General features: G+C 72.8%; 186 protein-coding genes, 1 pseudogene and 1 riboswitch (2 of these 188 only partly in view). Of the genes and pseudogenes, 70 read left to right on the forward strand and 117 right to left on the reverse strand.

Features of this window, described 5'->3' with window-relative positions:
• Together ABTZ54_RS12780 and ngcE are read right to left on the reverse strand one after the other, a co-directional pair.
• Positions 1-182, reverse strand: partial view of a carbohydrate ABC transporter permease gene (locus tag ABTZ54_RS12780; RefSeq protein ID WP_351661028.1) — the 5' portion only. It extends 748 nt beyond the left edge of the window; only the first 182 of its 930 coding nucleotides appear in the window; its start codon is at positions 180-182; its stop codon lies beyond the left edge, outside the window.
• Positions 183-225: 43 nt separating this feature from the next.
• The gene (gene ngcE / locus ABTZ54_RS12785) at positions 226-1,668 is read right to left on the reverse strand and encodes an N-acetylglucosamine/diacetylchitobiose ABC transporter substrate-binding protein (RefSeq protein ID WP_351661031.1); all 1,443 of its coding nucleotides are present in this window, start codon (positions 1,666-1,668) and stop codon (positions 226-228) included.
• Between the two features lie 385 nt (positions 1,669-2,053).
• Here ngcE and ABTZ54_RS12790 point away from each other — a divergent pair, with 385 nt between their 5' ends.
• Positions 2,054-5,881, forward strand: coding sequence for a GH92 family glycosyl hydrolase (locus ABTZ54_RS12790; RefSeq protein ID WP_351661627.1), 3,828 nt, complete (start codon positions 2,054-2,056; stop codon positions 5,879-5,881).
• A 75-nt stretch (positions 5,882-5,956) separates the two neighbouring features.
• On the opposite strand, the gene acnA is transcribed toward ABTZ54_RS12790, so the two are convergent.
• From acnA to ABTZ54_RS12810, 4 genes are all read right to left on the reverse strand, one after another.
• Positions 5,957-8,671 carry an aconitate hydratase AcnA gene (gene acnA, locus ABTZ54_RS12795; RefSeq protein WP_351661034.1) on the reverse strand — a complete coding sequence of 905 codons (2,715 nt, stop codon included), beginning with the start codon at positions 8,669-8,671 and terminating at the stop codon, positions 5,957-5,959.
• Positions 8,672-8,899: 228 nt separating this feature from the next.
• Positions 8,900-9,592 (reverse strand): N-acetyltransferase, encoded by a 693-nt coding sequence (locus tag ABTZ54_RS12800; protein WP_351661037.1) that lies wholly within the window; start codon positions 9,590-9,592, stop codon positions 8,900-8,902.
• An 80-nt stretch (positions 9,593-9,672) separates the two neighbouring features.
• The gene (locus tag ABTZ54_RS12805; protein ID WP_351661039.1) at positions 9,673-10,449 is read right to left on the reverse strand and encodes a dienelactone hydrolase family protein; all 777 of its coding nucleotides are present in this window, start codon (positions 10,447-10,449) and stop codon (positions 9,673-9,675) included.
• 177 nt (positions 10,450-10,626) lie between these two features.
• A complete protein-coding gene (locus ABTZ54_RS12810) occupies positions 10,627-11,496 on the reverse strand; it encodes an alpha/beta fold hydrolase (RefSeq protein WP_351661042.1) in 870 nt (289 codons plus the stop codon).
• Between the two features lie 66 nt (positions 11,497-11,562).
• Between ABTZ54_RS12810 and ABTZ54_RS12815 the strand changes: the two genes are divergently transcribed.
• From ABTZ54_RS12815 to ABTZ54_RS12835, 5 genes are all read left to right on the forward strand, one after another.
• Positions 11,563-12,201 carry a sigma-70 family RNA polymerase sigma factor gene (locus tag ABTZ54_RS12815; protein WP_351661044.1) on the forward strand — a complete coding sequence of 213 codons (639 nt, stop codon included), beginning with the start codon at positions 11,563-11,565 and terminating at the stop codon, positions 12,199-12,201.
• Between the two features lie 76 nt (positions 12,202-12,277).
• Entirely contained in the window at positions 12,278-12,637 is a 360-nt protein-coding gene (locus tag ABTZ54_RS12820; protein WP_351661047.1) for a VOC family protein, read from the forward strand.
• 47 nt (positions 12,638-12,684) lie between these two features.
• Positions 12,685-14,214, forward strand: coding sequence for a helix-turn-helix domain-containing protein (locus ABTZ54_RS12825; RefSeq protein WP_351661050.1), 1,530 nt, complete (start codon positions 12,685-12,687; stop codon positions 14,212-14,214).
• A gap of 189 nt (positions 14,215-14,403) precedes the next feature.
• Positions 14,404-16,290 carry a DNA/RNA helicase domain-containing protein gene (locus ABTZ54_RS12830; RefSeq protein ID WP_351661052.1) on the forward strand — a complete coding sequence of 629 codons (1,887 nt, stop codon included), beginning with the start codon at positions 14,404-14,406 and terminating at the stop codon, positions 16,288-16,290.
• Between the two features lie 244 nt (positions 16,291-16,534).
• Positions 16,535-16,663, forward strand: coding sequence for a DUF6408 family protein (locus ABTZ54_RS12835; RefSeq protein WP_351661055.1), 129 nt, complete (start codon positions 16,535-16,537; stop codon positions 16,661-16,663).
• 56 nt (positions 16,664-16,719) lie between these two features.
• On the opposite strand, the gene ABTZ54_RS12840 is transcribed toward ABTZ54_RS12835, so the two are convergent.
• From ABTZ54_RS12840 to ABTZ54_RS12855, 4 genes are all read right to left on the reverse strand, one after another.
• Positions 16,720-18,855 carry a DUF2075 domain-containing protein gene (locus ABTZ54_RS12840; RefSeq protein WP_351661058.1) on the reverse strand — a complete coding sequence of 712 codons (2,136 nt, stop codon included), beginning with the start codon at positions 18,853-18,855 and terminating at the stop codon, positions 16,720-16,722.
• A 475-nt stretch (positions 18,856-19,330) separates the two neighbouring features.
• Positions 19,331-20,884, reverse strand: coding sequence for an MFS transporter (locus ABTZ54_RS12845; protein ID WP_351661061.1), 1,554 nt, complete (start codon positions 20,882-20,884; stop codon positions 19,331-19,333).
• A 124-nt stretch (positions 20,885-21,008) separates the two neighbouring features.
• Positions 21,009-21,410, reverse strand: coding sequence for a RidA family protein (locus tag ABTZ54_RS12850; protein ID WP_351661064.1), 402 nt, complete (start codon positions 21,408-21,410; stop codon positions 21,009-21,011).
• Complete coding sequence (locus ABTZ54_RS12855) at positions 21,407-22,894, reverse strand: acyl-CoA dehydrogenase family protein (RefSeq protein WP_351661067.1); 1,488 nt, start codon at positions 22,892-22,894, stop codon at positions 21,407-21,409. The genes ABTZ54_RS12850 and ABTZ54_RS12855 overlap by 4 nt, the downstream gene beginning before the upstream one ends.
• Before the next feature lie 237 nt (positions 22,895-23,131).
• Here ABTZ54_RS12855 and ABTZ54_RS12860 point away from each other — a divergent pair, with 237 nt between their 5' ends.
• Positions 23,132-24,748 carry an AMP-binding protein gene (locus tag ABTZ54_RS12860; protein WP_351661070.1) on the forward strand — a complete coding sequence of 539 codons (1,617 nt, stop codon included), beginning with the start codon at positions 23,132-23,134 and terminating at the stop codon, positions 24,746-24,748.
• 20 nt (positions 24,749-24,768) lie between these two features.
• Positions 24,769-25,581 carry a PaaX family transcriptional regulator gene (locus ABTZ54_RS12865; protein WP_351661073.1) on the forward strand — a complete coding sequence of 271 codons (813 nt, stop codon included), beginning with the start codon at positions 24,769-24,771 and terminating at the stop codon, positions 25,579-25,581.
• Positions 25,582-25,613: 32 nt separating this feature from the next.
• Here ABTZ54_RS12865 and ABTZ54_RS12870 read toward each other — a convergent pair whose 3' ends face one another.
• The gene (locus ABTZ54_RS12870; RefSeq protein ID WP_351661076.1) at positions 25,614-27,971 is read right to left on the reverse strand and encodes a bifunctional salicylyl-CoA 5-hydroxylase/oxidoreductase; all 2,358 of its coding nucleotides are present in this window, start codon (positions 27,969-27,971) and stop codon (positions 25,614-25,616) included.
• Positions 27,968-28,795: an enoyl-CoA hydratase family protein gene (locus tag ABTZ54_RS12875; protein ID WP_351661078.1), complete on the reverse strand. Its 828-nt coding sequence runs from the start codon at positions 28,793-28,795 to the stop codon at positions 27,968-27,970. Before ABTZ54_RS12875 ends, ABTZ54_RS12870 begins: the two co-directional genes overlap by 4 nt.
• Positions 28,796-29,103: 308 nt before the next feature.
• Here ABTZ54_RS12875 and ABTZ54_RS12880 point away from each other — a divergent pair, with 308 nt between their 5' ends.
• Positions 29,104-29,568 carry an ATP-binding protein gene (locus ABTZ54_RS12880; RefSeq protein ID WP_351661081.1) on the forward strand — a complete coding sequence of 155 codons (465 nt, stop codon included), beginning with the start codon at positions 29,104-29,106 and terminating at the stop codon, positions 29,566-29,568.
• On the opposite strand, the gene ABTZ54_RS12885 is transcribed toward ABTZ54_RS12880, so the two are convergent.
• The 17 genes and pseudogenes from ABTZ54_RS12885 to ABTZ54_RS12965 form a co-directional block, all read right to left on the reverse strand.
• Entirely contained in the window at positions 29,519-30,961 is a 1,443-nt protein-coding gene (locus tag ABTZ54_RS12885; protein WP_351661084.1) for an amino acid permease, read from the reverse strand. The two genes, ABTZ54_RS12880 and ABTZ54_RS12885, sit on opposite strands and share 50 nt — an antisense overlap.
• A 144-nt stretch (positions 30,962-31,105) precedes the next feature.
• Complete coding sequence (argF, locus tag ABTZ54_RS12890; RefSeq protein ID WP_351661087.1) at positions 31,106-32,116, reverse strand: ornithine carbamoyltransferase; 1,011 nt, start codon at positions 32,114-32,116, stop codon at positions 31,106-31,108.
• Between the two features lie 186 nt (positions 32,117-32,302).
• A complete protein-coding gene (locus ABTZ54_RS12895) occupies positions 32,303-33,535 on the reverse strand; it encodes an arginine deiminase (RefSeq protein ID WP_351661090.1) in 1,233 nt (410 codons plus the stop codon).
• 40 nt (positions 33,536-33,575) lie between these two features.
• The gene (locus tag ABTZ54_RS12900) at positions 33,576-35,756 is read right to left on the reverse strand and encodes a hypothetical protein (protein ID WP_351661093.1); all 2,181 of its coding nucleotides are present in this window, start codon (positions 35,754-35,756) and stop codon (positions 33,576-33,578) included.
• The gene (locus ABTZ54_RS12905; RefSeq protein WP_351661096.1) at positions 35,756-37,867 is read right to left on the reverse strand and encodes a hypothetical protein; all 2,112 of its coding nucleotides are present in this window, start codon (positions 37,865-37,867) and stop codon (positions 35,756-35,758) included. Before ABTZ54_RS12905 ends, ABTZ54_RS12900 begins: the two co-directional genes overlap by 1 nt.
• Positions 37,864-40,395 (reverse strand): hypothetical protein, encoded by a 2,532-nt coding sequence (locus tag ABTZ54_RS12910; RefSeq protein WP_351661098.1) that lies wholly within the window; start codon positions 40,393-40,395, stop codon positions 37,864-37,866. The genes ABTZ54_RS12905 and ABTZ54_RS12910 overlap by 4 nt, the downstream gene beginning before the upstream one ends.
• The gene (locus tag ABTZ54_RS12915; protein WP_351661101.1) at positions 40,392-43,754 is read right to left on the reverse strand and encodes a tubulin-like doman-containing protein; all 3,363 of its coding nucleotides are present in this window, start codon (positions 43,752-43,754) and stop codon (positions 40,392-40,394) included. The genes ABTZ54_RS12910 and ABTZ54_RS12915 overlap by 4 nt, the downstream gene beginning before the upstream one ends.
• 48 nt (positions 43,755-43,802) lie before the next feature.
• Positions 43,803-46,244, reverse strand: coding sequence for a VWA domain-containing protein (locus ABTZ54_RS12920; RefSeq protein WP_351661103.1), 2,442 nt, complete (start codon positions 46,242-46,244; stop codon positions 43,803-43,805).
• Between the two features lie 7 nt (positions 46,245-46,251).
• Entirely contained in the window at positions 46,252-46,761 is a 510-nt protein-coding gene (locus ABTZ54_RS12925) for a Pycsar system effector family protein (RefSeq protein ID WP_351661106.1), read from the reverse strand.
• Positions 46,758-48,155, reverse strand: coding sequence for a hypothetical protein (locus ABTZ54_RS12930; RefSeq protein WP_351661109.1), 1,398 nt, complete (start codon positions 48,153-48,155; stop codon positions 46,758-46,760). The genes ABTZ54_RS12925 and ABTZ54_RS12930 overlap by 4 nt, the downstream gene beginning before the upstream one ends.
• The gene (locus ABTZ54_RS12935) at positions 48,152-50,509 is read right to left on the reverse strand and encodes a hypothetical protein (RefSeq protein WP_351661112.1); all 2,358 of its coding nucleotides are present in this window, start codon (positions 50,507-50,509) and stop codon (positions 48,152-48,154) included. Before ABTZ54_RS12935 ends, ABTZ54_RS12930 begins: the two co-directional genes overlap by 4 nt.
• Positions 50,506-51,354 carry a nucleotidyl cyclase domain-containing protein gene (locus ABTZ54_RS12940; protein ID WP_351661115.1) on the reverse strand — a complete coding sequence of 283 codons (849 nt, stop codon included), beginning with the start codon at positions 51,352-51,354 and terminating at the stop codon, positions 50,506-50,508. The genes ABTZ54_RS12935 and ABTZ54_RS12940 overlap by 4 nt, the downstream gene beginning before the upstream one ends.
• An 87-nt stretch (positions 51,355-51,441) precedes the next feature.
• Complete coding sequence (locus ABTZ54_RS12945; protein ID WP_351661118.1) at positions 51,442-52,167, reverse strand: Crp/Fnr family transcriptional regulator; 726 nt, start codon at positions 52,165-52,167, stop codon at positions 51,442-51,444.
• 414 nt (positions 52,168-52,581) lie between these two features.
• A complete protein-coding gene (locus ABTZ54_RS12950; RefSeq protein ID WP_351661121.1) occupies positions 52,582-55,110 on the reverse strand; it encodes a polynucleotide kinase-phosphatase in 2,529 nt (842 codons plus the stop codon).
• Positions 55,107-56,591, reverse strand: coding sequence for a 3' terminal RNA ribose 2'-O-methyltransferase Hen1 (locus tag ABTZ54_RS12955; protein WP_351661124.1), 1,485 nt, complete (start codon positions 56,589-56,591; stop codon positions 55,107-55,109). The genes ABTZ54_RS12950 and ABTZ54_RS12955 overlap by 4 nt, the downstream gene beginning before the upstream one ends.
• Positions 56,592-56,655: 64 nt before the next feature.
• Positions 56,656-57,558, reverse strand: coding sequence for a homocysteine S-methyltransferase (gene mmuM / locus ABTZ54_RS12960; protein WP_351661127.1), 903 nt, complete (start codon positions 57,556-57,558; stop codon positions 56,656-56,658).
• A 5-nt stretch (positions 57,559-57,563) separates the two neighbouring features.
• Positions 57,564-57,876 (reverse strand): annotated as a pseudogene (locus tag ABTZ54_RS12965) (LLM class F420-dependent oxidoreductase); the annotation flags it as partial.
• A 304-nt stretch (positions 57,877-58,180) separates the two neighbouring features.
• On the opposite strand from ABTZ54_RS12965, the gene ABTZ54_RS12970 reads away from it, so the two are divergent.
• The gene (locus ABTZ54_RS12970; protein WP_351661130.1) at positions 58,181-58,402 is read left to right on the forward strand and encodes a hypothetical protein; all 222 of its coding nucleotides are present in this window, start codon (positions 58,181-58,183) and stop codon (positions 58,400-58,402) included.
• A gap of 293 nt (positions 58,403-58,695) precedes the next feature.
• Here ABTZ54_RS12970 and ABTZ54_RS12975 read toward each other — a convergent pair whose 3' ends face one another.
• From ABTZ54_RS12975 to ABTZ54_RS12990, 4 genes are all read right to left on the reverse strand, one after another.
• Positions 58,696-59,193: a DUF6099 family protein gene (locus ABTZ54_RS12975; RefSeq protein ID WP_351661133.1), complete on the reverse strand. Its 498-nt coding sequence runs from the start codon at positions 59,191-59,193 to the stop codon at positions 58,696-58,698.
• Positions 59,194-59,318: 125 nt separating this feature from the next.
• Positions 59,319-59,675: a nucleotide pyrophosphohydrolase gene (locus ABTZ54_RS12980; RefSeq protein ID WP_351661136.1), complete on the reverse strand. Its 357-nt coding sequence runs from the start codon at positions 59,673-59,675 to the stop codon at positions 59,319-59,321.
• Positions 59,662-60,771 (reverse strand): AAA family ATPase, encoded by a 1,110-nt coding sequence (locus tag ABTZ54_RS12985; RefSeq protein ID WP_351661139.1) that lies wholly within the window; start codon positions 60,769-60,771, stop codon positions 59,662-59,664. The genes ABTZ54_RS12980 and ABTZ54_RS12985 overlap by 14 nt, the downstream gene beginning before the upstream one ends.
• Positions 60,772-61,612: 841 nt before the next feature.
• Positions 61,613-62,041, reverse strand: a complete 429-nt coding sequence (locus ABTZ54_RS12990; RefSeq protein ID WP_351661142.1) for a cell division protein SepF — start codon at positions 62,039-62,041, stop codon at positions 61,613-61,615.
• A gap of 343 nt (positions 62,042-62,384) precedes the next feature.
• On the opposite strand from ABTZ54_RS12990, the gene ABTZ54_RS12995 reads away from it, so the two are divergent.
• The 3 genes from ABTZ54_RS12995 (at position 62,385) to ABTZ54_RS13005 (ending at position 64,468) form a co-directional block, all read left to right on the forward strand.
• A complete protein-coding gene (locus tag ABTZ54_RS12995) occupies positions 62,385-62,948 on the forward strand; it encodes a TetR family transcriptional regulator (RefSeq protein ID WP_351661144.1) in 564 nt (187 codons plus the stop codon).
• A gap of 329 nt (positions 62,949-63,277) precedes the next feature.
• Positions 63,278-63,961, forward strand: a complete 684-nt coding sequence (locus ABTZ54_RS13000) for a ScbR family autoregulator-binding transcription factor (protein ID WP_351661147.1) — start codon at positions 63,278-63,280, stop codon at positions 63,959-63,961.
• Between the two features lie 51 nt (positions 63,962-64,012).
• Positions 64,013-64,468: a VOC family protein gene (locus ABTZ54_RS13005; protein WP_351661150.1), complete on the forward strand. Its 456-nt coding sequence runs from the start codon at positions 64,013-64,015 to the stop codon at positions 64,466-64,468.
• A gap of 68 nt (positions 64,469-64,536) precedes the next feature.
• Here ABTZ54_RS13005 and ABTZ54_RS13010 read toward each other — a convergent pair whose 3' ends face one another.
• Positions 64,537-68,034, reverse strand: coding sequence for an AfsR/SARP family transcriptional regulator (locus ABTZ54_RS13010; RefSeq protein ID WP_351661153.1), 3,498 nt, complete (start codon positions 68,032-68,034; stop codon positions 64,537-64,539).
• A gap of 207 nt (positions 68,035-68,241) precedes the next feature.
• Between ABTZ54_RS13010 and ABTZ54_RS13015 the strand changes: the two genes are divergently transcribed.
• The 4 genes from ABTZ54_RS13015 (at position 68,242) to ABTZ54_RS13030 (ending at position 72,655) form a co-directional block, all read left to right on the forward strand.
• Positions 68,242-68,796 (forward strand): SDR family oxidoreductase, encoded by a 555-nt coding sequence (locus ABTZ54_RS13015; RefSeq protein ID WP_351661156.1) that lies wholly within the window; start codon positions 68,242-68,244, stop codon positions 68,794-68,796.
• A 164-nt stretch (positions 68,797-68,960) separates the two neighbouring features.
• On the forward strand, positions 68,961-70,193 hold the full coding sequence (locus tag ABTZ54_RS13020) for an MFS transporter (RefSeq protein WP_351661159.1): 1,233 nt from the start codon (positions 68,961-68,963) through the stop codon (positions 70,191-70,193).
• A gap of 566 nt (positions 70,194-70,759) precedes the next feature.
• Positions 70,760-71,935, forward strand: a complete 1,176-nt coding sequence (locus tag ABTZ54_RS13025) for an IS701 family transposase (RefSeq protein ID WP_351661162.1) — start codon at positions 70,760-70,762, stop codon at positions 71,933-71,935.
• Positions 71,936-71,953: 18 nt separating this feature from the next.
• Positions 71,954-72,655 carry a response regulator transcription factor gene (locus ABTZ54_RS13030; RefSeq protein ID WP_351661165.1) on the forward strand — a complete coding sequence of 234 codons (702 nt, stop codon included), beginning with the start codon at positions 71,954-71,956 and terminating at the stop codon, positions 72,653-72,655.
• A gap of 47 nt (positions 72,656-72,702) precedes the next feature.
• On the opposite strand, the gene ABTZ54_RS13035 is transcribed toward ABTZ54_RS13030, so the two are convergent.
• Positions 72,703-73,488: a maleate cis-trans isomerase family protein gene (locus ABTZ54_RS13035; protein WP_351661168.1), complete on the reverse strand. Its 786-nt coding sequence runs from the start codon at positions 73,486-73,488 to the stop codon at positions 72,703-72,705.
• Positions 73,489-73,704: 216 nt separating this feature from the next.
• Between ABTZ54_RS13035 and ABTZ54_RS13040 the strand changes: the two genes are divergently transcribed.
• The 13 genes from ABTZ54_RS13040 to ABTZ54_RS13100 all read left to right on the forward strand — a co-directional run bounded on the left by ABTZ54_RS13040 (position 73,705) and on the right by ABTZ54_RS13100 (position 87,872).
• The gene (locus ABTZ54_RS13040; RefSeq protein WP_351661171.1) at positions 73,705-74,874 is read left to right on the forward strand and encodes a hydroxymethylglutaryl-CoA lyase-like TIM-barrel protein; all 1,170 of its coding nucleotides are present in this window, start codon (positions 73,705-73,707) and stop codon (positions 74,872-74,874) included.
• A 63-nt stretch (positions 74,875-74,937) separates the two neighbouring features.
• Entirely contained in the window at positions 74,938-75,123 is a 186-nt protein-coding gene (locus tag ABTZ54_RS13045; protein WP_046912295.1) for a lysine biosynthesis protein LysW, read from the forward strand.
• Between the two features lies 1 nt (position 75,124).
• Positions 75,125-75,976 carry an ATP-grasp domain-containing protein gene (locus ABTZ54_RS13050; RefSeq protein ID WP_351661174.1) on the forward strand — a complete coding sequence of 284 codons (852 nt, stop codon included), beginning with the start codon at positions 75,125-75,127 and terminating at the stop codon, positions 75,974-75,976.
• The gene (gene argC, locus ABTZ54_RS13055) at positions 75,973-77,061 is read left to right on the forward strand and encodes an N-acetyl-gamma-glutamyl-phosphate reductase (protein WP_351661177.1); all 1,089 of its coding nucleotides are present in this window, start codon (positions 75,973-75,975) and stop codon (positions 77,059-77,061) included. The genes ABTZ54_RS13050 and argC overlap by 4 nt, the downstream gene beginning before the upstream one ends.
• A complete protein-coding gene (locus tag ABTZ54_RS13060; protein ID WP_351661180.1) occupies positions 77,058-77,894 on the forward strand; it encodes an amino acid kinase family protein in 837 nt (278 codons plus the stop codon). The genes argC and ABTZ54_RS13060 overlap by 4 nt, the downstream gene beginning before the upstream one ends.
• A gap of 14 nt (positions 77,895-77,908) precedes the next feature.
• Positions 77,909-78,472, forward strand: a complete 564-nt coding sequence (locus ABTZ54_RS13065; protein ID WP_351661183.1) for a type 1 glutamine amidotransferase — start codon at positions 77,909-77,911, stop codon at positions 78,470-78,472.
• Between the two features lie 70 nt (positions 78,473-78,542).
• On the forward strand, positions 78,543-79,679 hold the full coding sequence (locus tag ABTZ54_RS13070; RefSeq protein ID WP_351661185.1) for a Glu/Leu/Phe/Val dehydrogenase dimerization domain-containing protein: 1,137 nt from the start codon (positions 78,543-78,545) through the stop codon (positions 79,677-79,679).
• Positions 79,676-81,373: an AMP-binding protein gene (locus ABTZ54_RS13075; protein WP_351661188.1), complete on the forward strand. Its 1,698-nt coding sequence runs from the start codon at positions 79,676-79,678 to the stop codon at positions 81,371-81,373. The genes ABTZ54_RS13070 and ABTZ54_RS13075 overlap by 4 nt, the downstream gene beginning before the upstream one ends.
• Positions 81,374-81,430: 57 nt before the next feature.
• Positions 81,431-82,711: a pyridoxal phosphate-dependent aminotransferase gene (locus ABTZ54_RS13080; protein ID WP_351661191.1), complete on the forward strand. Its 1,281-nt coding sequence runs from the start codon at positions 81,431-81,433 to the stop codon at positions 82,709-82,711.
• An 83-nt stretch (positions 82,712-82,794) separates the two neighbouring features.
• Positions 82,795-83,709 (forward strand): fumarylacetoacetate (FAA) hydrolase, encoded by a 915-nt coding sequence (locus ABTZ54_RS13085; protein WP_351661194.1) that lies wholly within the window; start codon positions 82,795-82,797, stop codon positions 83,707-83,709.
• A 135-nt stretch (positions 83,710-83,844) separates the two neighbouring features.
• Positions 83,845-85,197, forward strand: a complete 1,353-nt coding sequence (locus ABTZ54_RS13090) for an NtaA/DmoA family FMN-dependent monooxygenase (RefSeq protein WP_351661196.1) — start codon at positions 83,845-83,847, stop codon at positions 85,195-85,197.
• Positions 85,194-86,396 (forward strand): LLM class flavin-dependent oxidoreductase, encoded by a 1,203-nt coding sequence (locus ABTZ54_RS13095; protein WP_351661199.1) that lies wholly within the window; start codon positions 85,194-85,196, stop codon positions 86,394-86,396. Before ABTZ54_RS13090 ends, ABTZ54_RS13095 begins: the two co-directional genes overlap by 4 nt.
• Before the next feature lie 891 nt (positions 86,397-87,287).
• Positions 87,288-87,872 (forward strand): copper resistance CopC family protein, encoded by a 585-nt coding sequence (locus ABTZ54_RS13100; RefSeq protein WP_351661202.1) that lies wholly within the window; start codon positions 87,288-87,290, stop codon positions 87,870-87,872.
• Between the two features lie 33 nt (positions 87,873-87,905).
• Here ABTZ54_RS13100 and ABTZ54_RS13105 read toward each other — a convergent pair whose 3' ends face one another.
• The gene (locus ABTZ54_RS13105; RefSeq protein WP_351661205.1) at positions 87,906-89,234 is read right to left on the reverse strand and encodes a class I SAM-dependent RNA methyltransferase; all 1,329 of its coding nucleotides are present in this window, start codon (positions 89,232-89,234) and stop codon (positions 87,906-87,908) included.
• 68 nt (positions 89,235-89,302) lie between these two features.
• Positions 89,303-91,357, reverse strand: coding sequence for an APC family permease (locus ABTZ54_RS13110; protein ID WP_351661207.1), 2,055 nt, complete (start codon positions 91,355-91,357; stop codon positions 89,303-89,305).
• Positions 91,358-91,724: 367 nt separating this feature from the next.
• Between ABTZ54_RS13110 and ABTZ54_RS13115 the strand changes: the two genes are divergently transcribed.
• Both ABTZ54_RS13115 and ABTZ54_RS13120 read left to right on the forward strand, forming a co-directional pair.
• Positions 91,725-92,393 (forward strand): potassium channel family protein, encoded by a 669-nt coding sequence (locus ABTZ54_RS13115; protein WP_046911473.1) that lies wholly within the window; start codon positions 91,725-91,727, stop codon positions 92,391-92,393.
• Positions 92,393-93,070: a potassium channel family protein gene (locus tag ABTZ54_RS13120; protein ID WP_351661211.1), complete on the forward strand. Its 678-nt coding sequence runs from the start codon at positions 92,393-92,395 to the stop codon at positions 93,068-93,070. The genes ABTZ54_RS13115 and ABTZ54_RS13120 overlap by 1 nt, the downstream gene beginning before the upstream one ends.
• A 74-nt stretch (positions 93,071-93,144) precedes the next feature.
• Here ABTZ54_RS13120 and ABTZ54_RS13125 read toward each other — a convergent pair whose 3' ends face one another.
• The 8 genes from ABTZ54_RS13125 to ABTZ54_RS13160 all read right to left on the reverse strand — a co-directional run bounded on the left by ABTZ54_RS13125 (position 93,145) and on the right by ABTZ54_RS13160 (position 100,547).
• Complete coding sequence (locus ABTZ54_RS13125; RefSeq protein ID WP_351661214.1) at positions 93,145-93,888, reverse strand: DUF3159 domain-containing protein; 744 nt, start codon at positions 93,886-93,888, stop codon at positions 93,145-93,147.
• Positions 93,889-93,891: 3 nt separating this feature from the next.
• Positions 93,892-94,290: an OB-fold nucleic acid binding domain-containing protein gene (locus ABTZ54_RS13130; protein WP_329424993.1), complete on the reverse strand. Its 399-nt coding sequence runs from the start codon at positions 94,288-94,290 to the stop codon at positions 93,892-93,894.
• A gap of 34 nt (positions 94,291-94,324) precedes the next feature.
• Positions 94,325-95,011, reverse strand: coding sequence for a response regulator (locus ABTZ54_RS13135; protein ID WP_351661217.1), 687 nt, complete (start codon positions 95,009-95,011; stop codon positions 94,325-94,327).
• Between the two features lie 83 nt (positions 95,012-95,094).
• Complete coding sequence (locus tag ABTZ54_RS13140; protein WP_351661220.1) at positions 95,095-97,644, reverse strand: DUF4118 domain-containing protein; 2,550 nt, start codon at positions 97,642-97,644, stop codon at positions 95,095-95,097.
• A 128-nt stretch (positions 97,645-97,772) separates the two neighbouring features.
• Entirely contained in the window at positions 97,773-98,441 is a 669-nt protein-coding gene (locus ABTZ54_RS13145) for an ABC transporter ATP-binding protein (RefSeq protein WP_351661629.1), read from the reverse strand.
• Positions 98,442-98,681: 240 nt separating this feature from the next.
• Complete coding sequence (locus tag ABTZ54_RS13150; protein ID WP_351661223.1) at positions 98,682-99,449, reverse strand: DUF3710 domain-containing protein; 768 nt, start codon at positions 99,447-99,449, stop codon at positions 98,682-98,684.
• A gap of 1 nt (position 99,450) precedes the next feature.
• A complete protein-coding gene (gene dut / locus ABTZ54_RS13155; protein WP_351661226.1) occupies positions 99,451-99,963 on the reverse strand; it encodes a dUTP diphosphatase in 513 nt (170 codons plus the stop codon).
• A complete protein-coding gene (locus ABTZ54_RS13160; RefSeq protein WP_132914887.1) occupies positions 99,963-100,547 on the reverse strand; it encodes a PaaI family thioesterase in 585 nt (194 codons plus the stop codon). Before ABTZ54_RS13160 ends, dut begins: the two co-directional genes overlap by 1 nt.
• Before the next feature lie 58 nt (positions 100,548-100,605).
• Between ABTZ54_RS13160 and ABTZ54_RS13165 the strand changes: the two genes are divergently transcribed.
• Entirely contained in the window at positions 100,606-101,106 is a 501-nt protein-coding gene (locus ABTZ54_RS13165) for a DUF3093 domain-containing protein (RefSeq protein ID WP_351661230.1), read from the forward strand.
• Here ABTZ54_RS13165 and ABTZ54_RS13170 read toward each other — a convergent pair.
• The 4 genes from ABTZ54_RS13170 to ABTZ54_RS13185 all read right to left on the reverse strand — a co-directional run bounded on the left by ABTZ54_RS13170 (position 101,103) and on the right by ABTZ54_RS13185 (position 104,718).
• A complete protein-coding gene (locus tag ABTZ54_RS13170) occupies positions 101,103-102,119 on the reverse strand; it encodes a hypothetical protein (RefSeq protein WP_351661233.1) in 1,017 nt (338 codons plus the stop codon). The genes ABTZ54_RS13165 and ABTZ54_RS13170 overlap by 4 nt on opposite strands.
• Before the next feature lie 12 nt (positions 102,120-102,131).
• Positions 102,132-102,428: a DUF4193 domain-containing protein gene (locus ABTZ54_RS13175; protein WP_003955561.1), complete on the reverse strand. Its 297-nt coding sequence runs from the start codon at positions 102,426-102,428 to the stop codon at positions 102,132-102,134.
• Positions 102,429-102,824: 396 nt separating this feature from the next.
• Positions 102,825-104,060, reverse strand: a complete 1,236-nt coding sequence (locus ABTZ54_RS13180; protein WP_351661236.1) for a sensor histidine kinase — start codon at positions 104,058-104,060, stop codon at positions 102,825-102,827.
• A 4-nt stretch (positions 104,061-104,064) separates the two neighbouring features.
• The gene (locus tag ABTZ54_RS13185) at positions 104,065-104,718 is read right to left on the reverse strand and encodes a response regulator transcription factor (RefSeq protein WP_158991339.1); all 654 of its coding nucleotides are present in this window, start codon (positions 104,716-104,718) and stop codon (positions 104,065-104,067) included.
• A gap of 349 nt (positions 104,719-105,067) precedes the next feature.
• Here ABTZ54_RS13185 and ABTZ54_RS13190 point away from each other — a divergent pair, with 349 nt between their 5' ends.
• The gene (locus ABTZ54_RS13190; protein WP_351661239.1) at positions 105,068-105,241 is read left to right on the forward strand and encodes a hypothetical protein; all 174 of its coding nucleotides are present in this window, start codon (positions 105,068-105,070) and stop codon (positions 105,239-105,241) included.
• A 65-nt stretch (positions 105,242-105,306) separates the two neighbouring features.
• Here the strand turns inward: ABTZ54_RS13190 and ABTZ54_RS13195 are convergent, their stop codons facing one another.
• On the reverse strand, positions 105,307-106,149 hold the full coding sequence (locus ABTZ54_RS13195) for an inositol monophosphatase family protein (protein WP_351661242.1): 843 nt from the start codon (positions 106,147-106,149) through the stop codon (positions 105,307-105,309).
• 11 nt (positions 106,150-106,160) lie between these two features.
• Positions 106,161-107,288: a ferrochelatase gene (locus tag ABTZ54_RS13200; protein ID WP_351661245.1), complete on the reverse strand. Its 1,128-nt coding sequence runs from the start codon at positions 107,286-107,288 to the stop codon at positions 106,161-106,163.
• A 160-nt stretch (positions 107,289-107,448) separates the two neighbouring features.
• On the opposite strand from ABTZ54_RS13200, the gene ABTZ54_RS13205 reads away from it, so the two are divergent.
• A complete protein-coding gene (locus ABTZ54_RS13205) occupies positions 107,449-108,720 on the forward strand; it encodes an MFS transporter (protein ID WP_351661248.1) in 1,272 nt (423 codons plus the stop codon).
• Entirely contained in the window at positions 108,650-109,999 is a 1,350-nt protein-coding gene (locus ABTZ54_RS13210; protein ID WP_351661251.1) for a D-arabinono-1,4-lactone oxidase, read from the forward strand. The genes ABTZ54_RS13205 and ABTZ54_RS13210 overlap by 71 nt, the downstream gene beginning before the upstream one ends.
• Before the next feature lie 3 nt (positions 110,000-110,002).
• Here ABTZ54_RS13210 and ABTZ54_RS13215 read toward each other — a convergent pair whose 3' ends face one another.
• Positions 110,003-110,797, reverse strand: coding sequence for a hypothetical protein (locus tag ABTZ54_RS13215; protein ID WP_351661254.1), 795 nt, complete (start codon positions 110,795-110,797; stop codon positions 110,003-110,005).
• A 453-nt stretch (positions 110,798-111,250) separates the two neighbouring features.
• Between ABTZ54_RS13215 and sepH the strand changes: the two genes are divergently transcribed.
• Positions 111,251-112,306 carry a septation protein SepH gene (gene sepH / locus ABTZ54_RS13220; protein WP_351661256.1) on the forward strand — a complete coding sequence of 352 codons (1,056 nt, stop codon included), beginning with the start codon at positions 111,251-111,253 and terminating at the stop codon, positions 112,304-112,306.
• A 69-nt stretch (positions 112,307-112,375) separates the two neighbouring features.
• Here the strand turns inward: sepH and ABTZ54_RS13225 are convergent, their stop codons facing one another.
• Positions 112,376-113,203 (reverse strand): sulfurtransferase, encoded by an 828-nt coding sequence (locus ABTZ54_RS13225; RefSeq protein ID WP_351661259.1) that lies wholly within the window; start codon positions 113,201-113,203, stop codon positions 112,376-112,378.
• 218 nt (positions 113,204-113,421) lie between these two features.
• Here ABTZ54_RS13225 and ABTZ54_RS13230 point away from each other — a divergent pair, with 218 nt between their 5' ends.
• Positions 113,422-114,198, forward strand: coding sequence for a VOC family protein (locus ABTZ54_RS13230; protein WP_351661260.1), 777 nt, complete (start codon positions 113,422-113,424; stop codon positions 114,196-114,198).
• A 17-nt stretch (positions 114,199-114,215) separates the two neighbouring features.
• Here the strand turns inward: ABTZ54_RS13230 and ABTZ54_RS13235 are convergent, their stop codons facing one another.
• Genes ABTZ54_RS13235 through ABTZ54_RS13245 form a run of 3 tightly spaced genes read right to left on the reverse strand, consistent with a single transcriptional unit; the run spans position 114,216 to position 119,125 of the window.
• On the reverse strand, positions 114,216-115,490 hold the full coding sequence (locus ABTZ54_RS13235; RefSeq protein ID WP_351661262.1) for a polysialyltransferase family glycosyltransferase: 1,275 nt from the start codon (positions 115,488-115,490) through the stop codon (positions 114,216-114,218).
• A 2-nt stretch (positions 115,491-115,492) separates the two neighbouring features.
• Positions 115,493-116,458, reverse strand: coding sequence for a glycosyltransferase family 2 protein (locus tag ABTZ54_RS13240; protein WP_351661264.1), 966 nt, complete (start codon positions 116,456-116,458; stop codon positions 115,493-115,495).
• A 48-nt stretch (positions 116,459-116,506) separates the two neighbouring features.
• Positions 116,507-119,125, reverse strand: coding sequence for a YfhO family protein (locus tag ABTZ54_RS13245; protein WP_351661266.1), 2,619 nt, complete (start codon positions 119,123-119,125; stop codon positions 116,507-116,509).
• Positions 119,126-119,406: 281 nt separating this feature from the next.
• Between ABTZ54_RS13245 and ABTZ54_RS13250 the strand changes: the two genes are divergently transcribed.
• Positions 119,407-120,417 carry a GlxA family transcriptional regulator gene (locus ABTZ54_RS13250; protein ID WP_351661268.1) on the forward strand — a complete coding sequence of 337 codons (1,011 nt, stop codon included), beginning with the start codon at positions 119,407-119,409 and terminating at the stop codon, positions 120,415-120,417.
• 19 nt (positions 120,418-120,436) lie between these two features.
• Here ABTZ54_RS13250 and ABTZ54_RS13255 read toward each other — a convergent pair whose 3' ends face one another.
• From ABTZ54_RS13255 to ABTZ54_RS13270, 4 genes are all read right to left on the reverse strand, one after another.
• Positions 120,437-121,084, reverse strand: a complete 648-nt coding sequence (locus tag ABTZ54_RS13255; protein ID WP_351661270.1) for a thymidine kinase — start codon at positions 121,082-121,084, stop codon at positions 120,437-120,439.
• Positions 121,085-121,170: 86 nt separating this feature from the next.
• On the reverse strand, positions 121,171-122,376 hold the full coding sequence (locus tag ABTZ54_RS13260) for an alkaline phosphatase family protein (RefSeq protein WP_351661273.1): 1,206 nt from the start codon (positions 122,374-122,376) through the stop codon (positions 121,171-121,173).
• On the reverse strand, positions 122,376-122,969 hold the full coding sequence (locus tag ABTZ54_RS13265) for a DUF5998 family protein (RefSeq protein ID WP_351661276.1): 594 nt from the start codon (positions 122,967-122,969) through the stop codon (positions 122,376-122,378). Before ABTZ54_RS13265 ends, ABTZ54_RS13260 begins: the two co-directional genes overlap by 1 nt.
• A 150-nt stretch (positions 122,970-123,119) precedes the next feature.
• Positions 123,120-126,068 (reverse strand): bifunctional acetate--CoA ligase family protein/GNAT family N-acetyltransferase, encoded by a 2,949-nt coding sequence (locus ABTZ54_RS13270; protein WP_351661279.1) that lies wholly within the window; start codon positions 126,066-126,068, stop codon positions 123,120-123,122.
• A 175-nt stretch (positions 126,069-126,243) separates the two neighbouring features.
• On the opposite strand from ABTZ54_RS13270, the gene ABTZ54_RS13275 reads away from it, so the two are divergent.
• The gene (locus ABTZ54_RS13275) at positions 126,244-126,525 is read left to right on the forward strand and encodes an HPr family phosphocarrier protein (RefSeq protein WP_046910823.1); all 282 of its coding nucleotides are present in this window, start codon (positions 126,244-126,246) and stop codon (positions 126,523-126,525) included.
• A 215-nt stretch (positions 126,526-126,740) separates the two neighbouring features.
• Here the strand turns inward: ABTZ54_RS13275 and ABTZ54_RS13280 are convergent, their stop codons facing one another.
• The 4 genes from ABTZ54_RS13280 to ABTZ54_RS13295 form a co-directional block, all read right to left on the reverse strand.
• A complete protein-coding gene (locus ABTZ54_RS13280; protein ID WP_351661282.1) occupies positions 126,741-127,424 on the reverse strand; it encodes a GntR family transcriptional regulator in 684 nt (227 codons plus the stop codon).
• 160 nt (positions 127,425-127,584) lie between these two features.
• A complete protein-coding gene (locus tag ABTZ54_RS13285) occupies positions 127,585-128,355 on the reverse strand; it encodes a M23 family metallopeptidase (protein ID WP_351661285.1) in 771 nt (256 codons plus the stop codon).
• A gap of 12 nt (positions 128,356-128,367) precedes the next feature.
• Positions 128,368-128,534: riboswitch (cyclic di-AMP (ydaO/yuaA leader) on the reverse strand.
• Positions 128,535-128,736: 202 nt separating this feature from the next.
• Positions 128,737-130,131 carry a M16 family metallopeptidase gene (locus ABTZ54_RS13290; protein WP_351661288.1) on the reverse strand — a complete coding sequence of 465 codons (1,395 nt, stop codon included), beginning with the start codon at positions 130,129-130,131 and terminating at the stop codon, positions 128,737-128,739.
• Complete coding sequence (locus ABTZ54_RS13295) at positions 130,128-131,471, reverse strand: M16 family metallopeptidase (RefSeq protein WP_351661291.1); 1,344 nt, start codon at positions 131,469-131,471, stop codon at positions 130,128-130,130. Before ABTZ54_RS13295 ends, ABTZ54_RS13290 begins: the two co-directional genes overlap by 4 nt.
• Positions 131,472-131,697: 226 nt before the next feature.
• On the opposite strand from ABTZ54_RS13295, the gene ABTZ54_RS13300 reads away from it, so the two are divergent.
• The gene (locus ABTZ54_RS13300; protein WP_351661294.1) at positions 131,698-134,157 is read left to right on the forward strand and encodes a DNA gyrase/topoisomerase IV subunit A; all 2,460 of its coding nucleotides are present in this window, start codon (positions 131,698-131,700) and stop codon (positions 134,155-134,157) included.
• Between the two features lie 79 nt (positions 134,158-134,236).
• On the opposite strand, the gene ABTZ54_RS13305 is transcribed toward ABTZ54_RS13300, so the two are convergent.
• The gene (locus tag ABTZ54_RS13305) at positions 134,237-134,908 is read right to left on the reverse strand and encodes a TetR/AcrR family transcriptional regulator C-terminal domain-containing protein (protein ID WP_351661297.1); all 672 of its coding nucleotides are present in this window, start codon (positions 134,906-134,908) and stop codon (positions 134,237-134,239) included.
• Between the two features lie 100 nt (positions 134,909-135,008).
• On the opposite strand from ABTZ54_RS13305, the gene ABTZ54_RS13310 reads away from it, so the two are divergent.
• Positions 135,009-136,505, forward strand: coding sequence for an FAD-dependent monooxygenase (locus ABTZ54_RS13310; RefSeq protein ID WP_351661300.1), 1,497 nt, complete (start codon positions 135,009-135,011; stop codon positions 136,503-136,505).
• Here the strand turns inward: ABTZ54_RS13310 and ABTZ54_RS13315 are convergent.
• Positions 136,502-137,575, reverse strand: a complete 1,074-nt coding sequence (locus ABTZ54_RS13315) for a CobW family GTP-binding protein (protein ID WP_351661303.1) — start codon at positions 137,573-137,575, stop codon at positions 136,502-136,504. The two genes, ABTZ54_RS13310 and ABTZ54_RS13315, sit on opposite strands and share 4 nt — an antisense overlap.
• Before the next feature lie 139 nt (positions 137,576-137,714).
• On the opposite strand from ABTZ54_RS13315, the gene ABTZ54_RS13320 reads away from it, so the two are divergent.
• On the forward strand, positions 137,715-139,403 hold the full coding sequence (locus ABTZ54_RS13320) for a sensor histidine kinase (protein WP_351661306.1): 1,689 nt from the start codon (positions 137,715-137,717) through the stop codon (positions 139,401-139,403).
• The gene (locus ABTZ54_RS13325; RefSeq protein ID WP_351661308.1) at positions 139,400-140,092 is read left to right on the forward strand and encodes a response regulator; all 693 of its coding nucleotides are present in this window, start codon (positions 139,400-139,402) and stop codon (positions 140,090-140,092) included. Before ABTZ54_RS13320 ends, ABTZ54_RS13325 begins: the two co-directional genes overlap by 4 nt.
• Before the next feature lie 37 nt (positions 140,093-140,129).
• Here ABTZ54_RS13325 and ABTZ54_RS13330 read toward each other — a convergent pair whose 3' ends face one another.
• From ABTZ54_RS13330 to ABTZ54_RS13340, 3 genes are all read right to left on the reverse strand, one after another.
• Complete coding sequence (locus ABTZ54_RS13330) at positions 140,130-141,722, reverse strand: monocarboxylic acid transporter (protein ID WP_351661311.1); 1,593 nt, start codon at positions 141,720-141,722, stop codon at positions 140,130-140,132.
• Complete coding sequence (locus ABTZ54_RS13335; RefSeq protein ID WP_351661314.1) at positions 141,719-142,192, reverse strand: DUF485 domain-containing protein; 474 nt, start codon at positions 142,190-142,192, stop codon at positions 141,719-141,721. Before ABTZ54_RS13335 ends, ABTZ54_RS13330 begins: the two co-directional genes overlap by 4 nt.
• Before the next feature lie 192 nt (positions 142,193-142,384).
• Positions 142,385-144,493, reverse strand: a complete 2,109-nt coding sequence (locus ABTZ54_RS13340; RefSeq protein ID WP_351661317.1) for a DNA gyrase/topoisomerase IV subunit B — start codon at positions 144,491-144,493, stop codon at positions 142,385-142,387.
• Between the two features lie 436 nt (positions 144,494-144,929).
• Here ABTZ54_RS13340 and ABTZ54_RS13345 point away from each other — a divergent pair, with 436 nt between their 5' ends.
• A complete protein-coding gene (locus ABTZ54_RS13345) occupies positions 144,930-145,160 on the forward strand; it encodes a DUF7455 domain-containing protein (protein WP_046910811.1) in 231 nt (76 codons plus the stop codon).
• Positions 145,161-145,282: 122 nt separating this feature from the next.
• Here the strand turns inward: ABTZ54_RS13345 and ABTZ54_RS13350 are convergent, their stop codons facing one another.
• The 7 genes from ABTZ54_RS13350 to ABTZ54_RS13380 all read right to left on the reverse strand — a co-directional run bounded on the left by ABTZ54_RS13350 (position 145,283) and on the right by ABTZ54_RS13380 (position 155,743).
• Positions 145,283-146,101, reverse strand: a complete 819-nt coding sequence (locus ABTZ54_RS13350) for a serine protease (protein WP_351661320.1) — start codon at positions 146,099-146,101, stop codon at positions 145,283-145,285.
• 132 nt (positions 146,102-146,233) lie between these two features.
• A complete protein-coding gene (locus ABTZ54_RS13355; protein WP_351661323.1) occupies positions 146,234-147,775 on the reverse strand; it encodes an RNA polymerase sigma factor in 1,542 nt (513 codons plus the stop codon).
• Positions 147,776-148,180: 405 nt separating this feature from the next.
• Positions 148,181-149,068 carry a FadR/GntR family transcriptional regulator gene (locus tag ABTZ54_RS13360; RefSeq protein ID WP_351661326.1) on the reverse strand — a complete coding sequence of 296 codons (888 nt, stop codon included), beginning with the start codon at positions 149,066-149,068 and terminating at the stop codon, positions 148,181-148,183.
• A 160-nt stretch (positions 149,069-149,228) separates the two neighbouring features.
• Positions 149,229-151,031: an ATP-binding cassette domain-containing protein gene (locus tag ABTZ54_RS13365; RefSeq protein ID WP_351661329.1), complete on the reverse strand. Its 1,803-nt coding sequence runs from the start codon at positions 151,029-151,031 to the stop codon at positions 149,229-149,231.
• 120 nt (positions 151,032-151,151) lie between these two features.
• Positions 151,152-151,922: an NUDIX hydrolase gene (locus tag ABTZ54_RS13370; protein WP_351661332.1), complete on the reverse strand. Its 771-nt coding sequence runs from the start codon at positions 151,920-151,922 to the stop codon at positions 151,152-151,154.
• A gap of 100 nt (positions 151,923-152,022) precedes the next feature.
• Positions 152,023-154,059: a glycogen debranching N-terminal domain-containing protein gene (locus ABTZ54_RS13375; protein WP_351661335.1), complete on the reverse strand. Its 2,037-nt coding sequence runs from the start codon at positions 154,057-154,059 to the stop codon at positions 152,023-152,025.
• 169 nt (positions 154,060-154,228) lie between these two features.
• Positions 154,229-155,743 (reverse strand): DUF4192 domain-containing protein, encoded by a 1,515-nt coding sequence (locus ABTZ54_RS13380; protein WP_351661337.1) that lies wholly within the window; start codon positions 155,741-155,743, stop codon positions 154,229-154,231.
• 132 nt (positions 155,744-155,875) lie between these two features.
• Here ABTZ54_RS13380 and ABTZ54_RS13385 point away from each other — a divergent pair, with 132 nt between their 5' ends.
• Positions 155,876-158,059: a RecQ family ATP-dependent DNA helicase gene (locus ABTZ54_RS13385; RefSeq protein WP_351661339.1), complete on the forward strand. Its 2,184-nt coding sequence runs from the start codon at positions 155,876-155,878 to the stop codon at positions 158,057-158,059.
• A 219-nt stretch (positions 158,060-158,278) separates the two neighbouring features.
• Positions 158,279-158,905, forward strand: coding sequence for a hypothetical protein (locus ABTZ54_RS13390; protein WP_351661342.1), 627 nt, complete (start codon positions 158,279-158,281; stop codon positions 158,903-158,905).
• Positions 158,906-159,132: 227 nt separating this feature from the next.
• Here ABTZ54_RS13390 and ABTZ54_RS13395 read toward each other — a convergent pair whose 3' ends face one another.
• The 3 genes from ABTZ54_RS13395 to ABTZ54_RS13405 all read right to left on the reverse strand — a co-directional run bounded on the left by ABTZ54_RS13395 (position 159,133) and on the right by ABTZ54_RS13405 (position 161,445).
• Positions 159,133-159,765 (reverse strand): hypothetical protein, encoded by a 633-nt coding sequence (locus tag ABTZ54_RS13395; protein WP_351661345.1) that lies wholly within the window; start codon positions 159,763-159,765, stop codon positions 159,133-159,135.
• A 133-nt stretch (positions 159,766-159,898) separates the two neighbouring features.
• Entirely contained in the window at positions 159,899-160,609 is a 711-nt protein-coding gene (rnhB, locus tag ABTZ54_RS13400; protein ID WP_351661348.1) for a ribonuclease HII, read from the reverse strand.
• Between the two features lie 164 nt (positions 160,610-160,773).
• Complete coding sequence (locus ABTZ54_RS13405) at positions 160,774-161,445, reverse strand: TetR/AcrR family transcriptional regulator (protein WP_351661351.1); 672 nt, start codon at positions 161,443-161,445, stop codon at positions 160,774-160,776.
• A 134-nt stretch (positions 161,446-161,579) separates the two neighbouring features.
• On the opposite strand from ABTZ54_RS13405, the gene ABTZ54_RS13410 reads away from it, so the two are divergent.
• On the forward strand, positions 161,580-163,133 hold the full coding sequence (locus ABTZ54_RS13410; RefSeq protein ID WP_351661418.1) for an MFS transporter: 1,554 nt from the start codon (positions 161,580-161,582) through the stop codon (positions 163,131-163,133).
• A gap of 101 nt (positions 163,134-163,234) precedes the next feature.
• On the opposite strand, the gene ABTZ54_RS13415 is transcribed toward ABTZ54_RS13410, so the two are convergent.
• From ABTZ54_RS13415 to ABTZ54_RS13430, 4 genes are all read right to left on the reverse strand, one after another.
• The gene (locus ABTZ54_RS13415) at positions 163,235-165,094 is read right to left on the reverse strand and encodes a DUF4153 domain-containing protein (protein WP_351661421.1); all 1,860 of its coding nucleotides are present in this window, start codon (positions 165,092-165,094) and stop codon (positions 163,235-163,237) included.
• Between the two features lie 215 nt (positions 165,095-165,309).
• Positions 165,310-166,221: an ADP-ribosylglycohydrolase family protein gene (locus ABTZ54_RS13420; protein WP_351661424.1), complete on the reverse strand. Its 912-nt coding sequence runs from the start codon at positions 166,219-166,221 to the stop codon at positions 165,310-165,312.
• A 12-nt stretch (positions 166,222-166,233) separates the two neighbouring features.
• Positions 166,234-166,893 (reverse strand): histidine phosphatase family protein, encoded by a 660-nt coding sequence (locus ABTZ54_RS13425; RefSeq protein WP_351661427.1) that lies wholly within the window; start codon positions 166,891-166,893, stop codon positions 166,234-166,236.
• Positions 166,894-166,926: 33 nt separating this feature from the next.
• Complete coding sequence (locus ABTZ54_RS13430) at positions 166,927-168,537, reverse strand: ABC-F family ATP-binding cassette domain-containing protein (protein WP_351661430.1); 1,611 nt, start codon at positions 168,535-168,537, stop codon at positions 166,927-166,929.
• Positions 168,538-168,643: 106 nt separating this feature from the next.
• Between ABTZ54_RS13430 and ABTZ54_RS13435 the strand changes: the two genes are divergently transcribed.
• Positions 168,644-169,315: a TetR/AcrR family transcriptional regulator gene (locus ABTZ54_RS13435; RefSeq protein WP_351661433.1), complete on the forward strand. Its 672-nt coding sequence runs from the start codon at positions 168,644-168,646 to the stop codon at positions 169,313-169,315.
• Positions 169,316-169,428: 113 nt separating this feature from the next.
• Here ABTZ54_RS13435 and ABTZ54_RS13440 read toward each other — a convergent pair whose 3' ends face one another.
• Both ABTZ54_RS13440 and ABTZ54_RS13445 read right to left on the reverse strand, forming a co-directional pair.
• On the reverse strand, positions 169,429-170,034 hold the full coding sequence (locus ABTZ54_RS13440; protein ID WP_351661436.1) for a YdbC family protein: 606 nt from the start codon (positions 170,032-170,034) through the stop codon (positions 169,429-169,431).
• Positions 170,035-170,066: 32 nt separating this feature from the next.
• Complete coding sequence (locus ABTZ54_RS13445) at positions 170,067-170,885, reverse strand: arylamine N-acetyltransferase family protein (protein WP_351661439.1); 819 nt, start codon at positions 170,883-170,885, stop codon at positions 170,067-170,069.
• Positions 170,886-170,972: 87 nt separating this feature from the next.
• Here ABTZ54_RS13445 and ABTZ54_RS13450 point away from each other — a divergent pair, with 87 nt between their 5' ends.
• Positions 170,973-171,503 (forward strand): TerD family protein, encoded by a 531-nt coding sequence (locus ABTZ54_RS13450; protein WP_351661442.1) that lies wholly within the window; start codon positions 170,973-170,975, stop codon positions 171,501-171,503.
• Positions 171,504-171,558: 55 nt separating this feature from the next.
• Here ABTZ54_RS13450 and ABTZ54_RS13455 read toward each other — a convergent pair whose 3' ends face one another.
• From ABTZ54_RS13455 to nrdR, 3 genes are all read right to left on the reverse strand, one after another.
• On the reverse strand, positions 171,559-172,296 hold the full coding sequence (locus ABTZ54_RS13455; protein ID WP_351661445.1) for a DUF6215 domain-containing protein: 738 nt from the start codon (positions 172,294-172,296) through the stop codon (positions 171,559-171,561).
• A 154-nt stretch (positions 172,297-172,450) separates the two neighbouring features.
• Positions 172,451-175,339 (reverse strand): vitamin B12-dependent ribonucleotide reductase, encoded by a 2,889-nt coding sequence (locus ABTZ54_RS13460; RefSeq protein ID WP_351661448.1) that lies wholly within the window; start codon positions 175,337-175,339, stop codon positions 172,451-172,453.
• A 186-nt stretch (positions 175,340-175,525) separates the two neighbouring features.
• Positions 175,526-176,035: a transcriptional regulator NrdR gene (gene nrdR / locus ABTZ54_RS13465; protein ID WP_329424884.1), complete on the reverse strand. Its 510-nt coding sequence runs from the start codon at positions 176,033-176,035 to the stop codon at positions 175,526-175,528.
• A 514-nt stretch (positions 176,036-176,549) separates the two neighbouring features.
• On the opposite strand from nrdR, the gene lexA reads away from it, so the two are divergent.
• On the forward strand, positions 176,550-177,338 hold the full coding sequence (gene lexA, locus ABTZ54_RS13470; protein WP_351661451.1) for a transcriptional repressor LexA: 789 nt from the start codon (positions 176,550-176,552) through the stop codon (positions 177,336-177,338).
• Between the two features lie 90 nt (positions 177,339-177,428).
• Here the strand turns inward: lexA and ABTZ54_RS13475 are convergent, their stop codons facing one another.
• From ABTZ54_RS13475 to ABTZ54_RS13495, 5 genes are all read right to left on the reverse strand, one after another.
• Entirely contained in the window at positions 177,429-179,411 is a 1,983-nt protein-coding gene (locus tag ABTZ54_RS13475; RefSeq protein WP_351661454.1) for an ATP-dependent DNA helicase, read from the reverse strand.
• Positions 179,412-179,460: 49 nt separating this feature from the next.
• On the reverse strand, positions 179,461-181,290 hold the full coding sequence (locus ABTZ54_RS13480) for an IucA/IucC family protein (protein WP_351661457.1): 1,830 nt from the start codon (positions 181,288-181,290) through the stop codon (positions 179,461-179,463).
• Between the two features lie 59 nt (positions 181,291-181,349).
• Positions 181,350-182,141 carry a GNAT family N-acetyltransferase gene (locus tag ABTZ54_RS13485; RefSeq protein WP_351661460.1) on the reverse strand — a complete coding sequence of 264 codons (792 nt, stop codon included), beginning with the start codon at positions 182,139-182,141 and terminating at the stop codon, positions 181,350-181,352.
• A 498-nt stretch (positions 182,142-182,639) separates the two neighbouring features.
• Positions 182,640-184,418 carry an IucA/IucC family protein gene (locus ABTZ54_RS13490; RefSeq protein WP_502997241.1) on the reverse strand — a complete coding sequence of 593 codons (1,779 nt, stop codon included), beginning with the start codon at positions 184,416-184,418 and terminating at the stop codon, positions 182,640-182,642.
• Positions 184,419-185,142: 724 nt separating this feature from the next.
• Positions 185,143-186,465 carry a diaminobutyrate--2-oxoglutarate transaminase family protein gene (locus tag ABTZ54_RS13495; RefSeq protein WP_351661633.1) on the reverse strand — a complete coding sequence of 441 codons (1,323 nt, stop codon included), beginning with the start codon at positions 186,463-186,465 and terminating at the stop codon, positions 185,143-185,145.
• Between the two features lie 524 nt (positions 186,466-186,989).
• Here ABTZ54_RS13495 and ABTZ54_RS13500 point away from each other — a divergent pair.
• Together ABTZ54_RS13500 and ABTZ54_RS13505 are read left to right on the forward strand one after the other, a co-directional pair.
• Positions 186,990-188,168 (forward strand): trypsin-like serine peptidase, encoded by a 1,179-nt coding sequence (locus ABTZ54_RS13500; RefSeq protein WP_502997242.1) that lies wholly within the window; start codon positions 186,990-186,992, stop codon positions 188,166-188,168.
• 186 nt (positions 188,169-188,354) lie between these two features.
• On the forward strand, positions 188,355-189,539 hold the full coding sequence (locus tag ABTZ54_RS13505) for a trypsin-like serine peptidase (protein ID WP_351661468.1): 1,185 nt from the start codon (positions 188,355-188,357) through the stop codon (positions 189,537-189,539).
• Between the two features lie 76 nt (positions 189,540-189,615).
• On the opposite strand, the gene hflX is transcribed toward ABTZ54_RS13505, so the two are convergent.
• The 6 genes from hflX to miaA form a co-directional block, all read right to left on the reverse strand.
• On the reverse strand, positions 189,616-191,109 hold the full coding sequence (gene hflX, locus ABTZ54_RS13510) for a GTPase HflX (RefSeq protein ID WP_351661471.1): 1,494 nt from the start codon (positions 191,107-191,109) through the stop codon (positions 189,616-189,618).
• A gap of 147 nt (positions 191,110-191,256) precedes the next feature.
• Complete coding sequence (locus ABTZ54_RS13515; protein WP_351661474.1) at positions 191,257-192,747, reverse strand: M1 family metallopeptidase; 1,491 nt, start codon at positions 192,745-192,747, stop codon at positions 191,257-191,259.
• Between the two features lie 65 nt (positions 192,748-192,812).
• Entirely contained in the window at positions 192,813-195,368 is a 2,556-nt protein-coding gene (locus ABTZ54_RS13520) for an HD domain-containing protein (protein ID WP_351661477.1), read from the reverse strand.
• A gap of 204 nt (positions 195,369-195,572) precedes the next feature.
• Positions 195,573-196,475: a diaminopimelate epimerase gene (dapF, locus tag ABTZ54_RS13525; RefSeq protein WP_351661480.1), complete on the reverse strand. Its 903-nt coding sequence runs from the start codon at positions 196,473-196,475 to the stop codon at positions 195,573-195,575.
• 169 nt (positions 196,476-196,644) lie between these two features.
• Positions 196,645-197,109 carry a hypothetical protein gene (locus tag ABTZ54_RS13530; RefSeq protein ID WP_351661635.1) on the reverse strand — a complete coding sequence of 155 codons (465 nt, stop codon included), beginning with the start codon at positions 197,107-197,109 and terminating at the stop codon, positions 196,645-196,647.
• Positions 197,110-197,217: 108 nt separating this feature from the next.
• Positions 197,218-198,156: a tRNA (adenosine(37)-N6)-dimethylallyltransferase MiaA gene (miaA, locus tag ABTZ54_RS13535; protein ID WP_351661483.1), complete on the reverse strand. Its 939-nt coding sequence runs from the start codon at positions 198,154-198,156 to the stop codon at positions 197,218-197,220.
• A gap of 184 nt (positions 198,157-198,340) precedes the next feature.
• On the opposite strand from miaA, the gene ABTZ54_RS13540 reads away from it, so the two are divergent.
• The gene (locus ABTZ54_RS13540; RefSeq protein WP_351661486.1) at positions 198,341-198,526 is read left to right on the forward strand and encodes a gliding motility protein; all 186 of its coding nucleotides are present in this window, start codon (positions 198,341-198,343) and stop codon (positions 198,524-198,526) included.
• Positions 198,527-198,584: 58 nt separating this feature from the next.
• Complete coding sequence (locus tag ABTZ54_RS13545) at positions 198,585-198,875, forward strand: antitoxin (RefSeq protein ID WP_351661501.1); 291 nt, start codon at positions 198,585-198,587, stop codon at positions 198,873-198,875.
• Positions 198,876-199,006: 131 nt separating this feature from the next.
• Here ABTZ54_RS13545 and ABTZ54_RS13550 read toward each other — a convergent pair whose 3' ends face one another.
• Genes ABTZ54_RS13550 through ABTZ54_RS13575 form a run of 6 tightly spaced genes read right to left on the reverse strand, consistent with a single transcriptional unit; the run spans position 199,007 to position 204,559 of the window.
• Positions 199,007-199,714, reverse strand: coding sequence for a class III extradiol ring-cleavage dioxygenase family protein (locus ABTZ54_RS13550; RefSeq protein WP_351661504.1), 708 nt, complete (start codon positions 199,712-199,714; stop codon positions 199,007-199,009).
• A gap of 10 nt (positions 199,715-199,724) precedes the next feature.
• A complete protein-coding gene (locus tag ABTZ54_RS13555; RefSeq protein WP_351661506.1) occupies positions 199,725-200,051 on the reverse strand; it encodes a hypothetical protein in 327 nt (108 codons plus the stop codon).
• Positions 200,052-200,079: 28 nt separating this feature from the next.
• On the reverse strand, positions 200,080-201,612 hold the full coding sequence (gene miaB / locus ABTZ54_RS13560; RefSeq protein ID WP_351661509.1) for a tRNA (N6-isopentenyl adenosine(37)-C2)-methylthiotransferase MiaB: 1,533 nt from the start codon (positions 201,610-201,612) through the stop codon (positions 200,080-200,082).
• Between the two features lie 34 nt (positions 201,613-201,646).
• Positions 201,647-202,321, reverse strand: a complete 675-nt coding sequence (locus ABTZ54_RS13565; RefSeq protein ID WP_351661512.1) for a HisA/HisF-related TIM barrel protein — start codon at positions 202,319-202,321, stop codon at positions 201,647-201,649.
• Positions 202,322-202,331: 10 nt separating this feature from the next.
• Entirely contained in the window at positions 202,332-203,396 is a 1,065-nt protein-coding gene (gene pdxA / locus ABTZ54_RS13570) for a 4-hydroxythreonine-4-phosphate dehydrogenase PdxA (protein ID WP_351661515.1), read from the reverse strand.
• A complete protein-coding gene (locus ABTZ54_RS13575) occupies positions 203,393-204,559 on the reverse strand; it encodes a four-carbon acid sugar kinase family protein (protein WP_351661517.1) in 1,167 nt (388 codons plus the stop codon). The genes pdxA and ABTZ54_RS13575 overlap by 4 nt, the downstream gene beginning before the upstream one ends.
• Before the next feature lie 110 nt (positions 204,560-204,669).
• Here ABTZ54_RS13575 and ABTZ54_RS13580 point away from each other — a divergent pair, with 110 nt between their 5' ends.
• Entirely contained in the window at positions 204,670-205,593 is a 924-nt protein-coding gene (locus ABTZ54_RS13580) for a LysR substrate-binding domain-containing protein (protein ID WP_351661520.1), read from the forward strand.
• On the opposite strand, the gene ABTZ54_RS13585 is transcribed toward ABTZ54_RS13580, so the two are convergent.
• The 3 genes from ABTZ54_RS13585 to ABTZ54_RS13595 form a co-directional block, all read right to left on the reverse strand.
• A complete protein-coding gene (locus tag ABTZ54_RS13585; RefSeq protein ID WP_351661523.1) occupies positions 205,586-206,992 on the reverse strand; it encodes a hypothetical protein in 1,407 nt (468 codons plus the stop codon). The two genes, ABTZ54_RS13580 and ABTZ54_RS13585, sit on opposite strands and share 8 nt — an antisense overlap.
• Before the next feature lie 83 nt (positions 206,993-207,075).
• Positions 207,076-208,023, reverse strand: a complete 948-nt coding sequence (locus ABTZ54_RS13590; protein WP_351661526.1) for a hypothetical protein — start codon at positions 208,021-208,023, stop codon at positions 207,076-207,078.
• Between the two features lie 42 nt (positions 208,024-208,065).
• Positions 208,066-208,563 (reverse strand): hypothetical protein, encoded by a 498-nt coding sequence (locus ABTZ54_RS13595; RefSeq protein ID WP_351661529.1) that lies wholly within the window; start codon positions 208,561-208,563, stop codon positions 208,066-208,068.
• A gap of 591 nt (positions 208,564-209,154) precedes the next feature.
• Between ABTZ54_RS13595 and ABTZ54_RS13600 the strand changes: the two genes are divergently transcribed.
• The 4 genes from ABTZ54_RS13600 to ABTZ54_RS13615 all read left to right on the forward strand — a co-directional run bounded on the left by ABTZ54_RS13600 (position 209,155) and on the right by ABTZ54_RS13615 (position 213,896).
• Complete coding sequence (locus ABTZ54_RS13600) at positions 209,155-210,369, forward strand: RCC1-like domain-containing protein (RefSeq protein ID WP_351661532.1); 1,215 nt, start codon at positions 209,155-209,157, stop codon at positions 210,367-210,369.
• Positions 210,370-210,386: 17 nt separating this feature from the next.
• On the forward strand, positions 210,387-211,559 hold the full coding sequence (locus tag ABTZ54_RS13605; RefSeq protein WP_351661535.1) for an RCC1 domain-containing protein: 1,173 nt from the start codon (positions 210,387-210,389) through the stop codon (positions 211,557-211,559).
• A 40-nt stretch (positions 211,560-211,599) separates the two neighbouring features.
• Positions 211,600-212,784, forward strand: coding sequence for an RCC1 domain-containing protein (locus ABTZ54_RS13610; RefSeq protein ID WP_351661538.1), 1,185 nt, complete (start codon positions 211,600-211,602; stop codon positions 212,782-212,784).
• Positions 212,785-212,897: 113 nt separating this feature from the next.
• Entirely contained in the window at positions 212,898-213,896 is a 999-nt protein-coding gene (locus tag ABTZ54_RS13615) for a TAXI family TRAP transporter solute-binding subunit (RefSeq protein WP_351661541.1), read from the forward strand.
• On the opposite strand, the gene ABTZ54_RS13620 is transcribed toward ABTZ54_RS13615, so the two are convergent.
• On the reverse strand, positions 213,875-215,302 hold the full coding sequence (locus tag ABTZ54_RS13620; RefSeq protein ID WP_351661543.1) for a sensor histidine kinase: 1,428 nt from the start codon (positions 215,300-215,302) through the stop codon (positions 213,875-213,877). The genes ABTZ54_RS13615 and ABTZ54_RS13620 overlap by 22 nt on opposite strands.
• 18 nt (positions 215,303-215,320) lie before the next feature.
• Entirely contained in the window at positions 215,321-216,025 is a 705-nt protein-coding gene (locus tag ABTZ54_RS13625; RefSeq protein WP_351661546.1) for a response regulator transcription factor, read from the reverse strand.
• Between the two features lie 320 nt (positions 216,026-216,345).
• On the opposite strand from ABTZ54_RS13625, the gene ABTZ54_RS13630 reads away from it, so the two are divergent.
• From ABTZ54_RS13630 to ABTZ54_RS13665, 8 genes are all read left to right on the forward strand, one after another.
• A complete protein-coding gene (locus ABTZ54_RS13630; protein WP_351661549.1) occupies positions 216,346-217,131 on the forward strand; it encodes an amino acid ABC transporter ATP-binding protein in 786 nt (261 codons plus the stop codon).
• Positions 217,132-217,185: 54 nt separating this feature from the next.
• A complete protein-coding gene (locus ABTZ54_RS13635; RefSeq protein ID WP_351661551.1) occupies positions 217,186-218,103 on the forward strand; it encodes a glutamate ABC transporter substrate-binding protein in 918 nt (305 codons plus the stop codon).
• Positions 218,104-218,241: 138 nt separating this feature from the next.
• On the forward strand, positions 218,242-218,889 hold the full coding sequence (locus ABTZ54_RS13640) for an amino acid ABC transporter permease (RefSeq protein WP_351661554.1): 648 nt from the start codon (positions 218,242-218,244) through the stop codon (positions 218,887-218,889).
• Positions 218,886-219,803, forward strand: coding sequence for an amino acid ABC transporter permease (locus ABTZ54_RS13645; protein WP_351661557.1), 918 nt, complete (start codon positions 218,886-218,888; stop codon positions 219,801-219,803). Before ABTZ54_RS13640 ends, ABTZ54_RS13645 begins: the two co-directional genes overlap by 4 nt.
• Positions 219,804-219,964: 161 nt before the next feature.
• Positions 219,965-221,614, forward strand: coding sequence for an FAD-dependent monooxygenase (locus ABTZ54_RS13650; RefSeq protein WP_351661560.1), 1,650 nt, complete (start codon positions 219,965-219,967; stop codon positions 221,612-221,614).
• A gap of 47 nt (positions 221,615-221,661) precedes the next feature.
• The gene (locus ABTZ54_RS13655; RefSeq protein WP_317852217.1) at positions 221,662-221,733 is read left to right on the forward strand and encodes a putative leader peptide; all 72 of its coding nucleotides are present in this window, start codon (positions 221,662-221,664) and stop codon (positions 221,731-221,733) included.
• A gap of 76 nt (positions 221,734-221,809) precedes the next feature.
• A complete protein-coding gene (locus ABTZ54_RS13660; RefSeq protein WP_351661562.1) occupies positions 221,810-222,340 on the forward strand; it encodes a cupin domain-containing protein in 531 nt (176 codons plus the stop codon).
• On the forward strand, positions 222,337-222,780 hold the full coding sequence (locus ABTZ54_RS13665; protein WP_502997243.1) for a rhodanese-like domain-containing protein: 444 nt from the start codon (positions 222,337-222,339) through the stop codon (positions 222,778-222,780). Before ABTZ54_RS13660 ends, ABTZ54_RS13665 begins: the two co-directional genes overlap by 4 nt.
• A 24-nt stretch (positions 222,781-222,804) precedes the next feature.
• Here the strand turns inward: ABTZ54_RS13665 and recX are convergent, their stop codons facing one another.
• From recX to ABTZ54_RS13685, 4 genes are all read right to left on the reverse strand, one after another.
• Positions 222,805-223,371: a recombination regulator RecX gene (gene recX, locus ABTZ54_RS13670; RefSeq protein WP_351661564.1), complete on the reverse strand. Its 567-nt coding sequence runs from the start codon at positions 223,369-223,371 to the stop codon at positions 222,805-222,807.
• Between the two features lie 4 nt (positions 223,372-223,375).
• Positions 223,376-224,515 (reverse strand): recombinase RecA, encoded by a 1,140-nt coding sequence (gene recA / locus ABTZ54_RS13675; RefSeq protein WP_351661567.1) that lies wholly within the window; start codon positions 224,513-224,515, stop codon positions 223,376-223,378.
• A gap of 192 nt (positions 224,516-224,707) precedes the next feature.
• A complete protein-coding gene (locus tag ABTZ54_RS13680; protein ID WP_351661570.1) occupies positions 224,708-225,964 on the reverse strand; it encodes an AI-2E family transporter in 1,257 nt (418 codons plus the stop codon).
• Positions 225,965-226,013: 49 nt separating this feature from the next.
• Positions 226,014-226,208 (reverse strand): DUF3046 domain-containing protein, encoded by a 195-nt coding sequence (locus ABTZ54_RS13685; protein WP_351661572.1) that lies wholly within the window; start codon positions 226,206-226,208, stop codon positions 226,014-226,016.
• A gap of 79 nt (positions 226,209-226,287) precedes the next feature.
• On the opposite strand from ABTZ54_RS13685, the gene ABTZ54_RS13690 reads away from it, so the two are divergent.
• The gene (locus tag ABTZ54_RS13690; protein WP_351661575.1) at positions 226,288-227,208 is read left to right on the forward strand and encodes a hypothetical protein; all 921 of its coding nucleotides are present in this window, start codon (positions 226,288-226,290) and stop codon (positions 227,206-227,208) included.
• Between the two features lie 36 nt (positions 227,209-227,244).
• Here ABTZ54_RS13690 and ABTZ54_RS13695 read toward each other — a convergent pair whose 3' ends face one another.
• The 3 genes from ABTZ54_RS13695 to ABTZ54_RS13705 all read right to left on the reverse strand — a co-directional run bounded on the left by ABTZ54_RS13695 (position 227,245) and on the right by ABTZ54_RS13705 (position 229,265).
• Entirely contained in the window at positions 227,245-227,553 is a 309-nt protein-coding gene (locus ABTZ54_RS13695) for an AzlD domain-containing protein (protein ID WP_351661578.1), read from the reverse strand.
• Positions 227,550-228,281, reverse strand: a complete 732-nt coding sequence (locus ABTZ54_RS13700; protein WP_351661580.1) for an AzlC family ABC transporter permease — start codon at positions 228,279-228,281, stop codon at positions 227,550-227,552. The genes ABTZ54_RS13695 and ABTZ54_RS13700 overlap by 4 nt, the downstream gene beginning before the upstream one ends.
• 96 nt (positions 228,282-228,377) lie before the next feature.
• Positions 228,378-229,265 carry an AraC family transcriptional regulator gene (locus ABTZ54_RS13705; RefSeq protein WP_351661583.1) on the reverse strand — a complete coding sequence of 296 codons (888 nt, stop codon included), beginning with the start codon at positions 229,263-229,265 and terminating at the stop codon, positions 228,378-228,380.
• A 90-nt stretch (positions 229,266-229,355) separates the two neighbouring features.
• On the opposite strand from ABTZ54_RS13705, the gene ABTZ54_RS13710 reads away from it, so the two are divergent.
• A protein-coding gene (locus ABTZ54_RS13710) for an Lhr family ATP-dependent helicase (protein ID WP_351661586.1) crosses the window boundary here: on the forward strand, positions 229,356-229,860 show its beginning. It continues 4,187 nt past the right edge of the window; only the first 505 of its 4,692 coding nucleotides appear in the window; the start codon lies at positions 229,356-229,358; the stop codon falls past the right edge of the window.

Raw genomic sequence — 229,860 nt, forward strand, 5'->3', positions numbered from 1 at the left:
TCGTCCTTGAACAGGGCGACGTAGTTGTCGAATCCGACGAAGGAGAAATTCTGCGACTGGCCCTGCCAGTCGGTCAGCGAGTAGCCGATCGTCTGGATGTACGGCCAGATGACGAAGACCAGATAGAGGGCCACGGGTACCAAGAGAAATCCCGTGACGAACTGGTACTGCCCTTTGCGCATGGCGTTCCTGTCCCTGATGTCCCCAGCGGTTTGCTACGCGAGATCAGTCGCGGTGGTTCTTCTTGGCGGCGGGGTCCTTGGCGGCCTTGTCGACGGCGGCCTGGGCCCGCTTGAGCCACTCCGCGGGCTGGATGCGCTTGGCCATCAGCTCGTTGGAGGCGTTCTGGATCTCGGTGTCCATCTCGCTGTACCACTCGGTGTACAGGTAGCGGAACGTGTTGGTGCCGGCCGCCTTGGAGGCGACGACCGTCGACTGGGTGCCGGGGCGCAGCTTGACGCTCGGGTCCACGCCGTCGGCGAGGATGGTGAGGGAGTTGGCCTCCTTCGCGAAGAGCGTCGACCACTCCTTCGAGAGCATCATCCGCATGAACTCCTTCGCCTCGGCCAGGTTCTTGGCCTTGGAGGGGATGATGAAGGGCTCACCGGAACCGGCGCGGATGGCCTCGTACGGCATCTTGCTGCCGGGCAGCAGCGGCATCGGCATGAACTTCATGTCGAAGTCGGCCGGGGTCTGCTTGAGCTGCTCGTTCTCCAGCCAGGAGCCACAGGTGATGAAGGCGGCCTTGTACTGGTTCCAGCGGGTCTGCGACTCGGTGTGGGTCAGGCCGTTGGTGCCGGCCATCAGGTAGCCCTTCTCCACCAGCTCGTAGACCGCCTCGACGGCCTCCTTGGCCGCGGCGGAGCCGACGAAGGCCTTCGGGTCGAGGTTGTCGATCGCCTTCATGGCATCGAGACCGCCCTTCTTGGCGATCAGGTCCATGATGGCGACGTTGATGTAGTACGGGAACTTGCCCTGGTGGGCGAGTCCGCCGATGCCCTGGGCGGTGGCCTGCTTGCAGATGGCCATGAACTCGTCCCAGGTCTTGGGCTCGGTCCAGCCCTTCTCCTTGAAGAGCTTGCCGGAGTACCACAGGCCCCACACCGTGTAGATGTAGTTGAGGGCGACGACCTTGCCCTCCTGGAGGCCGGCGTCGATGGTGCCGGGGATCAGGGTGTCGCGGACCTTCTTGGCCGGGTCGTCGACGGACGGCGCGTCGAGGATCTCGGCGAGGTCGAGCAGCTGCCCGTTCTTGGCCAGCACGTCGATCTTGATCTTCTGGGCGCCCGAGTCGTCGACGATGTCCGGCGGGTTGCCCGCGTTGAAGCGCGGCTGCAGCTTGCCGGTGATCTCCTGGGTGCCGGTGTGGGTGGCCGTGATGTCCCACTTCTTGTTGAAGCTGGCCTCCCACGCCTTGGCGTAGTCGTCGCCGTATCCGCCCTTGAAGACGACGACGTCGATCTTGCCGCCCTTGGCGACGCCGAACGGGTTGTCCTTCGTCTTCTCGCCGGCGGGCTTCTTGTCGTTGCCCGTGTCGTCGCCCCCACCGGAGGCGCACGCGGACAGGAAACTCATGGTCGGCACCGAGATCAGGCCGAGCGCTGCGGAACGCTTGATCAGATCGCGACGGCCGAGGCCCTCACCGTTCTGGGCGGAGGTGGATCCCATGCTCAAGTCCTCGCCTTCATTCAGGACTCAGGCGGTGTACCGGTCGCCCGTACAGGTCGCCTCAGGCGAAGGGCCCCGCCACCGCGGTCAATTGCAGCTGGGTCGTGCAGGCGTCGGGCCCTCGTGCGCAGTGGTACAGCGGACGGGGCGGACGCCGACAGGTATAGTCCACTTCCCTTTCCCGTAGCAAGATCGAAGCGAGCATTCCCCGGTAGTCGTCTCCGAGTTGAGACCTACGCGCTATCCGAGGCGTTTCTGCCCCTTTTCCTCCCCGATTTTGCCTTCAACACCCTTGACACCACCTGCTATTCGGCATTTTCCTGGGGACTTGCTCGGCGAGAATGACAACGTTGTCTACATCCAGTGGCAGGAGCGACGACACGGCATGCGCCCCCCTCTCAGAGCGGTCTCCCTGGCGGCCTCGGCGGCATTGGTACTGAGCCTCACCCCCACGGTGGCTCAGGCGTTTCCGGGCCGAACGGATCAATCAGCCGAATCGGGCTCCTCCGTACGGGAGTTCACCACCTCCTTCGAAGCGGACGAAACCCAGCCGACCTGGCGGAACACCGTCGAAGTCGGCCCTGACGGAAAGAGCCGGACAAGCGGCGTCGACGGCGGATTCGTCACGGGAATCCCCGGAAACGTCACCGACCGCGTGACGGCGCTGCGCGCCAGCGGCGAGCACGCGGCGGCCGGCGAGGTCAAGGAGAATCTGGTCGATCTCCAACCGGGCACCAAGTGGCTGGTGTTCGAGCCCACCGCGTGGATCGAGTTCGACCTCGACGCGCCGGTGAAGCTGGCGACGTACGCGCTGACCTCGGCCAACGACGCCGCCGAGCGCGACCCGCGCGACTGGACCCTCAAGGGTTCGGCGGACGGCAAGGAGTGGACGGTCCTCGACACGCGCGCGGGCGAGTCCTTCGCCAAGCGTTTCGAGACACGTGCGTACGACCTCGCGGGCGGCGGCGCCACGGCGTACGCCCACTACCGCCTGGAGATCACCAAGAACGCGGGCGCGGGCCTGACCCAGCTCGCCGACGTTCAGTTCTCGAACGGGGACACCTCCCAGCCCGTCCCCGAGGAGATGCGCAGCCAGGTGGACCGCGGCCCCAGCGGCTCCCCCACCGCCAAGGCGGGCGCGGGCTTCACCGGAAAGCGGGCGCTGCGCTACGCGGGCACCCACAAGGGCGAGGGCCGGGCCTGGTCGTACAACAAGGTCTTCGACGTCGACACCCGGATCGTCCGGAACACCGAGCTGTCGTACCGGATCTTCCCGGCGATGAACGAGACCGACCTGAACTACCCCGCGACGAACGTCGCCGTCGACCTGGCCTTCACCGACGGCACCTACCTGAGCGGGCTCGGCGCCACCGACACGTACGGCGGCGCCCTCACCCCGCAGGGCCAGGGCGCCGCCAAGAGGCTCTACGTCAACCAGTGGAACCAGGTCACCGCGCGGATCGGCGAGGTCGCGAACGGGAAGACCGTCGACCGGATCCTCGTGGCGTACGACTCCCCCAAGGGCCCGGCGAAGTTCCAGGGCTGGATCGACGACGTCTCGCTCGCCCCGAAGGCGCCGCGGCAGCCGCTCGACCGGCTCTCCGACTACGCCTCGACGACCCGCGGCACCAACTCCTCCGGCTCCTTCTCGCGCGGCAACACCTTCCCGGCCACGGCCGTGCCGCACGGCTTCAACTTCTGGACGCCGGTGACCAGTTCGGCCTCCCAGAGCTGGCTGTACGAGTACGCGCGCGGGAACAACGCCGACAACCTGCCGACCCTCCAGGCGCTGTCCGCGAGCCATCAGCCGAGCCCGTGGATGGGCGACCGGCAGACCTTCCAGCTGATGCCCTCGGCCGCGGCGGGACCCCCGCCGACGGACCGGACGGCGCGGGCGCTGCCCTTCCGGCACGCGAACGAGACGGCGAAGCCGCACTACTACGGCGTCACGTTCGAGAACGGTCTGAAGGCGGAGATCGCGCCCACCGACCACGCGGCGGCGATGCGCTTCAGCTACCCCGGCGACGACGCGAGCGTGCTCTTCGACAACGTGACCGACCAGGGCGGGCTCACCCTCGACCCCGCGACGAGCTCCTTCACCGGCTGGTCGGACGTGAAGAGCGGTCTGTCCACCGGGGCCGGGCGGATGTTCGTGTACGGCGTCTTCGACGCGCCGGTCACCGCTTCCGGCAAGCCCGCCGAGCCGGGCGTGAAGGGCTACGTCCGCTTCGACGCGGGCGCGGACCGCACGGTCGGCCTGCGGATCGCGACCTCGCTGATCTCTATCGAGCAGGCGAAGGCGAACCTGGCCGACGAGATCCCCGAGGGCACCGGCTTCGACACCGTACGGGAGCGCGCCCAGGACGCCTGGGACGCGATCCTCGGCCGGGTCACCGTCGAGGGCGCGACCCACGACCAGCTGGTCACCCTCTACTCCAGCCTCTACCGGCTGTACCTGTACCCCAACTCCGGCTTCGAGAAGGTCGGTTCGGGCTACAAGTACGCCAGCCCCTTCTCCGCCCCGGCCGGTCCCGACACGCCGACCCGTACCGGCGCGAAGATCGTCGACGGCAAGGCGTACGTCAACAACGGCTTCTGGGACACCTATCGGACGACATGGCCCGCGTACTCCTTCCTCACCCCGGGGAAGGCGGGCGAGCTGGTCGACGGCTTCGTGCAGCAGTACAAGGACGGCGGCTGGATCTCCCGCTGGTCCTCCCCCGGCTACGCGGACCTGATGACCGGCACCTCCTCCGACGTGGCCTTCGCCGACGCGTATGTGAAGGGCGTGGACTTCGACGGGGCGGCGGCGTACGAGGCGGCGCTGAAGAACGCCACCGTCGTCGCGCCCAGCCGGGGCGTCGGCCGCAAGGGCATGGAGACCTCGCCCTTCACCGGCTACGCCTCGACCGAGACCCACGAGGGCCTGTCCTGGTCCCTTGAGGGCTACCTCAACGACTACGGCATCGCGAGGATGGGCCAGGCGCTCTACGAGAAGACCGGCAAGAAGCGCTACCGCGAGGAGTCGGCGTACTTCCTGAACCGGGCGCGGAACTACGTCTCGCTCTTCGACGCGAAGGCCGGCTTCTTCCAGGGCAAGGACGCCAAGGGCGCCTGGCGGGTGCCCTCGGAGACGTACGACCCGAGGATCTGGGGCTACGACTACACGGAGACCAACGGCTGGGGCTACGCCTTCACCGCCCCGCAGGACTCCCGTGGCCTGGCCAACCTGTACGGCGGGCGGGCGGGCCTGGCGAAGAAGCTGGACGCCTACTTCTCGACGCCGGAGACGGCGAGCCCCGACGTCGCCGGCTCGTACGGCAGTGTGATCCACGAGATGACCGAGGCGCGGGACGTGCGGATGGGCATGTACGGGCACTCCAACCAGGTCGCCCACCACGTGCCGTACATGTACGACGCGGCCGGGCAGCCGTGGAAGGCCGCGGAGAAGGTCCGCGAGGTGCTCTCCCGCCTCTACACCGGCAGCGAGATCGGCCAGGGCTACCACGGCGACGAGGACAACGGCGAGCAGTCGGCCTGGTTCCTCTTCTCGGCGCTCGGCTTCTACCCGCTGGTGATGGGCAGCGGGGAGTACGCGATCGGCTCGCCGCTCTTCAAGAAGGCGACGGTACGGATGGACAACGGCCGCACGCTGGTCGTGGAGGCCCCGCGCAACAGCGCCCGGAACATCTACGTCCAGGGCGTGAAGCTGAACGGGAAGCGGTGGGACTCGACCGCGCTGCCGCACGACCTGCTGGCGAAGGGCGGCACGCTGAAGTTCGACATGGGCCCGGAGCCCTCGGCGTGGGGCACCGGCCGCTCGGCCGCCCCGGCCTCGATCACGCGGGACGACGAGGTGCCGACGCCCCGGGCGGACCTGGTGAAGGGCGCGGGCCCGCTCTTCGACGACACCTCGGCGACGGCGGGCCCGCTGGCCGGCCCGCTGGAGCTGCCGGTGGCGGCGCCTGGGAAGGCGGTCCAGTACACGCTGACCTCCTCCGCCGACCGGGCGAAGGCGCCGACGGGCTGGGTGCTCCAGGGCTCGGCGGACGGCGTGACCTGGAAGGACCTGGACCGGCGGGCGGGCGAGACCTTCGCGTGGGACCGGCAGACCCGGGTGTTCACGGTCGCGGCGCCGGGGGCGTACGCGAGGTACCGGCTGGTGGCGACGGGTGAACTGGCGGAAGTCTCGGAGATCGAGCTGCTGGGCTGACCGGCTGACCGTCCCGGCGCATGAGTAAGGGCCCGTCCCCAGGGGGACGGGCCCTTACCGCTACCTACCTGACCCTTAGCCGCGGATCAGGTTGCGCAGCACGTACTGCATGATGCCGCCGTTGCGGTAGTAGTCCGCCTCACCGGGGGTGTCGATGCGGACGACCGCGTCGAACTCGACACCGGTGTCGGTGGTGACCTTGACCGTGCTCGGGGTCGTGCCCTCGTTCAGCTCGGTGATGCCCGCGATGGAGAAGGTCTCCTCGCCGGTCAGGCCGAGCGAGTCGGCCGTCTGGCCGGCCGGGAACTGGAGCGGGAGGACGCCCATGCCGATGAGGTTCGAGCGGTGGATGCGCTCGTACGACTCGGTGATGACGGCCTTGACGCCGAGGAGCGCGGTGCCCTTGGCCGCCCAGTCGCGGGACGAGCCGGAGCCGTACTCCTTGCCGCCCAGGATGACCAGCGGGGTGCCGGCGGCCTGGTAGTTCTGCGAGGCGTCGTAGATGAACGACACCGGCGCGTCGGCCTGGGTGAAGTCGCGGGTGAAGCCGCCCTCGGTGCCCGGCGCGATCTGGTTGCGCAGGCGGATGTTGGCGAAGGTGCCGCGGATCATGACCTCGTGGTTGCCACGGCGCGAGCCGTAGGAGTTGAAGTCACGACGCTCCACACCGTGCTCGGTGAGGTACTTGCCGGCCGGGGTGTCGGCCTTGATGGCACCGGCCGGGGAGATGTGGTCGGTGGTGACCGAGTCGCCCAGCTTGGCCAGGACACGGGCGCCGGCGATGTCGGTGACCGGGGTGGTCTCCATCGTCATGCCCTCGAAGTACGGGGGCTTGCGCACGTAGGTGGACTCGGCGTCCCACTCGAAGGTGTTGCCGGTCGGGATCGAGAGCGCCTGCCACTGGGCGTCGCCCGCGAACACGTCCTGGTAGGACTTGTTGAACATGTCCTCGCCGATGGCGTTGGCGACGACGTCGTTGACCTCGGCCTCGGAGGGCCAGATGTCCGCGAGGTAGACCGGCTTGCCGTCCTGGTCCACGCCGAGGGCGTCCTTGGTGATGTCCACCTTCATGGAGCCCGCGATGGCGTACGCGACGACCAGCGGCGGGGAGGCCAGGTAGTTCATCTTGACGTCGGGGTTGATGCGCCCCTCGAAGTTACGGTTGCCCGAGAGCACCGAGGTCACGGCCAGGTCGTGCTCGTTGACGGCCTTGGAGACCTCCTCCGGCAGCGGGCCGGAGTTGCCGATGCAGGTGGTGCAGCCGTAGCCGACGAGGTTGAAGCCGACCTTGTCGAGGTACGGGGTCAGGCCCGCCTTGTCGAAGTAGTCGGTGACGACCTTCGAGCCCGGGGCGAGGGTGGTCTTGACCCACGGCTTGCGGGTCAGGCCCTTCTCCACGGCCTTCTTCGCGACGAGGGCGGCGGCGACCATCACGTACGGGTTCGACGTGTTGGTGCAGGAGGTGATCGCGGCGACGGTGACGGCGCCGTGGTCGATCGTGTAGGTGGTGCCGTCGGGGGCGGTCACCTCGACCGGGTTCGACGGGACACCGTTGCTGACGGCCGGGGCGTCGGAGGCCGGGAAGGACTCCTCGCCCGCCTCGTCGGCGGTGGTGACGTAGTTGCGGACGTCGCTCTTGAACTGCTCGGCGGCGTTCGCGAGGACGATGCGGTCCTGCGGGCGCTTCGGGCCGGCGATCGACGGGACGACCGTGGAGAGGTCGAGCTCCAGCTTCTCGGAGAAGTCGGGCTCGGCGGCCGGGTCGAGCCAGAGGCCCTGCTCCTTGGCGTACGCCTCGACGAGCGCGACCTGCTGCTCGGAGCGGCCGGTGAGCTTGAGGTAGTTCAGGGTCTCGCCGTCGATCGGGAAGACCGCGGCGGTGGAGCCGAACTCGGGCGACATGTTGCCGATGGTGGCGCGGTTCGCGAGGGAGGTGGCGGCGACGCCCTCACCGTAGAACTCGACGAACTTGCCGACGACACCGTGCTTGCGCAGCATCTCGGTGATGGTCAGCACGAGGTCGGTGGCGGTGGTGCCGGCCGGGAGCTCGCCGGTCAGCTTGAAGCCGACGACGCGCGGGATCAGCATGGAGACCGGCTGGCCGAGCATGGCGGCCTCGGCCTCGATGCCGCCGACGCCCCAGCCGAGCACACCGAGGCCGTTGACCATGGTGGTGTGGGAGTCGGTGCCGACGAGGGTGTCGGGGTACGCCTGGCCGTTGCGGACCATGACGGTGCGGGCCAGGTGCTCGATGTTCACCTGGTGCACGATGCCGGTGCCCGGGGGGACGACCTTGAAGTCGTCGAAGGCGGTCTGGCCCCAGCGCAGGAACTGGTAGCGCTCCTTGTTGCGGCCGTACTCCAGCTCGACGTTCTGCGCGAAGGCGTCGTTGGTGCCGAACTTGTCGGCGATGACGGAGTGGTCGATGACCATCTCGGCCGGGGAGAGCGGGTTGATCTTCGCCGGGTCACCGCCGAGGGCGGCGACGGCCTCACGCATGGTGGCGAGGTCGACGACGCAGGGCACGCCGGTGAAGTCCTGCATGATCACGCGCGCCGGCGTGAACTGGATCTCCTGGCTCGGCTGGGCCTGGGAGTCCCAGTCGCCGAGCGCACGGATGTGGTCGGCGGTGATGTTCGCGCCGTCCTCGGTGCGGAGCAGGTTCTCCAGGAGAACCTTCAGGCTGTAAGGCAGCCGGGCGGAGCCCTCGACCTTGTCCAGCTTGAAGATCTCGTACGACTCGTCACCCACGCGCAGCGTGGCGCGGGCGTCGAAGCTGTTCGCCGACACGACAGTCTCCTTCATATATGTGCGCGTTCCACCACATCCTGCCGCCACGTACTCGTCGTCGATCCGCTAAGGTAAGGCTAAGTTAGGTAACCCTTACCGGGGTGGCGGCAGCGGTGCGCCTCGGCAGATATCTCGATGTCGAGATAACTCTAGTACATCACCGGCGGTCGGTCATGCCCGGCATGGCTGTGCTGCCGCGACGAAGACCGATCGATGCGTGGCCGCCGCTCACGCCGAGTAGGCGCGGCTGAGCGCGGCAAGGTCGGCGCGGGCCCGCTTGCGCAGGATCCGGGGCTCGTCGTGGGCGGTGTCGAGCAGGTACAGGGACGACGGGGGAAGCCGGCGGAAGCCGATGCCGCGCCACACGCCGTCCAGAATCGTGGAGGGCACGGGCGACCACCGGCTGTCAGCCGTCGGCGGGTGATCCGGGCACTCGTTGGTGTACGCGTCCGTGACCACCGCGCAGCAGCCGTCGGCCAGGGCCCAGATCGCCTCCGCCAGCAAGGCGGCCTCGACTCCGGTCCCCTGCCACTCGGGCGCCAGGCAGACGTTGTGCACGGCCAGTACGTCACCCTCGGCGGACGAGACCATGTCCGCGAACCTCGCCCGGAGGCTGCCGTCCCAGTCGAACAGGAACAGGGAGAGCTGGGCCAACCAGTGGTCGTCGCCTTCCGCCGCGGAAGGCGGCGCACAGTCCGACGGGTTGTCCCCGCGCAACCGGTACAACGTCATCATGCCGATCTCACCGCCCGTGGTTCGGCCGGGAAGCTGAGGGGCGACGATCGTGACCGTCCATTCCTCGATCGCGTCGTACTCCTCACTGGCCAGCACGGGCTGGACCTTCCGATGGACCAGACACAACCGCCCGGGATCGGCGGGCAGCTTGTCGATGTCGATCGGGAATCCGTCGGGGGTGGCCATGACCAGCGAGAATACGCGCCGTGTGGCGTCCCGGCGGAGTGCGAGCGCCGGGGGCTCCCCCGGCGCTCGGCGTTACGGCGTCACTTCAGGTGCCGGGTGAAGAACCGGTCCGCGGCCTCCGCCGCGAAGCGGGGGACGCCGGAGTGGCCGCCCATGTTGGCGTGCAGGGTCTTCTCCTTCGAGCCGAACGCGTCGAACAGGTCCAGGGCGGCCTGGCGCTCGTTGCCCTCGTCGTCCCACTGGAGCAGGACGTGGAGCGGGATGGTGACCTCGCGGGCCTCCTCGAACATGGTGCGGGGCACGAAGCTGCCGGCGAACAGGGCGGCGGCCTCGATGCGCGGCTCGACCCGCGCGAGGCGGATGCCGATGGAGATCACTCCCCCCGAGTAGCCGACCGGACCCCCGATCCCGGGCAGCGCGAGGAGGGCGTCCAGGGCGGCCCGCCATTCCGGGACCGCCCTGTCCACGAGCGGGAGGACGAGGGCGTCGACGATCTCGTCGCCGACCGGCTCACCCGCCCGCATCACCCGGCCCAGGTCGGCGCGGGCCTGTTCGAGGGCGTCCCAGCGGGGCCGGTCGCCGATCCCCGGGAGCTCGATGGTGGCCGCGGCGAAACCTTCCGCCACGGCGTGCCGGGCGCGGTCCACCAGGCGGGGGTACATGGGGCGCAGGCCGAGGGGAGGGTGGCCGAGGAGGATCAGGGGGAGGGGGGTGGAGGGGGAGGCAGGCGCGGGCGCGGGCGCGGGCGCGGGCGTCCAGAGGATGCCGGGGATGTCGCCGAGGGTGAACTCGCGCTCGATGACGTCGCCGCCACGGTCGCCGTCGAGACGCTGCTCGGAAGTGAAGTCGAGATGCATGGTCGTGCCTTTCGGGAGGGCTCGGAAAACGGCGCTCCCGGACGACCTGCTCTATCGCCCGACCGTGACCCCGGAGGGGAGCACCCATGTCGAAACTGCGTTCACGGGTACCACCTCCTCGTTCTCTCGCACGGCCTCCGGAAACGTAACAGCGCCGCGGCCGGTCCGGCAAAGGGTTTAAAGGGTTTGAAGGGTTGAGGCGAGGAACGCGGCCAGGGTCGCCGTGAACCGCCCGGGGTCGTCGAGCCAGGGGTAGTGCCCGGCGCCCGGCTGGACGGTGAGGGCGGCGCCCGGGAAGACGGCGGCGAACTCCGCCACCGCGCTCGGCGGGCTGTTCAGGTCGTGCGCCCCGGCGAGCAGCAGGACCGGGGAGGGGAACGCGGCGAGCGCGGCGCGGGTGGCGTCCGGCGTGAAGGCCCCGTCGGCGCCGAAACCGGCGACGGCCTCGGGGTTGTCGGGGCGGCCCGCGAGGTGATGGCGCCGGGCGGCCTCGTCCCAGCGGCCGTACAGGAAGGGCGCGACGGCCTCCCAGTCGCTCCCCGTCCCCGCGACGATCGCCTCCAGGGCGGCGAAGGCCGCCGGGAACCACGGCTCACCCGCCCGCTCCAGCGCGACCTCGCGGCGCGCGTCGGCGGTGACGTCCACGCCGACGGCCCGCGTCCCGGGCGCGACCAGGGCGAGCCGGCCGACGCGGTGGGGGTGGCGGGCGGCGTACTGGGCGGCGAGGTTGGCGCCGGCGGAGTGGCCGAGCAGGTCGACGCGGTCGAGGCCGAGGTGGCGGCGGAGCGCCTCGATGTCGTCGACGAGACGGTCGCAGCGGTACGAGGAGGGGTCGGCGGGCACGGCGGAGCGGCCGGTGCCGCGCAGGTCCGGGATCACCAGGGTGCGGTGGGCGGACAGTCCGCCGAGGTCGCCGAGGTAGGCGGAGTCGGCGGGGCCGCCCGGCACACAGAGGAGCGGGGCGCCGGAGCCGACCCGCCGGTGGGCGAGGCGGGTGCCGTCGGGGGCGGTGAGGAACAGCTCGGGTGACGTCTCGACAGGTCTCATAACCGGGTTATATAACGTGGTTATGAGACCTGTCGAGAGACCGGGGCCGCCCGGTATAACTGGAGAGTGACCCCCGACGACAGCGCGAGCACGACCCCGACCCCGACCGCCACCCCGCCCTCCGACCTGACCGAAGGCCAGGTCGCGGACCTGTTCGCCGGGATGAACGAGGTCATCCGGGCGGGCGAGGAGATGCGACGGCTGCGCGCCGAGACGATCCAGCTGCTGGCCGGGGCGGGCTGGACACAGGACCGGCTGGCGCGGCTGGCCGGGATGAGCCAGCCGGCCGTCTCGAAGCAGGTGTCGAGGCCCCGCGCCACGGACGCGGCGGAGCTCTCGCTCGACCGGGACGACACGCCGTGGCTCGAAGGACGCCTGTGGGGCCTCGCCGAGGAGTTGTCGGAGGCCCTGGACGACACCGCCCACTGCTCGCGGTCCGTACGGGCCCTGACCCGCGGCCGGAAGCGCTTCACCCCGCAGAACGTGGACGCACTGCGCCGCCTGGTCGAGGCCGACCTGCGGGAGCGCGCGACGGAACTGCCGGGCGCGTACCGGGCCGCGTACGACGGGATCGCCCGGGGCCTCGACGTACGGGACGCGCGAGGCGGGACGGCCGACACCGGTCCGACCGACGCAGGTCCGGCTTCGGCACACCGGGCACTGGCCCGCCGGATCGAGCGCATCCGACTCAGGAACACCGACTGACACCCCGTACGCCCTACACACCCCCTATAGCCGCATAACAATTGCCGCAAATCCCCCACCCATGGACGATTGACCCATGTTCAGCGGTGCGCATGTGATCCTCTACACCCGGGACGCGGAGGCGGACCGTGCCTTCCTCAAGGACGTGCTCGGCTTCGACCACGTCGACGCGGGGCGCGGCTGGCTCGTCTTCGCGCTGCCGCCCGCCGAGGTCGCGGTGCACCCGACGGACGGGGAGCCGAGGCACGAGCTCTACCTGATGTGCGAGGACATCACGGCGACCCTGACCCGCCTGGCGGACCGGGGAGCCGAGGTCTCACGCGCCGTCAGCGACCAGGGGTGGGGCCTGCTCGCGGCCGTGCGGCTGCCGAGCGGGGCCGAACTGCCGCTGTACGAGCCGCGTCACCCCACTGCGCACACCCTGTCACTCCAATGACTCACCCCACCGCGAGCGCCATCTCATATCTGAGATAACGTGACGACATGGCAGACGACTACCTCGTACGCATCGGCAAGCTCATCCGTGACGCCCGCCAGCACCGTGGCTGGACGCAGACGCAGCTGGCCGAGGCGCTCGGCACGAGCCAGAGCGCGGTCAACCGGATCGAGCGCGGCAACCAGAACATCAGCCTTGAGATGATCGCCCGTATCGGCGAAGCGCTCGACAGCGAGATCGTCTCTCTCGGTTACGCCGGTCCGATGCACCTGCGGGTCGTCGGCCGCCGCCGCCTCTCCGGCGCCATCGACGTCAAGACGAGCAAGAACGCGTGCGTCGCGCTGCTCTGCGCCTCGCTCCTGAACAAGGGCCGCACGGTGCTGCGCCGGGTCGCCCGCATCGAGGAGGTCTTCCGCCTCCTGGAGGTCCTCAACTCCATCGGCGTCCGCACCCGCTGGATCAACGAGGGCGTCGACCTGGAGATCGTGCCGCCGGCCGAGCTGGACATGGAGTCGATCGACGCGGAGGCGGCGATCCGCACCCGCTCCATCATCATGTTCCTCGGCCCGCTGCTGCACCGTCTGGACCGCTTCAAGCTGCCGTACGCCGGCGGCTGCGACCTCGGCACCCGCACGATCGAGCCGCACATGATCGCGCTGCGCCGCTTCGGCCTCGACATCACGGCGACCGACAACCTGTACCACGCCCAGGTGGAGCGCTCCGTCTCCCCCGACCGCCCGATCGTCCTGACCGAGCGCGGCGACACGGTGACCGAGAACGCCCTGCTCGCGGCGGCCCGCCACGACGGCGTGACCGTCATCCGCAACGCCTCCTCCAACTACATGGTCCAGGACCTGTGCTTCTTCCTGGAGGCGCTGGGCGTCAGGGTCGACGGCATCGGCACCACCACGCTGACGGTGCACGGCGTCCCGCAGATCGACGTCGACGTCGACTACTCCCCCTCCGAGGACCCGGTCGAGGCGATGAGCCTGCTCGCCGCGGCGGTCGTCACGGAGTCCGAGCTGACCATCCGCCGGGTCCCCATCGAGTTCATGGAGATCGAGCTGGCGGTCCTGGAGGAGATGGGCCTCGACCACGACCGCTCGCCCGAGTACGCGGCGGACAACGGCCGCACCCGCCTGGTCGACCTGACGGTCCGCCCCTCCAAACTGGAGGCGCCGATCGACAAGATCCACCCGATGCCCTTCCCGGGCCTCAACATCGACAACGTCCCCTTCTTCGCGGCCATCGCTGCCACGGCCCAGGGCAAGACCCTGATCCACGACTGGGTCTACGACAACCGCGCCATCTACCTCACCGACCTCAACCGCCTCGGCGGCCGCCTCCAGCTCCTGGACCCCCACCGCGTCCTGGTCGAAGGCCCCACCCGCTGGCGCGCCGCCGAAATGATGTGCCCCCCGGCCCTCCGCCCGGCCGTGGTGGTCCTCCTCGCGATGATGGCCGCCGAGGGCACGTCGGTCCTGCGCAACGTCTACGTCATCAACCGGGGCTACGAGGAGCTCGCGGAGCGGCTCAACTCGGTGGGGGCACAGATCGAGATCTTCCGGGACATCTGAGCGGCACGGCCGCCGGCACCGGTGCCGGCGGCCGTGACCGCCGCGCAGCTCCGAGTGCGTGATCCACCTGCTGTTCTAGGATGAACCCGACCATCTCAGCGGCCCGACGGGCTTCCGCTCCACTCACGTGGACCTGAAGGACATGCCCCCACCCGCACGAGTCACTTCGTGCTGCCTGGGGGCATTCCCGTGCTGTTCCGTGAGTCCGCGGCGTCGTTGGCCACTCGCACACACGTCGAAGGCCGACTGGCGCAGCTTCTTACCGAGAACTTCCTGCACAAACACCGCCACCGGCCCCAGCCGTCGGAGGTGCGCTCCTGGGAACGCAGCATCCCCGCGCTGACCAACGCGCTGATCGAGGCCGGTCTCGGTGAGGTCGAGATGCTGCTGGAGTACGGGCTGCCCCTGACCAGCAAGCGCGCGGACGTGATACTGGCCGGCGTCCATCCGGCCTCCGGCGAGCCCTCGTACGTGGTCGTGGAGCTGAAGCAGTGGAGCGACGCCTACCCGGAGGAGGGTGATCCGCTGCTGTGCCGCATCGACGCCTACCCGGATCCGGTCCTCAACCCCATCGAGCAGGTGCGGGGCTACTGCGACTACCTGGTCTCGTTCAACGGAGCTCTGGAAGCCGTTCCGGAGTCGGTCTCGGGGGTCGCCTACCTGCACAACGCTACGGAGTTCGGAGTCGCGGGGCTCCGGGCCGTGCCGGAGGACGATCGGGGCCGGATGTTCACCGGCGACCAGCGTGGAGCCTTCATCGGCTACCTGCGTTCCAGGCTGGCGCCGAAGCCCGGTGCCGAGGCAGCCGACATGCTGCTGCAAGGAAAGGTCCGGCCGTCCAGGCAGCTCATGGCCGTCGCCGCCGAGGAGGTGCGGACCCGGGAACAGTTCGTGCTCCTGGACGAACAGCGACTCGCCTACGAAACGGTCATGTCGGCGGTCCGGCAGGCCCGTCGGTCCAACCGCAAGCAGGTCGTGGTCGTCACCGGCGGGCCGGGCTCCGGCAAGAGCGTGATCGCGCTCTCCCTGTTGGGTGAGCTCTACCGACGCGGGGTGCCCACGCTGCACGCCACCGGTTCGCAGTCCTTCACGAAGACGATGCGCAAGGTCGCCGGTGCCCGCAAGCCCGAGGTCCAGCGGCTCTTCCGCTATTTCAACAGCTTCATGGAGGCGGAGCCCAACGATCTCGACGTGCTGGTGTGCGACGAGGCGCACCGGCTCCGCAAGACCTCCGCCAACCGCTACACCAAGGCGGCGCTGCGGACCGGCAGGCCGCAGGTGGCGGAGCTGATGGACGCCGCCCGGGTTCCGGTGTTCCTGCTCGATCAGCACCAGGTCGTACGTCCGGGTGAGATGGGAACCGTGGAACAGATCCAGGCGGCCGCGACCGAACTCGATCTGGACTGCACGGTGGTGAGGCTGGACAGCCAGTTCCGGTGCGGTGGCAGCGACGCCTACCTGCGGTGGGTGGTCGACCTGCTGGGACTCGAGGGCGACGCGCCCACCGTGTGGGAGCCGGACGACAAGGTGCAGCTCCTGACCGCCGACAGCCCGCAGGAGCTGGAGGACCTTCTGGCCGACCGGCGCTCACAGGGTTACGGCGCGCGCATGTCGGCGGGCTACTGCTGGAAGTGGACGACGAAGATCACTTCCGGCATGCACGCCCTGCCCACCGACGTGGTCATCGGCGACTGGGCCAGGCCGTGGAACCTGTACGGCGACCGCGCCCTGCTCGGCGCGCCGCCGGCACCCCTCTGGGCCACCGACCCCGCCGGGTTCGGACAGGTCGGTTGCGTCTACACGGCGCAGGGGTTCGAGTACGACTGGTCCGGAGTGATCATGGGGCCGGACCTCGTGTGGCGCACCGACCGATGGGTCGTGGACCGCAGCGCGTCCAAGGACCCGTCCTTCACCAAAGCCACCCCGGACGAGGACGTCGACCGCCTTGTCCGCAACACGTACAAGGTGTTGCTGACCCGGGGCATGATCGGCACCATCGTCTACTCGACGGACCCGGAGACCCGCGAGAAGCTCCGCTCGCTGATCCCTCCGTCGCTCCAGCCGCCCACGGCGTGAAGTCCCACCGATGTGGTGCGCGCGTGCATCACCGAGCGCACCACATCGTCCGGAGCCGACTCACGCGCTAGCATCATCGGGCTGCGCACCTTCCCGGAGGGTATGCGGTTGCTGTTCCTGTGCTCGCCCCAATGAGCCGTGGATGACGAATGGTTGTGCCCGTCGTGTGGCGACACTCGACGTGAGCGTGGATACCCGGTAGGGCGTCCCCCTGCCATTCCGATCCCACAGCTCTGGAGTGGCCATGACCTCAGCCGAGTACAAGCCTGCGCGTCGTGAACGGATCCGCGCGATCCTGATCGAGATCGCTGCCTCGGTCGTCTCCAACCTTCTGGTGACGGCCCTGATGGCGGTTGCGAGTCTGCTCTTCTAGCGCAGACCAGTGGCGGGCCCGGTGAGCCCGCCACCTCACTCGCGCGACGGCGCTCGTCAGAACAGCGGCAGTTCAGTGGCCTGCGGCCCCCCTCCCTTCCGGCGCTTCCCCCTGCTTCCGCCTCTACCCCTACCCCGACTCCGGCCGGGCCTGGGCAGATGTGGCCTGAGTGCCTCCACCGGCAGGTTCTCCCAGGTGGGCCGCAATCCGTGGATCTCGACCTCGCCGACGAGCTGCTTGAGATACTCCCGGGTCTCCTCGTCGGTGGAGTAGAGCACCGTCGCGCGGCTGGCCCGGGTCATGAGCACGTGGTAGGCGTGCCGGACGAGGCGTGCGAACTCCTCGTCGTCGACACTCCTTGGCTTCACCTTCGGGTCGAACGAACCCGGCTCGGCGACGCGCTTGATGCCCGGCTCCGCCGTCTTGAGTTCCTTGCCCCGGCGGAACTCCCATCGGTCGCCGCGGCGCACCATGTCCTCACCCATGATCACACCGCACCAGTCCCATTCGAGGCCCTGCGCGGTGTAGACACAGCCGATCTGGTCGAGGCCGTTCTCGTGCACGGACCAGATCTTCGACGGCGGCGCCCCGCCCTCGCAGAAGGAAACGCTGTCCGCGTTCCACGGCCGGTGCCACTGACCGATGCGGACGTCGGCTTCCAGCCGTCGCTCCTTGCCCTGCGGCTTCGTCCACGGCCAGCAGTAGCCGGCCACCATGCGCGCGGAAGCGCCGGCGTGCGCTTCCGTACGGATGATCCGCTCGAGCTCCTCCGGGCTGTCCGCCACTTCGATGTGCATCAGTCCATCCGGCCGCCACGTGCCCGGCTCCTCGTCCGTCACACCGAGCAACGCCTGTACCCAACGGATGTAGGAACCGCTGCCCCCACATCGGAACTGCTCCCGCAGCTTGTACCGAAGGACTTGAGCGGCGTGCCGTTCGGCCGCTTCCTCGATGAGACCCACGGTGCCGACGTCGCTCGGTCGCACCGACTGGCCCTCGTCCAGGAAGAACACCGTCAACCGGGACGCCGCGAGGAGTTCGTCCACCTGCGGGCCCGTCCCCCAGTCCTCGGGTTTCCAGAACCGGCTGGTCGACCTGTCCCGAAGTCGATGCGCCTCGTCGCAGATCAGCACGTCCAGGGGCGGGTCGGGTGGGGTGACGAAGTTTTTGAAGTAGGTGAAGCTCTCCCTGAACTCGCGGTCACCGTAGCCGACGTGTTCCTGAAGGGCCCCGTTGAAGGCGCGGCTGCCGCTGGCGTAGTTGACCGTACGGCCCTGGGCTTCCAGTTCCGCCTTGATCTGCAGACCGATCGCGCTCTTCCCCGTTCCCGCGCCACCCGTCACTAGGAAGACCACCCGCCTTTCGTCCTGCACCAGGGCGGGACGCCGGGGGTCCGGCAGGAGCTTCGAAGCCGTCTCGAGTACCTGGTCGGCCACCTCCTTCTGCCGCCCGCGCAGGGTGAAGACGGTGTCGGCCCCGCGCGACCAGATCATGGCGTCGAGCAACGGGGTGTTACGAAGCCCCATGCTCTGCAGCATCATCTCGGCGATGGAGGCCGCGCCTTCCTCGGCGAAACTCTTCCTGAGGTCGGACAGCAACTGCTCACGCCGATCGCTCGTGTACACACGGGCATACGAGCCCGTCGGCGCGTCCACGTCGATCAGATCCCGTACGGATTCGTCGGTGGCGTTGTGCAGATAGGCGAAACCTCCGCATTCGAAGTCGGCTCCCTGAAAGGGGCCCCGTTCGCTCGTGAACGCCTCGTGATAGACGGCCAATTGCAGGGCCGGGTGCTTCTTGCCCTCTTCGATCCACGGTACGTGCAAGAGATCCGCGGTCGCCCGTTCCACCCGGCTCACCGTCGACCAGCGCTTCAACTCGACCAACTGGACGGAGGGCACGTGCCGCACGGGATGGCGCCCCACCAGAACGACATCGATGAGGCGGGGTTCACCGGAGCAGATTTCCTCGTCCAGCGTGGCGGCACACTCGACGATCATCTCGACGTTGCCACGTCCCGCCGCGACCAGGTCGTTGGCGAGGTTCACCAGACTCTCCGCCCAGGCGGCGCGCTCCGACTCCGAGGCATCCGCGCCCCGGAAGAACCGCCATCGAGCGGCAAGGTGCGGCACCATCCGGTCGCGCGAGTCGAGCGTGAGCAGATCCTGCGCGGACAGCTTCAGCAGGAGCATGGACACGAGAGGGTTCCCCCAGGGCACGAGTGATTCGTGCGGGTGGGGGCATGTCCTGTTCAGGAAGCCCGTCGGGCCGCAATCCGGTTGCCATGATCCTAGACAAAGCCCGGACCATCCAGGTCCGAGCGTACGCCCACCGTCGGCGTCACGGACGGTGGGCGTACCTCCTGAATGCAGGTCAGCGGATCCAGAAGAAGTCCTGGCGCGCCGACGTCAGGCTGCTCCCGGTGCCGTAGTGGCCCAGGGCGTAGACCTCCAGGGTGCAGGGGCCCGCCCTCGCGGCCCTCGTGGTCCACGGCGACCAGGCAGTAGGAGGAGCGGCCGACGGGGGCGGTGCGGTCGGTGACCGTGGTGCTCGCGTTGACCAGGTCTACGGCGGTCCACACTCCCCTGGCGTCCGCGCGGCGGAGGCGGTAGCCGCTGTCGCGGTCGGTGCGCCTGGGGGTGCCGGTGAGCGGGGCGTACGTGCTGGTCAGCCGCCGCCCGGCATCATTCCGCCGCCCTTGAGGCGTTCGATGTCCGAGGGGCGGACCTTGATCGCGAAGACGGCGATCAGGAAGGAGAGGACCGCGAAGGCGGCCGCGACGATGAAGCCTGCTGTGACGCCGCTGGTCAGGACCTGGTCGGCGAAGGGTTTGGGGAGTTGGCCGGTCTTGGCGAACTGGGCCTTCTCCAGGGGGCCCGCCTGGGAGAGGAAGGCGGGGACCTGGGTGTCGGCCTCGTTGCGGCTGGCCGTGCCGAAGACGGTGACCAGGATGGACAAGCCCAGTGAACCGCCCACCTGCTGCGTGGCGTTGAGGAGGCCGGAGGCCGCGCCCGCCTCGAACGGGGCGACGTTCGAGAGGGCCATCAGGGTCAGCGAGACGAACATCATGCCCATGCCCGCGCTGAGCACCAGCATCGGGCCGAGGATGCTGCCCGCGTACGTGGAGTCGACGTTCGTCCGGGTCAGCCACGAGAGGCCGGCCGCCAGGCAGAGTGAGCCGACGACCATGAAGGGTTTCGGGCCGAAGCGGGGCAGGAGTTGGGAGGTGATTCCGGCCAGGACCGCGATCACGGCGCTCACCGGCAGGAAGGCCAGGCCGGCTTGGAGTGGGCTGAAGCCTAGGACGTTCTGTACGAAGAGGGTGAGGAAGAAGAACATCCCGAAGATCGCCGCGGCCAGGCAGAGCATGATGCCGTAGGTGCCGGAGCGGTTGCGGTCGGCGAACATGTGCAGCGGGGTGATCGGCTGCCGCGAGCGCCGCTCCACGAAGACGAAGGCGACCAGCAGAACTACCGCCGTACCGAACGAGGCCAGCGTGTACGGGTCGCGCCAGCCCTGCTGCGCGGCGCGGATGAACCCGTACACCAGCGCCACCATGCCCAGCGTCGAGGTGAGCGCGCCGGCGATGTCGAAGTGCCCGGGGTGCCGTTCGGACTCCTTGACGTGCCGGGGCGTGAGGAAGGCGATGAGCAGGGCGATGGGCACGTTCACGAAGAACACCCAGCGCCAGTTGAGCCATTCGACGAGCACGCCGCCGGCCAGCAGTCCGATCGCGCCGCCCGCCGCCGAGACGCCCGCGAACACGCCGAAGGCGCGGTTGCGTTCGGGGCCCTCGTCGAAGGTGGTGGTGATCAGGGAGAGCGAGGTCGGCGAGGCGATGGCTCCGCCGACGCCCTGGAGGGCGCGTGCGGCGAGCAGTTGCCACTCGGCCTGGGCGAACCCGCCCAGCAGGGAGGCGAGTCCGAAGAGCAGGACGCCGAAGATGAAGACGCGGCGGCGGCCCAGGATGTCACCGGCCCGGCCGCCGAGCAGCAGCAGACCGCCGAAGGTGAGGGTGTAGGCGTTGACCACCCACGACAGGCTGGTGGTGGAGAAGCCCAGCGCGCTCTGGATGTGCGGGAGCGCGATGTTCACGATGGTGATGTCGAGGACGACCATCAACTGGCAGGAGGCGATCACGAAGAGGGCGATGCCCTTGCCGTCGCCGCCCTTCTTCGGGGCGACGGTCTGCTGCGGGGTGGTCGGCTTGGGTGTACTCATGGCGCATCGCGCCCTCACCTGAGGCAGCCGTGGGCCGGTCAGTCCACCTTTCGACCCTAAGCCCACCCCCCGCACGTGACCAGTTGATCTTCGGCGGCGGAACGGTACTGGTACGGGGGGCCGGTCAGTCCAGGACCGCGAAGCCGTCCAGCTCCACCAGCGCCTGCTCGTCCCACAGGCGTACGGCTCCGATCACCGCCATCGCCGGGTAGTCCCGGCCCGCCAACCGGTGCCAGATGCGGCCGAGTTCGTGCGCGTGCCGGCGGTAGTCGGCGACGTCGGTGGCGTACACCGTGACCCTGGCGAGGTCGGCGGGCGAGCCGCCCGCGTGGCGGAGGGCGGTGAGCAGGTTGCCGAGCGCGTTCTCGAACTGCTCGGGCAGCGTCCCGCCCGTCACCTTGCCGTCGCGGTCGAGGCTGGTCTGCCCGGCGAGGAAGACGATCCGGGAGCCGGTGGCGGTGACGGCGTGGCTGAAGCCGGTCGGCGGGGACAGGTCGGCGGGGTTGTGACGGTGGAGGCTGCTCATGCCGGTACCCCTGCCCCGGATCGCGGTGCGTACGACTTGTCCGTGCGGGCTTTCCCGCTCCTGTAGAGCTCCTTCGCGATGATCGTGCGCTGTACCTCGGTGGCCCCCTCGTAGATGCGGGGCGCCCGCACCTCCCGGTAGAGGTGCTCAAGCAGGTGTCCGCGCTGGAGGGCGCGGGCGCCGTGCAGCTGGACGGCCGCGTCGACCACGTACTGCGCGGTCTCGGTCGCGAGCAGCTTGGCCATGGCGGCGCGGCGCGGCACGTCGGGGTCGCCCCGGTCGTACGCCTCGGCCGCCGCGTAGACGAGCAGCCGGGCCGCCTCGGTACGGGTGGCCATCTCCGCGACCTGGTGGGCGACGGCCTGCAGGTCGGCGAGGACGCCGCCGAAGGCGCGGCGGTCGGCTGTGTGGGCGAGGGTCGCGTCGAGGGCGGCCTGGGCCATGCCGACGGCGAAGGCGCCGACGCTCGGCCGGAACAGGTTGAGGGTGTTCATGGCGACCTTGAAGCCCTGCCCCGGCTCCCCGAGCACGTCCTCGGGCCCGACGGGGACCCCGTCGAAGGCGAGGCCGCCGATGGCGTGCGGGGCGAGCATGTCCAGGGGCTCCCCGGTGAGGCCGGGGCGGTCGGCGGGGACGAGGAAGGCGGTGACGCGTCGGGAGTCGCGGGCGCCGTGGGCCTCCACGCCGTGGGCGGCGTGGGCCTCGCCGGGGTCACGGGCCTCGCGGGCACCGCTGGCCCCACGGGCACCGCTGGCCTCGCGGGCACTGTGAGCCTCACCGGCGCCGTGGGCCTCGCCAGGGTCACCGGCCTCGCGGTCGCCGTGGGCCACCCGGGCCCCCCGGTCCTCACCGCCCGCCCGCGCGGCGTCACGGCCGCCCACACCACCCGCGCCACCCAGCCCGCTCCCCTCCCCCATACGCGCGGCGTCACGGCCGCCAGCACCTCCCGCACCACCCGCACCCCCCACCCCACCCCCGCCCTCCCCCATACGGGCGAACACCGTCATGAAGTCCGCCTCCGGCGCATTGGAGATCCAGCGCTTCTCCCCGTACAGCCGCCAGCCCCCCGTCCCCGGGTCCGGCACGGCGCGCAGCGTGAGGGCCGCCGCGTCGGAGCCGGCGGCCGGTTCGGAGAGGGCGAAGGCGGGTACCGCGCGGCCGGCGGTTACCTCGGGGAGCCAGCGGCGGCGCTGGTCGGGGGTGCCGAAGGCGGCGACGGGGTGGGCGCCGAGGCCCTGGAGGGCGAGGGCGGTCTCGGCCTCCGTGCAGACCTGGGCGAGGGACTCGCGCATCAGGCACAGGTCGAGGGCGCCGGAGTCGAAGAGCCGGGCGAGCAGGCCGAGCTCGCCCAGGGCGGCGACGAGGGGCCGGTTCACGCGGCCCGGCTCGCCCTGGTCGGCGAGCGGCCGGAGCCGTTCCGCCGCGAGGGTCCGCAGCCGCGCGCACCAGGTGGTCTGTTCCGGATCGAGCGAGAATGCGGGCATGTGGCTGCCCTCTCTGGCGCGCTCGCGCGCCGACGGCGGGACCGGCCGGGGACGGCGGCCCGGGAGCCCGTACGCAGGGGCCTCCGGGACCCGGGCGGCCGGGTCCTGGACGGCCGCGCGGAGGGCACCGCCCGGACCGACGTATCGCGAACCGTTGACTGTCGTCACCATCACGATACGCTCGTTGGGCGACGGTCGACCCCGCCACGACGATCCCACCCGACAGGGGGACGGACGATGGAGCTGACGCCCTCGGCCCACCAGGACACCTTCGCCCGCGACCATCTGCCACCCGTCGAGCAGTGGCCGCGCCTGCTGCTCGACCTGCCCGAGCTGGCCTACCCCGACCGGCTCAACTGCGGAGCCGAACTGCTCGACCGCACGGTGGAACGATTCGGCACCGAGCGCCCCGCCTTCCTCGACGGCGAGGGCGGCCTCTGGACGTACGGACAGCTGCGCGACCGGGTCGACCGGATCGCCCATGTCCTCACCGACGACCTCGGCGTACGCCCCGGCAACCGGGTCCTGCTGCGCGGCCCCACCACCCCCTGGCTCGCCGCCTGCTGGCTCGCGGTGATGAAGGCGGGCGGCGTCGCCGTCACCGTCCTCGCGCAGGCCCGGGCCAGGGAGCTCACGGTGATGGCCGAGATGGCCCGGGCCGGCCACGCCCTGTGCGACGTGCGCGCCGTGGACGAGCTGGTCAAGGCCGAGGTGCCGGGGCTGCGGATCACCCCGTACGGCGGCGAGGGCCCCGAGGACCTGCTCACCCTCGCCATCGGCAAGCCGGGCCGCTACGAGGCCGTGCCGACCGCGGCGGACGACGTGGCGCTGATCGCCTTCACCTCGGGCACCACCGGCCGCCCCAAGGGCTGCATGCACTTCCACCGCGACGTGCTCGCCGTCGCCGACACCTTCTCCGCGCACGTCCTGCGCCCGGAGCCGGACGACGTCTTCGCCGGCTCCCCGCCGCTCGGCTTCACCTTCGGCCTCGGCGGGCTCGTCGTCTTCCCCCTGAGGGCCGGGGCGTGCGCGGTCCTGCTCGAACAGGCGGGGCCCAAGCAACTGCTCGCGGCGATCGACCGGCACCGGGTGTCCGTCCTCTTCACCGCTCCCACCGCGTACCGCGTGATGCTGGACGAGATCGGCGACCACGACCTCGGCTCGCTGCGCCGCTGCGTCTCCGCGGGCGAGAACCTGCCGGACGGGACCTGGCGGGACTGGCACGAGCGGACCGGGGTGCGGCTGATCAACGGCATCGGCGCGACGGAGCTGCTGCACATCTTCATCTCCGCCGCCGACGGCGACATACGCCCCGGCACGACCGGGCGCCCGGTGCCCGGCTGGCAGGCCCGGATCGTGGGCCCCAACGGCCGGGAGCTGCCGGACGGCGAGGAGGGCCTGCTCGCGGTGCGCGGCCCGGTCGGCTGCCGCTACCTCGCGGACCCGCGCCAGACGGAGTACGTGCGCGAGGGCTGGAACATCACGGGCGACACGTACGTACGCGACCCGGACGGGTACTTCCGCTACGTGGCCCGCGCCGACGACATGATCATCTCGGCCGGGTACAACATCGCGGGCCCCCAGGTGGAGGAGGCCCTGGCCGCCCATCCGGACGTCCTGGAGGCGGCGGTGGTGGGCCGACCCGACGGACTGCGCGGGCAGATCGTGGTGGCGTACGCGGTGATCCGCGACGGCGTGCCCCGCGACGCGAGCACGGCGGCGGCCCTGCGCGCCTTCGTACGGGCCCGGCTCGCGCCGTACAAGTCGCCGAGGGAGGTCGTCTTCCTCGACGCGCTGCCCCGGACGCCGACGGGCAAGCTCCAGCGGTACCGGCTCCGGGACGACAGCGCCTGACTCATGACTAGAGTGATCACGTGGCCGAGCAGCACACCCCGCGTTCCCTGATCGTCTCCCTGTACGGCGCGTACGGCCGGTCGCCGGACGGCGCGCCGATGCCTGTGGCGGAGCTGATCCGGCTCCTCGGCGTGCTCGGGGTGGACGCGCCGTCGGTGCGCTCGTCGGTGTCCCGGCTGAAGCGGCGCGGGCTGCTGCTGCCGGGCCGGACGGCGGACGGCGCCGCCGGGTACGCCCTGTCGGACGACGCCCGGATGCTGCTCGACGACGGCGACCGGCGCATCTACGCGCGGACCGAGCCCCGGCTTTCGGACGGCTGGGTCCTCGCCGTCTTCTCCGTCCCGGAGGCCGAACGCCACAAGCGGCATCTGCTGCGCTCCCGGCTCGCCCGGCTCGGCTTCGGCGCGGCGGCGCCCGGCGTGTGGATCGCCCCGGCCCGGCTGTACGAGGAGACCCGGCACACCCTGGAACGCCTTGACCTCTCCGGGTACGTGGACCTCTTCCGCGGCGACCACCTGGGCTACGCCCCCACGGCCGAGGCGGCGGCCCGCTGGTGGGACCTGCCGTCCATCGCGAAGCTGCACGAGGAGTTCCTGGACGCCCACGAGCCGGTGCTGCGCGCCTGGTCGACGACGCCCGGGACACCGGAGGAGGCCTACCGGGCCTACCTCCTGGCCCTCGACTCGTGGCGCCGGCTGCCGTACGCGGACCCGGTGCTGCCGCTGGAGCTGCTCCCCGGGAACTGGCCCGGCAGCCGCTCGGCGGAGGTGTTCGCGGCGCTGCACGAGCGGCTGCACGCGCTGGGCGGGGAGTTCGTGGCGCGCGGGGCGTAGCCCCCTCCACGCCTATCCGCCCCTATCCGTCCTTATCCGTCCTTCCGGCCGGTGGGTGGCCTCCGGCTGCCCGCCCGGTAGGGCTTCGGCCACGGCGCGGCCTCCCCCTCGTACCCCTGCTCGGCGGCGGCGTGCAGGGTCCAGTGGGGGTCGTAGAGGTGGGGGCGGGCCAGGGCGCAGAGGTCGGTGCGGCCGGCCAGGAGCAGGGAGTTGACGTCGTCCCAGGAGGAGATCGCGCCGACGGCGATCACCGGGATACCGAGGGCGGTGCGGATGCGGTCGGCGTACGGGGTCTGGTAGGAGCGCCCGTATTCGGGGCGCTCGTCGGGGACGACCTGGCCGGTGGAGACGTCGAGGGCGGCGGCGCCGTGGGCGGCGAAGGCGCGGGCGATCTCGACGGCGTCCTCGGCGGTGGTGCCGCCCTCGGCCCAGTCGGTGGCGGAGATGCGGACGGTCATGGGGCGGTCGGCCGGCCACACCTCCCGTACGGCGTCGAAGACTTCGAGGGGGTAGCGCAGCCGGGCGGCGAGATCGCCGCCGTAGGCGTCGGTGCGGTGGTTGGTGAGCGGGGAGAGGAAGCCGGAGAGCAGATAGCCGTGGGCGCAGTGGAGTTCGAGGAGGTCGAAGCCGGCCCGGGCGGCCCGGCGGGCGGCGGCGGTGAACTCCTCGCGTACAGCGGTGAGTCCGGCCCGGTCGAGGGCCTGGGGGGTCTGGTTGACGCCGGGGCGGTAGGGCAGCGGGGAGGCGGCGACGAGCGGCCAGTTGCCGGTGGGCAGGGGCTGGTCGATGCCCTCCCACATGAGCCGGGTGGAGCCCTTGCGGCCGGCGTGGCCGAGCTGGACGCCGATCGCGGTGCCGGGGGCGGCGGCGTGCGCGAAGGCGGTGACGCGGGCCCAGGCGTCGGCCTGCCCGTCGGTCCACAGGCCCGCGCAGCCCGGGGTGATCCGGCCCTGTTCGCTCACGCAGACCATCTCGGTCATGACGAGTCCGGCGCCGCCGAGGGCGCGGGCGCCGAGGTGGACGAGGTGGAAGTCGCCGGGGACGCCGTCCTCGGCGACGTACAGGTCCATGGGTGAGACGACGACCCGGTTGCGCAGGGTCAGTCCGCCGAGCCGGAACGGGGTGAACATGGGCGGGGTGCCGGGCGGGCAGCCGAACTCGCGCTCCACGGAGGTGGTGAAGGCGGGGTCGCGCAGCCGCAGGTTGTCGTGGGTGACGCGGCGGCTGCGGGTGAGCAGGTTGAAGGCGAACTGCCGGGGCGGCCGGTCGAGTTGGCCCGCGATCTCCTCGAACCAGCGCAGGCTCGCGGCGGCGGCGCGCTGGGTGGACTCGACGAGGGGGCGGCGCTCGGCCTCGTAGGCGGCGAGCGCCTCGGGGAGGGTGGGGTGGGTGTCGACGCGGGCGGCGAGGGCGACGGCGTCCTCGACGGCGAGTTTGGTGCCGGAGCCGATGGAGAAGTGCGCGGTGTGGGCGGCGTCGCCGAGCAGGACGGTGGTGCCGTGGGACCAGCGGGCGTTGACGAGGGTGCGGAACGCGGTCCAGGCGGAGTTGTTGCCGCGCAGGGCGCGGCCGTGCAGGACCTCGGCGAAGATCTTGGCGCAGCGGGCGGCGGACTCGGCCTCGTCGAGCCCGTCGAAGCCGGCGGCCCGCCAGACCTCCTCGCGCATCTCGACGATGACGGTGGAGGAGCCGGTGTCGTAGGGGTAGGCGTGCAGCTGCATCACGCCGTGCTCGGTCTCGGCGATCTCGAAGCGGAAGGCGTCGAGGGCGAAGTCGGCGGCGAGCCATATGTAGCGGCAGCGGTGGGTGGTGAAGGCGGGCCGGAAGACCTCGGCGTACGTCTCGCGGGTGCGGCTGTGCACGCCGTCGGCGCCGATCACGAGGTCGTGGGAGGCGGCGAGCTCGGCGGGCGGCGGGGCCTCGGTGCGGAAGCGGAGGTCCACGCCGAGTTCCGCGCAGCGGCCCTGGAGGATCGCCAGGAGCCGGTGGCGGCCGAGGGCGGCGAAGCCGTGGCCGGTGGAGGTGAGGAGGTGCCCGCGGTGGGCTATGTCGATGTCGTCCCAGCGGACGAGGGCGGCGCGCAGCTCGGCGTACACGGCGGCGTCGGCGTGTTCGAGTCCGCCGAGGGTCTCGTCGGAGAGGACGACACCGAAGCCGAAGGTGTCGTCGGGGGCGTTGCGCTCCCAGAGGGTGACCTCGCGCCTGGGGTCGCCCCGCTTGAGCAGCGCGGCGGCGTACAGCCCACCGGGACCGCCGCCGACGACGGCGATCCGGAGGGGGGCGGGGGCGGACGGGCGTGGGGCGGACGGGAGAGGGGCCGCGCCGCCGCCAGGCCGTACCGCGTCGGTGCCGCCCGGCGCGGTACGGCCGTCCCGGGGCGGCGGGGTCATCGGCCGCGCCACTTCGCGGGGCGCTTCTCCGTGAAGGCCGCGTGGAACTCGGCGTAGTCCTCGCCGTGCATGAGCAGGGCCTGGGTGGCGGCGTCCAGCTCGACGGAGGCGGCCAGCGGCATGTCGAGCTCGGCGGTGAGCAGCGCCTTGGTCTGGGCGTGGGCGAGCGCGGGGCCCTCGGCGAGGCGGCGGGCGAGGGCGGCGGCGCGGGTGTCGGCGGCGCCCTCCTCGGTGAGCTCGCTGATCAGCCCGATGCGCTCGGCCTCGGCGGCGCCGACCGGGTCGCCGAGCATGAGGAGGCGGGTCGCGTGGCCGAGGCCGACGACCCGGGGCAGCAGATAGGCGGCGCCCATGTCGCCGCCGGACAGGCCGACGCGGGTGAAGAGGAAGGCGAAGCGGGCGGTGGGGTCGGCGACGCGGAAGTCGGCGGCGAGCGCGAGGACGGCCCCGGCGCCCGCGGCGACGCCGTGGACGGCGGCGATGACGGGGAAGGGGCATTCGCGCAGCGCGCGGACGGTCTGGCCGGTCATCCGGTTGAAGTCGAGGAGCTGGGCGGTGTCCATGGAGAGGGTGGCGCCGATGATCTCGTCGACGTCGCCGCCCGAGCAGAAGCCGCGCCCCTCGCCGCCGAGGACGAGGGCGCGTACGGCCCGCTCCCGGGAGAGCTCGGCGAGCAGGTCGCGCAGGTCGGCGTAGGCGCCGAAGGTGAGGGCGTTGAGTTTCTCGGGGCGGGCCAGGGTGATCGTGGCGACCCCGTCGTCGACGGTGAGGCGCAGATGCCGCCAGCGTTCGGTGCGGCTCGCGGAGCCGGTGAAGGGGCTCATTCGGGACGGCCTCCCTGTCGTGTGCACGTACGGGTACGGCATCACCTCGCGAGGGTATCACTCACTTGTGACTGTCGTCACGAGTACGCGATACGACGTGATACGAACGGATTCCGCGCCTCCTGACGGCACCTCACGACACCCCCGCGGAACCGGCGGAGGCCTTGCGCCGCAAAGGTCCCGCCCCCACGTGGCCACAGGTCCCCGCAGACCCGGGCGACCGCCTCTGTATCCAGATTTATGACTCCGTAAGGTTGAAAGCAGGACGTCCCCCACCGCCCACCCCGAGCCCGAACGGAAGCACCGCCGTGTTCGAAGTCCCAGGCCCCGCCTCCTGGCGCGTCGCGCTGCCGCACACGACGGCCGCCGTGCCGATCGCCCGGGCGCTGGTCCGGACCGCCCTCACCGACATCGAGGGCGGCGCGGAGGGCACCGCCGACCGGGACACGGCCGAGCTGCTCACGGCCGAGCTGGTGGCCAACGCCGTCGAGCACACCGCGGGCGACGGCCCCATCGAGCTGGTCGTCGAGCTGCTCCCGGCCCCCGGCGGCTGTCAGATCGAGGTCCACGACGGGCGGCCCGCGGCCCCCGGGGAGCTGCGCTGCCCGGAGCCCGGCACGCCGGTCGACCCCTGGCAGGAGCACGGGCGCGGACTGCTCCTGATCCGCGCCCTCAGCAGCGACTGCGGGCACCGCCCCACCGCGCACGGCAAGGCGGTCTGGTTCACGCTTCCGGCCGTGCCGCCGCAGCGGCGCCCGGCTCCGGGGTCGTGACCAGCCGCGACCTGCGGCGCCCGTACAGCGCGTAGACGAGCGCGCCGACGACCAGGAAGCCCGCGAACTGCGCCCAGGTCGCCCAGCCGGTGCCCCAGATCAGATAGCAGCAGAATCCAACGCCCAGGATCGGGCTGAGCGGATACAGCGGGACCCGGAAGGAACGCGGCAGCTCGGGGTTGCGGCGGCGCAGCGCGATCACCGCGATGTTCACCACGACCATGATCGAGAGGGTGCCGATCGTGGTCAGGTTGACCACGACGTCGAGCGAGGCGAACGCCGCCGGGACCGCGAAGACACAGGCCACGATCCAGGTGTTGGCGACCGGGGTCGCGCTCTTGGGCGAGACCCGCTCGAAGACCCGGGGCACCAGGCCGTCGCGGGACATCGACATCAGGATGCGGGTCTGTCCGTACATCACCGTGAGGACCACGGAGGCGATGGCGACGACCGCGCCGAAGGCGACGATCCCGCCGCCGACGGTCGACTCGGTCACCTGGTTCACGACGAGGGAGAGGGCGGCCGGCTTGTCGGCGACGGCGTCGGCGCCGAGCGCCCCGATCGCGGAGAGCGCGACGGCGCAGTAGAGCAGGGTGACGACACCGATGCAGATGAGGATGGCCAGCGGGATGTTGCGGCGCGGGTTCTTGACCTCCTCGCCGGCGGTGGTGATGGCGTCGAAGCCGATGTACGAGAAGAAGGCGACGGACGCGCCCGCAGTGATCCCGGCGGTGCCGTGGGTGGCGAACGGGGAGAGGTTTCCGTCCTGGAAGGCGCTGAAGCCGACGGCGCAGAACAGGATCAGGATCCCGATCTTGAGCACGGCCATGGCGGCGGTCGCCCGGGCGCTCTCGCGCACGCCCCGGACCAGCAGCGTCGCGGCGAGCAGGATGACGATCACGGCGGGCAGGTTGACCACCCCGCCGTCGGCGGGCCCGGCGGAGAGCGCGGCGGGCAACTGGAAGCCGAAGAGGCTGTCGAAGAGCTCGTTCAGGTACTGGCTCCAGCCGACCGCGACCGCCGAGACGGACACGCCGTACTCCAGGAGCAGGCACCAGCCGACGAGGAACGCGAGGCGCTCACCGAGGCTGGCGTAGGCGAAGGAGTACGAGGAGCCCGAGACCGGGATCGCGCTGCCCAGCTCCGCGAAGGAGAAGGCGGTGAAGACGCAGGTGATCGCGGCGAGCGCGAAGGAGACCACCACCGCGGGCCCGGCCTCGGCCACGCTGTCGGAGAGGCCGACGAAGATGCCGGTGCCGACGATGGCGCCGATGCCGAAGCACACGAGCTGGAAGAGGCCCATGGTGCGCTTGAGGCCGTGGCCTTCGAGGTCGGCGCCGGACTCGGCGATCAGCTGGTGCGGGGACTTGATCCGCCGGGCGGACGGGGGCATGCGGTGGTTCTCATCTCTGATCGGGCAGACGCGAGGGGGGTCCGGGCATGTATGCCCGAACCCCCCTGAAGGATGCGATAGTAGTCCGCATCACGCATGTTCACCCAATCGGGCGCATTTCTATGCCATCGCCGCCGGGTATCCCTAGGCGACCGGGTCGCCCAGGGTCGCGACCATGACCGCCTTGATGGTGTGCATCCGGTTCTCCGCCTCGTCGAAGACGACCGAGTGCGCCGACTCGAAGACCTCGTCGGAGACCTCCAGCTCGGTCAGCCCGTGCCGCGCGTGGATGTCCCGGCCGACGGCGGTGCCGAGGTCGTGGAAGGCGGGCAGGCAGTGCAGGAACTTCACGTCCGCGTTGCCGGTGGCCCGCAGCACGTCCATGGTCACGCTGTACGGGGAGAGCGCGGCGATCCGCTCGTCCCAGACCTCCTTGGGCTCCCCCATCGAGACCCACACGTCGGTGGCGACGAAGTCGGCGCCGCGCACGCCCTCGGCGACGTCCTCGGTGAGGGTGATCCGGGCCCCGCTCGACTCGGCGAGCCGCCGCGCCTCGGCGACGAAGCCCTCGGCCGGCCAGTACGCCTTCGGGGCCACGATCCGGACGTCCATGCCGAGCAGGGCGCCGGTGACGAGGTAGGAGTTGCCCATGTTGAAGCGGGCGTCGCCGAGGTAGGCGAAGGCCATGTCGGTCAGCGGCTTGTCGCAGTGCTCGGTCATGGTGAGCACGTCGGCGAGCATCTGGGTGGGGTGCCAGTCGTCGGTGAGACCGTTGAAGACGGGCACGCCGGCGAAGGCGGCCAGCTCCTCGACGGCCTCCTGGCTGTCGCCCCGGTACTCGATCCCGTCGAACATCCGGCCGAGGACCCGGGCGGTGTCCTTCACCGACTCCTTGTGGCCCATCTGGGAGCCGGCCGGGTCGAGGTAGGTGGTGAAGGCGCCCTGGTCGGCGGCGGCGACCTCGAAGGCACAACGGGTGCGGGTCGAGGTCTTCTCGAAGATCAGGGCGATGTTCCTGCCCCGCAGCCGCTGGACCTCCGCGCCCGCCTTCTTCGCCGCCTTGAGCTCGGCGGCGAGGGCGAGCAGGCCGCGGAACTCCTCGGCGGAGAAGTCCAGCTCCTTGAGGAAGTGGCGGCCGGTGAGGTCGGTGGCCATGGGGCGCTCCTGGGTACGGTGGGGACGGATCGGGACGTCCGGGGACGAGGATTTTGGAAGTCTATACGTAAACCAGAATTCTTATACAGCCCCTGCCGCGGGCCCCACCGTGGGCCCCGCCATGGCCCCCGCCGTGGGCCCCGCCGTGGGCCCCGCCGTGGCCCCCACCGTTGGCCCCCGCCCCCGTCACACCGCGTCCCGCTCCACCGGACAGCTCATACAGCGCGGGCCGCCCCTCCCCCTCCCCAGCTCGCTGCCCGGGATCTCGATCACCTCGATGCCCTGCTTGCGCAGATGCGTGTTGGTCGTGACGTTCCGCTCGTACGCGACGACCACGCCCGGCTCCACCGCGAGCACGTTGCACCCGTCGTCCCACTGCTCGCGCTCCGCCGCGTGGACGTCCTGGGTCGCCGTCAGCACCCGGATGTCCTGGAGGCCGAGCGCCGAGGCGATGGCGCTGTGCATCTGCTCCGGCGGGTGGTCGGACACCCGCAGGGACTGGCCCTCGTCGCCGGGCTCGATCGTGTACGAGCGGAGGTTGCCGAGCCCCGCGTACTGGGTGAACGTGTCCTGGTCCACCATCGTCATCACCGTGTCCAGGTGCATGAACGCCCGCCGCTTCGGCATGTCCAGGGCGATGATCGTGCGCGCCGAGCCCGCCGCGAACAGGCCGCGGGCCAGCATCTCGACGGCCTGCGGGGTGGTGCGCTCGCTCATGCCGATCAGGACCGCGCCGTTGCCGATGACCAGGACGTCGCCGCCCTCGATCGTCGACGGGTAGTCGGCCTGCCCCTCGGACCAGTGGTGGAAGCCGCCCGCCTCCGCGCCGGTGAACAGCGGGTGGTGCTTGTAGATCGCCTCGAAGTGGACGGTCTCGCGCTGCCGGGCCGGCCAGCGCATCGCGTTGATCGAGACCCCGTCGTAGATCCAGGCGGAGGTGTCCCTGGTGAAGATGTGGTTCGGCAACGGGCCGAGCAGGAAGTCGTCCAGCTCCAGGGCGTGGAAGCGGACCGAGGTCGGCTCGCGGTGACCGGCCAGGAACTCCCGCTTCGTCATCCCGCCGACCAGCGCCTCCCCCAACGCGGCGGCGTCGAGCGAGTCGAAGGCCGCGCGCAGGTGGTCGGTGGCGAGGGGACCGTACTCCTTCTCGTCGAAGACCCGGTCGAGGACGAGCGCGCGCGCCGCCGGAAGCTCCAGGGCCTCCCGCAGGAGGTCGCCGAAGAGATGCACCTCGACACCGCGGTCGCGCAGCACGTCCGCGAACCCGTCGTGCTCCTGACGGGCCCGGCGCACCCACAGCACGTCGTCGAAGAGGAGGGCGTCCTTGTTGGTCGGAGTGAGCCGCTTCAGCTCCAGATCGGGGCGGTGCAGGATGACGCGGCGCAGCCGCCCGGTCTCGGAATCGACATGGAATCCCATGGCCCCATCCTGACGGAGCGGGGCGGCTCGCGCGTGGTACTCAGCGCGTCAGGAACCACGCGGAGATGACGCTGATGAGCAGGACGAGCACCGCGACGAGCACGGAGACCGCGACCCAGCCGTCCCTGGACGGGTCGGGAACGGGGCTCGCGGGGGTGTGCCCGTGGGGGGTGGGCGGCGCCGACCTGGGCGGGTCCGGTGTGCGGGAGCCCGGCGGCGCCGCCGAGGGTGGCCGGTCCGGGGCGGGCGGGCGGTCGCGCCCGGCGGGTCGGTGGGCGCCGAGGACCAGGCTGCGCAGGACCGACTCCGGCAGGCCCGACCGCTCGTCCCGCACGATCTTGAGGAACGCGGTCCTGGCCGCCGGGTGCGGGCTGGTACGGAAACGGGCCAGCAGATCCGCGAGCTCGGCGACCGCGGCCTCGGCGTTCCGGCCGCCTGCGCCGCCCCGCCCGCCGGCGAGGACCGGGCGCACGGCCCAGCGGTGCAGGGCGGCCGCGTCGGCGGCGCGCTGGGCGGGCTCGACGTGGTCGGCGGGGTGCCTGCGGAAGACGAAGTACTCCTCGGCCAGGACCAGATCGCGCAGCTCCTGACGGAGCCGCCGGTTCCAGGTGGGCATCCGGTGGACGGTCTCCTGGACGAGGACGGTGGTGAGGCGGTGCGGCAGGCCTCGGTCGCGGAGCACAGCGAGCAGATCCGCGTCCGACGCCTCCCGCGCGGCGACCCGCTCCTCCCCGACGTTCTCCGCCCCTTCCAGCCGCCCCCCGAGCCCACCCTCCTTCGGCACCGGCCCGCGCCGCCGCCGCAACCTCCGCCCGTGCTTGGCGGGCCCGGCCCAGGGGGAGGCGGCGGGGTCGGCGGGGGTGGGGGACGGGTGGGGGGGCTGGGGTGTTGGTGGGGGCGTACGGGGTGTGGAGGGGGTGGGGGTCGTGGCGGGCGTGGGGGTCGTGGCGGGCGTGGGGGTCGTGGCGGGCGTGGGGGTCGTGGCGGGCGTGGGGGTCGTGGCGGGTGTCGGGGTCGTGGCGGGTGTCGGGGTCGTGGCGGGTGTCGGGGGTGTGGGGGGTGTCGGCGTCGTCGGGAGTGTCGGGGGTGTCGGGGGTGTCGGGGTCTGTGGGATGTACGGCGTGTACGGGGTGTACCAGGGCGGCTGGGCTTCGGCGCGGCGGTCGGGGTCCAGGCCGGGCCCGGCCTCGCGACCGGGGGTCGCCGGGGGCACGTCGGGGGTACGGGGCGGCTCGACGTGCCGAGCCGCCTCGGCCCCGCGCGCCGCCTCCCTGCCCGTGCCCAAACCCCCGTCCGTCGCGCGCCGGGGCGCCGCCCGGAGCGGGAAGTGGCGGTCGAGTTGGTCGGCGGCTGCCTGGGCCACGGACAGGAGGGGGGTGTCGGGGCGGCGGGCCTGGACGTGGTCGAGGGCTGCGCCCACCGCGAACTCGCGGCTGTCGGCCTCCGCCAGGCCCCGCAGGTGGTGCTCGACCAGCCGGGCCGCCACCGCCTCCGCCGGGTCCCCCACCCGCTCGCGGGGGTCCGCGCGGTGGCGGTCGGTGTTGCGGGCGGCGGCGCCCGCCCAGCGGCCGACGAACACGAAGCGGAGCCCACGGAGTTCGGCCGTGTCATGGGTGGCGAAGGTCCAGCCCCGGTGGACGGTGCCGAACATGGTGTGCAGCCCCCACAGCACCGGCAGCGCCGTGTCGCCCCGCTCGTCGAGGAAGGTGAAGCGGTCACCCGGATGCCGCAGCAACTCGGCTGCCACGCCGACGAGTTCCTCGGCGACGTCCGGTATCCGCCCGTCGAGCGCGAACTGTCCCTCGCCGACCGCCGGGAGCAGCGTCTCCTCCCGTACCCTCGGCAGCTCGCCCCGCACCTCGGCGAGCGGCAGGTCGGCGCCCGCCCAGGTCCAGGCGTGCAGCCCCAGGCAGGTGGCCGCCCCCAGCGCCTCGGGCGAGCCGACGAGGGCATGGCAGATCGTGGACGCTCCGCCGCCGGGGTCGGTCCACGGGAGGCGGCGGATCAGCACCGTGTCGCCGCCCCGGCGCTGGAGCCGGACCAGCGCGGGGCGCGTCTCGTCCCCACTGGCCCGCAGCACCGTGCCGGCACCACGGAAAAGACCCTCCGCGTCCTCCCGCGCGCCCGACCAGGCGACGGGCCCGAATCCGGTCGTGCCGGAGACGTTCTCGCTGTCCCAGCGGAAGACGATCTGGTCGAAGTCGTCGGGGTTTCGCGCCATCAGCCTCTCCCTCGAAGCAGCCCGCACGCGGCGAAGACGGACAGCAGCGGCGACAGGACCCGCTGCGGCCGGGCCCCGTGCGGGAAGCGGTCGCCGCGCGCCTGGCCCCCGGTGGCGGTGACGAAGTGCAGGGTGCAGTGGGCGTGGTCGTCGAAGGGCCGGAGCCAGGCGGGGCTGGCGTGGTAGTCGAGGAACGCGTACGCGTCCCGGCTCTCGGCGCCGGTCAGCTGCTCGTCATACCGCTCGGGCAGCGCCCGGCCCAGCCAGCGGTCGACGACCGGCTCGAAGCGCATCAGGTCGCTCTTGTTGACCGCGACGGCGGCGGGCGCGGGGATGAACCCGTGGGGCCGGTCGAGCCGGTTGAGGACGGTGGTGAACGTCTCGTCGCCGAGGTCGCGCAGCGGCAGCCCGTACCGCTCGCGTACGGGGTCGAGACCGGGCATGCGCAGCGCCCGCAGCGGGTCGACGACGAAGACGAAGGCGTCGACGCCCAGCAGGAAGCGGGTCACCGCCCCGTCCTGGGCCAGGTCCTCGCCCGCGAGGTCGAAGAAGATGACGGGGCGCGGGATGCGGCCGGGGACGGTGACGAGGAGTCCGTCGGCGAACTGGGGGAAGTCCTGCTGTCCGGTGCGGCCCAACTGCCGTCCCTGCTGGAGGTTCTGGACCCCGCGCAGATAGGAGCGGTGCGTGTCGGGGTCGAGAGGCTGCACCTTCAGGCCGTACGGCTCAAGGCCGCCGAGCTCGACCTCGCCGATCATGGAGGCCATCAGATGGGTCTTGCCGACGGCGGAGCTGCCGACGAAGGCGATGGACAGCGGCTCACCGTTGAGGAAGTAGGCGACGGGCAGTTCGTGCGCCTCGTCGCCTTCGGCGTGCGGGCACAGGTGGTAGGCGGTGCGCAGCGCGTCCTTGCGGTGGGCGGGGCGGTGTTCGCCGCTGAGGTCCAGCGGGGTGCGGTTGCCCTTGTCGTCGATGGTGACGAGGCGGCTCTCGTCGTACTGGACGGGCAGCAGGCAGTACGGGCACATCCGCGTGGGTGGCGGCGGCGGTTCGGTGGGCGGGGGCGGGGCGGGGGGCCGGTCGCCCTCGCGGTTGCCTCTCGGGAACCAGCGGCTGCGCGGCGGGTACGGCTCGCCGCGCGCGCTGTTCCGTCGCCGCTCCTCCTCTTCCCGCGCCTCCTTCAAGGTGGCCTGTTTGCGCGCGAGTTCGGCGTCGTACCGTTCCCGGCCCCGGTCGAGCGGGTCGGCGGTGTCGACGAAGTCGGCGAGCGGGTCGCGCAGGCTGAGCAGCCGCAGCAGTTCGGCGGGGGACGGCCGGGCGGCGGCCACCGGGGCGAACAGGCCGCTCTCCGCCAGTGCGGTGAGCCGGCGGTACGCGCCGAGGTCGGCGGGCGGCCCGTCGGCCCGGTCGCCGATCCCGGGCGCTCCCGGTTGCTCGGAGATCAGGAAGTACGCGATCCGGGCGAGCGACCACAGGTCGTCCCGGGTGTCGGCCGCGCCACGGCCCGCGCGCTGTTCGGGCGAGGCCCAGGGGGCCGTGCCGAAGGGCTCGCGGGGCTCGCCCGCGCGCTGCGCCGCGTACGGCTCGCTCAGCCGGATGTGGGCGCCGGTCCACCGTACGGTCTCGGGTGTGAGGGCGCGGTGGACGAGCCCGGCGTCGCCGAGCACGCGTACGGCGAGGGCGAGCTGGCCGACGATCTTCTGCTTCTCCTCGCCGCCGAGCCGTTCCTGGCACTCGAAGAGGGTGCTGCCGGGCGAGGCGTGGTAGAGCACGAAGGGTTCGGCGCACTCCAGGTCGAAACCGACGATCCGGGTGAAGAGATCGGCGAACTTCTCTCCTTCGTACCGCCGTTCGACGGCCACCGAGGCCTCCACCTCGCGCACGAGCAGGGCGTACGCGCGGGGGTCGCCCTGCGCGGAACGCGGCAGCCGGAACTGGACGACCGGCCAGCCGTCGCCCATGAAGAGCCGCCGCATCGTCAGCCGGGGCCGGCCCGGCGCCCGCCGCTCCTCGCCGAGGCGTACGGCCACCCGGATCGACTCCTGCCGGTGGGTGACGAACTCCAGCTCCTCCAGGGGCCCTTGCCCCGGTGCGGATCCCGCCTCGGTCATGGCGCTCCGCCCTCCTCTTCCCTCACGGTGCGCACCACGTCCGCGCGCAGGGGTACGAGCCGCAGGACGCCCGCGTGCCGGCCGGAGCCCGTCCACACCACGTCCTCGACGGCGCCGCGCCAGATGTCGTCGCCGGTCGCCCCACGCCGCATGGTCTCGGGCACGAACCGCACCCGGCGCACCGCGCCCGGCTCGTGGGAGAGCAGCCGCAGGTGCTCGGGCCCGCACAGCGGGACGGTGAGGGCGGGGTCGTCGTCGGCGGCTATCAGGCGGGCCACCGCGTCCGGTGCGACGCCCGTGAGCCGTGCGGCGTCGGGCCGCTCGCCCCGGTCCCGGCCGGGCGGCGGGGAGGCGGCGGCGTCCCGCTCCAGCCGGGTCCTGGTCTCGTCGAGCAGCTCGCTCATGGGCCCGTCGAGCGGGGTCCGCCCGGCGTTGCCCGGGTCCCGCTCGATCCCGGCCCAGCAGGTGTCGAGCAGGCCCACGACCCCGTCGACGAGATCCCCGACGAGGGTGTCCACGAGCGCGGGCCCGCCGTCCCCGTACCGGCGCTCCAGCCACTTCGGGGCGGGGGCGGGGGCCGCCGGGGCGGCGGGGGCCGGGGGCGGGAACGGGGCCGGGGCCGGGGCCCCGAAGGGGCGGGGGGCGTCGCCGTCGGGCGGGGTGCCGCCGAAGCCGGCGCCACCCGGCCAGCCGCCCGGATCGGCGCCGTACCCTCCCCCGTACCCGTCACCGTCCGACGAGTCGTCCCAGTCCCAGCCCGTCGGCTCGCCCCTTCGCGCCCCCGGCACCGCCCCCGTCGTGGCGGTCTCCCGGGCGTACGGGTCCCGGCCGTGGCCGTACGGCGGGGCGTCGTCCGGCTCCGTCGGCCCGCCGTGCGCCTGCGCCGTCGCCGCGAGGCTCTTCAGGAGGCGGGCGACCGCTCCGGCACCGTCCGAGCAGTGGTGGCGTACGTCGGCGAAGAGCCAGTCGTGGACGGCGGTGGTGACGACGAGGGCCTGGATCTCCTTGAGGATCCGGCCCGCCGCCTCCGGGTCCGCCCGGTCCCACCAGTCGTCCACGCCCCGGGTCCAGTCGCGCAGCGCGAGCAGCACGACCGCGGTCGTGGCCAGGGCGAAGCCGGTCGCGCCCGCCCAGAGCGGCAGGGCGAGCCAGGAGCCCGCGCCCGCCCCGGCGAGCCCGCCGGCCACGCCGCCGAGGAGCCGGGGCGCGGTGCCGGTGCTGCCGCCGCCGTCCAGGCGCCCGTCCGGCGAGCGGTTGGGGCGGCGGCGCAGCATCCGGTGGGCCAGGAAGGCGGCGAGCAGGCCGACGGCGGGGCCGAGGAACCAGCCGACGCCCGCCCACAGACCCGCGACGGCGGCGAGCAGACCGGTCACGGCCGCGGCGGCGGGCCGCGGGCCGCCGGCGAGGAAGGGATGCCGCGCGGCCAGCCGGTCCAGCTGCACGGGCCCGCAGATCGCGTCGAGGCGGGCGAGGCGCGCGGCGCTGCCCGCCGGGGCGGTCCGGGCCGCGAGGGCGGTGAGCCGGGCGGCGACCGAACGCAGCGGCAGGCGCCGGCCGATCAGCTCGTGGGTGTGGTCGCGCAGCGCGGGGACGATCCCGGTGCGGGTGATCTCCCGGGGCAGGTCGGGGAGTTGGACGCCCCGGTCGCGCAGCAGTCCGCGCTCCTCGACGGTCGGCCGGCTGCCGCCGGCGAGGGCGAAGGTCTCGGCGACGGTGCTCCGGAACCGGGCGAGGGCCTGGGCGAGGCGTTCGATGTCGCCGGGCAGGTCGGCGTCCCGGCCCGCGGCCCCGAGGAGCCCGGCGGGGCCGCGTACCCGTTCATGGCCCTCGATCGCCTCGTCGAGGGCGTCCTCGCAGGCGCTCAGCTGGGCTCCGGCCCGGCCGTGGGCGGGCAGCCAGGCGTGTCCGGCGAGCGAGCGCGGCACGGACTCGTCGAGCAGCAGGGCCAGTTCGCCGGGGACGGGGCCGATGGAGGCGGGGGTGGGGACGTCGGGCCCGGTCAGCGCCTCGATCGCCTGCCGCCAGGCCCGCGCACGGGCCTCGTCGGTCAGGTCGTGCTCCAGGACGCGTACGGAGGGTACGGCGACCCCGTGCACGATCCCGCCGAGGCCCCGGAGCACGGCGTCGAACACCTCAGGTGTGGCGAGCACGTCCACGATCGGCCGCAGGGCGCCCGCGTCGGGGCCCCGGAAGTCGTCGAGCAGCCACAGCACCCCGGCGGCGGGGGGCCGCAGGGTGAGTGAGCGGCGCAGGGTCCGCTCCCCCGGCGCGCCGACGGCCAGGCAGACGATCTGGGCGGGCCCGTAGGAGGAGAGCCGCTCGTAGAGGAGCTGGTGGGCGACGAGCCGGTCGGCGTCGTCGACGACGAGGAACCGGCGTTCGCCGTCGGGCTGCGGGGCGGCCAGCGCCCGGTGCACGGCCGCCTCGCCGTCGGCGTCGGCGTGCGCGGGGGCGTACCCGCCGGCCCGCAGGTCGAGCAGGACGGCGTGGCCGGGGACGGACTGGTCCAAGGTGGTGCGGTCGCTCACTCCTCCTCACCGTCCAGGTCCCAGGGGTAACCGCCGTCCTCGGGCTCGGGCCGGTGCGCCGGGGTGGGACGCGCCTCCCGCGCGGGCGGCGCGGGCGGCGCGGGGTCGGCCGCGCGCGGATCCGGCGGCCCGGCGGGACGGGGTGCCCGGGGCTCGGCGGACGCGGCGGCCCGAGGCCCTGCGGACCCGGCGGTCCGCCCTTCCGCAGGCCACGGGGGCTCCCCCGTACGCCCCGGCGCGTGGCGTTCGAAGAGGGCGCGCAGGCTGGGCCGGGTGGCGCGGCCCGCGCCGGAGAAGCGCGTGTCCAGGGCGCCCGGGTAGGTCACCTCCCAGAAGTGCCGCAGCGGGGCCAGCCATTCGGCGTCCTCGTCCCCGTACTCGGCGGCCAGCTCGTCGAGGAGCACCAGCTGCCGGGGGGCGACCTTCTCCACGAAGTGGGTGAAGAGCGGGGCGGGCGCCGACGGCGTGTGGGCGAGGCCCCTGGGCAGGGCGCGCATCAGCCGCTCGCAGAACTCCTCGATGATCTGCCCCTCGTCGAGCAGCGCCCACCGCTCGTACGCGCGCAGCAGCCCCGCCCAGCTGGACAGGGCGCCGTCGAAGCCCTCAAGGCGCAGCGACATGGTCGCGGACTCGCCCTCCTGGAGGCGGATGCGGACCAGGTCGGGCGAGTCGGGGCGGCCCTCGACCTGGATGTGCCCGTTCCACATGGCGTTCAGGAGGCGGTGCAGGATCCGCTGCCGGTCGTCCTCGGTGGAGACGAGCCAGTCGTCCTGGTAGCCGAGGCGCTGGCGCCAGTGCAGGAAGTCGTCCTGGCCGGCCGAGTCGCGCGCCTCGGCCCAGAGCGTGAGGACGCCCCGGACCTCGGAGATGTCCGTGAGGTTCATCCCGCTGCGGAAGAGGACGACGGTGATGGAGTCGGTGTCGACGGCCCTGTACTCCTGGGTGGCGCGCGGCGGCAGGTTGAGCTCCTGGCGCAGGTACTCGCTGGCCCGGCCGTCGGACTCGCTCGCCGGGTGCACGATGAGGATCTTCAGCGGGCCGCCGCCGTCCGGGGTGAAGCCGACCGGGAGCAGTCCGGCGAGCGCGGAGCGGAACTGTCCGAGCCAGCGGGTGTCGACCCGGGACTCGGCGGACTCGTCGCCGGCCGCCGCCCGCAGCAGCAGCTCCATGGACGGCAGCAGGGGCCGGTCGAAGCGGTCGTCGTTGGCCTCGCCGAACAGCTTCTTGACCCGCCGCTCGACGACCTGCTTGATCTCCTTGACGGCGGCCCCGGGCGAGCGGCGCACGGCGTCGAGGGCGCGCCGCCAGTCCTCGGGGCGGACCAGCCGTTCGAGCAGGCCGGCGGCGTCGGTGTTCTCGGGCAGGCCCTCGCTCTGCACGAGCCGGTCGAGCACGTCGTCGTAGAAGGCGCGCAGGCTGTTCTGCGGGGGCAGCAGGTAGGAGATGCCGGTGCGGTCGTCGCGGTAGAGCTCGCGGCGGCGGTCGGCGAACTGCTTGCCCTCGTCCTGCTCGTGGGCGCGCAGCACCTTGGCGAACTCGCCGAGCTCGCCGAGGATCCGCAGCAGCGGGGGCCGCCACTGGGAGTCGCCGGCCTTCCAGGCCCGGTGCCACAGGGTGCGGGCCCGCCACTGGTACCAGGCCTCCTGCCGGGCGAGCGCCTCCTGCACGTCGGGGTCGCTCCAGCGGGCCGGGACGAGGCCGCCCGCGCTGCGCTTGACGTGCGGGATGACGGGGGCCGAGGTCTGGATGTCCGGGGGCCGTTCGGGGTCGTTGCGCCGGTTGTCGAGCATGCCGGTGAAGCCGACGGAGGCGACCCGGTCGGCGTGGCCCGGCAGTCCGTTGAGGACGGCCTCCAGGCGGAACGGGCTGATGACGCCGAGGAGTTCGCGGGCGGCGGTGCCGGGTTTGAAGTCCTCGGTGAGCCGGGGCACCTCGCGGGCGAGCTCGGCCTCCAGGCGGCGCAGCGAGTCCTCCATGTCGCCGAGCCGGTCGCGCAGCGCCTGGGTGATGGCCCGGCTGCCCTTGGGGAGCTGCTCGGGCGCGGGGACATCGGGCGCCTCCCGGCTCCACAGGCGTCCGACGCCGGAGCGGTTGAACATGTCCTGGACGAGCTGCTTGTCCTCGCGGCCGCCGCGCCGGGCCCTCTCGCCGAGGCCGCGGACCGCCTGGGCGAGCAGCCGGGCGGCGACGATCTCGGCGAGGTCGTCGACGGGCACGGTGAGGGAGGCGGCGAGGCTGGTGGACATGCCGCGGTAGCCGATGCCGGTGCGGGCCGGGGTGGAGCGCTCGACGCTCTTGTTGATGAAGCTGGCGGCGAAGGACTGGTAGTCGTCCTCGGCGCGGCTCGTGGAGCCGCCGTTGTCGTCGCTGAGTTCGGTGCCGACGAGGGACATCACCATGGCGGTGATGGAGCGGCGCAGGTCCTCGGTGCCGATGACGGCGGGCTTGGAGAAGAGGAAGGCGGTCTGCACGGTGGAGGGGCGCAGGGCGACCACCCCGTCGCCGGGGTAGTGGACGCTGATCCGGCCGCGCTGTTCGACGTCGCCGACCTCGTCGAGGGCGTCGGGCACGTTCTGGTCGTCGACCAGCCGGGAGATGTCCACCAGGGCGCGGGCGGAGTTGAGTTCGGCCTCGCGTCCACCGCCCGCCTCGGGCGGGAAGGCGGAGGGCATGACGACCAGCGGGTAGATCTTGACGCCGGGGACCTTGGACTTGCGGAACTCGTGCCCGATGAGATGGATGAAGTCGTAGAAGATCCCGGCGCCGGTGCCGCCGGCGACGGAGAAGGCGACGAACACGTCGCAGCCGCGGATCCGGCCGCCGCCGACCCGCTGGAGGTCGCCGGCCGAGTTGCCGATGGCGCCGATGGCCTCGCGCAGCTGCCGCAGGACGGGTTCGAGGCCCGAGCGCATGGTGGCGAAGAGGGCGGCCCTGCCGACGGTGGGGAGCTGTCCCGCGCCGTTGTGCAGGGGCGCCACGCGCGGCTGGCGGGCCTGCGGCGGCAGCCAGCTCCGGGTCTCCTCGTGGAGGGCGACCCGCAGCATGCGGGTGACCTCAGGGGAGGAGTCGTAGTCGGTGGGCAGCAGGTCGCGCACCATGCGGGAGGTCCGGGCGTACGCGGCGCCCTCGGCCCCCTTGGCGCGGAACTGCGGCTGGCGCAGCAGCTCGGACTCGCTGAAGTCGGCGTACACGAACTGGAGGCAGTCGGGCAGCTGGAAGGGCAACCTCTTGCCCCCGTCGACGAGTTCGGTGCCGTCGGGTCCGCACAGCTCGCGGCGCAGGCTGCGTTCCAGTTCGCTGCCGATGCGCCCGCCGGTGCCGCCGAGACCGACGAAGAGCATGGGCTGATAGATCTTCATGGCGTCTCCCTGAAGGACCCCGAGGGGGCGTCGCTCGCCGGGCCGTGGTCAGAAGTCAACGTTCCAGGTGCCTCTCGTGCCGGTGCCGTCGTCGCTGTCGAGCGCGGGTCCCGGCTGCCAGGTCGGGTCGTCCGCGCCGGTTCCCGCCCCTGTGCCCGCCCCTGTGCCCGCCTCCGTACGGGTACGGGGCCGGCTCCTGGCCCACGGGAGGCCGGGGAGGCGGACGCGCGGGGTGCGGTCGGGCGGCCGGGTGCTCCGCACGACGAGTTCGCAGTCGTCGACGGCGACCGGTTCGCCCACCCGTACCGGCTCCTCACGGCCCCGGTGCGGACGCAGCAGCAGCTCGCCCGCGCCGTTCCTGCGCAGCCGGTGGGAGGCGGCGCCGCCGCGGGCCCGGCGCAGGGTGGGCGCGGCGCCCCGTACCTCGTCGACGGTGAAGAGGAACTCGCCGCCCGCGCTCTGCCCGGCGCGGATGGTGAGGCTGTCCAGGGTCCTTCCGTCCCTGCGGAGTTCGATCCGGGTCCCGGCGAGGACGCGGCGCCGGCGCCGGGCCGCGAGCCGGATGCCGACGAAGGCCCCGACGACCGCGAGCGCGGCCGCGCCCCCGGCCACGTACGGCCACCAGGTCTCCCACCAGGTGGGCCACGGGGTGACCCGTACGTCGAGGAAGGCGGTGTCGAGCGGCCGGTCCGGGTCGGCTGCGTCGACGACGGCGACCTGGCCGCCGAGTGCGCCGAGCGGCGTGCCCGCGCCGACGGTGACGGTGAACGGCACGTTCGTACGGACGCCGGGCGGGGCGACGGCCGTGGCCGGGGAGATCACGAGCTCTCCACCGCCCGCCTTGGCTCCGCTCTGGGCGTCGGTTCCGGAGGTGTCGGTGAGGCCGAGGCGCAGGGTGTGGGGGCCGGTGCCGTTGTTGGTGACGGAGAGGGTGCCGTGGACCGTCTCGCCCGGATGCACGGTGACCCGGTCCACGGAGAGTCCGGCGGTGATCTCGGGCGTGCCGACGGTCGTCATCGTGTACAGCGGGCGCTCGTCGGAGGTGACGCCCGGCGCGGACATCCGGGCGACCAGCCTCAGCTTGCCCGCGGCGCCTGCCGGGACGGGGAGGGTGCCGGTGAACCGGACGTCCCCCGCCCGCCCGTCCGGGGCCCGCCCGTCGTCGGCGAGGCGCGCGCTGACCGGGGAGAAGCCGTCGCCGGTCAGCTCGACCGTGACACCGATCCCCTCCAGCTGCCGGGGGTCGGTGATGACGACCCCGCGCCGGGTCTGCATCCGCACCTCCACCACCGCCTGCTGGCCCGCCCTGGGCGAGGCCGGGTCGAGGGTGAGGACGGAGCGCAGCCGGCCCTGCCAGATGGCCCGGACGGCGACCTCGTGGTCGCCGTGGCCCTCGGGCGCCTCGACGCGGACACGCCAGCGGCCGGGCATAGGGTTCTTCACGCGCAGCGCCTCGACGGGCCCGTCCTCGCCGCTGACCTCGAAGGTCGAGTCCTCGAACGCGCCGTGCGTGGGCACCTTGCTGCCGGCCGGGTCGTAGTAGGTGACGCGTACCTTCGGGTCGTGCTTGCTGACGGTGAGGGCGCCGTCGGTGGCGATGGGCGGGATGGTGACGTACAGGTCGGCGGGCGGCTTGCCGACGGTGCCGTTGGCGACCCGGGCGCAGCGGGCGGCGGCGAAGGTCTCCTGGAGCGCCGTGTCGATCTCGGCGGAGGTGCCGGCCACCCGCGCCTTGGGGGTGGAGCCGGGGACGTCGGAGCAGGCGCCGCGGTAGCCGCCCTCGGCCATCGCGGTGAGCGCGTCCCGGTCGATGCCGCTGCCGAAGCCGAGCGGCCAGATCTGCACACCGGCGGCGCGGGCGCGGGCCAGCTCCTCTTCGAGCCGCTTGGCCCCGTTGGCCTGGCGGCTGGCCCGGTCGGTGCCGTACTCGGGGCTGTCGCCGACGTCCAGCTTCCCGTCGGTGAGCAGGAAGACCACCTTGGGCGTGGGCTTCCCCCCGGTCCCGGCACCGCCCCCGGCGGCGCCCTCGGTGAGCCGGGAGACGGCCTGGCGGATCGCCGCGGGGAAGTCGGTGCCGGGGCCCACCTGGTCCTTGTCGCGCCGGGAGAGGTTCTGGACGCAGTCGTTGAGGGTCTGGCGGCCGGCCTGGTCGACGGTGGTCAGCGGGCACACGTCGCGTACGGGCGCCTGCCCGGCCTTCTCCGAGCTGCCGAAGCCGATCACGGCGGCGCGGGACCGCTCGGATATCTCGCCCTGGCTGAGCAGCGCGGCGGCCTCCGTCTCGCGCACGAGGTCCTTGTCGGCGAGGCTCGCCGACTGGTCGACGACGACGGCGAAGTCGATCGGGTCGGGCCCGTCGGCCGCCTCGGACGCCGTCGTCAGGGGCGCGCCCGCCACCGGCACCGCGGCGGCGGGGCCGCCGAACGGGCCGGACAGGGCGAGCAGCGCCCCGGCGAGGAGCAGGGCGCTCCTCGGGTGTCTCCACTGCATGGTCAACTCACCACAGTTCGCTGAGGAGGGCCAGGAGGGCGCCGAGCACGAGGAACGCGACGCCGAGCCGTAGCCATCGGTACTTGGCGGCGAGCACCACCCCGTGGACGCTCGCCTGTTCGAGGAGCCAGCCGGTGGCGTCCGTGGCGGAGCCCTCCAGCCTGGTCCGCAGGGCGCCGGCGGTGGTGCCGGCCGTGAGCTCGCGCAGCAGGGTGCGCTCGGCGCCGACCCGCGTGCGCGGCAGGACGACGGAGACCAGCATCAGGACGCCCGCGGTCCACAGCAGTCCGGCCGTGACCAGGACGGCCAGGGAGACACCGGTCGGCGCCGGGCCGTTGTCGCGCGAGAAGACGACCGCGAGGAAGGCGAGGGATCCGGAGAGCAGGATCGCGGCCTTGGTGTCGGCCCGGCCGATGTCCTCGCGGACGGTGGTCAGGAGCTGTTCGGCCATCCCGCGCAGCTCGGTGGAGAGCGGGGGCGGCGAGGCCACGGGGCCGGCGTCGGGCGCGGTGGTCATTCGTCGTCCCAGTCGTCGAAGTCGGAGCTGGGGCGGGCGGGGGGACGCGGGGCGGGCCGATCGGTGGGTCCGCCGTCGTCCTCGTCGCCCAGGCGCTTGCGGTCCCCCCGGTCCCGGTCCCGGCCCCGCTCCTCGTCCCGCTCCCGCTCCGGCTCGCGCTCGAACGAGGCCTGGACGCGGGTCGGTTCGTAGACGCGCGGGTCGGGCGGGGAGTCCGGAGTCTCCTCGTCGTCCCAGTTGGGCGCGGACGGCTCCGGGGCCGCCCGCTCCAGGGCCCGGCGGTCGGAGGAGCGGGTGGATTCGAGGACCCGGTCGGCGACGCCGCCGAGGATCGTGCCCGTACTGCTGCGCAGGTGCTGGAGGATCTGGTACGCCTGTTCGTCGACCTCGTGGCGTTCGAGCACGCCGGAGTCGAGGAGCCGGTTGAACACGGCGAGGAGGTCGGCCTGGCCCTCGCGCTTCTCCCGCTGGAGCTGGCTGCGGATCTCCCACTCGTGGTCGGGGTTCTTGGCCATGTGGTGGGCGATCTGGGCGAGGTCGCCGCGCCGGAACATCGCCTCCAGGTCCTCGGCGCGGGCCGCGATCCGCTTGCGCTCCCACTCCTCCTTGCGCAGCTCGGCCTCGGCCTCGCGGGCGTCGGCACGGCTGGTCACCTCGACCTTGTCGGCGCGGGCGACCTCCTTGCGGACCTGCTCGTCCAGGTCGAAGAACACGTACACCTGCGTGCGCAGCCCGATCTCCCGGCCGAGGACGAGCCGCCCGGTGCTCAGCTCGTCGCGCACGGCCTCGTCGGCCCGCTGGGCCTCGGTGAGCCGGAAGCGGCGGGAGAGCGAGCGCAGTCCGTCGAGCAGGTCGTCGTGGAGCAGCTCCGCCACGTTCCACACCTGTTCCTTGACCACCCGGTACGGGTCCTCGACCGTCCACTTGACGCGGACCCGGGCATTGAACGAGGCCCCGTCGCCGGCGGCCGGCAGCTTGAGGGTGAACTCCGTGACGTTCTGCCCGAGTTGCACCTCGAAGACGGTGTACGGGGAGCGCAGCAGCGGCTTGTCGTTGTCCTCGTGCCGGTCGGGCCAGACGATCCGGTGCCCGCCGTTGCGGTAGAGCAGGACGGCGGCGATGAGACCGCTGGTGCGGCGGTACGGGGGCGCGATCTCGCGGATCAGCGGTCCGAGCGGGCCCTTGGCGCCCTTGCCGGACGCGCGCCCGGGCCCGTTGCCGCCGCCCACCCCGGCCCGCTGCCGGGGCGGGTAGGGCTGGTGGGGCTGGTGGGGCTGGTGGGGCGCGCCCTGGTTCGGCGCTCCCTGGTTCGGCGCGCCCTGGTTCCAGGCGCCCTGCTGCTGCCCGCCGGGGCGCTGGGCGCCCTGGGCTCCGACCTGCTCGGGACCGCTCATCGCTTGGCTCCTTCCGCGACGGCGTCCCACATGCGGCGCGCCGCGCTCTTGTCCAGGGGTCGGTCCCGGTCCCGTACCAGCTCGTTGAGCAGGCCGCGGAGACGGTCCCGGTCGCGGCGCTCGACCGCGAGCAGCGGCAGCAGGCCACAGACGAGCCCGAGGGCGGTCTCGTCCCTGGCCGCGCGGCGCAGCAGCCCGCCGAGGCCGTCGAGCGCGGCCTCGGCGGCGCGCGCGGTGCCGAGGGTCCGGCGCAGCAGGGCGCCGAGGGCGGGCCCGAGGTCGGGCCGGGTGGCGAGCAGGGCGACCAGGAGAGGGCGGCTCGCGTGCTCGTCGAGCTCGGGCACGTCACGCAGGCCCCACAGGTGGGTCGTCCGGGTGGTCAGGGTCGCGATCAGGGTGATGTGCACGAGGTTGGACAGGTTCAGGCGCCCGTCCGAGAGCCAGCGTTCGAGCCGGCGCAGCACCGGATCGGGGTCGCCGGAGGCGAGCAGCCGCGTGACGCTGAACGAGGCCGCGCCGAGGATCTCCACGTCGTCGGACTCGTGGGACCTGACCACCCGGGCGATGGCGTCGAGCGAGCCGGGGACGCCGCCGGCGGCCAGCACGTAGCCGTGGGTGAGCAGCGCGGTGTCCAGGAGCGCGGGGTCGTCGTCGGCGGCCCAGTCCTTGACGGTGGCCGCGACGGCGGGCCGGACGCGCGGGTCGCGGGCGGCCTCGGCGAGCGCGGTCGCGGCGGCCATCCGCGCGACGGGCTCCTCCCGTACGGCGAGCGGGGCGACGAGCTCGCCGTAGCCGTGGATCCAGTCCCAGGAGCAGAGGACACCGGCGGCGATGGAGGCCCGGACCCACACCTCGGGCCGGGGGTCGTCGCACAGGGCGCGCAGCCAACGGGCCACTGGGCCGCGGACGTTGTGGTAGCCGTGCCAGACCTCGGCGAGGACCGCGGTGGCGAGCGCGGCGCCCTGGAAGCGCACCGCTCGCGCGGGCACCTTCGCCGGGCCGAGGTCGAGCTCGGTGTCCTCCAGGACGGCACGGGCGAGGACCGGGCGGTGTTCGGCGTGGGTGCCGAACAGGCGCCGTCCGGCGGGCCGTTCGGGGTCGAGGGTGACGGCGAGCTCCCAGGCGAGGAGCTCGGCCGCCTCGGCGGCGATGCTGTACGCGGAGCCGTTGAAGACGGCCACGGCGAGCCGGAACGCGGTGGCGTTGAGGACGGGCAGCGCCTCGGGCAGGGTGCCCGGCCGGTCGGCGCCCGCGAACCACTCGCGCGCCTGCGCCCGTACGAACGCGGCGCAGTCCTCCAGGAGTTGCTCGTCGGTCAGCTCGTCGCGCTGGCGGCGGGCCAGGTGGTCGGCGAGCCGGGCGGCCTCGCGCGGGCGGAGCTCCTCCAGGCCGAGCGCGGCGACCACGTCCTCGCGGTCCGCGAGCGCCCGGGCGGCGGCCGTCGCCTCCTCGGGCTCGCCGCGCAGCAGCAGCCGCAGGTGCCGGTGGAGCACCTCGTCGGCGGGCGGCGGGGCGCAGAACATGCCGTACCGTCCCCGCAGCAGCCGGTCGGCGAGGTCGCCGCTGCCGACGACCAGCACGCCGTAGCCGTCGACGCCGCCGAGCAGGTCGGCGAGCCGGTCGAGGTGCAGTTCGGAGAGGCGTACGGCGGGTCGCGGGGCGGGGTCGGTGCCCTTGCCCCGGGAGTGCCGGGTCTCGCTCTCGGTGCGGACGTCCTCGGCGAGGAGCTCGATGAGGTGTCCGCCGTCCGGCTGGAGGTTCTCGGCGCGGATCTCGTCGACGCCGTGCCGGGGGTCGAGCCGGAAGACCTGTCCCTTGGCGACCTCGGAGAGCAGCGCGAGCGCGGTGGCCTTGCGGCCGCTGCCCGGCTCCCCGCACAGGACGAGGACGCGGTTGCCGCGCAGCCGGTCCTTCATGCGCTGGTAGCCGGCGGTCTCGCAGTACACGTCGTCGAGGTGGTCTAGGGTGTCGCGGGGCACGGCGCCCTGGACGAAGTGGGGGCGGTCGCCGAACCAGAGGTTGTACAGGTCCCCTTCGTGGATCGTGGCGTCCCTGCCGATGGTGGTGTGCCGGTCTCCCGTCTCCCGGACGAGGGTCCGCCGCGCCGCGCGCGCGGTCCCCGCGCCACCGGTCCCGGCCCCGCCGAGGTAGCCGCGCCCGGCGTGCTCGAAGACGTTGGCCTGGGGCGGCCCGTCGGGGGCGTCGGCGGCCTTGTCCGCCCCTCTGTCGCCGCCCTTCTCAGCCCGCCGGTCGCCCTTGTCGCCCCTGTCCCCGCCGCTTTCGGAGCCGGCGGGACCGCCCGGGGAGTCCGGGCCGGCTCCCGCACCGCCGTGGTCGAGATCGTCGTCGCTCACGCCGAGCCCCCCTTGCTCTCGCTGCTCACGTTGCTCTCGTTGCTCTTGTCGCTCTTGTCGCTCTCGTTGCGGATCCCGGTGAACCCGCCGTGGAAGGTGCCGCCCTCGACGACCTGGATGTCCCGGCCGGCCTGGTAGGTGCGGTCACCCCCGCCCGTACGCCTCGTTCGAGGCGGTGAGCCGTCCCCCCGCGACGGCCCACCGCCGGTCTGTGCGTCACCACCGGGCCCCACCGGCTCCACCGGCCCCACCGGCGGCTCCGGGCGCCGGGGCACGTGGAACCAGGCCTCCTCGTCGGTCTCCTTGGAGACCACGGCGGCCCGCCGGTAGTGCTCGGGCTCCACATAGCGCCCGCCCTCGACGACCACGTTGCGGTAGAGCCAGTCGGAGACCACGATCAGCAGATCGACGTCCGGCGCGTCCGTCATGATCTGCTTGGCGCGGGCGCTGTCGCAGAGTCGGCAGGCGAGGTCCACGGCCCGGCCGACGAGACCGCGCCCGTCGTCGAGGACGAGCCCCGCGTTCATGCCGACCCGCATCCGCAGCGGCGTGCGGCGGCCCGTGTTGTGCTCGCGCAGGCTCTCGTAGAGGGTGTCGATCCAGCGGCCGACCATGAGGGTCGGCGGGACGTCCGGACGCAGCGCGGCGAGGATGCCGTCGCCGCGGTCCTCCTGATGGACGGTGCCGGGCTCGATGCCCACGGAGGCGTACGCCTCGCCGAAGGCCTCGTACATGGCGGTCCTGGTCAGACGCTTCTCGTCCATGCCGAGGCGTCCGGAGCCGACGACGTCCCCGAAGACGACGAGCCGGTGGATGGCTCCCGCGCTCGCTCCCGTACTGCTCACTCGGACTCCTCATGAGGTGGTTCCGCGGTGGTGAGTGGTGGTGACGTGACCAGCCTGGCGGCCGGCGCGCGTGGGCGATGTAGCCGTTTACACAGCCGGGGGTGGTTTGTCGGACGATTCCGCGCCGGGGCGTGCGCGCCCCTGCGCGAGGAGGACGAGCAGGGGCATGTCGACGACCACGACCGTGCGCTGGGCGGTCCGGACGACTCCTTGTTCGCGCAGCAGCCGCAGCGCCTTGGCGACGGCCTCCCGGGTGGCGCCGACGGCCGCCGCCAGATCATGCTGGGGCAGCGGGAGTTCGAGGACGGTGCCCGCGTCGGCCCGGCGGCCGGCCCGCTCGGCGAGCTCGACGAGGCGGGCGGCGAGCCGCTGGAGGACGGTCTCGGAGGCGAGCGCGCGGCGCTCCACGTCGGCGCTGCGCAGCCGGGTGGCGAGCTGCCGCATGATGAGCGAGGTGGCGTGCGGGCGGGCGGCGAGGAAGCGCCGGAACCGGTCGCCGGAGATGGCGACGGCCTCGACGCGGCCGAGCGCGGTGACGGTGGCGGAGCGCGGTCCCCGGTCGACGGCGGCGAGGTCGCCGACGACCTCGCCGGCGCCGCGCAGCGCGAGGATGAGCCGGGCGCCGCGCTCGGTGCCGACGGAGACGACCGACCAGCCGGAGAGCAGGGCGAGGACGTACGCGGAGGTGTCCCGCTCCCTGATCATGATCTCGCCCGGCTCGTAGCCGCGCGGGGCGCCTTCGGCGAGCAGGTCGCGCCGGTCGGACGCGGGGAGCGCGTGGAGGAAGGAGCGGTCCTGGCCGAAAAGACTCAACGCTCGCTCACACCCCCGCACGACTTGCGCTCTCGCGTGCTTGTTCCCCACAACAAGGGACAACCAGAGTCACATTGCTGACGCTGTGTCACGCCGTGGGGTGAAGAACGCTAGAGGGTGGCCAAGAATCGCGTCAACGCGGGCGGGGGCGAACACGAGGGGCGCAAGGGAGCGCCGTTTTCGACACCCTTGCGCCCCCTGCCACCCCCCACCCACGAGCGACCCACGCCGGGCCCGAAATCCGGCGGCCACCGAGGTCACGACCGCGTGAACGGCGGAGTCACCCCCGCGTGAACGGCCCGCTCACTACTGGGTGAACGACACGGCGACCTCCGCACATACGACCGAGTGCCGGTCGTATGTACGGAGATGTCATCGGCCAGGTGTACGGCATGAGCCAGGCGGGCGGCACCGTCACAGCCGGGGGTCGACCGGCTCCGACTCCAGGGCGAGGACCGCGAAGACGGCCTCGTGCACGCGCCACAGCGGCTCCCCGGCCGCCAGCCGGTCGAGGGCCTCCAGGCCGAGCGCGTACTCCCGCAGCGCGAGGGAGCGCTTGTGGCCGAGGAACCGCTCGCGCAGCCGCGCCAGGTTCTCCGGGCGGGTGTACTCGGGGCCGTAGATGATCCGCAGGTACTCCCTGCCGCGCACCTTCACGCCCGGCTGGGCGAGCCGCCCGTCGGCGCCCCGGACCAGGGCGGCGAGCGGCTTGACGACCATGCCCTCGCCACCCGCGCCGGTCAGTTCCAGCCACCAGTCGACACCGGCCCGCACGGACGCCTCGTCGGCCGGGTCGACCACGAGCCGCCGGGTCACCTGGAGCAGCCCGGTCGGGTCGTGCTCCACCAGCCGGTCCAGCCAGGCCAGCTGCTCGTCGTGCGGGACACCGGCCAGCGAACGCCCGCGGGCCGCGAGCACCTGGAAGGGCGCGAACCGCACCCCCTCCAGGCCCTCGGTCGGCCAGCAGTAGCGCCGGTACGCCTCGGTGAAGGCCGCCGCGTCGGCGGCCCGCTCACGCTGCTTGGCGAGCAGCCCGTCGAGGCCGGACACCCCGCGCGCGACCGCCTGTTCGAGCGCCCCCACCGCTCCGGGGAAGACCGCCCGGGACGCGGCGCCGACCGCCGCGTACTGGGCGCGCAGCAGCCCCGTCGACTTCAGCGACCACGGCATCAGCTCGCCGTCGAGCAGCAGCCAGTCCGTGTCGAGCTCGTCCCAGAGCCCGGCGGCGCCGATCGCCGCCCGCAGCCGCGCCAGGACCACTTCGGTCGTCTCCTGGTCGTCGAAGAACGGGCGTCCGGTACGGGTGTGCAGGGCGCCGGTCGGCCCGTCGACGCCGAACCGCTCCCGGGCCGCCTCGGCGTCCCGGCAGACCAGCGCGACGGCCCGCGAGCCCATGTGCTTCTCCTCGCACACGACCTTCCCGACCCCGTCGGCCGCGTACTGCGCGAACGCCTCGGCCGGGTGCTCCAGGTAGCCCTCCGCCCGGGAGGTGGCGGTCGGCGCCATCGTCGGCGGCAGGTAGGCGAGCAGCCGCGGATCGACCGCGAACCGGCTCATCACCTCCAGCGCGGCGGCCGCGTTCTCCTCGCGGACCGCGACGTTGCCCATCTGCCGGGTCTCGACGGTCCGGCGCCCGTGCACGTCGGCCAGGTCGAGCGGCCGCACCTGGTGGCCGCCGGGCACCTCGGTCGCGAGCGGCCGGGCCGGCTCGTACCAGACCTGCTCGGCCGGTACGTCGACGAGCTCGCGCTCGGGCCAGCGCAGCGCGGTCATCCGCCCACCGAAGACGGCGCCGGTGTCGAGGCAGATGGTGTTGTTGATCCACGAGGTGTTCGGCACGGGCGTGTGCCCGTAGACGACGGTCGCCCGGCCCCGGTACTCCTCCGCCCACGGGTAACGCACCGGCAGCCCGAACTCGTCGGTCTCGCCGGTCGTGTCGCCGTACAGGGCGTGCGAGCGGACCCGGCCCGAGGTGCGGCCGTGGTACTTCTCCGGCAGACCGGCGTGGCAGACCACGAGCCGGCCCTCGTCGAGGACGTAGTGGCTGACCAGCCCGTCGATGAACGCCGACACCTCGGCGCGGAACTCCTCCGGCTCGCGCTCCAGCTGCTCGATCGTCTCGGCGAGCCCGTGCGTCCGCTGCACCTTCCGGCCGCGCAGCCAGCGCCCCAGCTTGTTCTCGTGGTTGCCCGGCACGCACAGCGCGTCCCCGGCGGCCACCATGCCCATCACCCGGCGCAGCACGCCCGGGCTGTCCGGGCCCCGGTCGACGAGGTCGCCGACGAAGACGGCGGTCCGCCCGTCGGGGTGGTGCCCGTCCACGTAGCCGAGCTCGCCGAGCAGCGTCTCCAGCTCGGAGCGGCAGCCGTGCACGTCGCCGATGATGTCGAAGGGCCCGCTGAGGTGGCGCAGGTCGTTGAACCGCTTCTCCAGGACGACCTCGGCCCCCTCCACCTCCTCCACGCTGCGCAGCACGTGCACCTTGCGGAAGCCCTCGCGCTCCAGACCGCGCAGCGAACGGTGCAGCTCGCGGCGGTGCCTCTGGATGACGTGCCGGGGCAGCCCGGCCCGGTCGGGGCGGGCCGCGTTCCGCTCGGCGCACACCCCCTCGGGCAGGTCGAGGACGATCGCGATGGGCAGCACGTCGTGCGCGCGGGCCAGCTCCACGAGCTGCCGCCGCGCCTCGCGCTGCACGCTGGTGGCGTCGACGACGGTCAGCCGCCCGGCCGCGAGCCGCTTGCCGGCGATGTAGTGCAGGACGTCGAAGGCGTCCTTGCTGGCGCTCTGGTCGTTCTCGTCGTCCGCGACGAGCCCCCGGCAGAAGTCGGAGGAGATGATCTCGGTCGGCTTGAAGTGGCGCCGCGCGAACGTCGACTTGCCGGAGCCGGTGGCACCGATCAGGACGACGAGGGACAGGTCGGCGACGGGAAGCATACGGGTCATGCGCTGACCTCCTTCGAGGCCTCGTCGGTACGGGTGGGGTCTTCGGTACGGGTGAACACGGCCATCTGGGTCGGCGGGCCCACCTCGGGGTCGTCCGGGCCGACGGGGGTGAAGCCGACCTCGTAGCCGTACGCGTCGGCGACGCCCGCCGCCCACCGCCGGAACTCCTCGCGGGTCCACTCGAAGCGGTGGTCGCCGTGCCGCACATGCCCGGCGGGCAGCGTCTCCCAGCGCACGTTGTACTCCACGTTCGGCGTCGTCACGAGCACCGTCCGGGGCCGGGCCGAGCCGAACACGGCGTATTCGAGCGCGGGCAGCCTCGGCAGGTCCAGGTGCTCGACGACCTCGCTCAGGACAGCCGCGTCGTAGCCGGTGAGCCGCTTGTCGGTGTACGTGAGGGAGCCCTGGAGCAGGGTCACCCGACCAGCCTGCCGCTCGCCCATCCGCTCCAGGCGGAGCCTGCGGGCGGCGAGGGACAGGGCACGGGCCGACACGTCCACGCCGACGATGTCGGTGAACCGCGCGTCCTTGAGCAGCGCCTGGACCAACTGGCCCTGGCCGCAGCCGAGATCGAGCACCCGGGAGGCCTCGGCGTCGCGCAGCGCGGCGAGGATCGCCTCGCGGCGGCGCTCGGCGAGCGGCACGGGCCTCTCCTCGGTGTCGCTCGTCTCGTCGACGGCGTTGTCGACGTCCTCCACCGCCAGGCCGTCCGCCTCCGCGAGCCGCACCAGCTCAAGCCGCTCGGTCGCCGCCCGGGTCAGCCCCCAACGGCGCGACAGGTAGCGGCTGGTGATGAGCTGCCGCTCCGGGTGGCCGGCGAGCCAGCCGTCACCGGCGCGCAGCAGCTTGTCGACCTCGTCCGGGGCGACCCAGTAGTGCTTGGCGTCGTCGAGGACCGGCAGCAGGACGTAGAGCTGGTTGAGCGCGTCGGCGAGCCGCAGCTCGCCCTCCAGGACGAGCCGCACGTAGCGGGACTCGCCCCACGCGGGGAACTCGGGGTCCAGCGCGACCGGCTCCGCCGTCACCGACGCCCAGCCCAGCGGCCCGAAGAGCCGCGAGACGAGCCCGGCACCGCCGCGCGCCGGGAGCGCCGGGATCTCGATCCGCAGCGGCAGCGGGGCCGCGGCCCGCTCGGGCAGGGCCGCGCAGGCGCCGTGCAGGGCGCTCTTGAAGACCTTGGCCAGGGCGACGGCGAGCAGGGAGGAGGCCGCGTAGGGCCGGTCGTTCACGTACTGGGCCAGCGCGGAGTCGGGCGCGCCGCCCCGCCCCTTCCCCTTGCCCCGGCGCACGAGCGCCACGGGGTCGACTTCGAGGAGGAGCGCCGCCGTGCACCGCTCCGCCGTCGCCTCGGGGTAGAGGACGTGCGCGGTGCCGTGCGCGGTCGAGAACGCCTGCGCCTTCTCGGGATGCTTGTGCAGCAGGAAGCCGAGGTCGGTCGCGGGGCGGTCGGGGGTGCCGGTCGTACTGATCGTCAGGAACACCCGTCCGAGTATGACCACACGCCCCGCCACCGACCAGGCATTTTCCCGGCCCCGGCGCCCCCTGCTACCCCTCCAGCGTCGTGGCGAGCCCGGCGATCAGATCCGGGCCGACCCGGCAGCAGCCGCCGATCAGCCGGGCCCCGTCCGCCCGCCAGCGGGACATGACGTCGGGGGCGAAGGTGGCACCGCCCCGCCAGTCGCGGGCCCCGGCGTCCCACTCCTCGCCGCTGTTGGGGTAGACGACCACGGGCTTGCCGGTCACCTCGGCGGCGATGGCCACGGCGGGCCCGGCGTCGCGCGGATCGCAGCAGTTGACGCCGACCGCCACGACCTGGTCGACCCCGGCGGCAAGCCCGAAGGCCTCCTCAAGGCGCTGACCGGCCCGGGTCCGGTCCCCGTCGATCGTGTACGAGAGCCAGACCGGCACCCCGCACCCCTCGACCGCCCGCAGCAGCCCCTCCGCCTCGTCGGCGTCCGGCACCGTCTCCAGGGCCAGGACGTCCGGCCCGGCCTCGGCGAGGGCCTCGACCCGCGGCCGGTGGAAGTCGGCGAGCTCGCCGACCGAGAGCCCGTACCGGCCGCGGTACTCGCTGCCGTCCGCGAGCATCGCCCCGTACGGGCCGACGGACGCCGCGACCCAGACCTCCCGGTCCGCCCCCGCGCCCGCGGCCCGGGCCAGCTCCACGCTCCGCGCGAGCAGCCGCGCCGCCTCCGCCCGGCCGGTCCCGCGCCGGGCGAAGCCCTCGAAGGTCGCCTGGTAGCTGGAGGTGATCAGCACCTGGGCGCCCGCGCGGACGTACGCGGCGTGCGCCGCCTCGATCTGCTCGGGCCCGTCGGCGAGCAGCCGGGCCGACCAGAGCGCGTCGGACAGGTCGCACCCCTGCGCCTGGAGCTGGTTGGACAGGCCCCCGTCGAGCACGAGCACCTGCTCGGCGAGGGCGGCGGCGAGCGGACGGACGGGTTTCATTCGGGTCACCCCAGCTGCGTCTGGACCTGTGCGGAGATCAGCTCCAGGTGGTCCAGATCGTCCAGGTCAAGCACCTGAAGTCAGATCCGGCCGGAGCCGACTGCACCGTACCTCCCCAACTCCTCGACGCCCTCAGCGGGCAAGCCCGCGAGACCGTCGACCTTGAACGCGGCGACGCCCCGGCCGTTGGCGGCGGCCGATGGCGGCAGCCCGCCGGACGACCTCGGCGCCGCCCTTGCCGCCGCAGACCACCAGCGCGTCGGAGTACACCAGCGCGCCCGCCGACCGCCCCGCCTCCGCCACCGCGTCCCGCACCCGCACCCGCACCCGCACCCGCACCCGCACCCGCACCCGCCGGAACCTCTCCTTCGGGATACCTCCTCCCCGCACCACACGGGTGCGTCAACGTCTTCGTCAGCGGACGATCACCCACGGCCCTGTCGGGTGAATATCCGCCCCCTGGGCGGGCGGCGTCCTCCCGGGCCAGTGACCGGGGCCCGGGACCCGTCGTTGGCTCGGGCGGAGCCGGACCGCCCGGCCCGCGCACCGGCGGCCGCTGCCGGTGCCGCCGCACCCTTTCGTGGCCCTTCCCCCACCGGAGGGGCCTGGCCAGGAGGCCGCCATGTCCCAGGAAGCCGCGCCGGAGCGGGCCGTGCCCGAGCAGCCCGCGCCGTCCGTGCCCGAGCAGCAGGGCGGCGGCGCCCCGAAGGGCCTGCTCCAGCAGATGGAGGAGCTGATGGCGGCCCTGACCGCCGACCTGTCGCAACTGGACGCCGACATCCAGTCCTCCGCCGACCGCCAGACGAGCACGGCGGACCGCCCGAACGGCCCCGACCACCCCTGAGCCCGGGGAGCCTCCGTCCCCCGAAGCCTCCATCCCCGGAGCGTCCGGCGCCTCCGTCCCCCGAAGTCTCCACCCCCGGAGCGTCCGGCGCCTCCGTCCCCGGAGGCTCCGCTCCCGGAGCCTCCACCCCCCGGCGCTTCTGGCGCCTCCGAGCCGCCCGGAGCCTCCGACGCGCCTGGCACCCCCCGGCTCCCTCGCCACCCCCTGATCGCCTCGGCCTCAAGGTCGGCGTGGGGGGGGGCGGTCGGGGCGGGGCCCCCACGCCGTGGATCTGGGAACGGCGGGGGCGTGCTTCACCGGCCGCCCGGTCTCGGGCCGGCTCTTCCTCTCGCCGGGTCGGGCGGCCGGCCGCGCTCGCGCAAGGTGAGGCGGCGGAGCATTCCGCGTACCCGGTCACCCGCCTCGTCGGTCGCGTCGATCGCCTCGATGCACTGCCAGTAGAGACCCTCCTCGTCCGTGGCGCAGGCCACCCCGACCAGGGCGATGCCCACCTCGCCGAGGAGCGCGCCGAGCGCGGTCAACGCGGCCCGCTCGTCCCCCACCTCGGTGAGCTGCGCGGCCCTCGGAAGCCCGCCGCGCACCACGGGCTGGTCCGTCGGACCGCGCCCTCCGCCGATCTCGCTCAGTCCCCGCGCCTCGCTCCGCAGCTCCAGCGGTCCGCAGAGCACGAGATGACTCCCTATCGCCTGGGCGAGGACCTGGGCCTGCCAGGCCTCCGCCACGATGTCCAGCGCCGTGCGGCTCTCGGCCAGCGCATGCCGACCGGTCGCGATGAGTCGCTCCGCTTCCATCAACGCCGCCCCCGTTCTTATGACTTACTGCCCACTCATTCCATTACCCAGCGTGAGGCCGCCTGAGCCCAAACACCAGGGGAATTCGGAAATCTGTGGACAGGAAGCTCCTGGGGATAACTCGATCACTCCGAAGAGTGACGATGACTGTCGTTCTCGCCCCGGACAGGGAAGCGGAGCTCGTTCCGGTCGATCTTCGCCGCGAGCGCGGCGAGCGGATCGATCCCGAGCACGGTGCAGAACTGCAGGAGATAGGCGAGGACATCCGCGACCTCGTCGCCGACCCGGTGCGCGGTGTCCGGGTCGTCCATCACCCGCGCGGCCTCCTCGGGCGTCGACCACTGGAAGATCTCCAGGAGTTCGGACGCCTCGACGCTCAGCGCCGCCGCGAGGTTCTTGGGTGTGTGGTACGGCTGCCACTGCCGGGCGGCCGCGAAGTCGGCGAGGCGGCGCTGCAGGCCCGCTACATCAGGATCGGTCACGGCCCAGGTCTACCACCGTCACCCCGGGCCCCCATCCGGCACCCGTCTCGTGGAGCCGGTCCTCCCCCACCGTCCCGACCAGCCGCATATGCCCGTTCGCGCAGATCGTGGCGGCCAGCGCGATCAGTTCGCGCAGCTGCCGCGCGTCGAGCGCCCGGTCCAGTCCGTCGGCGAGGACGGTGAGCGTCTTCATGGCCTCGGGGACCTCCGCGAGGGGGTCCACCTCGAACACGCCGGGACCGGTGAGCAGGACGAGCGCGAGGGCCAGGTAGCGCAGTTCGCCCTCCCCGAGCCGGCCCAGCGGGGTCGCGGGGCCCGCGCCCCGTTCCAGTACGGCCTGCACCATGCCCTCCGCCGGCTCCCGCAGACCGAGGGCCGTGACCGGCCCCGCACAGCCGGCGCCCGCCATCGCCGCGAGCCGGGTGTGGCGGCGCGGGCACTCGGTGGCGGTGCGGTGCAGCACCTCGGCGAGGTTGCGGCAGTCGCGGCGCAGCCGGCCCTCGCCGACCGGGACGGGCGCCCGCATCCCCGCGGGCCTCGGGTCGCACGCGAAGACGGAGCGCAGGCCGACCACCACCTGCTCCGCCGCGGCCAGGACCTCCAGCTGCCCCTTGGTCTTGCCCGCGACCCGCAGCGGCAGCAGCGCGGTGCCGAGCAGGTCGTCGGGGAGCGGGGCCCGGGTGACGGGGGTGCTTCCGGCGGTGTGCCATTCGGCCTGCACCGTGCTGCGGCCCGGGTCGCGCAGGGCGGTCGTGAGAAGGGTGCGGCCCCGCGCGGTGAGGCGTTCACCGACGATCCGCAGCTGAGGCTCGGCCTGGACGGCGACGTCGAGGTGGACGGGTCCCGCCGGGCCGTCGACGGTGCAGCCGATCCGGAAGCCGCGCCGCCCCTGGGCGTCGGGCCGCGCCCGCTCGGGCACCAGGTCGGCCGCGTCGGGCAACGCCTCCGCGAGCCCGGCCCCCGCCCCGAGCCGCGCCAACGCCTCGTACGCCCGCAGGACGGTGGACTTCCCACTTCCGCTCGGCCCCCGCAGCAGCGTCACGGGCCCGAGCGGCAGAACGGCCGCACGGTGCACGGCAAAGGCGGAGAGTCGCAACTCGGTGACGACCGGGCGGTGCTGCGCCCGGGGGGCGGAGGCGGGTGGGGAGGCGGGTGCCGAGCTGGACGCGGACTTGGGTGCCGAGTTGGGTGCGGACTTGGGCGCGAACTTTGGCGCCGGGTTGGCGACGGAACTGGCGGGGGAAGCGGCGGCGGAAGCGGCGGCCGGGGCCGACGCGGGGGCTCGGTGGTCCGGGGCGGGGTGGTCGGGAGCGGCGTGACCCGGAGCGGGATGGCCCGGAGCAGGGTGGTCCGGGACGGAGGCGTCCGGCCCCGGGCCGCCCTCACCGGAACCGCCCAGGGCGGAAGCCCCCCGGCCCCCTTCCGGCCCGCTGGCCCGCGGCACGCCCTGCACGCCCTGCACGACGCCACGACCACGAGCCCGCCCCTGAGCGGGGACGCTCTGGGCAGCCGGCCCCTCGGCGGCAACGGATCCGCCCCGCGAGGCGGCCCCCTGGGACGGGCCGCTCCGAGCGGCGCCCCCCTGAGCAGGGACGGATGAACCCCTGTCCCGCGCGGGAGCACTCCCGGCACGGACGGACGCACTCGCGTCGCGAGCGGGTACGCCCCCGTCACGGACAGACGTACTCGTCTCGCGCACGGGAGCACTCCCGTCACGGACGGAGCTACTCACATCGCGCGCCAAGGCGCTCCCGTCACGGACGGGCGTACTCGTCTCGCGCGCGGAGGCGCTCCCGTCGCTGACGGACTGGCTCCCGTCGTGGGCGGGGTCGTGTGGGCGGGCTGGGGTGCGGTCGGGGGCGGTGCCGCCGGTGGTGGTCATGGTCGGACCGTACGCAGGGGTCAGCGTGACGAACCGTTACGGCTGATCGACCTTCCTACGAACGAGGGACCGCGACCCCGGTCCCGTCGACGTCCTCCTCCGAACCCTCCTCCGCGCCCTCGACCTCGGTGCCGGCCGGCGCGAGGAGGAAGACGTTCCGGTCGACGCGGTGCATGCCGCTGCCGAGGCCGAAGACGACGCCGCTGCTGAAGTCGAGGATCCGCTTGGCGACCTCGGTGTCGGCGCTCGTCAGGTCGAGGAGGACCGGGATCTGGGCGATGAGGTACTCGGCGACCTCGCGCGCGTCGGCGAAGACCTGCACTCGCAGGACGACCATGCGGCGCTGCTCGGCCGCCTCGTACTGCTCGGGCATCGTGCGGTGGTCGACCCTGGACGGCCATTCGTCACGACCGCGCAGGGGCACGACCTGCGCCAGGCCCTCCCACTGCTCGTCGGTGACGTCGTACCTCTCGTACCTACTCATGCACCCATCCTCCCGTTACTCACCCGTTCGGCCCAACAGCGACACGAGCGGACTCGGCTCGCCTCACCCGGGCAGCTCCCACAAGATCACCCCTGGGCGCGCCGTGTCATCTCGGCCCGGCCAGGCACCCGCTTCACGCCACCCTCCCGCATCTTCTCGCCGATCTCGCCACCGGATCCGGCAGTACATGCCGTTCCGTCACCATCTCGACAGGATCGGTTGGTTGCCCTGACCCCGCAGCCTGGGGTATGAGAGCTCCCACGAGGAAAAAATTCCCTAGAGACTGTTATTTTCCGTGACCGAGCGACTCCGGAGGGGCACCGTGCCGAAGCAGGAGAGAGCGGTGAGGACGCAGGAGCGGTTCCTGGACGCGTCGGCCGAGGAATTCGCCCGGCACGGCTACGCGGGGGCCAACCTGCAGCGCATATCCGCCCAGGCGGGGATGACCAAGGGCGCGCTGTACGGGCACTTCTCGTCGAAGGACGCCCTGGCCGCCGTGTTCACCTCCGCCTTCGACGCCGGGTGGCGCGAGCTGTTCCGGAAGATCGGCGACGGCGATCCGCCCCTCGCGATCCTGCACCGCGTCACGGTCGGCTTCGTCCACCGGATGCACGGGGACCTCCGCTTCCGCGCCGGGCTGCGACTCGTGTACGAGGAGGCCTCCGCGCGCGACACCGCCCCGCAGGCCGTGACGGACCTGACGGCCGAACTGACCCGGCTCGTCGCGGCCGCGCAGGACCGGTCGGAGCTCGCCGCGACGCACAGCCCCGAGGTCATCGCGTCGATGTTCCTGTCGCTGATGTTCGGCATGTACTACACCGCGCCGACGGACACCTCCTCCGCCCACAGCACCCGCCAGGTCTGTCAGGTCTGGCAGTTGCTGGAGTCGCGCCACACGGCGGCGTGACGTATCGCCGGACCGCGTCGCCCACCCGCCTCGACGGGCCGTGTCGACGGGCGGTATCGACCTCGCGTTCGGGCCGGTTACCGGCCACCCGTCGCGACCCGGCGGCCGAGCCCCCGCTCGGGTGGAGCTGCCCACCAGATGGAGCGCCGGGGAGCCGGGGGCGACACCCCCTGCCGCCCCTCCAGGACGGCTTCCCCCGATGCGGGATCCGGCCCCGACGGGCCCAATCCGGCACGGGCGGCGCGCCCTTCGGTTTTCGGCCACGCTCCCGTACGATTCCTTCCCGGCGGTACGAAACGGGGATCAGCGGCCGCGGAAATGGGACGGGCATGGCAGCCAACTCGGGCGACATCTTCAGCGTTTCGGCTCCCGCCGTCACCAAGGAGCTGAAGCAGGAGCGGGCGGTACGGACACGGGAGCGGGTGCTCGCCTCGGCCGCCGCCGCGTTCGCCGCCAAGGGGTATCCCGCGGTCACCATCCTGGATGTGGCGCAGTCGGCCGGGATGACCAAGGGCGCGGTCTATTTCCACTACGAGAACAAGGACGCGCTCGCCGTCGCCGTGACGGAGCTCTTCAACCGGCGGATCGGTGAGATCGCGCGCGCCGTCCAGGAGTTGGGGCTGCCGCCGGTCAGCGCCGTCGCCGAGCTGCTGATCCGCACGGCCGTGGCGTTCCGCGACGAGACGGCCCTCCAGGCCGGGGCCCGGCTGCAACTGGAACGTCAGTTGATCGGCGCCCAGATCCCGCTGCCCTACGAGGGCTACACGGATCTCATCACCTCCTGGCTCGCCAAGGAGGTCCGCCCCGAGCCGGACCCGGAGAGCCCGGAGGCCTCCGCCTCGCCCACCACGCTCGCCACGGTCCTCGTCTCCGCCTTCTTCGGCGCGCAGCACATCTCATGGGTCCTCAACAACCGTGCCGACCTGCCGGAGCGCACGATCGCCGTGGTGCGGGCGATCATCCCGTGCGCCGAGGAGGACATCGAGCTCTGCCCCTCCGCACCACGCGGCTGAGCGCCGGGCGCCTCGCCGCCCGTTGTCAGAGCCGCCTGGCACGCTTCGCGTATGGAGATGACAGTGCAGCTGACGATCGACTGCTCCGATCCGCAGAGGATGGTGGACTTCTGGGCGGAGGCCTTGGGGTACGTGCCCGAGCCCGCGCCCGACGGGTACGCGACGTGGCGTGCCTACTGGGCGGCGATGGGGGTGCCCGAGGAGGAGTTGCCGGCCGGCGCCGGGGACGTTCCCGAGTCGATCGTCGATCCCGAGGGGCGCGGGCCACGGGTGTGGTTCCAGCAGGTCCCGGAGGCCAAGGCCGGCAAGAACCGCTGGCATTTCGACCTGAAGGTCGGCGGGGGCCGTGACGTGCCCGTGGACGTCCGCGCGCAGCGGGTCAGGGCCACGGTGGAACGGCTGGTCGCGGCCGGTGCCACCGTGGTGGGGATCAAGGACGAGCCGGACGCGGGGTTCTACGCCGCCGCCATGCGGGATCCGGAGGGCAACGAATTCGACATCGTCTGAGGGGTGTGGGGGCAGGGCCGGTCACAGCGGTTGATCGTTGACTGCGGCCGGGGCTGCGGTCGGCTTCCTCAGCGCGTCTCCACCTCGCCCAAGGGCCAGTCGAGTGCCGTGCGGGCCCGCCGAACGGCCGCGTGGGGGGTGAGACGGGCGCCCTGCTCGAACATCGTCGTGTACGCCGCCTCGCCCAGTGCCGCGCCGGCCGCGCCCGCGATACGGTCCACGTCGCCGCGCTCGGCGGGTGGCAGGGGGGCGCCCACGCCCCGGCGGGCCGCGTCCGCCGCGCCCAGCAGCAGGGCGGCGGCCTCGGCGGGCCCCGCCAGGAGCGCCGCGCCCGCCAGGCCCTCCAGGGAGAGGGCGAGGGCGCGCGGTTCGTCGAGGGAGCGGGCCACGGCCCAGCCGCGCAGGTGGTGGGCGGCGGACCCTGTCGCGTCGCCGCGCAGTTCGGCGAGGAAGCCGAACTCCGCGAGGAGCAGGTGGTCGCCCGCCTCGGAGGACACCTCCGCGTAGCCGTCCCGGATGCGCAGCAGGTGCGTCTCGGCGGCGTCGAGGTCACCGGAGCGGCGGGCGCCGAGCGCGAGGCCCATCTCGGAGTGGATCTCCCCGTACTTGTAGCCCTGTTCGGCGGCGATCCGGTGGGCCTGCTCGTGCAGGTCACGACCGCGCTCCCAGTCGTGGGCCAGCAGCGCGAGCCGGCCGAGTCCGGACAGGCGGGCCGACACCTCGGCCTCCAGGCCCAACTCGCGGGCGATGGCCAGCCCTTCGTGCTGGCGGCGGGCGGCCTCGGCGTAGTCGCCCTTGATCTCGGCGAGCGCGGCGAGCGGCGAGACGGTCTGCAACTCACCCCACCGATCGCCCAGTTCACGGAAGAGTGCCGCACTGCGCCGGCCGTCGCGGCCGAGTCCCACGAGGTCCCCACCGGCCATGGCGAGCGTCGCGCGCAGACCGAGCGCGGCGGCCGTTCCCCAGCACTCGCCCACCTCGCCGAAGAGGGCCAGGGCCCGGGTGTTCAGCGCCTCGCTCCCGACGGGATCCCCCACACTGAACAGGCCGTACGCGCAGAGCCACAGGGCGCGGGCCCGGCGTACGGGGTCGGGCACGGCGTCGGCGGTCGCGACGGTGCCGTCCAGCGCGCACGCCTCGGCGTGATCACCCGTGAGCAGCGCGAAGGCCCCGTGAAGGAGAGCCAGTTCGGGAGCGTCGCCGGAGGTCGCGGCGAGCGCGGCGGCCAGGCTGCGCCGCCCCTCCGCCAGCCGCCCGCGCAGCAGCCACCACCAGGCCAGGGCGGTCGCCAGCCGGACGGCTTCGGGGGCCGACGGACCCTGCGCCGCGCGCCTTACCGCCTCGTCCAGGGCCGCTCGCAGATTGCCCGCCTCCGCGTCCAGGCGGATGAGCCAGGTGCGCTGGCCCGCTCCGCGCAGGTGGGGTTCGGCGCGTTCGGCGAGGGTGAGGTAGTGGTGCAGATGGCGGTCGCGTACGGCGGCCAGGTCGGCCATCTCGTGGAGTCGCTCGGTCGCGTACGCGGCCACCGACTCCAGGAGCCGGTAGCGCCGCCCCGCGGGTCCGTCCACGACGCCCACGAGCGAGCGGTCCACCAGCCGCGTCACCAGGTCGAGCACCTCGTCGCGGGTCACCCCGTCCCCCGCGCAGATCGCCTCCGCGGCGGCCAGGTCGCAGCCGTCCCTGTGCACCGCGAGGCGGCGCAGCACGATGCGCTCGGGCGCGCTCAGCAGCTCCCAGCTCCAGTCGATGACCGCCCGCAGCGTCTGCTGGCGGGCGGGCGCACCCCGCTGCCGGGAGTTCAGCACCCGGAAACGATCACCCAGCCGCGCCGCCAACTCCCGCACCCCCAGCGCCCGTACGCGGGTGGCGGCGAGTTCGAGGGCCAGCGGGATGCCGTCCAGGCGGCGGCAGATCTCCGCGACGGCCTCGCGGTCGGCGGGGTCGACCGCGGCCGGGTCGCGCGGAAACGCGGGGTCGCGATCGGAGGCCCGCTCGCTGAACAGGCGCACCGCGTCGTCCGTACCCAGCGGCTCCACCGGGAACACCGCCTCGCCCGCGAGCCCCAACGGCTCCTGGCTGGTGGCGAGGACCCGCACGCCGGGCGCCGTCCGGAGCAGCAGCTCGGCCAGCTCCACCGCCGCGTCCACCACGTGCTCGCAGTTGTCCAGGACCAGCAGCGTCCTGCGGTCCCGCAGCGCCGCCGCCAGCCGGTGCACGGGCGAGGGCGCGCCCGCCGCCCCCGCGCCGGTGCCGGGCAGCGCCGCCGGGGCGTCGTCCCGGATACCGAGGGTGGCGGCCACCACCTGCGCCAGGTCGGCCGCGCTGCCGTCCCGTACTCCCGCGAACTCCACGAGCCATACCCCGTCCGGGAGTTCGGCCCGCTCCGGGCCTCCGCCCGCCTCCTCCGAGGCGGCGGCCACGGCGAGCCGGGTCTTACCGACGCCACCGGCCCCGGTGAGTGTCACCAGTCGCGTGCCGCGCAGGAGCCGGGCCACCTGGGTGACGGCTTCCGTGCGGCCGATGAGGTGGGTGAGGGGTACGGGGAGGTTGGAGGGGTTGCCGGGGCCGGGACCGGGGCCCTCTGAGTCGGCCGGGGTGGGGCGCGTCGGCCCGGCGCCCGCGTTCCCTGGGCGGCCGACCACGACGGGGCCTGACACCTCGCCGCCGGCCCGCACCCGCCCGGGAGCCGACGTCTCGAAGCCGGACCGTGAGGTCCGCGCCCGCCCGTACGGATACGTTTCCTCACCGCCCAGAGGTCGCTCGGCTACGTCGGGCTCCGCGCCCGCCCCCTCACCCCTCCGCAGCGGCGGCACCGCCGACGGGCCGTCCCCCAGCCTCGGGTCCTGGCGGAGTACGGCCTGGTGGAGGGCGGTCAGGGCCGGGCCCGGGTCGACGCCGAGGTCCTCGGACAGGCGGTCGCGGAGGTCCGCGTACGTGGCGAGCGCGTCGCTCTGGCGGCCGGCCAGGTAGAGCGCGCGCATCTGGACCGCGCGGAGGCGCTCCCGGAGCGGGTAGCGGTCGACCAGGGCGGCGAGTTCACCGGCGAGGAGCATGTGGTCACCGGCCAGGAGGCGGGCCTCGGCCTGTTCCTCCAGCACGGACAGGCGCTGTTCGGCGAGGCGCTGGGCTGCCCCCCGTACGAACTCCTCGTCGGCGAAGTCCGCGTACGCCGGGCCCCGCCAGAGATCGAGGGCGTCGGTCAGCAGCGCGGCCCGTCCGCGCGGGTCCCGGACCGTGCGGGCCTCGGCCACCAGGGCGCGGAAGCGGTCGGCGTCGACCTCGTGGGCCGTCCGGTCGAGCCGGAGCCGGTAGCCGGGGGCCTGGTGGACCACCCGGTCGCGGCCGATGACCCGGCGGAGCTGGGAGACCTTGGCCTGAAGCGCGCCCGTGGGCTTGCCGGGCGGTTCGTCGCCCCACAGGTCCTGGACCAGGCGGTCGACGGAGACCGCGTCCCCGTCGTGGGCGAGCAGGTCCGCGAGCAGGGCCCGGACCTTGACCTCGGGGACCGTGACCGCCGCGCCCTCGTCGTCCCACACCACGAGCGGTCCCAGTACCCCAAAGCGCATGTCGGCCACCGTACCCCGCCCCCGCCACCCCCCGCGCGCCCCCACGAGCACCCCGACGGCCCGCCCCACAGTCCTCCGGGCGCCCCCCAGCCGCTCCCCCATCCAACCCCCATCAGCCGACCATCAGCCCACCCGAAGCAACCCCGAAGCGCCCTGCCCCACAGTCGGGGCGACGACATCACCGGGCAGTGGAAGGGAGCGGCGGTCATGACCAGGTACGCGGGCAGGAGGGCCGTCGTTCTCGGGCAGGACACCGGGATCGGCATCGGACTGGCCATCGCCAAGCGGCTCGTGGAGGGCGGCGCGCGCGTGGTGCTCACCGCCCGGACCGCCGCCGAGAGCGCCCATGCCCGTACCGAACTCGGTTCCGCCGCCCGTGTCGTCGACAGCCCCGACGGCTCCTTCGGCGCGGCCCCCGACGACCTGGACGGCCCTGACCTCCTCTTCGCCGACTCCGTCGCCACCGCCCGGCCCCTCCTCCCGCTGCTCAGGGACGGCGGCGCCGTGGTGCTCACCGCGCCCGCGCCGTCCCCCGCCGCCGTGCGGGCGCTCGCCACCGAGCTGGCGCCGCGCGGCATCCGCGTCAACGCGGTGGCCCCGGGCTGTATCGAGGCGGCGCCGGCCGTCGCCTCGCCGCTCCCGCCCCTCGGCCGGCTCGGCTCCGCCGAGGAGGTCGCCCGCGCCGCGCTCTTCCTCGCCACCGAGGCGACCTTCACGACAGGCGCCCAACTCCCCGTGGACGGAGGCCTCGGCCCCTCGTAGGCCATACGGAATCCGTCAACTTCCTGATCCATCCCCGTTCCACCCCCGTTCCACCCCCGATCCACCCCCGACCCATCCCCGACCCATCCCCGATCCGTCCCGGATCCCTCCCGGATCCCTCCCCGTCCCCGTCCCCGCCCCCTCCCTTCACCGGAGCACACCAGATGAGCACCTCACCCGACACCACCGCCGCTCCCGCCTCGCCACCGACGGCGGCGGGCGAGGGCGGCGAGCCGCAGAAGCTGCCGCTGTTCGCCCTGCTCGCCCTGGCGACCGCCGTCTTCATCACCAGCCTCACCGAGACCCTGCCCGCCGGTCTGCTGCCCGCGATGAGCCGGGACCTGAGCGTCAGCGAGTCGGCGACCGGCCAGACCGTCACCATCTACGCGCTCGGCACCGCCCTGACCGCGATCCCGCTCACCGCCGCCACCGCCCGCTGGCGGCGCAAGCGGCTGCTGCTCACGGCGATGGCGGGCTTCGCCGTCGCCAACACGGTCACGGCCGTGTCGTCCGTCTACGAGCTGACGATGGTCGCCCGATTCGTCGCGGGTGTGGCCGCCGGTCTCGCCTGGGCGCTGCTCGCCGGTTACGCGCGCCGCATGTCGCCCGTCCACCTCCAGGGCAAGGCCATCGCCATCGCCATGGCCGGTATCCCCGTCGCACTCTCGCTCGGCGTCCCCGCCGGCACCTTCATCGGTTCCCAGCTCGGCTGGCGTGTCGCCTTCTTCGCGATGACCGGGCTCACCGTCCTCCTGCTGCTCTGGATCTCCGCCGCCGTGCCGGACTACCCCGGCCAGGAGGCGGGCGAGAAGCCCAAGATGCTGCGGGCGCTGAAGGTGCCGGGGGTCAGCCCCGTCCTGTTCGTGACGCTGGTCTTCGTCCTCGCGCACACCATCCTGTACGCGTACATCGCCACGTTCCTCGACGACGTGGGCCTCGGCGGCAGCACCGATCTGGTCCTGCTCGTCTTCGGCGGCGCGTCGCTCGCCAGCATCTGGATCGTCGGCGCGCAGATCCACCGCAGGCTGCGGGCGCTGACGGTCGCGAGCACCCTGCTCGTCGCCGTGGCCGCGGCGCTTCTCGCGGTGCTCGCCGACAACACGGCTCTCGTCTATGTCGCGGCGGCACTATGGGGTCTGGGCTGGGGCGGGGTGCCGACCCTGCTCCAGACGGCGGTCGCCGACGCGGGCGGCGAACAGGCCGACTCCGCCCAGGCGATGCTCGTCACGCTGTGGAACGTCGCCATGGCCGGCGGCGGCATCATCGGCGGCGTCCTGCTCGACGCCGTCGGCAGCGACTCCTTCCCGTGGACGGTGCTGCTGCTCCTGGCACCGGTGCTCGTGGTCGTCCTGGCCGCCCGCGCCCACGGCTTCCCCGCCAAGCGCCCCACCGACTGAGCCCCTCCCAGCGCACTCCCGTAGCCCGACCCGCACCCCGAGCAGCCGCCGAAGGCACACCATCCCCCGGGCCTTCGGCGGCTTCCCCGACGTCCGGCGGCCGGTGCGGCGCGGATTGTTCATGAGCTGTTGACACGTGCGCCCGAACGTCTGTCCCACCCCTGCCGACCCGCCCCGCGGCGCAGCCGCGTGACCAGCGGGTGCGGGCCCGGGGGGTGGGATTCACGCCGTTGTCCGGCGCCCGGCCGCGCACCGTCGCGCGGTGCCGGGAGACGGTCCAGCACACCCTCGATCGGGGTCCGTTTCCGCAGGTCAGAGGGCGAATGAGCAAAGTCGCCGACCGTCTCGTGAAATTTTCCTTCGAGACGGTATTTTTGGGCTTCGTACGGAACGCAGGGCACCGACTCGGGTGCGAGTGAGGGAAGTACGAGGGGGCGTAGCGTCACATGTCGTCGAGCACATCAAGCACGTCCAGCAGGTCCAGCACATCCGCCATATCCGCCGCATCCGGCGCATCCGCCACATCCAGCGCGGCATGGTCGGCCACGGGGGACGAGGAAGCGCGTATGCGCCTCTTTCTCGAAGAGATCTTCAGACCCCTCCACAGAGCCGAGCAACGCCGCTGGGCCCGGGCGTATCTCCGGGGCCTGATCCATGTCTCCGGCCGGAAGACGCCCCGGAGCATGGCACGCACCGAGCGCTTACCGCCGGCGGCGGCGCACAGCCTGCACCAGTTCATCAACACGAGTACGTGGGACTGGGAGCCGGTGCGCCGCAGACTCGCCCTGCGGGTCGCCGCGGGCGCCGCCCCGTACGCCTGGACCGCCACGGAGCTGCTCATCCCCAAGCGCGGCGAGCACTCGGTGGGGGTGCACCGGCGGCTGGACACGGAGACCGGACGGACCGTCAACTCCCAGCGAGCGGTGGGTCTTTTCCTTGTGACGGACACGCACTGCTTCCCCGTGGACTGGAGCCTCGTGCTCGACGGCCCGTGGGGCTGGGACCAGGAGCGGCGGCTGCGGGCGCGGATCCCGGAGGAGGAGACCGCGCGCTCCGTGGGCGCCTGTGTGCTCGACCACGCGGCGGGGACCGCCGCGCAGCCACGGCTGCCCCGGCTGCCCTGGGTGCTCGACCTCTCCCGCAGCGAGGACGCGAGCGGGGTGCTCGCCGGGCTCGCCCGGCATCGCGCGGACATTCTCTGCGAGGTGAACCCGGGCCAGGTCGTGATCGGCGGGCGGCGCGCCCCGACGGTGACCACGGTCGGCGTCCTGATGGACGAACGCAACGCGCGTCAGCCGTATGTGATGACACGTCAGACCAGTGATCCCGGTCTCCGGGGCGGCGGTGTGCGGGCCGCCCCTCTCTACACCTACGCCGGTGCGGTACGGCTCCCCCTGCGCACGGTCGGCGCCGACGGTGCCGCGCGCGGCTACCGGCTGCTCGAACTGCCCGACCCCGACGGGCTGCGGCCCGCCCGGTACTGGATCACCAGCCTGGCCGACCGTCGGGTGGAGCGGATCCTGGCGCTGATGCGCAGTCGCGCGACCGTCCGGTCGACCGTCACCGCGTTGCAGGAACGGTTCGGCGTGCTGGATTTCGAGGGCCGCTCCTACCCCGGATGGCACCACCACATGACGATGACGTCCGCCGCCTACGCGTACCAGCACCTCCGCAGACGCGGCAGCGTCCCCGCCCCGCCGTCCCGCAGCCCCACCCCGGTGCCGGCCCGGATCGCGGGCTGACGAGAAGGGACCGGTCCGATGAGAAACGTACTCGTGGTGGAGCGGGAAGCCTCCTCCGCCGCGTCGCTCGTGCGCGATCTGCGCCGCCAGGGCTTCGCCGCCCGCAGCGTGGACAGCGGGGCACACGCCCTGCGCACCTACCGCGAGGCCGACCTGGTGCTGCTCTCGCTCGAACTCCCCGATGTCGACGGCATCGAGGTCTGCCGGAACCTGCGCGCCGAGAGCGATGTCCCGCTGATCGCCTTCACCCGCCGGGACGACGAATTGGAGCGGGTACTCGCCCTGAAAGCGGGCGCGGACGACTGTGTCGCGCAGACCTGGGGTTTCCGGGAGATCGCGGCTCGCGTCGAAGCCGTTCTCCGCCGGGCCCGCCGCCCTCTTTCGGCGGCGCCCGAGGAGATTTCCCTCGGTCCTCTGCACATCGATCCGAGGGCGCGGGAAGTGCGGCTGCGCGATCGTCTCGTCGATGTCACATCGAAGGAATTCGAGCTCCTTTATCTGCTCGCCTCGCATTCCGAGACCGTGATCTCCCGTAAGGAATTGATGGCGAAGGTGTGGGGCAGCGAATGGGCCACCACCAGCCGGACCATCGACACCCATGTGAGCACCCTGCGCGCCAAACTCGGCTGTAGCCGCTGGATCATCACGGTCCGCGGGGTGGGCTACCGGATGGGTCACCACTCGCCCGCCTCCCGCGTCCCGGAGGCCTCGGCGAGCTGAGACGCGGGGCCCCGGCAGGCCGGCCGGGGCCCCGCCCCTCACCGCCCTCACCGCCCCGCCGACACCTCCACCTGCGCGTCCAGCCGCCGCACCAGCGGGTGCGTGTCCCCGGCCGGCGCGCCCGCTGCCCGCAGCGCCCACCACGCGGACGCCAGGTTCGAGGAGAGCAGCGGGCGGCCGGCCGTGTCCTGCCGGGAGGCGAGCTCCGTCAGGGCGGCCAGCGTGCCCATGCCCGTACCGGTGAAGAGCAGCGCGGAGTCCCCGGACAGCGGGTGTTCTCGCAGGTGGGACCGTATGCGCTCACCGATCTGGTCGGGAGTGACCTCGTACGGGTCGAAGTGGTCGGCCCCGTCCGGGGTCCGCCCCGCCGGGACCAGCACGACGCCGTCGACGGCGAGCCCGGCCCGCTCCCAGAAGGCCCGCGAGACCTCCGTGAGCCACGGCTGGTACGGGGAGACGAGGGTCAGCCGCCGCACGCCGAGCGCCTCGCACGCGGCCAGGATCGCCTGCGTCGAGGAGCGGACGGGGAAGCCGGCGCTCCGCGAGAGCTCCTCGCACAGGGCGAGGTCCCCCTCCGGGTCGAGGAGGTAGTGGGAGGCGCTGCACGCCACCACGGCGGCCTCCAGGCGCATCGCGCCGAAGCCCGCGAGGGTGTCGGGCAGCACCCGGTTGTAGGTCTCCAGCATCTCCTTGAGCGCCACGCCGGGAGTGGTGGGGAAACGGGCGGTGTACACGTGCATTCCGGCGCCGAGCAGACGGTTGAACTCCGGTTCCGCCGTCGGGTTCTCCGGCGGGACGACGACGCCGAGTCGGGGCAGCGAGAAAAGGTCCATGGCCGCACAGTAGGACGCGCCCCGCGCGCCCGGCAGCGGAAGGCGGAGGAAAAGACATGCCAGACACACCCGCCTTGCACACCCTTGCTTTCCCTTGCACGCCCTTTCCTTCCTGACACTGCTTGACATTCCCCCACAGAGCCCTGACCCGAATCCCCTTGTTTCTTACATCTATCCACTGGAGTGTGGTGATCACCCCCGACAAGGAGTGAGGAAATGGCAGCAGGAGAAAGCCCGCAGGCGCTCCCCCACCTCCCCCACCTGCCCCACCTGCCCCGTGTGTCCGATGCGACACTGCGGGACTCGGCGCACATGGCGGGTGTCGAGTTCGGCCCCGAGGACGCCGCGGCCATCGCCGGCCTGCTCGTGCGGACCGGCGTCGAGCTGGTCGAGGTCGGCATGGTGTCAGGACCCGGTTCGAAGGACGCCGACCTGGTGCTCGCCACCCACGAGGCCGTCACCCCCGAGCGGAGCATGACGCTCGTCGTGGTGCGGGACCGCCAGCAGGTCACCCGGGCCCTCGACGAGGCCGAGCGGCTCGGCGTGCGCCACATCATGTACTCGATCCCCACCTCCGAGCAGCACGCCCGGCTGAAGCTGGGCTCACCGAGCGCCAAGTTCCTCCAGACGCTGGCGCGTTCGGCGATCAGCCAGGCCAAGGAGCGCGGCTTCCACGTCACGTTCAGCGGCGAGGACGGCGCCCGCACCCCGAGGGAGCGGCTCGTCCCGTACGTCACCGCCGGCTTCGAGGCCGGTGCCGACCGGTTCCGGCTGGCCGAGACCGTCGCGTACCTCTCGCCCTGGCAGATGGAGGAGGTGATCGGCGACCTCACCGAGATCGACGGGTCCGAGATCGAGATCCACTCCCACAACATGCTGGGCATGGCCGTCGCCAACTCCCTCGCCGCCGTCCGCGCGGGCGCCCAGTGGATCTCGGCGACCGTCGGCGGCATCGGCGAGCGCGGCGGCAACGCCCCGCTGGCCGAACTGCTCACCTCGCTGCGGGTCATCCACGGCGACACCCGCTTCGACCTCAGCCACCTCACCGAACTCTCCCGCATCGCCCTCAAGGGCGCCGGGCTCGGCGAGGCCTTCCAGTCCGGGCCCACCACCCCGCACGCCTTCGCGTACGAGCTCCCCGGACAGCTCACCCACCCCGAGGCGTACGAGACGCTCCCGGCCGAACTCGTGGGCAACTCGCGCGAGTTGCTGGTCCGCACCCGGCTCACCCCGGCGCTCGTGAAGTGGGCGCTGGACGGATCGGGTGTCTTCGTCGACGTGGACGCCTTCGCCCCCTGGCTCACCGAACGCCAGGAGCGCGGCGGCGCGCCCCTGCTGGACCGGGACGCGATCCGCAAGGCCGCGATCGACTTCCAGGCCGCCTGAGCCGCCACGCAGCACACTCAACATCCCTCCTCCAACTCATCCATACCGAAGGAGAGTCAACAAATGCCCACCGCCACCCTGACCGGCGTCTGCCCCGAGTGCGAGACCGATCTGACCGTGCCCCCGATCGGCGAGGGCGAGACCCTCTCGTGCCCCGAGTGCATGCTCACCCTGCGCGTCGAGGCCGTCCAGGACGGCACGCTGACGCTGGAGATGGTCGAGGTGCAGCTGCGCGACTGGGGCCAGTGAGATGACCCGTCGCATCGCGATCGTCGCCGACCGGATCAGCTGGGAGGAACGCAAGCTGATCCAGGCGGGCCCGGACTTCGGCCTGGCCGTCGAGTGGGTCAACGACGAGTCCCTCACCCTCGGGCACGAGGACGCCCCCTCCCTCAAGGGCTTCGACGCCCTGCTGGTCCGCAGCCGCAGCTACACCCGCGGCGGCCTCGTCGCCACGCTCGCCGAGGCCGCCGGGGCGCGGGTGCTCAACTCCGCGCGGGCGATCCACGTCTGCGAGAACAAGGCGGTCCTACGGGCCGAGCTGCGCAAGGCCGGGGTGCCCGTGCCCGAGTTCCGGCTCGCGCTCTCCCGCAAGGACTTCGAGCGGGCCGTCGCCGAGCTGTCGCCGCCGCTGGTCCTCAAGCCGGTCTTCGGCGGCATGGGCAAGCGGGTCACCCTCATCCGGCACGCCGACCTCGCCCAGTCGGTGTACGACTACGTCGAGGATCTCGGCCACGCCTTCGAACAGGCCTGTCTCGTCGAGCCGTTCATCGGCGGCGGCACCTCCGTGCGCTGCCTCGTCGTCGGCCACGAGGTGGTCGGCGCCGCCGAGTTCGAGAGCGCCGGCACGGACTGGCGCAACAACGCGGCGCTCGGCAACAGCAGCCGCGCCGTCGCCCACGACCCGGACGTCCTGAAGATCGTCGACGGGGTGGTGGGCGAACTCGGCCCCGGGATCTACGGGGTCGACCTGTTCCGCACCCCCGACGGCTACGTCGTCAACGAGGTCAACCACGCCCCCGGTTTCCGGGCCGTGGCCTCCGCGACCGGCGCGGACATCCCGGCGGCCGTCGGCGCCTACCTCCAGGAGCTGCTCGCATGACGCGCACCACCCGCCCGATCCGCGCGGGCGTCGTCGGCGCCTCGGGACTCGCCGGTGGCGAACTCATCCGCCTGATCACCCAGCACCCCGACCTGGAGCTCGCCTTCCTCGGCGGCTCCTCGAACATCGGCCGCCGCCCGTCCGAGCTCCACCCCGGTCTGCGGCTCGACTTCGGCGGGCTGACCGTCCGCCCGGTCACCGAGGACATCGTCGACGAGCTCGCCGACACCGTGGACGTGATCTTCCTCGCCACCCCCGCGCCGGTCTCCGCCGAGCTCTCCGCGCTGCTCGCCGACCGGATCCCGGCCGTCATCGACCTCAGTGGCGCGTTCCGCATCCGCACCACCGAGCTGCACGACCGGTGGTATCCCAAGGTCAGCCGGGATCCCGACCTCGCCGACCGCTTCGTCTACGGCGTGCCCGAGCTGGTCAGGGACCAGCTGCCCGACGCGCCGCTGATCTCGCTGCCCGGCTGCTACGCCACCGCCATCACCCTCGGCCTCGCGCCCCTCACCCTCGGCCTCGGGCTCGACCTGAGGACGGTCGTGGTCGACGGGAAGAGCGGCTCCAGCGGCGGCGGGCTCCAGCTGCGCACGGCGGACCTGCACCCCTTCCGTAACGGCGCCATCGCCCCGTACGCCCCGACCGGGCACCGGCACGCGGGCGAGGTACGGGACTTCCTGGACCGGAGCAAGCCCGGCTCGATCGGCTCGCTGAGCATGTCCGCGTACGGCGTCTCGCATGTCCGCGGTCTGCTGACCAGCAGTTACGTGTTCACGGACGCCGCCGTCGACCAGCGCGAGCTCCAGCGGGCGTATCTGCGCTTCTACAAGGGGCAGCGCTTCGTGCGGGTGCGGCGGCACGACGAGACGCTGATCCCGGTGCCCGACCCGCAGGCGGTGCTCGGCTCCAACTTCTGCGACGTGACCGTCCTGTACGACGAGGAGGACGGCCGGATCGTGGTGCTGTCCGCGCTGGACAACCTGGTCAAGGGCGCGGCGGGGCAGGCCGTGCAGGCGGCGAACCTGCGGTTCGGGCTGCCGGAGGAGACGGGGCTGACCATGCAGCCGGTGTTGCCGGCATGAGCGACTCCACGACACCCCCTGACCCGGCCGGCCCGACGTCCGGCGCCGCTCCCGTCCCCACCGTCGTCAAGCTGGGCGGCAGCTGCCTCGACGACCTGTCCGGCGCCTGGTGGGACGACCTCGCCGCGTACGGCGCCCGGCATCCCCTGGTCCTCGTGCACGGCTGGTCCAAGCCGCTCAAGCGGCTCAGCCCGCGCTACAGCGAGCCGTCCGCCGTGCTCCGCGACCGCTACGGCAACCAGAGCCGCTGGACCACGCCCGAGGTGATCGAGGACATCAAGACGGTCAGCGCCACGCTCGCCGAGGAGGTCTTCGCCCGGCTCTCCGCGCGCGGCATCACCGGCGAGCGGCTGCTCGGCGGCGACGGCCTGGTCAGCGCGGGCGAGGGCGAGCGCTGGTGGTGGCGGGAGAAGCAGCTCGTCGAGCTGGAGAACCTGGTCGGGCCGATCACCGGCGTGAACCCGGCGCTCCTCAAGGAGCTCCGGCCCGGCCACGCCCACCTGGTCACCCCCCTGGCCAGGAACGCCGCGGGCCAGGAGGTCAACACCGACGCCGACCGGGCCGCCGCCGCCCTCGCCGCCGCCACCGGCGCGACCGACCTGGTCCTGGTCACGGACGTCGCCCATCTGCTGATCGACGGAGAACCGGTGTCCCGGATCGACGCGCGGGCCGCCGCCGCCTTCCGCGACAAGGGCGCCACCGGCGGCATGCGGAAGAAGCTGCGGGCCGCCGGCGAGGCCCTGGACGGCGGCGTGGCACGGGTCGTCATCGGCGCGGCCGACGTCAGCGACCTGCTCGCCGGCCGGACCGGCACCGTCATCACGCGAAGCTGAGGAGCGAAGGCACCATGGCGCAACCCCGGGTACTCGTCGTCAACAACGGGACCCTGTCCCTGAAACAGCTCCGCGCCCGCTTCGAGGAGCTGGGCTCGGACACCGACGTCGTCGACGCGGCGTCCGTGCCCGACCGGCTCGACGGCCGCCACCAGGCCATCGTGCTCAGCGGGACGAAGGTACGGGCCTACGACACCGCCTACTACCGGCCGCTCATCGACCTCGTCATGGGCAGCGACGTCCCCGTCTACGGCATCTGCGGCGGCATGCAGATCATCGCCGTCGCCAACGGCGGGCGGCTGGCCGAGGGGCCGCAGCGGGTCGGCGGGCACGAGGCGAAGGTCGACAAGGGCGAGCCGCTGTTCGCCCACGTCGACGAGACCGTCACGGTCTTCCACCGGCACACCCTCTACCTCCAGGAGGCCCCGGCGGGCTTCCGCTCCATCGGGCGCTCCGAGCACGCGCCCGTGGAATTCCTCAGCTCGGACGACGGGCGGATCCTCGGCTCCCAGGCACACGTGGAGTTCCGCCCCGACGGCCTGGAGATCCTGCGCGGCTTCGCCGGGCTCTATCAGTGACCCCATTGACCCCAGTGACCCCAGTGACCCCAGTGACCCCCACCCACCCACGTACACGAGGAAGACTCACATGAGCGTTGTGGAGAACCCGCAGGAGCCCGCGTTCGCCGTCCATCTCAACGGCAGCCGCGGCGCGATCAAGGGCTGGGTCGTCGTCGACACGCTCGTCGACGGCCTCGCGATGGGCGGCACCCGGATGACGACCGGGGTCACCGAGGAGGAAGTGGCCGGTCTCGCCCGCGACATGACCGACAAGTTCACCCTCGCGGGCCTGCGCATCGGCGGCGCGAAGGCGGGCATCGTCGCCGACGCCGGCAACTCCGAGGGCGCGGACCGCGAGCGGACCTTCCGCACCTTCGGCCGCACCGTGAAGCCGCTGCTGCACGGCGGGATCCACCTCGGCATCGACATGGGCGTCACCCCCGCCGACCGGGCCGTCTTCTTCGACGAGGCCGGCTACGACCCGCGCTTCCGGCTCGGCGCGCCCGACATGCCGATCGACTGGCGTACGTACTACGAGCCGCTGATCGACTGCACCGGGCACGGCGTCGGCGTGGCCGCGCTCACCGCCCTGGAGACCCGGGGGCACACCGAGGCCGCCCGGGTCGTGGTGCAGGGCTTCGGCGCGGTAGGCCGGGCCGTGGCACGCTTCCTGGAGGAGCGCGGGCATGTCGTCGTGGGCGTCGCCGACGTCCAGGGCACGATCAGCGCCGACCGGCTGCCGGTCGACGAACTCATCGCGATCACCGATGAGTTCGGGCGGATCGACCGCTCGCGCCTGCCGCAGGGCGTCACGCTCTCCAGTGCCCCCGACGCCTGGCTCGACGTGCCGGCCGACCTGCTGATCCTCGCCGCGCAGAAGTACGCGCTCACCGCCGAGAACGCCCACCGGTTGAAGGCCGGCCTGGTGGTCGAGGGGGCGAACCTCGCCTCCACGGCGGCGGCCAAGGAGAAGGTGGCGGCCTCGGGCGGCACGCTGGTGCCGGGCGTGATCGCCAACATCGGCGGCGCGGCCTCGGCGGCCCTCGCCGTCACCCGGGTCGTCCCCTTCGACCTGGCGGCGGACGCCCGCAAGGCGTGGGTGTTCGACTGGGTCGGCGACCGGGTGCGGCAGAACACCCGGGACCTCCTGGAGATCGCGGACGGCCGCGCGGGCGACCCGCTGCCGGAGCTGCTGACCGTACGCAGGAAGGACCTGCACGGATGACGGCGAGCACCGCGGCCGGGTCCGCTTCCGGGTCCGCCGCCGAGTACCGGCGCCGGGGCTGGTGGCGGGACGAGACCTTCCTCGACGACCTGTACCGGCAGGCGCGCGAGCGTCCGCACAAGCCGGCCATCGCGGGGCGCCGGATCGCCGAGTCCCGCACCGACACGCTCGACTTCGCCGAACTGGCGGCGCTGACCGACCGGTTCGCGCTGGCCCTCGCCGATCTCGGCGTCCAGCGGGGCGACTTCGTCGCCGTGCAGCTCCCCAACCGCTGGGAGATGGTCCCGCTGATGTTCGCGTGCATGCGCGTCGGCGCCGTCATCTGCCCGATCTCACCGATCTGTCCGGAGGAGGAGCTGCGCCACCGCTTCGGCCTCACGGGGGCCCGGGTGTGCGTCACGCTCCCGGAGTGGTCAGGCACGCCGCTGGCCGAGATCGCGACCCGGCTGAAGGGTGAACTGCCCACTCTGGAGCACGTGGTGGTCGTGGACGGCCCGGTGCCCGACGACGCGCTCCCGTTCCACGAGCACTTCGTGGCGGGCGCCCGGGAGGAGACCGCCGAAGGCCGGGAGCTCCTGGCCGGGCGGCCCGCGCTCACGGCCGACGAGCCGTTCGTGGTGCTGTTCACCTCCGGCACCACGGGCGAGTCCAAGGGCGTGCTGCACAGCCAGAACACCGTCCACTCCGCCGTACGCGGCTATGTCGAGGCCTTCGGGCTCGACGAGGACTGGGTGGCCGCCGTGTCGACCCCGCTCGTCCACTACTCCGGCTTCGCGCAGGGCGTCCTCGCGGGCGTCATGGTCGGCGGTACGGTCGCCTTCCAGGACGTGCGGAAGAACGAGGCGCTGCTCGACCTGGTCGAGCGCTACCGCGCCACCCTCCTGTACGGGCCGCCGGCCACCCTCGCGGACGTGGTCGCCTCGCAGCGCGCGGAGAAGCGGGACACCAGCACGCTGCGGCACGTGGTGATCGGCTCGGCGCCGGTCCTTGCGGAGCTGGCCGACGAGGTCCACTCGGCCCTCGGGGCCCGTACGTACTCGCTGTGGGGCATGTCGGAGAACGGCCCGGTGACGATGACCCGGCCGGCCGACCCCGAGGACTGGGCCGCGTCCAGCAACGGGCGCGCCATCGACGCCATGGAGACCCGTGTGGACGCCGACGGGTCCCAGGGAGGCGTGGGGCCGCTGCGGGTGCGCGGGGCCTCGCTCGCGCTCGGCTACTACCGGCGCGAGGAGGCGTTCGCGGCGGAGTTCGGCGCGGACGGCTGGTTCGACACCGGGGACCTCGCGCGGGACGACGGCCGGGGCGGCATCCGCATCATCGGGCGGGCGCGCGACGCGATCGTCCGGGGCGGGGTGGTGGCGCCGATGACGGAGCTGGAGGCGGTGATCGGGTCGCATCCGAAGGCGGTGGAGGCCGCGCTGGTGGGCCTGCCGGGTGCCGGCGACGGGGGCGGCGACGGCGGAGACGGGGCGGTGATCTGCGCGGTGGTGGTGCCGGACACCACGGCTTCCGGTTCCGGTTCCGGTCCGAGCCTCGAAGAGGTCCGCGCCCACCTCCTCGCCGCGGGACAGGACCCCCGGTTCCTCCCGGACCGAGTGGAACTCCTGCCCGCGCTGCCGAAGACGCTGACCGGCAAGGTCCGGAAGGTGGAGCTCCGGCAGCGGTACGGCCCCCGCCCCGCGACCGCCTGAGTCCCACCCGTACACCTCTCCCCTCCCCCCTCCCCCTCCTCACCCCTGGAGTGCCCCATGCCCCCGCCCGCCCCCGTCTCGATGTCCGCGACCCTGGCCGCCGACGAGGCGCTCGCCCGCCGGCGGCTGGCCGGGGAGCGGGTCCTGTCGATGGCCAGCGGGGAGATCGGGCTGCCGGTGCTGCCCGCCCTGCGGGAGCGCCTCGCGGCCGCGGCCGGTGAGAACGCGTACGGCCCGGTCCCCGGCAGCCAGGCGCTGCGGGAGGCCGCCGCCGGGTACTGGGCGCGGCGCGGGATCGGGGTGGACCCGGGGCGGGTGGTGGCCGGCCCCGGCAGCAAGTCCCTGCTGTTCGCACTGCTGTTGGCGATCGGCGGCGACGTGGTGGTGCCGGTGCCGAGCTGGGTGAGCTACGCGGCCCAGGCGCGGCTCGCGGGGGCGAGCCCCGTCCCCGTACCGACTCCGCCGGGCGAGGGCGGGGTGCCGGATCCGGACCTGCTGCGCGAGGCCGTCCTGGCGGCGCGGGCCGCCGGGCGCGACCCCCGGGCCGTGGTGGTGACGGTCCCGGACAACCCGACCGGCACGATCGCCTCGCCCGGCACCGTACGGCGGCTGGCGGCGGTGGCGCGGGAGCTCGACCTGGTGGTGGTGTCGGACGAGATCTACGGCGACCTGGTGTACGACACGGGGGCGCCGGCCGAGTCGCCCGCCCTGTACGCGCCCGAGCGGACCGTCGTGACGACCGGCCTCACCAAGAACCTGGCCCTGGGCGGCTGGCGTACGGGGGTGGCCAGGCTCCCGGACGGCGAGCCCGGCCGGGAGCTGCACTCGCGTCTCGTGTCGGTCGCCAGTCAGATCTGGTCCAGTCCGCCGGCCCCGGTGCAGACGGTGGCGGCGTACGCGTTCGGGGAGCCGCCGGAGGTGACGGCGCACATCGCGGCCGCCCGTCGGCTGCACGAGAGGGTGGTACGCGCGGTCGCCGCCCACTTCACGGCGGCCGGCGCCCTGCTCGCCCCGGTCCGGGCCACCTGCTACCTCTACCCGGACTTCGTTCCGCTCCGGGAACGACTCGCCCGCGTCCACGGCGTCCACGACGGCGACGGCATCGCACGCTTCCTCAGCGAGCGCCACGGGGTGGGGGTGCTCCCGGCGAGCGCCTTCGGGGAACCGCCCGAGGCGCTGCGGATCCGGGTGGCGACCAGCCGGCTCTACGGCGACACCGACGAGCAGCGGCTGACGGCGCTGGGGGCGCCGGACCCCCTGGAGCTGCCGTGGATCCGGGACTCCGTCGCGTGGGTGGGCGAGGCCGTGGCGGCGTTGACGGCCCTGGACGCTCCGTAGCCCGCGGCGGCCCCCTTCCTCCCCCTTCTCTCACATCTCCCATCTCTCTTATGTCTCTCAGGCACGTTCAGGAGGTCCTTCCCATGTCCCTTCCGACCCCCACCCTCTTCGAGGTCCTGTACCGGGGCGCGCGGCACGTCGGCTTCGGGGTGCCTGGGGAGCCGGGCGCCCCGCACACGCTGTACCCGGTGGCCGACGGGCAGTTGGCGGCGGCGTTCGTCGCCACCGACGGCTCGGCGGACGCGATCCGGGCCGCCGTCACCGAGGGCGCGACGGGCGTCACCGTGGCCGCCGACGACCCGGAGCTGCGGCTGCTGCCGCCGCTGCTGCCGACGGCCACCGGAAACGCGCTGCTGAGCGGCTTCATGGGCACGCACCGGAAGAAGTGGGGCGGCGAAACCCAGCCGGAGGGCGGGGAGTTCACGCCGCCGAAGTGGTTCTTCAAGGGCTTCGGCGACTGGGTGCGGCTGCCCGGGGAGACGCTGAACGTGCCGGCGAACCCGGTGGCGCTCATCGAGGAGCCCGAGGTCGCCCTCGTGTACGTCAACGACGCCGACGGCACCCCGCACTACGCCGGCTACACCTTCGGCAACGACCTGTGCGACATCGGCCTGCACCGCAAGGACCCGGGCTACAACCCGTACTGCAAGCTGTGCGACACGGCCCTCGCACCCTGGCTGTTCCTCGGCGAGCCGCCCCGCTCGGCGAACGGGCGGGTGACCATCACGCGGGACGGGGCGACCGCGTGGGAGGGCAGCTTCGACTGCGGCGGCGACGCGCTGTACTTCCGGGTGAAGGACATGGTGGAGCACCTGTTCTCGTTCCCGGCGGTGCGGCGCCCCGGGCTCGTCAACTACGTGCTGCTGGGCGCGGACGAGGCCAGCTTCCACGACGGGTTCCGGATCGCGGACGGGGACCGGATCGCGATCGACGTGAAGAGCCACGGGATCGCGTTCGAGAACACGGTCAACTACGTGTCGCCCGCGCGCCTGTCCTGAACTCCGTGAACAGCTCATGAAAGAGGGCCGGTCGCTCTGGGCACCCGCACACGCGTACGGGCAAGCTCGTCACGGGTCACCCCAGCGGACCGGCCCCCATACTCTCTCCCCCCCGATCCGAGAAGGAGCAGGCACGTGAAACAGGTGCACCTCGCGGCACAGCTGCCGGGCATCCACAACGTGACCGTCTGGTCGGACCCGCGCTCCGAGAGCCAGATCTCCATCGACTCCTTCATCCGGCTGGCGCAGGCGGCGGAGCGCGGCAGGTTCGACTTCTTCTTCCTCGCCGAGGGGTTGCGGCTGCGCGAGCACAAGGGAGAGATCTACGACCTGGACGTGGTGGGCCGCCCGGAGAACCTGACCGTGCTCGCCGCCCTGGCGGCCGTCACCGACCGGCTCGGCCTGGCCGCCACCGTGAACGCCACGTTCAACGAGCCGTACGAGGTGGCGCGCAGGCTCGCGACCCTGGACCTGCTGAGCGGCGGGCGGGCGGCCTGGAACGTGGTCACGAGTTACGACGCCTTCACCGGGGAGAACTTCCGGCGGGGCGGCTTCCTCGACGAGGCCGACCGCTACACCCGGGCAGCCGAATTCCTGAGCACGGCACGGGAGTTGTGGGACAGCTGGTCCGAGGGCGATGTGATCGCCGATGCCACTTCCGGCCGTTTCGTACGGGAAGGGGCAGGCCGATTCGCCCACCGGGGGCGGCACTTCGACATCGAGGGCCGGTTCACGACCCCGCGCGGGCCGCAGGGGCACCCGGTGGTGATCCAGGCCGGGGAGTCGGACGCGGGCCGGGAGTTCGCGGCGTCGGACGCGGACGTGATCTTCAGCAAGTACAGCCGGCTCGACGAGGCGCGCGCGTTCTACGCGGATGTGAAGTCACGGCTCGCGAAGTACGGCCGTACACATGCCCAGTTGAAGATCATGCCCACGGCAACGGCGATCGTCGCCGACACGGACGCGGAGGCCGCCGCGTACGCCGACGAGATCACTCGCGCCCAGGTGAGCCCGCAGACGGCCATCGCGCATCTGGAGGGGGTGTGGGGCCGCGACCTGTCCGGCTACGACCCGGACGGCCCGCTGCCCGATGTGGACCCGGAGCCCGAATCCCTTGTCCTGAAGGGGCATTCGGTCTTCCGCAAGGGCCGCGAGGAGACGGCCAGGCGGTGGCGGAAGCTGGCCGGGGAGCGTGGGCTGAGCATCCGTGAGCTGATGATCGAGGTGCACGGCGGCCAGACCTTCGTGGGCAGTCCGCGCACCGTCGCGGACGCCATCGACCACTTCGTGCAGAGCGACGGGGCCGACGGCTTCGTCCTCGTACCGCATCTGACGCCCGGCGGCCTGGACGACGTGGTGGACCGGGTGGTCCCGCTGCTCCAGGAGAAGGGCGTCTTCCGCGAGGAGTACACGGGCACGACTCTCCGAGAGCACCTGGCCCTGGGCGCCCCCGCGTCGCCCGCTGCATCCCCCAAGGAGGCATCGTGACCGCCCTGCACCTGGCCGTCGCCCTGGACGGCGCGGGCTGGCACCCGGCGGCCTGGCGGGCCCCGGACGCACGCCCGGCCGACCTGTTCTCGCCGGGCTACTGGGCGGACCTGGTGACGGAGGCCGAGCGCGGGCTGCTCGACTTCGTCACGCTGGAGGACGCCCTGGGCCAGCAGTCGGCGGCCTTCCACCGCCCCGACGACCGTACGGACCAGGTCAGAGGCGGCCTGGACGCGGTCCTGGTAGCGGCGCTGCTGGCCCCGCTGACCTCCCGCATCGGTCTCGTACCGACGACGAACGTCACGCACACCGAGCCGTTCCACGTGGCGATCGGCATCGCGACCCTGGACCACGCGGCCCGGGGCCGGGCCGGCTGGCGCCCGCAGATCGCGTCCCGGGCGGCCGACGCCCGGCACTTCGGGCGGCGCACGACCCCGCAGCTGACGGACGAGGACGTGCTGAGCGAGGAGCGGATCGCCGCCCGGCTGCGCCCGCTGTTCGCGGAGGCCGCCGACGTGGTGGAGGTGGCGCGGCGGCTGTGGGACAGCTGGGAGGACGACGCGGAGATACGGGACACGGCGACGGGCCGTTTCGTGGACCGCGCCAAGCTGCACGCCGTCGACTTCGAGGGGCCGCTCTTCAAGGTCCGGGGCCCGTCGATCACCCCGCGCCCGCCGCAGGGCCAGCCTCTGGTGGCGAGCCTGGCGCACGCGTCGACGCCGTACGAGTTCGCGGCGCGGGCCTCGGACCTGGTGTTCGTGACGCCCGACGATCCGGCGGACGCCCGCCGGATCCTGGCCGAGCTCGACACGGCGGTCCGCACGACCGGCCGCGACCTGGCGACCCAGCCGCTGAAACGATTCGCCGACCTGGTGGTCCTACTGGACGAGACGGAGGCCGCCGCGAAGGCCCGCAAGGACGAGCTGGACACGCTGGCCGGCGCCCCACTGGCCTCCGACGCGCACATCTTCACGGGCACCCCGGAGGGCCTGGCCGACCTCCTCCTCGACTGGCACCCCCTGGGCTTCGACGGCTTCCGCCTCCGCCCCGCGACCCTCCCCCACGACCTGCACCAGATCACCCGCGCCCTGGTCCCCGAACTCCACCGCCGCAAGGCCTTCCGCACCGAGTACACGACGACCACCCTGCGCGGGCACTTGGGCCTGGAACGCCCGAAGGGCCGATACGGGAAGACCTGAGGAACAAAAGACCACCTGGCACCGCTTAAAAAACCGCCCGGCACCGCTTAGACGCACCCACAGAAACCCACACACCCGGCCGCCGCACCCACCCCGCCGACGGCCGGGTACGCTGCGTCCCGACCACGCGTCACGTTCTGCCCCGTTCCGCCCCTCCCCACCCCCGGCTCAGTCCGGCCCACGAAAGCCCGCCATGGCCGCTCCCCGCATCCCATACGGCACCCTGCCGTGGGCGAGTGCGCTGTGCGTCCTGCTGCCGATGGCCGGCCATGCCCTACCGCTGGGCCACACGGGGCACCCACTGATCCTGACCCTGGTGACGGCGCTGGCCCTGTCCCTGGGCCTGTCGGTCACCAGACGACGTCTGACCGACATCCAACTCCTGGCCGCTTTCGTAGGCGCACAGGTGGCGTACCACGCCGGCTACGTCCTCCCGGAAGCATGCGCGACACTGGCCCTGCCCGAGCACGCGTCGAGCGCCCCCGGCCCCTCGGTCCTCCTGGCCGGCCACGCGGTGACCCTCCTGCTGGCCGCACGCCTCCTGGGCACGACCGAGTCCCTGCTGGCACACGCACGACCGATCGCGGAATCCGCCGAGCGAATCGCCCGCGCACTCCTGCCCCTGCTGGCAGACCCCCAGATCAGGCAAACCCCCATACCCCACAAGCCCGTCGAAGTGACCCCCCTACGACCGGCACAGCTCACCCACACGCCCCCCGGACGCGCACCCCCCACGGCGGCCTCCCCCTCCCCGCCCCCATTCCAACAGCCGGCCACACCCGGCTTCCGCCTAACGGCCTAACCCAACACCACAGGCCACAGGCGCCCCATAACCCCCGCCGCTCCCCCACCCCACCCGGTACGGGAACCCGGCAGAGAGGTCACCGCACCATGCGCACCAGGCACACAAACACCGCCCGCAGGACAATCCGCTCCCTGACCCTCCCGGCAACCATCGCGACCCTCCTAACGGTCGCGACTCCCCCGGCAGCCGCTCACACCACCCTGGACGCCTCAACCCCAGCGAACGGCGCAGTCCTCACCGCACTCCCCCACACGATCACGCTCACCTTCAACGAGCCCCTCCCGCGAACCCCAACCCAGCTCACCGTCACAGCCCCGGACGGCACGGCCCTCGCCGACGGAGCCCCGAAGGTCACGGCCCGCGAGCTCACACAGAAGCTGAAGCCCTCAACCACGGCCGGCCGCTACACGGTGAGCTACCAAATCATCTCCACCGACGGCCACACCACAACAGGAACGTCGACCTTCACGGTACGAGGAGCCCAGCCCCCAACCCCGAAAACCACCAAGCCGACCACCCCGTCCCGCGCGGCCGTAGCCTCCGGAGAACGCGCGGCCACCAGCCTCAAGGCCATAGGAATCGGCTTCGCCCTAGGCCTGGTGGCCCTCATCACCGCAATGACCATGACCGTCCGCCGCCAGAAGCAGGGCAAGAACAACACGAGCCAGTGACTCACTCGCCCTGCATGGCACCGGCGGCAAGGGTCACGCGTCCTTCTTGACCGGCTCCAAAATCGCCACGCACTCCACGTGATGCGTCATCGGAAACAGATCGAACGCCCGCAGTGTCCGCACCCGGTACCCCCGCTCCTGGAAGTAGCCCAGGTCGCGGGCCAGGGCTGCCGGGTCGCAGGCGACGTAGGCGATGCGGCGGGCGCCCAGGTTGGTGAGGTGGTGGACGGTCTGCTTGCCGGCGCCGGCGCGGGGCGGGTCGAGGACGATGAGGTCGACGTCCGTGATGCCCGTGCGCGGGAGGACCTGCTCGACCTTGCCCTGCTCGATGCGGACGCGCGGGAAGCCGGCCAGGTTGTGGCGGGCGTCCTCGACCGCGCGCTTGCCCGACTCGATGCCGAGGACGGCGCCCTTGTCGCCGACGCGGTCGGCGAGGGCGCCCGCGAAGAGGCCGACGCCGCAGTAGAGGTCGAGGGCGGTGTCGCCCTTGCGGGGCGTCAGGCCCTGCATGACGGCGAGCATGAGGGTCTGGGCGGCCTTCGGGTGGACCTGCCAGAAGCCGCCGTTGCCGACGCGGTAGGTGCGGTCGTCGGCGCGCTCGCGGACGAAGGCGCGGCCGTGGACGCGGTGCACCCCGCCGTCCTTCTCGTCGACCCGGAGGACCGAGACCGGCTTGTCGAGCTCCACGAGCGGGAGGCGGGCGCCGGGGCGGGGGGTGAGGATGACCTGGCGGTCGTGCGAGCCCGAGGCGGCGATGGCCTCGACCGAGGCCATGCCCTCCCAGAGGCGCTGCTCGACGCCGAGCTCGGAGACGCCCTCGGCGGCGATCATGCAGTGGTCGACGACCTCGACGTCGTGCGAGCGGTGCTTGCGCAGGCCCGGGCGGCCGAACTCGTCGACCGCGTACTGGACGCGGGTGCGCCACTTCGGGACCTCGCCGGCGGGCAGCTTGTCGCCCTCGGCGGGAACGACCGTGCCGTCCCAGCCGGCCTCCTCGGGCGTGAGGCCCGCGAGCCGCTGGAGCTGCTCGGCGATGACCTCGCCCTTGAGGCGGCGCTGGGCGCCCGGCTTGGCGTGCTGCCAGTCGCAGCCGCCGCACTTGCCGGGGCCGGCGAAGGGGCAGGGCGCCTCGACGCGGTCCTTGGACGGGTCCAGGATCTCGACCGCGTCGGCGCGCAGGAAGCGGGAGGTCTCCTCGCCCTCGGTGACCCGGGCGCGGACCCGCTCGCCCGGCAGGGCGTGGCGGACGAAGAGGACGCGGCCGCCCTCCGTACGGGCGATGCAGTGGCCTCCATGGGCGACCCGGCCGACCTCGACCTCGTACTCTTCCCCGACCAGCGAAGCAACGGGCACGTTCTGCATGACGGGGGGACTCCAAGAGGAAGAGATGGTGGGCTGCCGTTCGGGACATCCTCGGGCAGCCCACCAGTCTAGTTGCTCTTTTCGGCCGGAGCCTTCGCGGCGCCCTTCTCGACCGGTCCGCGTCGGACCGATCCGGGGGCGTTCCACTCCTGGCGCTTCCTCGCCCGCTTCTTCGCGGCCTCGGAGGACTGGAGCTGGTACGGGACCGAGGTCACCATCACACCCGGCGTGAAGAGCAGCCGGCCCTTGAGCCGCAGGGCGCTCTGGTTGTGCAGGATGTGCTCGTACCAGTGGCCGACCACGTACTCGGGGATGTAGACCGAGACGGCGTCGCGCGGGCTCTCCTTGCGGAGGTTCTTCACGTACTCGATGACCGGCCGGGTGATCTCGCGGTAGGGCGAGTCGAGGATCTTCAGCGGCACGTTGATGCCGCGCCGCTCCCACTCCTCCTTGAGCGCCTTCGTCTCGGCCGCGTCGACGTTGACGGTGAGCGCCTCCAGCTCGTTGGCGTGCAGCAGCTTGGCGTAGGCGAGGGCGCGCAGCGTGGGCTTGTGCAGCTTGGAGACGAGGACGACGGAGCGGACCCGGGAGGGGCGCACGTACTCGTCGGGGCGCTCCTCGGCGGCGGCGATCTCGGCGGCGACGGAGTCGTAGTGCCTGCGGATCGCGGTCATCGTCACATAGAAGATCACCATGCCGAGCAGCGCGACCCAGGCGCCGTGGGTGAACTTGGTGGCGAGGACGACGACCAGGACCAGGCCCGTGAAGAAGGCGCCGAAGGCGTTGATCGCGCGGGAGCGGATCATGCGGCGGCGCTTGGCGGGGTCCTTCTCGGTCCGCAGGTGCCGGTTCCAGTGCCGGACCATGCCGATCTGGCTGAGGGTGAAGGAGACGAAGACGCCGACGATGTAGAGCTGGATCAGCCGGGTCGAGTCGGCCCCGTAGATGACGACCAGCAGGGCGGCCGCGCCGGCCAGCAGCACGATGCCGTTGGAGAAGGCGAGGCGGTCGCCGCGGGTGTGCAGCTGGCGGGGCAGGTAGCGGTCCTGGGCGAGGATCGAGCCGAGGAGCGGGAAGCCGTTGTACGCCGTGTTGGCGGCCAGGAAGAGGACGAGCGCGGTCGCGGCGGCGAGCAGGATGAAGAAGAACGTTCCGTCACCGAAGACGGCGGCGGCGACCTGCGAGATCACCGGGTCCTGGACGTAGCCCTCGCCGACCGGCTGCCCGTTCTTGAGCAGGTCGTGGGCGGGGTTCTCGGCCATCCGGACGTTGGTGGCCATGGCCAGGAAGATGATGCCGCAGAACATGGTGACGGCCAGGCCGCCCATGAGCGCGAGGGTGCTGGCCGCGTTCTTCGACTTGGGCTTGCGGAAGGCGGGCACACCGTTGGAGATGGCCTCGACGCCGGTGAGCGCCGCACAGCCGGAGGAGAAGGCCCGCAGCAGCAGGAAGACCAGGGCGAATCCGGCCAGTCCCTGGTGCTCGGCCTTGATCTCGAAGTCGGCGGTGGGGGCGGTCATGGTGTCGTCGAGGACGAGACCGCGCCAGGCGCCCCAGATGATCATGGCGAAGACGCCGAAGACGAAGACGTACGTCGGGATGGCGAAGAGGCCGCCGGACTCCTTCACGCCGCGCAGGTTCATCAGGGTGAGCAGGACGATCACCGCGATGGCGGCGAGGACCTTGTGCTCGACCACGAACGGCACGGCGGAGCCGAGGTTCTCGATGCCGGAGGAGATGGAGACGGCCACGGTCAGGACGTAGTCGACGAGCAGGGCGCTCGCGACGGTGAGTCCGGCCTTCGGCCCGAGGTTGGTGGTCGCGACCTCGTAGTCGCCGCCGCCGCTCGGGTACGCGTGCACGTTCTGCCGGTAGGAGGCGACGACCGTGAACATCAGCACCACGACGGCCAGCGCGATCCACGGGCTGAAGTGGTAGGCCGACAGGCCCGCTACGGAGAGGACGAGGAGGACCTCGCCCGGGGCGTACGCCACCGAGGAGAGCGGGTCGGAGGCGAAGACGGGGAGGGCGATCCGCTTCGGGAGCAGGGTCTCGCCCAGCTTGTCGCTGCGCAGGGCCCGCCCGATCAGGATCCGTTTGGGCACGTCGGTCAGTTTGGACACGCAGAGGATCGTAAGCGTTCGAAATGAGCCCCGCCGACCAGCACCCCCGATCCGCACCGAATCTCCCTGGATACCACCTCTACGGAGACCTGCGCGAGCTCCCACTTCCGTGCTGACGCGGCCATGACGGGGTCTTGACGCGTTCCTAACGAGGGCTGCGTGAGGTCCCGGCCATCGTTGCCGCATAAGCTCGGACCGGACAGTACGCGTGTGCGTGTCCGCCACGGCCCGGCCAGTCGGGCCGGGTACGGGCCGCCCCACCGGGCGCCGTACGGGGTCGACATACGTGGCCGCTAGGGCCAGGAAAGTTGTGAGAAGCGTGTTTTCGCAGGTCAGCAGGGCGATCAGGAGTGCGGGGTAAGGGGACGTGCACATCGTCATCATGGGCTGCGGGCGCGTGGGAGCCGCTCTCGCGCAGACCCTGGAGCAGCAGGGCCACACGGTCGCGGTCGTGGACCAGGACCCGACGGCTTTCCGCCGTCTGGGCTCGGGGTTCGGCGGCCGCCGCGTCACGGGCGTGGGCTTCGACCAGGACACGCTCCGCGAGGCGGGGATCGAGGAGGCCGGCGCCTTCGCCGCCGTGAGCAGCGGCGACAACTCGAACATCATCGCCGCGCGGGTAGCGCGCGAGATGTTCGGCATCGAGAACGTCGCCGCCCGGATCTACGACCCGCGGCGTGCCGAGGTCTACCAGCGGCTGGGCATCCCGACCGTCGCCACGGTCCGCTGGACCGCCGACCAGATGCTGCGGCGGCTGCTGCCGTCCGGCGCCGAGCCGCTGTGGCGTGACCCGAGCGGCGGAGTGCAGCTCGCCGAGGTGCACACCTCCCCCGCGTGGATCGGCCACAAGGTCAGCCGGCTCCAGGAGGAGACCGGGGTGCGCGTGGCGTTTCTCACCCGGCTGGGCGAAGCGATTCTGCCGACCTCGCAGACGGTGCTTCAGGAGGGCGACCTCGTGCACGTGATGATGCGGACGGACGAGATCGACAAGGTCGAGGCGGCCTTCGCCGAGGGTCCCGAGGAGGGCGGTCACTGATGCGTGTCGCTATTGCCGGCGCGGGCGCCGTGGGCCGTTCCATCGCGGGCGAGCTGCTGGAGAACGGGCACGAGATCCTGCTCATCGACAAGGCGCCGACCGCCATCTCGGTGGAGCGGGTGCCGCAGGCCGAGTGGCTGCTGGCCGACGCCTGCGAGATCACCTCGCTCGACGAGGCGGCGCTCCAGCGCTGCAACGTCGTCATCGCGGCGACCGGCGACGACAAGGTGAACCTGGTCGTCTCGCTGCTCGCCAAGACCGAGTACGGCGTGCCGCGCGTGGTCGCCCGGGTCAACAACCCGAAGAACGAGTGGCTGTTCAACGAGGCGTGGGGCGTGGACGTCGCCGTCTCGACGCCGCGTCTGATGTCCGCCCTGGTCGAGGAGGCGGTGAGCGTCGGCGACCTGGTCCGGCTGCTGCGCTTCAGCCACGGCGACGCCAACCTGGTCGAGCTGACGCTGCCGCCGGAGTCGGCCGTCACGGGCACCGCGGTGGGCGACGTGGCCTGGCCGCCGGACACCTCGCTGGTCACCATCATCCGTGGCTCGCGGGTCCTCACGCCGAGCCCGGAGGAGACCCTGGAGGCGGGCGACGAGCTGCTGTTCGTGGCCACCCAGGCTCGCGAGGAGCAGCTGGAGGACCTGCTGTCGGTCCGCCGGGACCCGTCGGAGTCCTGACGGACGGTGGTACGTGGAAGGGGCCCGGGACCTGTGACAGGTCCCGGGCCCCTTCCGCGTACCCACGTACGGCCCTACACCTCAGGGTGCCCCTGAGCCGCGGCCTTACGGGCCTTCTCGGCCTGCTCCTCGGCCTCCATCTCCGCGAAGACGTCGATCGGCGGCGGCGCCTTCGCGAGGAAGACCCACGTCAGGTAGACCGCGAGCAGGAACGGCGGGATCTTCAGGGCGACCAGGACCCAGCCGAGCTGCGTGGTGTCGGCCCACCAGTACAGCGGGAAGAGGATCGCGCACTTGGCGAGCAGGATCAGTCCCCAGGCCCAGCTGGCCTTGGCGTACGCCTTCTTCCGGCCCGGGTTACGGGTGCGCCAGGAGAGGTTCTCCTTGAAGACCGGGCCCAGGATGAGGCCGATCAGCGGCACGCCGGCGAGGGTCGTGACGATGTACGCGAGGGCGAGGCCGAGCGTGTAGAGCATGCCCGGCAGGTAGAAGTCCTTCGCGTTGCCCGTCATCATCGCGAAGACCACACCGAACGCGACGCCGAAGACACCGCTGAAGGCGTGCTTGACGGTGTCGCGGCGGATCAGCCGGACGACGACGAGGACGAGAGAGACCGCGACGGCCGCGATCGCCGAGGAACGCAGGTCCTTGTTGATCGTGTAGATCGTCACGAAGAGCAGGCCCGGCAGGACCGTCTCCACCATGCCGCGCACGCCGCCGAACGCCTCGAAGAGCGCGGCCTCGGTCACCGCCTTGTCGGCCTGGGCGTCCTGGTCGGGCGTGGGCTTCTCGGTGGTCGGCTTGTCGACTGACGTCACCGGCTACTCCTGTCCGAGCGGTCGGAGCTCGTATTTGGGGTTGAAGAGGACCCGCCGGCCATGGCTCATGGAGATCCGGCCGGAGGCGATCAACTTACGGCCCGGCTCGATGCCCACGATGGAACGGCGGCCCAGCCACACGACGTCCAGCGGCGCCGTGCCGTCGAACAGCTCGGCCTCCAGCGCGGGCACACCGGCCCTGGGACGCAGGGTGACCGTCCGCAACGTACCAGTCACCTTGACTATCTGGCGGTCGGAGCAGTCGCAGATGCGCGTGCACCCCGACGCCGCGGAGTCCTCCTGGAGCTCGACCGACTCCAGCTCCTCCTGGGAGGTGGACAGGCGGTCGAGCATCCGGCGGAACCGTCCGGCCGGCTTCTCTGTACGCGGTGCAGCACTCATACAGAAAGCGTACCGGCCCCCGCCGACACCGAACTCAGTGTTCGAAGCGGTAACCCATGCCCGGTTCGGTGACGAAGTGCCGCGGGTGCGAAGGGTCCTGCTCCAGCTTGCGCCGCAGCTGTGCCATGTAGACCCGCAGGTAGTTCGTCTCGGTGCCGTACGAGGGGCCCCAGACCTCCTGGAGCAGCTGCTTCTGGCTGACCAGGCGGCCGCTGTTGCGGACCAGGACCTCCAGGAGGTGCCACTCGGTCGGGGTGAGCCGCACGTCCTTGCCGTCGCGGTGGACCTTCTTGGCGGCCAGGTCGACCGTGAAGTCCTCGGTCTCGACGACCACGACGCCGTCCTCGGCGCCGCCGACCGGCTCGGCCCTGCGGACCGCGGCACGCAGCCGGGCCAGCAGCTCGTCCATGCCGAAGGGCTTGGTGACGTAGTCGTCGGCGCCCGCGTCGAGCGCCTCGACCTTCTCGTCGGAGGTCTGGCGGGCGGAGAGCACCAGGATCGGCACCCGGGTCCAGCCGCGCAGGCCCTTGATGACCTCGACACCGTCCATGTCGGGCAGCCCGAGGTCGAGGACGACGACGTCGGGGTGGCGCTCGGCGGCGAGCCGGAGCGCGGTGGCGCCGTCGGGGGCCGCGTCGACCTCGTACTTGCGCGCCTTGAGGTTGATCACCAGGGCGCGGACGATCTGAGGCTCGTCGTCGACCACGAGGACCCGGGTCATGAAGGGGTGCCTTCCTTGTCGTTGGTACGGAGGGGTAGAGGGGGGTGCTGGGGTATGGAGGGGGTACGGGGCCGGGGCCCGGGTCAGGTCATGATGTGCGCCGGCATCGCGGGGGCGGCGGTGTCCGGCGGCGGAGGCCCGATGGTCCTCAGGGTGAGGACCATGGTCAGCCCGCCACCGGGGGTGTCCTCGGCGGTGATGGTGCCGCCCATGGCCTCGACGAAGCCGCGGGCGACCGCGAGGCCGAGGCCGACGCCCGCGCCGCGCGGGGCGTCGCCGAAGCGCTGGAAGGGCTCGAATATCCCGTCCTTGGCCTCGTCCGGGACGCCGGGGCCCCGGTCCGTCACGCGCAGTTCCAGGCGCTCGCCGAGGACGCTGGCGCCGACGGCGACCGGTATGTCGTCGGGGCTGTACTTGACCGCGTTCTCGACGATGTTGGCGACCGCCCGCTCCAGGAGGCCCCGGTCGACGGCGACCATCGGCAGCGTCTCGGGGATGTCGAGCTCGACGCTGCCGTCGGGGACGCCGCCGAGGGCCATGGGCACGACCTCGTCCAGGTCGGTGGGGCGGATGAGCGGGGTGACCGTGCCGGTCTGGAGCCGGGACATGTCGAGGAGGTTGCCGACCAGGTGGTCCAGGCGGTCCGCGCCGTCCTCGATGCCTTCCAGGAGCAGGGCCTGGTCCTCCTCGGACCACTCCACGTCGTCGGAGCGCAGGGAGGACACCGAGGCCTTGATGCCGGCCAGCGGGGTGCGCAGGTCGTGGCTGACGGCGGCGAGGAGCGAGGTGCGGATCTTGTTGCCCTCGGCCAGCTTGCGGGCCTCCTCCGCCTCCCCGACGAGCCGCTGCCGGTCGAGGACGACGGCGGCCTGGGCGGCGAAGGCGCCGAGCACCCGCCGGTCCTCGGCGGGCAGCACCCGGCCGGTCAGCGCGAGCGCCAGGTGGTCGCCGACGGGCATGTCGACGTCCGCGTCCTCGGGCCGGGCCACGGGGTGGGAGCCGACCTTCGCCGCGCAGGTCCACGGTTCGAGGTCGCCGGTGCGCTCCAGGAGGGCGACGGACTCCATGGAGAAGGTCTCGCGGACCCGTTCGAGCAGCGCCTCCAGGCTGGTCTCGCCCCTCAGGACGCTGCCCGCGAGGTACGAGAGGACCTCGGACTCCGCGCGCAGCCGGGCCGCCTGGTGGGTGCGGCGGGCGGCCAGGTCCACCACGGAGGCCACGGAGACGCCGACGCCGAAGAAGACGGCGATGGCCACGATGTTCTTGGGGTCGGCGATGGTCAGCCGGTGCAGCGGCGGGGTGAAGAACCAGTTGAGGAGCAGGGACCCGAAGGCCGCCGAGGCGAGCGCGGGCAGCAGCCCGCCGAGCAGGGCCGCGGCGACGGTCAGCGCCAGGAAGAGCAGCATGTCGTTGGCGAGCCCGAGGTCCGCGTCGACATGGGTGAGCAGCAGCGCGAGGAGCGCGGGTCCGCCGACTCCGACGATCCAGCCCCAGACGATCCGGGCGCGGCCGAGCCGGGCGCCTCGGGCGACGGGCAGGCCGCGTCCCTTGGCCGCGCCCTCGTGGGTGACGATGTGGACGTCCAGGTCGGGACCGGAGTCCCGGGCGACGGTCTGGCCGACGCCGGGGCCGAGGATGTACTGCCAGGAGCGCCGGCGGCTGGAGCCGAGGACGATCTGGGTCGCGTTGACGCCCCGCGCGAACGACAGCAGCGACGAGGGGACGTCGTCGCCTATGACGTGGTGGAAGGTGCCGCCCAGGTCCTCGACGAGGGTGCGCTGGACCGCCAGCTCCTTGGGCGAGGCCGAGGTCAGGCCGTCGCTGCGGGAGATGTAGACGGCGAGGACCTCACCGCCCGCGCCCTTCTCCGCCAGCCGGGCGGCCCGCCGGATCAGGGTGCGCCCCTCGGGGCCGCCGGTGAGGCCGACGACGATCCGCTCGCGGGCCTGCCAGGTGGACTGGATGTTGTGCTCGCCGCGGTACTGGCGCAGGTACTCGTCGACGCGGTCGGCGGTCCACAGCAGCGCCAGCTCACGCAGCGCCGTCAGGTTGCCCGGCCGGAAGTAGTTCGACAGGGCCGCGTCGACCTTGTCCGGCTTGTAGATGTTGCCGTGCGCCATCCGCCGCCGCAGCGCCTGCGGCGACATGTCCACCAGCTCTATCTGGTCCGCCCGCCGCACCACCTCGTCCGGCACCGTCTCGCGCTGCCGCACCCCCGTGATCGACTCGACCACGTCACCCAGCGACTCCAGATGCTGGATGTTCACCGTCGAGACGACGTCGATCCCGGCCGCGAGCAGCTCCTCCACGTCCTGCCACCGCTTCGGGTTGCGGGACCCGGGCACGTTGGTGTGGGCGAGCTCGTCGACGAGCGCGACGGCGGGGCGGCGCGCGAGGACCGCGTCTATGTCCATCTCGGGGAAGGTGGTGCCCCGGTACTCGATCTCCCGGCGCGGCACCTGCTCCAGACCGTGCAGCATCACCTCGGTACGCGGCCGGCCGTGGTGCTCCACGAACGCGGCCACGCAGTCCGTACCGCGCTCCACGCGCCGGTGCCCCTCGGAGAGCATCGCGTACGTCTTGCCGACGCCCGGTGCCGCCCCCAGGTAGATACGTAGCTTGCCGCGTCCCATGGCTCGACCTTACGTCCCACCAAACAGACATTCCGCACGGCCGTGGGAGGTCAGGACCGTATTGACGTGATCCTGATGTCCTCCGCGCGGCCGTCGGTGCACCGGTTCGCCGGGCCCGTCGCCCCTGCTCAGTGCTCGATGATCTCGCCGTCGCGGAGCTCAAGCACCCGGTCGGCCAGGCCGAGCAGCTGGGAGTCGTGGGTGGCGACCAGCGCCGTGCAGCCCTCGCTGCGCACGACGGCCCGCAGCAGCTCCATGACCGCGAGACCCGTCTCCGCGTCGAGCTGTCCGGTCGGCTCGTCGGCTATCAGCAGGGCCGGCCGGTTGGCCAGGGCGCGGGCGATGGCGACGCGCTGCTGCTGGCCGCCGGAGAGCTCGCCGGGCCGCTGGGCCGCGTGGTCGGCGAGGCCCACCAGGGCGAGCAGCAGGGCGACCCGGTCCTCGCGCTCCTTCGGGTCGGCCTTGCGCAGCCGCATCGGCACGCCCACGTTCTCGGCGGCGGTCAGGATCGGGATGAGCCCGAAGGACTGGAAGATGAATCCGATCCGGTCGCGGCGCAGCTCCAGGAGCCCCTCCTCGCCGAGCCCGGCGAGATCGGTGCCGTCGATGACGATGCGCCCCTCGTCCGCGGCGTCGAGGCCGCCGACGAGGTTGAGCAGGGTGGTCTTGCCGGAGCCGGAGCGGCCCTTGAGGGCGACCAGCTCGCCGCGCGGGATGTCGAAGGAGACCCCGCGCAGGGCGTGCACGGCCGCCTCGCCCGTCCCGTACGACCGCTTCAGGTTCTCGATCCGGACCATCGGCGCCCCGGCCGGGTCCTCGATCACGGCCGTGCCGGTCCGCGCGTTGCTCTCACTCACCGTGGTGCCCCCCTCGATCGAACGTGTGCGCCGTCAGTATGGTCCGAGCACGGGGGCCGGGGCCAGGCCTGTGGACAACCACCTGTGGACAACCCGATGGGCCGTGCCTTCCCTCCCCCGGCACGAGCGGGGGAAGGGAAGGCACGGCCCACCTTTGTGCTTTCCCAGCGGGTCAGCTGGTCAGCGGATCTCGGAGATCTCCGGACCACGCTGCAGCTGGCCCATGCCGCCGGAGAACCGGGAGCCGGCCTGGTCGTCCTGCTGCACGCCGTCCGGCACCATCTGCGCGTCGTTCGGCAGCTTGAGGACGATCGGGTCGCGCGGGGCCATCGGGCCCTCGCCGCGGACGACCACGGTGTCCCGGACGATCTGCTCCAGCAGACCGGCGGCCTCGGGCTGCACCGCGCCCTGGCCGGAGATCACGCCGCGCAGGAACCAGCGCGGTCCGTCGACACCCACGAAGCGCACGAGCTGCACACCGCGGTTGCCGTCCGGAAGCTGCACGGGGACCTGGGCACGCAGCTCCCAGCCCAGCGGGCCCTCGACCTCTTCGATGGCACCGCCCTGCTGGGTGATGCCGCCCGCGATCTCGTCGCGGACCTCGCCCCAGATGCCCTCCTTCTTGGGAGCGGCGAACGCCTGGAGCTGCACGGCGCTGTCGCGCAGGACCACGGTGGCCGCGACGATCGCGTCGCCCGCCACCTCCACGCGCAGCTCCATGCCCTCGACTCCGGGCACGAAGATGCCGCCCAGGTCGACCCGGCCCTCTTCGGGGTCGGTGACCTCGGAGATGTCCCAGGGACCGTCGGGCCGGGGCGCCGGCGGAAGGTTCACCCGGCGCGGCGCGGCCGCGTCCTCGGCGTCCTCGGAATCCACCGCGTCGACGACCTGCTCGGCCTCGCCCGCCGCGTCCTCGGCGGCACCGCTCTTCTTGCGACGTCCGAACACGTCACTGTCCTTCCCGGTCGGATACGACCGAAGCGTATCGATTCCCACCCGTAGTGCCGTCCACGGCGGCGTGACCGCCGGTGGACCCGAAGCCCCCCTCGGCCCGCGCCGAGCCGGGAAGCTCCGCCACCTCGTGGAAGCGCACCTTCTCGACCTGCTGGACGACCAGTTGGGCAATCCGGTCGAATCGCTCGAACCGCACGCTCTCACGCGGGTCCAGATTGACCACGATCACTTTGATCTCTCCACGGTACCCGGCATCGACCGTCCCCGGGGCATTCACGAGCGCGACGCCGCAGCGTGCGGCGAGCCCGGAGCGGGGGTGGACGAAGGCCGCGTAGCCGTCGGGCAGCGCGATGGAGACCCCGGTGGGCAGCACGGCCCGCTCTCCCGGGGCCAGCACGGCGGCCTCGGTGGTCACCAGATCGGCTCCGGCGTCGCCGGGGTGCCCGTAGGCCGGGATCGGCACCTCGGGGTCCACACGGCGGATGAGTACGTCGACGGGATGGCGCATCAGGGGTTCACCTCGAAGGCGCGTGCGCGCCGGACCTGGTCGGGGTCGGACATGGCGGCCTGGATCTCCTCCGGCCGGCCGTTGTCGATGAAATGGTCGACCTTCACCTCGATGAAGAGGGCGTCGGCGCGGACGGCGACGGGGCCCTCGGGCCCGCCGATCCGGCCGACGGCGGTCGAGTAGATCTTGCGGCCGTGCACCGCGGTGACCTCGGCGGCCAGGTGGAGCACGGTGCCGACCGGAACGGGCCGCGCGAAGTCGGTCTCCAGGCGCCCGGTGACGGCGATGACCCGCAGCAGCCAGTTCAGGGAGCCGAGGGTCTCGTCGAGCGCGGTGGCGAGCACGCCGCCGTGCGCGAGACCGGGGGCGCCCTGGTGGTCGGCGGTCACCGTGAACTCGGCCGTGACGGTCACGCCCTCGCCCGCACGCGCCTCCAGGTGCAGCCCGTGGGGCTGTCCGCCGCCGCAGCCGAAGCAGTACGCGTAGTGCGCGCCGAGCAGCTCGCCGGGGGCGGGCGCGTCGGGGTGCCGTACCGGCGGTATGGCGTCGGCCGGCGGGGTGAGAGCGGCAGATGTTCCAGTCACAGGCGCAGACCTTACCCGCGCGGCCGGGCGCCGGTCGCGCCGTGCCAAGCTGGGAGGCATGCAGCCTTCCGCACAGCCTTCCGCTCCGAGCTTCGACGAGCGCCTCCACGCACCCCGTTCCTGGTGGGTGATCGTCGCCCTTCTCGGCCTCTCCGGCGGTCTGATCACGTTCCCCCTGGGGACGGTGCCGACGCTCGGCGGTCTGATCGGCGCGGGCGCGCTCGCCGCGGTGGCGGTGTCCTCGTACGGCTCGGCGCGGATCCGTGTGGTGGCCGGCTCGCTGGTCGCCGGGGACGCCCGCATCCCGGTGTCGGCACTGGGGGCGGCCGAGGTCCTGGACGCCGAGGAGGCGCGCGCCTGGCGCACCTACAAGGCCGATCCGCGCGCCTTCCTGCTGATGCGCAGCTATGTGCCGACGGCGGTGCGGATCGAGGTCACGGACCCGGCGGACCCGACGCCGTACGTCTACCTGTCCACCCGTGACCCCGAGGGCCTCGCGGCGGCTCTGGAGGCGGCCCGCAGCGAGCACGGTGAGCACAGCGAGGCCCAGGGGGCCTAGAAGTCGATCTCCTTGGGGTTCTCCGGCTGCTCCAGCGGGGGCAGGGCCGGGAGGGCGTCCCAGGGGATCTGGCGGCCGCGCAGGTCCTTGCGGATGTGCGCGGCCAGTTTTCTGGTGTCGCGCCGGTTCATGACCGCGCCGACGGCCGCGCCCACCATGAACGGGGTGAGGTTCGGCAGGTTGCGCACCATGCGCTTGGTGATCTGCTGACGCAGTTCGCGCTTGAGCTGGCCGCCGAGGGCCGCGTTGACGGTGGTGGGCTTGGTGGGGTCGATGCCGCGTTCCTCGGCCCAGGAGGTCAGGTACGCGGTCGAGCGCTGGGTGAGCGTGCCGGGCGGGCGCAGGCCGTAGACCTCGTGCAGCTCGGCGATGAGCTTCAGCTCGATGGCCGCGACGCCGGTGATCTCGGTGGCGAGCTCGGCGGGCATCGCGGGCGGCACCGGCAGCATGGCCGCGGCGCCGATGCCCGCGCCGACGGTGGCGCTGGCGTTGGACGCGCCGGCGACCAGCTTGTCGGCGATCTCCTCGGGGCCCAGCCCGGGGAAGTGCCGACGCAGGGTCGCCAGGTCCCGGACGGGGACCCGGGGCGCGAGCTCGATGACCCGGTCGACGAGATAGCCGATACCGGCCTTGGCGCCCTGGCCGCCGCGCTTCACACCGCGCCGTACGGCCTCGATGCGGGCGCTGTCCAGCTTGACGCGTTCCAGCTGGTGGCGCGCCGGGTCCGTGACGCGCCGCAGCGCGCCGCGCCTGGCCCCGTCGCCCTGTTCCGGCGGCTCGGGGAGGCGATCGCCCTCGTAGGGCGGGACGTCCTCGTAGGGCGCGTGCGCTGCTTCGAGCGAGGCCATGGGGCCTCGCCCGTCGTCACGTGCGCCGGAGGTGGGCAGGGGGGCGGAGTGCTCGGCCGAGGAGCCCTGCTGGGCGTCCTCCACCGGGCCTGAGCCGCCCCGGTACGTCCCCGGCATCCCAGGGAGCCGGAGCCGCCGCTTCCGAGACGGTGTGTCGCCTGCCACGGTCGACCGATCTCAGTCGCAGTCGCGGCAGATCGGCTGACCGTTCTTCTCCCGGGCCAGCTGGCTCCGGTGGTGCACGAGGAAGCAGCTCATGCAGGTGAACTCGTCGGCCTGCTTGGGCAGGACCCGGACGGCCAGTTCCTCGTTCGAGAGGTCTGCGCCGGGAAGTTCCAGGCCTTCTGCGGCCTCGAACTCGTCGACGTCGACGGTCGAGGTCGACTTGTCGTTCCGGCGGGCCTTCAGTTCTTCAAGGCTGTCCGAGTCGACGTCGTCGTCGGTCTTGCGTGGGGTGTCGTAATCCGTTGCCATGTCGCTCTCCCCCTCTGGGTCGGTTGCGGTGTCTCCAGCGCACGTAACGCGTGAGAGGCCGGACTTGTGCCCGACCTGAGGCGGAGATTTTGCCTCACATCAAGGTCTGTTACTCAATCGACACCCAAACCGCCCTCTCAGGAGCGAGCGGCTTTGGGTGGCGAACCGGACCGTACACGGTCCGTCGGCCGTCCCTCTCGGGTGCCACCCCGTGTACTTCCCGTCAATCAGGGCCCCGGAAACCCGGACTTTTCCGGGTTTTTTGCGGGAATTCGCGATCACGGAGAGTGGAGGTTCGGACACCCACTCCTGTGATCGATCACACAGGATCGTCTCAGAAGTGGGGACCGGAAATTCCGCGCAAAGCGAACAGATCCGGTCGGCTCGCGCAGTGTGTCAGATCGGCAGAGTGACACGCATCACGAGGCCACCGCCCTCGCGGGGCTCCGCGATGATACGGCCGCCATGGGCGCGCGCGACGGAGCGCGCGATCGACAGGCCGAGCCCGACGCCCTTGTCGCTGCCGGTGCGCTCCTGCCGCAGGCGCCGGAATGGCTCGAAAAGATTGTCGATCTCGTACGCGGGGACCACCGGGCCGGTGTTCGCGACCACCAGGACCGCCTGGCCGTTCTGGGTCTCGGTGGTGACGTCGACCCAGCCGCCCTCCGGCACGTTGTACCGCACGGCGTTCTGCACCAGGTTCAGCGCGATCCGCTCCAGCAGGACTCCGTTGCCCTGGACGACCGCCAGCGCGCGCTCGCCCCGGATCTCCACGCCCTTGGCCTCGGCCTCCGCGTGCACCTGGTCGACGGCGCGCGAGGCCACCTCCGCCAGGTCGACGGGCTTGCGCTCGACGATCTGGTTGTCGCTGCGAGCCAGCAGCAGCAGGCCCTCGACCAGCTGCTCGCTGCGCAGGTTGGTGGCGAGCAGCGTCTTGCCCAGCTGCTGGAGCTCCACCGGGGCGTCCGGGTCGGAGAGCTGCACCTCCAGCAGGGTGCGGTTGATCGCGAGCGGCGTGCGCAGCTCGTGCGAGGCGTTCGCGACGAAGCGCTGCTGGGCGCTGAAGGCCCGCTCCAGGCGCTCCAGCATCTCGTCGAAGGTGTCCGCGAGCTCCTTCAGCTCGTCGTCCGGGCCGTCCAGCTCGATCCGGCGGGAGAGATCGGATCCGGCCACCTGGCGGGCGGTCCGGGTGATCCGGCCCAGCGGGGAGAGCACCCGGCCGGCCATCGCGTAACCGAAGGCGAAGGCGATGATGCTGAGGCCGAGCAGGGCGAACAGGGAGCGGCGCAGCAGGTCGTCCAGGGCGAGGTCGCTCTGGTGGCGCAGACACATCGTGACCGCGTTGTTGAGCATCTCGCCGGTGGACTTCTCCGGCAGCTCGCACCAGTCGGTGGTCGGCTGCACGGTGCCGCTGACGACCTTGAAGGGCAGCTGGGACGTGCTGTCCCGCAGGGCCTGCGCGGTGAAGAGGTAGATGATCGCCAGCAGCAGGATGCCGGCGATCAGGAACATCCCGCCGTACAGCAGCGTGAGTCTTATCCGGATGGTCGGACGCAGCAGGGGGCGGACCGGGTCACGGGGGTCCCAGGTCGGCTTCGGAGGCGCGTTCAGGGGCGCCGGGGTCTGGGCCATCGGCTCAGATCCGGTAGCCCGAGCCGGGGACCGTCACGATGACCGGCGGCTCGCCCAGCTTCCGGCGCAGGGTCATCACGGTGACCCGGACGACGTTGGTGAACGGGTCGGTGTTCTCGTCCCAGGCCTTCTCCAGGAGCTGCTCGGCCGAGACGACCGCGCCCTCGCTGCGCATCAGGACCTCCAGGACGGCGAACTCCTTGGGCGCCAGCTGGACCTCCTTGCCGTCGCGGAAGACCTCGCGGCGGTTGGGGTCCAGCTTGATGCCGGCCCGCTCCAGGACGGGCGGGAGCGGCACCGTGGTGCGGCGGCCCAGGGCCCGCACGCGGGCGGTGAGCTCGGTGAAGGCGAAGGGCTTCGGGAGGTAGTCGTCCGCGCCCAGCTCCAGGCCCTCGACGCGGTCGCTGACGTCGCCGGAGGCGGTGAGCATCAGGACGCGGGTGGGCATGCCGAGCTCGACGATCTTCCGGCACACGTCGTCGCCGTGGACGAGCGGGAGGTCCCGGTCGAGCACGACGACGTCGTAGTCGTTGACCCCGACACGCTCCAGGGCCGCGGCGCCGTCGTACACGACGTCGACGGCCATGGCCTCCCGGCGCAGTCCGGTGGCCACCGCATCGGCGAGCAGCTGCTCGTCCTCGACGACGAGTACGCGCACGTCTGTAAGTCCTTTCCTGGCGCCCTGGTCCGGACCGCGGACGGGGCGGGTCTCCGCACTGACTGTGCGTGTCCATCCTGCCCCGAACGCGCGTAAACCGGCTGTAAGACGGCGGTCCGGGGCCGCCGGCGAGGGGTCCGCCCGTGTCCCGTCCGGAAGAATTCACCTGATTCGCGCGCCAGTTGAGGTTTCTGCGCGGAACGGTCTGGGGAGGACGACTGCACACCCCGAGATCACGCCCTGTAGGTGGCACGCCACCTACCGCTCTCTGTCCCCCAGAGGTAGCAGTGTGTGATCCGCCCACCCCCGGCACTCCCCGTGCCACCGACCCACGACGAGGGGGCGCACGATGGACGCTTTCACCGCAGGCCTGCTGCACCGCATCAAGGCCGCTCAGACCGACCTCACGCGCGCTCGTGAGACGGGCGACGACTTCCTCGCGGACGTCGAGCAGGCCGAGCTGGACGACCTGCACCGCCTGGCCGCCGAACACGGTGTGGAGGTCGGCGCGAGCCGCGTCTGACCCCGCGACACGGGCCCCCGGAGCCATCGGCTCCGGGGGCCCGTCCATGTCCGCGCGGGGCCGCGTCAGTCGTGCCAGGCCCCGGCCTCCTCAAGGAACTCCTGCAACGGCCCGAAGACGCCCTCGGAGGCCGCGAGCACCAGCTCCCCCGACGCGCGCTCGCCCGGCCGGCCGCCCGTCAGCGCGCCCGCCTCGCGGGCGATGAGGTCGCCCGCGGCCAGGTCCCAGGGGTTGAGGCCGCGCTCGTAGTAGGCGTCCAGGCGGCCCGCCGCGACGTCGCAGAGGTCGATCGCCGCGGAGCCGCCGCGGCGGATGTCGCGCACGCGCGGGATGAGCCGCTGGACGACGTCCGCCTGGTGGGCGCGGCGGGTCTGGACGTACGCGAAGCCGGTGCCGACCAGCGCCTGGTCGAGCTCCGGGGAGGGGCGGACGGCGAGGCGCCGGTCGCCCAGCCAGGCGCCGCCGCCGCGGACGGCGTGGAAGGTCTCGCCGCGCAGCGGGACCTCGACGACGCCGACGACGCTCTCCCCGTCGCGCTCGGCGGCGATGGAGACGGCCCAGGTCGGCAGCCCGTAGAGATAGTTCACCGTGCCGTCCAGCGGGTCGATCACCCAGCGGATCCCGCTGGTGCCGGGGCTGGCGGCGCCCTCCTCGCCGAGCAGGCCGTCCTGGGGGCGGTGCTCGGCGAGGAAGCCGGTGATCAGCTTCTCGGCGGCGATGTCCATCTCGGTGACGACGTCGATGGGGCTGGTCTTGGTCTTGGCCACGGCCAGGTCGTCGGGCCGCCCGTCGCGCAGCAGCGCCCCGGCCCGGCGTCCGGCCTCCAGGGCCAGGTCGAGCAGCTCGCGCAGCAGCGGGTCGGTCGCGGGAGAACCGGGAGAACCGGGAGAACCGGGGGGAACAGTCACGGGAGGGCTCCTCAGGCGTACGGGCTGTCGGCGCCGGCCGCCGCGGGACGCTCCGCGCGCGCGGGGCAGCAGCCGATCGGGCAGAGGTCGTGCGAGGGGCCGAGCGCCCCCAGGGCGCAGCGCTCGGCGCGCAGCCCCCGCTCCGACTCGGCGCGCTCCAGGACGAGCTCGCGCACGGCCGCCGCGAAGCGCGGGTCGGCTCCGACGGTCGCCGAGCGCCGGACCGGGAGGCCCAGCTCGGCGGCCTTGGCGGTGGCCTCGGTGTCGAGGTCGTAGAGGACCTCCATGTGGTCGGAGACGAAGCCGATGGGCACCATGACGACCGCGGGGGCACCGCCCTTGTGCAGCTCCTCCAGGTGCTCGCAGATGTCCGGTTCCAGCCACGGGATGTGCGGGGCGCCGCTGCGCGACTGGTAGACGAGCTGCCAGGGGTGCTCGACGCCGGTCTTCGCGCGGACGGCCTCGACGATCAGCCGGGCCACGTCCAGGTGCTGCTTCACATAGGCGCCGCCGTCGCCGTGGTCGGCGACGGGCCCCGAGGTGTCGGCGGCGGAGTCGGGGATGGAGTGCGTGGTGAAGGCGAGGTGCGCCCCGGCCCGTACCGACGGGTCGAGCTCGTCGAGCGAGGCGAGCACGCCGTCGACCATGGGGCCGACGAAGCCGGGGTCGTTGAAGTAGTGCCGCAGCTTGTCGACCCGGGGCAGCGGCAGGCCCTCCGCCTCCAGCTCGGCGAGCGAGTCGGCCAGGTTCTCCCGGTACTGGCGGCAGCCGGAGTACGAGGCGTAGGCGCTGGTGGCGAGGACGGCGATGTGGCGCCGGCCGTCGGTGACCATCTCGCGCAGGGTGTCGGTGAGGTACGGCGCCCAGTTCCGGTTGCCCCAGTAGACCGGCAGGTCGAGGCCGGCCTCGGCGAAGTCCGCGCGCAGGGCGTCGAGCAGGGCGCGGTTCTGGCCGTTGATGGGGCTGACGCCACCGAAGAGGAAGTAGTGCTGCCCCACTTCCTTCAGCCGTTCCTTGGGGATGCCTCGGCCGCGGGTCACGTTCTCCAGGAACGGGACCACGTCGTCCGGGCCCTCCGGGCCACCGAAGGAGAGCAGCAGCAGGGCGTCGTACGGGGCGGGATCGAGCTCGTCGGACATGGCACCGATCCTGCCACCCGCCGCTGACAGCCGAAGTCGCGCCCCGACCGAAAAAGTGGGTGACCTCAGCAGTTCAACACCGTAGGCTTTAGCTATTAATTACACGTGTTGCGCCGACACGTGTGGAGTCGCCGCCCCGCACGGAAGCCCGGAGATCCTCTTGCCCAGTCCCTATCGCGCGATCTTCGCGGCCCCCGGCAGCACCCTGTTCTCCGTCGCCGGCTTCCTCGGCCGCATGCCGCTGTCCATGATGGGCATCGGCATCGTCACCATGATTTCGCAGGTCACCGGTCGGTACGGGCTCGCCGGAGCGCTGTCCGCGACGCTCGCGGCCTCCGCCGCCGTGCTCGGCCCGCAGATCTCCCGCCTGGTCGACCGCTACGGCCAGCGCCGGGTGCTGCGCCCGGCCACCCTGATATCCCTCGTCGCCGGCGCGGGCCTGCTGCTCTGCGTCCAGCAGGAGGCACCGGACTGGACCCTGTTCCTGTTCACCGCCTTCATCGGCTGCGTCCCCAGCCTCGGCGCGATGACCCGGGCCCGGTGGGCGAACATCTACCGCGGCGAGGCCCAGCGACTGCACACCGCGTACTCCTGGGAGTCGATCGTCGACGAGGTGTGCTTCATCTTCGGCCCGATCATCTCCATCGGCCTGTCGACCATCTGGTTCCCGGAGGCCGGCCCGCTGCTCGCCGGCGTCTTCCTCGCCATCGGCGTCTTCTGGCTCACCGCCCAGCGCGCCACCGAGCCCGCCCCGCACCCCCGCAGCGCCCAGGGCGGCGGCTCCGCCCTGCGCTCCCCCGGGCTCCAGGTCCTGACGCTCGCCTTCATCGCCACCGGCGCGATCTTCGGCTCGGTCGACGTCGTCACGGTGGCCTTCGCCGACGAGCAGGGCCACAAGGCCGCCGCGAGCCTGGTCCTGGCCGTCTACGCGCTGGGCTCCTGCCTCGCCGGCGCCGTCTTCGGACTCCTCCACCTCAAGGGCGAGCCGTCGGTCCGCTGGCTCGTGGGCGTCTGCGCGATGGCCGTGAGTATGATCCCCCTCCTACTGGCCGGGAACCTGCCGTTGCTGGCCGTGGCGCTCTTTGTCGCGGGCCTCTCCATCGCGCCGACGATGGTGACCACCATGGCCCTCGTCGAAGCGCACGTACCGCGCACCCAGCTGACCGAGGGCATGACCTGGACCGGGACCGGCCTCGCGATCGGTGTGGCGCTCGGCTCCTCGGCCGCCGGCTGGGTGGTCGACGCCTCAGGGGCGGAGGCGGGGTACGTGGTGCCCGTCGCCTCGGGTGCGCTCGCGGTCGTGGTGGCGGTGCTCGGCCACCGCCGGCTGCGCAGGCCGGTGCCGACGCGGGAGGGGCAGAGTGGGCGAGAGCAGGACACAGCGGTGGGGGAACACCGGGACGACGACCAGCACGAGCGGCACCTGGCGTAACTGGGCCGGGAACGTCACCTCCCGTCCCGTACGGGAGGTGAGCCCGGCCTCGGCCGAGGAGCTCGCCGACGCCGTGCGCGGGGCGGCCGAGGACGGGCTGCGGGTGAAGACGGTCGGCACCGGCCACTCCTTCACCTCGATCGCCGCCACGGACGGCGTGCTCGTCCGGCCCCATCTGCTCACCGGGATCCGCCGGATCGACCGCGAGGCGATGACCGTCACCGTGGAGTCCGGCACGCCGCTGAAGCGGCTCAACGTGGCGCTGGCCCGGGAGGGCCTGTCGCTCACGAACATGGGCGACATCATGGAGCAGACGGTCGCCGGGGCCACCTCCACGGGCACCCACGGCACCGGCCGCGACTCGGCCTCGATCGCCGCGCAGATCCGCGCGCTCGAACTGGTCACCGCCGACGGACGCCTGATGACCTGCTCCGCCACGGAGAACCCCGAGGTGTTCGCCGCCGCCAGGATCGGTCTCGGCGCCCTCGGCGTGATCACCGCCCTCACCTTCGCCGTGGAGCCGGTCTTCCTGCTCACCGCGCGGGAGGAGCCCATGTCCTTCGACCGGGTGACCTCGGAGTTCGACGCGCTCCACGCGGAGAACGAGCACTTCGAGTTCTACTGGTTCCCCCACACGGACAACTGCAACACCAAGCGCAACAACCGCAGCGCGGGCCCCGCCGCCCCGCCCGGGAAGCTGAGCGGCTGGGTCGAGGACGAGCTGCTCTCCAACGGGATCTTCCAGGTCGCCTGCGCGGTCGGCCGCGCCGTGCCGCCGCTGGTCCCGTCGATCGCGAAGGTCTCCAGCCGGGCCCTGTCGGCCCGTACGTACACCGACATCCCGTACAAGGTGTTCACCTCGCCGCGCCGGGTGCGCTTCCTGGAGATGGAGTACGCGCTGCCGCGCGAGGCGGCCGTCACGGCGCTGCGGGAGCTGAAGGCGATGGTGGAGCGCTCGCCGCTGAAGGTGAGCTTCCCGGTGGAGGTGCGCACGGCGCCCGCCGACGACATCGCGCTCTCGACCGCCTCCGGCAGGGAGACGGTGTACATCGCCGTGCACCTCTTTAAGGGCACGCCCCACCGCGCGTACTTCACCGCGGTGGAGCGCATCATGACCGCGCACGGCGGCCGCCCGCACTGGGGCAAGGTCCACACCCGGGACGCCGCCTACTTCGAGAAGGCCTATCCGCGGTTCGCCGAGTTCACGGCGCTGCGCGACCGGCTCGACCCGGAGCGGCGCTTCGCCAACGACTATCTGCGCCGGGTGCTGGGCGACTGACGGTCACCCGGTCGCGCCGGCCTCCGGGGCCTGGGCGGTCGGGGGGGCGGTCGGGGCGGTGGTCGGCGGCGTCGTCGGGGGCGGGGTCGTGCCGCCGTCGGTGGGCTCGGTCGAGTCCGAGGGCGTCGGCGTGGGAGTGGCCGTGGGGTCCGGGGTGGCGGGGTCCGTCGGGGTGGTGTCCGGCGTCGGGGTCCCGGTGCCCTTCTGCTCCTGCCGCCCGTCGCCGCTCGGCGTCGAGGACGGTGTGCCGCCCCGGTCCGGCTGCTCCTCGCCCTGGCCGCCGCCGTGGCCGCGGACCGCGGATCCGAAGGTCGTGGTGCCCTTGGTGCCGCTGAGGTCCTGACCGGAGGTCAGCTCGTACGCGGTGATGCCGCCCATCGCGAGGAGGAAGACCGCGGCGGCGCCGACGGCGGAGCGCTTCCAGCCCCGCACCCGGGTGCCGTGCGTGGTGGCCTCGCCGAACTCCTCGCTGTACGGCTCCGCTCCGTGCGGATACGCTCCGTACGGCTCATCGCCGGGGAGCGCGGGTATCCGCTGCCCCTTCGGCCTGGTCGTGGCGGTGGCGTCGCGCACCTGCTCACCGGTGCGCTTGAAGAGGTGCTGGAGGAGCGGGCCGCCGCAGGTGGCGATGACACTGATCACACCGGCGCCGAGGATCGTGCCGTAGACGCCCAGCGAGGACGCCAGCTTGGCGGCGACCACCGCCGCGACGGCACTGCCCGCGACCTGAGGCACGCTCAGGTCGAACCGTTTCTTCTCTTCCGTGGCCTCCGTGCCGGGATCCGGCCTCTGACGCATGTCCAACCCCTGCTTGTTCATTCGTTCCACCGTGCACCCAGAAGGGACAAATGGACGAAGGGATTAGTTCCGTTTCTGGCGCTTCTGTGAAGAGGGACACGCGCGCCGGAAGATCGCGGAGACTCAACTCCCGTACCCCCCGAGAAGTTGGGCGGCGCGCCGGTCCACCCAGGTGGCCCGAATGGAGTACTGTGGCGAACCCTGGGTCCGGATTCCCTCATGGGTGTCCGGAATCGACGGAAGGGAGCCGAAGGTGGCACTCGAACCGACGGCGCCACGGCACCGCACGGAGACCCGCGACACAGCGTGACGGCCTGTCACTCTGCGTCGCAATAGGTAAACGTGCCATAACGGCGTTCCAGGGTCCAGGCCCGACACGCCGGGCAACTCGGCAGGGTTGTGGCAGGCTGCACCCGGGCAGGCCACACTCGACTAGCGGAAGCAGCGACGCACGTGACGTCGGCAGGCACCACCCGGGAGGTTCCCATGCCCGAACTGCGTGTCGTGGCCGTCTCGAACGACGGCACACGACTGGTGCTGAAGGCTGCTGACAGCACGGAGTACACGCTTCCGATCGACGAGCGGCTGCGCGCCGCCGTACGCAACGACCGCGCGCGCCTCGGCCAGATCGAGATCGAGGTGGAGAGCCACCTCCGCCCCCGCGACATCCAGGCACGGATACGTGCGGGTGCGTCCGCCGAGGAGGTCGCACAGCTCGCCGGCATCCCAGTCGACCGCGTCCGGCGCTTCGAGGGCCCCGTGCTCGCCGAGCGCGCGTTCATGGCCGAGCGGGCCCGCAAGACCCCCGTACGCCGCCCCGGCGAGAACACCGGCCCCCAGCTCGGCGAGGCCGTGCAGGAGCGGCTGCTGCTGCGCGGCGCCGACAAGGACACCGTGCAGTGGGACTCCTGGCGCCGTGACGACGGCACCTGGGAGGTGCTGCTCGTCTACCGGGTGGCCGGCGAGGTGCACACCGCCAGCTGGACGTACGACCCGCCCAGGCGGCTCGTCCAGGCCGTCGACGACGAGGCGCGGGCGCTGATCGGCGAGACCGACGACACCCTCGCCGCCGTGCCGGAGCCCAGCTTCCCCTTCGTCCCGCGGATCGCCCGGCTGCCCCGGGACAGGCCGCTGGACCGCGCGCTCGACCGCCAGCTGGAGCGGGCGCCGGTCCCGGCGCCCGAGCCGGAGGAGGAGCGCGACTCCCTGACGAGCCTCCTGGAGGCGGTCCCCAGCTTCCGGGGCGACATGATCGTCCCCGAGCCGGCCGACACGGAGCCCTCCGACGAGATCGAGGCCGAGGAGCCCCCGGCTCCCGCCGCCTCGGCCGGCGCGGGCGCGGCCTACGCCGACGTCCTGATGCCCCGCGCGGTGTCGGGTCACCGCGACCGCCTCACCGGGACCACCGACCGCCAGGCCGAGGCGGACGGCGTCCGCCCGGGCCGCCGCGCGGCGGTCCCGAGCTGGGACGAGATCGTCTTCGGCACCCGCAGGAAGAAACAGGACTGACCGCTCTCGTACGCGGAAGGGGCCCGCGCCGCCGTGATGGCGCGGGCCCCTTCCGCGTACGGACGCGGGCTACTGCGGGTCCGGGCCCGTGGCCACCGGCCGGGCCGGGTCGGAGGACCACTCGGACCAGGAGCCGGCGTAGAGCGCCGCCGGGAATCCCGCGATCTCCAGGGCGAGCACCTCATGGGCGCCGGAGACGCCCGAGCCGCAGTACACGGCGACCTCGGGGGCGTCGGCGGCGCCCAGGGCGGCGAAGCGGGCCGTGAGGGCGTCCGCGGGCAGGAAGCATCCGTCCGGGGCGACGTTCTCCGTCGTCGGGGCCGAGACCGCGCCCGGGATGTGCCCGCCGATCCGGTCGATGGGCTCGACGTCGCCCCGGTAACGCTCCCCCGCGCGGGCGTCGAGAAGCAGGCCCGAGCGGGCCAGCGAGGCGGCGGCGTCGGCGTCCAGCAGGCCCAGAGCGCCCGGCGCGGGGGCGAAATCGCCCTCCAGGGGAGTCGGAATGTCCTTCGACAGCTCCCCCGTCCAGGCAGCCAGGCCGCCGTCCAGGACCCGGACGTCCGGGTGACCCGCCCAGCGCAGCAGCCACCAGGCGCGGGCGGCGCCCCAGCCGAGGCCGCCGTCGTAGACGACGACGGGCCGGTCCGCCGAGACACCCGCGCGGCGCATCACGGCGCCGAAGGCGGCGACGTCCGGCAGCGGGTGCCGGCCGCCGCTCCCGGGCGGGCCGGCGAGCTCGGCGTCCAGGTCCACGTACACGGCGCCGGGAAGGTGGCCTGCCTCGTACTCGGGCCGTCCGGGCGGGCCGCCGAGGGTCCAGCGGACGTCCAGGAGGACCGGGGGCGTCGCCCCGGCCGACTCGCTCACGAGTTCGCTTGCGGAGATGATGGGCTTCATGGGTGCCATCCTCGCGCAGCCCGCCCCCTGAGCACGGCCCTCACACCGAATCCGCCAGGGCGCGCGGCCCGCCCCGTGGTGCGACGATCGACACGGGACGCTCGACCGCTCCGTGTGTACGACGGGCGGACGGCGGGCAGGACCCGCCGGGGAGCCGTTCGTTCTGTGCGGACACACCGGCCCCACCTCGTACGGCCACTGGCGAGGAGACGAAGACGATGACCGAGGCGACTCGGCGCACACCCGGTACACCCTGTTGGGTGAGCTTGATGGTGCATGGACTTGACGCGACGCGGGAGTTCTACGGAGCACTGTTCGAGTGGGAGTTCGTGCCCGGACCCCAGCAGCTCGGACCCTATGTGCGCGCGCTGCTCGACGGCCGGGAGGTGGCCGGGATCGGCCAGCTGCCCCCGGACCGGCATCTCCCGATCGCCTGGACCACGTACCTGGCCACCGACGACGCCGACGAGACCGCGGAGAGCATCCGCTGCTGCGGCGGCACCGTCGCGGTCGGTCCGCTGGACGCGGGCGAGGCCGGCCGCCTGGTGATCTGCTCCGACCCGGCCGGCGCCGTCTTCGGCGTCTGGCAGGCCGAGGCCCACCACGGGACCGCGACGGCCGGCCCGGCGGGGACGCCCGTCTGGAACGAGCTCCTGACGTACGAGACCGGCTCGGTCGGCAAGTTCTACCAGACGATCTTCGGGTACGAGGTCGAGCCCGTCGTCTCGGCCGACTTCGACTACCTCACCCTCCACCTCGACGGCCGCCCGGTCGCCTCCCTGCACGGCGTGGGCTCCGGCCTGCCCCGGGACCGGGGCGCCCACTGGATGACGTACTTCGAGGTCGACGACGTGGACGCCTCCGCGCGGCTCGTCACCGAACTGGGCGGCACGGTGCTGCGCCCGCCCCGCGAAGGCACGGCGGGACGGCTGGCGCTGGTGGCGGACCCGGAGGGCGCGGTGTTCACGCTGGTGCGGTCGACGGGCGGGCGCTGAGGGCGTTCGGCGTCGCCCTAGCGCCCGGCGGGCACCTTCAGGCCGAGCTCCGCCAGCCGCTCCGCCGGGAAGTGGAGCTCCTCGCCCCGCTCCTCCACGTACCGGACCGCCTCGCCCCGCAGCCCCGGGTGCGCGGTCGGGCGCATGCAGTAGCCGACCGCGCGGACCAGAGGGGCGAGGGTGTTGGGTGCGGCGCCGGGTACGCGGGGGGCGGATCCGCTCTCCAGGTCGGGCACGAGATGGTCGACGACCGTCAGGGGGATGCGGTTGCTGTTCTCGTACGGGGTGAGCCGGGCCAGGACGGTCTCCGTGCCCACGCGGGCGACGGGGACGCGGTAGTAGACGGCGGCGGTCAGCATCGCGGTGGAGAAGCAGCCGACGACGAGCTCGGGCCGGCAGCGCTCGTAGAAGGTCTCGGCGAGCAGGGGCCCGTCCAGGACGGTGAGGGTGACGCCCGCGCGGGCGGCCTCCTCGTGCAGGGCCTGGGTGTGGCGCACGGGGGCGGTCGGGTGGGGCTTGAAGACGACGCTGCGGTGCCCGGCGGCCGCGGCACCGCGCAGCATGCGTGCGTGCAGCTCCTCCTCCTCGTCGGCGGTGAGGATGCCGAGGACGGCGAGGTACTGCCCGAGCAGCAGGGCGGTGGGCCCGGCGGCGGCCGCGGCGGCGAGCCCGGTGTCGTCGGCGGCCGCCTCGGCGATCTCCCGGAGCACCGCGCGGAAGGCCTCGTCGGGGACCAGCTCGGCCCCGACCCCGTACTCCGTGAGCAGCAGCGGGCGCAGTCCCGGCACCAGGTCGAGATGGAGGACGCCCTGGACGCGGCAGGCAATGGACTGGGGCAGGTCGTCGCGGGTCGGGCCGTAGCTCATGAGCCCGTCGGCGTAGACCCGCACGCCGCTCTCGGCGAAGACGGCGGCGAGCGCCTTGGCGGGGTTGACCTGGATCGACTCGACGACGAGCTCGACGGTGGCGGCGCCGAGCCCCCAGGCGGTGCGCAGGACCCGCTGCCAGAGGGGGGACTCCTCGGGGCGGGGCGACCAGGAGCTGGGGTGGTGCGGGTGGATCGCCTCGTTCCAGTCGACGGTCTCGTCGAAGCGGGCCGCGATCCGGTCGTAGCCGGTCATGGCGTCGAGCCGGAGGGCGGTCTCGGGGATCTCGGCGTTGTTCGAGACGAGCAGGACACGGCGGGCGTCGCCCGGGGCGCCGAACTGCCCGGCGTCGATCGCGGCGGCCACCGTGGCGGCCCCGTACAGCGTCGACACCTGGAAGATCTGGACTCGGTCGGTGGTCGACATGGTCAGGCGGCCTTTCCGGTGTCGCGCAGGCTCCTCAGGAGGGTGCCGCGAGTCGAATCCATCGACGCGAGGGTTTCGTCGAGGACCTGTCGCGGCATCCGGCGCAGGGCGTCGGTGACGTCGCGCCGCAGCCGCTTGGCCACGGCCGACTCGTACTGGTCGGACTTCGCCATGTGGAAGGCGATCATCGCGCAGTAGGTGCGCACGGCCTTCGGGAGGAAGCGGTCGGCGTCTCGGTCCCGGGAGACCTCGTCGAGCAGGAGGTCGTAGGAGGGGATGAAGTCCAGCTGCCGGTTGTCGGTGATCTGGGTGAGCGAGGTGGTGACTCCGCGCCGGTAGAAGACGCCGTGCAGGGAGAGCGCCGCATAGGTGCGGGCGGTGAGGTGCAGCCGCCAGATCCAGAGGCGGTCCTCGGCGGTCCGCAGTGTCGTCTCGAATCGCGAGGCGCCGTTCTCGAAGAGGCGGGCGCTGTAGATGCCGAACGGGACGAACGGGTAGTCGACCATCGTCACCATGCTGGCGGGGGCGATTCCGTCCCGGGGGTCCATGACGGTGTCGCGCGCCTTCGCCGGGGCGTAGCGGATCTGGCGGTTGCGGGCGGTCGACAGGACGTGGTCGGTACGGGCGAAGTCGCAGCCCAGGCGGTGGATCCCGGCCGTCATGGCGGCCAGGTGCCCGGGGGCGTACCAGTCGTCGCCGTCGAGGAAGGTGAGGTAGTCGCCGGTGGCGGCGTCGATTCCGGTGTTTCGGGCCTGGGCGACACCGAGGTTGGTCTCGTGGCGGATGACCCTGGCCTGCGGGATGCGGTCCTTCCAGCGGTCGAGGAGGTCGGGCGTCTCGTCCGTGGAATGGTCGTCGATCAGCAGGAACTCGGTGTCCGCGTCCGCGTTGTCCGCGAGACTGCGCAGGGTGTCGGGGGCGTAGGGACCGACATTGTGGAAGGGCACGACGACGGACAGTTTCGGCACTCGGAGATCCCCAACTCGCGTACTCGCGTACAGGTACTGGCGGGCAGACTAGACAGCGCTTTTCTCGGCCGGACGAGCCTCGTGTGCACGGGCGGTGAACTCTTGCCGTCCTGCCGGTTCGCGGGTACGGCGGCGGCTGAGCCACGCGGTGGCCAGGAGGGCGGCGAGGGCCGTCGCGCCGACCGCGCCGCCCAGCCGCAGGCCGGGCGGCCGGAAGGAGCAGGTCACAGACGTGGCCCGGCCGTCGAGAGGGACGGCGAGGAGACCGAGGCGGCTACGGGCGGGCTCCAGGGGCGCGTCCCCGGCGGCACAGCGCCAGCCGGAGACACGGGGCACGGCGAGGACGGCGGTGCCGGTGCTGCCGGACGGCAGGTCGGCGGTGAGGGTGTGGCCGGTGGTGCGGACGTCGGTCGCGCCGGTGGCGGTGAGCCGCTGTACGGCGCTGGTGAGGCGTTCCCGCACGAGGCAGCCGACGGGGTGCTCGGGCAGCTTGAGCCGGGGCCTGGCCCCGGCCTCGGGCGTGAGGTCGACGCGGACCTCGCCGGTGTCCGGGACGGTGCCGAGCGGCCGCATGGGCGCGAGCACGGACGGCAACTTGCCGGCGAAGCCGACGGACGGGCGGCCGTCGAGGGCGGCGCCGCCCTGGTATTCGGGGGCCCAGAACCAGACCTGGGAGCCCACCGGGCAGCGCGCGGTGAGCGTGGTGCCGTCGCGACGGGCGTCCGGCACGTCGTACACGGTGTGGCCGAGGAGCCGTTCCTGGCGGACGAAGGCGGAGTCGGCGTCCGCCTCGGGCGGAGTCTCCGGGTGGACGGTGACGAGCGGCGGCACGGGGGTGTCGGTGACGGTGATCGTGGCCCTGGGGCGTCGGTCGACGGCGAGGGGGGCCTCGGGGGTCGAGCGCATCCGGGTGCCGATCGAGAAGATCGCGTCGGTGACGGGGTTGTCGAGGCTGACGGGGTGCCGGCCCTTGGCGTAGTAGCCGAAGCCGAGGCCGGCGAGGGTGCGGGAGTACGTGTCGGCGGTGAGGCTGCTGTAGTACTCGGCGCCCTGGCCGCCGACGAGGAGGACGTCGTTGCCGCCGGGGACCTCGCCGGGGTCGGTGCGGTGGCGCGGCCAGGCGTCCTTCTCGGCGACGGCGCGGGCCATGTCGGTGTGCCAGGGGCCGACCCGGGGCGCCCAGGAGACCTTCGCCAGCTGCTGTTCCTCGATGCGCTTGCCGGTGACCAGGGTCTCGCCCGCCTGCGCGGCGAGCAGCAGCAGGACGGCGAGCGCGGGCAGGACCCTTCCGGTGCGGCGTCCGGCGCACAGGGCGGCCGTGGCCGCGAGCACCGCGAGCGTGGCGGCCCCGGCGACGGCGGGGTAGGTCCAGCGGTCGATGTCGGCGCTGCCGCGCGCGGCCCAGGCGGCGCCCGCGAGCAGCGCGCCGCCGCCGAGGAGCGCCGCCGGCCGGGGCGTTCCCTGGGCTGTCGAGAGCCAGGCGGCGATCAGCAGCAGCCCACAGAGGACGAAGGTCTGACGGTACGGAATGCCGTTGGGCGAGGCTCCGGCGTGCCAGAGGAGATGGGTCGGCTCCCATTGCAGGGAGAGGGTGACCAGGACGATCGCGGCCGTCCACCCGGCGCGTACGCGGGCGGCGACCGCGCCGTTGAAGGGCAGCGTGAGGGCGAGCGCCAGGGCGGGCGTGCCGATGAACAGGGCAGGGGTGGCCACGCTCGCCGTGGCGGGCAGCAGCCGGGCGAGGACGTCGGTCCAGGCCGCGGGGGCGAAGGCGGTGGGCGGGGTGGGGTCGGCGACCCTGGTGGCGAGGAAGACGACCACGACGAGCGGGGCGGCGAGACCGACGCCGATGAGCACGCTGCGGACGGCCCTGAGCAGGGCGGCGAGGCGGGTGGTGGCTGTGGTGCTGGTGGTGCCAGTAGTGCCAGTAGTGCCGGTGGTCCCGGTGGTGCCCGTCCCGCTCCCGGTCTCGTCCGCCGTCAGGAGGCGTACGGCGAGGACGACGGCGGCGCCGATCGTCGCCATGTACGCGGTGTAGAAGTTGGCGAACCAGGCGAGGGCCACCACCAGCGGCCCGAGCACCGGCCGGCGTCCGCGCCTGGCCCACTCCCCCACCAGGCACAGCAGCGGGAAGGCCGCGAGCCCGTCCAGCCACATCGGCACGGTGGCGCCGTAGTTGAAGGTCCAGCCGGAGAGCGCGTAGGCGGTGCCGAGCACCGCCGCCACCGGCCAGGGGCCGCGGCGCAGCGTGAGCAGCAGGGCCGCCATGCCCGCCGCCGCGGTCGCGATCTTGGCGACGGTGACGACGTACAGGGCGAGTTCGGGCCGGTCGGCGGGGAAGAGGAGGACGAGCAGGTCGAAGGGGCTGCTCAGGTAGGTGCCGAAGTCGCCGAGGAAGTTGGCCCCGAAACCCGACGTCCAGTTGAGGAAGAGGTCACCGGGGGTCTCGCCGAGGAGCAACCGCCGCCAGTACGCGTGGAACGGCAGGTACTGCTGTCCCAGGTCGACGATGTTGCGGGTCCTGGATCCGAACGGGTAGCTGCCCGCGAGCGCTCCGGCGAGGCAGAAGAGCAGGCCGGTGAGGAGGGCCGCTCCGGCCGCCGCCCGGAGCCTCGGCCGGGACCTCGGCCGGGACGGGGAGGGCTCGGTCTCGGCAGCGGGTGACACACGTCCTCCAGGGGCGGTTGGGCCGGGCGGGTGATCGTCGTAGAGACGCATTACCGCCGAGGCGCACGACCCCCGACCGAGCGGGAGGAGGTCCCCGGGCGCACCTCAGGTGAACAGCCGGTGCCCGCGGCCGCCCGCCGCGCGACCGTCGCTCCGTGGCCACCGGCCTCATGCGATGTCAGTGGCGTCCCCTAGCATGCGGATTCGGACATCACATGGCCCGTGACATCACATCGCCCATGGGTCATGGCCCATGGCCCGCACACCGGACGGAGTCCCCCATGAGCGCCTCCGAACGGCTCGTCGTCATCGTTCTCTTCGAGGGCGTCGACCTGCTCGACGTCACCGGGCCGCCGGAGGTGTTCGCCCTGCTGCGGCGCGAGACCGACGACGCGGCGGGCTATCGGGTGCTGCTCGCCGCCGGGACGACGGACCCGGTCACCACCTCCGCCGGGGTGCGGGTCCTCCCGGACGTCACCTTCGAGGAGGTGGCCGCGCGTCCCATCGACACCCTCCTGGTGCCCGGTTCGGTCGAGGTCGACGACCGGCGCCGGGTCCGCGCCCTGGTCGACCCGGTCGTCGTCGACTGGGTGCGGAAGCTGGCCGGGCGGACCCGGCGGGTGACCTCGGTCTGCGTCGGGGCGCACATCCTCGCCGCCGCCGGCCTCCTGGACGGCAGGCGTGCCACCACCCACTGGTCGACCGCGCAGCAGCTGGCCGCCGACCATCCGGCGGTCGAGGTCGACGCCGACCCGATCTTCATCCGCGACGGCGACGTGTGGACGGGCGCGGGCATCAGCTCCTGCCTCGACCTGGCGCTCGCCCTGGTCGCCGACGACTTCGGCGAGACGACGGCGCTGCGGGTCGCCCGCCAGCTCGTGATGTATCTGAAGCGGCCCAGCGGCCAGAGCCAGTTCAGCGTCCCCCTCGAACCGGTCTCCACCACCCGCCGGATCGAGGACCTGCGTCACCACATCACGCGCCACCTCGGCGGGCCGCTCACCCTCGCGGACCTCGCCGCGGCCGCCCACATCAGCGAGCGGCAGCTCACCCGGATCTTCAAGGCCGAGCTGGGTACGACTCCGAGCGCGTACGTCGAGTCGGCGCGGGTGGAGCGGGCGCGCCACGAGCTGGAGTCCACCGACGCCACTCTGGAACGGATCACGTCCCTCTGCGGGTTCGGGACGACGGACACGCTGATACGGGCCTTCCGCCGACGCCTCGACACGACGCCGATGGAGTACCGGCGCCGCTTCCGTGCCGTCCCCGACCAGATCGGGTCCGGGACGTAGCGCCGGGGCGGGCGGGGGCTCAGACCTGCGGGACCGGCAGGACGTCCGGGGAGAGGGCGGCCGCGCGGGCCGAGGCGGCCGTCATCCGGCGCCGGTGGTGGCGGCGGCAGAGCACCTCGTAGCCGACCTGGTCCCCCGCGTTGACGTCGCCGACGACGACCTGCGCGCCCTCGACGACCATCTCGCCGCCGATGGTGCGGGCGTTGTGGGTGGCGCGGGCGCCGCACCAGCACAGGGCCTCGACCTGGAGGACCTCGACCCGGTCGGCGAGCTCGACGAGCCGCTGCGAGCCCGGGAACAGCTTGGACCGGAAGTCGGTGGTGATACCAAAGGCGAAGACGTCGAGTTCGAGGTCGTCGACGACCCGGGCGAGCTGGTCGATCTGCTCGGGCGCGAGGAACTGGGCCTCGTCGGCGATGACGTAGTCGCAGCGCCCGCCCTTCGACAGGTGGGTGACGAGGTACGCGTAGAAGTCGAAGCCCTCGGCCGCCTCGACGGCGTCGGTGACCAGGCCGAGGCGGGAGGAGAGCTTGCCCTCGCCGGCCCGGTCGTCCCGGGTGAAGATCATGCCCTGGAGTCCGCGGGCGGACCGGTTGTGTTCGATCTGAAGAGCGAGGGTGCTCTTTCCGCAGTCCATCGTTCCGGAGAAGAACACCAGCTCGGGCATGGGAGGTCGGGGACCTTTCGGGTCAGGGGAGTGACGAGTGCGGACAGGGGTGGGGACGGGTGGTCCGGCCGGCGCGCGGCCGAGCCTCAGGAGCGTACTTCCAGCAGCGGGACGAATTGTTCCGCCGGGGTCATCGACCCGTGCATGCCCACCATGGCGGACTCGTTCGGCTCGTTGACGGAGGCCGTGATGGCGAGGTCGTCCTGGGCCGCGGCGACCACGTCGCCGATACGCCCGTACACCCGCTCGTCGACCTGGTCGCCGAACCAGCCGAGCGCGATGGCCTCGTCCCGGCTCGCCACCCAGAACCGGTCGCCGAGGACCTCGCTCCAGCAGGTGAGGACGTCGGACTCGGCGCCCGGGACGGCGTAGACATGCCGGGCGCGGCCCTCGCCGCCGAGGAGGGCGACGCCGGCGCGCAGCTCCCAGTCCTCGTCGAAGTCGATCCGGTGGTCCTCGTCGAAGGGGATGTCGACCATGCCGTGGTCGGCGGTGACATAGAGCGCGGAACGCGACGGGAGCTGCTCGGCGAGGCGCTGGACGAGCCGGTCGACACACATCAGCTGGCCGCGCCAGGCGTCGGAGTCGATGCCGAAGCGGTGTCCGGCGCCGTCGAGCTCGCTGTAGTACGTGTAGACGAGCGAGCGGTCCCCGGCGCCCAGCTGCTCGGCGGCGAAGTCCATCCGCTCCTCGCCGGAGAGCCTGCCGTGGAACGTGCCGCCGCTCAGCGCGATCTTGGTGAGCGGGGTGTCCTGGAATATCGGCGAGGAGACCTGGGCCGTGTGGATCCCGGCCTCGTGGGCGAGCTGGAAGACCGTGGGGTACGGCTGCCAGGCGCGCGGCGCGGTCCAGGGCTTCCAGCGGAGCTGGTTCATCAGCTCGCCGGTCCCCGGGTTGCGCACGGTGTAGCCGGGCAGGCCGTGCTCGCCGGGGAAGCGGCCGGTGCCGACCGAGGCGAGCGAGGTCGCCGTGGTGGCCGGGAAGCCCGCGGTGAGCGGACGACCGGTGCCGCCGCGCGAGCTCCCGAGCAGCGAGGTGAGGTACGGGGCCTCGTCCGGATGGGCCTTGATCTGCTCCCAGCCGAGCCCGTCGATGAGGAAGACGCAGTTGCGGTCGGCGGGCGCGAGCTCGGCGATCCGGGGCTCGCAGCCGGGCACGCCCTGTCCGGAGACGAGCGTCGGCAGCAGGTCGCCGAGGGAACCGCTGCCGTACTCGGGGAGCGGCGCGGTGGCGGGGTCGAGCGGAACGGGGTCGTCCGGCCACCCCTGGGCGACGGCCGTGGGCTGGGCCATCAGCGGCTGACCGCGGTGTCCGCGGTGGCCTCGGAGAGCGCCTGGGCGAAGGCCAGGGTCTGGCGGACGGTGTCCGGGCCGTCGCCGGCGTCGCTGACGCGCAGGCTGAGGTCGTCGGCGGTGGAGTTGCCGGTGTAGCCGTGGTCGGCGTCGCAGTTGGGGTCGCCGCAGGCGGCGGGCTCCAGGTCGATCCGGGAGACGGCGCCCCAGCCGATGGTCAGGACGACCTCGCGGGGCAGCGTGCCCGGGGTGTACGACTCCGGGTTGGCGACGACGCGGCTGACGACGATCGAGGAGATCCGCTCCAGCTTGACCGACTCGGTGGAGGTCGTCGCGTACGGCGTCGGGGAGCTGGTGTCGGCGGCCTGCTCGTCGGTGTGGCTGACGATGAAGCGGTTGGCCGTCAGGACGAGGACGGTGACATGGCGGCGGACCTCGTTCGCGTCGAAGGTGGTCTCCTGGTGGACCACGTACGAGGAGACGGCCTCGCCGCCGACGGCGGACTCCACCGCCTCGGCCACGAGGGCCGGGTAATAGCCACTGCGCTCGATCGCCGCGCGCAGCCCCTGGGTCGTCGTACCGCTCTTTGCCATGGACTCCATCCTAATCCGTGCGCAAGGACGGCTTGGCCGATTGTGAATGGGGTCGGGACGTTCGAGAACGCCGAGGCTGTGACATCTGCCTCCCTCCGGGCCGGCGAGGCCTTCCCTCCTCCTTGCGCGAGGCTCGTCGGACCGGTCGTGTCACTGGTAGCTCGGCAGGCGCCGGGGGCCGAGGTCGGTGCGGGGCGGGGGCGGGGCGAGGCGGACGGTGGCGCCGAGGACGGAGAGGCCGCGGGGGGCGACGACGACCGGTTCGAGGGAGATGGCGACGACCTCGGGGTGGTCGTCGACCAGCCGGGAGACCCGCAGCAGCAGCTCTTCGAGGGCCGGGGTGTCGACGGGGGCGGAGCCGCGCCAGCCGAACAGGAGCGGGGCGGTGCGGATCGAGCGGACGAGCTCGGCGGCGTCCCGGTCGGTGGCGGGGACGAGCCGGTGGGACATGTCGCCGAGCAGCTCGGAGGCGGCTCCGGCGAGGCCGAAGGAGAGGACGGCGCCGACGGCGGGGTCGATGGCCGCGCGTACGACGGTGTCGACCCCGCGCGGGACCATCGCCTGGACGACCGGCTGGAGCTCCTCGGGCTTGCCGAGGGTCTCGGTGATCTCGGCGTACGCGGTACGGAGCTGCTCCTCGGTCGCCAGGTCGAGCCGTACGCCGCCGAGGTCGGGGCGGTGGCGCAGGTGCGGTGCGGTGGTCTTGAGGGCGACGGGGAAGCCGAGCCGGGCGGCGGCGCGGACGGCCTCGTCGGGGGTGGGCGCGGGGAGGGTGGGCCGCACGCCGATCCCGTACCGGCCGAGCAGCTCGCCCGTCTCCGCGCAGCCGAGGGTCACCCCGCGCGGGTCGGCGCCCTCCTCGCCGAGCGCTCGCCGGATGAGGCCGGCGGCCCCGGTCTCGTCGATGGTGTCGAACTCGGGCACCCGCCCGGGATCGGCGGCGGCCTGGCGTCGCCACTGCGCGTACCGCACGGACTCCGCGAGGGCCCGGACGGCCCGCTCGGCGGCGGGGTAGGCGGGGATGGGGCGGGTGGCGGGCGGATCGGAGGGGGTAGAGGGGTCGGGTTGTTCGCTGTGCCGGGGCTGTGCGTCCCCTTGCCCCGGGGACGCCGGTTGCGCGGGCTCGTGCGCGGTGGGGTGCTTCGCGTCGGGCGTCCCGGGCGCGCGGGACGGCGGTGCGGTCCGGCCGGTCGGGCGGGTGCGGGTCGCCTCCGCGAGGGCCTCGGCCAGGGCGCCCATCTCCACATGGACGACGACCACGGGCTTGGCCGCGCCCGAAGCGCCCGAAGCGCCCGAAGCGTCCGCGACGGCGGAGCGCAGGGCGGCGGCCAGGACCTCGCCGTCGCCGGACTCGGTGGCGCCGTTCTCCCCGACCCAGGGGATCGCGGTGACCACCACGGCGTCGCAGGCGTCGTCCGCGAGGGCGGCGGCGAGCGCGGTGCGGAAGTCGGCGGGGGTGGCCGCGGTCGTCAGGTCGAGGGGCCGCAGCGGGCGCAGGCCCTCGGTGAGGCAGGCGTCGTAGGTGAGCAGCCCGAGGGACTCGGAGTTGCCGAGGATGGCGACACGGGGTCCGGCGGGCAGCGGCTGGTCCGCGAGGAGGAGGCCCGCGTCGACGAGCTCGGTGACGGTGTCGACCCGGATGACACCGGCCTGCCGCAGCAGCGCGGAGACGGTGGCGTGCGGGATACGGGTGACGGGGACGCGGTGGCCGGGCGGGGCGCTGCCGCTGTGGCGGGCGCCCTTGACGACCACGACGGGCTTGACCGCGGCGGTGCGGCGGGCGAGCCGGGTGAATTTGCGCGGGTTGCCGATCGACTCCAGGTAGAGGAGGACGACGTCGGTCGCGGGGTCGTCGTACCAGTGCTGGAGGAGATCGTTGCCGGAGACGTCCGCCCGGTTGCCGGCGGAGAGGAAGGAGGAGAGTCCGGCGCCGCGCCGGTGCAGCCCGGCGAGCACGGCGATGCCGATGGCGCCGGACTGGGTGAAGAGCCCGATGCGCCCGGCGGCAGGCATCTGCGGGGCCAGGGAGGCGTTCAGCCGTACGGACTCGGCCGTATTGATGATTCCGAAGGCGTTGGGACCGATGATCCGCATGCCGTACGAGCGGGCCTGGCGGACCAGCGCGCGCTGGCGCTCGCGCCCCTCGCTCCCGCTCTCGGCGTATCCGGCCGAGAGCACGACCAGGCCCCGCACCCCGTGCTCGCCGCAGTCGGCGACGGCGTCGGGGACCCGTTCGGCGGGGACGGCGACGACGGCGAGGTCGACGTCCTCGCCGATGTCGGCGACGCTGCGGAAGGCGGGCACGCCCTCCAGCTCGTGCCGCCCCTCCCCCAGGGCGCTGTTCACGGCGTGGACCCGTCCGGTGTAGCCGGCGTCGAGGAGGTTGCGCAGCACGGTCCTGCCGACCCCGCCGGGGGCGCGGCCCACGCCGATCACGGCGACCGAGCCGGGGGCGAGCAGCCGCTGCACGGACCGGGCCTCGGCGCGCTGCTCTCGCGCGCGCTGGACGGCGAGCGAGCGGTCGGTGGGCTCCAGGTCGAGGTGGAGGCGGACGGAACCGTCCTCGAAGCTGCGCTTCTGGGTGTAGCCGGCGTCCGTGAAGACCTTGATCATCTTGGTGTTCGCGGGCAGCACCTCGGCGACGAAGCGCCGGATGCCGCGCTCCCGCGCGACCGCCGCGATGTGCTCCAGGAGGGCGGAGGCGACCCCGCGCCCCTGGTGCGCGTCCTGGACGAGGAAGGCGACCTCGGCCTCGTCGGCCGGGGCGGACGCCGGGCGCCCCAGGGCGTTGATGCGGTCGTAGCGCACGGTGGCGATGAAGTCCCCGCCCACCGTGGCGGCGAGCCCCACCCGGTCCACGAAGTCGTGGTGGGTGAAGCGGTGCACGTCCTTGGCGGACAGCCTCGGGTAGGGCGCGAAGAAGCGGTAGTACTTGGATTCGTCCGAGACCTGCTCGTAGAAGCTGACCAGCCGTTCGGCGTCGTCGGCGGTGATCGGCCGGATGCGCGCGGTGCCGCCGTCACGGAGGACCACGTCCGCTTCCCAGTGGTCGGGATACGCGTGTTCCGGCTGTTCGGACTGTTCCGACGCGCTCTGCATGGGGCAAGACTACGGCCGGGGTACGACAGCGGCACCGGTCGCGCGGCGGGTGCCCGCCGGGCAAGGTAGGGAGGGCCTAATGGCCGCCCCCAAAGGGGCCGAAGGTCGGTACGAGCACGACGCCGCCCGTGAGAGACTGGTCTAGACAACCGCTGAAAGTTGAAGGGCAACCACCATGGCTGAGCGCCGCGTCAACGTCGGCTGGGCCGAGGGCCTGCACGCCCGCCCCGCCTCCATCTTCGTCCGTGCCGCAACGGCCGCCGGCGTCCCCGTGACGATCGCCAAGGCCGACGGCAACCCGGTCAACGCCGCGTCCATGCTCGCGGTGCTCGGCCTGGGCGCCCAGGGCGGCGAGGAGATCGTGCTCGCTTCGGACGCCGATGGCGCCGAGGCCGCGCTCGACCGCCTGGCGAAGCTGGTGGCCGAGGGTCTCGAGGAGCTCCCCGAGACCGTCTGACCCGTCTCCTCCCCGACGACGGATCGCGAAGGGCCGCACCTGCCGGAATTCCGGCCGGCGCGGCCCTTTTCGCATATGCGGCAGCGGGAAGAATAGCGGCGATGCATTCGGGCGATCGAAATCCGGGCAACAGCCATCAAGGGAAGCCAGGAATTCTGGCACGCCCCATCAAGAGGCAGCCCCGAATTCCCCGCCTCTTTTATAAGGCGCCCCCGTTAATTCCGCCGACCCGCGGTGTTGACGGCATGTTGCGAAACCCTCACACGCGTACGCTCCGGCCGCCGCGGCCGGTGCAGCGGCAGGGCGCGCTCCACGTGCAGGGCGGTCAGGGCGCGGGCCCGTTCGGCGTCCCCGCGCGCGACGGCGTCGACGATGGCCCCGTGCTCGGCCCAGGCCTCCACGGGCCGCGCGGTCGGCTCGACCGCGTACATCCAGGCGATCTTGTGCCGCAGCTGGGTGAGGAGCGCGGTGAGCGGCGGGCTGCCGGAGGCCTGGGCGAGCGTCTCGTGGAACCAGGCGCCGAGCGAGCTCAGGTCGTCGCCCTGGCCGCGCCTGGCCCGGTCCTGCCCCAGCCTGACCAGCCCGCGCAGCACCTTGAGGTGGGCCTCGGTGCGGCGCTGGGCGGCGCGGGCGGCCCCCAGCGGCTCCAGCAGGGTCCGGACGTCGAGCAGGTCGGCCGCCTCCCGCTCGGTGGGCTCGGCGACATGGGCGCCGGCGTGGCGGCGGGTGACCACGAAGCCCTCGGACTCCAGGGTGCGCAGCGCCTCGCGGACCGGGACGCGGGAGACCCCGTAACGGCGGGCGAGCTGTTCCTCCGTCAGCCGGGCGCCCCGCTCGAAGACACCGGAGACGATGTCGTCCCGGATCGCCGTGCATACCGAGTGCGCGGGAACACGCATGTCCGACCTCCGTATTTGATCCGCGCGGAACACCGTCGGGTGACGCCCGTCCGGCGACTCTATTGCAGGTCGCCGGAATTTCCGATGCCACCCGGTCATACGGACACAAAAAAGAAGCCCCGGCTCGAACGAGCCGGGGCTTCTTCACGGAATGCACACGTCAGACGTTGACCCCGCGAGCGCGGAGGTAGGAGACCGGGTTGATGTCCGATCCGTACTCGGCGGTGGTACGCGCCTCGAAGTGGAGGTGCGGTCCGGTCGAGTTGCCGGAGGAGCCGGAGATGCCGATCCGGTCGCCGGGGGTGACCGTCTGGCCGACGGAGACGCCGATCGAGGAGAGGTGGCCGTACTGGGTGTACGTGCCGTCGTTCATCCGGATGACGATGTTGTTGCCGTACGCGCCGCCCCAGCCGGCCTCGACGACGGTGCCGGAGCCGACGGAGACGACCGTGGTGCCGTAGGCGGCGTGGAAGTCGATGCCGGAGTGGTGGCCTGAGGACCAGAGCGAGCCGCCGGTCTTGTAGCCGGTGCTCACGTACGAGCCGGCGACGGGGAGCTGGAAGGAGTTCAGGCGCTTGCGCTCGGCCTCGCGGGCGGCACGCTCCCGCTCGGCGCGGACCTCCTTGGCGCGGGCCTCGGCCTTGCGCTTCGCCTCGGCGGCGGCCTTCTCCCGGGCGGCGGTCTCGACCGCCTCCTTCTCCTGGGCGGCGGCCTGGGCGTCGACCCGGTCCGCGAGGGAGTCGGCGGTGATCACCTGGGTGAGGCCGGTGTCCTCCGGGGAGGCGGGCTCCGTGTCGGCGGCGAGCGCCGGGGAGGCCAGGGTGCCGATCACGCCGGTCGTCGCGAGGGTCGCCACACCGGCGATTCCCACTCCGCGGCGCGCCAGACGGCTCGGTCCACGATGCTTCCCGGTGGCACGGGTGAACGCCATGTAGTGGCTGATCCTTTCCTTCCCTCTCGCCTACCGGGTTAGCTGACGGGTTCGGAGCAGGAAGGTCTCCTACGGGCCCCTCCGCTCATCGAGCGAAGGCGTCCGATTCACCCCAGGGACTGCGATGGGTCCCCGGCTCCCCAGGCTCGCGCCTTACGGGGACTCGGCGATGACTGTCCGTTGCCGCGGATGCGACGTCGTACAACGGACGAACAGCCGGATCGAAGCTAGGCCGATCTTCTGTCAATCGCCAAACAGACACGCCGTTTTGTAAGACATGCCACAGGGCAGAAGATCACACCTCACAGCAATACGGACAAAAGGGAGAACCCCGACGAACCAGGTCGCCGGGGTCCCCGAACCGGTGTGACAGCGGCTCAATCAGCCGGTCACGACCGTCACTTCACCGATGCCGAGGGCCCGCACCGGCTCCTCGATCTGCGCCGCGTCGCCGACGAGCACGGTGACGAGCCCGTCCACCGGGAAGGCGTTGACCACGGCCGCGGTCGCCTCCACCGTGCCGGTCTCGGCGAGCCGCGCGTACAACTGCGCCTGGTAGTCGTCCGCGAGGTGCTGCTCAACCTGGTCGGCGAGCGTGCCCGCGACGGAGGCGGCCGTCTCGTACTTGAGCGGCGCCACCCCCACCAGGTTCTGCACGGCCACATCGCGCTCGGCGTCCGTCAGACCGTCGGCGGCGAGGGTGCGCAGCACCTTCCACAGGTCCTCAAGTGCCGGGCCCGTGTTGGGGGTGTCGACCGAGCCGTTGATGGCGAGCAGCGACGCGCCGTTGCCCTCGCCGTCGGAGCGCAGCACCTGGCCGAAGGCGCGCACGCCGTACGTGTAGCCCTTCTCCTCGCGCAGGACGCGGTCCAGACGGGAGGTGAGGGTGCCGCCGAGGCAGTACGTGCCGAGCACCCGGGCCGGCCACACACGGTCGTGGCGGTCGCCTCCGACGCGGCCGATGAGCAGCTGCGTCTGGACGGCGCCGGGGCGGTCCACGATGACCACCCGGCCGGCGTCGTCGGCCGTGATGGGCGGCATGGGCCGCGGGTCGGCCGGGGCGCCCGTCCAGGCGCCCAGCGTCTCGGCCAGCACCTTGTCGAGGTCGACGTCGGTGAGGTCACCGACGACCACCGCGGTCGCGGCGGCGGGCCGGACGTGCGCGTCGAAGAAGGCGCGGACGGCGGCGGCGTCGATCGCGGCGACGGTCTCCTCGGTGCCCTGGCGCGGCCGGGACATGCGCGCGGTGGCCGGGAACAGCTCCTTGTAGAGCTGCTTGGCGGCGCGGCGGGCCGGGTTGGCCATCTCGTGCGGGATCTCGTCGAGGCGGTTGTTCACCAGCCGCTCGATCTCGGTCTCCAGGAACGCGGGGGCGATCAGCGCCTCGGAGAGCAGCCCGAGCGCCTTGGGGAGCCGGGAGACCGGGACCTCCAGGGAGACCCGTACGCCGGGGTGGTCGGCGGCCGCGTCGAGGGTGGCGCCGCAGCGCTCCAGCTCGGCGGCGAACTCCTCGGCGGTGTGCTGGTCGGTGCCCTCGGACAGGGCCCTGGCCATGATCGTGGCCACGCCGTCCAGGCCCTCGGGCTCGGCGTCCAGCGGGGCGTCGAGGGAGATCTCCACGGCCACCACCTGCTGGCCGGGGCGGTGGCAGCGCAGCACGGTCAGCCCGTTGTCCAGGGCGCCGCGCTCCGGCGCGGGGAAGGCCCAGGGCCTGGCCTCGCCCGGCTGGGGCTGCGGGTGGAAGGTCATGCTGGTCAACGCGGCAGCGTCGGTCACTGGTCCGCTCCCTCTTCGTCGTCGCTGTCGCCGTCGGCGCCCACCGGTTCGTAGACCAGCACGGCGCGGTTGTCCGGGCGCAGGGTGGCCTTGGCGACCTCCTGCACCTCCTGGGCGCTGATGTCGAGGACCCGGTGCACGGCGGTCAGCGCGAGCTGGGGGTCGCCGAACAGCACCGCGTACCGGCACAGTTCGTCGGCGCGGCCCGCGACCGTGCCGAGCCGGTCCAGCCACTCGCGCTCCAACTGCGCCTGCGCGCGCTCCATCTCCTCGGGCGTCGGGCCCTCGGCGGCGAAGCGGGCCAGCTCCTCGTCGACCGCCGACTCGATCTGCGGCGCCTCGACACCGCCGGAGGTCTTGACGTCCAGCCAGCCCAGCGAGGGCGCGCCGGCCAGCCGCAGCAGCCCGAAGCCGGCGGCGACGGCGGTGCGGTCGCGACGGACCAGGCGGTTGTGGAGGCGGGAGGACTCGCCGCCGCCGAGGATCGTCAGGGCCAGGTCGGCGGCGTCACACGCGCGCGTGCCGTCGTGCGGCAGCCGGTAGGCGGCCATCAGCGCACGCGCGGGGACCTCCTCCTCGACGACCTCGCGCAGCTGCTCGCCGATGACCTCGGGCAGCTCCCCGGAGCGCGGCTCGGGCTTGCCGTCGTGGCCGGGGATCGAGCCGAAGTACTTCTCGACCCAGGCGAGCGTCTGCTCGGGGTCGATGTCGCCGACGACCGACAGGACCGCGTTGTTCGGCGCGTAGTACGTACGGAAGAAGTTCCGCGCGTCTTCCAGGGTGGCGGCGTCCAGGTCGGCCATCGAGCCGATCGGGGTGTGGTGGTACGGGTGGCCCTCGGGGTACGCGAGGGCGGTGAGGCGCTCGAAGGCGGTGCCGTACGGCACGTTGTCGTAGCGCTGGCGGCGCTCGTTCTTGACGACGTCGCGCTGGTTCTCCATGGACTCGTCGTCCAGGGCGGCGAGCAGCGAGCCCATCCGGTCGGCCTCCAGCCAGAGCGCGAGCTCCAGCTGGTGCGCGGGCATGGTCTCGAAGTAGTTGGTGCGCTCGAAACTGGTGGTGCCGTTGAGCGAACCGCCGGCACCCTGCACCAGCTCGAAGTGCCCGTTGCCGTGGACCTGCTTCGAGCCCTGGAACATCAGGTGCTCGAAGAGGTGGGCGAGACCGGTCCGGCCGGCGACCTCGTGACGCGAGCCGACGTCGTACCAGAGGCAGACCGCGGCGACCGGGGTCAGGTGGTCCTCCGAGAGCACCACGCGCAGGCCGTTGGCCAGCCGGTGCTCGGTCGCTGTCAGGCCGCCGGAGCCGGCCTCGGCCGTGGCCGTGTGACCCATGGGCATGTACGTCCCTTCGATCGCGATGTGGAAAAGTCCTGCCACTGTATGCAAGCGCGCCGACACCTCGCGAAGTTCCCGTCGTTCCACGACGTCCCTCTTCCGTGTCGTGACCGGGCGCGCCGGTGACCCCGCCCGCCGTCAGGCCCGGGTCGAGGTCCCGGTTGTCAGTGGCACGGTCCACAATGGTCCGCGTCAGATCTACCTTGTTGGTGAAGGAGCCGCAGCCGCGATGGCCCGCCGCAGCACGAAGACACCGCCGCCGGACGACGCGTTCGAGGAGCGAATCCTCGACATCGACGTCGTCGACGAGATGCAGGGCTCCTTCCTCGAGTACGCGTACTCGGTGATCTACTCGCGCGCGCTGCCCGACGCCCGCGACGGCATGAAGCCCGTGCAGCGCCGCATCGTCTACCAGATGGGCGAGATGGGCCTGCGGCCCGACCGCGGGTTCGTCAAGTGCGCCCGTGTCGTCGGCGAGGTCATGGGCAAGCTGCACCCGCACGGCGACGCGTCGATCTACGACGCCATGGTGCGCATGGCCCAGCCCTTCTCCATGCGCCTCCCGCTGGTCGACGGCCACGGCAACTTCGGCTCCCTCGGCAACGACGACCCGCCCGCCGCCATGCGGTACACGGAGTCGCGGATGGCCCCGGCCGCGCTCATGATGACGGAGTCCATCGACGAGGACACCGTCGACTTCGCGCCGAACTACGACGGCCAGGAGCAGGAGCCGGTCGCGCTCCCCGCCGCCTATCCGAACCTGCTGGTCAACGGCGCCTCCGGCATCGCGGTCGGCATGGCGACCAACATGCCGCCGCACAACCTGGGCGAGGTCATCGCGGCCGCCCGCCATCTGATCCGCCACCCGAACGCGGACCTGGAGGCGCTGATGCGCTTCGTGCCGGGTCCCGACCTGCCGACCGGTGGCCGGATCGTCGGCCTGTCCGGCGTGAAGGACGCGTACGAGACGGGCCGCGGCACCTTCAAGATCCGTGCGACCACGAGCGTGGAGACCGTGACGGCCCGCCGCAAGGGCATCGTCGTCACCGAACTGCCCTTCAGCGTCGGCCCGGAGAAGGTGATCTCCAAGATCAAGGACCTGGTCGGCTCCAAGAAGCTCCAGGGCATCGCCGACGTCAAGGACCTCACCGACCGCAACCACGGCCTGCGCCTGGTGATCGAGGTGAAGAACGGCTTCGTGCCGGAGGCGGTCCTGGAGCAGCTGTACAAGCTGACGCCGATGGAGGAGTCCTTCGGCATCAACAATGTGGCCCTGGTCGACGGCCAGCCGCTCACCCTCGGCCTCAAGGAGCTCCTGGAGGTCTACCTCGACCACCGCTTCGAGGTGGTGCGGCGCCGCTCCGAGTTCCGCCGCGGCAAGAAGCGCGACCGGCTGCACCTGGTCGAGGGCCTGCTCGTCGCGCTCCTCGACATCGACGAGGTCATCCGGCTGATCCGGGAGAGCGACAACTCGGCGCAGGCGAAGGAGCGCCTGATGGAGCGCTTCTCGCTGAGCGAGATCCAGACGCAGTACATCCTGGACACCCCGCTGCGCCGGCTCACCAAGTTCGACCGGCTTGAGCTGGAGACCGAGCGCGACCGGCTCACCGGCGAGATCGACGAGCTGACCGGGATCCTGGAGTCCGACGCCGAGCTGCGCAAGCTGGTCTCTGCGGAGCTGGCGGGGGTCGCGAAGAAGTTCGCCACCGACCGGCGCACGGTCCTGCTGGAGTCGGCGGGCGCCCCCGTCACGACCGTGGCCCTGGAGGTCGCGGACGACCCGTGCCGGGTGCTCCTGTCGTCCACGGGGCTGCTCGCCCGTACGGCCACGGCGGAGGTGGCGGCCGCCGACCCGGAGGCCAAGCGCGTCAAGCACGACGCCATCGTCTCCTCGGTCGCGGCCACCCAGCGCGGCGACGTCGGTGCGGTGACCTCGGCCGGACGGCTGCTGCGGCTCGCCGTGATCGACCTCCCGCAGCTCCCCGACACGGCGGCCGCGCCGAATCTGTCGGGCGGGGCGCCGCTCTCCGAGTTCCTCTCCCTGGAGGAGGGCGAGACGGTCGTCTGCCTGACCACCCTCGCCGAGGCCTCCCCCGGCCTCGCGATCGGCACGCTCCAGGGCGTGGTCAAGCGCGTGGTGCCGGACTACCCGGCCAACAAGGACGAGCTGGAGGTCATCGGCCTCAAGGACGGTGACCGGATCGTGGGCGCGGTGGAGCTGCGGACCGGTGAGGAGGACCTGGTCTTCATCACCTCCGACGCCCAGCTGCTGCGCTACCCGGCCTCCCAGGTGCGGCCGCAGGGCCGGCCCGCGGGCGGCATGGCGGGCATCAAGCTGTCGGCGGGCGCCGAGGTCATCTCCTTCACCGCCGTGGACCCGGCGGTGGACGCGGTGGTGTTCACGGTCGCGGGCTCCACGGGCACGCTGGACGACTCGGCCGGCACCTCGGCGAAGCTGACCCCGTTCGACCAGTACCCGCGCAAGGGCCGCGCCACGGGCGGCGTGCGCTGCCAGCGCTTCCTGAAGGGCGAGGACATCCTCCTCCTGGCCTGGGCGGGCGCCGTCCCGGCCCACGCCGCCCAGAAGAACGGCACCCCGTCCAAGCTCCCGGCCCCGGACCCGCGCCGCGACGGCTCGGGCACCCCGCTGGCGATGCCGGTGGAGGTCGTGGCGGGGCCGCTCGGCTAGCCCGGCTCCGCACGCAAGCCCTCTGCCCCGCGCCCGCGCGCGGGGCAGAGGGCCTTTCCGCTTCCTGGGGGGGGAGGGTTTACGCGGGCCGGGGCGCGGTCGGGGCGTAGACGGCCTCGATCCCGGCGACGATCAGCCGCAGCCCCTCCTCGAAGCCGTTGTCGTAGTCGGCGAAGAGCTCCGGTCCGGCCGCCGCCGCGAGCGGGTAGTCCGCGAGCCGCTCGGCGCGCCCCTCCAGGTCGAAGCCCTCCCGGGGCTCCCCCGGCACCGGCTCGGTGCCCTGCTCCTCGGTGACGAAGCCGAGCGTGTACATGTACGCCGTGGTGCTGGCCCGCACCGCCTGGTGCAGCGAGAAGCCCGCGTCGACGAGCGAGCCCAGCTGGAGCTCCATGTCCGCGGCGAAGTCGGTCCCGGTGAAGCGGGCGCCGCTGTAGACCTTGGCGCCGTCGCGGTAGCGCAGCAGTCCGGCACGCAGGCCCCGGTTGACCGCGAGGATCCGCTCCTGCCAGGTGAGCTCGCCCGGCGGCCGCCCCTCGGGGTCCACGACCATCCGCCGGTACATCACGGTCGCCATCTCGTCGAGCAGCGCCTGCTTGTTCTTGAAGTGCCAGTAGAGCGCGGGCGCCTGGACGTTCAGCTCCTGGGCGATGGCGCGCAGCGTCAGCCCGTCGAGGCCCCGCTCGTTGAGCAGGCTCAGAGCGGTCTCAGCCACCGATGCGGGGTCCAGCCGGGTCGTCTTCTTGGTCGCCACTCCGTCACGGTATCCCCTTGACAACTTAACACCGTTAAAGAGATCCTCGTGATGTCGGAATTTAACGCTGTTAAGGATGCGGGCCTCAGGAGGGATCGTCATGACGAGCAGGAAGTGTGGGCAGAGCGGGGAGACCGTCGGCGTCGCGGAGACGGACGTCGTCATCGTCGGAGCGGGACCCACCGGACTGGTGCTCGCCATCGACCTGGCCCGCCGGGGCGTGCGCGCCCTGCTCGTCGAGAAGGCGGACCGGCTCTTCCCCGGCTCGCGCGGCAAGGGCATCCAGCCGCGCAGCCAGGAGGTGCTCGACGACCTCGGGGCGCTGGGCGGGATCCTGGCGGCGGGCTCGCCCTACCCCCGGATGCGCGCCTGGGAGGGCGCCGAGCGGCGGGGCGAGTGGGACATGATGGCCCGCTCCGAGCCGACCGAGCGGGTGCCGTACGCGAATGTGCTGCTGATCCCGCAGTCACGCACCCAGGAGGTGCTGTACGCGCGCCTTCGGGAGCTCGGCGGCGATGTCCGGTTCGGCACCGCGCTCACGGGGTTCCGCCAGTCCGAGGACGGGGTCGAGGCGGAGCTCTTCACCGGCGCGACGGTGCGGGCCGCCTATCTCGTGGCGGCCGACGGCGGGCGCTCCACCGTGCGCGCGGCGCTCGGCATCGGCATGACGGGCGAGACCGTCGACCCCCGCCCGATGCTCGTCGCGGACGTCCGCCTCGCCCCCGGCGCGATCGTGGACCGTGGCAACTGGCATGTCTGGCCGAAGGCGCCGGGCGGAGCCGTGGCCCTGTGCCCGCTGCCCGGGGGCGACCAGTTCCAGCTCATCGCCACCTTCGACGACGAGGCCGCCGCCGTGGACACCGCCCCGCTCGCCGTCCGCGAGCTCCTCGCCGATCGCGCGCCGCTCGCCGCGACGGACGTCGTCGAGGTGCTCTGGGCCTCCGACTTCCGCGCCCGCGCGGCGATGGCGGACCGGTTCCGCGACGGCCGGGTCTTCCTCGCGGGCGACGCGGCCCATGTGCACTCCCCCGCCGGCGGCCAGGGCCTCAACACCGGCATCCAGGACGCGTACAACCTGGGCTGGAAGCTGGACAGGGTCCTGCGGCACGGCGCCCCGACGGCGCTGCTCGACTCCTACGAGGCCGAGCGCCTTCCGGTCGCCGCCGACGTCCTCGGCATCAGCACCCGCCTCCACCGGGAGAGCGCCACGCGCGAGACCACCCAGCGCGGCGAGGAGGTCCAGCAGCTCACGCTCGGCTACCGGGACTCGCCGCTCGCCGTGGAGACCCGGAGCGGGCTCGCCCACGGCGCCCTGCGCGCGGGCGACCGCGCACCGGACGGACCGTACGGCGACGGCGCCCGGCTCTTCGACGTCTTCCGGGGCCCGCACCTCACGCTGCTCGCGGTCGGCGTCCCGCTCCCGCCCCTGGCGGACGGGACGGTGCGCACGGCCCGCCTCGCCGCGTACGAGCCGTACGGCACGGGCCTGTTCCTGATCCGCCCCGACGGGTACGTGGGCTGGGCGGGCGCCGACGCCGACGGCCTCGACAGCTACCTCGCCGCCCTCGGCACCACGGCCGCTACGGTGCGGGGCTAGGGCGCATGCGCCGTGTCCTCCGGCTCCTCCTCGCTGCCGGGTACGTAGCGCAGGACGCCCCACATGGCGTGCTCGTCCGGGGTGTCCTGCGGACCGTTCTGCTCGCAGTCGGCCAGCTCCTTGCGCAGGGCGGCGGCGTCGACACCGGTGCCGATGAGGACCAGCTGGGTCAGCCGCTCCTCGCCCGCGGGCCACGGCTCCGGCAGGAAGCGCAGGAAGCGGCCGACCGCGTGGACGCCGTAGCGGTTGGCCGGGTCGGCGGAGCCGAAGTCGACGAAGCCCTTGAGGCGGTAGAGGCCCTCGGGGCGCCCGTCGAGGAAGGCCATCAGCCGGCGAGGGTGCAGCGGCGTCGCCGTGCTCAGGGAGACCGTGTCGTACGCGGCGTGCGGGTGCGCGTGCCCGGCGGCGTCTTCCTCGTCGGGGCCGTACAGGATGTCCTCGATGGACATCTGCCCCTCGATCTCGTCCTCCGGCACGACCCGGTCGAAGAGCAGCTCGGGATCGATCCGCCCGTGCGCCGCCTCGATCACCGCCGCCCGCGGGGCGAGCGCGGCGACCGTGTCGCGGACGGTCCGCAGGTCCTCGGCCGGGACCCGGTCGGCCTTGTTGACGACGACCAGGTCGGCCACGGCGAGATGGCGGTCGGTCTCCGGGTGCCGGGCGCGCGTGGCGGCGAACTCGGCGGCGTCGACCACCTCGATCAGCCCGCCGTACACGATCCGCTCGTTGTCGCTGGCCAGCAGCATGCGGACCAGCTCTTGCGGCTCCGCGAGCCCGCTGGCCTCGATCACGATCACGTCCAGGCGGACCTCGGGGCGGGTGAGCACCTCCAGGTACTCGTCGAGCTCGCCGGCGTCCACCGCGCAGCACAGACAGCCGTTGCCGAGGGAGACGGTGGAGCCGACCTGGCCGGCGACGGTCATGGCGTCGATGCCGATGTCGCCGAAGTCGTTGACCATGACCCCGATCCGCGTCCCGCGCGCGCTGCGCAGCAGATGGTTGAGCAGGGTGGTCTTCCCCGCCCCGAGAAACCCGGCCAGGACGACGACGGGGATCTGCTGGGTGGTCAAGGGCTCTGTCCTCCGGGCCTTCGGTGCCCGCGCGGGTCGTCGGAGCCCGCGCGCGAAGCCCCCAGGATAGGCAGGCCGCCCCCGGGATCCGGGCAGCGGCATTTCCGGTCGGCGCCCTCGTCCCCGTACCGTTTCCGCCATGAGCCCCGCAGCCACCTCCTTCGCGCGGCCGCCCGTCCGCCGGCGCAGGCTCGGGTGGCCTCGGCGGATGTTCTCGCAGGTCCTGCTGATGCAGCTGGCCATCGCCACCGGCGTGACCGTGCTGGCCACCGGCTTCTTCCTGGCCCCGCTGAGCGCCCAGCTCGACGACCAGGCGATGCGCAGAGCCCTCGCCATCGCCCAGACCACGGCCTCCCCTCGGGTGGCCGCCGACCTGCTGTCGACCCGGCCCTCCGCACAGGGGCCGGTGCAGGCGGAGGCCGAGCGGATCCGGCGGTCCACGGGCGCCGAGTACGTGGTGGTGATGGACACCCGCGGGATCCGCTGGTCCCACACGGACCTCGCCCAGATCGGCCGGACCGTCTCCACCGACCCGAGCGAGGTGCTCGCGGGCCACCAGGTGATGGAGATCGACAGCGGCACCCTGGGCCGCTCCGCGCGCGGCAAGGCGCCGCTGCGGGACGGCAAGGGCGAGATCGTCGGCGCGGTGTCCGTCGGCATCGAGTACGACAGCGTCCGCGACCGGCTCCTGGGCGCGATCCCCGGCCTCCTCGCGTACGCGGGCGGCGCTCTCGCGGCGGGTGCGCTCGCCGCGTATCTGATCTCCCGCAGGCTCCAGCGGCAGACCCACGACCTGGCCTTCTCCGACATCTCGGCGCTGCTCGCCGAGCGCGAGGCAATGCTGCACGGCATCCGTGAGGGCGTGGTGGCCCTCGACCGCACGGGCAGGATCCGGCTCATGAACGACGAGGCCCAGCGGCTGCTCGGGCTGGGTCCCGAGGCGACCGGACGCCCGCTGGACGAGGTCCTGGGCTCCGGCCGTACCGCGGACGTGCTCGCGGGCCGCGCCACCGGCGAGGACCTGGTGACGGTGCGCGGCAACCGGGTGCTGATCGCCAACCGGATGCCCACCCACGACGGCGGCGCGGTCGCCACCCTGCGCGACCGCACCGAGCTGGAGCGGCTGGGCCGCGAGCTGGACTCGACGCGCGGCCTGATCGACGCCCTGCGGGCCCAGGACCACGAGCACGCCAACCGCTTGCACACGCTGCTCGGCCTGCTGGAGCTGGAGATGTACGAGGAGGCCGCCGACTTCGTCAACGAGGTGGTCGGGGTGCACCGGACCACCGCCGAGCAGGTCACCGAGAAGGTCCGCGACCCGCTGCTGGCCGCGCTGCTCGTCGGCAAGGCGACCGTCGCCGCCGAACGGGGAGTGTCGCTGCGCATCGCCCCCGGCTCGCTGCTCCCGGACCGCCTGGTCGACCCGCGCGAGCTGGTCACGGTCGTCGGCAACCTCGTCGACAACGCCCTGGACGCCGCCTCCGGCACCGCTGACGCGCGCGTGGAGGTGGATCTGCGGGCCGAGGGCCGCACGGTCGTCCTTCGGGTCACGGACAGCGGCCCCGGCGTCCCGGCCGAGCGGCGCGAGCTGATCTTCACCGAGGGCTGGACCACGAAGGAGCTTCCGGCGCACGGCAAGCGGGGCCTGGGGCTCGCCCTGGTGCGCCGGCTCGCGGAGCGCCGGGGCGGCTCCGCCCGGGTCGACACCGGCGCGGACGGGGGCGCGGAGTTCACCGTCGTCCTGCCGGACGCGCTGGGCGAGGCCGAGCCGACGGTTCCCTCGCCCGCGGGGGAGCTCTCGCCCCGGTCCTTCGGGGAGGCCCGGTGATCGGCGTCCTGGTCGTCGACGACGACACGCGGGTGGCCCGGATCAACGCCGCGTACGTGGCCAAGGTGCCCGGCTTCCAGGTGGTCGCCGTCGCCCACTCGGCGACGGAGGCCCTGGCCGGGCTCGCCGGGGCGCAGACCCCGGTCGACCTGATCCTGCTGGACCACTACCTCCCCGACGGCAACGGCCTCGCGGTGGTGCGGGAGCTGCGCGCCCTCGGCCACCAGTGCGACGTGATCATGGTGACGGCGGCGCGCGACGTGGCCACGGTCCAGGCGGCGATGCGGCACGGGGCACTGCAGTACCTGGTCAAGCCGTTCAGCTTCGCGGGGCTGCGGGCCAAGCTGGAGGCGTACGCGGCGCTGCGGCGGGCCCTGGACGGCGGCGGCGAGGCGGAACAGGCCGAGGTCGACCGCATCTTCGCGGCGCTCTCGGCCGGCACGGTCGCCCCCGAGCTGCCGAAGGGCCACTCCCCGACGACGGCCGAACTGGTACGGCAGGTGCTGCTCGCGGCGGAGGGCGCGCTGTCGACCCAGGACATCGCCGAACGGGCCGGGGTGAGCCGTCAGACCGCCCAGCGCTACCTCAAACTGCTGGAGCGGACGGGCCGGGTCCGCCTCTCCCTGAAGTACGGCGAAACGGGCCGCCCCGAACACCGCTACGAATGGGCCGCCTCCACGACCCGCTGAGACGCCCGGGCGAGGCCCAGGCGCTGCCCCGGGGCCCTCAGACGGCCCCCGCCCCCGTGAGCGCCCGTACCTCCGTCTCGGCGTGCCGGGCCTCGTCCGGTGGCTCCACCGAGGTGACGGTGCCGAGCCAGCCCGCGAGGAAGCCGAGGGGGATGGAGACCAGCCCCGGGTTCTGTAGCGGGAAGAACTGGAAGTCGATGCCCGGGAAGAGGGATTCCGGGCTGCCGGAGACGACCGGGGAGACCAGCACCAGCAGGACGGCGGGGATCAGACCGCCGTACACCGACCAGACCGCGCCCCGGGTGGTGAAGCGGCGCCAGAACAGCGAGTAGAGCAGCACCGGCAGGTTCGCGGAGGCCGCGACGGCGAAGGCGAGGCCGACGAGGAAGGCCACGTTGAGGTCGCGGGCGAGCAGACCGAGGCCGATCGCCGCCACCCCGATCCCGGCGGCGGCGCACCGCGCGACGGTCACCTCGCTGTACTGCTTGGCGTGGCGGCGGCGCAGCGAGGCGTAGAGGTCGTGGGCGACGGAGGCGGACGAGGCCAGCGTGATACCGGCCACGACGGCGAGGATCGTGGCGAACGCGACGGCGGCGACGACCGCGAAGAGGACGGTGCCGCCGGTGGAGCCCGCGCCGCCGCCGAGGTCGAGGGCGAGCAGGGGCACGGCGGTGTTGCCCGCGCTGTTGGAGGCGCGGACGGTGTCCGGTCCGACGACGGCGGCCGCGCCGAAGCCCAGGACGATCGTCATCAGGTAGAAGCAGCCGATGAGGCCGATCGACCAGACGACGGAGCGGCGGGCGGCCCGCGCGGTGGGCACCGTGTAGAAGCGGGACAGGATGTGCGGCAGTCCCGCGGTGCCGAGCACAAGGGCGAGACCGAGGCTGACGAAGTCGACGCGCGCGGTCCAGTCGCCGCCGTAGCGCAGCCCGGGCGCGAGGAAGGCCCGGCCGTGGCCGCTGCGGTCGGCGGCGGCGGTGAGCAGCTGGTCGAAGTCGCCGTGGAAGCGGACCAGGACGAGCACGGTGAGGGCGATCGTGCCGGCCATCAGGAGCACGGCCTTGACGATCTGGATCCAGGTGGTGGCGCGCATGCCGCCGAGCGACACGTACACGACCATCAGCGCGCCGACGCCGATGACGGTCCAGGAGCGGGCGGCTTCGCTGCTGCCGCCGAGGAGCAGGGCCACGAGGCTTCCGGCGCCGACCATCTGGGCCACGAGGTAGAGCACGGAGACGGTGACGGAGGAGGTTCCGGCGGCGATGCGGACGGGGCGCTCGGCCATCCGGGAGGCGACGACGTCGGCGAGGGTGAAGCGGCCGCAGTTGCGGACCAGTTCGGCGACGAGCAGGAGCACGACCAGCCAGGCGACGAGGAAGCCGACGGAGTACAGCATGCCGTCGTAGCCGAAGAGGGCGATCAGTCCGGAGATGCCGAGGAAGGAGGCAGCCGACATGTAGTCGCCGGCGATGGCGAACCCGTTCTCCATGGGCGAGAAGAGCCGGCCGCCGGCGTAGAACTCCTCGGCCGAGCCCTGCCGCTTGCGGCCGACCCAGGTGGTGATCCCGAGGGTGACCGCGATGAAGGCGCTGAAGAGCAGCAGGGACAGGGTCTGGTGGTTTCCGGTCACCGCCGCACCCCCCGGGTCATCTCCTGGGTGTCCCAGCGCAGTTCCAGGGCGGCGCGGTCCCTGCGCAGCCGGGCGTGCCGGGCGTACGCCCAGGTCAGCAGGAAGGTGGTGGCGAACTGGCCGAGTCCGGCGAGCATCGCCACGTTCACCGCTCCGGCGACCGGCCGGGCCATGAGTCCGGGGGCGGCGGTCGCGGCGACCACGTACGCGAGGTACCAGAGGACGAAGGCGGCGGCCGCCGGGAAGACGAAGCGGCGGTAGCGGGCGCGTACTTCCTGGAAGGCGGGGCTGCGCTGGACCTCCAGATAGATGTCGGCCGCGCTGTGGGCCTGCTGCCGGGGGAGGCCGCCGTGCGGTGCCGGGGCGGCTGCTCCGGGCTCGGCGTGCTCGCCCCGGCCGGCGGCCGGAGCGTCGTACCAGGGGTCGTCGATCCGCACCGCCGCGGGCTCGCGCCCCTCCTGCTTCTCCACTGGTGAACTCTCCTTGTCAGCGAACCGTTTCGGCCGCGTGCCCAAGGATGGACAGAGCGGGAAGATCCCGGACTCTTCTCCCGCGCTCTTCACCCCATCAGGTGACGGATCCCCCGATACACGTGACCGGCCCGTCCGATAGGCATATCGGACGGGCCGGTCAGAAGGCGGTGCCGGTCGGGCCGGCGTCGGTCAGGCGTCGATGCGCGAGCGGTCGAGGGTCGCCGCGGAGCTGGTGATGAACTCCTTGCGCGGGGCCACGTCGTTGCCCATGAGGAGGTCGAAGACCTGCTCGGCCGAGTCCAGGTCGCCGATGTTGATCCGGCGCAGGGTGCGGTGGCGCGGGTCCATCGTGGTCTCCGCCAGCTGGTCCGCGTCCATCTCGCCGAGGCCCTTGTAGCGCTGGATGGAGTCCTTGTAGCGGACGCCCTTGCGCTGGAACTCCAGCAGCGTCTGGCGCAGCTCCCCGTCCGAGTACGTGTAGACGTACTTGTCCTGGCCCTTCTTGGGCTGGATCAGCTCGATGCGGTGCAGCGGCGGCACCGCGGCGAAGACCCGGCCGGCCTCGACCATGGGGCGCATGTAGCGCTGGAAGAGGGTCAGCAGCAGGCAGCGGATGTGGGCGCCGTCGACGTCGGCGTCGACCAGCAGCACGATCTTGCCGTACCGGGCCGCGTCGATGTCGAAGGTGCGGCCCGAGCCCGCCCCTATGACCTGGATGATCGCTCCGCACTCGGCGTTCTTGAGCATGTCCGAGACGGAGGACTTCTGGACGTTGAGGATCTTGCCGCGGATCGGGAGCAGCGCCTGGAACTCACTGTTGCGGGCCAGCTTGGCGGTGCCGAGCGCGGAGTCTCCCTCGACGATGAAGAGCTCGCTGCGCTCGACGTCGTCGCTGCGGCAGTCGGCCAGCTTGGCAGGCAGCGAGGAGGTCTCCAGCGCGGTCTTCCTGCGCTGCGCCTCCTTGTGCTGGCGGGCCGCGATCCGGGTGCGGGCGGCGGCGACGGCCTTCTCCAGGACGGCGCGGGCCTGGGCCTTGGCGTCGCGCTTGGTGGAGGTGAGGAACTCCTTCAGCTCGCGGGCGACCACGGTGGCGACGATACGGCGGGCCGCGGAGGTGCCGAGCACCTCCTTGGTCTGGCCCTCGAACTGCGGCTCGGCCAGGCGGACGGTGACGACCGCGGTGAGGCCCTCCAGGGCGTCGTCCTTGACGATGTCGTCCTCGGCGACGCGCAGCATCTTGGCGGAGCGCAGCACCTCGTTCACCGTCTTGGTGATCGCCTGCTCGAAACCGGAGATGTGGGTGCCGCCCTTGGGGGTGGCGATGATGTTGACGAAGGACTTGACCGTGGTGTCGTAACCGGTGCCCCAGCGCAGGGCCACGTCCACGCCGAGCTCGCGGGTGACCTCGGTGGGGGTCATGTGGCCGCGGTCGTCGAGGACCGGGACGGTCTCCTTGAAGGTGCCCTGGCCGGTGAGGCGCAGCACGTCGCAGACGGCCTTGTCCTGGGCGAGGAACTCGCAGAACTCGCTGATGCCGCCGTCGAAGCGGAACGTCTCCTCGCTCTTGCCCACGCCCTCCAGGTCGCGCTCGTCGCTGACGACGATGGTGAGACCGGGGACGAGGAAGGCGGTCTGGCGGGCGCGCTGGTGCAGCGTCTCCAGGGAGAGCTTGGCGTCCTTGAGGAAGATCTGGCGGTCGGCCCAGTAGCGCACGCGGGTGCCGGTGCGGGTCTTGGGGACGCGCTTGCCCTTGATCAGGCCGCCGGACGGGTCGAACGGGCTGTCGGGGCCCTGCTCGGTGAACATCCCGGGGACGCCGCGGCGGAAGCTGATCGCGTGCGTGGCGCCGTTGCGGTCGACCTCGACGTCGAGCCGGGCGGAGAGGGCGTTCACCACGGAGGCGCCGACGCCGTGCAGACCGCCGGAGGCCGCGTAGGAGCCGCCGCCGAACTTTCCGCCGGCGTGCAGCTTGGTCATGACGACCTCGACGCCGGACAGGCCGGTCTTCGGCTCGACGTCGACGGGGATGCCGCGGCCGTTGTCGCGGACCTCGACGGAGCCGTCGTCGTGGAGGATCACGTCGATGCGGTCGCAGTAGCCGCCGAGCGCCTCGTCGACGGAGTTGTCGATGATCTCCCAGATGCAGTGCATCAGGCCACGGCTGTCGGTGGACCCGATGTACATACCGGGTCGCTTGCGAACGGCTTCGAGCCCTTCCAGGACGAGCAGGTGCCGCGCGGTGTAGTTGGAACCGTCACGGTCTGCGGTCAGCAGCGCACTGGACGTCTCGGCGGTCACGCGGTTCGCTCCTCGCTGAATTTGAAATCTGGCCCGGTGGGGTAAGGCCCGGCTTCGGTCACCGGTCAGAGGGTACCGATGCCTGGTAGAGCCGTTGTAACGCCACCCACCCTGATTCCTCATGCTAGTCCAGAGTCGTATGGATGTTCGATCCCTCGATGGGGTGACGCGAACATCACGTTCCCTTCGAGGCATGAACCATTTAGGGTTCGGGCACGTCCTCATGAACAACCGGCAACCCGCCGGGAGGATGCGACCACACACAGCAATGCGAAACCCGTAGAGCGAAGCAATACGGCTCATTCGCCGCCAACCGGCAGCAGACAGCCACCTTGGGTAGAAGAAGTTTCGAGGAAAAGCCACGAGCGGGAACGTTTTCGGCCTGGTTGGATGTTGACCCTGGTACGACAGCTCGTCGAGCTAGAGAAGAGGCGACGTGACTACTGTTCTGACACCCGCGAGCCCCCTGACGGCCGCTGACCGCTGCGACCGCTGCGGCGCCCAGGCATACCTGCGCGTCGTCCTGACGAGCGGCGGTGACTTGCTCTTCTGCGCCCACCACGGACGCAAGTTCGAGCCGGAACTCAAGAAGATCGCCGCAGAGATACAGGACGAGACGGACCGGCTCACGGATGTGCCGGCCCGCACGATGGGCGACGAGCACTGACGCTTCTCATCCACGACGAGCCAGGAGCCGGTACCTGAGACCGGCCGACGGGCGGTCACCCCCGCACCACAAGGGGGGTGACCGCCCGTTCTCACACCGTCACGAGCGCCACTCCCGGACCGTCAGAAGCGCTGCGGCAGCACCGCCGGGACCCGGGTGTAGACCCCGGGGTTCTCCGCCTGGCCACAGCCGCTCCCCCAGGACACCAAACCGATCAGCCGGCCCTTGGCCACCAGCGGGCCTCCGCTGTCCCCCTGGCAGGCGTCCCTGCCCCCCTGGGGATCTCCCGCGCACAGCATGGTGTCGCCGCGGTACGCCACGCCGGCACCGCCCGGGTACGCCCGCTCGCAGGCCGCGTCCGGCAGGACCTGCACGCGCGCCGACCGCAGCGACATCGCGTACGTACCGTTGCCGCTCGTGTCGCCCCAGCCGTACACGTCCGCCGCCGTCCCCGGCTCAAGGGCGGAGTCCCCCGGCGCGGCCACCGCGAGCACGTACGAGGCCGGCAGCGCCTTCTCCAGCGTGAGGACGCCCACGTCCCCCGAGTTGGTCGACGGGTCGTAGTCCGGGTTCACCCAGGTCCCGGATACCCGGACCTCCTGCCCGCCGTGGCCACGCAGCGACGTACGGCCCGCGATCACCTGGAAGTCGGACAGTTGCCACGGCTCGCCCCCGAGGGCCTCACGACCCAGGCAGTGGGCCGCCGTGAGCACCTTGGTGGGCGCGACGACCACCCCGCCGCAGAACTGCCCCGCCCGCGTACCCCCGAACCGGTCACGGCTGGAGAGCGCGACGACCCAGGGCGCGTCGTCGATCCGGGCCGGCTGACCGCCGACCACGACACTGTCCGCGGCCGCGGGCGCGGCGGCGGCGAGCGGCGGCGCCGCCGCGGCGATCAGGCCCAGGGCGCCGGTCAGCGCTCGGGCGATGGGACGACGCATGAAGTCTCCTGACTCTCCGGTGATGTCGGTTCACCCAGAGTCGTCCACGCCCGCCTCCCTCGCACGCGCGCACGACGAAGGGCCCGGCCCCCTCGCGGGGGAACCGGGCCCTTCGCACGTCACTGCCGAGGATCAGTCGAGGTAGTCGCGCAGCACCTGCGAACGCGACGGGTGACGCAGCTTCGACATGGTCTTCGACTCGATCTGGCGGATGCGCTCACGCGTCACGCCGTAGACCTTGCCGATCTCGTCGAGCGTCTTCGGCTGCCCGTCGGTGAGACCGAAGCGCATGGAGACGACGCCCGCCTCACGCTCGGAGAGCGTGTCGAGGACGGAGTGCAGCTGCTCCTGGAGCAGCGTGAAGCTGACCGCGTCGGCCGGGACGACCGCCTCGGAGTCCTCGATGAGGTCACCGAACTCGCTGTCGCCGTCCTCGCCCAGCGGGGTGTGCAGCGAGATCGGCTCACGGCCGTACTTCTGGACCTCGATGACCTTCTCGGGGGTCATGTCGAGTTCCTTGGCCAGCTCCTCCGGGGTGGGCTCGCGGCCCAGGTCCTGGAGCATCTGGCGCTGCACACGGGCCAGCTTGTTGATGACCTCGACCATGTGCACCGGGATACGGATGGTGCGGGCCTGGTCGGCCATGGCGCGGGTGATCGCCTGACGGATCCACCAGGTGGCGTACGTGGAGAACTTGTAGCCCTTGGTGTAGTCGAACTTCTCGACCGCGCGGATCAGACCCAGGTTGCCCTCCTGGATCAGGTCCAGGAAGAGCATGCCGCGGCCGGTGTAGCGCTTGGCCAGCGAGACCACCAGACGGAGGTTGGCCTCCAGGAGGTGGTTCTTGGCGCGGCGGCCGTCCTCGGCGATGATCTCCAGCTCGCGCTTGAGCTTCGGCGCCAGCTTGTCGGAGTTCGCCAGCTTGTCCTCGGCGAACAGACCGGCCTCGATGCGCTTGGCGAGCTCGACCTCCTGCTCGGCGTTGAGCAGCGGGACCTTGCCGATCTGCTTCAGGTAGTCCTTGACCGGGTCCGCGGTGGCACCGGCGACGGCGACCTGCTGCGCCGGCGCGTCGTCCTCGTCCTCGTCGGACAGGACGAAGCCCTTGCTCTCGCCCTCGGACTCTTCCTCGTCCTTGCCGGGCGCGACGTCCTCGAGCAGCTCCTCGCCCTCGAGCAGCTCTTCGTCGTCCTTCTTGGACGTCTTCTTGGCGGCCGTCTTCTTGGCGACGGTCTTCTTGGCCACCGCCTTCTTGGCGACGGTCTTCTTGGCGGCGGCCTTCTTGGCAGGCGAGCCGGCCTCGTCGGACGGGTCCGCGCCCTCGGCCGTCGAGGCCGCGGTGGCGGCCGAGACGGTCTTCGTCACGGTCGTCCTGGCGGTGACGGTCTTGGTGGCGGTGCGCTTGGCCGGGCTCTTCGCGGCGACGCTCTTGCGGGCGCGCTTCGGCGACTCCGCTGCACTGACCATCAGCGTCACACCCTCTTCCTCGAGGATCTGATTGAGGCTGCGCAGAACATTCTTCCACTGGGTTGGCGGAATCTGGTCAGCCTCGAAGGCCCGACGCACGTCATCGCCGGCGATCTGCCCATCAGCCTTTCCCCGCTCGATGAGCGCCATCACAGACTCGGACTCGGCGATCTCCGGCGGGAGCGTACGGGATGTGCTGGCCGACACGAACAACCTCTCGGAACGATGGAAAACGGCTTCCGGCCCCGCCCTGGATCGGGCTGGAGCCGACGACCGTCGGCCTGGAATGTGCCGACGGCGCGGGCTGGACCGGGGAACTGCACAGCGCCTGCAGCGGCGGCTGTATTCCTTCCTCGGCTGTCACCTCTTAGGTCATCGCGCGGCTTCCAGGAGTGTTACGCCCAATCCGCGTGGCCCGAGTCACACCCCATTCACGCCCATTATTGAACGAAACGGTCCGAACATGCCTCGATCAGCCCGATCGGCTGGATCTTCTTGATCACCCTGACTCGGTACGTTCGACCCGTTCGGCGCGATCCGCCCGCCCGGCACGGCCCGCAGGCCCGGCACGAAGGCGCCGCGACCGGTCCGCCCGCGGCGCCACGGCGCGCGTCAGTGCTCGCGGGGAGCCGGGACGACGCGCTCCACCTCGGGGTGGACGGTCAGCAGCTGCCGCATGGCCGACTCGGCGCCGTGCGCGTCTCCCGCGGCGAGGGCGTCGACGATCCGGGCGTGGTGCGCGAGGCAGGCCTCGCCGGGGCGGTCGCAGCCGGTGGCGGGGCCGCCGGACACCTGGAGCGCGGCGGCGACGATGCCGGAGAGGTGCTCCAGCATGCGGTTGCCCGCGAGCTGGATGAGCAGCGCGTGGAACTCGGCGTCCGCGCGGGAGAAGGTGATGCCGTCACCCTGGGCGTAGGCGTGCCCCATGATCTCGACCATGTCGGCGAGGCGCTGCTGGATGTCCTCACGCCCATGACCGGCGGCGAGCCGGGCGGCGAGGGGCTCGATGGTCCAGCGCAGCTCGTTCAGCTCGCGGCGCTGGTCGTCGCGCTGCGGGCCGAAGGCGCGCCACTCGATGATGTCGGGGTCCAGAAGGTTCCAGTCGCTGACCGGCCGGACCCGGGTGCCGACGTTGGGGCGGGCGCTGACGAGACCCTTGGCCTCCAGCACGCGCAGCGACTCGCGGACGACGGTGCGCGAGACCTCGAAGCGCTGGCCGATCTCCTCCGGTACGAGAGGACGGTCGGCGCCGAGGTCGCCCGAGACGATCATCTGGCCGAGCTGCTGGACGAGCTGTCCGTGCAGTCCGCGGCCGCGGCTGCCGGCGCTCCTGCGGCCGACGCGGCCGAGGTCGGCCTCCGCCCCCTCCCAGGCGGGCGGTCCGACGCGGTCGGCTCCGGGCGCCTCCGCGTAGGGGTAGCGGTCGAGATCGCCCGGGGCGCCGAGGCCGGACTCGACGGAACGGGCGGCGGTCATCATCGTGTGCGCAAGGGTACTCACGCATCCTTTGTCGGCGTGCCTCTCGTGACCCTTGAGGTCTTTGGTGAAAAGCACACGAAAGGGTGATCGGCACCCCCTACACAATTGACGATTAATCGGACATAAAGGGCCCTTTTCAAGGGAGTTGACGGCAAACCGGAACCTTTCGGTCCGCTTGTGATCACCAACGGGCCCTGCCGCGAAGGCCGGTGAGCACATAGGCGCAGAGCAGGACCGTCAACGTCAGCGCGAACGCCACCCCCACGGGTTGCCCGACCACCCGCAGCGCCCCCATGACCCACCGGTCGGCGGCCGAGGACCACTCGACGCTCGCGAACTCTCGGAGCCGGGCCGGGAGTCCCGCCACCGAGCGGCCCGACGCCCCCGCGAGCGCCGTCCGCAGCGGCGGGGCGAAGAGCACCGGTACGGCGAGGACCGCGGCGAGCCCGGCGGCGGCGGCCCTGAAGACACCGGCCCCGAGCACCCCGGCCCAGGCGCAGCCGATCACGAGCCCGAACCAATTCGCGCACAGGGTCGCCCAGTTCTTCGGTACGGGGATCAACTCTCCCCCGTAGACGAGGCGCAGCGCCTCCAGGTCGACGGCGACGACCAGGACCGCGAGGACCGCTCCGACGACCGCCGCGACGGCCAGTTTGGCGAGCAGCAGGCCCAGGCGGCGCGGGACGGCGCCGCGCCCGGTGGCGAGCGCCGGGTAGCGGTACTCCTCGGCGAACGAGAAGGCCCCGAGCAGACCGGCCCCGAGGGCTGCGGGCGGCAGTGGGGAGATCCCCGGCCAGCCGGCCAGGACGGCGGGCAGCGCCGTCCGCCCGCTGCGGGCGAGCAACACGGAGAGGGCCACCGAGACCAGCAGGACGCCCACCACGACGAGCGGGGTGGAGGGCACGCCGAGCAGCCGCCGGATCTCGTAGCGCAGGGGCCGCAGCGGCGAGCGGCTCCAGACGCGGCGCGACCGGACGGGGGGACGCTCGCCCGGGGAGGCCTCGGAGGCGGGGGGCGGCGACGACGCGCCAGGGCCGGCGTCGTGGGGGGCGGTGGGGGGCACGGAGGCGGTGGGGGCGGGGGCGGAGGGCCCGGAGGCGTCGGCGGGCGGGCGGGCGGCGCCGGTCTCATCCGCGAGCCGGTGGATGAGCACGCCGTTGCGGAAGGCGCTCTCGCCGACGGTCGCGCAGTCGCTGCCGTACACGGAGAGACGGTTCCCGCCCTCCTCGACCACCTCGACGGGGCGGCGGGCGGCGCGCGACTCCTGGGCGAGTACGGCGGCGAGCCGGGCCGCGTGCGGGGTGCGGACGGCGACCCGGGGGCGCAGCCGGGTGCGGGCGAACTCGGCGGCGTCCTGGTCGGCGGCCAGCCGCCCGCCGTCGAGCGCGACGACCCGGTCGGCGTTGCGGGCCGCGTCCTTGGGGTCCGTGGTGGTGTAGAGGACGGTGCCGCCGTCGTCGGCGTGGGCGCGGAGCAGCTCGTACAGCCAGGCGCTCTCGCGTACGGAGAGCCCGGCGGCCGGCTCGTCGAGCAGCAGGGCGTGCGGCTCGCCCAACAGGGCGGAGGCGAGACCGAGTCGGCGGTCCATGGCGAGCGGCAGGGTGCCGATCCGCTGGTCGTGGACGCCGGTGAGGCCCACCGCCTGGAGCATGTCGTCGGCCCGGCCGCCGGGCACCCCGGCGGCGGCGCAGAGCATGCGCAGCTGGCTGCGCAGGGTGCGCGAGGGGTGCCCGGGGACGTCGCCGAGGAGGATGCCCACCTCGCGCGCCGGATGGGCGACGCGGTGCAGCGGCCGGCCCCGGAAGTAGGTGACGCCACGGCCGGGTTCGAGCTGGAGCATCAGGCGCAGGGTGGTGGTCTTGCCGGAACCGGCCGGCCCGAGCAGCGCGGTGACGGAGCCCGGCCGGGCCTCGAAGGTGAGATCGTCCACGGCGGGCGGTCGGTCCCGGCGGGGGGTGCTGGTGAGTCCGATGGCCTGGAGCATCGCTTCTCTCGCGGGTAGGTGAGACCGCTCCGCGGCAGGGCGGCTACTCCAGCAAGATAACGCCACATTTCGGACTTTTGGCGCAGGGTTGATGGATCGGGGCGGCCCGTGGACCGCCCGTCAGACCTCCGGGCGGAGCATCGGCGGGTTCAGCAGGGTGGCCCCACCAGCGCGGAACAACTGCGCGGGGCGGCCGCCCTGACGGGTCGTGGTACCGCCGGCCGGCACGAGAAAGCCGGGCGTGCCGGTCACCTTCCGGTGGAAGTTGCGCGGGTCGAGCGCCACCCCCCACACGGCCTCGTAGACCCGCCGGAGCTCGCCGACCGTGAACTCGGGCGGGCAGAACGCCGTGGCCAGCGAGGAGTACTCGATCTTGGAGCGGGCCCGCTCCACGCCGTCGGACAGGATCCGGGCGTGGTCGAAGGCGAGCGGCTCCGGCTGCCCGTCCTCGTGCGCTCCGGCCCCCGCCGGCCCCAGCAGTTCCTCGACGGGCGCCCAGCGCGCACTGTTGGCGTCACCGCCCGCGCGAGGCGCCGGAAGGTCCGGGGCCAGCGCCAGGTGCGCCACGCTCACGACCCGCATCCGCGGATCCCGGTCGGGCGCCCCGTAGGTCGCGAGCTGCTCCAGATGCGCTCCCGTCCCCGGTACGGGCCCGGGGGCACCCGGGTCGTGCACGCACAGCCCGGTCTCCTCCACCAGCTCGCGCGCGGCGGCACCGTCGAGATCCTCGTCGGCCCGGACGAACCCGCCGGGCAGCGCCCAGCGCCCCTGGAACGGCTGCTCTCCCCGTTTCACGACCAGCGCGCACAGGGCGTGGCGCCGCACGGTGAGCACGACCAGGTCGACGGTGACGGCGAAGGGCGGAAAGGCCGACGGGTCGTAGGGAGGCATGCGGCGATCATAGTCGTCTCCTTGACGATAAACACGCCTGCGGGAAGGATCCCCTTCCACTTCTTGGGGGCCCTCGGGCCAGTCGGTGTCCGGCATCTCGTCACACCCCCAGCTGAAGGCCGGGGGCGGCCTCCTCGACCATGCCGAGGCCGAGCCTGCCGACCCGTGCGGCGAACGGCTCGCCCGCGACGCGCAGCCCGGAGAGACGGACCTCGCCCAGCGGGGCGGAGCGGAGCGGGTGCAGGGCGACGCTCCGGCCGGGCGCGTCGGGCCGGACGCCGACCAGCACGGTCAGCAACTGGACCGTGGCGGCCGCCGCCACCGCCGCCGGCCGACAGGCGGCCGGGTGCGGCACGGGCAGGGATCCGGACGTCCGCCGCTCCCCCGCGTACATCTCGGGGAGACGGTGGTCGAAGGCCGCCGCCGCGTCGAGGGTCCCGCGCAGCAGCGCGGCCGCCTCCGCTTCGTACCCCGCCGCCGCGAGCCCCGCGACGGCCACCGCCGTCTCGTGCACCCGCACCGCTCCGGAGCGGTGCCCGAACGGGTTGTACCCCGGCTCCTTCGTACCGAGGCCGCGCAGCCCCCAGCCGGAGTCCATCGCGGGCGAGGTGAGCAGCCGGGCAAGGCGCTCGGTCTGGGCCTTGTCGAGCAGTCCTGGAGCCGGCCGGCCCCCGGCCGTGAGGCCGGTGTCGAGGAGGTGTGCCGCCCAGCTCCCGAGATACGGCAGGAGACGTCCGTCGGGGGTCCTGGCGAGCGCGGGGCGTCCGCCGTGGGGGTCGTCGAGCCAGAACCGGTCACGGAACCGGTCGCGCAGCGCCCTCGCCCACTCCCGCCAGGTGTCACCGCCCGGCCGCCCGCAGGCGTCGAGGAGGTCGGCGCCGAGCACGGCGGCCCGGTGCGCGTGGGCCTGGGTCTCGGCCCGTGCCGGCCCGGAGGGCCCCTGCTCCTGGACGAAGCCGTCGTCGTCGAGGGCGCCGCGCAGCCACTCCAGGCACCGCTCCGCCGTCGGGAGCAGCTCGGTGAGGTCCTGCTCGGGCAGGCCCCAGCGCCGGGCTTCGGCGAGCACAGTGGGAAAGGCGAGCGTGGCCTCGACTCCGGTGCAGCGGGGCGGGAGGTGGGGGCCGGCGTCCCTGAGCGGCCCGGGGATGCGGCCCGACGCGGTGCCGGGTGCCCGGAGCCGGGTGCGGGCGAGGGCGTGCAGGGTGGTGACGGCGAGCCGGGTGCCGAGGGGCAGGGCCATGCGGGCCGCCCAGAGGGCTTCGGCGGTGACGGGGCCGCAGCGCCAGGGCACTCCGGCGGCGAGGTGGACGTCGGCGGGGTGGGCGGGGTCGCGCTGGAGCAGGGCGCGCAGGTCGTCGGTCGAGACGCGCAGCAGCTCCCCGAGGCGGGGGTCGTCGCCCTCGGCGACGGCGTCGGCGAGGATGTGGCCGCCGGGACGGCCGACGCCGGGCCCCGGGTGCCGGGCGGTCCGTTCGCCGCGGACCCGGAGGGTGAGGACGAAGCTGTCTCCTGGGGCGAGCTCGGCCTCCCAGCGGAGCAGTCCGGCCGCCGCGAGGGCGTCGCTGGGCGGAGGGTCCGCCGTGACAGCGGCCGCGCTGCCGTCGGCGGCCGTCCAGCGCAGCCCGGTGCCGTGGACGCTGGCGGAGAGCTCGGGCCCCTGCCGTCCGGCCGCCACCGCGCCCAGGTCCGCGAGATCCGTGCCCAGAGCGATCTCCACGGGGAGCCGCAGGGCACGGGCGGCGGAGCTCCGCAGGGTGATCCGCTCGGTCCCGTCGGCCTCGCGTGAGCGCTCCACGGTGAGCCCCGGGTCGGGGCCGGTGTCGCCGGGCGTGCGCACGACGCCGAGGAAGTCGGCGCGGTCCGCCGCCGTCGACCGGCCTTGGAGGGGGACGGGTTCGCGCCCGGCGACGCGCAGGACGCAACGGGAGAGGAGTCTGCGTCCGGAGAGATAGACGCCTTCGAGGCCGCTGCCGGTGAGCTGGGCGTGCCGGGAGCTGACGGCGAGGGCGGGCAGGGCGACGCCGATGAGGGCGTCGTGCACGGCGGGCAGTTCACCGGGGCGGCTCGCCCCGGTGGCTCCGGCGAGGGACGGGTGTCCGGCGGGGGGCCCGGGGGCCTGGGCGGAGCTGGGGGCCATGACGGGTGAGTGACGCTCTCTGTGCGGTCCGGGCGGCTCGGCCGGCCCGGGCGGCTGGCGCGCCGGGAGCCGTTCGGTCGGTCCGCGCTTCCGGCAGTGGGGCGGCGGCCCTGCTCGTGCGGAACCGCCACACAGGTGAACGCCGCCGCGGCCCGCGGGGTCACGGGCCTCATCCACCGCTCCCGGTGCCGCGCCGCCCGGCCCGCCGGACCACCGTGCTCCTGGGGGCCGTCGCCCCGCGCCGTACCGCTCCGGCGGCCCGCGTGGGCACGCGTCCCGGTCCGCCCCGGCGCGCGGTCCGCATGGCGGGGACCCTGGGTCGCGGTCCGGCGGGCCGGTCGGCGACCCGCTCGCGGTTCCGCGACGGCGACCGGCCGCCCGGCCGCCGGCCCGCCGGGTCGGAACCGTGGTCGGACGCCTGGTCGTCGTTGTCGTCGGCTTCCGTCTCCCCTGTGCCCGCCGCCTCTCGCGTGTCGCGCTCCTTGCGCAGGCAGCTGCGGAGGGACTCCGGGTCGAGGCCCTCGTTGCACGCCTGGTGCAGCAGGCGCGCGAAGAGGTATTCGGGGTCGGCGTCCAGCGCGAGGCTGAGGGCGACGCGGGCGGAGGGCTCGTCGCCGCTGGACCAGGCGACCCAGCCGGCCAGTGCGAGCGGGGCGGCCGCGTATTCCTGGTAGGGGGCGACGCAGCGCCGGGAGAGCGCCCGCCAGAGCCGCAGGGCGCCGTCGGCCTCGGGTCCCTCCATCCATTCGGCGGCCTGGTCACGGGTGTCCCGGTCCTGGAGGCCGAGGATCAGCGCGGCGGCCTCCTCGGGGGTGAGCCGGGCGTCGTCGGCGGCGTCGGCCGAGGTGTGCCAGCGGTCCGATGCGAGGCTCGCGCGGCCGGTCAGCACGTCGTGGGGGCTGTCGGCGGCACGGGCGGCCGGGGCCTCGGCCGGCTGCGAGAACCGGTCGATGAGGGTCCTGGCGAGCTCGATGGTGGTCGCGCGGAGCTCCTGCCGTCCCTGTCCGGCGGGCGTGTCGAGGATCTTGGGCACGAGGACGTAGGCGGCTTCCCCGAGGGCCGCGCGCTGTGCGGAGGGCCTCTCGGGGTCCACGCCGTGCTCCCTCGGCTTCAGCCTGGCCTCCATGTCCTTGAGGGAGCCGCGCACCTGGATCCCCGCGTAGGCCGCGGACGCCGCCATCACCGACGTACCGGACAGGGCGAGGGGCGTGCCGTCGGGCGGGCAGCAGCGGGTGTCGGGGCAGCAGTACGAGAAGTACAGGCCGTCGGAGATGCAGAGGGCTTCGAGGACGGGGACGTCCAGCGCGCCGCAGGCGGTGCGCAGGCGCTGGGCGAAGGGGCGCAGCCGCTCCATGACCCGGCGTCCGGTCTCGCCGGGCGCGGGGTCCTGGCAGAGGAAGACGGCGATGGCGTCGGGGCGGTCGCCGCGCCTGGTGCTGCCCTCCACGAGGCATTCGGCCAGGTGCTCGGCGGTCTCGGGCCATTCGTGGGACGCGCGGGGAATGCCGAGCCTGGCCCGGCCTCCGAAGCGGCCGCGCTCGCCGTGCAGCGCGACGAGGACGACGGAGTCGGTGGGGTGGAAGCCGAGCATGAACGGCAGTGCGTCGGCCAGCTCGGCGGGGCCACGCAGAGTGATCTGCGGGGTCTCGGAGGGGTCGTGGGATTCGTGGCGATTCGTGTTCATGGCCAGACGGTCCCGCGAACACGGCCGATCGCGAAACCCCTGTGGATAACTCTCGGTGACCGCCGCCGAGAGTTATCCACAGGCGAGGCGGCCCGTTCGCGGATTGTCCGACCGATCGGGTTGCATGGGGTCATGACCCACGCAGACCGTCCCGAAGACCGCGCCGCCCTCCGCGCCGCCGCCGACACCGTGCTCGCCCGACTCGTCTCCGACCCGACGGGTACGGCGAGACTGCGCGAGGACCAGTGGCGGGCCATCGAGGCGCTGGTCGCGGACAGACGCCGGGCGCTGGTCGTGCAGCGCACGGGCTGGGGCAAGTCGGCGGTGTACTTCGTGGCGACCTCGCTGCTGCGGGAGCGGGGGGCCGGCCCGACGGTGATCGTCTCGCCGCTGCTCGCGCTGATGCGCAACCAGGTCGAGGCGGCGGCGCGGGCGGGCATTCGCGCCCGCACGATCAACTCGTCGAACCAGGAGGAGTGGGAGACGGTCCAGCAGGAGGTCGCGGCGGGTGACGTGGACGTGCTGCTGGTCAGTCCGGAGCGGCTGAACAACCCCGACTTCCGCGATCAGGTGCTGCCTCGTCTGGCTGCCGCCACCGGTCTGCTCGTGGTCGACGAGGCGCACTGCATCTCGGACTGGGGCCATGACTTCCGGCCGGACTACCGGCGGCTGCGCACGATGCTGGCGGACCTTCCGGCGGGTGTCCCGGTGCTCGCGACCACGGCGACGGCGAACGCCCGCGTGACGGCGGACGTCGCCGAGCAGCTGGGGACGGGCGGGGACACGGACGCCCTGGTGCTGCGGGGGCCGCTGGACCGCGAGAGCCTGAGCCTGGGCGTGGTGCGGCTGCCGGACGCCGCGCACCGGCTGGCGTGGCTGGCCGATCACCTCCACGAGCTGCCCGGCTCCGGGATCATCTACACGCTGACGGTGGCCGCGGCCGAGGAGGTGACGGCCCATCTGCGCCAGTGCGGGCACACGGTCTCCTCGTACACGGGGCGGACGGAGAACGCCGACCGGCAGCAGGCGGAGGACGATCTGCAGGCGAACCGGGTGAAGGCGCTGGTGGCGACCTCGGCGCTCGGCATGGGCTTCGACAAGCCGGATCTCGGCTTCGTGGTGCACCTCGGCTCGCCCTCCTCCCCCATCGCCTACTACCAGCAGGTGGGCCGTGCGGGGCGTGGTGTGGAGCACGCGGAGGTGCTGTTGCTCCCGGGCAAGGAGGACGAGGCGATCTGGCAGTACTTCGCGTCGGTCGCCTTCCCGCCCGAGGAGCAGGTGCGCCGCACTCTGGACGTGCTCGCGCAGGCGGGCCGTCCGCTGTCGCTGCCCGCTCTCGAGCCGCTGGTCGAGCTGCGCAGGACCCGGCTGGAGACGATGCTGAAGGTCCTCGACGTGGACGGGGCCGTCAAGCGGGTGAAGGGCGGCTGGGAGAGCACCGGGCAGCCCTGGTCGTACGACTCCGAGCGGTACGCCTGGGTGGCGCGGCAGCGGTCGGCGGAGCAGCAGGCCATGCGGGAGTACGCGGCGACGGACGGCTGCCGGATGGAGTTCCTGCGGCGTCAGTTGGACGACGAGGCGGCGGCCCCGTGCGGTCGCTGTGACAACTGCGCGGGCGTCAGGTTCGACGCGAAGGTCTCGGACTCGGCGCTGGACACGGCGAAGGGCGAGCTGCGCCGGGCGGGTGTCGAGGTGGAGCCGCGGAAGATGTGGCCGACCGGGCTCGCCGCCGTCGGCGTGGACCTGAAGGGCCGCATCCCGGTCGGGGAGCAGGCGTTCACGGGCCGGGCGCTCGGCCGGCTCTCGGACATCGGCTGGGGCAACCGGCTGCGCCCGATGCTCTCCGACGGCGCTCCGGACGGCGAGGTGCCGGACGATGTGGTGCAGGCGGTGGTGCGGGTGCTGGCCGACTGGGCGAAGGGCCCGGGCGGTTGGGCCTCCGGCGGGCCGGACGCGCCGCCCCGGCCGGCCGGGGTGGTCATGGTCGCCTCGCACCGCAAGCCCCGGCTCGTGGGCTCGCTGGGACGGCGGATCTCCGAGATCGGCAGGATGCCGCTGCTCGGCACCGTGGAGTACGCGCCCGAGGCAGCCGACCTGCGGATCTCCCGGACCAACAGCGCGCAGCGGGTGGTCGGACTGCAGCGGGCGCTGGTCGTCCCGGGCGATCTGGCGGAGCGTTTGGCCACGGCGGGAGGGCCGGTTCTGCTCGTCGACGACCTCGCCGACAGCGGCTGGACGTTGGCGGTGGCGGCGAGGCTGCTGCGGCGCGCGGGAGCGGAGGGAGTGTTCCCGCTGGTGCTCGCCGTCCAGGGGTGAAACGGGGCGTGAACAATGGGTAACTGGGCAGGGATATGAGAGGCATACCGGATCATTCCAGTCAGCGTCCCCAATTGCTCGTTGCCGCTCGCGCACGGGCCAGGAACAATTGGGAATCTGCCCCGCACGGCCCGTACGCGGTCCGGATGGACCGTGCCGTGGTGCGCCCTCACCACCCGACCCTGCCCGCGGAGCGGGCGCGTATCCGAAGGGAGGATCGTGACCCTCGGATTCGCTCCGTCCTCAGCCGCTCCGATCAGTTCGTCGTCCGGGTCGGCCAGCCGCCTCGCTCGGATGCTCGAACCGGCGGAGTGGGCCGCGGCCGGGATCCCGCTGCTGCGCAACCCGCGTGAGGTCGTCAGCGGCCTGCACTCCCGGCATCTGCCCACGCCCACGACCGCGGTGATCGCCGTCCTGGACCACGAGGAACGGCTCGCCGCCAGCGCCTCGTTCACCCGCAGGTCCGCCCCGGCGGACGGCTGGGAGTTCCGCAACGCGCTCCTCGCCCACCTGCGCCGGGTCCTCCCGCACGACCTGCGCCGGCGCGCTCCCGTGCGCACGGCCGTCCTGCTCTACTGCCGCGAGGGCGACGAGCGCTGGACGGAGGAGGACGGGGCCTGGATGTGGGGGCTGCGGGACGCCTGCACCCTGCACGGGCTGCGCTGCGGGGCGTACATCACGCTCACGCGCGGGGGCTGGCAGGTGCTGGGCGAGGGCCGCGGCGGCCGACGGCCGAGCTCGGACTCGCCGCCCTTGGCGCTGGGCGAGGAATCCGCGTACGAGCGGCTCGTGCCGCGGATAGCGAGCGGGGCTCCGGAGGCATTGCGCCGGGCAGCCGCACGCTGAGAAACGGCCACCTGGCGCGCCATCCGATACGCCGCCCGACACTGCCGGAGAAAGGTCGGCGGGCGGCCGGGGCTCGACGGCGCTCGCCGGGCCCGTACAAGGGCGGGTACGAGCCCCGTACAACTACGAGTACGAGTACGAGTACGACGATCGCCCGTAGAGCACCTACGGGACGCACCGCCGCCCGGCCGCCCGCTAGGGGGCAGCCGGGTCCTGGCGGGCGTCGGTCAGACGCCGGCGCCGAGCGCGGCGTTGACGCGAGCGGCGTCTCCGCAGACGATCAGCAGCGCGGTCGCCCGCGTCAGCGCCTCGGGCAGGGAGCGCGAGACGGCTTCGTCGGAACCGCCGTTGACCGCGACGACCACCACGGGACGGGCCGCGGCCCGCTCCACGGCGGCGGCGTCCGCGAAGAACACGTCCTCGCGGGCGTCCTGCTGCGCCCAGTAGGCGTTCTCACCGAAGGACAGCTCGTGCGCCGTCCACGGGTGCTGCTCGCCGGTGGTGAGCACCAGCACGTCGCCGGGGGCGCGGCCGGACTCCAGGAGCAGGTCCACGGCCTCCTCGGCGGCGTCGAGAGCGCCGTCGGCGGTGGCGGGGATCAGCTGGATCTGGGCACCGGACCGCTGGTCGGAACGATTCTGCTCGGCAGCGGGAGGGGTCGGTCCCGCAGTGGGCTGCGGGCGCGGCACCGGCGGCGCGGGCCTGGCGGGACCGGGGACCGGTCCTCCGGGTCGCGGGGTCGCCGCGGAGCGCGGGCCGGGTACGGGTCGGGGGGTCGGCACGGGGCGGCCGGCGGCCGCAGTCGCGCGGGGACCCTGGGCACTCTCGTGAATCTGAGGCTCCTCGGGGATGAGAGGCATGGGTGGATGTCTATCAAACGCCGGAGCAGGGAGCTCCGGCGGGTGGGCGCACAGGTGCGCCCCGACCGCTGAGAAGGGCTTCTCCGAGGGATCCGACACGGGATCCCGCCGGAGAGAATCCAGCGGCCGGAAGTCAGAAGTCGAAGCCGAGTTGGCCCCCGCTTTCGAGTGCGGCCGCCTCGGCGGAGAGGCGGACCTTCTTCAGATGCCGCCAGCGGGGCATCGCGTCCAGGTACGACCAGGAGAGCCGGTGGTACCGGGTGGGCCCCAGTTCCTCCAGCGCGGCCTTGTGGACCGGCGAGGGGTACCCCGCGTTGGCCCCGAAGGCGTACGGGGCGTACTGCTCGGCCTCCGCCTCCAGCTCGCCCATCAGCGCGTCGCGCCGCACCTTGGCGATCACGGACGCGGCGGCGACGGCGATGCAGGACTGGTCGCCCTTGATCACCGTACGGACCTGCCAGGGGCTGCCGAGGTAGTCGTGCTTGCCGTCGAGGATGACCGCGTCGGGGCGCACCGGAAGGCCCTCCAGGGCGCGGACGGCGGCCAGCCGGAGCGCGGCGGTCATCCCGAGTTCGTCGATCTCCGCCGGTGAGGCGTCGCCGAGCGCGTACGCCGTGACCCACTCCTGGAGCTCGGCGGCGAGCACGGTGCGCCGCTTGGGGGTGATCAACTTGGAGTCGGTGAGCCCGGCGGGTGCGCGGCGCAGGCCGGTGACGGCGGCGCACACGGTCACGGGACCGGCCCACGCCCCGCGTCCGACCTCGTCGACCCCGGCAACGATCTTGGCGCCGGTGGTGGCTCGGATCGATCGCTCGACACTGTGGGTGGGTGGTTCGTACGGCATGGCGCCTGACAGGTTACGCCGACGGATACCTTCGCCGGTACCCGGATTCCATCTGGTGACCCACGACCGACCGAATCCCGACCCGATCCGAGCCCCCGCTCGCCCCGATTCCAGCCCCGCCTAGACCCGATCCCAGACCCGGCTAGACCCGATTCCAGCCCCGCTCAGCCCGGTCCCGCCCCCGTCGTCCCGGTCGGCGGCGACCCGCCCCCCGGTCCCCGGCTCCGCAGGAGCGGGACCATGACGTGGTCGATCATCTCGGCGATCTCGGCATCGCTCCATTCGCTCCCGCACACCTTGGCGCGGTACATCATCATCGCCGGGATGACGTCGTAGACCAGGTCGCCGGGCGCGTCCGGGCGCACCTCCCCGCGTCCGACACCGCGCTCGACCACCTCGCGCAGCAACTGCTTCGACGGGTCGGTCACACCGGTGAGGATCAACGCCTGGAAGCGTTCGGAGGTCTCCGCGTCGCACTCGTGAATGACGGATCGCAGGGCGAAGCCGGGTTTCGAGTACATCGCCGCCCGCACCCTCCGGCACAGCTGGTAGAGGTCCTCGCGGAGGTTCCCGTGGTCGGGCGCCTCTCCCAGGGCGGGGAGCGCGGCCCGGAGCGCGTCGGCGACCAGGTCCTCCTTGGAGGACCAGCGCCGGTAGACCGCGGCCTTGCCGGTCTGCGCGCCGACGGCGACGCCCTCCATCGTCAGACCGTTCCAGCCGACCGTGCTCAGCTGTTCGAGCGCCGCCTCCAGGATGGCGCGCTCCAGTACGGCGCCGCGACGCCGTGACGCCACCCCCTGTGGCCGAGCGGTGGCCACGGAGTGCGAAGTAACCATCAGAACCTCTCTGTTGGGCTGCCTCCGGGCAACCGGCAGTGCTCAGTGAACGGTTGCGTTCTCTGAGGGGGAATCACTACCGTGGAAGACAGTGAACGAGTGCGTTCACTGGATTCTTCCGTGGGGGATACACAGTGACAACATCTCCGGTGGACACCCGGACAAGTCCAGGCACCGCCAGGTACCCGAATCGGCCGGGAATCGCTCTCACCGTCATCGCCGCCTGCCAGTTGATGGTCGTCCTCGACGCCACGATCGTGAACATCGCGCTCCCGCACATCCAGGAGGCGCTCTCCTTCTCCACCACCGACCTGTCGTGGGTGCTCAGCGCCTACACCCTGACCTTCGGCGGCCTACTGCTGCTCGGCGGCCGGGCCGGTGACATCCTCGGCCGCCGCCGGGTGTTCATGACCGGCATCCTGGTCTTCACCCTCGCCTCGCTGCTCGGCGGCTTCGCGCAGGAGCCCTGGCAGCTCCTGGCCGCGCGCGCCCTCCAGGGCGTCGGGGGCGCGATCGCCTCGCCGACCTCCCTCGCGCTGATCACCACGACCTTCCCCGAAGGCCCCGAGCGGAACCGGGCGTTCGGCGTCTTCGCCGCCGTCTCGGCCGGCGGCGGAGCGATCGGCCTCCTGGCCGGCGGCATGCTCACCGAATGGCTCGACTGGCGCTGGGTGCTCTTCGTGAACGTGCCGATCGGGCTTGTCATCGCCTTCCTGGCGCCCCGTTTCATCAACGAGTCCGAGCGGCACCCCGGCCGCTTCGACCTCGCGGGCGCGCTCTCGTCCACCCTCGGCATGACCGCGCTCGTCTACGGCTTCATCCGCGCCTCGGAGGAGGGCTGGCGGGACGGGCTGACCATCGCGGCGTTCGTCGCCGCGGGCGTCCTGCTGGCGGCCTTCGCCGTCGTGGAGTCCCGGGCCCGCGAACCCATCACCCCCCTGCGGATGTTCGCCGACCGCAACCGCTCGGGCACGTACGTGATCATGCTCAGTCTGGCCGCCGCCATGCTCGGCATGTTCTTCTTCATCGTCCTCTTCGTACAGAACGTCCTCGGCTACAGCCCGATCCGCTCCGGGCTCGCCTTCCTCCCGGTCACGCTCGCGATCGGCCTCGGCGCGGGACTCGCCCAGCGGATGCTGCCGGTCCTCGGCCCGAAGCCGTTCATGGTCACCGGTGCGGCGTGCACCGCGATCGGGCTGTTCTGGCTGAGTTTCATCAGCTCGGACAGCACCTACGTGAGCGGTGTCCTCGGTCCGATGCTCGTCTTCGGCTTCGGCATGGGGCTCAACTTCGTGACGCTGACCCTGACCGCGGTCTCAGGGGTCGCGCAGCACGAGGCCGGGGCCGCGTCGGGGTTGCTCAACGCCACCCAGCAGGTGGGCGGTTCGCTGGGCCTGTCGATCCTGGTGACGGTCTTCGGCACGGCCAGCCGGGACGAGGGGCGGCAGCTGGCGCCCGAGTTCCTGGCCCAGGCGACGCCCGAGCAGCAGGCGTCGTTCGCCAAGACCCACGAACTGCCGCCGCCGTGGTCCCATGACGTGCTGACGGCCGGCATCTCGCTCGCGTTCACCGCCGCCGTCGTCATGGCGCTGGTCGCGTTCGTCACGGCGGTGACCGTGATCCGGGTGCGCAAGAGCGATCTGGAGGCCCTCAGCGGCAAGGCCGAGGCCGCCGGGCCCGCCGCCTGACCGGCACGACGGTCCCGCGCCGACGACCGAGGGGCGTGTCCCCCTTCCCGTACGGGGAGGGGGACACGCCCCTCGGTGCGCGCGGACCCATGGGGTACGGGTCAGGGGGCGCCGTACGGGTCGGCGTCGGGGTCGTAGCCCTCCTCGCGGCTGGGCGGTCCGCACTCGTCGGCGGTACGGGTCAGGGGGCGCGCGGCCAGGATCTCGCGGGCCCTGGTCTCGGCCAGGCTGGTGGCGTACCAGGCTCCGTCGTCCTCGCGGAGCCGGGTGTCGATGTCGACGAGCGCGCAGGAACGGAGGGGTTCGGGGAGCCGGTCGAGGGCGGGGACGGCGTCGGCCGACAGCCCTTCGAGGTAGTTCACGTCGATCCTGCCGAGCCGTTCGTGGCGGTCGACGTTCTGCTGGGCGATGACGGCGTCCGGCTGGATGAGGCCGAAGGCCAGGACGAATCCGGCCGCGCTGGCGGCGAGCGCGCGGGGCAGCAGGCGGGCGCCCCAGATCCCGGCGGCCATGATCAGCAGGAGGGCGACGCCGAGCCAGATCTCCATGGTGGCGACGGATATCCGCAGCCGGGTCAGGCCGTACGCGTCCACGTACAGGTCCATCCTGCGCAGCGCGGAGGCGACGACGACCAGGGTGAGGACGCACAGGGTGCCGAGCACGGCCCGCACGAGCCGCCGGTCCCCCGCGTCGGCGCGGGGCGCCCAGCGCAGGGCCAGGCCGATCACGGCCAGGGTGAGCAGCGTGGCGGTGAGCAGCTGCCAGAAGCCCTGGCGGGCGTACTCCGCGTAGGTCAGACCGGTCTCGCTGAGCACCTTGTCGTAGCCGCCGAAGAGGACGGCCAGCTGGATCGCGTTGAAGGCGGCGAACAGCAGGTTCAGGACGATGAGCGGAAGCGCCCACTCCAACCGGCCGCGGGCCTTGCCCGGGGCGAAGGACAGCCGGTCCCAGCGGAGCGGGGCGGCGGCCGTGCGGGCGACGGCGATGGCGCCGAGCAGGCCGAGCAACAGGCACAGGGTGCGCCAGGGCGCCCGCTCGACCGAGACGTCGGGCATGAGCGAGCCGAGCAGGTCGGCGAAGGCGGCGTCGGCCCCGGCGAACAGCGCGCCGAAGACGACCAGCAGGCCGAGGGCGATCAGGGCGGTGCGCAGGATCGGGCCCCATCGGCCGCGCGAGCCGTCCGCGCGGTCGCGCACGCTGCGCCAGACCCAGGGCATGCCACCGCCGACGGAGTCGAAGAGGCCGACGGGTCCGAGCAGCATGCTGGGCCAGCCACGGCCGCCGTGCAGGGCGAACCCGGTGACGCCGATCGTGGCGACGACGGCGAGGAAGGTCGGCCAGCCCGCGTCGCTCAGCGCGGGAACGGCCAGGAGCGCCGCGCCGCCGAGCGCCCAGACCAGCGTCCAGGGCCGGAGCCGGCGCCCGGCGGCACGGGCGGCGAAGGCCCCGGCGAGGGTGGCGGGGACGGCGACGAGCAGCAGGTTCGCCCCGGCCCCGTCGCCGAGGAGCAGGGCGGCGAGCAGGGCGGTGGCTCCGATCGCCGCGAGCGTCGTGGCGCTCGCGGGCGCCGGTGCCGCGGGCCGCAGTCTGCTCGCGGCGGGCGGCTTCCTCGGCGGCGCCCAGGGGTGGTGCGGCAGGCCGTGCCCGACCGGCCAGCCGGGCGGCGCACCCGGCGGACCACCACCCGTCGTCGCCGCGACGACCCGCGTGTGCCCGCCGGGCGAGCCCGCACGCGCACCGACCGGCACCTTCGGGGAAGCACCTGCGGCCACGGGCGACGGCTCCAGGGGCGAAGTAGCCGCAGCCACCGGCTCCCCGCTCGGCGGAGCCCCTGGCGTCGACTCCGCCGTCGGCGGAACGTCCTTCCGCGAGCCGTCGGCCCCCTTCGGTGGGGCGTCCTGCGGCTCGTTCTCCTTCGGCCCTGTGTCCTTCGGTGGCTGTGCGGACGGTGTGTCGGTCACGGGACCCCCTCCCGACCCGGCGTTCGCCGGCGCGGCCGTGCGGCGGCGCGCGGTTGGTGCCGGGTGTCTCGTCGGCGCGCTCTTGTCATGATCAGCGCTTCGAAGGGGCCGACTCTAACCGCGCCCCGCCCTCGCGAACCCCCTCGGCGGCCCCTGTGGCAGGACCGTGACATTCCGCCACGGCGCGAGCCGTGGCGGTCCGGTGTCGGGCTCCGCTACGGGCGCACCGTGGTCGGCACCCACGCGGGGAGCTCCTCGGTCTGCTCCAGCCATGCGGCCGGGGGCCGGCCCGCCGGGCCCGCGGCGACGACGCCGCCCGCGATGGCGCAGGTGGTGTCGACGTCGCCGCCCACGGCCGCGGTCGTCCAGAACATCCGCTCGAAGTCGTCGAGCGAGCGGGCCGCCGACCAGAGGGCGAACGGCACGGTGTCGTGCGCGCTGGTGCGTCGGCCGCTGCCCAGCACCGCCGCGACCGTGGCCGCGTCCCCGTAGTCGAGCATGTCGCGGGCCCGGCGCAGCCCGGCCCCCACGGCGCTGCGCGGGACCAGGGCGATGACGCCGTCGAGCAGCGCCTCGGGCGTGGGCGGCCCCGAGGGGTTCGCGGCGAGCGCGGCCGCCGCGGCGACGGCCATCGCCCCGACCACGGCCTCGCGGTGCTGGTGGGTGGTGTAGGCGGAGATCTCGGCCTGGTGGGTGGCCTGTTCGGGGTCGTCGGCGTACCAGGCCCCGAGGGGGGCGATCCGCATGGCGGCGCCGTTGCCCCACGAGCCCTGCCCCTTGAAGAGGGCGGCCGCGAGCTCCCGCCAGTCACCGCCCTCCCGGATCAGCCGGAGCATCCGGTTGACGGCGGGGCCGTAGCCGCGGTCGAAGTCGTGGTGGTGGGCGAAGGAGGCGGCGAGCGCGTCCTGGTCGATCCGGTCGTGGGCGACGAGCACGGCGAGAACGGAGCAGGCCATCTCGGTGTCGTCGGTCCACTGCCAGGGACCGGTGGGCGGCTCGTGCCGCTTCAGCAGGGGATAGTGGGCGGGGACGAAGTACTGGGAACCCAGGGCGTCCCCCACGGCCAGTCCGCGCAGGCTGGCCAGGGCGCGTTCGAAGCGCCGGTCGGGAGAGGAGTCAGCGGTCATCGCTCTGCCACTCTATCCGGTGGGGCCGTACGGTTCCGGGGTACGCCAGCGTTCGAAGGGCCGGTCGAGCCGGTACTTCCCGTCCTCGCCGAGCAGCAGCGTCCTGGTCTCCGCGTTTCCCGGGTTGGACAACGACTCGAAGTCGGCGACCGTCCAGTGGAACCAGCGCATGCAGAACAGTCGCATGGTCAGCCCGTGGGTGACGAGCAGGACGTTGGGCGGGTGGTCAGGGGCCTCGAAGCTGCGGTAGAGGCTCTCCAGGAACGCCCCGACCCGGTCGTACACATCGGCGCCCGACTCGCCCTGGGCGAAGCGGTAGAAGAAGTGTCCGTACGCGTCCCGGTAGGCCTTCTGGAGGCGTACGTCCTCCCGGTCCTGCCAGTTGCCCCAGTCCTGCTCCCGCAGGCGCGGCTCCTCCCTGACCCGTACGCTCTCCGGATCGAGCCGGAAGGCGTGCAGGGTCTCGTGCGTCCGCCGGTACGGCGAGACATAGACGCTGACCTGCTCCTGTCCGAACAGCTCCCTCAGCCGTCCCCCCGTCTCCTCCGCCTGCCGCCATCCGGTCTCGGTGAGCCGGAGCGCGTGATCGGGCTCCCTCTCGTACACCGTGTCATCGGCATTGCCCTCGGACTCTCCGTGCCGTACGAGGACGATGCGCCGCGGTCGTGCCATGGGACGACCCTAGATCGCCCCGCTCCGGGAGGCTCATTCGAGCAGGCGTCCGGAGTCCATCCGGCGTATCCGCCCGGTGAACCGGCGCCGCAGTTCGCGGTCGTGGGAGACGACGACCACGGCGCCCGGCCACTGCTCCAGGGCCTCCTCCAGTTCCTCGACGAGGCCGAGGGCCAGGTGGTTGGCCGGCTCGTCGAGCAGCAGCAGGTCGGCGGGGCGGGCGAGCAGCCGGGCGAGCGCGAGGCGGCGGCGCTGTCCCGCGGAGAGGCTGCCGACGGGCACCCGAAGGTCGGCGGGGCGGAACAGTCCGTAGGAGAGGAGCAGTTCGGCCTGCTCGTCCTCGGTGAGCGGGAGTCCGCGGCCGAAGGCGGCGAGGACGCGCTCGGCCGGGCGGTGCGCCGGTATCTCCTGGGCGAGGAATCCCGTGCGTCCACGGCGGGCGACCCGTCCGGTGTCGGGCTCGACCAGGCCGGCCATGACGCGGAGCAGGGTGGACTTACCGGCACCGTTGTCGCCGTGGATGAGCAGCCGGTCACCGGCACCGACGGAGAGGCCGTCGACGGCCAGCCGGTCGGCAACCCGCACCCCGTCCAGGGCCAGCAGCTCCCCCTCGGCTCGGCCGGAGAGCGGCCGGGCGGTGAAGGCGAGGGGTTTTGGCGGCTCCGGCACGGGCTCCTCGTGGAGCCTGCGCAGGCGCTCCTGGGCGTTGCGCACGCGGCCGGAGACGGAGGCCTGGACCCGGCCGCCGGCCCGGTCGTAGGCCATCTTGTTGTTGTCCCTGATGGCCCTGCCGGGGGCCACACCGAGCGCGGTCGTCGTCGCGTACGCGGCGAGGCGGGCGGTCTCGGCGCACCACTCGGTGTGGGCCTGCTCCCAGCGGCGCCTGGCCGCGGCCCGCTCGGCTCGGTAGCCCGCGTATCCCTCGCCGTACCGGAGGACGGTGCGGCGGTCGGCGTCGATCTCCAGGATGGCGGTGGCGACGCGCTCCAGGAAGACGCGGTCGTGGGAGACGGCCAGGACCGTGCCTCGGTGGGCGAGGAGGGAGTCCTCCAGCCAGTCGAGCGCGCGGGCGTCGAGGTGGTTGGTCGGCTCGTCGAGGAACAGCACCTCGGGCGCGGCGGCGATCGTACAGGCGATGCCGAGCCTGGCCCGCTCGCCGCCGGAGAGGCTGCCGAGAGGGCGGTCCCGGCCCAGGTGGGCCAGGCCGAGGGCGTGCAGGGCTTTGTCGACGCGGGCGTCCGCCTCGTATCCCCCGCGCAGCTCGAAGGCGGTGAGCAGGTCTCCGTACGCGCGGAGGGTGCGGTCGTCGGCGGTGCCCAGTCCGGCTTCCAGCGTGCGCAGGCGCCGCTCCATGCTCCGCGGCTCGGCGAGGGCGGCGTCGACGGCCTCGGCGACGGTGGCTCCGGGCGGCAGCTCGGGTGTCTGGGCGAGCAGGCGGGCGCCGCCGTCGGCCACGGTGACGGCCTCGCCGGAATCGGGGCTGTCGATTCCCGCGAGTATCCGCAGCAGGGTGGACTTGCCCGCGCCGTTCTCCCCCACGATCCCGATCCGCTCACCTGGGCGCACGGTGAGCGAGACCTGGTCGAGCAGCAGTCGTTCGCCACGGGTCACTGTCACGTCGCGAAGAGAGATCTGGGTGGGCAAGGGGCGCCTCCGTACAGGCCGCAGCCGGTCGATCGACAAACGCAACAGTTGTCGCGTTATGGCGAGTGTGGCACACTCATAGCCATTAACGCAACGGGAGTAGCGATTGAACGAGTCATCTGAGGACGAGCGGTCCCCCGCCCCCGGCAGCAGGCGCCCCGGCGGACGCACGGCCCGGACCCGCGCGGCGGTCCGCGACGCCGTCCTCACCGGCCTGGCCGAGCACGGCTATCCGGCGCTCACCGTCGAGTACGTGGCGGAGCGTTCGGGAGTGCACAAGACGACCCTCTACCGGCGCTGGGGCGGCGTGGAGGGCATGGTCGCGGACGCGCTCGCGCTCGCCGGCGAGGACGCGTGGACGGCTCCGGACACCGGTACCCTCGCCGGTGATCTGCGCGCGCTGGCCCGCGAGGTGGTCGACGCGTTCGCCGACCCCGCGCAGGCGGCCGCGCCGACGGCCTTCGTCGGCGCGGCGTTCCAGTCGGAGCGGGCCGCCGACTCCCTGCGCGACTTCTACGCGGAGCGCTTCCGGCGCTGCGAGCCCGTGGTGGACCGGGCCGTCGCCCGCGGCGAGGCCCCGGCGGGGACGGACGCGGGCGCGGTCGTCCGGGCGGTCTCCGCGCCCCTCTTCCTCCGCCTCTTCGTCACCCGCGAACCGGTGGACGCGGCCGTCGCCGAGCAGGCGGCGCGGACGGTGCTCGCCGCGGTCGAGGCGGGCGCGTTCGTCCACGAGGGGGACGCGCCGACGGGGAGGGCGGCCGGCATGCCGAGTGCCTGACCACATGACAGCCCGACTACACGACCAGCAGACCGGCCGACCCGTCAGGCCGTCAGACCCTCACGCCATCCCGCCGTCACGCAACCTGACCGCCCGCCCAAACCACCCCGCCGTCAGACCGCCCAAGCCGACTCAAGCTGCACCACATCGCCCGTCAAGGCCGCCACATCGGCCGCGGTCTGGGCCCGCAGGCCGAGGCGCTCGACCCGCTCCACCCGGTACTTGCCGTGCTCCGCGGCCGAGTTCCACATCGAGAGGACCAGGAACTCGTGCCCCGGCGCCTCGCCGAACAGCCCCCGGAGCATGCCGGGGGACCCGGCCATCGCCGGGTTCCACACCTTCTCCTGCATGAGGGCGAAGTGCTCGGCCCGTTCCTCGTGGACCCGGCTGTGCGCCACCCGCGCCACGTCGGCGTCGGCGAAGCGCGGCTCGAAGCCCGTCTTCACGTCGAAGCGGTGGTCGAAGAGCTTGACCTGGGCGTCCTTGAACGTGCCGGCCTGCGCGGCGGCGAGCCGGTCGTGGGAGCGCGCCATGAACGAGTCGTAGAACGCCCGGCTCTCCCAGAACGCGAAGACATGCGCGACGTCGGGCCGTCGCCGGCTCCATCCGCCGCCCTGCCCCCGGAAGCCCGGCTCACCGAGCAGCCCCGCCCATTTCCGCTGCCCCCGCTCGAACCCTCGACGGTCCACAACGGTGCAGCGAATCCACTTGACCAGCACCGCGCCATGGTACGGGGCGGAGCGACGCGCCGTCAGATCTCCGCTGAGTGCAGCCGCACCAGACCCGCGACGCCCTCGGCATCCAGTTCGATTCCGAAGAGCTCGGCCAGCGTCGCGACCAACTCGTCAGGTCCGACCGTCCGTTCCTCGGTCGTGCCGTCCACACCCACCGAGGTCAGTCCCGTCCTGACGAGCGCCCTGCGCACCTCGGAGCCCGGCCGCAGGGCCACCACCTGGCCGACGAAGCGCGAGTTCGGGTGGCTGGAGCTGTAGTGGTTCATCAGCTCGAAGTCCACGGGGTACACCGCGTTCGGCGCGAACGAGTAGAGCCCGACCCACCCCTCCGGGCGAAGCGAGCGCAGCAGGTGGACGCCCTCCGCCTCGGCCACGATGCCGAAGACCCAGCCGTCCTGCTCGACCCGCGCCCCGTCGACCAGCGGAATCGGCTCCAGCGGGCCCTGCCAGCCGAACCCGGCGTCCGCGAGCCACTGTTCACCGTCGATCGTCACGACGAGCAGGGCGTGGGTGATCGGCGTCAGCGCGTCGCCCCGCGACCGGTTGCGGGCACCCCGCCCCGCCACCTCGAAGCCGATCCGCTCCAGGGCGGCGGCGAAGAGCGAGTTCTGCTCGTAGCAGTAGCCGCCCCGCCGCCGGCCCACCAGCTTGGCCTGGACGCTCTTGAGGTCGAGCGGTATCCGCCGCCCCAGCGCCACGTCGAGGTTCTCGAAGGGGATGGCCGTCACGTGCGCCCGGTGCAGGGCGCGCAGCGTCCGCAGGTCCGGCGCGAGCTCTCCCGAGTACCCGATCCGCGCCAGATATGCGTCCAGATCCAGCTCTTCCCCGCTCCACATACGGTGCTCCCCCTCGACCGCTGACATGTTGATCACATGACACCATGAACATGTCGTCAGAAACCGCACAGGGAGAGGGGATTCACGATGAGCGGACTCAACAAGGGGGTCGGCAAGGCCGAGGTGACGCTCAAGTGGGACCCGAGTCCGCTCGGGACGCCCCCGCACGACCTGGACCTCGTCGCCGGGGTCTACACGGCGGACGCCCCCTACGGGCCGCCGGCCTATCTCGTGCACTTCGACAGCCGCTCCCCCGACGGCACGATCACCCTCAACCGCGACAGCCGTACGGGTCAGGGCTTCGGCTACGACGAGGCGATGACCCTGGAACTGACCCGGCTCGCACCGCGCTACGCGCGCGTGGTGGTGGGCGTAGCCATACAGCAGGGCGGCGGGCGGCTCACCTTCGGCCAGGTCGCGCACACGGGCGTCCTGGTGCGCGAGGGGTACACCGACCTCCTGGAGGACGATTTCGCGGGTGTGGCGGACGCCACCGCCGCGACGGTCGTCGAGTTCACCCGCGACGGAGCCGCGGACTGGACCCTGCGTCCGCTGTCCGTCGGCTTCGACACGGATCCGCGCGACTTCGGCGCGCAGATGGGCGCGCGCCGCCCCTGAGGCCCCTCCAGCCCTGGGCGAGGGGGCCGGCCCACCGGACCGGCCCCCCCTTCCGTCACCGCGCGGTCCAGCCGGGGAGGGTCGGCAGCACCCGCTCCGCGACCCGCAGCAGCGCCGCGTCCTCCGGTATCGCCTCATCCTGACGCCAGATGACGATCTCGTAGGAACCGCCGCTATCTGTTGCGTCCTTGGCGATGACCAGATGGCGGGCGATACCGCCGGTGCCGCTCTCGGCCTTGCCGCCCCCGCCGAGCGGGATCTTGAGCGCGAGGGTCCGGTCCGAGTAGAGGACCGCCGGGCGCCCCAGAACCCGCTTCGACTCCGCCGTATTCCCGAGGAGCCGCCCCATCTGGGCGACCGGGAGACGGTCGTGGGAGGCCGAGAGCTTCACGGAGTACGTCGAGAGGTCGACGCTCCCCTCCGGCGACGCGATCTTGGCTCCCCCCGCGAGCCCGACCCATCCGTCGCTCCCCCAGGCGTTCCGCGCCTGCTCGCGGGGCGTGCCGAGGAGCACCGGCAGGTCGGGGCGGTTCAGCACCTCGCACAGCCTGGTCCCCGAGACGTACCCCGCCGGCCGCGAGCGCGCCGGAGCCTTCGGGTCCGCCGACTCCGTCGCGGGCTTGGAGGGCGTGCAGACGGCCGGCCCCTTCGCCGTGGCCTCCTGCATGTCGCTCTTGGCCATGTACCAGAAGCCGCCCGCCAGCGCCGCCCCCAGAGCCAGCGCGAGCGCCACCTGCCCTCCCACGCTCGGCCCGCCCGCAGCCGCGGCCGTGCCCTCTGATCCGTCGGTCATGTTCCCCCCTCGTCGTACGCGCGCGATGGCGCGGCGGCGAGCCTACCCGCGAGTACGCGAAAGAGGGCGCCGACTTGTGGTCGGCGCCCTCCCTCAGGAACGGCTCAGGTGCTCAGCCCCTGCCCGGGCAGCGCTCGCGCACCGCCCGCGCGGGTCAGCTGCAACCGCTGGTCGAGCCGCAGCCCTCGCAGATGTAGCAGGAGCCGGCGCGCTGCATCTTCGTACCGCAGGAGAAGCAGAGCGGGGCGTCCGCGCTGATGCCCAGCTGCATCTCGACGAGCTCGGCCGAGGTGTGGGCCTGCTTGGGGGCGGGCACCTCGATCTGGGCCGGGGCCACGACGGGCTTCGGCTCCACCGCGCGGGGAGCGGATTGGGCCAGGCCCTCGACGTCCATGTCGTCCTCGGACTGCTCGTACGAGCCGGTCTCCAGGTGCCGCTGGCGCTCCTCGGCGGAGTGGATGCCGAGCGCGGAGCGGGTCTCGAAGGGCAGGAAGTCCAGCGCCAGGCGGCGGAAGATGTAGTCGACGATCGACTGCGCCATCCGCACGTCCGGGTCGTCCGTCATGCCGGCCGGCTCGAAGCGCATGTTGGTGAACTTCGAGACGTACGTCTCCAGGGGGACGCCGTACTGCAGACCGACGGAGACGGCGATGGAGAAGGCGTCCATCATTCCGGCGAGCGTCGAGCCCTGCTTCGACATCTTCAGGAAGACCTCGCCGAGACCGTCGTCCGGGTAGGAGTTGGCGGTCATGTAGCCCTCGGCGCCACCCACGGTGAAGGAGGTGGTGATCCCCGGACGGCCCTTGGGGAGGCGCTTGCGCACCGGGCGGTACTCGACGACCTTCTCGACGGCCTCGCGGATCGTCGCCTCGGACTTCGCGGTGACCTCGGCCTTCTCGTCCTCCTTCTTCTTGGCGGAGAGCGGCTGGCCGACCTTGCAGTTGTCGCGGTAGATCGCGAGCGCCTTGACGCCCATCTTCCAGGCCTCGAAGTAGACCTCCTCGACGTCCTCGACCGTCGCCGTCTCCGGCAGGTTGACGGTCTTGGAGAGGGCGCCGGAGATCCACGGCTGGATGGCGGCCATCATGCGGACGTGGCCCATCGCGGAGATGGAACGCTCGCCCATGGCGCAGTCGAAGACCTCGTAGTGCTCGGTCTTCAGGCCCGGGGCGTCGATCACATTGCCGTGCTCGGCGATGTGGGCGACGATCGCCTCGATCTGCTCCTCCTGGTAACCCAGGCGGCGCAGGGCCTGCGGGACGGTGCCGTTGACGATCTGCATCGAGCCGCCGCCGACCAGCTTCTTGAACTTGACCAGGGCGAGGTCGGGCTCAAGACCGGTGGTGTCGCAGGACATCGCGAGACCGATGGTGCCGGTGGGGGCGATGACCGAGGCCTGCGCGTTGCGGAAGCCGTTCTTGGCGCCGAGGCGGACGACGTCCTGCCAGGCCTCCGTGGCGGCGGCCCAGATCGGCGAGTCCAGGTCGTCGAAGCGGACGGCCTTGGTGTTCTCGTCGGCGTGCTGCTGCATGACGCGCTGGTGCGGCTCGGCGTTGAGCGCGTAGCCGTCGTACGCGCCGACGACCGCGGCGAGCTCGGCGGAGCGCTTGTACGAGGTGCCGGTCATCAGCGAGCTGATGGCACCGGCGAGGGCGCGGCCGCCGTCGGAGTCGTACGCGTGGCCGGTCGCCATCAGCAGGGCGCCGAGGTTGGCGTAGCCGATGCCGAGCTGGCGGAAGGCGCGGGTGTTCTCGCCGATCTTCTGGGTGGGGAAGTCGGCGAAGCAGATGGAGATGTCCATCGCGGTGATGACGAGCTCGACGACCTGGGAGAAGCGCTCGACGTCGAAGGACTGGTGGCCCTTGCCGTCGTCCTTGAGGAACTTCATCAGGTTCAGCGAGGCGAGGTTGCAGGACGTGTTGTCCAGGTGCATGTACTCGCTGCACGGGTTCGAGCCGTTGATGCGGCCGGACTCGGGGCAGGTGTGCCAGTGGTTGATCGTGTCGTCGTACTGGATGCCCGGGTCGGCGCAGGCCCACGCGGCCTCGGCCATCTTGCGGAAGAGCGACTTGGCGTCGACCTCCTCGATGACCTCGCCCGTCATGCGGGACGTGAGGCCGAACTTCCCGCCGGCCTCGACGGCCTTCATGAACGCGTCGTTCACGCGGACGGAGTTGTTGGCGTTCTGGTACTGGACGGACGTGATGTCGTCGCCGCCCAGGTCCATGTCGAAGCCCGCGTCACGGAGGGCGCGGATCTTCTCCTCCTCCTTGACCTTGGTCTCGATGAAGTTCTCGATGTCGGGGTGGTCGACGTCGAGGATGACCATCTTGGCCGCGCGACGGGTGGCGCCGCCCGACTTGATCGTTCCCGCGGAGGCGTCGGCGCCGCGCATGAAGGAGACCGGGCCGGAGGCGTTGCCGCCGGAGGAGAGCAGCTCCTTGGAGGAGCGGATACGGGAGAGGTTCAGGCCGGCGCCGGAGCCGCCCTTGAAGATCATGCCCTCTTCCTTGTACCAGTCGAGGATCGACTCCATGGAGTCGTCGACGGACAGGATGAAGCAGGCGGAGACCTGCTGGGGCTGCGGCGTGCCGACGTTGAACCACACCGGGGAGTTGAAGCTGAAGATCTGGTGCAGGAGGGCGTAGGCCAGCTCGTGCTCGAAGATCTCGGCGTCGGCGGGCGAGGCGAAGTAGCCGTACTCCTCGCCGGCCTTCGTGTAGGTCTTCACGATCCGGTCGATGAGCTGCTTCAGACCGGTCTCGCGCTGCGGGGTGCCGACGGCCCCGCGGAAGTACTTGCTGGTGACGATGTTGACCGCGTTCACCGACCAGAAGTCGGGGAACTCGACGCCACGCTGCTCGAAGTTGATCGAGCCGTCGCGCCAGTTGGTCATGACGACGTCACGGCGCTCCCAGCTCACCTCGTCGTACGGATGCACGCCGGGGGTGGTGTGGATGCGCTCGATACGCAGACCCTTGCTGGCCGCCTTGGCTCCCTTGGTGCGGGAACCACGTGCCGGGCCGCTCGCCGTCTCTGTCATGCCGCCTCCCATATACGGGCAAAACACGCTGGAGCGCCCGGAAAATTCCAGGGCTCCGCCTTCTGTGAATCGTCTTGTAGAGCAATTGCCACGAGCGCCTCACGGTTCACTCGGGGCAGGTCTTTCGGGGCCGCGCGGCGGCCGGTCGCCGGACCGAGCACGGAGTGTCGGGCCGGCGCCGCCGGTCTAGTCGGCGGCGGTGGCGGGAACGGGGACCTCGGGGGTCGCTCCGATCCCGCGCAGCTCAGCGGGAGGCCGCTCACGGAGTTCCGTGATCGCGGCCTCGAAGTCTTCGAGGCTGTTGAAAGCCTTGTACACGGACGCGAAGCGCAGGTACGCGACGAGGTCGAGCTCCTGCAGCGGACCGAGGATGGCCAGGCCCACGTCGTGGGTGGTCAGCTCGGCGCTTCCGGTGGCGCGCACCGCCTCCTCGACCCGCTGGCCCAGCTTGGCGAGCGCGTCCTCGGTGACGGGCCTTCCCTGGCATGCCTTGCGGACGCCGGAGATGACCTTGGTGCGGCTGAAGGGTTCGGTGACTCCCGAACGCTTGACCACCATGAGCGAACACGTCTCCACCGTCGTGAAACGGCGGGAGCAGTCGGGGCACTGGCGGCGGCGTCGGATCGACGTCCCGTCGTCGGTGGTGCGACTGTCGACGACACGGCTGTCGGGGTGCCTGCAGAAGGGGCAGTGCATGTGGTTCCGACCCTCCCTCACGGCACGACTGAAAAGCTCCACCGGGCCCGTCAGGGCCCTCGAAGCGACCACCAGCATAGGCGATGTGGAGACCCTCGGCAGACCGAGGATCCGACCGAGGACCACTAGTTCTAGGTGGCTGACGCCATACAACCACTAGATCTTGGGGCGAGACGCGATTTGAGCCCGTACCGCGTGTCGTCGCTCCCGACCGGCCACGAGGGTACGGGAAGGGCGCGGCTGCGCGGATTCCGGGGTCGCCGGTGCGACACTGGGAAGGCACCCCCGCCCCGCGCGACCCGGCGCTGAAGGTTACCGTAATGACCGAATTGAGACATCGGCTACGTCGGTGACGGAGACCCTCCGGTCACGCCTCGTCGGCGGCATATACACCCACGTACGCACACGCGTAAGGCGATCTGCGATTTTTCACTCGAACGTGTGTTTGGCGCAACCTTTCGAAAGCCACTACCGTTGTGCCAGCCAGGGAGACCATTCGAGAGGGGCCGCCGACGTGACCACCACCGCAGACAGTGCCACCATCACTGCCCAGGACCGCTCCCAGGGCCGACTCGAGCCGGTGCATGCGATGAATGACGCAGCCATGAACGGGGAGGAGCCCGGCCGACCCGCGCGCTCGCTCCCCGGACGACCTCCAGGCATCCGGGCCGACAGCTCCGGCCTCACGGACCGGCAGCGCCGGGTCATCGAGGTCATCCGCGACTCGGTCCAGCGCCGCGGCTACCCGCCGTCGATGCGTGAGATCGGTCAGGCCGTGGGCCTCTCCAGCACCTCCTCGGTGGCACACCAGCTGATGGCCCTGGAGCGCAAGGGCTTCCTGCGCCGCGACCCGCACCGCCCCCGCGCGTACGAGGTGCGCGGCTCGGACCAGCCCAGCACGCAGCCGACGGACACCACCGGCAAGCCCGCCGCCTCCTACGTCCCCCTGGTCGGGCGTATCGCGGCCGGTGGCCCCATCCTGGCCGAGGAGTCCGTCGAGGACGTCTTCCCGCTCCCCCGGCAGCTGGTCGGCGACGGCGAGCTCTTCGTCCTCAAGGTCGTCGGCGACTCCATGATCGAGGCCGCCATCTGCGACGGCGACTGGGTCACGGTCCGCCGCCAGCCGGTCGCCGAGAACGGCGACATCGTGGCCGCCATGCTCGACGGCGAGGCCACGGTGAAGCGCTTCAAGCGCGAGGACGGGCACGTCTGGCTGCTGCCGCACAACTCGGCGTACCAGCCGATCCCCGGCGACGAGGCCACGATCCTCGGCAAGGTCGTCGCCGTGCTGCGACGGGTGTGACACCACCTCGTCGGCCCTGAAGCGGGCCCCGGGACCCACTGCGCCGGTCCCGGGGCCCTGCCGTGTCTCCAGGGCCCCTCAGCGGCGTGGCTACGCCTCCTCGGCAGCCGCCGCCGTGGCCGCCGCGTCGATCGCCGACAGCGACTTCCGCACCTGGTTGCGGTCGGTGGTGTACCAGAAGTCCGGCAGCGAGGCCTTCAGATAGCTGCCGTACCGGGCCGTCGCCAGCCTCGGGTCGAGGATCGCGACGACGCCCCGGTCCCCCGTGGCCCTGACCAGACGGCCGGCGCCCTGCGCCATGAGCAGCGCCGCGTGCGTCGCCGCCACCGCCATGAAGCCGTTGCCCCCGGCGTCCTCCACCGCCTTCTGCCGCGCGCTCATCAGCGGGTCGTCCGGGCGCGGGAAGGGGATCTTGTCCATCACGACGAGCTGGCAGCTCGGCCCCGGCACGTCCACGCCCTGCCACAGGGAGAGCGTGCCGAAGAGACAGGTCTTCGGGTCGGCCGCGAAGTTCTTGATCAGCTCGCCGAGCGTGTCCTCGCCCTGGAGCAGGATCGGCAGCTCGGGAATCCGGCTCCGCAGCTCCTCCGCCGCCTGCTGCGCGGCCCGCATCGAGGAGAACAGGCCCAGCGTGCGCCCGCCGGCCGCCTGCATCAGCTCGGTCAGCTCGTCGAGCATGTCGCCGCGCTCGCCGTCCCGCGCGGGCCGGTTCAGATGCTTGGCGACGTAGAGGATGCCCTGCTTCGGATAGTCGAAGGGCGAGCCGACGTCGATGCCCTTCCAGACCGGCAGATCGTCGCCCTTGGTGCCCTCGGGCGCCAGCCCCAGCGAGGCGCCCACCCCGTTGAAGTCGCCGCCCAGCTTGAGGGTGGCGGAGGTGAGGACCACCGAGCGGTCGGCGAAGAGCTTCTCGCGCAGCAGCCCGGAGACCGTCAGCGGGGCGACCCGCAGGGAGGCGCCGAAGCGGTCGTGCCGCTCGTACCAGACGACGTCGTACTCCGAACCCTGGGTGATCCGCTCGGCGACCCCGTGCACCGTCTCCACGGAGGCCATGGCCTGCTTGCGGACGGCGTCCTCGTCCTGGACGGAACGGTCACGGGTGTTGCCGAGGGCCGTGATCACCGCGCGGGAGGCGTCGCGGAGCGCCATCAGCGCGTACCCGAGATCCTCCGGGATCTCCTCAAGACGGCCCGGCAGGGCCAGCTCCATCAGCCGCTCGAAGCCCTCGGCAGCCGTCTGCAGCTGGTCGGCGGTCTTCTCGTCGACCAGCTTCGCCGCCCGGCGGACCGCCCGGTTGACCTGCCCCGGTGTGAGCTCGCCCGTGGCGACGCCGGTCACCCGGGAGACCAGCTCATGGGCCTCGTCGACGATCAGCACCTCGTGCTGCGGCAGCACCGGCGCACCCTCGATCGCGTCGATGGCGAGCAGGGCGTGGTTGGTGACGACGACCTCGGCCAGCTTGGCCCGCTCGCGGGCCGCCTCGGCGAAGCACTCCGGCCCGTACGCGCACTTGCTCGCGCCCAGGCACTCGCGGGAGGAGACCGAGACCTGGGCCCAGGCCCGGTCGGAGACGCCCGGTGTCAGGTCGTCCCGGTCGCCGGTCTCCGTCTCGTCGGACCAGTCCCGCAGCCGCAGCAGGTCCTGGCCCAGCTTGCTGGTGGGGGCCGCCGCCTCGAAGGGGTCGAAGAGGCCGTCCTCCTCGTCCTGCGGGACGCCCTCGTGCAGGCGGTGCAGGCACAGATAGTTCGAGCGGCCCTTGAGCATGGCGAACTCCGGGCGGCGGCGCAGCTGCGGGTGCAGCGCGTCGACCGTCCGCGGGAGGTCGCGCTCGACCAGCTGGCGCTGGAGGGCCAGCGTCGCCGTGGCGACCACCACCCGCTCCCCCTGCGCCAGCGCCGGTACGAGATAGCCGAGGGATTTACCGGTGCCGGTGCCGGCCTGGACGAGCAGGTGCGAACCGTCGTCGATGGCCTCGGTCACGGCCTGGGCCATGGTGACCTGGCCGGGGCGCTCCACACCGCCGACGGCGGCGACGGCGGCGTGGAGGAGGTCGGGGAGGGATGGCTTCGTCATAGCGGTTCCAGCCTACGGGGCGGCACCGACAGCCGGTCCCTCCCCGTGATCACGCGAGGGGGTTCGGGACGGTGCCGTGGACGGCGGCGTGCGGGCGTTCGGGCCGGTCGCGGTAGCCGTCGAGGTGGAGCCGGTTGCGGTTGAGACAGAGGCGCTCGATCCGGGGGACGAGCAGGTCGAACAGCTCGAAGCGTTCCTTCAGCTCCGGGAAGCGCGCCTGGTGGCGGAGGATCTCGGCCCGCAGCAGGGTCCAGAACTCCTCCTCCGGCAGGGCGAGTTGTTCCTCGTACAAGGGCGCCAGATAGCGGAAGACTCCAACGAAGAGGCCCGAATGGATGAACTGGGTGAGGAAATCGGGCTCCTCCGTGAGGAGCACGGCCCGTACGTCGTCCGGCATGGTGGCGTGCTCGGGCAGCGGGTGGGCGCTGATGTTGACGTCGTCGACGAAGTCCTTGATGGCCAGGCGTACGGGCACGTCCTGGTCGTCGTAGACGACGATGGCGTTCTCGCCGTGCGGGGAGAAGACCGTGCCGTACTGGTAGAGGAAGTGCAGCAGCGGCGGCATCAGGGCGGCGAAGAGGCGCTGGAGCCAGGCGCGGGGGGCCAGCCCCGAGCGGCCGACGAGCTCGGCGACGAAGGCCCGGCCCTCGGGGTCGGTGTGCAGCAGGGCGGCGAGGGTGCGGGCGCGCTCGCCCGGCGGCAGGCGCAGGGGTTCGCGCCAGATCGCGCCCAGGAGCTCCTTGTACTGGTACGGCACCTCCGGCAGCCGGTCGTACAGCGGGTGCTCGACGGTGACGGAGGCGACCTCGCCGAGGAGGATCACCCCGCACTCGTCGCGCAGGAAGGGGTCGGCGTCGCGCAGCCCGTGGACCCAGGAGGTGACGGCCGGGGCGGCGAGGGTGCGTTCGGTGGGGAGCCCGCGCCAGACGAGGGTGTTGAGGACGGAGAGCGGCAGCTTCACGGTGTGGCGGTCGGGGCGGGTGGTGTTGAGGAAGGTACGGATCGACTGCTGCGGCAGCCGCAGGTCGGCGTCTGTGGTGAGCGGCACGAGGGCGCCGGAGGCGATGGCCGGGGCGTACAGCGGCAGCAGGACCTCGTCCCACTGCCAGGGGTGGACCGGCAGGAGGAGGTAGCCGTCCGGGTCGAGACCACGGGCCCGCAGGGTGGCGCGGAAGCCCTCCTGGACCTCGGGGTCGAGCTCGCGCGCGTAGAGCAGGTCGGGAGTGTCGAGGCCGGCGACTCCTCGGTACGCGGCGATCCGGCTGCTGACCGCGATCCACGGGAGGCGGGCCGCGCGGCGGGCCTCGGGGGCCCAGCGGCCGGCGTCGGTGGCGGAGAAGCCGATCCGCCCCTTGTTGAGCACGATCCACGGGTGGCCGGTCTGGTGGCCTTCGAGTTCGGCGTAGCCGAGGTCGGCGAGGGCGGCGGCGGTCAGCGCGGTGTGGTCGAGCCGGGCGTCGGCGGCGAGGGTGGTGGTGAGCTCGCGGATGAGGTGGCCGAGGGTGGCGCCGTCGAGGTCGAGCAGGCGGCGGGCACGGACGAGGAAGTCCAGCGGGTCGGTGGCGGGGCGGCCGTCGACGGTGATCGAGTCGGGCTCGACCCGCCAGCCGCCGTAGGCGCCGCGGCGGGCGGTGAAGGTGAGCGTGCCGCCGTCGTCGAGGGTGAGGGTGTACGGGGCGGGGCCGCCGCCGTCGCCTTCGCGGCCGTCGGGTGCGGCCGGGCGGGGTTCGACGATCTCCTCGTACGAGAACTCGGCGAGGGCCTTGGCGAGCAGGCGGGCGGAGGCCCGCGTCCAGGCGGCGGGGTTGAGCTCGGGCGGCAGGCAGAGGGCCGGGGGTGCGGGCTGTGCGGAGTCGTGGGGTGCAGGGGACGTCGACACGGGGACTCCTCGGGGTAGGACCGCTGTGGGTCCAGCGGTGGGTGTGGGTCAGTGGCTGTTCACAGGACGTGACGCAGGGCGCGGTCGCGGACCATGAGCGCGGCCCGTTTGTCGGGGAGCTCGACCTCCGCCGACAGGCGGAAGCCGGCGCCGAGGAAGGCCGCCACGGAGGGGGTGTTGCGCAGGTCTGGTTCGGCGAGGACCCGGGTGCACCGGGGCCGGTGGTCGAGGACGAGGTCGGCGACGGCGCGCAGCAGGGTCGTGCCTACCCCCCGGCCGCGGTCGGCGACACCTCCGACGAGCAGATGGATCCCGGTGTCGTGCGGGCGCGCGGGGTAGTACCGGGCGAGCGGGTCGAGGTCGGCCCGGTAGATCTCGAAGTAGCTCATCGGCGTGCCGTCCAGGACGCCGAGGCAGGGGACGCTGCGTCCGTCGGCGTCGAGTTGGGCGCGGATGTGGTCAGCGGTCACGCCCGGGGGGCCGGCGAGCTCCCAGAAGGCGGCGACGGCCGGATCGTTCATCCACCGGGCGACGACCTCCAGATCCCGGTCGAGCCGCACGGGGACGAGCTGGAAGCTCCCCACGGCGGTGACGGCCGCCCGCCATCCGGCGAGCCCGTCGAGCAGGTCGCCCTCGGTCCTCGCTCGTTCCGAGCGGTCGGCGGCGAGGAGCGCCAGGAAGTCCTCGGGGAGGTGGAGGTCGAGGGTGTCGTCGGGGCTTGGGGCGGGGGCTGCGGTCTCGGGGCGCGGGCCCGGGCCGGGGCCGGGGGCTGCGGCCACGGAGCCGGGGCGAGCAGTCTCGGTGCCGGGGCCTGCGGCCTCGGTTCCGGGGTGCGCTTCGGTGGGAGGCACGGGGCGCGCTCTCCTCTCGGCGGGTGGGTGGGTACGGGGGCGGGGTGGGGCGGGTCCGGTCGGGGTGGACAGGGGGCTCGTGTGGGTTGGTGGGGCCCGGGTTGGTCGGAAGGACCGGCGGGACGGGGCTACGGAATCTGCGGAGCGGACAGGGGTATCGGGTCCGGCGACACCGGTGGGGCAGGGGCTCAGGCTGTCCGGGTCTGGCGGTTCCGCCGGTCCGGGGCCAGGGGCTCCGGGGCCCCGGGGCCTGGGGCCTGGGGGTCCGGGGGCGTGGGGATCCGGCGGGTCCGGGAAGGCCGGGGGTCGTGGGGGCCCGGGGGCCTGGGGTGCGGGGGCCCTGGGCCTGGCCCGTAGCTCCATTGGTTCCGGCTGGTCCGTACCTCCGGGAGTCCCGTACCTCCGGGGGTCCAGGAGGTCAGGCGGTCCGGGAGGTCCGGCGATCCAGGACGTCCGGGAGGTCCGGCAGCCGGGGCTCGGGTGGGGCTTCGGGGGGCGTCAGGAGCGCAAGGGGTTGGTGATGGTGACGTATACGGACTGGGTGTCGACCGGGCCGACCAGTTCGTCCAGGCCGTGCAGGCGGGTGAGGAGGTTGGCCTTGCAGCGCAGCGTCGCGGCCTCCAGGAGGCGGTGCGGCAGCGGGGAGCCGAGGCTCGTCGCGGTCGTGAGGAACTGGCGCAGGGCGGCGAGCAGGACGCGCTCGTCGGCGAGCTGCTGCGCGCCGAAGGCGCCGATCAGGCCGAGGACGTTGTTGATGCCGAGGTAGTAGGCGAAGCGCTCGTCCGTGACCTGGTCGGAGACGAAGGTGTCGCTTTCCTTGCCGATGCCGGGAAGCCGGCTTTCGAGTTCGTCGCGGCGGGACTCGCGGAAGTAGTAGCCCTGGTTGTCGCGGTAACGGCCGCCGACGGGCCAGCCCTCGGGGTCCAGGAGGACCAGCGTGTTCTGCTGGTGAGCCTCCAGAGCGACGCCGGCCTGGCCGTCGAGCCAGAGCACCGGGCGGACCACGAGGTCGAGGTAGCGCAGGAACCACTCGGCGGCGACGGCCGTGGTGGGGCGCCCCGTACGGGCGGCGAGCCGGCCCACGACCTCGGCGAGGCGCGAGCTCATACGGGCGGAGCCGGGCCGCGGGCGCGGGGAGGTGAGGGCGGCGAGGCAGACGGCGTCGTCGCCGACGGCGAAGGGGTTGTGCCGGATCATGACGTCCAGGCCTGGCACCTCTTCGCCCTCCGGGGTGTCGACCGCGAGCCAGGCCGGGTCGCGGACGATGTCGAAGCCCGGGTGCGCGGCCTGCCACTGGTCGACCAGGCCGGTGCGGAGCAGCCGGTGCACCTCGACACCGCGGTGGAGTTCCTTGCGCAGGTTCTCGCGGCGGGAGTTGGTGATCCGCACGCCGAGGGAGAGCTTCAGCATGGCCCGGGCGCCGGGGCGGTGCACCGTACGGACGGAGGAGGTCGGGTGCCAGCGGCCGCCGTGGGGGCCGAGGTCGTGGAGGAGTCCGGCGTCGAGGAGGGCGGCGACGGCGGGGCGGTGCCGGAGTTCGCGGGCCTGCCAGGGGTGGAGCGGCAGGGCGGTGGTGCCGGGGGGCAGATCGAGGCCCTCGGCGAGGGCGGCGGTGAGCTGCGCGGCGGCGACCGGGCGGCCCTGTTCGGTCCAGGCCGAGTCGGTGGCGAGGACGCTCTGGTCGACGCCCATCCAGTGGAGGGGGAACGAGCCGTGCGCCTCGGGCGAGTAGAGCCGGGCCTCGGCCTCGGAGAGTCCTTCGCGGCTCTTGGGGGTGGGGTGGAGCGGGTGGCCGAGGAGGAGGGACTGCTCGGCGGTGAGGAACAGGTCGGCCTCGGGGCCCGGCAGCGGGTCGCGGCGGCGCTGGGCGATGAAGTCGGCGGTGCGGCGGGCCGAGTCGGCGACGCGGCCGACGAGTTCGGTGCCTTCGGGGCGGCCGGTCTCGCGGCTGAGCAGGGCCGCGACGGTGACCGCGTCGACGGTGGGCGCGGCGGCCGGGAGGCCTTCGAGGGCGGGGGCGCCGAAGCGGTGCCAGCCGGTGGGCGACCAGTACCTCACGGGGACGAGGAGGGCGGTCCCGGAGGCGTCGAGGGGGATGCGCAGGGTGTCGGCGCCGTTGCCGGGGGCCGGGAGGTTCTTCTCCCGTACCCAGCAGCGCAGCAGGCTCTCCACGGCGGCCTGGTCGCCGGCCCGGCGGGGGTCGGGGTCGTCCAGCGGATCGGCGAGCAGGCCGGCCGGCTGGTACGGGGCGGAGGGGGAGGGAGAGGCGGAGGGCATGTGCGCCCCCGCTGGCGACTCGACGGCCGCCCCCGCGTGCGCCCCGACGGACGCCTCCACGGACGACCTGTCGGCGGGCGTCTCCGAGAACGGCCCGGCAGGCGTCCCGACGGGCGCCTCCACGGACAACCCGGCGGACGCCTCCGCAAGCGACCCGGCAGGCGGCCGCATAGACACCCCGGCGTGCGCCCCCACGGGCGCCTCCACGAGCGATCCAGCGGGCGCTGCCCCCGTCAACCCGGCGGACGCCTCCGCAAGCGACCCGGCAGGCGGCCGCACAGACGCCCCGGCGTGCGCCCCCACGGGCGCCTCCACGAGCGACCCAGCGGGCGTCCCCACGGACAACCCAGCAGACGGCCCCGCAAGCAACCCGGCAGGTGGCTCCACGGACGACCCGGCAGACGCCCCCGCGAGCAACCCACCGGGCGCCCCGACGGACGACCCGGCAGACGGCCCGGCGGACGGCCCCACGGGCGCCCCGGCAGACGCCCCCGCAGCAGACCCCGCAGACCCCCTAGCCGCTGCCCCAACATGGGTGCCCGCACTCGGGCCCAGATACTGGCGCGGGACGGTGGGCTCGGTGGTGAGTTCGGCCGTGAGTTCGGGGGTGAGTTCGGGGCTCGGGTTCGTGGTGGATTCGGAGGCGGAGGTGGGATTCACTGAGGCTTCCTTGGGAGGGGGGCGGCCGGGCGGGTCGGGCCTGGGGCGGTGGGGCGGACCGGATTCAGTGGGGTGGCCCGGACGGGCGGGCCCGGTGGGCCCGTTCGGCGGCGGCGAGGGCGTCGGCGAAGCGGTCGAGGACGGCGACCGCCTGCTCGTCGGTGAGGGTGAGCGGGGGCAGCAGCCGGACGACCGCGTTGTGGCGGCCGCCGAGTTCGACGATGAGGCCCCGGTCGAGGCACTGGCGCCGGACGGCGGTCGCGAGCACGGGGTCCGGCGGCGGGGCGAGGTCGTCGGGGCCCTCCGCCTCGGGGTCGACCAGCTCGACGCCGATCATCAGACCGCGGCCCCGGACGTCGCCGATGCAGGGGTGCGCGGCGGCGAGGCCCTGGAGCTGTCCGAGCATGCGGGCGCCGAGGGTGCCGGCGCGCGCGGCGAGCCCGTTCTCGCGCACGTACGCGAGGGTGGCGGCGCCCGCGGCCATGGCGAGCTGGTTGCCTCGGAACGTACCGGCGTGCGCGCCCGGCTCCCAGGCGTCGAGTGCGGAGCGGTAGACCACGACGGCGAGCGGGAGGGAGCCGCCGATGGCCTTGGAGAGGACCATCACGTCGGGGACGACGCCGCTGTGCTCGACGGCCCAGAACGTGCCGGTGCGGCCCACTCCCGTCTGGATCTCGTCCGCGATCAGCGGGATGGAGCGCGCGGCGGTGATCTCCCGCATACGGCGCAGCCAGCTGTCGGGGGCGGGGATGACGCCGCCCTCTCCCTGCACGGGTTCGAGGATCATCCCGGCCGGGGCGGGCACGCCGCTCTTGGGGTCGTCGAGCGCCGTCTCCGTCCAGCGGGCGGCCAGTTCGGCGCCGCGCTCGCCGCCGACGCCGAAGGGGCAGCGGTAGTCCCTCGGGTACGGCAGCCGGGCGACGCGGACGTCGGTGGCACCGCCGGACGCGTCCAGGGCGCCGGAGGTCATGCCGTGGTAGGCGCCGCTGAAGGCGAGGACGCCGTTCCGGCCGGTGGCGGTGCGGACGAGTTTGAGGGCGGCCTCGACGGCGTCCGTGCCGGCCGGTCCGCAGAACTGGATCCGGGCGTCGTCGGCGAGTCCGGCCGGGAGCGTGGCGAACAGCTCGGTGGTGAAGGCGTCCTTGACGGGCGTGGCCAGGTCCAGGATGTGCAGCGGGGCGCCCGAGTCGAGGACCTTGCGGATGGCTTCGAGGACGACGGGGTGGTTGTGGCCGAGCGCGAGCGTGCCCGCGCCGGAGAGGCAGTCCAGGTAGCGGCGGCCGTCGGCGCCCTCGATGGTGAGGCCTCTGGCCCGTACGGGGACGATCGGCAGGGAGCGCGCGTAGGTGCGGGCGGCGGACTCGCGCTGCGCCTGACGGCGCAGAATGCCCTCATGCGCGCCCCCTTCGCCGGCCGACGAGGCCGTCCCCCGCGACTCGGGCCGGGGCGCGTCCCGCTCCTCCCGGCGCGCCGCGCCACCGGCCGCACCCAAGTCGGCATCGCACCCCCGCTCCCCACCGGCCGCGTCCAGGTAGGCGTCGCAGATCCCCTCGCCCGGCGTCAGGCCCGGAGCTGGTTCGGTCACGGCCACGGCTCGGTGTCCTCCCGCTGTAACGGTTGCGTTGCACATCGGTACGTTGCAGGGGCGCCCGAAGAGGCGTCCCGGACACCGCCGTTGTGTCCCCCGTACGTACCAACGACGGGGCCTGCCGGGGATCACGGCCGGAGGCCAAGATCCTTGGCGTGTCCCGGATCACGGACCGGCAAAGGCTGTTGGGGCGCGGAACCGTGGACCTGCGTCGTGCCGTCCCCTCCGGCACCGGCATAGTGGGGGCTTCACCTGGCGCGGCCCGGCCGTGCCGCCACTGTTCACTGATGCACAAGTTGACGTAGTCCCAGGGGGATCACGAGATGCGATCGATTCGTCCGATGCTGGCCGCAGCATCCGCCGTCGCGGCACTGGCGCTGACGGCGACGGCCTGCGGTCCGACCGAGGACAACGCGGGGGGTGACAAGCCCAGTGCTTCCGCGACTCCGGCCGCGGACGGCAAGATCACGATTCCGGACGACCTGAAGCAGCGCCTGAAGGACCACGGGATCGACCTGGACAAGTGGCGGAACGGCGAGTGGAAGAACTGGGACAAGGACAAGTGGCTGCGTGAGGCCAAGGACTACGTCAACCCGATCATCGAGGACCTCTGGGACCCGGACCGGATGCGCGGCGCCGAGCGCCCCGACAAGCCGGTCAAGGACGAGGACATCTCCGGTGACAAGGGCGTGACCGACCCGACGCCCGACCCGGTGAAGGCCGCCTCCGTCCGGGCGCCGTACCACTCGACCGCGCCGGCCTCCGGCAAGGTCTTCTTCGACGGCCCCGAGGGCTCGATGGTCTGCTCGGCCACGGTCGTGAAGGACCCGGCGCACCCGGGCAAGTCCAACATGGTCTGGACGGCCGGCCACTGCGTGCACGCGGGCAAGAAGGGCGGCTGGTACCGCAACATCGCCTTCGTCCCCTCGTACAACAACGCCGGGAAGCCGACCGCCGAGCTGGAGAAGGCGACCCGCGAGGAGATCGCGCCGTACGGCGTGTGGTGGAGCGACTGGGCGAAGACCTCCGACCAGTGGATCGCGCAGGGCGGGCAGACCGGCGGCCAGGGCGCTCCGTACGACTTCGCGGTGCTGCATGTGACGCCGGAGAAGGGGTCGACCGGCAAGTCCCTGGAGGAGACGGTCGGTTCGGCGCTGCCGGTGGAGTTCAACGCCCCGGCCGTGCCGAAGATCGCGGACATGACCGCGACCGGCTTCCCGGCGGGTCCGCCGTACGACGGACAGAAGATGTTCCAGTGCCAGGACAAGCCGGGCCGTCTCTCGGTGAAGACCGACCAGCCGACGATGTACCGGATCGGCTGCAGCATGACCGGCGGTTCCTCCGGCGGTGGCTGGGTGGCCACGGGCCAGGACGGCAAGCCGGCGCTGGTGTCGAACACCTCGATCGGGCCGGTGACGGCGGGCTGGCTGGCCGGGCCGCGGCTCGGTGCCGAGGCCAAGGCCGTCTACCAGGGCGTCAGCAAGAAGTACGCGGACCGCTGACCCGGGTACGGCAGGGGCGGGACCCGCGCGGGGTCCCGCCCCTGCCGTACGGGCATACTGTGCACCGCTAGTGACGCGTTCATGGCAATCCGGGCGGGCGATCCCGCCCCGGCGGACGGCGAGGGCCGGGAGGCCACGGCCGGACGCCGGCCGGACGCGCAGAACACCTCAGGGGGACATCACTTCATGCGTTCCATACGACTCCTGCCCGGCCTCACGGCCCTGGCGGCGGCGCTCGCGCTGACCGCCACGGCCTGCGGTCCGACCGAGACCCCGGCGGCCGACAAGCCCGCCGACAAGCCCGCCGCCTCCACTCCCGCCGAGAACGGCTCCGGCTCCGGCTCCGACTCCGGCTCCGACCTCACGAAGGACATCGCCGGCAAGCTGAAGAAGCACGGCGTCGACCTCGACAAGTGGAAGGACGGCGACTGGAAGAACTGGGACAAGGACAAGTGGCTCCGTGAGGCGGAGGACTTCGTCAACCCGGTGATCGACGGTCTCTGGGACCCGGCCCGGATGCAGTCGGCCAAGAGCCCCGACCCGACGATCACCGCGCAGGCCGGCAGCTCCGGCAGCGACCCGGTGCCGCGGCCGGTCCAGGCGCAGCGCGAGAAGACGCCGTACCACCGCTACGCGGCCCCGGTCGGCAAGATCTTCTTCGACTCGCCCGAGGGCTCGATGGTCTGCTCCGGCACGATCGTCAAGGACCCGCGCCACCCCGGCAAGTCCAACCTCGTGTGGACCGCCGGTCACTGCGTGCACGCCGGCAAGAAGGGCGGCTGGTACCGCAACATCACCTTCGTCCCGGCCTTCAACGACCTGGGCAAGTCCCCCGCCGCGCTGCGCAACGCCAAGCCCTACGAGGTGTACCCCTACGGCCAGTACTGGGCCGACTGGGCCGTGACCTCCGGCGAGTGGATCCAGAGCGGCGGCACCAACCAGGCCTGGCCGTACGACTACGCCGTGCTGCACGTCCAGCCGGAGCGGGGCGGCAAGTCCCTTGAGGAGACCGTGGGCGTGGCCCTGCCGGTCGACTTCTCCGCGCCCGCGCCCTCGCGGGCGGGCACGGTCGGCGCCTGGGGCTACCCGGCGGCGCCGCCGTACAACGGCATGATCATGCACAAGTGCCTGGACCGCGCCACCCGCCTGACCACCGCGCCGGCCACGCCGACGATGTACCGGATCGGCTGCACCATGACCGGTGGCTCCTCCGGCGGCGGCTGGTTCCGCGTGCTGCCCAACGGCACGACGGCGCTGGTGTCGAACACCTCCATCGGCCCCGCCGGCCGCAACGGGTGGCTGGCCGGACCGCAGCTGGGCAAGGGGGCCAAGGCGGCCCACGAGATGGTCAGCAAGAAGTTCGCCCGCTGACCCGACGGCATACGCGAAAGGCGCCGGCCGCCTCCCCGAAGGGAGACGGCCGGCGCCTTTCGCCGTGTCTGTCGCGTCAGTGCGCGGCCGGGACGTACGGCGCGAGCAGCGCCGCCAGCTCCTCGTGCACCCGCGCCCTGAGCAGGGTGCCCTCCGCGGTGTGCTCCTCGGAGAGGACCTCGCCCTCGGCGTGCACCCGGGAGACGAGACCGCCCTCGGTGTACGGCACCAGGACCTCGGCCTCGATCTGCGGGCGCGGCAGCTCGGACTCCAGGAGCGCGAGCAGCTCCTCCATGCCCTCGCCCGAGCGGGCCGAGACCGCGATGGAGTGCTTCTCCACCCGGAGCAGGCGCTGGAGGACGAGCGGGTCCGCCGCGTCCGCCTTGTTGATGACGACGATCTCCGGCACGTTCACCGCGCCGACGTCGCGGAACACCTCGCGGACGGCCGCCAGCTGCTCCTCCGGGGCCGGGTGCGAACCGTCCACCACGTGCAGGATGAGGTCGGAGTCGCCGACCTCCTCCATGGTGGAGCGGAAGGCCTCGACCAGGTGGTGGGGCAGGTGCCGGACGAAGCCGACCGTGTCGGCCAGGGTGTAGACCCGGCCGGTGGGCGTCTCGGCCCGGCGCACGGTCGGGTCGAGGGTGGCGAACAGCGCGTTCTCCACCAGGACGCCCGCGCCCGTGAGGCGGTTGAGCAGCGAGGACTTGCCGGCGTTGGTGTACCCGGCGATGGCGACCGACGGGATCTTGTTCCGGCGGCGCTCCTGGCGCTTGATGTCGCGGCCGGTCTTCATCTCCGCGATCTCCCGGCGCATCTTCGCCATCTTCTCGCGGATCCGACGCCGGTCGGTCTCGATCTTGGTCTCACCGGGACCACGGGTGGCCATGCCGCCACCGCCGCCGCCACCCATCTGACGGGAGAGCGACTGACCCCAGCCACGCAGGCGCGGCAGCATGTACTGCATCTGCGCGAGCGCGACCTGCGCCTTGCCCTCTCGGGACTTGGCGTGCTGGGCGAAGATGTCGAGGATGAGGGCGGTCCGGTCGACCACCTTCACCTTGACGACGTCTTCGAGGGCGATCAGCTGGCCGGGGCTGAGCTCACCGTCGCAGACGACGGTGTCGGCGCCGGTCTCAAGCACGATGTCGCGCAGCTCGCGGGCCTTGCCCGAGCCGATGAAGGTGGCCGGGTCCGGCTTGTCGCGGCGCTGGATGACACCGTCGAGCACGAGGGCACCCGCCGTCTCGGCGAGGGCCGCGAGCTCCGCGAGGGAGTTCTCCGCGTCCTGCACCGTGCCCGAGGTCCATACGCCGACCAGCACGACGCGCTCAAGACGCAGCTGGCGGTACTCGACCTCGGTGACGTCCTCGAGCTCGGTGGAGAGACCGGCGACACGGCGCAGGGCCGCGCGCTCGGAGCGGTCGAACTGATCGCCGTCCCGCTCTCCGTCGATCTCGTGGCTCCAGGCGACGTCCTCTTCCATCAGGGCATCGGCCCGAAGGCTCTCGGTGCGGTTCGTCTCCGCGAAGCTCTGCTTGTCCTGGGAAGGGGATGAAGAGGAGGTCATTGGATCCTTACGTCGAAGAGGAAGTCGTTACGGAGAAATCCGTCACGGCAGTCACAACGCGTGACGTCCCGGAAGAATTCCCGGGGTCCGGCCGCGCCGCCGACCTGAAGATGGTGACACGGCCGGACGGGGCCCGTCACCCCGGTTTCACCGGCGTGGCGCGCGGCTGTGCCAGTCGGGGTGTCCCGGCATGGGCGGGGTCTTCGCCGCGTACAGCCAGTCGGCGAAGAATCGCTTCAGGTCGCGGCCGGAGATCCGCTCGGCGAGCGCGATGAAGGCCTTGGTGCCGGGCGTCCCGTCGCGGTTCTCGCTCACCCAGTCGCGCTCCAGGCGCTGGAAGGCCTCGGTGCCGATCTCGTGGCGCAGCGCGTACAGCGCGAGGGCGGCGCCGTCGTAGACGACGGGACGGAAGAGGCTGATCTTCTCCCCCGGCTCCGGCGGCTTGGGCGCGGCCGGCGGGCCACCGTCCGCCCGCCACTGGTCGGAGGCCCCGTACGCGGCCTTCATACGCCGCTCCAGGGTGGGCCCGCCCTTCTCCTCCGCGTACAGCGCCTCGTACCAGGTGGCGTGGCCCTCGTTGAGCCACAGGTCTGACCAGACGCGGGGCGAGACGCTGTCGCCGAACCACTGGTGGGAGAGCTCGTGGACCAGGATCGAGTCGACGTACCACTCGGGGTAGCCGGGCTCGGTGAACAGGCCGCGCTCGAAGAGGGAGAGGGTCTGGGTCTCCAGCTCGAAGCCGGTGTCGGCGTCGGCGACGAGCACCCCGTAGGTCTCGAAGGGGTACCGCCCGATCCGGCTCTCCAGCCACTCCAGGTGCCCTGGGGTGCGCCGCAGCCAGGGTTCCAGGAGCTCGCGGTCGGCGGTGCGCACGACGTCCCGCAGCTTCAGGCCGTGCGGGCCCTGGCGGTGCACGACGGTCGAGTCGCCGATGGAGACCTGGGCGAGCTCGGTGGCCATGGGGTGCGCGGTGCGGTACGTCCAGGTGGTGGTCGACCCGTTGCGGACGCGGCTCTCGGGGAGGCCGTTGGCGACGGCGGTGAGGGCGTTGGGGGCGGTGATCCGGAAGGTGAAGAACGCCTTGTCGGAGGGGTGGTCGTTGGAGGGGAACACCCGGTGGGCGGCGTCGGCCTGGTTGGCCATGGCGAGTCCGTCCCCGGTGCGGACCCAGCCGCCGCTGTCGGCGGGCCCGCGCGGGTCGCTGGTATGGGTAACGGCGATCTCTACGGCCTCGCCGCGGTCGACCGGTCGGGCGGGGGTGATCACCAGGTCCTCGCCGCTGCTCTCGAAGGCCGCCGGTTCGCCCTCGACGGTGACGGCGGAGACGGTGCCGTGGGTGAAGTCGAGGTTGACGCGTTCCAGGTCGTCGGTGGCGAGCGCCTGGATCCGGGTGACGCCGGCCAGCGGTTCGGTGTTGCGGCCGGGGTAGGTGAGGTCGATGTCGTAGGACAGGACGTCGTAGCCGGGGTTGCCCAGCTGGGGGAAGAGCGGGTCCCCGATGCCGAGCGGCGCGGCCGGGGGCAGGGCCGCGGCGACGAGTCCGGCGGCGAGGGCGACGAGGACGGCGGAGCGCAGCACGCGCGCGCGGGCACGCGCGCGTGGCGACGGATTACGGGGCGTACGGGAGGGGAGCGGCATGGGCTACCGCTACCAGGGCCGGGCCCGCTCCCCCGGGCGGCGCGCGCGCCGGCCACCCGAAGGGGTCAGGGCTGCGGCGACGCGGGGTGCCGGGCGCGGCTCACGTCGTACACGCCGGGCACGTCCCGCATGGCCCGCATGAGGGCGGGCAGTCCGGCGGCGTCGGGGAGTTGAAGGGTGTACGTGTGGCGGACCCGCTGCTCGCTGGGGGGTTCGACGGTGGCGGCGACGACGGCGGCCCCCTCGGTGGCGATGGCCTCGGTGAGGTCGGCGAGCAGCCGGGGACGGCCGAAGGACTCGGCGACCAGGGTGACCCGGCAGGCGTCGGTGTCGCCCCAGTGCACGGTGACGGGCGAGCGCCCGAGCAGCCGCATGGCGTCGGCGGAGGCGCAGCCGGTGCGGTGCACGGTCACGGAGCCGCCGCGCACGACGAAGCCGGTGATCTCGTCGGGCGGTACGGGGGTGCAGCAGCCCGCGGGGCGGACGGCGGGGGCGTCGGCGCCGGGCAGGTCGGCGCGGAGCCGGGTGCCGCAGCGCCGGTCGGCGGTGACGCCCGCGGCCGGGCGGGGGGTCGCGGCGGGGATCTTGGCGGCCTCCGGGTGGGCCTGGAGCCAGCCGGTGATGGCGATCCGGGCGGCGGGGGTACGGGCGTGGTCCAGCCACTGCGGCGAGGGCCCGGAGGCGCTGTCCTGGGCGAGCAGCGCCTGCACGGTGTCGCCGTCCCGCAGCACGGTGCTCAGCGGCGCGAGCCGCCCGTTGACCCGGGCGCCGAGACAGCCGTGGGCGGCCTCGCCGTGCTGGGCGTAGGCGGCGTCGACGCAGGTGGCACCGGCGGGCAGGCTGATGGTGCCGGGGCTGCCGCCGTCGGTGCGGAAGACGGTGATCTCCTGGTCCTGGGCGAGGTCGGCGCGCAGCGAGGTCCAGAAGGTGTCGGGGTCGGGCGCGGACTGCTGCCAGTCGAGAAGCCGGGAGAGCCAGCCGGGGCGGGTGGGGTCGGCCCGCTCGGCGTCTTCGGTGGCGGGGCGGGTGGGGTGGGTGGGGCCGGTGGGGCGGGTGGGGCCAGTGGGCCCGGCGGGCCCGGTGGGGTGGCTGGATCCGCTGGATCCGCTGGATCCGCTGGATCTGATGGGGCTGGCGGGGCTGTCCGGGCCGCTGGGGCTGCCGGGACCGGTGGAGCCGGCCGGGGTGCCGGGGCCGGTGAGGGCACCTGCGCCGCTGGGGCTGGCGGGACCGTTGGAGCCAGCCGGGGTGCCGGGACCGGTGAGGCCACCTGCGCCGCTGGGGCTGGCGGAGCCGCTCGTGCCACCTGAGCCAACCGAGCCACCCTGGCCACCTGAGCCGCCTTGGCCACCTGAGCCACCCTGGCCACCTGAGCCGCCCTGGCTACCAGGGCCACCCGGGCCGCCAGAGGCACCCGAGCCACCCACCCCGTGCTCCCCCACCTCCTGCCCGCTGTACGGGTTGCCGAGGGCGACCACGCCCGCCTCGGCGACCTTGTGCATCTGGTGGGTGCGGATGAGGACTTCGGCTACGGCTCCGTCGGGGGCGGCGATGGCGGTGTGGAGGGACTGGTAGAGGTTGAACTTGGGGGCGGCGATGAAGTCCTTGAACTCCGAGACCACCGGCGTGAAGCAGGTGTGCAGCTCGCCGAGGACCGCGTAGCAGTCGGCGTCCTCGCCGACCAGGACGAGGAGCCGGCCGAAGTCGCTGCCGCGCAGTTCGCCGCGCTTGAGGCGGATCCGGTGGACGGAGACGAAGTGGCGTGGCCGGACCAGGACTTCGGCGCCGATGCCGGCCTCGCGCAGCACCCCGGAGACCTGTTCGGCGATGGCGGCCAGGGCGTCACCGGAGCCGGTGTTCCCGGCGATGAGGGCCCGGGTGGCCTCGTACTCCTCGGGGTGGAGGATGGCGAAGACCAGGTCCTCCAGCTCGGTCTTGAGCGCCTGGACGCCGAGGCGCTCGGCGAGCGGGATGAGGACGTCCCGGGTGACCTTGGCGATCCGGGCCTGTTTCTCGGGGCGCATCACGCCGAGGGTGCGCATGTTGTGCAGCCGGTCGGCCAGCTTGATCGACATGACCCGGACGTCGTTGCCGGTGGCGACGAGCATCTTGCGGAAGGTCTCGGGCTCGGCCGCCGCGCCGTAGTCGACCTTCTCCAGCTTGGTGACGCCGTCCACGAGATACGCGACCTCGTCGCCGAACTCGCGGCGCACCTGGTCGAGCGTCACCTCGGTGTCCTCGACGGTGTCGTGGAGCAGGGCGGCGGTCAGGGTGGTGGTCTCGGCGCCGAGTTCGGCGAGGATCAGGGTGACCGCGAGCGGGTGGGTGATGTACGGCTCGCCGCTCTTGCGGAACTGGCCGCGGTGCGAGGACTCGGCGAGGACGTACGCCCGGCGCAGCACGGTCAGGTCGGCCTCGGGATGGTGGGCGCGGTGCGCCTCGGCGACGTGCCCGATGGCGTCGGGCAGCCGGTGGCGGGGCGCGGGGCCCGCGGTGGCGCCGAGCAGGGCGGCGCGGCCGAGCCTGCGCAGGTCCATCATCGGGCGGCCGCGTCTGCGGCCGGGAGCGTCGGGGCCGGTGGCCCCGGCCTCGCTCACGGGGTTGGTGGCCTCTGCGCTCATGGGCACCTCCGGCGGCGTGGACCGGCGGAGGGCCGGGGCAGGGCGTGCCCGGCGGGCCGGTGCTTGATGCTACCGACCCCACCACGTGGCGCAGTCCCGCTCTCGCCGAGCGTGAACCGGATCACCCATTCGAGGGACGAATCAGTCGTTGACCGTTTCGAATCGGGACGCTCGAACGGTCCAGGGAGAGATCCGCCGGACGGGTCAGGCGCGCGTGTCGGACGCGCCCTCGGTGCGCTCCGCGAGCCACGCGGGGTCGACGGTTCCCTCGGCGACGATCACGGCGGGGCCGGTCATCTCGATCTCCCCGTCGGGGTACTCGGTGATGACGAGGGTGCCGCCGAGGACGTCCACGGTGTACGTGACGGGGGCGCCGGACAGGGCGGGGTCGGCGCCGTCCCGGCGGGCGGTGGCGACGGCGACGGCGCAGGCGCCGGTGCCGCAGGAGCGGGTCTCGGCCGCGCCGCGCTCGTGGACGCGCATGGCGACGTGGCGGGGGCCGCGGTCGGCGACGAACTCGATGTTGACGCCGTCCGGGTAGACCCCGGCCGGCTCGTACGGCGGCTCGCTGTAGAGGTTGCCCGCGTGGTCGAGGGAGTCGACGAAGGCGACCGCGTGCGGGTTGCCCATGTTGACGTTGCGGGCGGGCCAGCTGCGCTCGCCGACGGTGACGGTGACCCCGGCCTCGGGGAGCACGGCGCGGCCCATGCGGACGGTGACGGAGCCGTCCTTGGCGAGGTGGACGCGCTTGACGCCGCCGCGGGTGGCGACGGCGACCTCGCCCGCGGTGACGTGTCCCGCGTGCTCCAGGTAGCGGGCGAAGACCCGGACCCCGTTGCCGCACATCTCGGCGACCGAGCCGTCGGCGTTGCGGTAGTCCATGAACCACTCGGCCTCGTCGGCCAGGTGCCGCGCCTCGGGGTGCGCGGCGCTGCGCACGACGTGCAGCACACCGTCGCCGCCGATCCCGGCCCGCCGGTCGCACAGCCGGGCGACGACCGCGGGGGGCAGGTCCACGGCGTTCTCCGCGTCGGGGACGATCACGAAGTCGTTCTCGGTGCCGTGGCCCTTGAGGAACGTGAGGGGCGAGGTCTGCGTGCTGGTCACGGGATCAACTGTACGGGTCGGGTACGACACGGGCCGGGACGGTCCAGCGGGCGGACGTCCCGCACGTGCCCCGCACTCCGCGCGGGCCCCGGACTCCTCGCGGACCAGCACAGGCGGGCACCATCCCCCCTCGCGGCCCGGCACCGGCGGGCCCCGTCCCCCACCCCGCTCAGCGCAGCCGGGCCACGCGCCAGACCGCGAGCAGGACCAGGAGGGCGCTCAGCGACACGTACAGGGCGAGGGCGCGCCAGTTCGGGCGTTCGCCGGAGCCTCGGGCGGGGAGGCCCGGCCAGGTGTAGCCGACGCGGCGGGCGGCCATCATGCCCCAGCCGGCCGCGCAGGAGCTGATGAGCAGTCCGAGCATGGCGACGACGGCTCCGCCGTCGCCCGAGCCGAACGCGAGCGGGAAGGCGAACATCAGCGAGCCGACGGCGGCGAGCCCGACGATCGGGGCGAGCTGCCAGATCCTCAGGCGGCGCTGCGGCCGCAGTTCCACCTCGACCTCCGCCGTGTCCACCTCGACGGCGCTGCCCTCGGCCTGGTCGGGCCCGTCCGGCGTCAGGCCAGGCGCCCCACCGGGGGTTTCACCCCGGACGGCGGCCTGCTGTTCCGTGTCACGAGGGCCGGCCTCCATCGCCACGCGCCCTCCCCACTCGGACTCCACTTGGTCGATCGATGCTCGATGATGGCACGTCGGCACCCCCCGGAATGACGGGCATGACGTCCCGATGCCATCACGTGATCAGGCTGTAACCGCTCGTTCGACCAACGTCAGCGCCCGCCCCGGGAGTTCCCCCCGGTCCTCGACGGCGCCGCTCAGCCAGTGGACGCGCGGATCGCGCCGGAACCAGGAGTCCTGGCGGCGGGCGAAGCGCTTGGTGGTGCGCACCGTGTCCGCGCGGGCCTCGTCCTCGGTGCACTCCCCCGCGAGCGCGGCGAGCACCTGCTGGTAGCCGAGCGCGCGGGCGGCCGTGCGCCCCTCGCGCAGCCCCCGCGCCTCCAGGGCGCGCACCTCGTCGACGAGCCCGGCCTCCCACATGCGGTCCACGCGGGTGGTGATGCGCTCGTCGAGCTCGGGGCGGCCGACGTCGACGCCGATCTGCACGGTGTCGTAGACGGAGTCGTGGCCGGGCAGGTTGGCGGTGAACGGCTTGCCGGTGATCTCGATGACCTCCAGGGCGCGCACGATGCGCCGTCCGTTTCCGGCCAGGATCGCGCGGGCGGCCTCGGGGTCGGCGGCGGCGAGCCGGGCGTGCAGGACGCCGGAGCCGCGCTCCTCCAGCTCGGCCTCCAGGCGGGCCCGGATCTCCGGGTCGGTGCCGGGGAACTCCATCACGTCGAGGGCCCCGCGCACGTACAGGCCGGAGCCGCCGACGAGGATCGGGGTGCGGCCCTCGGCCAGCAGCCGGTCGATCTCGGCGCGGGCGAGGCGCTGGTATTCGGCCACGCTGGCGGCCTCGGTCACGTCCCAGATGTCGAGGAGGTGGTGCGGGATCCCGCCGCGCTCCTCCAGCGTCAGCTTGGCGGTGCCGATGTCCATCCCTCGGTAGAGCTGCATCGAGTCGGCGTTGACGACCTCGCCGCCCAGCCGCTGCGCGAGGAAGACGCCCAGATCGGACTTTCCGGCCGCTGTGGGACCGACGACGGCGATGACCCGCGGGGCGGGAGCTGCACTTCTCACCGGACCAGTCTCGCAAACATCGCCGTGCGTCCCCGAATGAGCGACGTGACGGGCCCCGCACGGCTTCGTTGCTGTTGCGGGATTACGACCCTGAGTACGCTAGGGAGCAGATGTGGGTGTTTTCGCAAGGTTTCGGCGTAAGAAGGATGCGGCCGGAGCGGCGACGGAGGCGACGGAGGCCCCGTTGACGGCCGAGTCCGAGGTCGCGGCGGCCGCCGAGGCCGAGGAGGCCGAAGCCGGTTCGGAGACCGCCGCCGAGACCGCCGGATCCGCCGGGACCGAGGCCGCGGCCGAGGCCGTCGAGATCCCGAAGCAGCAGTCGGCCGAGGAGGCCGCGGACAACGAGGCCGGCGAAGGCGCCCGCAGGTAGGCACGCAACCGGCACGGACAACGGACCCCAGGGGGTCCGTCGGAGGGAGGGTGACCCCATGGGTCTCCTGGATTCGCTGAAGGCCAAGCTGGCCCCGGCCAAGGACAAGGTCTCCGACCTCGCGCAGCAGCACGGGGACAAGGTGGAGCAGGGCCTGGAGAAGGCCGCGAAGATGGTCGACGAGAAGACCAAGGGCAAGTACAGCGACAAGATCGAATCCGGCACCGGGAAGGCCAAGGAGGCCATCGACCGGCTCGCCCACAAGGACGGGACGGACGGCCCCAAGGACGACGGCCCCGCGACCGGTGGCCCCACGGACGGTGGCGCCACCCCGCCGCCGGCCGCCTGAGCCGCGCGGCCCGCGCACCCGGGACCGGCGGACGCCCGGCGTCGCCCACGGTCCCTCCGTACGGCGGACGGCCGCGGAGCATCACGCTCCGCGGCCGTCCGCCGTTCGCGCGAGGGTCTGCCGGCCCCGGCTCAGCTCCAGGCGGCCACGAAGTACCCCACGCCGTAGGGGGCGTCCTCGTAGAGCAGCCGGCCCTCCAGGCCCGCGCCCTCCGCGGCGCCCGCCAGGACCTGCCAGGGAGCCCGGCCCGCCACCTGAAGGGCCTGCGCGAGTTCCGCGTCCAGGGCGAGGAGCGCGGCCGGGTCGGCGGCGCCCAGCGCGTGACCCGCGGCGGCGTCGAAGCCCTCGGCGCGCTCGTCGAGGTAGCCGGGGGCCTTCAGGGTGCGGCAGGCGCTGCCGTCGCCCATCACGAGCAGGGCGACCCGGTCCGCCGAGGCCCCGATCTCCCGGCCCGCCTCCGCGCACCGGGCGGGCTCCAGCTCCTCCGCGACCCCGAGCCCCTCGACGGGCGCGTCGGCCCAGTCGGTGTGCTCCAGGAGCCAGGCCGCGACCGCGAGGGACGCGGGCAGCGGCCGCTCGCCGCCGGGCCCGCTGCCGAGCCGTACGGTCAGGTCGGCGCCGAAGCCGGCGAAGGAGCCGGCCGTACCGGCGGGGTGGACGCCCCGGGCCCCCTCCCCCGCGGGGCCGACGACGACGAGCCGGTCGGGGCGGGAGGCGGCGAGCACGGAGAGCGCGTCGGAGCAGGCCGTCCGCGCGTCGGCGAGCTCGGCCGCCGCACCGGCCGCGACGGCGGGCACGAGCAGCGGGGGGCAGGGGCACACGGCGGCGGCGACAAGCATGATCCGCAGCCTACTGGGCCGGGGGCCGGTCAGCGGGAGACCAGCCAGGACCGTCCGCCGTCCCGGCAGCCGCGTCGCCGGAGTCGTACACGAGCTCGGCGATGGTCAGGGTGACCTCCGTGCGGCTCATGGTGCTCTGGAGGATCAGCAGATGACTGTCGCCGTCGGGGAGGCGGAACACCTCGCGCCGCTTCTCCCGCCGCGGCCTGCGATACCACTGCGCGGCCTCGACCAGCGCCTGCCGGGCCTCCTCCCGGGTGCCGGACACCCGGGAGACGACCTCCGTGACGTACTGCTCGTGGCGCCCGAACTGCGCGATGACAGCCCACTGCCCCATGCCGACCCCCCTGGTCGTACTCCGTCTGTCAGTGACTTCCGCAGGCCGGCGCGTCGGCGGCCGGCAGCGGCTCGGGGACGCCGATCTTCGGCAGCCCGAGCAGCACGCCGGCCGGCTTGGCGGCGGCCTCGGCGTTGCGCTTCTCCCAGGCGTCGCCCGCGCGGGTGCGGCGGACGGCGGTGGTCGGGCCCTCGGCGAGGAGGTGGTGCGGGGCGGCGTACGTGATCTCGACGGTCACGACGTCACCCGGGCGCACGTCCTCGTCCGGCTTGGTGAAGTGGACGAGCCGGTTGTCGGGGGCGCGGCCGGAGAGGCGGTGGGTCTCGCCGTCCTTGCGGCCCTCGCCCTCCGCGACCATGACCTCCAGGGTGCGGCCGACCTGCTTCTTGTTCTCCTCCCAGGAGATCTCCTCCTGGAGCGCGACCAGACGCATGTAGCGCTCCTGGACGACCTCCTTGGGGATCTGCCCCTCCATGGTCGCCGCCGGGGTCCCGGGGCGCTTGGAGTACTGGAAGGTGAAGGCGTTCGCGAAGCGGGCCTCGCGGACGGCGTGCATGGTCTGCTCGAAGTCCTCCTCGGTCTCGCCGGGGAAGCCCACGATGATGTCGGTGGAGATGGCGGCGTGCGGGATGGCGGCGCGCACCTTCTCGATGATCCCGAGGAACCGCTCCTGCCGGTACGAGCGGCGCATCGCCTTCAGGACGGTGTCCGAGCCGGACTGCATCGGCATGTGCAGCTGCGGCATCACGTTCGGGGTCTCGGCCATGGCGGCGATGACGTCGTCGGTGAAGTCGCGCGGGTGCGGCGAGGTGAAGCGGACGCGCTCCAGGCCCTCGATCTGCCCGCAGGCGCGCAGCAGCTTGCTGAAGGCCTCGCGGTCGCCCAGGTCGGAGCCGTACGCGTTGACGTTCTGGCCGAGCAGGGTGATCTCGGAGACGCCCTCGCCGACCAGCGCCTCGATCTCGGCGAGGATGTCGCCGGGCCGGCGGTCCTCCTCCTTGCCGCGCAGGGCCGGGACGATGCAGAAGGTGCAGGTGTTGTTGCAGCCGACGGAGATCGAGACCCACGCGGCGTACGCGGACTCGCGCCGGGTCGGCAGCGTGGAGGGGAAGGCCTCCAGCGACTCGGCGATCTCGACCTGCGCCTCCTCCTGGACGCGGGCGCGCTCCAAGAGGACCGGCAGCTTGCCGATGTTGTGCGTGCCGAAGACCACGTCGACCCAGGGGGCCTTCTTGACGATGGTGTCGCGGTCCTTCTGCGCCAGGCAGCCGCCGACGGCGATCTGCATGCCGGGGCGGTCGGCCTTGCGCGGGGCGAGCCGGCCGAGGTTGCCGTACAGCTTGTTGTCGGCGTTCTCGCGGACGGCGCAGGTGTTGAAGACCACCACGTCGGCGTCCCCGTCGGCGTCCGCCGGGGCCTTGACGTAACCCGCCTCCTCCAGGAGGCCGGAGAGCCGCTCGGAGTCGTGGACGTTCATCTGGCACCCATAGGTGCGTACTTCGTAGGTGCGCGTCACGCCCGCCTCGGCCACTGCTCCGGTCCCGTCTTTGCTGCTGGTCACCCGACAAGGGTACGGGGGTCCCGGGACTGTCCGGCTACCTCGGGCCGCCGCTCGCCTCCAGCACCGCCGTGAGCTGCGCGGACAGGGTCCCGGCGTCCGGGCGGACGGCGCCCGCGAAGGCGGCTGAACCGACGGTGAAGGCGTCGGCTCCCGCCTCGGCGAGGGCGTGGATCTGGGCCGGGGCGGAGAGGGAGCCGGCCACGACGAGCCGGCCCGCCGTGGCGGCGCGGGCGGCGCGGACCAGGTCGAGCGGGTCCGCCTCGGTGGCCCGGTGGGCGAGCAGGTCGACGCCGGCGCATCCGGCGGCCTCGGCCCGGCGGCAGTCCTCGGCGATACGGGCGGGGGAACCGGCCAGGCGGGTCGGATGGCCCTGGGGCTCGCCCGGGAAGGGCAGGTAGCGGACGGGGGTGCCGTCGAGCAGGGCGAGGGTCTCCTCGATCCAGACGCCGCCCATCAGCCAGTCGACGCCGAGGTCCACGGCCGCGCGTACGGAGTCGAGCGCCTGCTCGCGGCCGGTGGCGACCACCTCCAGGTGGCTGGTGGCGCCGAGCTCCCTGATCTGCTCGTGGAGGCGGCGCAGGGTCGTGGCGTCGACGCCGACGTCCTTGAAGCCGATGTGGGTGATGCCGAGGTCGCGGACGGAGTCCAGTACGTGGAGGCAGTCGGTGACGGTCCGGTCGTCACGGGTGAGCATGAAGATGAAGTCCATCGGATCCCCCTCAGGAGTGGGCGCTGTGGTCGGCGAGCTCGGCGGCGTGGTGCAGGGCGGTGAGCAGGCTCGTGTGGTCGGCGGTACCGGTGCCCGCGAGGTCGAAGGCGGTGCCGTGGTCGACGCTGGTGCGGACGAACGGCAGGCCGAGGGTGATGTTGACGCCGTGCTCCAGGCCCAGGTACTTGACCGGGATCAGCCCCTGGTCGTGGTACTGCGCCACGACGGCGTCGAACTCTCCCGCGCGGGCCCGCATGAACACGGTGTCCGCCGGGTGCGGCCCGCTGGCGTCGATGCCCTCGGCGCGGGCGGCACGTACGGCGGGCGCGATGACGTCGAGGTCCTCCCGGCCGAAGAGGCCGTTCTCCCCCGCGTGCGGGTTGAGTCCCGCGACGGCGATACGGGCCCCGGGCCCGAGGGCCTGGTGGGTGAGCCGGATGATGTCCAGCTCCCGCTCGGGGGTGAGGGCGTCGATCGCGGTGCGCAGCGACTGATGGACGGTGACCAGGACGGTCCGCAGCTCGTCGTTGGCCATCATCATGGCGTAGCGCTCCGTGCCCGAGAGCTCGGCCAGGATCTCGGTGTGGCCGGGGTACGGCAGCCCGGCCAGCCGGAGCGCCTCCTTGTTGATCGGCGCGGTCGTGATCGCCCGGACCTCCCCGGCGAGCGCCAGCTCGATCCCCCGGCGCACATACGCGAAGGAGGCCGCGCCCGCGCGGGCGTCGACGGTGCCGAGGGCGAGGTCAGGGGGGAGGGCGGGGCCTGCGGGGAGGACGTGGAGGACACGGGGGACGCGGGGGCCTTCGGCGTCCTGCCCGGCTTCGGCGTTCCGCCCCACTTCGGCGGCGGTGGCGACCGTCCGGACGGTCAGCGGGACGCCGGTGGCCCGGCAGGCGCGGGCGAGGGCGCCGGGGTCGCCGATGACGAGGACCGGGGTACGACGGCGGGGGTCGGCGCAGACCTTGACCGTGATCTCGGGGCCGATGCCATGGGGGTCGCCCATGGTGAGGGCGATGGGGCGGGGGTCGGGACGGGGGTCGGGGCCCGCCTTCCGCCACGCCGCCGCGTCGCTCATCGGTCGGCCCCCGTCCCCAGCAGGCCGCAGAGGCGGACGAGGGTGGTGTCGTCGCCGAAGCCGCCTGCCTTGATGAGGACGGGGAGGCGGGGGGCCGTCGGGCCGTGGAGGGTGCCTCGGGCGATGCCCGGTTCGGGTTCGTCGTAGAGCTCGATGCCCGTGGCGCCGAGGGCGCGCAGGACGGCCGCGGCGGTCTCGCCGCCGGTGAGCACCAGTCCGTCGGCGAGGCCCTTGCCGACCGCCTCCGCCGCCGCCTCCGCGAGGCGGCGGGTGAGGGCGGCCGGGTCGGCGCCCCGCGCGTCGGGGGTGTGCACCGCGAGCAGGGGTGCCGACGACGCGCTCAGGGCCGCGACCGCCGCCGCCGGGTCGTCGGCGACCGCACCCTCCGCCCCCGACCGCTCGTACAGCGCGGCGAGTTGGCGCCTGCTGGCGGGGTTGGCGCTGCCGACGACGGCCAACGGGCGGCGCACGGGCGGCAGTTCGGGGAAGTCGGCGGCAGGGTCACGGCCGTGCCGGCGGGCCAGGGCGGCGGCGAGGCCCGGGGAGCCGACCCAGAGGACGTCCTCGGGGCGGGGAACGGCGGCGGCGACCGCGTCGAGCTCCTCGTCCGTCGCCGCCGAGCAGACGAACACCCCACCATGCGGAAGGAGTTCGGCGAGCCGTTCGGGCTCCACGACGGTGGACTCCGGGAGGAGCCGGGTCAGGTCGGCGGTGCGGACCGGGTGGGCCGGGTCGCGGGCGAACTCGCTCGCGTCGACCCGTACACCCCTGACGTACTGCACGCCCCGGACCGTCGTCCGCCCCTCCGCCGGGAAGGCCGGGGCGACGACGGCCGCACGGCGGCCAGAACCGGCGAGGGCCGCCCGGAGCTCGGCCGCCACATGTCCGCGGAGGGTCGAGTCGACGGTCTTGAGCAGCAGCCCCGCGCCGGCGTACGCCTCGGCCGCCCGCCGCGTACGGTCGGCCGCCTCGGTCGCGTCGACGAGCCGGGTGCCGAGGTCGACGGCCGTGACCCCGACGTCCGTAAAACCGCCCCCGCCCCCCGGGGCCTTCGGCGGCTCGAACAGGACCAAGGCCGGATGTCCCGACCTGCGGAAGGGGACGGCGCCGTCGGCGGCGCTGGTGAGGTCGTCGGCCAGGACGACGACGGTGGACGGGTCCATCGTGTGGTGTGCCCCTCGGGTCGGGTTTCCGTGACGAGATCAACAGTGGCCCGCACGAACCCGCTGGACAAGCGATTCCTTCTCACTCCACCTATGAGTAGATTTCACGCATGAGCCGCCCCGACCTGCCCCCGCTGAACACCCTGCTCCCCTTCGAGGCGACCGTCCGCCACGCGAGCATGACCCGGGCCGCGCAGGAGCTCCACGTCACCCACGGGGCGGTCAGCCGCCAGGTGCAGAACCTGGAGAAGGCCCTCGGCACGCCCCTCTTCGAGCGCGCCCCGCGCTCCCTGCGCCCCACCCCGCAGGCCCGCCGCCTCGCCGCGGCGGTCCGGGAGGCCCTCGACCTGATCGAGGCGGCGGCCGTGGAGGTCTCCGGCCGGGAGCGGAGCGGCCCGCTCGCCCTGTCCTGCGAGCCGACCCTCCTGATGCGCTGGCTCATCCCGCGCCTGCCGGACCTCGCGGCGCGCGTACCGGGGCTCACCGTGCACCTGTCGGCGGGCGGCGGGCCGGTGGCGTTCGGCCGGGACCCGGTGGACGCGGCGGTGCGGCGGGACGACTTCCCGGTGCCCGAGGGGGTGAGCCGGGTGCCGCTCTTCGCGGAGTGGATCGGCCCGGTCTGCCGCCCCGAGCTCGCGGAGCGCCTGCGGGAGGGCTCGGCCGGTCCCGTGACCCTGCTGCACACCAGCACCCGGCCGGCCGCCTGGGACGACTGGCGCCGTCTGTCGGGCCACGCACCCACAGGCGCCACCCAGGCGGCCCCCGAGCAGACCTTCGAGCACTTCTACCTCGCCCTCCAGGCCGCCGTCGCGGGCGTGGGCGTCGCCATCGGGCCGTACGCGCTCGTCCATGACGACCTCGTACGGGGGCAGTTGGCGGCCCCGTACGGGTTCGTCGCGGACGGCACCGGCTACGGGCTGCTCAGCCCGCGCCCGCCGGAGCGGGACGCGCGGGTCGCCGCGCTGCTCGGCTGGCTGCGCGAGCAGGCGGCGGATCTGACGCCGCCCGCGCGGGAGCGGTCCGGGGTCAGTTGAGCGGGGCGCTGCGGGTCGCCCGTACCGACCGGGTCGCGGCGGAGGCGGGGAGCTTCAGGAGCCCCTTGTCCGAGGAGTAGGCGGCCGATCCCGCGCCGACCGGGGTGGTGGTCATGGGCCGGTCCGCCGCACACCGCTGCTTCTCCGCCTCGGCCATCGGGCCGGTGCGCTGGAGCAGGCGGTCGGGCACCCCGCGCGAGGGTCCGTCGATGACGGCGTGCAGCCGGTAGTCGTCCTTCTTGCTGAGGAACCAGCCCTCGACCCGCTCCCGGCTGGGCTGGAGCTCGATCCAGCTGACCTCGCCCGGCTGGATGCGCTCGACGACGTTGCGCTGCTCGCCGCCGAACCACTGCCAGGCGCGCTGCCAGCCCTTCTCGTACGCGAGCGAGAACTGCCCGGCCATCGGCCGCTCCTTGATCCGCTTCTCGTCCTCCGCGCGGTCGCCCGAAGTGGGCAGCTTGGCCACGTCGTTGAGGGCAAGACCGGCGGCGGCGTAGGTCTGGGCGATGCTGTCGTAGGCGCGCTCCGTGAAGGAGACGACCCGGGTGTGTTCGAGGGCGTTGCGGGTGCAGTTGACGAAGGCCTCGCCGACCACGCGGGCGCGGTCGTAGTAGCGGAAGGACATCCGCATGTCGGGCCGGAAGACACAGGCGTTGTCGCCGTTGCAGGCGGCGGCCGCGTTGTGCAGGGTCGACTGCCGCTCGTTGCCCTTGTAGGCCTCCGCCGTGCCGAGAGCGGTCTTGTCGACGGTCCTGTCGAGCGGGACCGGCACCTCGGCGGCGCGGATGCGGGCGATCATCGGGGTGCAGGTGACATGGGTCTTGGCCTCGGTGACCTTGGAGGCGAAGGTGAGCATCGGCTCGTTCTCACCGGCCGTGAAGGTGTAGGCGCGCTTGCTCCAACGCCCGGGCCCCGGGGTGCCCTTGACCCTGTCCGGGTCGCCCGCCGTGGTCACCGTCTGGACGGCGCCGCCGGAGCCCTCGACGGTGTAGGGCTGGCCGTCGACGACGTCCGAGCCGTTGCACTCCTTCGAGACGGCCGGGCTGTCCTCGTACGTGACGGTCACCTCGGCTCCGGCACGCACCCCGCGCAGGCGCTGCGAGAGGGAGTTGCCCTGTTTCTCCAGGGCGACGCCATGGGCGTTGTCGGTACGGCCGGAGGCGGACGGGGAGTAGCGCTGGTTGCGCCCGTCCCAGAAGTCGAGGCCCACGGTGGTGGGGCCGTCGCCCTTCATGACGGGGTCGGCGAAGTCGCCGTTGAGGACGGGGACGTTCTGGGCGGCCGGGGCTTCGGCGGCCAGGACCGGAGCGGCGAGGGCGAGCGGGAGCAGCAGCCCCGCGGCCGCGAGCGTACGGACGACGGAGGCGGGGGCCGTATAGGGAAAGGAAGAGGAAGACATGGGGACGGACTCCTCATGGGGGGGTGGTGCGTGCCAGGGGCGGGACGGGGAGGGGGAGCGGACCTGCGCCGCTAAGGCGCCGCTCAGGCGCCGCTGCGGACCGGGTGCAGCACGTCGACCCGCTTCGCTACGGCCCCGGGGACGAGGGCGTCGCGTGCCTCGAGGGCGGGCAGCGAGCGAGGGGCGGGCGGCGGGCCCGGCTGCGGGTTGTTGCCGCCGGCCGTGTTGCCCGGGGGACGCGTGCGGCCGCAGAGGTTGGACGGGGCGGCGTAGGTCTGGGCCACGAAGGTGCTGGAGTTGACCATGGAGGGGCTGTCCACGGCGATGCCGAGGATCGCGGACCCGGTGTTGGTCAGCAGCTTGCCGACGACCCGCCGCATGGACGCGCTGGCCCCGAACACCAGCATGTCGAAGGAGTTGACGGTCGTCGAGTAGGTCGTCGTCTCGGTGTTCTGGACGGTCCAGGACTTCGAGTACGTGGCCTTGAAGGCGGCCTGGAAGGCGAGCCGCGCGCTCAGGGAGCCGGCCACCTTGCCGCCGGCCGCGACCGTCGTCGTATTGCCGTTCGTGGAGGTCGGGCCCTTGTCGAGCTGGGGCGTCTTGTGCTCCATGGCGAGTGCGTTGGTGAGGTTGGCGGTCACCTCGCCGGAGGCCGTGACGGTGCCCTCGGCGGTGATCGAGCCGGAGATCTCGCCGCCGATGTTGTCGGTGCTGGAGGTCTGCAGGCTGACGGTCCGGTCGACCTTCATGTCGTCGTCGGTGCAGTTGACGACCGCGTTGCCCAGGGACCGCACGGCGGTCGCGAACTCACGTGTGTTCTTGGGGTCGATGACGAACCGGCAGGAGTCGGCCTTGGCGTCGCACTGCTTCAGGACGTCGGCGACCTTCGCCGGGCGCCCGTCGGCGGTGACGGCGTGCGGGGCCGGCGGCTCGCCGGGCCCCTCGTCCGCGAGCGCGGGCGGGGCGAGGGGCACGACGAGGCCGAATGCCAGGGCCGGGAGGAGGAGCAGCGCGGGACGGCGCGAGGACATGGGACAACCCTTCGGGACGGTGCTACGAGGGGAGGCGAGGGGTCAGGAGCCGAGCAGGGAGCAGAGCTGGGAGACCGGGAACGGCGACTGGCCGGGGTCGGTGGACCCGGCGGGCAGCGAGGCCGGGAACTCCGCGCAGGTGGCGGTCGCGGCGGCCTCCGCGTTGTCGCTCGGGTCGGGCTTGAAGGCGCCGACGGTGGAGGTCATGTCCGTGAGGCCCTCCTTCTCGCCGTTGCCCTTGGCCAGCTTGTCCATGCAGGCCTGGGAGCCGGGCGGGCACTCCTCCAGGTCCTTGCCGATCTTCTTGATGTCCTTGTCGGCCTGGGCGGCGGACTCCTTGGTCTTCTTCTGCTCCTCCTCGATCGCCTTGGCCTCGTTCTCGTTGGCCTGCTGGTCCTTGCAGGCCTGGTCGTCGGGGGCGCACTCGTCGGCGCGGGGGACGGGCGGCGCCGCGAGGGCGGCCGGAGCGGCGGCCAGCGCGAGGGCGGAGGCGAGGACGGCGGCGCCGAGGGCACGCCGTACGAGAAGGGCGGGGGGCATGACGGAACTCCCTGGGAACGAGGGCGAATTGAGGGTGGCGGGAACAGCGCCCGGGTCGCGGCAGGGACTGCCATCAAGATCGCCAAGCGCCTCTCGAAGCTAACCGGACCCGCCTCGCGGCAGCCGCAGGACACACGGCGCGGCGCGGGCCCCGCGTCCCGCTCACCGCTTCGGCGGAGCGCGCGGAAGGGCCGCCCGGAGGGGCCGTACGGAGGCGGCTCCGGGGCCCTCCGCCGGGGCCCTCCGCACACTCGTCCGGATGGATTCCGCCCCTGGCCCGAGAGGGACCCGGCCGCCCTGGAGGGGGTGCCTCACCCTCCCGGGCGCCGCCGATCGGCCGTCGCCCACGCCCGGTCGCGCCCAGGCCCGCGCACGCCGACCCGAACCGGTGAAATCGGCGCCGGGAGGGCAACCCCGAACGGACGTCCGACATACGGGTGTTTCCCTGCCCCCGGGTCGCGCCCATGATCACCCTCGGCAAGGCTGCTGATGTGTCCGACGGCCCGTCCCGGCCGTCCGACCGGCCCGGGGCACGCCATGCCCGTGGGCCACCCGCTCCCCCGTACGTCCCCCACGAAGGAGAGCAGACCCATGTCCCGATCGTCCCGATCGCTACGCCGTTCCTGGCACGCCCTGCGCGGGCTGACCGTCGTCGCCGCGCTCGCCGCCGTGCCGGCCCTGGCCCCCGTGGCCACCGCCAACGAGGGCAATCCGACCGTGCTCAGCTGGGGCGCCGGCCGCACCGGACAGCTCGGCAACGGCACCCTGAACGACAGCCTGTCGCCGACCTCGGTGACCAGCCTCTTCCGCGGCGACGTCGACCAGATGTCGGCGGGCGGCACCTCGTCGGCCGACTCGTTCGCGCTCGCCCGCACCGACAAGACGGTGAAGTCCTGGGGCCACAACTCCTCGGGCCAGCTGGGCAACGGCGGCAACGACAACCAGACCGTGCCGACGATCGTCCCGCGCCTGGCCAACGTCAAGGACATCGCGGCGGGCGGCAAGCACGCCCTCGCCCTGGACACCAGCGGCCAGGTCTACTCCTGGGGCGACAACTCCTACGGCCAGCTCGGCAACAACCGCACCGGCGACAGCCGCACGGTCCCCGACCGGGTCCAGGGCATGCCGAAGGTCAAGCAGATCTCGGCCGGCTGCGACTTCAGCCTGGCGCTCCTGGAGAACGGCAAGGTGTACGCGTGGGGCCGCGGCATCCACGGCCAGCTCGGCAACGGCAGCCGCGCCACCAGCTCCGTACCCCGGCTGGTGAGCGGTCTGGAGAACATCGTGTCCATCGACGCGGGCTGCTACCACGCCCTCGCGCTGACCGCCGACGACACCGTGAAGTCCTGGGGCTACAACCTCTACGGCCAGCTCGGCAACTCCAGCACCAAGTCCTCCACCGTCCCGGTCGACGTCGACTGGCTGGAGGGCGTCTCCGAGATCGAGGCGGGCGCCTTCCACAACTACGTGAAGACCAGCGACAGCCACGTCTGGGGCTGGGGCAACAACCAGTACGGCCAACTCCTGGAGGGCGACGAGGCCTTCGGCGACAACGTCTCGCGCACCAACCGCACGGCCCCCGTCGAGATCCCGCGACTGGAGGGCGTCCAGCACCTCGCGGCCGGCGCGCGCCACGGCGTCGCGGTGACCGCGGATGACGTCTTCACCTGGGGCAACAACAGCGAGGGTCAGCTCGGCAACGGCACGACCGTGTCCCGCTTCGAGTCGGTGAGGATCCTCAACGAGGGCTCGAAGGTGAAGAACGTCGCGGTCTCCCTGGGCGGCAACACGACGTACGCGTACTGAGCGGGGGTGCGTACGTGATGACGTACCGCTCCCTCGTGAGCGCGGCCGCCGCCCTGGCCGCCGTCCTCGCCGTCGGCGGCGTCGTCGCCCCGGCGCACGCCGAGCCGACCGATCCATGGGTACGGGCCTGGGGCCTGAACGGCTCCGGCGTGCTCGGCAACGGCTCGACGCTCGACCAGCAGACGCCGTCCTCCGTCCGGGGCATCCGCCGCGACGACCTCCGGGAGCTGGCGACCGGGGGCGGCGGCACCTCCACCGACTTCGCGGTGGCCCTCCTCAAGGACGGCACCGTCGAGTCCTGGGGCGCCAACGCGAACGGGCAGCTCGGCGACGGCACCACCGTGAACCGGCCCGCACCCGCCGCCGTCGCCGGGCTCTCCGGCGTCTCGGAGGTCGGCGCGGGCAACGGCTTCGCCGCCGCCGTGCGCGGCGGCCGGGTGTGGACCTGGGGCGTCAACGCCTCCGGTCAACTGGGCAACGGCGGGGCCCCGGACGCCCCGGCCGTGAAGCCCGTACTCGTACAGAGTCTGAGCAAGGTCACGGACATCGTCCTGGGCTGCAACCACGCCCTCGCCCTGCGGCAGGACGGCACGGTCTGGTCCTGGGGCCAGAACAACAGCGGCCAGCTCGGCATCGGCTCCCTGAGCGACGCGAACACCCCCAAGCGGGTGCCGGGGCTCACGGACATCGTGGCCCTGGCCGCCGGCTGTCACCACTCCCTGGCCCTCACGGCCGACGGGACGGTCAAGGCGTGGGGGCGCAACACCAACGGGCAACTGGGCAACGACAGCACCGAGAACAGCCCCTCGCCCGTGGACGTGAAGCTCCTGGAGGACGTCACCGCCCTGTACGGCGGCTGGTACCAGAGCTTCGCCGTACTGAACGACGGCGGTGTACGCGCCTGGGGCGCGAACGGGTCGGGCCAGCTCGGCGACGGCAGCACCGCCGACCGGACCACCCCCGTGCCGCTCCCCGCGCTCACCGGCGTACAGGCCCTGTCCCCGGGCTGGAAGCACACGGTGGCCGTCCTGGACGACCAGTCCGTCGTCGCCTGGGGCGACAACACCGTCGGCCAGCTCGGCGACGGCACCACCACCTCGTCGCTGTCCCCCGTCACCGCCCTGCCTCCGGGCAGCGGCACCACGCGCGTACCCGCCGCCCTCCCCTGGCGGACGAGCTACGCGTACTGACCCGACGGGCCACTCCCCCACGACACCGAAAGGCACGCAGATGACCCCACCCCTGCGTCTCCCCCTCCTCGCCGCCCTGTCCCTGGCGGCGCTCACCCTGAACACCCTGCCCTCCTCCGCCGCCGGCACCGACCCCTGGGTCCGCGGCTGGGGCGAGAACGCGCAGGGCCAGCTCGGCAACGGCTCCGTGCTCACCCAGCAGACCCCGGCCGCCGTCACCGGCATCACCCGGGACGACGTCCGCAAGGTCTCGGGCGGTGGCGGCGGCACCGGCACCGCCGCCAACCCCTTCGCCGTCGCCCTCCTGAAGGATGGCACCGTGAAGTCCTGGGGCGCGAACACCACCGGCCAGCTGGGCAACGGCACCACCACCGCCCAGAGCTTCCCCGCCACCGTCACCGGGCTCACCGGCGTGAGCGCGGTCTCGGCCGGGCTCAACCACGTCCTCGCCGTCAAGGGCGGCCGGGTCCTGGCCTGGGGCAGCAACGCCTCCAAGCAGCTCGGCACCGGCCAGGACACCACCAACCCGTACAAGAACCCGATCCCCGTGCAGAGCCTGGACAAGGTGAAGGACGTCGGCGCGGGCTGCGACTTCAGCGTGGCGCTGCGCCAGGACGGCACCGTCTGGACCTGGGGCAAGGGCGACAACGGGCGCCTGGGCACGGAGAACAACACCACCCGCGAGACCCCGCAGAAGGTCCCGAACGTCGAGGACGTCGAGGCCATCGCCGTGGGCTGCGAGTACGTCCTCGCGCTCACCGCCGACAACACGGTGAAGGCCTGGGGCAAGGGCGCCGAAGGGCAGCTCGGCAACGACGGCGTCGCCGACAGCAACAAGGCGGTCGACGTGGCGTACCTGGACGCCGTGGCCTCGGTCTTCGCCACCAACGCGACCGCCTTCGCGATCCTCGACGACGGCAGCGTGGCCGCCTGGGGCAAGAACACCGACCGGCAGCTGGGCGACGGTACGACCGCCAACCGCACCACCCCGGTCGTCCTCGACCAGCTCAAGGGCGTCCAGGAGATCGGGGGCGGCCTCAACTTCACCCTCGCCGCGCTCGACGACGGCTCGGTGGTCGGCTGGGGCGCGAACGACGTCGGCCAGCTCGGCGACGGCACCACGACCGGGACGACGGGGACGGCGACGACGAGCGCGCTGCCGCCGGGCAGCCAGATCTCGCACGTCACGACGACGATGACCGGGAAGTCCGGCTTCGCCTACTGAGGCCGTACCGAGCGGACGACCCGCCGACACCGAGCGCCACCGCCCGCTCGCTCCCCGTCCCCCGGCCGGGACCGCCCTGGCCAGGACGGGGACCGAGCTGGCAGGATCGCGCCATGCTCCCCGTGCTCACCCGTACCGCCCGCCGCCGTGTCCTCCAGGTCTCGGCGGCGCTCCTGGTGCTGGTGGGCACCCTGGTGTGGTGGCTGGCTCCGCTCGGTGCGAAGGCGCCGAGCGGGCATGTCACCTTCAGTACGGGAGTGCCCACGGGCGTGTACCAGCGGTACGGGGTGCTGCTCAAGCAGGCGCTCGCCAAGGATCTGCCGGATGTCTCGATCACGCTGAGGAACAGCGAGGGCTCCCAGCAGAACCTGGCCCGGCTGGCGTCCGGCGAGGCCGACTTCACGGTGGCGACGGCGGACGCCGTGGCCCAGTACCAGCGGGACCGCAAGCCCGGCTTCGAGCGGCTGCGCGGCTGCGCCCGGCTCTACGACGACTACGTCCAGCTGGTGGTGCCGAAGGGCTCGGACGTGCAGTCGGTGGCGGATCTGCGCGGGCTGCGGGTCGGGGTCGGGCAGCCGGGCTCGGGTGTGCGGCTGATCGCCGACCGGGTGCTGGCGGCGGCCGGGCTGACCCCGGACGTCGACATCCGGCCCGTTTCGGCCGGCATCGACACCATGCCGGGCCTCCTGGAGCACAAGAAGCTGGACGCGTTCTTCTGGTCGGGCGGGCTGCCCACCTCGGCCGTGCAGGAGCTGTCCGAGCGTCTCCCGGTCCGGCTCGTGCCGCTCGACGCCACCCTGGTGGACAGCCTGCACGACGTGGGCGAGTCCACCCGCTACTACCGTTCCGCGGTGATCCCCGCCGACGCCTACGGCCTGGCCCAGGACGGCAACCCCGTGGACACCCTGGCGGTGGCGAACATCCTGGTCACCACGGACGCCGCCGACCCGGACCTGGTGGAGGGCTTCACCCGGACCGTGATCGGCAGCCGGGACCGGATCGGCGGCCAGGTGCACCCGGCGCAGCTGGTGGACCTGCGGACCGCGGTCTACACCGAGCCGCTCACCCTGCACGAGGGCGCCCGGCGGTACTACCGCTCCGTGAAGCCCTGAGGTCCGGGGCCGCGCGGCTCGTTCCGGGGCACGGTGACGGTCACCTTCAGACCGTGCGGCTCGTTGCGGGCGAAGGCGACGGCGCCGCCGCCGGCCGCGAGCAGGACCCGGGCGATGGAGAGGCCGAGGCCCGAGCCCTTGATGTTCTGGTGCAGGGTCGAGCGCCAGAAGCGGTCGCCGACCCGCTCCAGCTCCTCGTCCGTGAGTCCGGGGCCGTGGTCGGCGACGGTCACGGCGACGGTCCGGCCGCCGGGGCTCAGCGCGACGTCCACGGTGACGTCCTCGCCGGCCGGGGTGAACTTCAGCGCGTTGTCGATCACCGCGTCGAGGGCGCTGGAGAGCGCCACCGGATCCGCCCACGCGGTGACGGGGACGGTGCGGGCGACGACCGTCACGCCCTTCTCGTCGGCGACCGGCCGCCAGGAGGCGATCCGCTCGGCGGTGAGCGCCCCGATGTCGGTGAGCCGCAGATCGGCGTCGGCGTGCTCGGCGAGCGCGAGGTCGAGCAGGTCGTCGAGGACCTGGGCGAGCCGCTTGCCCTCGGTGCGCACGGAGGCGATCTCCTCGTTGCCCTCGGGCAGTTCGAGGGCGAGCAGCTCGATGCGCAGCATCAGCGCGGCGAGCGGGTTGCGCAGTTGGTGGGAGGCGTCGGCGACGAAGGCCCGCTGCTGTTCCAGGACGTCCTCGACGTTGTCGGCCATCTCGTTGAACGAGCGGGCCAGGCGGCGCAGTTCGGGCGGCCCGCCGGTGGCGGCGACCCGGGACTTCATGCGGCCGGTGGCGATGTCGTGGGTGACGGCGTCGAGGACCCGGACCGGGCGCAGGACCCAGCCGGTGAGCCGGAAGGCCGCCCCGACGGCGAGCAGCATGGCCGCCGCCTCGCCGACGAAGATCAGCAGCCAGCCGTGCAGGATGCGGGTGCGCAGCTGCCCGGTGGGCGAGTCGGTGACGACGACGGCGACGACGTCCCCGTCCCGTACGACCGGGGAGGCGATGATGAGCCGGGCGTCGCCCTGCCAGGGCCAGACCTGCGGCGGATCGTGGCTGCGGCGGCCGAGCAGGGCCTCGTTGAACGCGCGCCTGCCCTCCCCCTCGTACGGTACGACCCAGTCCTCGGGGGCGGCGGCCATCGCACGGTTGTTGCGGTAGAAGATGCCGGCCCGGATGCCGTAGACGTCGTGGTAGCTGGCGAGTTCGCCGCTGAGGGTGGTACGGCGTTCGTCGGGGCCGATGACGGTCGGGCCGACGAACTGCGCGAGCGCGGCGAACCGGGCGCCGTCGTCCAGCCGGTCGACGACGACCCGCTGCTGCTCGGAGGCGGCGAGGCTGGCGGCGAGCGGGAAGCCGAGGGCCAGCAGGACGCCGGCCATCAGGACGATGAGGAGCGGGAGGAGTCGGGTGCGCACGTGCCGGCGGGTCCGGGGTTACGCGGCGGGCGCGACCAGGCGGTAGCCGACGCCCCGCACGGTCTCGATCAGGGCGGGCATGCGCAGCTTGGAGCGCAGCGAGGCGACGTGCACCTCCAGGGTGCGGCCGGTCCCCTCCCAGTTGGTGCGCCAGACCTCGCTGATGATCTGCTCGCGGCGGAAGACCACGCCGGGCCGCTGGGCGAGCAGGGCGAGCAGGTCGAACTCCTTGCGGGTGAGGGCGACGGCGTCGCCGTCGACGCTGACCCGGCGGGTGGGCAGCTCGATGGTGACCTGCCCGAGCCGCAGGGTGCTGTCCTCGGCGGCTCCGGCGCCGTCCTCGCCGCCGGTGGTGCGCCGGCTGACCGCGTGGATACGGGCCAGCAGCTCGCCGGTGTCGTAGGGCTTGACCACGTAGTCGTCGGCGCCGAGGTTGAGGCCGTGTATCCGGGACCGTACGTCGGCGCGGGCGGTCACCATGATCACGGGGGTGGCGGTGAGCTTCCGGATCCGCCCGCAGACCTGGTAGCCGTCCTGGTCGGGCAGGCCGAGGTCGAGCAGGATCACCCCGTACGAGGGGCGCTCGCCGTGCGCGGCGGGCAGGACGGCCTGGAGCGCCTCCTCGCCGTTGCGGGCGTGGGTGACCTGGAAGCCGTGCCGGGCGAGGATCGCGGAGAGCGCGGCGGCGACGTGGTCGTCGTCCTCGACGAGCAGCAGTCTCATGGCCCTCCTCCGTGATCTCTTCGATCGGTTCCGGTCGCTTCGCGGTGCTCCTGATGAGCCCTTCGGCGGGTCTCCCGGCAACGCGCGATGACTATCTGTGTACCAGGGCATGAACGCCGATGGCCACGGGCGCCGTCAAGTTTCCCCCCGTCACACGGGTGTTTCCGTTATGCACCCGGTACGGCACCGGCCGCCCTCTTCACCCTGCGTGCCCGCGTGCGACCGGATCGTTATCCTCAAACTTCGCTCAGATGTGATGACGGTCGTCGCACCCGGTCTCTAGTGTCCTCCCCAACCGAGCAGGACGGAGCCAGAAGCCGATGAGCGGAGTGTCAGTGACCAAGGGTTCCCAGGACGCCGTACCGGCCGCGGACGACCTGGTCGTGCTGTCCGACGTGAACAAGCACTTCGGCGCGCTGCACGTGCTGCAGGACATCGACCTGACCATCGCCCGCGGCGAGGTCGTGGTCGTCATCGGGCCTTCCGGGTCCGGCAAGTCCACGCTGTGCCGCACCATCAACCGGCTGGAGACGATCGACTCCGGCAGCATCACCATCGACGGCCGGCCGCTGCCCCAGGAGGGCAGGGAGCTGGCGCGGCTGCGGGCCGATGTCGGCATGGTCTTCCAGTCGTTCAACCTCTTCGCGCACAAGACGGTGCTGGAGAACGTCATGCTGGGCCAGATCAAGGTCCGCAAGACGGAGAAGAAGGCCGCCGAGACCAAGGCCCGCGCGCTGCTCGACCGGGTCGGCGTCGGCACCCAGGCCGACAAGTACCCGGCGCAGCTCTCCGGCGGCCAGCAGCAGCGGGTGGCCATCGCCCGCGCGCTGGCGATGGACCCGAAGGTCATCCTGTTCGACGAGCCGACCTCGGCGCTCGACCCGGAGATGATCAACGAGGTCCTGGAGGTCATGCAGCAGCTGGCCCGGGACGGCATGACGATGGTGGTCGTCACCCACGAGATGGGCTTCGCCCGCTCCGCCGCCAACCGCGTGGTCTTCATGGCCGACGGAAAGATCGTCGAACAGGCCACGCCCGACGCGTTCTTCAGCAACCCGCGCAGCGACCGGGCCAAGGACTTCCTGTCGAAGATCCTGCACCACTGACGCCGCCCGCCGGACACTGACGATCAACTACCCACGACCTGAGGGATGTTCACGATGAAGCTCCGCAAGACCGCGGCCGTGGCCGTCGCCGTACTCGCCCTGACCGCGACCGCCTGTGGCGGCAAGGAGGGCTCGGCCGGCGACAAGCCCGCCACGAAGCCCGGCGACGCCGCCGCCCCCAAGCTGCCCACGTACGCCGTCGCGAGCGGTGTGGACCTGAACTCCCCGGTCTTCAAGAAGGCCAAGGAGCGCGGCAAGCTGATCATCGGCTCCAAGGCCGACCAGCCGTACCTCGGCTTCGAGGACCAGGCCACCAAGGAGCGTTCCGGCTTCGACATCGAGATCGCGAAGATGATCGCGGCCGAACTCGGCTTCTCCCCCGACAAGATCGAGTGGAAGACCGTCAACTCGAAGCTCCGCGAGACCGCCATCTCCACGGGCCAGGTCGACTACTACGTCGGCACCTACACGATCAACGACAAGCGCAAGGCGCAGGTCGGCTTCGCGGGCCCGTACTACAAGGCCGGCGCCGACCTCCTGGTCCGCAAGGACGAGACCGCGATCACCGGCCCGGAGACCCTGAAGGGCAAGAAGGTCTGCTCGATCACGGGCTCCACCCCGCTCCAGGAGATCAAGAAGCCGCAGTACGGCGCGGAGACCGTCGAGCTCGGCAAGTACTCCGACTGCGTCCAGCAGCTGCTCACCAAGCAGGTCGACGCCGTCACCACCGACGACTCGATCCTCAAGGGCTACGCCGCCGCCAACAAGGGCAAGCTCAAGGTCATCGGCAAGCCGTTCACCGAGGAGCCCTACGGCATCGGCATGAGCAAGGAGGACAAGGTCCTCCGCGACAAGGTGAACGACGTCCTGGAGAAGTTCGAGAAGGACGGCACCTACAAGAAGATCTACGAGGCCACCCTCGGCCTCTCCGGCTCCGCCTACACCGAGCCGCCGGCGGTCGTGCGCTACTGATCCGCCCGCGCGTGAGCGCCCCGCCCGCCGCCGACCCGGCGCGCGGCGGGGCGCCCCCGCCCCCTGCCCGTAAGCCCCCTGCCCGTAAGCCCGCCGCCCCGCTGCCCTCCTGCCGCTGACTGCCGACGCGGAGTCCTCATGAACGTACTGCTCGACCATTTCCCGGAGTTCCGCGACGGATTCATAGGAACCGTGTCGATCACCGCCGTCAGCTCGGTCATCGCCCTGGTCCTCGGCGTCGTCATCGCGGGCTTCCGGGTCTCCCCCGTCCCCCCGCTGCGCTTCTTCGGCACCGCCTGGGTGACGCTGCTGCGCAACACCCCGCTGACCCTGCTCTTCCTGGTCTTCTTCTTCGTCGTCCCGGAGATCCTCTTCCCGGGCATGAGCCCCTTCGTGCTCGCCTCGCTCGCGCTGGGCTTCTACACCTCCTCGTTCGTCTGCGAGGCCGTCCGCTCCGGCATCTCCACGGTGCCGCTGGGCCAGGCCGAGGCCGCCCGCTCGCTGGGCATGAGCTTCTCGCAGACGCTGCGGCTGATCGTGCTGCCGCAGGCCACCCGGACCGTGCTGCCCCCGCTGAGCTCGATCTTCATCGCGCTGACCAAGAACTCCGCCATCGCCGGCGCCTTCAGCGTCACCGAACTCTTCGGCTGGCAGACGCTGATGAGCGAGCAGGGCTACGCCATCGCCCCGGTCTTCTTCTGGGTCGCCATCGCCTACCTCGTCATCACCTTCGCCATCAGCGGTCTCTTCCGTCTCCTTGAGCGCACCATGGAGGTCGCCCGATGAGCGCCAGCGTTCTCTTCGACGCGCCCGGCCCCAAGGCCCGCGTCCGCAACCGGATCTACGCCGTCGTCGGCACCCTCCTCATCCTCGGTCTGCTCGCCGTCAGCGTGATGCGGCTGAACGACAAGGGGCACCTCGCCCCCGAGATGTGGGACATCTTCAACTACTCGGGCATCCGGCAGAACATCGCCGACGCGCTGCTCGCCACCCTGAAGGCCTTCGGTCTCGCGGCGGTCGGCTCGCTCGTCCTCGGCGTGCTGCTCGCCGTCGCCCGGCTCTCCGACCACAAGCCGGTCCGCTGGGTGGCCACCGGCTTCATCGAGGTCTTCCGCTCGCTGCCGCTGCTGATCACCATCTACGCGGTGTGGGTCGCGTTCCTCACCGACTACTCGATGTGGGCGCTCGCGCTCGGCCTGTCCATCTACAACGGCTGCGTCCAGGCCGAGGTGCTGCGGGCCGGGGTCAACGCGGTACCGCGCGGACAGCGCGAGGCGGCGTACGCGCTCGGCATGAGCAAGACCCAGGTGATGACCAGCGTCCTGCTGCCGCAGGCGGTCCGGGCCATGCTGCCGACGATCATCAGCCAGCTGGTGGTGACCCTCAAGGACACCTCGCTCGGCTACATGATCCTCTACCCCGAGCTGCTCTACTCGGCCCAGCTGATCGCCTCCAACACCCTGGTCAACGGCCAGTACCCGTACGTCTCCGTGATCGTGGTCTTCGGCGTCATCTACATCGCGCTGTGCCTGGCGCTCTCCGCTCTCGCCACCTGGATCGAGAAGCGCGGCCGCCGGGCCAGGACCGGCATCACCGTCGCCCCGGCCGAGGCCCCGGGCAGCGAGGCCGAGCTGGAGGCGGAGCTGGAAGCCGGCCGCGCCACCGGACCCGCCGACGGCCCTGGCAGCACGAAGAACTGACGGCATGTGACATCATCCGGGGGCAGTGGCGACCGCCGCTGCCCCTGTCGCTTGACGCACGCACCCGCAGTGGGTTGCATACGTTGTGTGATCAAGCTCCGGGCCCGCGCCACACTCCGCTGTGACACCCGCATGACCGTACGGCCCTCAGGAGCGACGCCGTGGACCCGGTGATCATCGTGGGCGCGGGGCCCGTCGGCCTCGCGCTCTCCCTCGCCCTGGCCGCCCAGGACGTGCCGAGCGTCGTCCTCGACGAGACCTCGGGCAGGGAGGAGCCACGGCCCGCCCGCACCGTCGTGCTGCGCGCCGACATGGCCGCCCTGGTGGAGCGGCTCGGCTGCGCCACACTCCGTGACGAGGGGGTCCGCTGGGTCGGCTGGCGCTCCCTGCGGCGCAAGCAGCAGACCCGGCGCGTCGCCCTCGACCTGGGGCTTTCCGGCGACGCCGGCGCGGCGGACGGGACCGAGGGCCCGCCCGCGCCCCTGCACATCCCCCAGCACGCCCTGACCCGGGGCCTGCGCGACGCCATCGCCCGCCAGAAGCTGATCACCCTCGTCACCGACGCCCGCGTCGACGCGGTCGAGCAGGACCCGCACGGGGTCGGCGCGCGCACCCGGGGGCCGGACGGCACCTGGTGGCGGGGCAGCCATCTGGTCGGCTGCGACGGCGCCCGCTCGACCGTGCGCAAGCTGCTCGGGGTGCGCTTCCCCGGCCGTACGGCGGTGGAGCGGCACGCGGTCGCCGCGCTTCGCACCGAACTCCCCTGGGCAGGCGAGGCCCTGCTGCACCGTCAGCCGCCGTGGCGGGGCGCGGGCGAGGAGATCGCGGCCCGGCCGCTGCCCGACGGGGTGTGGCGGATCGACTGGCTGCTGCCGCCGCGCGGCGACCTGGTCACCCCCGACGCGCTCGTCACCCGCATCCGCGACACCCTGGCCGGCTGGTGCGAGGGGACCACCCCGGCGTACGACCTGATCGACACCGGCGTCCACACCGTGCACCACCGGCTCGCCCGGCGCTGGCGGGTCGACCGGGTGTTCCTCGCCGGGGACGCGGCGCACCTGCTCGGCGCGGTCGGCACCCAGGGGCTCGACGAGGGGCTCCGGGACGTCGACAACCTGGCCTGGAAGCTGGCCCACTCCTGGCACCACCGGGACGCCCCGCCCGTCCTGCTCGACAGCTACCAGAGCGAGCGCCGGGCGGCCGTCGCCGCCCGGCTGCGGGCGGCCGACCAGTCACTGCCCGTGCTGCGCGGCGGCGGGGGCCTGCGCGGCTACCTCCCGGGCGGCGGACGCGCTCACGAAGCCCTGCTGACCGACGGGCACCTGGGGCGCGGCCCGCTGGGCGCGCCGCCCGCCTATCCGCACTCCCCGCTGGCCGCGCCGGCGTCCGAGGGGCGGATCCCGGTGGGCACGCCCGACGGGGCCCCGGCGGAGGACGTCCGGGTGACGGCCCCGGACGGGACGACGGTGCGGCTGCGGGACCGGCTCGGGCAGGGGCGGCTGCTCGTCGTGCTGGTCGCCCCGGGGACCGGGGTGTGGGACCGGCGGCACTGGATGAGCGCGGGCGTGATGCCGCGGCTCGCCGAGGCGGTGGACGCGCTGCCGGCCCCCGCCGAGCTGCTGGTGACGGAGGGCTACCCGGGCGCCCCGGCCCACGCCGTCCTGCTCGTCCGCCCGGACGGGCACCTGGCCGCCGCCTTCGCCGGGGTGCGCCCGGAGGAGCTGCACGCCGCGGCGGACGCGGTACGCGGTGGCGGCCCGGCCGTCGAGGACGTGTCCACGGACAGCGACCGCACAGCGGACGTCAATTGACCCTCGCAGGCGCACATGGTGTACTCCGGAACGTGACCGACACCGATGTGCGCCTGTGGCGGAGGGTCCATATGGACCTGGTCCGCTACGCGGGCTGCATGTGTCGCCCGTCCTGCTGAATTCGCCTCCCTCTTCCGCTTCTTCGCGCGCCCGCCCGGTCGTGCGCGCTTTCGCGAACCCTCAGGACGGTCCCCCGTGTCGCAGACACAGCACGCCCCCACGCCCGTTTCCGGCTCCCCCACCGCGGCCGATCTGCTGGACTTCGTCCGGCGCACGGCCGCCGACGACGCACTGATCGCCTCGCTGCCCCTGGACCCGGAGGGCCGCACCTGGGTGCGGCTCGACGGGCCCGGCGGGAGCGAGGCCTGGCTCATCGGCTGGCCGCCCGGGACGGGCACCGGCTGGCACGACCACGCCGAGTCGCTGGGCGCCTTCGCCACCGCGCGGGGGGCCCTGAAGGAGAACTCCCTGGCGGTACGGCTGCCGGCCGGCGGCTGGAAGAACCTGGAGCTGGCCGACGGGGTGGACCGCCGCCGTGAACTCCCGGCGGGACGGGGCCGCGCCTTCGGCCGCCACCATGTGCACGAGGTCCTCAACGAGTCCGGCACCGAGCACGCGGTCTCGGTGCACGCCTACTATCCGCCGCTCCCGCTGATCCGGCGCTTCAGCCGGTCGGGCCCGGTGCTCCGTCTTGAGCAGGTCGAGCGTCCGGAGGACTGGCAGTGAGCGAGGAGACGACCGGCGGGACGGCCGGCGAGCGCGTCGGCATCGACGAACTCCTTGAGCGGGTACGGGCGGGCCTCGACCGCATCGAGGCGCGGACGGCCTACGAGGCGTACGAGGCGGATGACGCGCTCCTGGTCGACACCCGCTACGCGGCGCTGCGCGAGCGGGACGGCCTGATCCCGGGCGCGCTGATCGTGGAGCGCAACGAGCTGGAGTGGCGGCTCGACCCGCTGGGCAGCCATCGCGCGCCCCAGGCGTACAGCCACGATCTGCGCGTGGTGGTCTTCTGCAACGAGGGCTACGCCTCGTCGCTGGCCGCCGAGTCCCTGCGCCGGCTGGGCCTGCACCGGGCGACGGACGTCATCGGCGGCTTCCAGGCGTGGAAGGCGGCGGGCCTGCCGGTCCTGCTGCCGGCGACGGGGTCGCCCCCGAGCCGCTGAGGGCGCCGGGCCCTGGCCCTGGCCCTAGAAGGGCTCGTCCAGGCCGTCGGTGTCCTCGCCCTCCTCCTCCAGAGCCCTGCGGACCACCCGCAGGGCCATGCCCTCCGGGTAGCCCTTGCGGGCCAGCATCCCGGCGAGGCGGCGCAGCCTCCGGTCGCGCTCCAGGCCCCGGGTGGCCCGCAGCTTGCGGTCGACGAGCTCGCGGGCCCGGGCCTCCTCCTGGTCGGAGTCGAGCCGGTCGACGGCCTCCTGGATGAGCGAGGCCTCGACGCCCTTGGTCCGCAGCTCGCGGGCGAGCGCCCGGCGGGCGAGGCCCCGGCCGTGGTGCCGGGACTCGACCCAGGCCCCGGCGAAGGCGGCGTCGTCGATGAGTCCGACGTCCTCGAAGCGGGAGAGGACCTCCTCGGCGACCTCGTCAGGGATCTCCCGCTTGCGCAGGGCGTCGGCGAGCTGCTTGCGCGTGCGGGGGGTCCCGGTGAGCAGGCGCAGGCAGATCGCCCGCGCCCGCTCAGCCGGGTCCTGGGACGACAGCTCCTTCTCGGCCCTCGACGAGGGGGAGCTGTCGTCCGGCCATTCGGTGCGGCCGGTCACCGGTTCAGCTCTTGGCCGTGGTGGCCTTGGTCACCTTGGCGGCCTTGCTCGGTGCCGGGACGGACTTGGCGTCGGCGGAGTCCGCCGCGCCCGCCGCGTCCGGGCCGCTCGCGGCGTCCGCGCCCGGCTCGGCCGAGGGCTCCTGCGGCCGCACGCCGACGCCCAGCTTCTCCTTGATCTTCTTCTCGATCTCGTTGGCGAGGTCGGGGTTGTCCTTCAGGAAGTTACGGGCGTTCTCCTTGCCCTGGCCCAGCTGGTCGCCCTCGTACGTGTACCAGGCGCCGGCCTTGCGGACGAAGCCGTGCTCCACGCCCATGTCGATCAGGCCGCCCTCGCGGCTGATGCCCTGGCCGTAGAGGATGTCGAACTCGGCCTGCTTGAAGGGGGGCGCGACCTTGTTCTTGACGACCTTGACGCGGGTGCGGTTGCCCACCGCGTCCGTGCCGTCCTTGAGGGTCTCGATGCGGCGGATGTCGAGCCGCACGGAGGCGTAGAACTTCAGGGCGCGGCCACCGGTCGTGGTCTCCGGCGAGCCGAACATCACGCCGATCTTCTCGCGGAGCTGGTTGATGAAGATCGCGGTGGTCTTGGACTGGTTGAGCGCGCTGGTGATCTTCCGCAGGGCCTGGCTCATCAGGCGGGCCTGCAGACCCACGTGCGAGTCGCCCATCTCGCCCTCGATCTCCGCGCGCGGGACGAGCGCGGCGACGGAGTCGATGACGATCAGGTCGAGGGCACCGGAGCGGACCAGCATGTCGACGATCTCAAGGGCCTGCTCACCGTTGTCCGGCTGGGACAGGATGAGGTTGTCGATGTCGACGCCCAGCTTCTTGGCGTACTCGGGGTCGAGGGCGTGCTCGGCGTCCACGAAGGCGACCTGGCCGCCGGCCTTCTGCGCGTTGGCGACGGCGTGCAGGGTCAGGGTCGTCTTGCCGGAGGACTCCGGTCCGTAGACCTCGACGACACGGCCACGCGGCAGGCCACCGACGCCGAGCGCGACGTCCAGGGCGGTCGAACCGGTCGGGATGACCTCGATCGGCTCCCTCGAGCGCTCGCCCATGCGCATCACGGCACCCTTGCCGAATTGCCGTTCAATCTGTGCGAGTGCGGCGTCGAGCGCCTTCTCGCGGTCGGTTCCTGCCATGGGTTCCACCCGGTTTGCTTGAGTCGATCGCTTCATGTGAAAGACGCTAACCCCTGCCACTGACAATGGGCCCCGGCGTCCCTTCCAGCCTGTGGACAACTCGGCGAGAACCCCGTGATTCCAAGGCCGTGACCTTCATGAGAATGGATGTTCGATTTTGATGTCAAGCGCACCACGCCGGGGCCGCGAGGGCTAGCCGCGGCCGGAGTCCACCGGCTCCTTCTTGTGGTGGAGGGCCTTCTGGAGGCGGGCGACGACAGCCTCGCCGTAGCGCCGGTGGCCGTGCACCCGGGGGTCGTCCGTCACGTCGTACCGCTTCACGTACGCGCCCAGGAAGGCCTGGAGCGTGGCGACGGCGGGGATGGCGATCAGGGCGCCGACCGCGCCGAGGAGCGCGGTGCCCGCGATCACCGAGCCGAAGGCCACCGCCGGGTGGATGTCCACCGTCTTGGAGGTCAGCTTCGGCTGCAGCATGTAGTTCTCGAACTGCTGGTAGACCACGACGAACACCAGCACCCACAGCGCGTACCAGGGGTCGACGGTGAACGCGATCAGCATCGGCAGCGCGCCCGCCAGGTAGGTGCCGATGGTCGGGATGAACTGCGAGACCAGACCGACCCAGACGGCGAGCGCCGGCGCGTACGGCACACCCAGGATCTCGAAGAGCACGAAGTGCGCCACCCCGGAGATCAGCGCCATCAGGCCGCGCGAGTAGAGGTAGCCGCCCGTCTTGTCGACGGCGATCTCCCAGGCTCGCAGCACCTCGGTCTGGCGGGCCGGGGGCAGCACGGAGCACAGCGCCCGGCGCAGCCGGGGCCCGTCGGCCGCGAAGTAGAACGAGAACAGGAAGATCGTCAGGAGCTTGAACAGACCGCCGAGCAGGGTGGCGGAGACGTCCAGGACGCCGGAGGCGCTGTTCTGCACGTACTTCTGGAGCCAGCCGGAGCGCAGCACGCTGTCCTGCACCTCGACCCGGGACAGCTCGGTGTGGAAGTGCTGGTTGGTCCAGTTGATCAGGGAGTCGAGGTACTTGGGGAAGTTCTCGACCATGTCGACGATCTGCCCGGCGAGCATCGAGCCGAGCAGGACGACGAAGCCGACGCTCGCGACGAGGACGCCGAAGAAGACGATGAAGGTGGCGAGTCCCCTGCGCATGCCGCGCGCCGCCATGCGCCCCACGGCCGGCTCGATGGCGAGCGCCAGGAAGAAGGCGAGCAGGATGTTGACGAGCAGGCCGACCAGCTGGTGGAAGGCCCAGCTGCCGAGCTGGAAGCAGGCGTAGAGGGCGAGGGCGAGCACCAGGGCGCGTGGCAGCCAGCGCGGCATCCTCGCGCCGGGCGCCGCGGCGGGCGCCGGGGCGCCCTCGGCAGGGGTGCCGTGGGTGCCGACGGTATCGGCACGGTCATCACGGTCATCACGGTTCTCGTCGTTCGCGTCGTCGGTGGCCACCCCGCCAGTCTCGCGCACTGTCCGGACATTCCGGCCAGGGGTCGTCACATCATCGTTTCTCGGCCGGTACGCCGACGGCCGAGCAGACCGCGCGCCACACGTCCTTGGCCTCCCAGCCCGCGTCCAGCGCCTCGCGCACGGTACGGCCGCCGAGCTCGGCCATCACATGGTCCTTCGCGAAGCTCTCGGCATAGCCCGTACCGAAGTGGTCGGCCATCCGCTCCCAGAAAATCGTCAACCGCATGAGCCCAGTATCGCGCTCTCAAGGGTGCAGCCCGGGCCGAAGCCCTTGTCAGACGCCGTTCGCGCCCTACGGTCGGAACATGGCCGGATACCCTCCAGAGAACGCCTCCCCCCTCGCTCGGGCCGAGCACTTCGTCTGGCTGACCGCCCGCGTGCTCGAACAGCGCCGGTTCGCCTACCACTTCCTGCGCGGCGGCGCCGACCCGGTCGAGGCCGCGCTCACCGCCTATCTCAACGAGGACGGCGGCTACGGCCACGCCCTCGAACCCGACCTGCGCGGCCCGGTCAGCCAACCGCTGCACACCGCCCACGCGCTACGGGTGCTCGACTCGATCGGCCGCTGCGGCGGGCTGCGCGTCGAGCGGATCTGCCGCTATCTGACCGAGGTGTCGACGCACCAGGGCGCCCTGCCCGCGATCCACCCCTCGCAGCGCGGCTACCCCGCGGCCCCGTTCGTACCCGTCGTCGACGCGCCGCCCGGCGCGCTGCTCTCCACCGGCCCCGTGGTCGGACTGCTCCACCGCAACCAGGTCTGGCACGCCTGGCTGTTCCGGGCCACCGAGTTCTGCTGGTCCGCCGTCGAGTCGCTGGAGAAGTCGCATCCGTACGAGGTCCAGGCGGCCGTCGCCTTCCTCGACGGGGTCCCGGACCGCTCCCGGGCCCAGGCGGCGAGCGACCGGCTGGGGCGCCTGGTGCGCGAGCAGCGGCTCGCGGTCCTCGACCCGGACCGGCCGGAGGACTTCCCGGTGGCGGACGGGTACGCGCCTGGAGAGCACCACTATCCGTACGACTACGCGCGCGTCCCGGACTCGCTGGCCCGCCGCTGGTTCACGGACGAGGAGATGTCCCGCTCCCTGGACCGGCTCGCGGCGAGCCAGGAGGAGGACGGCGGCTGGCCGATCAACTGGCGGCAGTGGGCGCCGGGCACCGCCCTGGAATGGCGTCCGATCGTGACGGTGGAGGCGCTGCGGACGCTGCGGGCGCACGGCCGGGCGATCTGACCTCGCGGGCGCAGGGTTCCCTCGCGGGCGCCGGGTTCAGCCGCCCAGCGCCCGCACCCCGGCGGTGACGAGCACCGCCGCGCCGACGATCACCAGGAAGGGCGCGCGCAGCACCAGGGCGAGCGCCGCCGCCGCGAGGCCCGCGGCCCGGGCGTCCAGCGTGAGGGCGCCCTGGCTGCTGAAGGTCTGCTGGGCGGTGAGCGCCGCGAGCAGGGCCACCGGCACGAGGGCCGAGAGGCGCTGGACGAGCGGGCGTTCCAGGGTGTCGGCCGGCACGAGCAGGCCGAGCAGTTTGACCAGGTAGCACCCGGCCGCGGTCAGGCCGATGGCGAGCCAGACGTTCATCGGGTCTCCTTCCCGCCCGCGCGGCGGCCCTGGAACCAGAGCACGGCGGGCGCGGCGAGCGCGGCGGCCAGGACCGGGACACCGGCCGGCAGGACCGGCAGCAGCCCGAGGCCGAGCAGGACGGCGAGGGCCGCGGTGGCGCGTTCGGTGGCCGACTTCAGCATGGGCGCGAGCAGAGCGAGGAAGACGGCGGGCCCGGCGGCGTCCAGGCCCCACGCGCCGGTGTCGCCGATGGCCTCCGCGCCGAGCGCGCCCAGCAGCGTGGTGAGGTTCCACAGCACGTACAGGGTCAGTCCGGTGACGGTGAAGCCGATCCGCGCGGCCCGCCGGTCCGGCTGGGCGAGGGCGACGGCGGTGGTCTCGTCGATCACCCACTGCGCGGCGAACGGCCGGGCGGCCCGCCGCAGCGCGAGGAGCCGGCTGAGCCGGAGGCCGTAGAACGCGTTGCGGGTGCCGAGGAAGAAGGCCCCGGCGGCGGCCGTGAACGGGTTCCCGCCCGCCGCGAGCGCGCCCACCAGGGCGAACTGCGAGGCGCCGGTGAAGACCAGCAGGCTGAGCGCGCAGGTCTGGAGCAGGCTCAGGCCCGATCCGGCCGAGGTCACGCCGAAGGCGAAGCCGGAGAGACCGACGGCGATCCCGACCCCGAGCGCGTCGCGGACGACGGCCGCGTCGCTCTTGGGGGGTGCCGTCTCGTCGCGTATGTCCGGGGGTGCTGTCTGTTCTGCCACGTCAGGGACGGTACGGGCGGGGGCGGGGGCGCGTCTTGTACGTTCTTGCGGCGCCGCGCGGGCGGGCGCCTGCCGGGCAGCGCCCTCGCTCTCCCGCTACCGCGTCCCCCGCGCGCGCTGGTACGCGCCCGGGGGCACGCCCACGCTGCGGGTGAAGTGCCGGTTGAGGTGGGGCTGGTCCGTGAAGCCGACGGCGACGGCGGCCTGCGCCGGGGGCGTGCCCGCGTCCAGGAGGCGCCGGGCCCGCCGGACGCGCGCGTCGGTCAGCCAGGTGTGCGGCGGCATGCCGTAGGCGCCCCGGAAGGCCCTGAGCAGCGCGAAGGGGCTGGTGCCGAGCTCGGCAGCGAGCTGTTCCAGGGTCGGCGGATCGGCCATCCGCTCCTCCAGGACGGCCCGTGCGCGGGCCGCGTCGCGCGCTCCGGCGGCGCGGGGGGCCAGCGGCGGGACGCGGCCGCCGTGGCTGCGCAGCATCCGCGCGGTGACCAGCCGCAGCAGGCTGTCGGCGGCGAGCGCGTTGCCCTCCTCGGCGGCCCGGTGCACCCCGACGACGAGCCGCGCCGCGTACGGATCGTCGACGACCGGCGCCACGAAGCCGACGGAGCCCCGGACGGCGAGGATGTCGGCGGCGATGGCGGCGACCAGCTCGGCGTCCGGGTAGATCGTGCGGTAGGTCCAGCCCTCGGGCACCCCCGCGTGCCCGGTGTGCGGGGTGTCGGGGTTGACCAGGGCGATCTGGCCGGGCCCTGCCCGCACGAGGTCGCTGCCGTAGTGGAAGGCCTCGACGCCCTCGGTGATCGCGGCGAAGACGAAGCTCTCGTGGGTGTGCCGGGAGAACTCCTTGCGGACGTAGTGGGCGTGCAGCAGGTCCACGCCCGGCAGCCCGGCCGGACGCCAGTACCGCGCCCGCTCGCCGCGTGCGACCCGCTCGCCCGGAGCCCCGTGTTCCCGGGCCGCGCGCCCGTGCCCCGCGTCGCCGCTCGCCATGCCCCCATTCTGCGCCACCGCGCCGACCCGCCACGAACCGGTTTCCCCAGGTCCGGGCGGTTGTCAGTGGCGGGGTGCACGATGGGTGGCATGGTCAGGTCCGCGCTCGACTCGTTCTCCCCCGCGACCCGTAGCTGGTTCACCGGGGCCTTCACCGCGCCCACGGCGGCGCAGGAGGGCGCCTGGCAGGCCATCGGCGCGGGCTCGGACGTGCTCGTCGTCGCCCCGACCGGTTCCGGCAAGACCCTCGCCGCCTTCCTCGCCTCGCTCGACCGGCTGGCCGCCACGCCCCCGCCGGCCGACGCCAAGAAGCGCTGCCGGGTGCTGTACGTGTCTCCGCTGAAGGCGCTCGCCGTCGATGTCGAGCGCAATCTGCGCTCGCCGCTGACCGGCATCCGCCAGGAGTCGGTGCGGCTCGGTCTGCCCGAGCCGGACGTGAAGGTCGGCATCCGCTCCGGCGACACCCCGCCCGCCGAGCGGCGCGCCCTCGCGACCCGGCCGCCGGACATCCTGATCACCACCCCCGAGTCGCTGTTCCTGATGCTGACCTCGGCCACCCGCGACGCGCTCGCGGGCATCGAGACGGTCATCCTGG

It is taken from the genome of Streptomyces sp. NPDC094032 (assembly GCF_040303965.1).
Lineage (GTDB): Bacteria > Actinomycetota > Actinomycetes > Streptomycetales > Streptomycetaceae > Streptomyces.

What these genes read in the sequence shown, in the direction of transcription:
- ngcE (WP_351661031.1), bottom strand. Translation starts at nt 1,668, where the DNA reads ATGGGATCCACCTCCGCCCAGAACGGTGAGGGCCTCGGCCGTCGCGAT.
- ABTZ54_RS12790 (WP_351661627.1), top strand. Translation starts at nt 2,054, where the DNA reads ATGCGCCCCCCTCTCAGAGCGGTCTCCCTGGCGGCCTCGGCGGCATTG.
- ABTZ54_RS12800 (WP_351661037.1), bottom strand. Translation starts at nt 9,592, where the DNA reads ATGGCCACCCCCGACGGATTCCCGATCGACATCGACAAGCTGCCCGCC.
- ABTZ54_RS12805 (WP_351661039.1), bottom strand. Translation starts at nt 10,449, where the DNA reads ATGCATCTCGACTTCACTTCCGAGCAGCGTCTCGACGGCGACCGTGGC.
- ABTZ54_RS12810 (WP_351661042.1), bottom strand. Translation starts at nt 11,496, where the DNA reads ATGAGACCTGTCGAGACGTCACCCGAGCTGTTCCTCACCGCCCCCGAC.
- ABTZ54_RS12820 (WP_351661047.1), top strand. Translation starts at nt 12,278, where the DNA reads ATGTTCAGCGGTGCGCATGTGATCCTCTACACCCGGGACGCGGAGGCG.
- ABTZ54_RS12825 (WP_351661050.1), top strand. Translation starts at nt 12,685, where the DNA reads ATGGCAGACGACTACCTCGTACGCATCGGCAAGCTCATCCGTGACGCC.
- ABTZ54_RS12835 (WP_351661055.1), top strand. Translation starts at nt 16,535, where the DNA reads ATGACCTCAGCCGAGTACAAGCCTGCGCGTCGTGAACGGATCCGCGCG.
- ABTZ54_RS12840 (WP_351661058.1), bottom strand. Translation starts at nt 18,855, where the DNA reads ATGCTCCTGCTGAAGCTGTCCGCGCAGGATCTGCTCACGCTCGACTCG.
- ABTZ54_RS12845 (WP_351661061.1), bottom strand. Translation starts at nt 20,884, where the DNA reads ATGAGTACACCCAAGCCGACCACCCCGCAGCAGACCGTCGCCCCGAAG.
- ABTZ54_RS12850 (WP_351661064.1), bottom strand. Translation starts at nt 21,410, where the DNA reads ATGAGCAGCCTCCACCGTCACAACCCCGCCGACCTGTCCCCGCCGACC.
- ABTZ54_RS12855 (WP_351661067.1), bottom strand. Translation starts at nt 22,894, where the DNA reads ATGCCCGCATTCTCGCTCGATCCGGAACAGACCACCTGGTGCGCGCGG.
- ABTZ54_RS12860 (WP_351661070.1), top strand. Translation starts at nt 23,132, where the DNA reads ATGGAGCTGACGCCCTCGGCCCACCAGGACACCTTCGCCCGCGACCAT.
- ABTZ54_RS12870 (WP_351661076.1), bottom strand. Translation starts at nt 27,971, where the DNA reads ATGACCCCGCCGCCCCGGGACGGCCGTACCGCGCCGGGCGGCACCGAC.
- ABTZ54_RS12875 (WP_351661078.1), bottom strand. Translation starts at nt 28,795, where the DNA reads ATGAGCCCCTTCACCGGCTCCGCGAGCCGCACCGAACGCTGGCGGCAT.
- ABTZ54_RS12885 (WP_351661084.1), bottom strand. Translation starts at nt 30,961, where the DNA reads ATGCCCCCGTCCGCCCGGCGGATCAAGTCCCCGCACCAGCTGATCGCC.
- argF (WP_351661087.1), bottom strand. Translation starts at nt 32,116, where the DNA reads ATGGCCACCGACCTCACCGGCCGCCACTTCCTCAAGGAGCTGGACTTC.
- ABTZ54_RS12895 (WP_351661090.1), bottom strand. Translation starts at nt 33,535, where the DNA reads ATGGGATTCCATGTCGATTCCGAGACCGGGCGGCTGCGCCGCGTCATC.
- ABTZ54_RS12900 (WP_351661093.1), bottom strand. Translation starts at nt 35,756, where the DNA reads ATGGCGCGAAACCCCGACGACTTCGACCAGATCGTCTTCCGCTGGGAC.
- ABTZ54_RS12905 (WP_351661096.1), bottom strand. Translation starts at nt 37,867, where the DNA reads ATGACCGAGGCGGGATCCGCACCGGGGCAAGGGCCCCTGGAGGAGCTG.
- ABTZ54_RS12915 (WP_351661101.1), bottom strand. Translation starts at nt 43,754, where the DNA reads ATGAAGATCTATCAGCCCATGCTCTTCGTCGGTCTCGGCGGCACCGGC.
- ABTZ54_RS12920 (WP_351661103.1), bottom strand. Translation starts at nt 46,244, where the DNA reads ATGCAGTGGAGACACCCGAGGAGCGCCCTGCTCCTCGCCGGGGCGCTG.
- ABTZ54_RS12925 (WP_351661106.1), bottom strand. Translation starts at nt 46,761, where the DNA reads ATGACCACCGCGCCCGACGCCGGCCCCGTGGCCTCGCCGCCCCCGCTC.
- ABTZ54_RS12930 (WP_351661109.1), bottom strand. Translation starts at nt 48,155, where the DNA reads ATGAGCGGTCCCGAGCAGGTCGGAGCCCAGGGCGCCCAGCGCCCCGGC.
- ABTZ54_RS12950 (WP_351661121.1), bottom strand. Translation starts at nt 55,110, where the DNA reads ATGACCCGTATGCTTCCCGTCGCCGACCTGTCCCTCGTCGTCCTGATC.
- mmuM (WP_351661127.1), bottom strand. Translation starts at nt 57,558, where the DNA reads ATGAAACCCGTCCGTCCGCTCGCCGCCGCCCTCGCCGAGCAGGTGCTC.
- ABTZ54_RS12970 (WP_351661130.1), top strand. Translation starts at nt 58,181, where the DNA reads ATGTCCCAGGAAGCCGCGCCGGAGCGGGCCGTGCCCGAGCAGCCCGCG.
- ABTZ54_RS12975 (WP_351661133.1), bottom strand. Translation starts at nt 59,193, where the DNA reads ATGGAAGCGGAGCGACTCATCGCGACCGGTCGGCATGCGCTGGCCGAG.
- ABTZ54_RS12990 (WP_351661142.1), bottom strand. Translation starts at nt 62,041, where the DNA reads ATGAGTAGGTACGAGAGGTACGACGTCACCGACGAGCAGTGGGAGGGC.
- ABTZ54_RS13000 (WP_351661147.1), top strand. Translation starts at nt 63,278, where the DNA reads ATGGCAGCCAACTCGGGCGACATCTTCAGCGTTTCGGCTCCCGCCGTC.
- ABTZ54_RS13005 (WP_351661150.1), top strand. Translation starts at nt 64,013, where the DNA reads ATGGAGATGACAGTGCAGCTGACGATCGACTGCTCCGATCCGCAGAGG.
- ABTZ54_RS13010 (WP_351661153.1), bottom strand. Translation starts at nt 68,034, where the DNA reads ATGCGCTTTGGGGTACTGGGACCGCTCGTGGTGTGGGACGACGAGGGC.
- ABTZ54_RS13015 (WP_351661156.1), top strand. Translation starts at nt 68,242, where the DNA reads ATGACCAGGTACGCGGGCAGGAGGGCCGTCGTTCTCGGGCAGGACACC.
- ABTZ54_RS13020 (WP_351661159.1), top strand. Translation starts at nt 68,961, where the DNA reads ATGAGCACCTCACCCGACACCACCGCCGCTCCCGCCTCGCCACCGACG.
- ABTZ54_RS13025 (WP_351661162.1), top strand. Translation starts at nt 70,760, where the DNA reads ATGCGCCTCTTTCTCGAAGAGATCTTCAGACCCCTCCACAGAGCCGAG.
- ABTZ54_RS13030 (WP_351661165.1), top strand. Translation starts at nt 71,954, where the DNA reads ATGAGAAACGTACTCGTGGTGGAGCGGGAAGCCTCCTCCGCCGCGTCG.
- ABTZ54_RS13035 (WP_351661168.1), bottom strand. Translation starts at nt 73,488, where the DNA reads ATGGACCTTTTCTCGCTGCCCCGACTCGGCGTCGTCGTCCCGCCGGAG.
- ABTZ54_RS13040 (WP_351661171.1), top strand. Translation starts at nt 73,705, where the DNA reads ATGGCAGCAGGAGAAAGCCCGCAGGCGCTCCCCCACCTCCCCCACCTG.
- ABTZ54_RS13045 (WP_046912295.1), top strand. Translation starts at nt 74,938, where the DNA reads ATGCCCACCGCCACCCTGACCGGCGTCTGCCCCGAGTGCGAGACCGAT.
- ABTZ54_RS13050 (WP_351661174.1), top strand. Translation starts at nt 75,125, where the DNA reads ATGACCCGTCGCATCGCGATCGTCGCCGACCGGATCAGCTGGGAGGAA.
- argC (WP_351661177.1), top strand. Translation starts at nt 75,973, where the DNA reads ATGACGCGCACCACCCGCCCGATCCGCGCGGGCGTCGTCGGCGCCTCG.
- ABTZ54_RS13060 (WP_351661180.1), top strand. Translation starts at nt 77,058, where the DNA reads ATGAGCGACTCCACGACACCCCCTGACCCGGCCGGCCCGACGTCCGGC.
- ABTZ54_RS13065 (WP_351661183.1), top strand. Translation starts at nt 77,909, where the DNA reads ATGGCGCAACCCCGGGTACTCGTCGTCAACAACGGGACCCTGTCCCTG.
- ABTZ54_RS13070 (WP_351661185.1), top strand. Translation starts at nt 78,543, where the DNA reads ATGAGCGTTGTGGAGAACCCGCAGGAGCCCGCGTTCGCCGTCCATCTC.
- ABTZ54_RS13075 (WP_351661188.1), top strand. Translation starts at nt 79,676, where the DNA reads ATGACGGCGAGCACCGCGGCCGGGTCCGCTTCCGGGTCCGCCGCCGAG.
- ABTZ54_RS13080 (WP_351661191.1), top strand. Translation starts at nt 81,431, where the DNA reads ATGCCCCCGCCCGCCCCCGTCTCGATGTCCGCGACCCTGGCCGCCGAC.
- ABTZ54_RS13085 (WP_351661194.1), top strand. Translation starts at nt 82,795, where the DNA reads ATGTCCCTTCCGACCCCCACCCTCTTCGAGGTCCTGTACCGGGGCGCG.
- ABTZ54_RS13100 (WP_351661202.1), top strand. Translation starts at nt 87,288, where the DNA reads ATGCGCACCAGGCACACAAACACCGCCCGCAGGACAATCCGCTCCCTG.
- ABTZ54_RS13105 (WP_351661205.1), bottom strand. Translation starts at nt 89,234, where the DNA reads ATGCAGAACGTGCCCGTTGCTTCGCTGGTCGGGGAAGAGTACGAGGTC.
- ABTZ54_RS13120 (WP_351661211.1), top strand. Translation starts at nt 92,393, where the DNA reads ATGCGTGTCGCTATTGCCGGCGCGGGCGCCGTGGGCCGTTCCATCGCG.
- ABTZ54_RS13130 (WP_329424993.1), bottom strand. Translation starts at nt 94,290, where the DNA reads ATGAGTGCTGCACCGCGTACAGAGAAGCCGGCCGGACGGTTCCGCCGG.
- ABTZ54_RS13135 (WP_351661217.1), bottom strand. Translation starts at nt 95,011, where the DNA reads ATGACCCGGGTCCTCGTGGTCGACGACGAGCCTCAGATCGTCCGCGCC.
- ABTZ54_RS13140 (WP_351661220.1), bottom strand. Translation starts at nt 97,644, where the DNA reads ATGGGACGCGGCAAGCTACGTATCTACCTGGGGGCGGCACCGGGCGTC.
- ABTZ54_RS13145 (WP_351661629.1), bottom strand. Translation starts at nt 98,441, where the DNA reads ATGGTCCGGATCGAGAACCTGAAGCGGTCGTACGGGACGGGCGAGGCG.
- dut (WP_351661226.1), bottom strand. Translation starts at nt 99,963, where the DNA reads ATGCGCCATCCCGTCGACGTACTCATCCGCCGTGTGGACCCCGAGGTG.
- ABTZ54_RS13165 (WP_351661230.1), top strand. Translation starts at nt 100,606, where the DNA reads ATGCAGCCTTCCGCACAGCCTTCCGCTCCGAGCTTCGACGAGCGCCTC.
- ABTZ54_RS13175 (WP_003955561.1), bottom strand. Translation starts at nt 102,428, where the DNA reads ATGGCAACGGATTACGACACCCCACGCAAGACCGACGACGACGTCGAC.
- ABTZ54_RS13180 (WP_351661236.1), bottom strand. Translation starts at nt 104,060, where the DNA reads ATGGCCCAGACCCCGGCGCCCCTGAACGCGCCTCCGAAGCCGACCTGG.
- ABTZ54_RS13190 (WP_351661239.1), top strand. Translation starts at nt 105,068, where the DNA reads ATGGACGCTTTCACCGCAGGCCTGCTGCACCGCATCAAGGCCGCTCAG.
- ABTZ54_RS13200 (WP_351661245.1), bottom strand. Translation starts at nt 107,288, where the DNA reads ATGTCCGACGAGCTCGATCCCGCCCCGTACGACGCCCTGCTGCTGCTC.
- ABTZ54_RS13215 (WP_351661254.1), bottom strand. Translation starts at nt 110,797, where the DNA reads ATGCGTCAGAGGCCGGATCCCGGCACGGAGGCCACGGAAGAGAAGAAA.
- ABTZ54_RS13225 (WP_351661259.1), bottom strand. Translation starts at nt 113,203, where the DNA reads ATGAAGCCCATCATCTCCGCAAGCGAACTCGTGAGCGAGTCGGCCGGG.
- ABTZ54_RS13230 (WP_351661260.1), top strand. Translation starts at nt 113,422, where the DNA reads ATGACCGAGGCGACTCGGCGCACACCCGGTACACCCTGTTGGGTGAGC.
- ABTZ54_RS13235 (WP_351661262.1), bottom strand. Translation starts at nt 115,490, where the DNA reads ATGTCGACCACCGACCGAGTCCAGATCTTCCAGGTGTCGACGCTGTAC.
- ABTZ54_RS13250 (WP_351661268.1), top strand. Translation starts at nt 119,407, where the DNA reads ATGAGCGCCTCCGAACGGCTCGTCGTCATCGTTCTCTTCGAGGGCGTC.
- ABTZ54_RS13255 (WP_351661270.1), bottom strand. Translation starts at nt 121,084, where the DNA reads ATGCCCGAGCTGGTGTTCTTCTCCGGAACGATGGACTGCGGAAAGAGC.
- ABTZ54_RS13260 (WP_351661273.1), bottom strand. Translation starts at nt 122,376, where the DNA reads ATGGCCCAGCCCACGGCCGTCGCCCAGGGGTGGCCGGACGACCCCGTT.
- ABTZ54_RS13265 (WP_351661276.1), bottom strand. Translation starts at nt 122,969, where the DNA reads ATGGCAAAGAGCGGTACGACGACCCAGGGGCTGCGCGCGGCGATCGAG.
- ABTZ54_RS13270 (WP_351661279.1), bottom strand. Translation starts at nt 126,068, where the DNA reads ATGCAGAGCGCGTCGGAACAGTCCGAACAGCCGGAACACGCGTATCCC.
- ABTZ54_RS13275 (WP_046910823.1), top strand. Translation starts at nt 126,244, where the DNA reads ATGGCTGAGCGCCGCGTCAACGTCGGCTGGGCCGAGGGCCTGCACGCC.
- ABTZ54_RS13280 (WP_351661282.1), bottom strand. Translation starts at nt 127,424, where the DNA reads ATGCGTGTTCCCGCGCACTCGGTATGCACGGCGATCCGGGACGACATC.
- ABTZ54_RS13285 (WP_351661285.1), bottom strand. Translation starts at nt 128,355, where the DNA reads ATGGCGTTCACCCGTGCCACCGGGAAGCATCGTGGACCGAGCCGTCTG.
- ABTZ54_RS13295 (WP_351661291.1), bottom strand. Translation starts at nt 131,471, where the DNA reads ATGCCCATGGGTCACACGGCCACGGCCGAGGCCGGCTCCGGCGGCCTG.
- ABTZ54_RS13300 (WP_351661294.1), top strand. Translation starts at nt 131,698, where the DNA reads ATGGCCCGCCGCAGCACGAAGACACCGCCGCCGGACGACGCGTTCGAG.
- ABTZ54_RS13310 (WP_351661300.1), top strand. Translation starts at nt 135,009, where the DNA reads ATGACGAGCAGGAAGTGTGGGCAGAGCGGGGAGACCGTCGGCGTCGCG.
- ABTZ54_RS13320 (WP_351661306.1), top strand. Translation starts at nt 137,715, where the DNA reads ATGAGCCCCGCAGCCACCTCCTTCGCGCGGCCGCCCGTCCGCCGGCGC.
- ABTZ54_RS13350 (WP_351661320.1), bottom strand. Translation starts at nt 146,101, where the DNA reads ATGCGTCGTCCCATCGCCCGAGCGCTGACCGGCGCCCTGGGCCTGATC.
- ABTZ54_RS13365 (WP_351661329.1), bottom strand. Translation starts at nt 151,031, where the DNA reads ATGCTCCAGGCCATCGGACTCACCAGCACCCCCCGCCGGGACCGACCG.
- ABTZ54_RS13370 (WP_351661332.1), bottom strand. Translation starts at nt 151,922, where the DNA reads ATGCCTCCCTACGACCCGTCGGCCTTTCCGCCCTTCGCCGTCACCGTC.
- ABTZ54_RS13375 (WP_351661335.1), bottom strand. Translation starts at nt 154,059, where the DNA reads ATGGCCCCCAGCTCCGCCCAGGCCCCCGGGCCCCCCGCCGGACACCCG.
- ABTZ54_RS13380 (WP_351661337.1), bottom strand. Translation starts at nt 155,743, where the DNA reads ATGAACACGAATCGCCACGAATCCCACGACCCCTCCGAGACCCCGCAG.
- ABTZ54_RS13385 (WP_351661339.1), top strand. Translation starts at nt 155,876, where the DNA reads ATGACCCACGCAGACCGTCCCGAAGACCGCGCCGCCCTCCGCGCCGCC.
- ABTZ54_RS13395 (WP_351661345.1), bottom strand. Translation starts at nt 159,765, where the DNA reads ATGCCTCTCATCCCCGAGGAGCCTCAGATTCACGAGAGTGCCCAGGGT.
- rnhB (WP_351661348.1), bottom strand. Translation starts at nt 160,609, where the DNA reads ATGCCGTACGAACCACCCACCCACAGTGTCGAGCGATCGATCCGAGCC.
- ABTZ54_RS13405 (WP_351661351.1), bottom strand. Translation starts at nt 161,445, where the DNA reads ATGGTTACTTCGCACTCCGTGGCCACCGCTCGGCCACAGGGGGTGGCG.
- ABTZ54_RS13420 (WP_351661424.1), bottom strand. Translation starts at nt 166,221, where the DNA reads ATGACCGCTGACTCCTCTCCCGACCGGCGCTTCGAACGCGCCCTGGCC.
- ABTZ54_RS13425 (WP_351661427.1), bottom strand. Translation starts at nt 166,893, where the DNA reads ATGGCACGACCGCGGCGCATCGTCCTCGTACGGCACGGAGAGTCCGAG.
- ABTZ54_RS13445 (WP_351661439.1), bottom strand. Translation starts at nt 170,885, where the DNA reads ATGTGGAGCGGGGAAGAGCTGGATCTGGACGCATATCTGGCGCGGATC.
- ABTZ54_RS13450 (WP_351661442.1), top strand. Translation starts at nt 170,973, where the DNA reads ATGAGCGGACTCAACAAGGGGGTCGGCAAGGCCGAGGTGACGCTCAAG.
- ABTZ54_RS13455 (WP_351661445.1), bottom strand. Translation starts at nt 172,296, where the DNA reads ATGACCGACGGATCAGAGGGCACGGCCGCGGCTGCGGGCGGGCCGAGC.
- ABTZ54_RS13460 (WP_351661448.1), bottom strand. Translation starts at nt 175,339, where the DNA reads ATGACAGAGACGGCGAGCGGCCCGGCACGTGGTTCCCGCACCAAGGGA.
- nrdR (WP_329424884.1), bottom strand. Translation starts at nt 176,035, where the DNA reads ATGCACTGCCCCTTCTGCAGGCACCCCGACAGCCGTGTCGTCGACAGT.
- ABTZ54_RS13475 (WP_351661454.1), bottom strand. Translation starts at nt 179,411, where the DNA reads ATGACGAAGCCATCCCTCCCCGACCTCCTCCACGCCGCCGTCGCCGCC.
- ABTZ54_RS13490 (WP_502997241.1), bottom strand. Translation starts at nt 184,418, where the DNA reads ATGCCCTCCGCCTCTCCCTCCCCCTCCGCCCCGTACCAGCCGGCCGGC.
- ABTZ54_RS13500 (WP_502997242.1), top strand. Translation starts at nt 186,990, where the DNA reads ATGCGATCGATTCGTCCGATGCTGGCCGCAGCATCCGCCGTCGCGGCA.
- ABTZ54_RS13505 (WP_351661468.1), top strand. Translation starts at nt 188,355, where the DNA reads ATGCGTTCCATACGACTCCTGCCCGGCCTCACGGCCCTGGCGGCGGCG.
- hflX (WP_351661471.1), bottom strand. Translation starts at nt 191,109, where the DNA reads ATGACCTCCTCTTCATCCCCTTCCCAGGACAAGCAGAGCTTCGCGGAG.
- ABTZ54_RS13515 (WP_351661474.1), bottom strand. Translation starts at nt 192,747, where the DNA reads ATGCCGCTCCCCTCCCGTACGCCCCGTAATCCGTCGCCACGCGCGCGT.
- ABTZ54_RS13520 (WP_351661477.1), bottom strand. Translation starts at nt 195,368, where the DNA reads ATGAGCGCAGAGGCCACCAACCCCGTGAGCGAGGCCGGGGCCACCGGC.
- ABTZ54_RS13530 (WP_351661635.1), bottom strand. Translation starts at nt 197,109, where the DNA reads ATGGAGGCCGGCCCTCGTGACACGGAACAGCAGGCCGCCGTCCGGGGT.
- ABTZ54_RS13545 (WP_351661501.1), top strand. Translation starts at nt 198,585, where the DNA reads ATGGGTCTCCTGGATTCGCTGAAGGCCAAGCTGGCCCCGGCCAAGGAC.
- ABTZ54_RS13550 (WP_351661504.1), bottom strand. Translation starts at nt 199,714, where the DNA reads ATGCTTGTCGCCGCCGCCGTGTGCCCCTGCCCCCCGCTGCTCGTGCCC.
- ABTZ54_RS13555 (WP_351661506.1), bottom strand. Translation starts at nt 200,051, where the DNA reads ATGGGGCAGTGGGCTGTCATCGCGCAGTTCGGGCGCCACGAGCAGTAC.
- ABTZ54_RS13565 (WP_351661512.1), bottom strand. Translation starts at nt 202,321, where the DNA reads ATGGACTTCATCTTCATGCTCACCCGTGACGACCGGACCGTCACCGAC.
- pdxA (WP_351661515.1), bottom strand. Translation starts at nt 203,396, where the DNA reads ATGAGCGACGCGGCGGCGTGGCGGAAGGCGGGCCCCGACCCCCGTCCC.
- ABTZ54_RS13575 (WP_351661517.1), bottom strand. Translation starts at nt 204,559, where the DNA reads ATGGACCCGTCCACCGTCGTCGTCCTGGCCGACGACCTCACCAGCGCC.
- ABTZ54_RS13580 (WP_351661520.1), top strand. Translation starts at nt 204,670, where the DNA reads ATGAGCCGCCCCGACCTGCCCCCGCTGAACACCCTGCTCCCCTTCGAG.
- ABTZ54_RS13585 (WP_351661523.1), bottom strand. Translation starts at nt 206,992, where the DNA reads ATGTCTTCCTCTTCCTTTCCCTATACGGCCCCCGCCTCCGTCGTCCGT.
- ABTZ54_RS13590 (WP_351661526.1), bottom strand. Translation starts at nt 208,023, where the DNA reads ATGTCCTCGCGCCGTCCCGCGCTGCTCCTCCTCCCGGCCCTGGCATTC.
- ABTZ54_RS13595 (WP_351661529.1), bottom strand. Translation starts at nt 208,563, where the DNA reads ATGCCCCCCGCCCTTCTCGTACGGCGTGCCCTCGGCGCCGCCGTCCTC.
- ABTZ54_RS13600 (WP_351661532.1), top strand. Translation starts at nt 209,155, where the DNA reads ATGTCCCGATCGTCCCGATCGCTACGCCGTTCCTGGCACGCCCTGCGC.
- ABTZ54_RS13605 (WP_351661535.1), top strand. Translation starts at nt 210,387, where the DNA reads ATGACGTACCGCTCCCTCGTGAGCGCGGCCGCCGCCCTGGCCGCCGTC.
- ABTZ54_RS13610 (WP_351661538.1), top strand. Translation starts at nt 211,600, where the DNA reads ATGACCCCACCCCTGCGTCTCCCCCTCCTCGCCGCCCTGTCCCTGGCG.
- ABTZ54_RS13615 (WP_351661541.1), top strand. Translation starts at nt 212,898, where the DNA reads ATGCTCCCCGTGCTCACCCGTACCGCCCGCCGCCGTGTCCTCCAGGTC.
- ABTZ54_RS13625 (WP_351661546.1), bottom strand. Translation starts at nt 216,025, where the DNA reads ATGAGACTGCTGCTCGTCGAGGACGACGACCACGTCGCCGCCGCGCTC.
- ABTZ54_RS13630 (WP_351661549.1), top strand. Translation starts at nt 216,346, where the DNA reads ATGAGCGGAGTGTCAGTGACCAAGGGTTCCCAGGACGCCGTACCGGCC.
- ABTZ54_RS13635 (WP_351661551.1), top strand. Translation starts at nt 217,186, where the DNA reads ATGAAGCTCCGCAAGACCGCGGCCGTGGCCGTCGCCGTACTCGCCCTG.
- ABTZ54_RS13640 (WP_351661554.1), top strand. Translation starts at nt 218,242, where the DNA reads ATGAACGTACTGCTCGACCATTTCCCGGAGTTCCGCGACGGATTCATA.
- ABTZ54_RS13645 (WP_351661557.1), top strand. Translation starts at nt 218,886, where the DNA reads ATGAGCGCCAGCGTTCTCTTCGACGCGCCCGGCCCCAAGGCCCGCGTC.
- recA (WP_351661567.1), bottom strand. Translation starts at nt 224,515, where the DNA reads ATGGCAGGAACCGACCGCGAGAAGGCGCTCGACGCCGCACTCGCACAG.
- ABTZ54_RS13685 (WP_351661572.1), bottom strand. Translation starts at nt 226,208, where the DNA reads ATGCGGTTGACGATTTTCTGGGAGCGGATGGCCGACCACTTCGGTACG.
- ABTZ54_RS13690 (WP_351661575.1), top strand. Translation starts at nt 226,288, where the DNA reads ATGGCCGGATACCCTCCAGAGAACGCCTCCCCCCTCGCTCGGGCCGAG.
- ABTZ54_RS13695 (WP_351661578.1), bottom strand. Translation starts at nt 227,553, where the DNA reads ATGAACGTCTGGCTCGCCATCGGCCTGACCGCGGCCGGGTGCTACCTG.
- ABTZ54_RS13705 (WP_351661583.1), bottom strand. Translation starts at nt 229,265, where the DNA reads ATGGCGAGCGGCGACGCGGGGCACGGGCGCGCGGCCCGGGAACACGGG.